Raw genomic sequence first — 230,686 nt, 5'->3', positions numbered from 1 at the left:
AAAAGTGTATCAGGATTTTGAAGTTGGTGTAAATTATAACTATGCTGAGTTCAATTTTAATCAAGAAGAAGACCCCAGTTTTATAGCTGGTTTTAATACTCCTAAACACAGAGTTAAAGCATCTATTGGTAACACTAAATTGTTTAAAAACTTTGGTTTCAATGTTAATGCAAGATACAATACGGAGTATTTATGGCAGTCTTCTTTTGCTGACGGTATGGTTCCGGAAAACACTGTATTAGATGCTCAAATTAATTATGGTTTTCCAAAATTAAAATCTGTACTTAAAATTGGTGCTACCAATATTGGTGGAAAAGATTATCTTCAGGTTATTGGAGCAGGAGCCATAGGGCAACAATGGTTTGCTTCTTGGACAATCAACCCATAATTATAAAAAAGGTCAATAATTTTAAAAAATATATTATGATAAAAAATTTCAAATGGCTGTTGTTGATTTCGCTAACATTCGCAGCATGTAATAACGATGATGAGGTAATTACCGAAGAGCCGCTAACAGCGGGTACGGCCGATTTTTCTAAATATGTTGCTTTAGGAGATTCGTTTGCAGCGGGATATAGTGATGGAGCTCTTTTTAAAGCCGGTCAAAAAAATTCATACCCTAATATCTTGGCAGGGCAATTTGCTTTAGTTGGCGGAGGTGCTTTTACAAATCCATTCATGGCAGATGATAACAGAGGTGGGTTTTCAATTGGAGGAAATCAAGTTCCTCAATTCCCAACACGTTTGTATTTCAATGGTGCTGGACCTGTAAATGTTTCAGGGGTTTCGGGAACAGTTTTTGGTGCTAGTATTTCTGGTTCATACAGCAATATGGGCGTTCCAGGTGCAAAAGCAATACATTTAGGAGTGGCAGGTTACGGACGAGCTAATCCATATTTTGGTCGATTTGCGAAAACGGCGATGTCAAGCGTAATAAAAGATGCTACAGATCAAAATCCAACCTTTTTCTCTTTGTTTATTGGAGGTAATGATGTTTTAGGATATGCTACCAATGGTGGTATACCTACTTCGCAAGATCCTGTTGCGGGGAATGACATTACTCCCACTGGTACTTTTAATGCGGCTTTTAATGCATTAGCTACTGCTCTCGCGGCAGGAGGTAAAAAAGGAGTTGTTGCCAATTTACCGTATATCAACAATCTACCGTTTTTTACGACGGTTCCTTTTAACCCAGTTCCGTTAGATGCTGCAACTGCAACACAATTGAATACACAGTTGTTAGGGCCAGTAAAACAAATTCTTACAGCTCTAGGTGCTGGAAGCAGAATTAAAATATTAACGGCTTCTGCTACAAATCCTTTATTGATAAGAGATGAAACGTTGGTTAATTACAGTGCTCAAATTACGGGTGCGTTAACTGCAGCGGGTGTTCCAGCGCAGCAAGCAGCTTTAATGGGCAATCTTTATGGACAAGCGCGTCATGCTAATGGTGGTGCAAATGTTACTGACAAAGATTTTGTATTGCTTACAACCAGAACAGTTATTGGAACACCACAAGCTGGAGTTCCGCCTCCTTTTAATACCGTTGGGGTAACTTTTCCATTGCAAGACAATAGGGTTTTGACAGCTTCAGAGATTTTGGAGATAAAGTTAGCGACAGATGCCTATAACGTAACGATTAAAGCTGCGGCTGAATCAAACAATTTGGCTTTCGTTGATACAGCTTCAATTTTGAATCAGTTGAACAATGGCGGAATTCGTTTTGGTACTTTTCACATGACTGCTGCTTATGTTACAGGTGGTACTTTTTCTTTAGATGGAGTTCACCCAAGTCCAAGAGGATATGCGTTAATTGCTAACAAATTCTTGGAGGCTATAAATGCTAAATATGGTTCTAATTTGAAAGGTGTTGATTTAGGTTTGTATGGAATTCAATATCCAGCTACCATTCAATAATTTGAACTTTTTTTTTATAAATAATAACCACCCGTTTCTTGACGTGGTGGTTATTTGTTTTTGAGGATATTGCGATCTTTTGTCTGTTTCCAAGTCATTTCTCCAGTATCTATTAAAAATATCCTTTTTTTATAAAAAATTATTGATTTTATATTTTAAAAAATTATCTTTGCACACTGAAAAAAGCATTTAATCGATACAATTCGGTTAGTACTATTTCATAAACCTAAATAGCTATTTAATAAATACATAAGTAATGTCGAAAGTAATAGGAAAAGTTGCCCAGATCATTGGACCAGTAGTTGACGTAGTTTTCAACGGTAAGGATGTTGAACTTCCAAAAATTTATGATTCATTAGAAATCACAAAAAAAGATGGTACTTTATTAGTACTTGAAGTACAATCTCACATAGGTGAAAACACAGTTCGTACCATTTCGATGGACTCAACAGATGGTTTGAGTAGAGGTTATGAAGTAGTTGGAACAGGTAATCCTATTCAAATGCCAATTGGCGCCGATGTTTACGGACGTTTATTTAACGTAATTGGAGATGCAATTGATGGTTTGCCGGAATTGCCAAAAACAGGTGAAAACGGAATGTCGATTCACAGAGCAGCTCCAAAATTTGAAGATTTATCAACTTCGTCAGAAGTTTTATTCACTGGTATCAAAGTTATCGATTTAATTGAGCCTTACTCCAAAGGAGGAAAAATTGGGTTGTTTGGTGGTGCAGGTGTTGGTAAAACAGTATTGATCCAAGAGTTGATTAACAATATAGCAAAAGGTCACGGTGGACTTTCAGTATTCGCAGGAGTAGGAGAAAGAACACGTGAAGGGAATGACTTACTTCGTGAGATGTTAGAGTCAGGAATTATAAAATACGGGGATGAATTCATGCACTCTATGGAAAATGGAGGATGGGATTTGTCTAAAGTAGATTTAGTAGGAATGAGAGAGTCTAAAGCCACTTTCGTTTTCGGACAAATGAATGAGCCTCCGGGAGCTCGTGCTCGTGTAGCACTTTCTGGATTATCAATCGCTGAGTATTTCCGTGATGGTGCAGGAACTGATCAAGGTAAAGATGTATTGTTCTTTGTGGATAATATCTTCCGTTTTACACAAGCAGGTTCTGAGGTTTCGGCACTTTTAGGTCGTATGCCATCTGCGGTAGGATACCAACCAACATTAGCTACCGAAATGGGAGCGATGCAAGAACGGATCACATCTACAAATAAAGGATCTATCACATCTGTACAAGCGGTGTACGTTCCTGCAGATGATTTAACAGATCCAGCACCAGCAACAACTTTTGCTCACCTTGATGCAACAACAGTGTTATCACGTAAAATTGCTGAATTAGGTATTTATCCTGCGGTGGATCCATTAGATTCCACTTCAAGAATATTGACACCTCAAATTTTGGGTAATGAACATTATGACTGTGCACAAAGAGTAAAAGAAATTTTGCAAAAATACAAGCAATTACAAGATATTATTGCAATTCTTGGTATGGAAGAATTATCAGAAGATGATAAATTAGCCGTTTCAAGAGCACGTCGTGTACAACGCTTCTTATCTCAACCTTTCCATGTTGCGGAGCAATTTACAGGATTAAAAGGAGTTTTAGTTGATATTAAAGATACGATCAAAGGATTTAATATGATTATTGACGGTGAATTAGATCACTTGCCAGAATCCGCTTTTAACCTTAAAGGTACTATTGAAGAAGCAATTGAAGCTGGAGAAAAAATGTTAGCGGAAGCTTAAAAATTATAAGTTATGAGTTATGAGTTGTTTCAAATTTTGAAAACTCATAACTCATAATTCAAAACTCATAATTATGTTATTAGAAATAGTATCACCAGAGGCAAAATTATTTTCAGCAGAAGTAACTTCGGTTACATTGCCAGGAACGGATGGAAGCTTTCAGATTTTGAATAACCACGCGCCAATTGTTTCTATTTTAGAAAAAGGAGTAGTGAAAATTACCGCTTCTAACTTTGCTTTTGCCAAAGAAGTCGCAGGTAAATTCACCAAACTCGATGCCCAAAATTACACACTTGCTATCAATTCTGGGACAATCGAAATGAAAGACAACAAAGTTATTGTTTTAGTCGACTAAAATGATTTCAATATATAAATTAAAGCTTCACAATTTGTGAGGCTTTTTTTTTGGAGCTATTTCCAGCTGTCCACTATATCTTTTACAAAGGTTCCAGCCTTCAAAAGGCTGGAACCTTTGTAAAAGGATGCCGTTTCCATCTGGGCTAAAAAATCGAGAACAAAAGATTATTCATCCTTTACAAACTCCATAATATCTCCGGGTTGGCATTCCAGAATTTCACAAATCAATTCTAAAGTCGAAAACCGAATCGCCTTTGCTTTTCCGGTTTTTAAAATAGAAAGATTAGCTGTTGTGATTCCCATTCGTTCCGCTAGTTCATTGGAGCGCATTTTTTTTTTGGCAAGCATTACGTCAAGGTTTACTATGATTGGCATAATTATATGGTTAGTTCGTTTTCTTCTTTCAATTGTTTCCCCATTTTAAAAACTTCGGCTAAAACCGTAAAAAACAATCCAAGAGAAATAAGATACAGGAAAGGATTTGCTCCAATTTCTATTTTTATTTCACCTTGTGCTACTTTACAAAAGAAAGCAGGAATTCCCGATACAAATCCGGAAAGTATAAATAGGTTTCCAATTCGATTGAAGTAAAAGATTATTTTGTTATCAAAAATAATCTTCAACTGAAACAATCGGAGTAGTTTTTTTATTAGATATAAACCATACAATAGCAAGAGATAAGACAAGGTTGCAAAAAATAAAACAATTTTAGCATTGAGGTCCAAAACAGTAATTTTGATACCATTCATGTTTATTGGAACATCAAACGGTTCATTTGAAATCGACAAATATCCGATAAAAAACAATAAGAACGGAATAAAAATTAATGCCATAATCCAGACAAAATCGATAATCGTTTTTAATAAATTTAATTTTTTCATACTATTTTATATTGTTAAATTATTTTCAGTTTCTATGATATTTCCTTTTTTAATAACATCAGAAAAAGCTAATAACCCAATTCCAATTGCTAGTAATAACAAATACATAATAATATCAGATAGTATCTGGTCCTTTGGCGTCTGACTCATGCCCAACAGTCTAATTATGATCCCAGAAACGCTTAACAGCAACAAAAGGTAGCCACTTCTTTTAAATCTCTCTGAGCTTTTAAAATTAAAAACGCCTTCTTTAATAAACGCTTGGAGTCCTTTTTGAATATTATGTATCGTCAATATTAAGACCACTATTCGTAATAACATTATATAAGGACATAAATTTCCGAAAATAGATTCCTTATATATTATAGTTATTTCTTCGCTAGACATGTTATACCGTAAGCACTCGTTTATTGGGATAGCTAAGATTAATAATCCTATGAAAATTTTTAAAACCCAATTTAAAATAATAATTTTTCTCATATTTTTTCTTGTAAATATATAAAAATTATTGATAAACAATAATTAAATGTTTAAAAACAATAAAATATAGAAAAAGATTAGTTACAGGTATTTTTTTTCCCCTTTTTATTTTAAATCTGAATTATAAACTGTTTTAGGCAAAACTCATTTTTGAATAGTTTTTTTATAAAAAAGCCTAACAGGTTTCCAACGTCTGTTAGGCTTTGGTTGATAACAAATATTAAAACAAACCATTTACAAATTATCAACTTATATTTTAATTATTCAGCTCCATCTATTGTAGCTCTTGCAACAGCAAAGCCACCTACTTTTTTCCCTAATTCAAATCCTTTTTCACAATCACTCCTATAATGAATGGCGCCAAGCAAGCGCGAATCAGAAGCCTGTTTAGCCATAATTGAAAAATTTTGCGCTTTTGCAGGAATAATATGCGATAATACGGCACTGGCAGCACCACTAAAGGTCGAGTGACCTGATACATAAGCAGGAAAATTCGGAATCCCTGTTAATGTTTTGATGGATGGATCCATCTGACAAGGTCTTGGATTAAAATAAAAGTATTTTGCATCCCAGCAACTGATAGCCGCATCCATCATGGCAATATTCAATAACGCCATATTTCTGGCCCATCGTACTTCGCTGTAATTTTGGGCTACAAATTCTTCAGCTGCAATTGCATTCCAGTGGCCTGGCGGTGTGCATGTACCCACACCATCAGCCCAAAAAGTAACAATTTCCATATTTTTTCTAGTGGCATTTTTGCTGTTGGTTTTTACTTCAGCTAATTCTTTTGCAAATTGTTCTGATTTTGTGGAAGGCGGTGGAACCGGACGACTGGCAAGAACCATTTCAGGGGTCATAAGGAATGATTTTACTTTTCCAAACATTGGTAACATTGGAGGTCTCGCGGGAATATCTAATGATTTCCATGGAGTTTCTCCAGAGGCTGCAGTTTGAGTTTCAAGTTGTGTCCAAAGTGCTTGATTGCCGATAGCTGCTCCTGTTCCGTCAGCGGCAGCTCTGGCGATAAATTTGGCGGCAATTTTTCTGCCTAAAATAATTCCGGCATCAACATCACTTCGAACATTGGCGCCACTAATAATGCGATATAATTTTTGTTCCTCTGCTTTTTCTTGGATGTAAGCGATTTCTGTTGGGAATAATAATTTTAATAATTCAACAGTAACTCCTGCTAAAACAGCATCTTCAGATGGGTAGGAAGGTAAGCTGCTCTTCGTGATTAGAACGGGTAAAGTTGCGTCAACTATAAATGGTGCATCTCTATTATAAAGTTTTTTATAATGCCAAGTTGCAACCATCGCATCGTATTGCGCAGCGCTCACATACGCATAAGCTCTGGCTGCGTAAGGAGGATTTGAAAAAGGAAATTGAGGATTCGCAAATGGATTTGCTCCAGATGGTGCAGGATATGTTCCGTCTTCATTTTGATATGGTGGACGATTGTGTCTTGCCACTAAGGTCCGCATAATCTCATTCCAACGTAAAACGCCTCCGGCGCTCCAATATTGTATTATTTTTTTCTGTTCCGGAGTTATGCTTGCTTGGTAACTTTTTATTTCATTAATTTCTCTTGCAAAAGCAGGTGTGTTTGATGCTATTGGCGGATCCAAATAAAATTCATTTGGGGCAGTCAATAGGAATGTTTTCCAGCTTCCGGCTAATACATCTGTATTGGCGGGATTTAATTGAGGAAATTGCTCATTGCGTTCTGTTAACTCGTCACTACAAGAATAGTTCAACGTAAGAAACAAAACCAAAAGACTATTGCAGGCTATTTTTTGTACTTTATTTTTCATCTTCTTGTACTGTTTTTTTTAGATTAACGACATAAAATAGACCGCCGTAAAAGGTGTTTGATTGCCCTACATTTCGGCCTTTTGTAACAAAATTGCACCCTCCAATAATAGATAATGCCGGTACTTTCTTAAGCGTGTATTTAGTATTCACACCAATTTTTAATGCATTCATAGTATTGCTTAGAAAAGGCATGTTGTTTGTTGTAATGTCAAATCCACCAGATTGTGTAACCCAATTATCAAGAACAGCTTCGGCTATTAATCTGCTAGAACGATAGCCTATTCTGTAGTTTATAGATATAGCATTCGGCATGTCGACTTCATTGGTGTAATGTATTTCGGTTGTGTAATAGGAATTTCTGTCAATGGTTACGTTAGCTCTTTTTACATACGCTCCGGATAGCGTGGTGAAAAAGCGACCTCTTTGATAATCACCCATTAATCGTAAGGAAGCAGTCTTGCTTTTGAGGCCAATACTTAATGGTAAATAATCTGCTGGATAATCTGAAATAGGCGCTGATAGACCTCCTATAGCATATAAAGAGTAAGTGGATTTGCCAATTGTTTTTTCAAAAGGCATGTATTTTACGGTAAAAGAGATGTCCTGTAATCCTTTTACTCCTCCCATTGTGCCAGCAGAAGCTTTAGTTGCTACGTAAGGAAGGCTGAAAATAATATTTAATTTATCAGAAACACCATAGTTTCCCATCAAAGCCAATGACTTTGTGGATACGGTACCAAAATTGAGGTTTTTTCTTTTAAAGGTTCCTTCCCAATACTTGTCCCAGCTACTATGTTGGTATATTGTTCCAAAACAAAAATTGCCTTTACTCATCATAATTCCATCAATCTCTGTTTGAGCATTCATAAATAAAGATGCCAACAGCAGACAACTTAAGTAAAATTTTTTCATTAAAAAATGGTTTTTGTTAATAGCGGGTGTTTGGTATTTAAAAACATTTTGTTTTAATTATTAAGAAAACAACAAATTTTCAGATGCTTAATAACTAAAATCTGGTTAATAATCCTATGTTTGTTGTGTAATCAGCAAAAGCTGAATCACCTTGAACAGGAGTACCTCTCGTCGTTGAATTCTTCTTGTCGGTAACACTTTGCGAACGGTTACAAACCACTGCGAATGATACTGATACAAAAAGAACGATTTTTTTACTCGGAGTTTACTATGTTTTCACGGTTTAAATGAAAGGATAATGTCCTAGATGTTTAAAAAAACATTGAGAAAAAAATCAAATAATAATGTGAATTAGATTGGCGAATCAATGATTTTCCTGCAGTAATAAGGTACTTCTCGTCGTAAATTTATACCAATGTAGCGGACACTAATCAATTTTAATATCAAAACCCAGTGGAGTTATATTGATTTTAAAAATTAATACTAAACAATATATAGTCAGTATTGTAATGTTTTTGGTATAAAATGTAAATTAAACGAAATCAGGTGGTGTGTACGATAAAGCAAGGTGTCCCGAGCGTAAAGACGCTGTAGGATTTTCATTAATCGCTACAACTTCTGCTTCTTTTTCAGGCGAAAAAGCGAAACAAACAGCAGTGTTTGGTACGTAATCTTTAAGGAAAGATTTTAATAGTTTTTTAACCGGAGACTCTTTTGAGGAAGATCCGTTGAATAATTGATTGTCAACAATGTCTTTTAAATCCTGACTTATTGCATCTTGATGTGAATTGCGCAGGTAATACAGACTTAATATGTTGTTTTGAATTCTTTTTTTGAAAATGTGATAGCTTTTGTTGTTGATTACCACATCTTCATTGACATACTCAAAATCGGTGTCTTCGATAAAAGAGTATAAAGTTGCATTCAATTTGATTACTTGAAACTCAGAATCATGTCTCTTTTCCATAGAAGATACCCACGCTTGCTCTTCTTGATAAGCAAACATCAGATAGTATCCCATCACGTTGTAAAACAACGTTACTACTAAAAAAAGTGATGCAATTCGTTTCATATTCGTCGAAAGTAAAAAACTATTTCATTGGTTAACATTTTCAATATTCATTTTAAGTTTTTTTTAACATAATTTTACGAAGGTTATAAATCGAAACCGTTTTCGAAAAAATTTATGTATTTTTTTTTCATCGGTTTAGTTTCATTGTTAATTTATAATGCATTTGATTTTTTTTGATGAAGAAGCCGAATTTTGATTTTAAGAAAAAAGCTTGATTTTTTTTAGGTTTGATGAAAAAACAAACAAGTAATTTACAAAATCAATAAACCAAAAAAGATGCTTATTTTTGCTGACTATGAAACATTTTCCAGAAAATCTATCCGCTAAACTTGAGATTCGAAAGCAAAATAATGCTTTACGACAATTGCCTTTGTCAAGTAAAAGGATTGATTTTGCTTCCAATGATTATTTAGGATTAGCTAAATCAGAAATTATTTTCAATGAAACACACGAGTTTTTAATTGATAATAAAATCATTCAAAATGGAGCAACTGGCTCGCGATTGTTATCTGGAAATCATAAATTGTATCAAGAAACAGAAGATTTGATAGCTAAGTTCCACCACTCGGAAACTGCTCTGATTTTTAATTCGGGATATGATGTCAATGTTGGATTCTTTGGCTCGGTTCCACAAAAGGGCGATTTAGTTCTATACGATGAATTGTGTCACGCTTCTATTCGTGACGGAATTCAACTATCGAATGCCAAAGCCTATAAATTCGATCACAATGATTTTGAAGATTTAGAAAAGTTAATTTTACGGAATCCAGACACCAATATTTATCTTGTTACGGAATCTGTTTTTTCTATGGATGGCGATTGTCCAGATTTGGAAGAATTAGTTTTGCTTTCGGATAAACACCACTGTTATTTAGTGGTTGATGAGGCGCATGCTTTGGGAGTTTTTGGTATAAAAGGTGAGGGATTTGTTCAAATGCTAGGCTTGCAAGATCACGTTTTTGCCCGAATTATGACTTTTGGAAAAGGATTGGGTTGTCATGGAGCAGCGATTTTAGGTTCGGTTGAATTAAAAGATTATTTGGTAAATTTCGCCCGAAGTTTTATTTATACCACAGGGCTTTCACCACATTCCGTTGCCACGATTCTGGTTGCGTACCAGCATTTAAAAAAAGATTCGGCTTCAATTTTAAAATTAAGAGAAAACATTGTTTTTTTTAATCAGCAGAAAAATCTGCTGAGTTTAAAACCACTTTTTGTCCGAAGCAAATCAGCCATACAATCAGCTATTATTCCTGGAAATGAAAAAGTCAAAACAATCGCCAACCAATTGCAGGAAAAAGGATTTGATGTCAAAGCGATACTTTCGCCTACGGTTCCCGAAGGTCAAGAACGTCTGCGTTTTTGTTTGCACAGTTATAATTCAGAAGAAGAAATCTCTGAAGTGTTGCATTTGTTGAGTACTTTTGTTTTTACGGCAAACGGATGATTCTGATTTGACGGATTATCGCTGATCTTTAAATTTTAAAAAGCTAATTTATTGCAAGAAAATAAAGTGAAACTATTTTTGACTTAGTGAATCGTTGTAAAACAGAAAAATTTATGAAATTATTTATAACAGGAATTGGAACCGATGTGGGTAAAACCATCGCGTCAGCCATCATAACAGAAGCTTTAGAAGCCGATTATTGGAAACCCATTCAAGCAGGAGATTTAGAAAACTCCGATAGCCATAAGGTCAAATCATTTTTGTCTAATAAAAAGACAGTGATTCATCCTAATAGTTATGCTTTGAATACTCCGGCAAGTCCGCATTTTGCTGCTGAATTGGACCGAATTACGATTGATTTAAATAAAATCATTGAACCCAAAACAGAGAATCATTTGGTTGTAGAGGGCGCAGGAGGTGTTTTTGTTCCTTTAAATTCAAATGATTGCGTTATAGATTTGATTCAGCCCGATTATAAAGTGATATTGGTTTCCAGGCATTATTTAGGAAGTATCAATCATACTTTATTGACCATTGAAGCTTTGCAAAACAGAAAGATAGCAATTGCTGGAATTGTTTTTTCTGGCGATGAAAATAAAGCTACGGAAGAAATAATCGGGAGTAAAACTGGTGTAAAATGCATTGGAAGAATAGAACAAGAACCCTATTTTGATAAAAATGTAATTAAGGAATACGCAGACCGATTTAGTGAAAATCTTTTGAATTTATAATTATGAGTATAACAAATATTCCCCCTTCGGGGGTTAGGGGGCTCATAGAAAGAGACTGCCAATACCTTTGGCATCCGTACACCCAGCACAAAACTGCAGCGTTGCCAATTGCTATTAAAAAAGGCAAAGGCGCTTTGCTATGGGACGAAAATAACAAAGAATACATTGACGCTATCGCTTCTTGGTGGGTGAATCCTTATGGACATTCTAATACATTTATTGCCGATGCGATTTACAAACAGCTCACGACATTAGAACATGTGTTGTTCGGCGGATTTACACACGAACCCGCTATTTTGGTAGCTGAGAAGTTGATGGGAATATTACCAAAAAACCAACAAAAAATATTCTTTTCAGATAACGGATCAACTGCTGTTGAGGTTGCAATTAAGGTAGCTTTGCAGTATTTCTTTAACAAAGGAGAAAAGAGAACTACTATAATTGCTTTCGAAAATGCTTTTCATGGTGACACTTTTGCGGCCATGGCGGCGAGTGGAATTTCTTTTTACACACAAGCTTTTCAGGGAATGTTTATTGATGTGGTTCGGATTCCGGTTCCTGTAAAAGGAAAAGAACAAGAAAGTTATGATGCGTTACAATTAATTATAAAAAACCAGAATTGCGCTGGTTTTATTTTTGAGCCATTGGTTCAGGGAGCCGCAGGAATGGTAATGTATGATCCGGAGTCATTAGATGAATTGATGCGAATCTGTCAGAAAAATAATGTGCTTACTATTGCTGATGAAGTAATGACAGGTTTTGGAAAAACCGGCAAAACTTTTGCGACGGATTTTTTGGTCGAAAATCCAGATATGATGTGTTTGTCCAAAGCGTTGACCGGAGGAACAATTCCTATGGCGATTACTACTTTTACTCAGGAATTATTCGATGCTTTTTATGATGATGATATCAATAAAGCGTTGTTTCACGGACATACATTTACAGCAAATCCTACTGGTTGTGCGGCGGCTTTGGCCAGTTTAGAATTGTTGCAAAGCAATGAAATGCAAGCGAATATTATTAGAGTAAATAAAAGCCATCTGAACTTTCAAGAACATATAAAAAACCATCCGAAAGTAACTACAACTCGTGTGCTCGGAGTCATTTTTGCATTAGAAATAAAAACGGAAAGTTCCGCCAGTTACTATGGAACTTTGCGCAACAAACTCTATGATTTTTTTATCGAAAACGGAGTAATTCTGCGTCCTGTTGGTAATATTGTATACATTTTGCCTCCTTACATTATTACAGACGAGCAATTAAAAAAAGTGTATCAAGTAGTCGAAAATGCATTAGAAATTGTCTAATTTTTAGCCACAATTTCTGCGGATCAAACGGATTAAACGGATGTTCACAGATTAAAAAATCCGATTTTATCTGCTAAGATACGTGTTGTCTGCGTGTTATTTTTTCACGACGACGCACACTGAAAATTCATTAAGATTGATTTCTGTTTTTTAGGCCGCAGATTGAACAGATTGAACGGATTTTCATAGATCGAAAGAATAAAAATCCACTTTTATCATTAGTATCTGTGCCCTCAGTGTACCAATTTGATGAAAAACTTTACGACCTTTGCCGCTAAACAACAGTACTATTTTGTCTAAAACAATCTCTATAACCGCTATAGCTTCCATTTCACCTTTGGGTACTGACTCAAAAACAATTTGGGAAAATTATCTCAATGAAAATCATTGTTTTACGGAACACATTTTAGACCATAAAAAAACTTTCGTTGCTATGTTGCTCGATGATTTAGAGCAAGTTATTTTGGATTTGCGAGCTTCAGACAGTAAATATAAATCCTTGGACAAATCGGTTTTGTATGCTATGGCATCTTCACGACAAGCGATGAAAAATGCGGGCTGGACTTCAAATGACGTTTTCGGAATCAATATTGGTTCGTCGCGTGGTGCCACTGATTTATTTGAAAAACACTACCAGGAATATTTAAGAACTGGAAAAGCACAAACTTTAGCTTCTCCAACGACGACTTTGGGAAATATTTCCTCTTGGGTCGCTCATGATTTGCAAAGTTCGGGACCTGAAATTTCACATTCTATTACGTGTTCTACTGCTTTGCACGCTGTATTAAACGGAGTGGCTTGGCTTCGAGCAGGAATGGCAGATAAATTTCTGGTCGGCGGCAGTGAAGCGCCTTTAACTGATTTTACGATTGCTCAAATGCGCGCTTTGAAAATTTATTCGAATAGCACAGAAGAATATCCGAATCGAGCACTTGATTTAGAAAAGAAACAAAACACCATGGTTCTTGGCGAAGGTGCCGGCATTTGTTGTCTGGAAATTGGAAAAAAAGAAAACGCATTGGCTTACATTGAAGGAATTGGTTATGCTACGGAGATTTTAGAACACAATATTTCTATTTCTGCGGAAGCGATTTGTTTACAGAAATCGATGCAAATGGCGTTGCAAAATATTGATTTGTCAGAAGTTAATGCTATTGTGATGCACGCTCCGGGAACCATCAGAGGAGATTTGACGGAATATAAAGCGATACAGAAAGTTTTTGGCGAAAGTCTACCTTTATTAACTACTAATAAATGGAAAATAGGGCACACTTTTGGAGCCTCAGGTATTTTGAGTATGGAACTTGCTATTTTGATGATGCAACATAATAAATTTATAGGAGTTCCTTTTGCAGAAGTACAAATACAAACAAAGCCCATAAAAAAAGTACTGATAAATGCGGTTGGTTTTGGTGGAAACGCGGTGAGTATACTTTTGAGTTTGTAATTATTCAATTTATAGGATGCGTACTTTTAAAAATAGTTAACCACGAACCACTCTAATTTGCTCTGATTTTTAAAAAATGGGCAAAGGAATTCGTGGAAATTGTTGTAATTCGTGACTGAAATAATTTAGGTAGTTATTAGTTAAGGGTCGTCATGAATTTTAAAATTGGTGCTAAACCGTTACATCCATTTCATCTGTGTTTGAATTCTCAAGCTCTTTTGCTTTTTCGTAAACCAAATTACTCTCGAATCCTTTGCGCAACAAATAATCACAGAATTTTTTGCGTTTTTTTAGCACATTTTTTTCGGGAATGGATTGCCAGTTTCTTTCTGCAACGGTGTGAAAAGTGGATAGATATTCGGCAGTATCGATTTCTTTGAGTGCCAAATTGATATTGTACTGTGTGATTTTTCGAAATTTTAATTCGTTTACAATTCTAATTTTCCCCCAAAACTTAATCCGGTGTTTTCCTCTGGCGAAACTGCAGGCAAAGCGGCTTTCATTTAGGAAACTATCTTTGATCAGATGCACTAAAATAGTGTCGATTTCATCAGAATCCATTTTCATACTTCGTAATTTTTGCACGACTTCTTCGTGACAGCGCTCTTGATAGGCGCAGTAATACTCTATTTTATGGATGGCCTCTTTTACAGAAAAAACTGGATTCATTTTTTTGGTTTTACAGCAGTATTATTGAGCTTAAAGTTGATTGGTGCTATCAGTAATTTGATTTCAAAAATAAGCCTTTAAATCGATATTGCTCCAAATGGTAAACCGGTATTTAATTTTTTTGTTTTTATAAAAAAAACCTATTGTCATATTATTAGCAATAAACGCTGTTATAAAACGAGTTAGATTAAAAAAAATGATTTTTAAAAGGTTGAAAAGTAGAAATTAGAACTGCTTAAATATGTATTTCAACCGATTATTAAGTACTTGGTCGATTAAATTGCGGGTTGTATATAATCAGAAGCTAACTTGCATCTGTAGCTATATTTTTGCTTTTTTTCAAGTAAAAAATTTTATTAAATGTAGCGATACAATAAATAAATAATACGATATGAATAAAAAAATACTTTCATTAAATACTAGATTTCTTCTTTTTGTTTTTTTTATGTTGTTGTCTCTGGTATCTAATGGACAAACAACTCTTCTTCAATTTAATTTTGAAGGACGCTCAGCTAATCCAAATATAAATAATACAGCAGGTACTCCTACAAGCGTTTCTGTTGGTGTTGGAAATAATGATTTTGTTAACGATAATACTTGTGGAAGTGGAATTTCATCATCACTAACGGGTAATTCTTGGAATGTTAATGCTTATTATCGAATAGCTGTTAATACTACTGGGTTTGCCAACATGACTTTTTCTTACTGTAATAAAACAACTAATACTAATATAAATAGTTTTGATATTCGTTATAGTATTGATAATGGTGCAACTATAACTTCGATTGCGCCTGCTTATGTCCCAACAACTACAGGAGGAACTAATAGTTGTGTATTGCCTGTTGCGGCTAATAACCGACCAAATGTTTTGATTTATATTTATAAATCAAATGATGCTGGTTCTGCTAATACTTCATTGTTAGTAGATAATGTTACTTTAAATGGCCATAGAATCCCGACAATATCCAGCTTTACTCCAAATACTTCATGTGCTGCATCCGGAACTTCTGTTGTCATTACTGGTTCAAATTTTACTGGTGCAACCGCAGTAAAATTTAATGGTGTGGATGCGGTTTTTACAGTAAATAGCAATACACAAATAACGGCCCAATTACCTGTCACAGCCACTACTGGAGCTATAACTATAACTACCCCTGGTGGTACAGCAACAAGTTCAACTAATATTTCTCTAGTGCCACCACAAGGAGATCAAGTTATTTATGGTACAGGTTCTTGGATAGGTTTTGTGTATGCTAATACAAACGGAGGTAATCCGCCAACTAATGCCTTTAGTACAAACTATAGAGGTTATGTTACACAAACGGAGAATTTTGATTTAAATTTAGTTGACGGATCGCTTTCGGGACCTAATCTCTGTGGTAGTTATGCTGATAATTTTGCGGTACGATTTAAAATGAATAGAAATTTGCCAGCAGGTTGTTACACTTTTACAGTTGGTGGTGATGATGGATATCGTTTAAGTTTAGACGGAGGTCTTACTTACGTTGTAAATAATTGGGGTGCTCATTCGTATGTCGAAACAACCTACACGGTTTATCTAAGCGGTAATACTAATTTTGTATTAGAATATTTTGAAAACTTAGGACAGTCAAGATTACGATTTTCATCCGTATTTTCATCACTTGTAACGCCTACTGCAGGAACAGTTAATCAGCCCAATTGTGTCGTTACAACAGGAAATGTTCCTTTAAGCGGTTTGCCAGCTTCGGGCACTTGGACAATTATTGCCAGTCCAAATACTACTGGCTTGACAGGATTAACGGGTACGGGAGGAACTACGACTGTTGGAGGCTTGGTAGCAGGAACAACTTATACTTTTGCGGTTTCCAATACAACTTGTACTTCGCCAGTTACCTCTAATGTTGTTGTTGATAACGTCGTAACTACAACCTTTAATGGTTCAACTTGGACTTCTGTACCAACGATATCAAAAATAGGAATTATAGCAGCTCCCTCAGCTTCACCTATTACGATCTCAAGCAATACGGAATTGTGTTCTTGCACAGTGAATACAAATTCAAAAATAATTGTAAATCAAAATGTCACACTTAAGCTTCAAGATAAACTTACGATTAATGGAAGTGGCACTTTAACTTTTCAAAATAATGCGAGTCTCATACAAATAAATAATATTGGTAATTCGGGTAATATAATTTACGAACGAGAAACAGCTCCTATTAAGCGATACGATTACACCTATTGGTCATCCCCAGTTTCAAACCAGAAATTGATTGATGTTTCTCCTAATACGGATTATGATAAATTTTATTCTTTTAATGCTACAATTGATAATTGGAAACAGGAAAATCCACAAGATTTCATGCAAAGAGGAATAGGGTATATTATTAGAGCACCAGAGAATATCTCTGCGCCACCAGCACCATTAGGGGTGTATCAAGCTAATTTTGTGGGAGTTCCATTTAATGGACCGTTGGCAATTACTGGAATTAGCCAGGACAGATCTTATCTTTTAGGGAATCCATATCCTTCGGCATTATCTGCAGATAGATTTTTAAATGCTAATAGTTCCGTACTAGATGGAACACTGTATTTCTGGACGCACAATACCGCTATAGGAATTGGTGTTAGTAATCCAGGATCGGGTGTTTATGCGTATTCATCCGATGATTATGCTACCTATAATCTTACGGGTGGGGTTGGAACCGGGACTGGTAATTCCGTAAATAATGTAGAGCAAACAATCAATAAACCAAGTGGAAGAATAGCAGCAGGTCAAGCTTTTTTCACTAGCAGCAAACTAAGTCCAACCGGTACAATTATTGACTTTAATAATAGTATGAGGCTGGATGTAAACGGTGCTACATTAAATAATGATCAGTTTTTTAAAGTAAAAAATGCAACAAAAAAGACAAATACTCTTGAGCGAAACCGTGTTTGGTTAAACCTTACCAATACCCAAGGTGCGTTTAAACAAATGTTAGTAGGGTATGTCACCAATGCTACTGACGGTTTTGACTCTTCCTTTGATGGGCCAAGTTATAATGGGAATGATTTTATTGATTTCTATAGTATTAGTGATGATGTAGCAATGACCATTCAAGGCAGGATTTTGCCATTTGACGAAAATGACAGTGTTCCATTGGGATACAGTTCTGTTATAGAAGGTGTTTTTTCAATTAGTATTGATGAGGTCGATGGCGTATTTGCGTCTCAAAATATTTATCTTGAGGATAAGTTCAGCAACAGCATTCACGATTTGAAAAAAGCGGCATATAGTTTTGAAACAGCAACAGGAACTTTTGATGATCGTTTTGTACTGCGTTATACAGATAAAAAATTGGGTGTTGGAGATTTTGTTACTACTGGTACGGAAGTTTTGGTATCGGTGAAAAACAAGCGGATAAAAATCAATTCATCAGTACAATCAATCGATAAAGTTTTTATTTATGATATGCTGGGCAAAAAATTATACGAAAAAATTAATGTTGAAAATATGGAACTTGTAATCCCTAATTTAGGTTCAAGTGAACAATTTTTAATTGTAAAAACAGTGTTGCAAAATGGGAATGTGGTAACTGCAAAAACGATTTACTAAAAAAACTTAAAGTAATAGGTTTTAAGCCCATTTTGTTTTAATAAAATGGGCTATTTTATGTTAATTATTTTTTGAAATTTATCCTGGGTTCTCCTCGTTTAATTATTTAATAAAGAAAGGTGCTTTTTAACGAATAAAACTGCTGTTTAACGGTTTAATTTTGATTTTATAATAATTTTATGTGCTTTTGTTAAATTAAACCTTTGTTAAATGCCAATTTGCGCAGCAGGTTTCAATTTAAATTCCAAAACAACTTATGATCAAGAGATTATTGCCTCATTTTTCTTTTTTTTTGATAAAAAATCTAATTTCTTTCCAAATTAAAAATCTCTTAAATAATATTTTTCAGAGGCATAATTCAACCGATACTTCACAACCATTAAGTCTTTTATTTCCAGCTAAAATCATCAACGATAATATCAGGAAGCACGTGTTTGTTTGTATGTTGTTTTTTACTTTTTCATTCATTAATGCTGCTACAAGAACTAGTACTGCTGTCGGAGGAACATGGGCAACTGGCTCTACTTGGGTTGGAGGTGTGGCACCAATAACGGGGGATGATGTTATTATTGCAACAACCGGAGCAAATTCAGTTACAGTAGGAACAAGTACCAGTATTGTAAATGTCACTATTAATGCAGGGGCAACTTTAAATATAGCCAATAGAACACTCACTACCACTGGATTCTTTGTAAACAACGGAACGCTGACGGGAACAACAGGAATTATTGCGCTGACTGGTAATTTTACAAATTCAGGTAATTTTACCCTGACTACTGGTCGCTTAACCATTGCAACTGGAAATTTCAATAACTCTGGAAATTTTACATTGTCAGGAACGGGAAGACTAATGTTAGGAGGAAATTATAGCACTTCTGGGACTATTACACTTTCGAGTTCAGAAGTTCAATTCACGGGAACCGCAAACCAAACCATACAAGGATTTACCACAACAGGAACAGTTACTACGCTCAAAACGGGTGGAGTAGTGACATTAATAGGCAATGTAAGTGGAGCTGGATTAACGGTCAATGGTTCGGGAGGAACATTACATCTTGGTGTTGGATTGACGCATACTTTTTCAGGAATATGGACAAGATCTGCGGGAACCGGTATATTGAATTGCGGGTCGAGTCTTGTAAAAATTGGGGGAAGTGTTTCAGGAACAGGAGGTGCATTCATAGCAGGAACAGGAACGGTCGATTATTATAGATTAGGTAATCAAACAACTGCAGTTGTTGCTTACAACAATCTAATACTATCAGGTACAGGTATAAAAACATTTGCAACGACCCCAACAGTAAATGGAAAACTTACACTAGCAGGAACAGCAACTGTTGTAGTGTCGTCAGGAGTTGTTACTTACGGTTCAAATGCAACATTAGAATACAACACTACAAATGCAAGAACGGTTACATCTGAAGAATGGATAACTCCATTCACCGCCTCTGGAGGAGTTATTATTAATAGCAGTTTATTAATTACTTTAAATTTGGCTAAAACGTTCAACAATTCAGTTCCTTTAACGGTAAATAGTGGCGGAAAGTTAGATTTGTCTACTGTTTTGTTGACTTTAAATGGAGATCTTATCAATAATAGCGGGAGTGTAACGGGAACTACAGGCGGTGTTGCGATAGCTGGGACAGCAAATCAAAGCATTGGAGCTTTTTCAACGACAGGAACAATATCTATGTTAAAAACTGCAGGTACAGCAACTTATACAGGTGCTGTCAGCGGAGGTGCATTAACAATTAATGGAACTGGGGGAACTTTAAATCTAGGTTCAGGATTGATACATAATTTGACAGGTATTGTAACTTTTACAAACGGAATATTAAATGGTGGTTCAAGCAGTCTTAACGTTAATGCAAATAGTGTTACAGCTTGGAATGGTACAGGAACTAATTTTATAGCAGGAAATGGAACCGTAAACTTTAGCGGAATTGCACAGACATTGGCAGCAGCATCGACATTCAATAACTTGATATTTTCAAATTCCGGGTTAAAAACGCTAAATGGTATTCCTACAATAAATGGTTTTCTTTCAATGGAAGGAACAGCAACGGTTTCAGCAGTTCCAAATTATGGTTCTGCGGCTAAGCTTCAATATAATAGAAGTGTGTCTCAGGTTTCTGGTTTAGAGTGGAGAACTCCATTTGCAGCAACTGGCGGAGTTATGGTAATGAATACAGGAATAATAACGGTAAGCGGGATTAAAACTTTTGGAGCTTCTTCGCCTCTTACGATTGCTAACGGAGCAACTTTAGATAACGGAGGTTTTGTAATTTCGGGAGGATCAACATTATCGGTTCTTACTGACGGGTTATTAAAACTTACTGCTACAAGTGCCTTTCCTTCATTTACAAATACAGCTCTGAATGCGATAAGTAAAGTGGAGTACAGTGGAGATGTTCAGACGGTTGCAACACAGGTCTACGGGAACTTGATTCTTAGTGGTGCAGGGAATAAAACCTTTCCTGCTGCAACAATTATAGCAGGGGATTTAAAAATTACCGGATCAGCGGTCGCATTATTTTTAACTGGTTTCTCTTCTTCGCAAACCTTAACATTTGGAATTACAACACAAAGTATCGGCTCATGGGGAGGTACTGGTTCAGCAGCAACAAACAGGGATGTGATTCGGTTTGGTTCTACCACAACAGGTATTTTGAATGTAAAGCTTTCATGTGCAGAAGGAACATGGTTAGGTAGTTTGAGTTCTAATTGGAATACAGCAGAAAATTGGTGTGGTGGAATATTACCATCTGCCACTACTGATGTTGTAATACCAGTTGCAGCAACAAATCAACCCACTTTGGGTACAAATACGAGTGTGCGAAATATAACTATTTCTAATGGTGCGGTTTTAATTATTTCAGGATTAAGTACCTTAAATGTAAGTGGGAACTGGACTAATAATGGAACTTTTATACCTGATATTAGTACGGTAAATTTTAATGGATCTTTGCCTCAAATAGTCGAAGGGACAACAGCTTCTACTTTTTATAATTTCACGAACTTGAATATACTTTCAATCGTTACAGCAGCAAAAGGAATTACAGTAAACAATATATTGAATATTACCAATCCGTCATCAGTGCTTGATATGGCTACTTTTGTATTAATTGGAGGAGATACTTTTTCAAATGCGGGTAATGGACAAATTATAACATCTAATAGTGCAGCTACTCCAATTCCTACAGGTAAAACTTGGACCTGCAAAGTGATTTATAATAATTCAGCGGGTGGTCAAACTATCGTTGGTGGGACTTATAACGGAACACCTTCTCTTGAATTGAAAAACATTTCAGGAAATCAAACCGCATCTGGCAATATTAGTACGGGTGATAAATTGAATATTGCGGTTGGTGGCACACCTTCATTTGATATGAATGGTTTTAACTTAACATCCAACACATTAAATATTTCAACAGTTGGTGCCATACTGGATATGAAAAACGGTAATTTATCGTATAATATTTTAGATTCCATGGACGGTACAATCCGTTTTTCAGGTGCTTCTAATGGGTTATCATTCCCTTCAGGTACTGTTGATTATTACGGTGTAGGACAAACGGTAGCTGGAGGAAATTATTACAATATTCTTTTTTCCGGTATTGGAGGGAGTTATACTATCGCTAATAATATTGATGTTGCTAACACATTTAATGTTACTAAGGGAGATGTATCTGTTAATGATTCTGTTTCTTTAAACCTTAATAGTGCAGTAACAGTGTTTTCTCCTGGAACACTGACTTTACAAAATAATTCAAGTTTAGTCCAAACTACTTTTACAGGAAATAATGTTGGGAACATTATAGTAAGAAGAAATACAACTCCAATTGTTTTAGATGATTTCACCTATTGGTCTTCACCAACAAATGGAACACAAACATTACTTGATTTTTCGCCAAACACTCAGAGCGACAAGTATTTTATTTACAATAATGATTGGGCTAATGTAAATGCATTCATAACCGTTTTTGCTCCCGGAATAGGATATGCCATCCGAGCAGAAGGAACATTGATTCCGCCTGGCATGCCTGCTGTTGATGATTCTTTAAAGTTTATTGGAGTACCTAACAATGGTACAATTGAAATTCCGTTGACGGTCAGAACATCAGATGGTGTAGGGGAGCGATTGATAGGAAATCCATATCCTTCTGCTATAGATGCGGATGCTTTTATCAATGCCAACCTTTTGGGAACGGGGACAATCAACCAAACCATTACAGGAACTTTATATTTTTGGACACACAATCACACTTTGTCAGGCAATGATTATTTAGCTTCGGACTATGCCACTTATAATTTATTTGGAGCTGTTGGTGTAAGTTCGGGAACAGGAAATTTAACTAATCCAAATCAGTATATTGCATCTGGTCAAGGATTTTTTGTTGAGAATGATTTTGTAGGCAACGTTACCTTTGACAACAGCATGCGAGTTATTTCAAACAATACTAACTTCTACAGACAGAAGAAAACCAAAAATACACAAGAAGACAGGCATAGAATTTGGCTGAAATTACAAAAAGGGACAGGTGATTTGACCGGAACATTAGTGGGTTATGGTTCGAATTCGACCAATGATTTTGACCCTGGATATGATAGTTATGTGTATGATGAGAACCAAACTTTTTCGCTATATAGTTTTATTGGAACAGCAAAGATGGCGATTCAAAGTAAAGCTTTGCCGTTTGTAGATACCGACGTAATTCCTATTGGTTACAGTATAAATGTTGCCGGAAATGCAATAATCAGCATCGATAAAGTGGATGGATTATTTTCAGACAATCAAAACATTTATTTAAAAGATAAAGTATTAAATGTATTTCACAATTTAAAAGAAGACCCATACAGTTTCAGTTCTGAAAAAGGTACTTTTAATGAGCGTTTTGAACTGCGTTTTACGGATAAAACTCTGGCGTCAGCTGATTTTGAATTAAATGACAGCAGCATTCTGATTGCTAAAGATAAAAATGAATTAAAGATAAAATCAGAAATTGAAACTATAAATAGAATTACTGTTTATGATTTGCTGGGGAAAAAAGTATTTGACAAAGTTGCCGTGAATTCTAATGAGTTCCAAACTTCTACTATTAAACTTAGCAATCAAGTGGTCGTGGTGAAATTGACGTTAGCTAATGGAAAGGTAATTTCTAAAAAAGTTGTTTATTAAAAATTGATATTTCATTTTCCAGTCATATTGGAAGTCCCATTCTGCTTGTTCAGAATGGGATTTTTTTTTGACTTTAAATAAAAAAGTACTCCTATTGATGTTTGAATTTTCAGATGTAAATATCACTAAATGTGGGTATTGCGATAAAGAAAGTTTGTGTCTACATTTATAAAAGTTATCTCGACTGTTTCTTATGAAATGAGTTTTAACAAAAAAATAGATCATATTTAAATTATTCGATATGGAAAATAATTATTTATTACAGTTGTGAATTTCCGCAGTGTTCAGGTAAACGGAATCAGTTTAATTTTAAATATAGTTGCGCGATACTTCGCTATTTTTTTCATCTTTCTTTTTAGCAACGTAGCTTTTTCACAACAGGGTAAGTCAGATGTAACATTCAATACCTATGATGACGGTTTGCTGGGCGACGGTTTTGATGGAACAGTCAGAACAGTCGCTTTGCAAACGGATGGAAAATTGATTGTTGGAGGTGAGTTTTTAAATTTTAATGGTACCGCAACTTCATTCTTATGCCGACTGTTATCAGACGGCTCCAAAGATCTTTCATTCAATTTAGGTTCCGGAATCAATGGCAAAGTATATTGTGCCATAATACAACCGGATGGGAAGATTATTTTAGGAGGTTCTTTTACAAGCTTTAACAGCGCAAATGCATCACGTCTGGTTCGGATAAATAGTGATGGTTCGCTAGATACTACTTTTAATACTGCAATTGCAGCGAGTTCAGGGGTAATGTACTCAATCTCTTTACAAACGGATGGAAACCTGATTGTTGTAGGCAGTTTTACTAAGTATAATGGTGTTAATTCTAATCGGGTTGCTCGGATTTTGCCAAACGGAAATTTAGATCCAACATTTGCAATCGGAGATGGTGCCAATTCACTTGTTGAGGAAGTTCAAATTCAACAAGACGGGAGGATCATTCTGGGAGGATCATTTCTTTCATTTAATAAAATTCCGTGCGGCAAAATAATTCGATTGAATACCGATGGAACTGTTGATACTACTTTTGTGCAAGGAACAGGTTTTAATGGAGATGTATCTGCTCTTACAACTCAGCCTGATGGGAAGATTTTAGTGGGTGGAGCTTTTTTAGAATTCAATGATGTTACTGCCGGTAGAATAATTCGGTTGAATCCTGATGGGAGTATCGACGGCTCCTTTATTTCCGGATCAGGATTTAGTAATGGTGTGGTTGAAGTTATAAAAGTAAATGCTTCCGGTTCTATTATGATCGGGGGTTCCTTTACGGGAACTTATAATGGAACAGATATTAATAGAGTAATTTTTTTGGATAGTTCTGGAGGGATAAATTTAGGATTTGATATTGGTTCCGGACCGCATAATGGTACAGTGAATGCGATTACAGAGGATTTAACGAACTCTTATTACTTTGGCGGCTCATTTACTGTTTTCGATTCCCAGATTCAAGGTCGATTAGCTAGAATAGATGGTTCTGGAACTTTAGATTTTGGTTATCTCACCGCCGGAGTGGGTTTTGATAATTCTGTTTTAAAAGTAATTGCCTTAGCAGGTAATAAAACGATGGCTTTCGGAAATTTCACCAAATTCAACGGAACGATATGTAACAGAATTACGCGGTTGTCTGAAGACGGTACGATTGATTCTTCTTTTAATAGTTCTGGAACCGGTGCAAATAACACTATTAAAACCGCTGTTATACAAACAGATGGGAAAGTTGTTTTTGCAGGTGTTTTTACAAATTACAATGGTATTGTCAGAAACAGAATAGCGAGAATTTTGGTAAATGGAGAAATTGATGCGACTTTCTCCATTACAGCGGGCTTCAATAATCAAGTATATGCCTTATTGTTACAGCCAGATGGAAAAATAATTGTCGCCGGGAATTTCACAAGCTACAATGGAGTTTTGGTGAACCGAATAGTAAGGTTATTACCTGATGGAACTTTGGATTCTAGTTTTACAATTGGTTCTGGAGCCGATGCTATCGTAGACTGTATTTTGTTACAGCCAGACGGAAAGATTGTTTTGGGCGGCCAGTTTTTTTTTTTAATGGGATTTCGTATAATCGGATGGTTCGGTTGAATACAGACGGGAGTGTAGATTCGGGATTTTCAATTGGAGTCGGTTTTGACAAAAATGTGTTTTCAGTCGCGTTACAGTCAGACAATAAAATGATCGTAGGCGGGACATTTACAAGTTACAAAAGCGTTCCCACAAAAAGACTTTTGAGATTGAATAGTGATGGGAGTTTAGACACCTCTTTTGCAACAGGTTTAGGCTTTAGCAATGGTGAAATTAGAGCTATAGTAATCGAACCCGATGATCGATTATTAATTGGTGGAACGTTTTCTGGAACATACAACGGAACAGCTGTAAAGCGCATGGTTCGCCTGCTTGCAAGCGGAGTTTATGACAATACATTTTCAGTGAATTTAAACAATACGCTGTACAGTATTTGTTTTACTCCAAATAATAAAGTGCTTATCGGTGGGAATTTTAATTCCGTTTCGGGTGTAACAAAACATCGTGTGGCTAGGATAAAGCTTTGTACAAATAGCTCTAATTGGAATGGGATTTCTTGGAGTAATGGAATGCCATCAGCTGAAAAAACACTTTTTTTTAATGAAAATCATACCTTATCAGCAACTGTAAATTCCTGTTCATGTACGATCAGTTCTGGAAAAACAGTTACAATTCCAGGCGGAAATACTTTAGGTTTGGTTTTCGATTATTCTGGTTCAGGCACATTGATTTTAGAAAATAATGCAGCATTGCATCAATCCGAAGACCAAGTAAGTAACTCCGGAATTATTCGATTGAAAAGAAAAACAACACCTATTCTGATAACAGATTATACTTATTGGTCATCGCCAGTTTCAAGTCAAAAATTGATTGATTTTTCCCCTGATACGGCTTCGGATAAGTTTTATTCCTTTGATGCCTTCAGTAATTCTTGGGTAAATGAGCTCGCTACAAATGTAATGTCCGTTGGCAAAGGCTACATTATTCGCGGGCCACAAACTTTTTCTGAAACTGTTGCAGCACGCCATGAAGCTGTTTTTATTGGAGTGCCAAATAATGGGGAGATATCAGTTCCCATTAGTATATCTGACACGTCAAATCTTATTGGCAATCCCTATCCTTCAGCGATAAATGCAGATTTGTTCATTAATAGGAACAAAGGAATTATGGACGGGACTATCTATCTTTGGACACATAATACTGAAATCACTAAAAATGTTTATACTTCAGATGATTATGCGGTTTATAACTTATTGGGAGGCATAGGTACAAGTGCTGCTACCAATTTGGGGGTTAATAATACAATTCCTGATGGTAAAATAGCTTCCGGGCAATCCTTTTTTGTGACCAGTATTAATGGTGGAGGACCAACCATTTTTGATAACAGCATGCGTGTGGTTGGGCAAAATGCTAACTTTTTTAAATCAAGTTCACCTAAAAAGTTAAAATCAAATGAGATTGAGAAACATCGTATTTGGTTAAATTTGAGTAATGCGGAAGGTGCTTTCAAACAAATTTTGATAGGATATGCAAGTGGAGCCACTAATGATTTTGATAGTTTGTTTGATGGCAAAAGTTTAGACGGTAACCAGTATCTAGATTTTTATAGCATCAATCAGGATAAGAATTTAGTCATTCAAGGAAGAGCGTTGCCATTTGAAGAAACAGATGAAATTAGATTGGGATTCAGAAGTACACTTGAGGGAACTTTTAGGATTAAAATTGATCAGGCAGATGGATTCTTATCCAATAAAAATGTTTTTATTGAGGATAAATTAAACAATAGTACTGTTAATATAACAAACGAAAGCTATGCTTTTACTTCAGTGGTGGGAACATTTGATAATCGCTTTGTATTGCGTTACATAGAAAAAACATTGACTTCAGATGAATTTGTAAAAGATAATGAATCCGTTTTTGTATCGAGTAAAAACAAACAGTTGCTAATAAACTCAACCAAAGAATTGATAGATGAGGTTACAATATACATTTTGGGAGGAAGAAAAATTTATCAAAAAAAGGAGATAAATGCTGCTAATTTATCGGTGTTGAACTTGCTGGTTGGGCACCAAGTCGTGTTAGTAAAACTTCTTTTGCAGGATGGTTATTCAGTTACCAAGAAAGTAATGCATTGAAATAAACTATAAAAAAACCATCCTGCGAGACAAGATGGTTTAAGTATTCATTCAAAATAAAGTTTATTTTTCTTTACCTGATGCTTCAAGGTTTCGCTCGATAGTATGTCCAGGTCTTGACCATTTTGGTTTTTCACCTAATGGAGCAAATTGAGAATCTCGCGCCTCAACAGTTTGCGGTTGAGAAACTTTTGTGAATGGTTTTTGTGGAATCAATCCTAACATTTCAAACATTTTCATGTCTTCATTTACATCAGGATTTGGAGTCGTCAATAACTTATCTCCCGCAAAAATGGAATTGGCACCAGCGAAAAAGCACATGGCTTGACCTTCACGACTCATGTTCATTCTTCCTGCAGAAAGACGAACTTGGGTTTCGGGCATGATGATTCTGGTTGTTGCTACCATTCGGATCATCTCCCATATTTCAACTGGTTTTTCTTCTTCCATCGGAGTTCCTTCCACGGCAACCAACGCATTTATAGGCACTGATTCCGGTTGCGGATTTAAAGTAGAAAGAGCTACAAGCATTCCGGCTCGGTCTTCAATACTTTCTCCCATCCCGATTATTCCGCCGCTGCAAACGGTGACATTTGTTTTACGAACATTTTCTATTGTTTGCAAACGGTCTTCAAATCCGCGGGTCGAGATTACTTCTTTATAATATTCTTCAGAGGTATCTAAATTGTGATTGTAGGCATATAAACCAGCTTCCGCCAGTCGATGTGCTTGATTTTCAGTAATCATTCCAAGGGTACAGCACACTTCCATGTCTAGTTTGTTTATGGTACGCACCATTTCAAGAACTTGATCAAATTCAGGGCCATCTTTTACATTTCTCCAAGCCGCTCCCATGCATACACGAGACGATCCGCTAGATTTTGCACGTAAAGCTTGTGCTTTTACTTGACTAACTGACATTAAATCATTGCCTTCAATTTCAGTATGATAACGTGCAGCTTGCGGGCAATAGCCACAATCTTCTGGACACCCGCCTGTTTTTATAGAGAGTAAAGTTGAAACCTGAACCACGTTAGGATCATGATGTTCCCTGTGAATAGAAGCTGCTTCATAAAGCAAGTCCATCATGGGTTTGTTATATATTGCGATAATTTCGTCTTTGGTCCAATTGTGTTTTGTAATGCTCATCGATATTGGTTTTTGATGCTTCAAAAGTAGTTAAATTGTTCTAAAGAACCAATGCAATAGTATTGAAAAGGCTGAGGTGAAATTTTTTATGACTAAAGCTAAGCAATCTCATTAGGCTTTTTCTGAAATTTTTAAATTCGGGTTGCGGTGATTTTAATACCACGCTTTAAGGGCACGAAGAATTGGGAATTATTAATAAGCAAACGTCCTAAAAACAGATTTTAATATTCTGAGTGGGTGCTTGTTTTACTGGAAAATTACTGGCTGTAAATAGCAGTTTGACTTAAGATTCAGCACCGTGTTTGTCTGAGGAATAACGCGTATCCCAGTATAACATGAGCATGAATGTAACAATTACTGCGGATACAATTCCTTCAAACAATAAGGAAATAGAATATGTCATTACAGATGGCTCACCACCAAATAAAAAAGTTTTTGATAATGACCCAACGTATGCGTCTCCTCCTCTTACGTAACTATAAATAATTAAACCAATAATGCTCAAGAATATTCCTGTTAGCGCTGTTAGTAGTGCGGAAACAGCATTAGAAACTAGTATATTTTTGCCTTCAGCGAAATTAGATTTTAATGTTTTGTACGTTCCATAAAACACAAATAAAACATTAAACAGACGTAATAAATAAATATCGGCTAAACCTAAAAGCTCCATTAACAAGAAATAGAGTCCAATTCCAATGAAAATAATAAATCCGTTTACTAATTCTTTAGGTAGTTTCATACATCCAGTTTTAAAATTAAAGAATTATACCTTTCTGTGGAATTAGGTATATTCTATCAAATTTACAGAAAAAATTATAAATTTTTATGGAAAACACAAAAGATTTTATTCCGATTTAAAATTTTTGCAAGAGGCTGAGGGCTGTTTTTTTGTCTTTTTTAAGTTGATCTTTTAAGAGATCTACCGATTCAAATTTTTGTTCTGAACGAATTCTCTGCAGTATTGAAACCTTGATTTTTTGATTATACAAATCAGAATTAAAATCGAAATAATGAATTTCAATAGACTGTTTTTTTCCGTTAACAGTTGGATTAAAGCCAATATTCATCATTCCAAAAATGGTCTGGCCATCAATTAAGCTTTTTACAATATAAACTCCGTTTTTGGGGATTAGTTTGTAATTTTCGTCGATTTTTAAATTAGCCGTTGGAAAACCAATGGTTCTTCCCAATTGTTTTCCTTGAACGATATTTCCCGTTAGAAAATATTCATACCCTAAATATTCGTTGGACAAAGCCATATCTCCTTCCATTAAAGCATTTCTGATTTTGGTGGAACTTACGGAAATATCATTGATTTCCTGAACGGATATTTGTTCTACTTTAAAATTATATTTTTTCCCAAAATTGATAAGATCATCAATATTGGCCGTTCGATTTCTTCCAAAACGATGGTCATGCCCAATAATTATCTTGTGAATGTGAAATCGATCAACAAGAATAGTACTTACGAATTCTTCGGCAGTCAATCTCGAAAACGTTTCATCGAAAGGATGAATCACTAAATTCTCGATGCCGATTTTTTCAAGCAAATTTATTTTTTCATCTATGGTGTTGAGCAATTTTATATCGGAATGTTCCTGTAAAACCATGCGAGGATGTGGGAAAAAAGTAAGCACTAAGCTTTCATATTTCTCGTTCTCCTTCCCAACGCTTTGAAATTGTGTTAGTTTATTAAGAATTTTTTTGTGACCAATATGAACTCCATCAAAGGTACCCAACGTCAAGATTGTTTTTTTTGTGGAAGCGAAATCGTTTATAGAATGAAAAATCTTCAAAGCAAGTGTTTTATAAAAGCGCAAATTTAAGGTATCTAATTCAAAAGTAATGGTATGACTAGTTGAATTTCCGTATAATTTTAAGAAAGAAGATAAAAAAAAGCGTTAAAAATTAAAAATCGTTGAATTTTCCAAAATTTGATTTAAAATAGCAAACAAATGAATCAACCATCACGATAAATTCTTTAATTTTGAAGTTCAAATAATATAAAATTATGAAAAGAATTTTACTGTTTTTTATAATTGTTTTTTCAATCACGACAATTCGTGCTCAAGAAAGCGCTTATTGGACAAAAATTGCTCAAGATAACGTTAGCCTTTCTGATCGAAGCGATATAAAATCAATTGCTACTAATGAGTTATTGTTTAATTTGAATGAAGTTGCTATAAAAAAATCTTTAGAATTACTTCAAAATAAAACGGTTGCGGGGGCCAAAATTGAAATTACTATTCCAAATATGAATGGGGATTTAGAGCGATTTTTAGTTTGGGAATCTTCTAATTTTGAACCGGAACTGCAAACGCAATTTCCTAATATAAGAGCTTACAGCGGTATTGGAATTACAGATCGAAATGCTTCTCTTTATTTTAGTTTATCACCAAAGGGAATTCAGAGCATGATATTAAGAGGGGATAGTGGATCGGAATTTATTGAACCATATTCTAAAGATAGTACTGTTTATGTACTTTTTAATTCCAAAAACAGAAATAAAGGTAGTTTGCCTTTCACCTGCAAAACGGAGGATATAGGTTTAAACAAACAGTTGCTAAATACTACAGGCAAAATTTCAGCGAATAATAAAGTTTTTAAAACTTTGAGATTGGCTTTATCGTGTACTGGAGAATATGCGGCGTATCATGGAGGTACTGTTTCTCTAGCTTTAGCAGCTATGAATGCCACTATGACTCGAGTTAATGGTGTTTTTAATAAAGACTTAGCCACAAAATTGCAAATCATCGCAAATAACAATCTCATAATTTATACCAATTCCGCTACGGATCCGTATTCTAATGCCACTGCCGGAGCAGGGGGTGCTTGGAATCAGGAGCTGCAGGATAATTTAACAAATGTTATTACAAATGGCGGCTATGATATAGGCCATCTATTTGGTGCCTCGGGAGGTGGAGGTAATGCAGGGTGTATAGGCTGCGTATGTGTAAATCCTTCGACGGCTAATCCATTAGCTAAAGGGAGCGCCTTTACATCACCAAGCGATGCGAAACCCGAAGGAGACACGTTTGATATTGATTTTGTAGCTCATGAAATGGGACATCAGTTAGGGGCAAATCATACCTTTTCTTATGAAATAGAAGGGACAGGTGTAAGTGTAGAGCCAGGAAGTGGTTCTACCATTATGGGGTATGCAGGAATTACTTCGGATTATGATGTTCAGGCTAGTTCCGACGATTACTTTGCTTATGTAAGCATAAAGCAAATACAAGATAATCTTTTGTCTAAAACTTGCCCCGTGAATACTGTTATTGCTAATAATCCTCCAGCAATCAGTGCCGGTTTAGATTATACAATACCTAATGGTACGGCATTTATATTAAAAGGCTCGGGATCTGACAGCAATGGTGATATTATAACGTATTGTTGGGAGCAAAATGATAGCGCAATAACAACGAGTGGGGTTAAAAGCGTTGCTTTTCCTACTAAAATTGATGGTCCTCTTTTCAGGTCTCTATATCCAAGTAGTTCTCCAATTCGCTACATGCCCGCTTACAGCACGGTATTGTCCAATAAATTAACAACAACTTGGGAATCCGTTTCTACCGTTGCTAGAACGCTTCACTTTGTTTTAACAGGTAGAGACAATGCTGCCCTTGGAACTGCCCAAACCAATACCGATGAAATGATCGTTACTGTAAATGGAACAGTTGGGCCATTTGCAGTTACATCACAAAATACAGAAAATTTAAGTTGGCTGCAAGGTACAAATCAATCGATCACTTGGGATGTGAATGGATCAAATGGTTTAGAAGGTTCTACCTCTGTAAATATTAAGCTTTCTACTGATGGAGGTTTGACGTTTTCAACAGTTTTAATCGCCAATACCCCAAATGACGGATCAGAAACTATTACCGTACCCAATGTTACAGCAACCAATTGTAGGATTTTAATTGAGCCTACGGCAAATATTTATTATGCTGTGAATAGCAAATCCTTTGCAATTGGTTATTCAGTTGTTTCATCCTGTGCTACATATACGTTTGCAACTCCTGTTGTAATTCCGGATGCAATAACTACTTATACTACAAGAACGATAACAGTTCCAACTTCAACAGGAACTATAGCCGATGTGAATTTTGCTGTTAGTCTTACGCATTCGTATTTGTCTGATGTACAAATGGAGATCGTAAGTCCGCTAGGCACTACGGTGAAATTATTTGATAGAAGTTGTGGCAATACCAACAATGCTTTAATCCTTGATTATGATGATTTGGGAGGCTCACTTGTTTGTGGAAGCACTACTGTTCAAACCGTTTCTCCATTTGAGCCATTGGCAGCATTTAATGGGCAAAATCCACAAGGAGTCTGGACTTTTAGGGTTCGAGATGTGGATGCTACAAAAATAGGGACTGTAGATCAGGCATCAATAACAATTTGTACGAAAACATATACTTTAGGAATATCAGATATAGAAATCAATGATTTTGTGGTCTATCCTAATCCAAATAAAGGGAATTTTAATATTCAATTTACAAACAAATCCTCTGCTGAAGTGAAGGTAATGGTGCATGATGTATTAGGAAGAAAGCTTTTTGAAAATGAATATGAAAACAAGTCAAATTTTAACGAAAACATCCAATTGAAAAATGTCCAACCCGGACTTTATTTATTGACGGTTATTAACGGAAATAGAAAAGATATCAGAAAAATTTTAATCAAATAGTTAAAATAGAATTAGAAAAAAGGGGAGCGTTGTAAAACGCTTCCCTTTTTTTATTTCCCGTTAAATGTGGTCATGGTGATTTCTAATCCTGCTGTTCCAAAAGATTTTATGATTTCTGACGCTATTTCTAATCGCTCCGGAAGCGCTGTTTTTTCAGTATCGTCCCAGTCTCCAAGGACATAATCAACTTGTTTTCCTTTTTTGAATTCATCGCTGATGCCGAAACGGAATCGTGCGTAATTTTGTGTATTCAGCACAAGGTTGATGTTTTTAAGTCCGTTGTGTCCGCCGTCGCTTCCTTTTTGTCGGATGCGAATGGTTGCAAAGGAAAGATTCAAATCATCGGTAATAACCAGAATATTTTCAAGCGGAATATTTTCTTTGTCCATCCAATATTGAACTGCTTTGCCACTCAAATTCATGTAAGTGTTTGGTTTGAGCAGTAAAAAGGTTCTTCCTTTGAATCTAAATTCGGCCAGTGCGCCCAGTTTTACGGTTTCGAAATTGACTCCTTCTTTTCGGGCGAGGAAATCCACTATTTTAAATCCGATGTTGTGTCTTGTGTTTACATATTCGGCGCCAATGTTGCCGAGTCCAACTATTAAAAATTTATTACTCACGCTTTCTATATTGTTTTTTTTGTGTTCGTGAACCTCTGGTTTCATACAAGTTGTACTGTCTTGTGTTTTTGGTGATGAGAATAAATTTGAAATCCATTTTATCATGCTGCAAAAATAGACTTAATTAGAGTATCGGACTATTAGATTTTTAGAAAATCGCTATTGAGAACAAAATAGTTCTGAGTAGCCCTGATGGAAGTGGCATCCTTTTTCCTATTTACCGGGTCAGGGTTTTGAACCCTGACCCGGTAAATAGGAAAAAGATACAACGGACAGCAGGAAGATTCGTGATTAAAATGGAGATATTTGTGCTCCTAATAATAAAAAATGGAATAATGAGATTACTTCGTTCCTCGAAATGACAAAAAGTAATGCGCATAAAAAAAGCACCAGTTTTACAACTGATGCTTTCTTGAATGGTTGAAAAATATTATTTTTTCTTTCCTTTAACAGGAGCTTTTGCTGCTTTTGCTGCTTCTTGCGCTGCTTTCATAGCCGCACGAGAAATTCTTACTTGAGCAACAACAGTGTTGTCTGGGTGAACCAACTTGTAATTGTCGTTAACTAATTTAGTAACGTACAATTTGTTCCCCATTTCAAGTGGAGTAATGTCAGCTTCAATAAAATCTGGAAGATTTTTTGGTAAAGCTTTTACTTTAAGTTTACGAGTATTTAAACGTAAAACACCACCAGCAAGAACTCCTTGAGAAGTTCCAACAATTTTCACAGGAACTTCCATAGTGATTTCTTTATCATCAAATAATTGAAAGAAGTCAATGTGTAAAATCTTGTCAGAGACCGGATGAACCTGAATGTCTTGTAAAATTGCGTTAAATGATTTTCCTTCACCAAGATCGATCTCAACTGTGTGAGCGTTTGGAGTGTAAACCAAGTTTTTGAAAGCCATAACTTCTGCTGAGAAATGAACTGCCTGATTTCCTCCGTATAATACGCAAGGAACCAATCCAGCATTACGTAGGGCTTTAGTCGCAACTTTACCCACGCTTTCTCTTTCTGATCCTTTAATTGTAATCGATTTCATTGTAAAAAAAATATAGTTATTAAATAATATTACTTGTTTGGCCTTTAGCTTTTGGCTATCAGCATGACTTTATAACTTTAAGACATTTGACATTACGACTTATGTATTACATTATAAATTTTCCACTAATGGAATTGTTGTGGTGCACCATGTGCATGACTTCAGCAAAAAGTGGTGCACAACTCAACACTTTTATTTTATTTGATTCTTTCTTTAATGGAATAGAATCGGTAACTATTAATTCTAATAGTTTAGAATTTTCTATTTTTTCGTACGCATCACCTGATAAAATAGCATGCGTGCAAATGGCTCTTACGCTTAAAGCTCCTTTTTCGATCATTAAATCTGCGGCTTTCGCCAAAGTGCCTCCGGTATCAATCATGTCATCTACTAAGATTACATTTTTACCTTTTACCTCACCAATTAACTCCATGGTATCGATAATGTTCGCTTCTTTTCTTTGCTTGTAACAAATCACCACGTCCGATTCTAAAAATTTAGAATACGCATAGGCTCTTTTTGAACCTCCCATGTCTGGAGAAGCAATAGTCAGATTGTCTAGACCTAAACTTTTAACGTACGGCATAAATATTGTCGATGCAAAAAGATGATCTACCGGTTTCTCAAAAAATCCTTGAATTTGATCTGCGTGCAAATCCATGGTCATTACTCTTGTTGCGCCTGCAGCATCTAATAAATTAGCTACTAGTTTAGCTCCTATCGGAACTCTTGGTTTGTCTTTTCGATCTTGTCTAGCCCAACCAAAGTAAGGAATTACTGCTGTTATGTGTCTCGCCGAAGCACGTTTTGCAGCATCAATCATCAGTAACATTTCCATCAAATTATCTGCCGTTGGAAAAGTTGAACAAACGATAAAAACGCGTAATCCTCTGATAGACTCTTCGTAAGAAGGTTGAAATTCACCGTCGCTGTATTTTGACATTGTAATTTTCCCTAATGGAATTCCGTATTGCTCTGCGATTTTCTCAGCCAGATAGACACTTTGTGAACAAGCAAAAATTTTAGCTTCTGGTTCTAGGTGTGACATTTAATTTATTGTTTTTATTCCGCTGCGCTTCATACTGTTGGCTTTGTCGTTTGAATAAAGCCGTAAGTTTGTATATACCTCGGGTGTAGTTAGTTGTGTGTTCCGTTTTTAACGAGGTGCAAATTTATAAAATTTATTCAACTCTGAAAGGAAAAAATTAAGTATTTTTAGTTGAACATTTAATATTATTTTTTACATTTGCACCGTGTTAAAGGAATTGATGATTGATTTAAACACAATCGCCTCTTTTATTGCGTTGAAATAACTGTTGTTATTTCATGTCTGCTAAGCCCGGATGGCGGAATTGGTAGACGCGCTGGTCTCAAACACCTGTGGGAAACCGTGCCGGTTCGACTCCGGCTCCGGGTACAAAAACCGCTTCGAAAGAAGCGGTTTTTTTGGTTTTATATTACAATGAATTCCTAATAATCAAAGCACTTTTGTTCTCAATTTGCTCTTTTTTGCCTTTCAAAATCATTTGTGCCAGTAACTTTCCCATGACTTCAAAATTGGTTGAAATTGTTGTAATCCCGTTTTCGACTACTTTTTTCAGCGGTGTTTCGTTATATGAAATAATACCATAATCACTACCTAATAGCAGTTTCTGAATCTTTGCTTTTTCAATGACGCGCACTAAATCCCTGTCGCTCGGAATAATATACACTTCGCCTTTTTTTATTTCTCGATTCTGAAATTCAGTGATGATTTCATAATCGAATACGAAGTCGTTGCAGAAATTCTCAAAACCTATTTTCATACCCAGCGGCTCGCGGAATCCCGGGAAAATCATAATCAGTTTTTCGTATTTGTTCAACTTGGATTTTCCTTTCATTAAGCCGTCATAAATGTCTTTTACGAAATTTTGGTATACGGCGGGAAACGATTTTAGTTCTGGATTGGTCTGGTCTAATATGTATACTTCATTAACTGGTAGGGTTTTTATCACTGCGGCGGCCTCCGCTAAATTGGTCGGCATAATGATGTATTTGGTGTAATTGCCGTTACTTTCATTAATCAGTTTTTGGAAAACGGGAGCATTAAAATGATGAAAGAAAATATCTACCTGAGCGTTAGTGCCAAAGTTTTCCAAAAATGAATTATACAAGTCTTCCTTAAAAATGTTCAATTCGTCAAAAAGTAAAAATATCTTTTGTTTTATGGTGACTTCTATGCTTTTTATATAATAACCTTTGCCAGGAATGGCATAAATAATCCCTCTTTTTTTCAATTCTTCATAGGCTTGTAAAACTGTGTCGCGGGACAAGGAGAATTCCAGACAGACTTTGTTTACCGACGGAAGTTTGTCGCCTTTTTTTAGGTTTACTTCTTCTATTGCCTTCTCTATGGAACTTATTATTTGTCGGTATTTAGGAACTCCGAGGTTGTTCTGTATGGAAATTATTTTCATAAAGAAGTGAATTTTTTAGCAATATACAAAAACTGGTAGGTACTGGTATGTTAATGATAACAATTATTTTACTTTTGGTTTTTGACATTTCATAATTAAACCATGAAAATAAAACACATATCACATTTTAAAACCAATTCTGTAATGGAATCATTTGGTTTGATGCCAGATGGCGAAGAAGTTTTTGTTTGTGAAGCAACAAACAAGAATGGAATGAAAATGAAAGTTATGGGTTATGGTGCTACGCTTACTTCTTTAAAAGTTCCATTAAAAAATGGAACTTTGGTAGATGTGGTTTTAGGTTTTGACACTTTAGATTCCTACATGCAATCATTTAATTTACAAAGTGCACCTTATCTCGGAGCAACAGTGGGAAGGTTTGCCGGCCGAATTAATGCCGGCGAGTTTAAACTGAACGGAGAAACAATTTGCCTAAACAAAAACAATAACGGCAACTCGTTACACGGAGGTACCATTGGCTATAGCCAAAAAAACTGGAAAATAAAAAAACGTAACGAAGGCAAGAATCCTTCCGTAACTTTTACGTGTGTCAGTGCTGATAATGAAGAGCATTTTCCGGGTGAATTAGCGATAGATTTGACCTATATGCTCTCAGAAGAGAATGAATTGATTATCGAATACATCGCCAGCACAACAGAAGATACACTTGTAAATTTGACCCACCACAGTTATTTCAATCTTGATGGTCATCAATCCAGCGTTGTTAATCAGGAAATGCGTGTAAGTTCTCAGCGAATATTAGAAACTACAACTGCTGGAATCCCCACCGGCCGCTTTCTGAATGTTGCTAACTGTCCTTTTGATTTTACCTCTGCGGGAACCTGTCCGTCAAAAATTGATGCCACTTTTGTTTTAAATAAAGAAAACGAATACGCAGCGTCTCTTTTTAATAGTGACAAAACTTTGAAAATGTCTGTTTACACGAATCAGCCCGCGGTTCATATTTATGTTGGCGGAAATTGCTTTAATACAATAAAAGGAAAAGAAAACGCAGCGTATCACCCCACGAGCGGAATTTGTTTCGAGACGCAGAATTTCCCCGATGCGCCGAATCATGAACATTTTGCAACTTCTATTTTGAGAAAAGGAGAATTATATTATCATAAAACTATTTATAAATTTCAATCTTTTTAAGATGAGAAAAAACCTTCGAATTTCAGGGTTGTTGATCCTTGTTATGCTTCTTTTTTCCTGTTCCAACAGTAATGAAACAGGGGAAACTCAAGCAGCAAAGGTGCCAATTACCGACGATTCCTTTATCAGAGCCGCCGATATTTCTTTTTTACCGGAAATAGAAACATCGGGTGCGGTTTTATACAATAGTAACAACCAACCTGAAAATATGATTACAACTCTAAAAAATGCAGGTTGTAACACGATTCGAATTCGTCTTTGGAAAAATCCTGCGAATGGACATTCGGGATTAGCCGAAGTTAAAGCGTTGGCAAAACGCGTGAAACAAGCTGGTATGAAAGTTTGGTTGACGGTCCATTATTCGAATACTTGGGCTGATCCAGCGGTACAAAATACGCCAGAAGAATGGAAAAATTTGTCGTTTACCGATTTAAAAACGGCTGTCGCCAATTATACTTCAACAATTATCACGGAAATTAATCCTGATATAATCCAAATCGGGAATGAAATCAATAGCGGATTGCTTTGGCCGCAAGGACATTTAATCAATCAGGAAGTACAAAGTCTGTCTTTATTGGCAACTGCAAGTGCTACCATTCGTGCCAAAGCGCCAGATTGCAAAATCATGATTCATTATGCAGGTGTTAAAGCCTCGGACTGCAACTGGTTTTTTAACAAAATAAAAAGTGTAGATTACGATTATATTGGATTATCGTACTATCCAATTTGGCACGGAAAAGATGTAAAGGTTGTAAAAACCGCCATCAATACGTTAGGAAAAACATACAATAAAAAAGTAATTATTGCTGAAACGGCGTATCCTTTTACGCTAGATTACAATGACTGGACTAACAATATTGTGGGTTTAGATTCTCAGCTGGTTTCCGGATTTCCTGCCACTCCTGATGGACAAAAAAGTTTTTTATTGGCAATAAAAACATTGGTAAAAGAGTCTGAATACGGTTTAGGATTTGCGTATTGGGGAGGAGAGTGGATTTCTTTCAAAGGAAATCAAGCTGCAAATGGCTCTACTTTTGAAAATCAGGCATTTTATGATTTTAATAATAAAGCGCTACCTGTTTTGCAGGTATTTAATAAATAATTCGATATGAAAAATTTACCAATGAATTCTCGATTCGTTCTAATGTCATTACTGCTTACACTGCTTTTTTCCTGCAGTACATCCAAAAATGTTCAATCAACTTCAAAAAGTTCTTTTGCAAAAGGAGCTGATATAGGTTGGTTGCCACAAATGGAAGCCACAGGATATAAGTTTTATGATACCGACGGTGCTGAAAAAGATTGTTTGCAATTACTCAAAGACAGAGGAATGAATACCATTCGTTTGCGTGTTTGGGTAAACCCTTCTAATGATAAAGCAAGCGGACATTGCAGTCCAGCCGAAACTGTTGTAGCGGCTTTACGCGCTCAAAAATTGGGCATGCGCATTATGATTGATTTTCATTATAGTGATACTTGGGCCGATCCGGCAAAACAAGCGAAACCCGCAGCTTGGGCAAATCACACTTTTCCGGAATTATTAAATGATGTTTACAACCATACTTTTGAGGTGTTAACGGCATTGAAAAATGCTGGAGTTACTCCGGAGTGGGTTCAGGTTGGGAATGAAATTCCTGGAGGCATGATGTGGCCCGAAGGAAGTATCAAAAATTGGAATCAATTGGCACAATTACTTAACAAAGGGTATGAAGCTACAAAAGCTATTGATCCTAAAATTAAAGTTATCGTTCATCTTGACGAAGGAAATAATAATGAAAAATTCAGATTGTTTTTTGATAATGCCAAAGCAAATAATGTAAAGTACGACGTGATTGGACTGTCTTATTATCCTTTTTGGATCAAGAAAAATTACACGGAAACTATTGGTGATTTAGCTTATAATTTGAATGATATGGTTACTAGATATGACAAAGAAGTGATGGTTGTAGAAGTTGGTGGCGAATATGACAAAGTGCAAAATACGTATGAAATGTTAGCAGCAACAATCAAAGCAGTCAAAGCGGTACCAAATAATAAAGGACTTGGCGTAATTTATTGGGAACCACAAGGAGAAAAAAGTTGGAGCGGTTATTTCCTGAGCGCTTGGCAGCCTGACGGGTCACCTTCAGCGGCTTTAGATGCTTTTAAAGGATAGTTTTGGCACTGCCTTTTGTGGAAGTATGAGTATATTAAGGAATAGATTTTAATTGCGTGACATTAAATAATTTTACAGGTTTAAAAATGAAGAAATTGATATGTATTCTTGTAGTATTTTTAGTATTTACACAAATGGCTTTGTCTCAAACACGAGCCATTAAAGTGTTAGGTAGCAATTGGAAATTTCAAAAAGGCGATTTTGAAGAGGCGCATAAAGTAAATTTTAATGATTCGAAATGGGAATCCGTAACCATTCCGCACGATTGGGCAATTTACGGGCCTTTTGATAAAAATGTAGACAAACAAAGTGTTGCCATTGTTCAAAACGGAGAAAATATAGCTACCGAAAAAACGGGAAGAACGGGAGCTTTGCCCCATGTAGGAACAGCGTGGTACCGCAATACATTTACATTGCCTAAAGATTCAAAAGGGAAAAAAATAATTTTACTTTTTGAAGGAGCAATGAGCGAACCTCAAGTGTATTTAAACGGGAAAAAAGTGGGAGAGTGGGCGTACGGCTACAGTTATTTTTATTTTGATGTTTCCCAATTTATACAAGAAGGAGCCAACACATTGTCAGTACAATTAACCAATAAGGAATTTGCTTCCCGTTGGTATCCGGGTGCTGGTTTGTATCGAAATGTTAGCGTTATTGTAAAAAACAACGAAAGTATTGACCAATGGGGGCAGTTTGTAACGACGCCTTTTATAAGTTCGGCAATGGCCAAAGTAAATATTAAGACCAAAGTTTCTGGAGAAAACATCCGCTTGGTCACCACTATTTTTGATGCCGAAGGACAGAAACTAAATTCAGAGGAATCTACGCTTCAATTCGGAAATGAGTTCGATCAAAACATAAAAGTAGAAAAACCAAAATTGTGGAGTCCCGAAACGCCTTACTTGTATAAAGCGGTTTCCCAATTGTATGTTGGAAAAGAACTAAAAGATGAAATTTCAACCCGTTTTGGAATCCGAGAAATAAAATACGAGCCCAATAAAGGTTTTAGTCTGAATGGAAAGATAACCAAATTTAAAGGAGTTTGTCTGCACCACGATCTTGGTCCACTCGGCGTTGCAGTAAATAAAGCCGCGTTGCGCAGGCAAATGAAGATATTAAAAGATATGGGTTGTAATGCAATTCGCAGTTCGCACAATATGCCCTCTTTTGAGCAACTGGAGTTGGCGGATGAAATGGGTTTTATGTTTTTGGCAGAGAGTTTTGATGAATGGGAAAAGCCAAAAGTAGAAAATGGGTATCATCGTTTTTTTGAGGATTATGCCGAAAAAGACATCGTAAATCTCGTTCAGGCTACAAGAAATCATCCTTCTATTGTGATGTGGAGTTCTGGAAATGAAGTGCCGGATCAATGGGGAGAAGCGGGTGTAAAACGAGCCAAATGGCTGCAGGAACTATTTCATCGAGAAGATCCAACACGTCCAGTAACTGTTGGTATGGATCAGGTAAAAGCGACTATGGAATCTGGATTTGGAGCTGTGCTGGATGTTCCGGGATTGAATTATCGGGTGCATTTGTATGATGAGGCATTTGCAAAATTTCCGCAAGGTTTTATTTTGGGTTCCGAAACAGCTTCAACAGTTAGCTCCAGAGGGATTTATAAATTCCCTGTAGTTCAGGACAAAATGAAACAATATCCTGATTTTCAATCTTCCTCTTACGATTTGGAAGCGTGTAGCTGGTCTAATGTACCTGATGAAGATTTCGTGCTTCAAGATGATAAACCTTGGGTGATCGGCGAGTTTGTTTGGACTGGTTTTGATTATTTAGGAGAACCGACGCCGTATGATGAAAGCTGGCCGTCCCGAAGTTCTTATTTTGGAATTAACGATTTAGCGGGTTTACCCAAAGACCGCTATTATTTATACCGAAGCCGTTGGAATACGAAGGAATCAACCCTTCATATTTTACCCCATTGGAATTGGGAAGGTCGCGAAGGAGCGATAACTCCCGTTTTTGTATATACGAGCTACAACAGCGCTGAACTTTTTATAAATGGCAAAAGTATGGGAGTGCAGAAAAAAAACAAAAGTACACCCCAGAATCGCTATCGTCTGATGTGGATGGATGTAAAATATGAGCCGGGAACGGTCAAAGTTGTCGCTTTTGATGACAATGGAAAAGCTGTTGCTGAACAAGAGGTACATACTGCCGGCAAACCATACCAAATTGTTTTAGACGCTGACAGGAAAACAATCACAGCCAATGGCGAGGATATATCGTTCGTAACCGTATCGGTAGTGGACAAAAATGGAATTCCTTGCCCTACGGCGACTAACCAGCTAAAATTTAAGGTTTCAGGCGCGGGTACTTACCGGGCTGCCTGCAATGGTGATGCCACTTCACTCGAAATGTTTCATAAAGATACCATGAAGCTTTTTAGCGGAAAGCTGGTCGTGCTTGTAAAATCGACCAAAGCTCCTGGTACTATAAAACTGGAAGTAAATGGTGCTGGGCTTAAGAGTGGCAAAATGAGCTTAGTGTCTCAAAATAAATAAAAAGTAGAAGCGGGTATTGCAACAATACTTTTGAAAACTAAAAATTTAAAAAACGATAACAATAACAGTAAGTTTCCAAAAATTGAATTGGGAAACATACAATTTCTAAACAATGAATGACATTTTAGTACACAAAACAATTGATTTTTTTCAGCAGACTTTTAAATCAGAGCCTGAAAAAATTGTCCTTTCCCCCGGCAGAATTAATATTATTGGGGAGCATATTGATTATAATGACGGTTTTGTTTTACCGGCAGCCATCGATAAAATCATCTGTTTTGCTTTTGAAAAAAACAATTCGGATAGAGCTAAAATTGTGGCGATAGATTTGAATGACGAGTTTGAAGTTTATACAAACGAAGACCAAAATCAGACGGATAATGTATGGACAAATTACCTGCGCGGTGTTCTGAATCAATTAAAAAAGAACGGTTATACCTTGGAGGGTTTCAACTGTGTTTTTAGCAGTAATATTCCTGTGGGTTCCGGTTTATCCTCTTCGGCGGCATTGGAATGTGGCTTTTTATTTGGTTTAAATGAACTTTTTAATTTGAAAATCAAACCAATTGATATTGCCTTAATGGGACAAAAAGCAGAACATTGGGTGGGCATAAATTGCGGGATAATGGACCAGTTTTCCAGTGTGATGGGTTTAGAAAATAAAGTTATAAAAATTGATTGCAGAACATTGGAATTCGAACATCATGACGCTAATTTCAGTGATTATTCCTTAGTTTTATTTGATAGTAATGTCAAACATTCCTTATTCAGCTCTGCTTACAATACCAGAAGAGAAGAATGCGATGAAGGACTTTCGATAATTAGTGCTAATTTCCCGGAAATTACTAGTTTTAGAGATTGTAAAGAAGAGCAAGTTTTGAGTCTGAAAGATAAAATGACTGCGAATGTGTTCAAAAGAAGCCTTTTTGTGGTGAAGGAAATTCGAAGAGTAACGCAGGCTTGTGAAGCTTTGGATGTGGGAGACATTGTAGTTTTAGGGCAATTGATGTTCGAAACGCACGAAGGATTATCAGTGGATTATGAAGTGAGTTGCGCCGAATTAGATTTTTTGGTCAACACGGTTAAAAAGGAAAAATCAGTGATAGGTTCCCGATTAATGGGCGGTGGTTTTGGTGGCTGTACCATCAATTTGATTAAAAAAGGACAAGAAGATGCAGTGAAAAACAAACTGACAGGATTGTATCAGGACGCATTTGGAATAGAATTAAAAATTTATGATGTCAAAATTGGAAACGGAACATCACTTTATATTGCGAAATAAATGAAAAATTTTGACATAAACGAAGATCCGCACAGACGTTATAATCCGTTAATCAACGAATGGGTTTTGGTTTCCCCACACCGTTCGAAACGTCCTTGGCAAGGTCAAAATGAAACCGTAACTTCGGATACATTGCCCGAATATGACCCGACTTGTTATTTGTGTCCGGGAAATGTTCGAGCGAATGGAATGGTAAATCCGGATTATGAAGATTCATTTGTTTTTGAAAATGATTTTGCCGCTTTGAAGCAAGAAGAAATTGCTTTTAAAGAAAATAAAAACGAGACTTTTTTTAAAGTGAAACCGGAAAGAGGAATTTCTCGGGTGGTTTGCTTTTCGCCAAAACACAATTTGACATTGCCGGAAATGCCATCTGAGGCTATTGAAAATATCATCCACACTTGGCAAAAAGAATACACGGATTTAGGCAATGTAGATTACATTAATCATGTTCAGATTTTTGAAAACAAAGGAAGTGTGATGGGTTGCAGTAATCCGCATCCACACGGACAAATTTGGGCGCAATCTTCATTGCCAACCGAAGTCGAGAAAACACAAAATAATCTAAACGCTTATTTTGATACGCACAATAAAACACTTTTAGAGGATTATGTAAAAGAAGAGTTGAAGTTAGACGAACGCATTGTTATAGAGAATGATCATTTTGTGGCATTGGTTCCGTTTTGGGCTATTTGGCCCTATGAAACGATGATAATCAGCAAACGAAATGTGAATAAAATAACTGATTTCACTGATACGGAAGTGACTGATTTTGCGATTGTTTTAAAACAATTGACAACAAAATATGATAATCTTTTTGAAACCTCTTTTCCGTATTCTTCAGGAATTCATCAATCTCCTACTGATGGAGCGTTGCATCCGGAATGGCATTTTCATATGCATTTTTATCCGCCATTGTTGCGTTCAGCAACTGTGAAGAAATTCATGGTAGGATATGAAATGATGGGTGAATCACAAAGAGATATTACACCAGAAAAAAGTGCTGAAATTTTAAAAAACCAATCGAACGTTCATTATAAAATAGTAAACCAAAACTAAAAACATTTAACCAATGCAAACTTTAGCAGTCCAAGATTATATTGTCTTTTTATGTTATTTCATCCTGATTGTCGGTTATGGAATATGGATTTATAAAAGGAAAAAGAAAGAAGAAACGAGTAGTAAAGATTATTTCTTAGCCGAAGGATCACTTACTTGGTGGGCAATAGGCGCATCATTAATTGCCAGTAATATTAGTGCGGAGCAATTTATAGGAATGAGCGGCAGCGGTTTTAAAATGGGATTAGCGATCGCCACTTACGAATGGATGTCTGCTTTTACCTTGATTATTGTTGCTATTTTCTTTATTCCTGTGTACTTGAAAAATAAAATTTTTACCATGCCGCAATACCTGAATCAAAGGTATAACAGTAATGTTGCCATGATTATGGCTGTATTTTGGTTGCTGTTGTATGTTTTGGTCAATCTTACTTCTATATTGTATTTGGGCGCTTTGGCGATAAGCAGCATCTCAGGTTTGGACATTACTTTGTGTATGATTTTCTTGGCGTTTTTTGCGGTAATGATTACGCTGGGCGGAATGAAAGTGATTGGGTATACGGATGTGATTCAAGTTTTCTTTTTGATTTTGGGTGGATTAGTAACTACTTATTTAGCGTTGAATTTAGTTGCCGAAGAATTTGGATCTACGGGTGTTATAAACGGTTTTAATTTGATGACGACACAAGCAAACGATCATTTCCACATGATTTTTGAAAAAACAAATCCTAATTATATGGATTTGCCGGGATTGTCAGTTTTGATAGGAGGAATGCTAATCATCAATTTAAATTATTGGGGCTGCAACCAATACATTACGCAACGTGCATTGGGAGCTGATTTAAAAACGGCCAGAAATGGAATTTTGTTTGCTGCTTTCTTAAAATTGTTAATGCCTGTAATTGTTGTTTTGCCGGGAATTGCGGCTTTTGTATTGTATCAGAACGGACATTTTGGAACCGAAATGTTACAAGACGGTACTGTAAATCCTGATCGGGCGTATCCCGTTTTGCTAAACTTGCTTCCGGTGGGTTTAAAAGGGCTTTCGTTTGCTGCTTTGACTGCGGCGATTGTAGCGTCATTGGCTGGAAAAGCGAATAGTATCGCTACTATTTTTACGTTGGATATTTATAAAACAAAACTAAATGTAGATGCCGATGAAAAAAAATTAGTTAATGTGGGCAAAAAAGTAATTGTGGTGGCGATGTTAATTGCAGTTGTAGTGGCGCCTTTTCTAGGAATTGATAAAAAAGGAGGATTTCAATACATTCAGGAATATACGGGATTTGTAAGTCCGGGAGTTTTCGCTATGTTTATTTTAGGCTTCTTTTGGAAAAAAACAACTTCTAATGCGGCTTTGTTTGCTACAATTGGTGGATTTATGTTATCTATCCTTTTCAAATTTATGCCAGCATTTGTTGACTTATCGTTCCTTCATGCGACTGGTTTTTCAGTACCAAATGCTGATGGTGTTTATGAAATTCCTTTTATTGACCGAATGGGATTTGTATTCTTGATTTGCGTAATCGGAATGTACAGCATAAGTATGTACGAAACAGCTAGAGGCGTTAAAACAAATGGTCTTGAAATTGACCGTACTATGTTTAAAATGTCACCAGGTTTTACTGTCGGGATGTTGATTGTACTTTCAATTATTGCTGCTTTCTATACGATCTTTTGGTAGAAAACAGCCTAAAATAAAAAAAGCGATGGGTTCAATTATATTGAATTCATCGCTTTTTTATTTAACAATAAGGTACGAAGAAAATTGGTTCCAGTAATTTAGATGTGTGTAAAGTTTTTTTAATACCTGATTCATGTTTTTTGAAGAAAAATATGTGTTTGCAAATAGTCTTTTTCGTAAATCATTTTTATTGTATGCGACAAAACTTTAATGTGAAGGCAAAATAAAAAACATAAGGCACAAAAAAAGCTTTCGAATTAACGAAAGCTTTGTATGATATTTGAATTTTATTTAGTTATTCACTAATGCATCTTGTTTCCAAGTTTTTACAGAAGCAATTCTACTGTTGGAATAATCTACTTCACTTAGGTTGTTACCATTCCAAAATAACCATTTTCCAGTTTTTTCTCCATTTTTATAGGTAGCAACAGATTGTTTGTTTCCATTCATATCGTATGAAGTCCAAACCCCCTCCAGTTTTCCATTTTTAAAGAAACCTTCTTGTTGTATTTTTCCATTTTCAAAGTAGTAAGTAGTTTTAACTAATTTACCTACAGCTTCTAATTTTGGGTTATTTTCTTGAGCGAATGCTATTCCTGAAAAAAGCAATGCGGTTAATATTATATATTTTTTCATATTGTTTGGTTTTTTAAATTCATATTAGCTTAACAAATGTATAAAACATTTTACAATAAAAAAACTTTTACTTAACAATTTAATAACATTAGAATAAAATTTAACATTGGTTATAATGTTTGCCAAAAAACCAATTACTAAAATTTCTTATTTCTCAATTCATTATTCATAATTAGTCCTAAATTTGCACCCGTCTCCAAAGGAGAAAATAATCTAAAATTTGAATCATGTATAGAAGTCATAATTGTGGCGAATTAAATGCCACTCATATTAATACAGAAGTTACCCTTGCGGGATGGGTTCAAAAATCACGCGATAAAGGTTTTATGAATTGGGTCGATTTGCGCGATCGTTATGGAATCACACAATTAATTTTTGACGAAAGTCGTTCTGAAAAATCCGTTTTTGAACTGGCCAAAACACTCGGTCGCGAATTTGTAATTCAAGTAAAAGGAACCGTTATTGAGCGTGAAGCCAAAAATAAAAATATGGCAACCGGTGATATCGAAATTTTAGTGACAGAGCTAAGTGTTTTAAATGCTGCTTTGACGCCTCCATTTACGATTGAAGATGAAACCGATGGTGGAGAAGACATCCGAATGAAATACCGTTACCTCGACATTAGAAGAAATCCTGTGAAAAACAGTTTACTTTTTCGCCATAAAGTAGCAATGGAAGTTAGAAAATATCTTTCTGATTTGGATTTTTGTGAAATAGAAACACCTTACCTAATTAAATCAACTCCAGAGGGAGCCAGAGATTTCGTAGTGCCTTCCCGAATGAATGAAGGACAGTTTTATGCATTGCCACAATCGCCTCAGACTTTTAAACAATTATTGATGGTGGGCGGAATGGACAAATATTTCCAAATCGTAAAATGTTTCCGTGACGAAGATTTACGTGCAGACAGACAGCCGGAGTTTACACAAATCGATTGTGAAATGGCTTTTGTCGAACAAGAAGATATTTTAAATGTTTTCGAAGGACTGACCAGACATTTATTAAAAGAAATAAACGGTATTGAAGTAGATAAATTTCCAAGAATTACCTACGATTATGCTATGAAAACTTACGGGAATGATAAACCGGACATTCGTTTCGGAATGGAATTTGGCGAGTTGAATGAAGTAGCGCAACATAAAGAATTTCCGGTTTTCAACGCTGCCGAATTAGTGGTTGGAATTGCAGTTCCAGGAGTTGGAAACTACACCCGAAAAGAAATTGACGGACTTATTGAATGGGTAAAACGTCCACAAGTTGGCGCAAGCGGAATGGTTTATGTAAAATGCAATGATGACGGAAGCTATAAATCATCGGTGGATAAATTCTACGATCAAGACGATTTAACTCAATGGGCAAAAATCACAGGTGCAAAAGCGGGGGATATGCTTTTTGTGCTTTCTGGTCCAGCAGATAAAACACGGACACAGTTGAGTGCATTACGTATGGAATTAGCGACTCGTTTAGGATTGCGGAATCCAGCCGAATTTGCACCGCTTTGGGTAGTTGATTTTCCTTTATTGGAGTTTGACGAAGAAAGCGGCCGATACCATGCCATGCATCATCCGTTTACATCTCCAAAACCGGAAGACATGCACTTATTGGAAACTGATCCGGGCAAAGTTCGTGCGAATGCATATGATATGGTCTTGAATGGAAATGAAATTGGCGGAGGATCAATTCGTATTCACGACAAAGCGACACAACAATTGATGTTCAAATATTTAGGTTTTACTGAAGAAGAAGCTAAGGCGCAGTTTGGATTCTTAATGGATGCATTCCAGTTTGGTGCGCCACCACACGGAGGTTTAGCCTTTGGATTGGATAGATTGGTTGCCATTTTGGGAGGAAGAGAAACAATTAGGGACTTTATTGCGTTCCCGAAAAACAATTCGGGAAGAGATGTTATGATAGATGCGCCATCAATAATTGACGAATCACAGTTAAAAGAACTGCATATAAAACTAGCTTAATTGTAGTTTGTCGTCATAATATGTTAGAAAACGTTGAATATCAATATTTTTGCAAAATAAAAAGAGAAGAACGTCTTTCGTATTATATTAAATATTACATTTGCTTCATTATAAATTATTATTACTATTACAATGCGTACAGGTACAGTTAAATTTTTCAATGAATCTAAAGGTTACGGATTCATTACAGACGAAGAAACAGGAAAAGACATTTTTGTTCATGCATCAGGAATCAACGCGGAAGAATTGCGCGAAGGTGACAGAGTTAGCTATGAAGAAGAAGAAGGAAGAAAAGGAAAAGTTGCTGCGAAAGTAGCAGTGATCTAAGCATAAAAAAAATATTTTTTTTGCCTACGAATGTTTAAAGCGTTCCGATTTTTATCGGAACGCTTTTTTGTTATTTCCCTCCAGGTGCCAATAAATTATACTCCAAATTCCAAATTGCGGAATTTCTAAAACGTTAAACACATCTTAATATAATGGGACTGCCTTATTTATAATTAATAAAAATTGTAAATTTACATCGTTATAGTTGGCATGTATTTTTAAGATTTAATTGTTATTTAATAATTTGAAAGTTATCTTTGTAGCTCATTTTCATTCAAAAAAAACACAGTATGCAATCCGATCAATTAAATTATATTCCAATTTTAATGCAGTTTATTCTAGCTGTAGGATTTGTTGTAGGAACTATATTGATTTCATCAAAATTAGGACCCAAAAGATCCTCTGAAGTTAAAGATAGAAACTTTGAATGTGGTATCGAATCTGTTGGAAATGCAAGAATTCCTTTTTCAGTAAAATATTTTCTCGTTGCCATCTTATTTGTTTTGTTCGATGTTGAGGTGATTTTCTTATATCCATGGGCTGTTAATTTCAAGGAATTGGGTATCGAAGGAATGGTCAAAATGGTCATTTTTATGCTTTTGCTTTTGGTGGGTTTTTTCTACATTATCAAAAAGAAAGCGTTAGAGTGGGAGTAAAAATTTATTTTAAATGTTGAGTTGTAAATAGCAAATAATTTATGATTCAAATTTTATAATGGTAAATAATAAAAAATGAGTGATTCAAATATAAATATGGTTGCCCCTCCCGAAGGTGTTGTTGGGGAAGGTTTCTTCGCCACAAAACTGAATGATGTTGTAGGATTGGCTCGTGCAAATTCATTGTGGCCATTACCTTTTGCGACTTCTTGTTGTGGTATTGAGTTTATGGCAACGATGGCTTCGCATTATGATTTGGCGCGTTTTGGTTCAGAAAGAGTAAGTTTTTCTCCTCGTCAAGCTGACATGCTAATGGTTATGGGGACGATTTCGAAAAAAATGGCGCCAATTTTACGTCAGGTTTATGAACAAATGTCAGAACCTCGTTGGGTAATCGCGGTTGGAGCTTGTGCTTGTTCAGGTGGAATTTTTGACACCTATTCTGTTTTGCAAGGAATCGACAAAGTAATTCCGGTTGATGTATATGTTCCTGGTTGTCCGCCAAGACCAGAGCAAATTGTTGATGGAGTTATGAAATTGCAGGAATTAGTGAGAAATGAATCGGTGCGAAGAAGAAGTTCTCCGGAGTATCAAGAATTATTGGCTTCATATAATATCAAATAAATAATGGCGCTAGAAACAATACAAATCCAAGAAAAATTAGTCGAAACATTCGATTCGGAAGTTTTTGAATTCAAACAGGAAAAAGATATATTTTCATTTGAAGTCGCTGCCGATAAAATTACGGCTGTAATTCTTTTTTTGAAAAACGACTCAACATTGCGTTTTCATTTTTTAACGGATTTATGTGGGATTCATTATCCTGACAATGATGTAGATCATCAATTTGCAGTAGTGTATCATTTGCACAATTGGTATGAAAACAAAAGGATTAAAATTAAGGCCTTTATTAACGGTGAAAATCCAGAAATTAAAACAATATCAAACATTTTCTTGAGTTCAAATTGGATGGAAAGAGAAACGTTTGATTTTTATGGGATAAACTTCATTGGTCATCCACAATTGAAACGTATTTTAAATATGGATGAAATGATTTCTTTTCCAATGCGAAAAGAATTTCCAATGGAAGACAGTGGAAGAACTGATAAAGATGACCGTTTCTTTGGAAGAACAACCGACAATTATTAAAAACACACACTATTATAATTTTTCACATTAAATAAATGTCAGAACTATTATTACCACCGGAGCATCGCTATGCTAAGAGAATAAAAGAACAACTAAATGAGGATGGAAGCGAGCTTTCGATCCTGAATTTAGGACCTACTCATCCAGCTACACACGGTATTTTTCAAAATATCCTTTTAATGGATGGAGAAAGAATTCTGGAAGCGGAACCAACCATTGGGTATATTCACAGAGCTTTCGAAAAAATTGCTGAAAACCGTCCTTTTTACCAAATCACACCTCTTACTGATAGAATGAACTATTGTTCATCACCTATAAACAATATGGGTTGGTGGATGACATTAGAAAAATTGTTGGATATTGAAGTTCCAAAAAGAGCGCAATATTTAAGAGTTATTGTAATGGAATTGGCAAGAATTACGGATCACATTATTTGTAATTCAATCCTTGGTGTTGATACCGGAGCATATACCGGATTTTTATATGTGTTCCAATTTAGAGAAAAAGTCTATGAAATCTACGAAGAAATTTGTGGAGCGCGTTTGACTACTAATATGGGAAGAATTGGTGGTTTTGAAAGAGATTGGTCACCAGAAGCTTTTAGAAAATTAGATGTGTTTTTAGAAGAATTTCCAGCAGCTTGGAAAGAATTTGAAAACTTATTCGAAAGAAATAGAATTTTTATTGACAGAACGGTAAATGTAGGAGCGATAACTGCTGAGCAAGCTATGGCTTACGGATTTACGGGTCCAAATTTACGTGCTGCGGGCGTGGATTATGATGTAAGGGTATCTCAACCATATTCTTCGTACGAAGATTTTGATTTTATTATTCCTGTTGGAAAATCGGGCGATACGTATGACCGTTTTTGTGTTCGTAACGCCGAAGTTTGGGAAAGTTTGAGTATCATTCGTCAAGCATTGGCAAAAATGCCGGAAGGAAATGACTTCCATGCAGATGTTCCAGATTATTATCTTCCTCCAAAAGAAGATGTTTACACGAGTATGGAATCGTTGATATACCATTTTAAAATTGTTATGGGAGAAGTTCCAGTTCCAGTTGCTGAAATTTACCATCCTGTGGAAGGTGGAAACGGAGAATTAGGTTTTTACTTAGTCACTGATGGTAGTCGTACTCCTTACAGATTACATTTCCGTAGACCTTGTTTTATTTATTATCAGGCATATCCAGAAATGATAAAAGGTGCTTTACTGTCGGATGCAATTGTTATTTTGTCAAGTTTAAATGTTATTGCCGGAGAGTTAGACGCATAAAGATTTCAGATTATTGATTATCAATTTCAGATTTTAAAATAAAATTTTGTGACTTTGTGCCTTCGTGGCAAAAAAAATAAAAATGGAAAGAACGTATCACAAACAAGAAATAAATATGACAGAAACATTGATGAATCGCATCAATGAATTAATTAGTCATTATCCTGAAGACAAAAGAAAATCGGCATTATTGCCAGTTTTACATGAAGTTCAAGATGCTCACGAGAATTGGTTGAGTATCGAGTTAATGAATAAAGTAGCAGCAATTCTTTTGATAAAACCGATTGAAGTTTACGAAGTAGTTTCGTTTTACACGATGTACAATCAAAAACCAATTGGTAAATACATGTTTGAATTTTGTCAAACTTCTCCGTGTTGTTTAAATGGAGTAGAGGATTTAATGGATTATACATGTGAAAAACTGGGAGTCAAAGTGGGGGAACGTACTCCAGACGGTCTGTTTGAAGTGAGAGGAGTTGAGTGTTTAGGTGCTTGTGGTTATGCTCCAATGATGCAGTTAGGCGATTTTTACAAAGAACATTTGACGGCAGCAAAAATCGACCAGTTAATTGAAGATTGCAAAAACGATACAATAATATTACACGATAAATAACATGTCACAAAAAATATTATTAGACAAAATAAATATCCCAGGAATTAAAACCTATGAAGTATACCGTCAAAACGGGGGGTACGCTTCAGTAGAAAAAGCCTTAAAAACATTAACACCAGACGAAGTGGTCGAAGAAGTGAAAACTTCAGGATTACGTGGTCGTGGTGGAGCGGGTTTCCCTGCCGGAATGAAATGGAGTTTTATTGATAAAAAATCAGGAAAACCAAGACATTTAGTCTGTAATGCGGATGAATCAGAGCCGGGAACTTTCAAAGATCGTTATTTGATGGAATTTATTCCTCATTTGTTGATTGAAGGAATGATTACTTCCAGTTATGCATTGGGTGCAAACCTATCCTACATCTACATTCGTGGAGAATATATGTGGGTTTACAAAATATTAGAAAGAGCCATTAATGAAGCAAAAGCTGCTGGATTTTTGGGTAAAAATATATTAGGTTCAGGCTACGATTTAGAACTTTATGTTCATTGTGGTGCTGGTGCTTATATTTGTGGTGAGGAAACTGCGTTGATTGAATCCCTGGAAGGAAAAAGAGGAAATCCTCGTATCAAGCCACCATTTCCTGCCATTTCAGGACTTTGGTCAAATCCAACGGTTGTAAATAACGTAGAAACGATTGCCGCTGTGCCATGGATTGTTAATAATTCAGGTGCAGAATATGCTAAAATTGGTATTGGACGTTCTACGGGAACCAAATTAATTTCGGCATCAGGGCATGTTAAAAACCCGGGTGTTTATGAAATTGAATTGGGTTTAAGTGTTTACGAATTCATGAATTCTGATGAATATTTAGGCGGAATGAGCTCTGACAGACCGTTAAAAGCATTTGTACCGGGAGGAAGTTCTGTTCCTGTTTTACCTGCCCATTTAATTTATAAAACTGCCGCTGGCGAAGATCGTTTGATGTCCTACGAATCGTTAAGTGATGGTGGATTTGCAACTGGTTCTATGTTAGGTTCGGGTGGGTTTATCGTTTATAATGATACGTCTTGCATCGTTCGTAATACTTGGAATTTCTCTCGTTTTTACCACCATGAAAGTTGTGGGCAATGTTCCCCTTGTCGTGAAGGAACAGGCTGGATGGAAAAAGTATTGCACCGAATAGAAAATGGTCACGGTCGTGAAGAAGATATTGATTTGCTATTGAGCATTCAAAGCAAAATTGAAGGAAACACCATTTGTCCATTGGGTGACGCGGCAGCTTGGCCAGTGGCAGCAGCAATTCGTCACTTTAGAGAAGAATTTGAATATCATATTCGTTTCCCGGAAAAAATAAAAAATAGAGATCATTTTGTTGCTGAACCTTTTAATAGTCTCAATGTCTTAAAGTCGAAAGTCATAACGTAAAGAAAGAATGGGAAAATTTAAATCGTTTGAAGAAATTAATTCTTAGCAAAAATCTAGATTATTTAATAAAAGGATTTATGAAATAACAGAGAATACAATTTTTAAAAAAGATTTTGATTTAGTTAGACAAATTAGAAGAGCATCAATTTCAATTTCTTCAAATATTGCTGAAGGTTTTGAAAGGAATACAGATAAAGAGTTTGTTTATTTTTTATATGTATCAAAAGCATCAGCTGCCGAAGTAAGGTCGCAATTATATTTAGCATTAGATTTAAACTATATTTCAAAGATAGAATTCGATGAATTATATTTAAATGTTTCGGATATATCAAAATTATTAAGTGGATTTATAAAATATTTAAATGATAGTCAAAAGAAATAAAGTCGAAATGTATTCGGCATTAAGACATTTGACTTTAAGACGTTAAGACTTTAAACATGAAAGTAACCATAGACGGTCAAAGCATAGAAGTAGAACCAGGAACCACAATCCTGCAGGCAGCACGTATGATAGGTGGAGAGGTAGTTCCGCCAGCAATGTGCTATTATTCTAAACTAAAAGGGAGCGGTGGAAAATGCCGTTGCTGTTTAGTGGAAGTTGCAAAAGGAAGTGAAGCCGACCCAAGACCAATGCCTAAATTAATGGCATCTTGTGTCACCGGTTGTATGGACGGAATGGAAGTGAACAGTAAATCTTCACCAAGAGTAACCGAAGCCAGAAAATCAGTAACAGAGTTTTTATTGATCAATCATCCTTTAGATTGTCCCGTTTGTGACCAAGCTGGGGAATGTGATTTGCAAAATTTAAGCTTTGAACACGGGAAATCAGAAACGCGTTTTATAGAAGAAAAAAGAACATTTGAACCTGAAAACATTGGTCCAAATATTCAATTGCACATGAATCGTTGTATTCTTTGTTACCGATGTGTAATGGTGGCAGATCAATTAACCGACGATCGGGTGCACGGAGTAATGGATAGAGGCGATCATTCGAATATATCAACTTGTATTTCTAAAGCGGTCGATAATGAGTTCTCCGGAAATATGATTGATGTTTGTCCGGTAGGCGCATTGACGGATAAAACGTTTAGATTTAAATCTAGAGTTTGGTTCAGTAAGCCTTATAATGCACACAGAAATTGCCCGACTTGTTCTGGAAAAACTACCGTTTGGATGTTTGGTGACGAAATTCAACGAGTTACCGGAAGAAAAGACGAGTACCATGAAGTAGATGAATTTATTTGTAATGGATGTCGTTTTGATCACAAAGAGATTGCAGATTGGACGATTGAAGGACCAAGAGCATTCGAAAAAGACTCGGTGATCAACCAAAATAAATACAACAGAAAATTACAAAAAGTAGAAATCGCTACCGAAGATCATATCCTTTTAGGTAGAGAAGAAGACCGCAAGAAAATAAGCATGGCGGAAATTCCATTGACTGAAGAAGACATTATTAATCAAAAAAGCTTGGGTAATAATGGATAGTACAATTATCATAGAAAAAAGTGTCATTATTGTTGCAGTTTTTGCTTTGACAATGTTGATGGCAATGTACTCCACTTGGGCTGAACGAAAAGTTGCCGCTTGGCTGCAAGATCGTGTTGGACCCAACAGAGCTGGTCCTTTTGGATTGTTTCAACCGCTTGCCGATGGTTTAAAATTATTTTCGAAAGAAGAATTTGAACCGAACACGCCAAACCGATTTTTGTTTTTTGTAGGTCCGGCAATTGCTATGAGTACCGCTTTAATGACCAGCGCCGTAATTCCTTGGGGAGACAGGCTGCATTTGTTTGGAAGAGATATTTTATTGCAGGCCACGGATTTAAATATTGGATTGTTATACTTTTTTGGTGTTGTTTCAGTGGGTGTTTACGGTATTATGATTGGTGGTTGGGCGTCGAACAATAAATTTTCATTGATTGGTGCCGTTCGTGCTGCTTCGCAAATGGTATCGTATGAAATTGCCATGGGATTGTCCATAATCGCATTGCTTATGATGACCGGAACGTTGAGTTTAAGAGAGATCTCTGAACAGCAAGCAGGAATGAATTGGAATGTGTTTTACCAACCGTTATCTTTTATTATATTTTTAATTTGTGCTTTTGCAGAATCAAACAGAACTCCTTTTGACTTAGCGGAATGCGAAACGGAACTTATTGGAGGATACCACACCGAATATTCATCAATGAAAATGGGATTTTATTTATTTGCTGAATATGCAAATATGTTTATTTCCTCTACAATTTTAGCGGTTTTATTCTTTGGAGGTTATAATTATCCTGGAATGAGCTGGGTTGTTGAAAATTGGGGTGTAAATATTGCCAATATTTTAGGATTTGTTGCTTTGTTTATCAAATTGTGTGGATTCATATTTTTCTATATGTGGGTTCGTTGGACTATTCCAAGATTCAGATACGATCAATTGATGCATTTGGGTTGGAGGATACTAATTCCATTGGCGATCATTAATATTATCATCACCGGAATTGTGATTTTGAGAGCAGAAATTGCTACTTATTTAGGATTTTAATTAGTACCGAAAAAGCCCTAGCCCTGATAGCAGTGGAAATCCTTTTATCCTGAACTTGTTTCAGGATTCTGAAACAAGTTCAGGATAAAAGATTGAAACGAATAGCAGGATTAAGCTTCAAATAAAAATAAAAAATGTCAATAGAAAGTATATCCTTATCGGGAAGAAAAAAGCTGGTCTCTAATAAGGAGATGACTTTTTGGGAAAGAATGTATCTTGTTGCGATTGTCAAAGGTTTGATAATTACGATTCAGCATTTATTTACCAGAAAAGTAACGATTCAATATCCGGAGCAAGTTCGTGAAATGAGTCCGGTTTACCGTGGTCAACACCAGTTGAAACGCGATGAGCAAGGTCGTGAAAACTGTACGGCTTGTGGTTTGTGTGCATTGTCCTGTCCTGCTGAAGCCATCACGATGAAAGCGGAAGAGCGTAGAGCCGACGAAAAACATTTGTATCGAGAAGAAAAATATGCGTCGATATATGAGATTAATATGTTGCGTTGTATTTTCTGTGGTTTGTGTGAAGAGGCTTGTCCGAAAGACGCTATTTACCTGACGACTTCTAAAGTATTGGTTCCATCCAGTTATAAAAGAGAAGATTTTATTTTTGGAAAAGACAAATTGGTCATGCCATTAGATATCGCAATGAAAAATGCTCAACTTAAAAACGCTAACTAATGTCTACAGTACTTATTATATTTTGTGTGTTGGCTGCTATCACTTTAGCAACGGCATTTTTGACAATTTTTAGCAAAAATCCGATTCACAGCGCTATTTATTTAGTGATTTGTTTCTTTTCGATTGCGGGTCATTATTTATTGTTGAACGCTCAATTCTTGGCGATAGTTCACGTTATTGTCTACTCAGGAGCGATTATGATCTTGTTTTTATTCACCATCATGTTAATGAATTTAAATGAGGAAAGAGAAGTGCACCGACCTAGAATTACGCGATTAGGAGCTATTGTTTCTTTTTGCTTGATTTGTCTGGTTTTGATTGCCATTTTCATCAACTCAAAACCTATTGTAGGAGAATATGTTACTACCGGTGAAGATTATCAATCGATAAAAGTATTGGGTAAAATACTGCTGAATGAATATATGGTTCCGTTTGAATTTGCTTCTATATTACTTTTGGTTGCTATGATTGGAACGGTATTATTGTCTAAAAAAGAAAAATTGCAAAAATAAGATGAACAATATTTTAAACCACATCGGTATTGAAAACTATATATTCCTAAGCGTAATACTTTTTTGTATTGGCGTTTTTGGGGTGTTGTACAGACGAAATGCTATAATCGTATTTATGTCGATTGAAATTATGCTTAACGCAGTAAACTTATTGTTTGTAGCATTTTCGACCTATCATCAAGATGCGCAGGGACAAGTTTTTGTGTTTTTCTCCATGGCCGTTGCTGCAGCAGAAGTTGCGGTAGGATTGGCGATTCTAGTTTCTATTTTTAGAAATTTAGGGTCAATTACAATCGATAATTTAAAAAACTTAAAAGGATAAATGGAAATGAATACCAATATAGCTTTAGTTTTAGTTCTTGCTCCTTTTTTAGGATTTTTAATCAATGTTTTCTTTGGTAAAAGCCTTGGAAAATCACTTTCTGGAATAATCGGAACACTTTCAGTTTTGGTTTCTTTTGTCGCAACTGTTTATTTCTTTGGGGGAATAGCTGCTCAACCAGAAGGAATTCGTATTTCACTTTTTGACTGGATCCAAATCAGCAATTTCAAAGTTGATTTTGGATTTCAATTGGACCAATTGTCAATTTTGTGGTTGCTTTTCGTCACCGGAATTGGTTCTTTGATTCATTTATATTCGATTAGTTATATGCACGATGACGAAAATATGCACAAGTTTTTTGCCTATTTGAATCTGTTTATCTTCTTCATGATAACCTTAGTAATAGGAAGTAATTTATTAGTGATGTTCATCGGTTGGGAAGGCGTAGGTCTTTGTTCGTATCTATTAATTGGTTTTTGGCATAAAAACCAAGAGTACAATGATGCTGCCAAGAAAGCTTTCATCATGAACCGTATTGGTGATTTAGGTTTGTTAATTGGGATTTTTATTCTTGGTAATTTATTCTCAACTTTAGATTATGCTACTTTAAAAACGGCTATTGTCACTGCAACTGATCTTGATATGTATTGGCTTTCTATTGCTGCTTTCGCTTTATTCATAGGTGCTTGTGGTAAATCGGCACAAATTCCTTTGTATACTTGGTTGCCGGATGCGATGGCAGGTCCAACACCGGTTTCAGCATTGATTCACGCGGCTACGATGGTAACTGCAGGGATTTTTATGATTACCAGATTAAATTTCTTGTTTGATTTGACTCCAGATGTCCAATCAATAATTGCTATAGTTGGAGCCGTTACCGCTTTAGTTGCTGCCACCATTGGTTTGGTTCAAAATGATATCAAAAAAGTATTAGCTTATTCTACCGTTTCTCAATTGGGATTAATGTTCTTAGCTTTAGGCTTAGGTGCTTACGAAGTGGCGGTTTTCCATGTAATTACGCATGCTTTCTTCAAAGCTTGTTTGTTCTTAGGTTCGGGTTCTGTGATTCACGCTTTGCATGGAGAACAAGATATGCGTAAAATGGGTGGCTTGAAAAAAGCGATGCCAATTACGTTTGCAACGATGCTGATTGCTTCTTTAGCAATTTCAGGAGTTCCATTATTCTCTGGTTTTTTCTCGAAAGACGAAATTTTATTAGTGGCTTTCCATAATAATATTCCGTTATGGGTCGTTGCTTCGGTTGCCTCTATCATGACCGCTTTTTATATGTTCCGTTTAATGTTCTTAACGTTCTTCCAAGAATTTAGAGGAACCGCAGAACAAAAACACCATTTGCACGAAAGTCCTTCTTTGATTACCATTCCTTTGATTGTTTTAGCAATTTTAGCAACTATTGGTGGTTTGATTAGTTTGCCTGGAAACAGTTGGTTGAACGAGTATTTGATTCCTATTTTACCAAAACTAGCAACCGCAGAACACCATTTGGGAACTACAGAATATGTTTTGATGGCAATCGCTGTTGCTGGCGGATTAATAGGAATTGGCATTGCTTACGCCAAATACATCAAACAAAATACAGTTCCAACTGAAGATACTGCCATCACAGGATTTTCTAAAGTGCTGTACAATAAATATTATGTTGATGAATTTTATAATGCTATTTTTGTTAAACCGATTAATTTCTTGTCTCGTTTTTTCAGAGATACTACAGAAACAGGCTTGTCAGCGTTGGTTTTTGGATTAGGAAAAGTTACCAACGAAATAGGTTACCAAGGGAAGAAAATACAAAATGGAAGCATTGGTCTTTATCTTTTTGTTTTCGTATTAGGGCTTTGTGCCATCGTTTCTTATTTATTTTTAGCTCAATAATCATATAACATAAAATAGATTTTTTAAAACCAAAATTTCAATTTTCAAATAAATTATCTTTTAAAAGTCTCTTACATTTGACCTTTAAAAAACAATAAAAAATTACAAATGAATGTATCTCTAATATTAATTATACTTTTGGTTGGTGCGTTTGCAACGTTTCTTGTAGGCGATAAATTGGCTTCAAAAGTTGCCTTGTTCTTTGGGTTAGCTGCTGCAGGCGCTTCTTTTGTATTATTAAATCACTATAATTTAGGTGAAAATATAAGTTTCATCAATCAGTGGATCACGCAACCAAATATTTCTTTTGCTCTTAAAGCAGACGGATTATCGATGGCGATGCTTTTATTGACCACAGTTTTGACTCCACTAATTATATTTTCTTCTTTTGGAAATCAATATAAAAATTCAAAATCATTTTATGCGTTAATCTTGTTTATGTCGTTTGCAATGGCAGGAACATTCTTGGCATCAGATGGTTTGCTTTATTACGTTTTTTGGGAATTATCTCTTATTCCAATTTACTTCATAGCTTTAATTTGGGGTAATGGAGATACAGAAGAACGCAAAAAAGCGGTAGTTAAATTCTTTATCTATACGCTTGCAGGTTCATTATTTATGTTGGTAGCTTTTATTTATATGTATCAAAAAGCGGGTAGTCTTTTATTAGAAGATTTATACAAATTGAACTTATCAGCAACCGAGCAATTATGGATATTCCTGGCTTTCTTCTTAGCATATGCGATTAAAATTCCGTTAATTCCGTTCCATACGTGGCAAGCAAATGTGTACCAAAAAGCCCCAACCGCTGGTACGATGATGTTGTCTGGTATCATGCTAAAAATGGGATTGTACAGTGTTATTCGTTGGCAATTGCCATTAGCGCCTTTGGCAGCTAAGGAGTACATGTATATTTTCATCGGACTTGGAATTGCAGGTGTGATCTATGGTTCTATCGTAGCATTGAAACAAAAAGACTTAAAGAAACTATTAGCGTACTCTTCTTTGGCACACGTAGGCTTAATCGCAGCCGGAACGTACACATTGACATTAGACGGTTTGCGTGGCGCGGTTTTACAGATGATCGCACACGGATTTGTAGTTGTTGGGTTGTTTTACGTTGCCGAAATTATTTTTAGAAGATACGAAACCAGAGCCATTGCTGAAATGGGTGGTATTCGTTCTCAAGCACCAAAATTTACTTCGATGTTTTTAATTTTGGTTTTGGCATCGGTTGCCTTACCAACTACCTTTAACTTTATTGGTGAATTCACCGTTTTATACAGTCTTTTGCAAATTAATATTTGGTTTGCTGTTTTAGGAGGAACAACCATAATTTTAGGAGCGTATTATATGTTGAAAATGTTTCAACATGCGATGTTGGGAGAAACCAATTCGAAAGTTTTTGCTGATGTAACTATCAGCGAAGGAATAACTTTGGTACTAATAATTGGTGTTTTATTCTTTTTCGGGATGTATCCAAAGCCAATTACCGATTTGATTACCCCAAGTCTGGAAGAAATCCTCAAAGTTATCAATAGAAATTAGCATTTGAGATTTGAGATTTTTGTTGGATGAGTAACTAGGAAGATTTTAACCATGACTAAAGAACAATTAAAAAATAGGACGAAGCAATTTGCATTGGATGTTTTTAAATTCTTAATGAGGTTAAATAAAACTAAAGCTGTCGATGTAGTTTCATACCAGCTTTTTAAATCATCTTCATCAGTTGCTGCTAATTATAGAGCAGTTTGTAGAGGTAAATCGACTGCTGATTTTTTAAATAAATTAAAAGTAGTAGATGAAGAAGCTGATGAAAGTTTATTTTGGTTAGAATTTATAAAAGGATTAGAAATAGAATGTGATAAAGTTGAGCTTGAAAAATTAATAAAAGAAGCTGATGAATTGGTAGCAATCTTCTCAGCAGGAATAAGAACAATAAAAGAGAAAAATAATATAAAAAATTAGATTTCAGATATAAAGAATTAGTCGGGTTTTAAATCCTAATTCGTAAATCCTAAATCAAACAATCAAAAAATGAATACATTAATAGCTATAATAGGATTAGGTGTTTTATGCCTTTTATTTGAAATATTTAATTTAAGGAAAGCCATTGTGCCTATAACGATCATTGGATTAGTAGGAGTGTTGGGTTTAATCATATCTGAATTTAATTCAACTGAAAGCTACTACAACAACATGATTGTTGTGAGTAAATTTTCAAGTACTTTTTCATCATTGTTTATTGTGCTTACCATTTTCTTGGTGGCTTTAGGACATAATTTTTATGAAAATCACCAATCTAAAATTTCTGACTTTATTGCCATAAAAATATTTTTGTTGGCAGGAGCGGTGGCGATGGTTTCTTTTGGAAACTTAGCGATGTTCTTTTTAGGAATAGAAGTATTATCAATTGCACTTTATATCCTAGCGGCAAGTGATCGTATGAATTTAAAAAGTAACGAAGCGGGAATGAAGTATTTCTTAATGGGATCTTTTGCATCAGGAATTATTCTTTTTGGTATTTGTTTAATTTACGGAGCCATGGGAAGTTTTGACGTTACTGAAATCAGCGAATTATCACAATCAGCTGAATTGCCAATTTGGTTCCCAATAGGGATTGTATTGGTAACAATAGGGATGTTGTTTAAAGTGGCGGCAGTTCCATTTCATTTCTGGGCACCGGACGTCTACGAAGGTTCGCCAGCGTTGACAACCGCTTTGATGAGTACTTTGGCTAAAGTAGTTGCGATGGCGACTTTGTACAAATTACTGTCAGTAATGAATGCGGATATCTCTGAGTCATTCAAAATCATTGTGGTCGTGATTTCTATGGCTTCCATGACTGTTGGTAATATTATGGCGTTGAGACAAACAAATGTAAAACGTATGTTAGCTTTTTCAGGGGTTTCCCACGCCGGTTTTATGTTGATGACTTTATTAAGTTTATCTACGTCCGCAGGAAGTTTGTTGTATTATGCTTCCGCGTATTCTTTATCTGGAATCGCTGCTTTTAGTGTGATTTTGTACGTTTGTAAAAATAGAGATAACGAAGATATTGTGAATTTCCACGGTTTAGGAAAAACCAATCCTTTGTTAGCGGCCATTCTTACGGCAGCTTTACTTTCTATGGCTGGTATTCCAATTTTTGCCGGATTCTTTGCTAAGCTGGTTTTATTCAATCAAACGATTCAAGCGGGTTATTTAGCTTTAGTAATAGTGGCGGTGGTAAATTCCATTATAAGCGTTGGATACTACTTCAAATTGATTATGGCGATGTACACCAAAGAACCAAACGAAGAGCGAAAAGGAACGCCAGTTATTATTTATGCCGTTGCTGTTATTGCGATTGTGTTGAATATCGCATTAGGTTTATTCCCTTCTTTAGTGTTGGATTTATTAACATAAACCGAAGCTTAAAAATATTAAGAAAACCATCAAGAGCAATTTTGATGGTTTTTTTGGTTTAAAAGCGTGTTCGTGATTCAAATAAATATTTACTATTCAGGTATCTATAATTTTATGCTAAAACCCAAAAATTTCAAAACTGAATTGAGTAAATTTGTATATACAAATATTTAATCATTTACTAAATTTAAGATCATGGGAAATACATTAAAAATACAAATTTGGTCGGATATTATGTGTCCGTATTGTTATATAGGAAAAAGGAGAATAGAAGGAGCATTAGCTCTTTTTGAACATAAAGATGCTGTTGAAATTGAATGGAAAAGTTTTCAGTTAGACGCTGGTTTTATAGCGTCTCATGAGGACAATATGGTAGAGCATTTAGCAGAAAAATATAGAAAGGATAGTGATTGGGCTCAAAATATGCTGGATAGTATGACCGAAAATGCTAAAAATTCAGGATTGGATTTTCATTTTGAAAAATCTATTTTAGCAAATTCTTTGAATGCACACCGACTTTTGCATTTAGCTAAAAAACACAATCTGGCGGATAATTTAGAAGAAATACTGTTCAAAGCGTATTTGACCGATGGAAAGAACGTTAATGATTTAAATACTTTGAAAACGTTAGGACTGGAAGCAGGGCTGAATGCAGAAGCTATTGAGGAAGTGCTAAATTCTGATGCTTACGCAAATGAAGTGCAACAGGATATTGAAGAAGCGCAATCTATAGGTGTTCAAGGAGTTCCCTTTTTTGTTTTCGATAATAAATATGCAGTTTCAGGTGCGCAACATGTGGAAACATTTGTGAAAACACTTGAAAAAGTATGGGAAGAAGGTAAATTTGATTCTAAGGTTACTTTGTTGAATGCTACTGATGGAGACAGCTGTGGAATCGATGGATGTGATTAAAAATAACACTACAAACCATTAATAAATTAGGTGTCGTATAGATTTACGGCTTTATAAAACTTAATTTATTAGTGGTTTTAATATATTGCTAAACATTTGCAATAGCATTTAATCGGGGAAAGTAATGAAAGATCGGTAATTATGAGTGTAAGTACTAAAGTAATCCGTTGGGGAATATTGGGATGTGGCGATGTTACTGAAGTGAAAAGTGGCCCCGCGTATCAAAAAACGGAAGGTTTTGAAGTAGTGGCAGTAATGCGAAGAGATGCCGATAAAGCTGCTGATTATGCTAAAAGACACGGAATAAGTAAGTTTTATAGCAATGCCGATGATCTAATTAATGATCCTGAGATTGATGCAATTTACATTGCCACACCTCCTGATGTCCATAAATTGTACGGACTCAAGGTGGCAGCAGCCGGAAAAATATGCTGTATCGAAAAACCTTTAGCTCCAAATTACCAAGAAAGTCTTGCAATTTATAATGCTTTTGCAGACAAAAACATTCCTTTGTTTGTAGCGTATTATAGGCGTACGCTACCTCGTTTTCAGCAAATTAAAATGTGGCTTAATGCCAAAAGCATTGGTGCAATCAAACATATAAGATGGCACTTGAGTAAACCCGCAAATTCTACAGATGTATCCGGAGATTATAATTGGCGAACCGATGCCGCTATTGCTACAGGCGGTTATTTTGATGATTTAGCGAGTCATGGGCTGGATTTGTTTATTCATTTTTTAGGAAATATAAAAGAGGTTTCAGGGATTAGTCTCAATCAGCAGGGATTGTATTCTGCTAAAGATGCAGTGACTGCGTGCTGGGTTCATGATTCTGGAATTACGGGTTCTGGAAGTTGGAATTTTGGTTGCTATGAACGGGAAGATAAAGTGGAGATTTATGGAAGCAAAGGAAAAATAACGTTTTCTGTATTTGAAAATGAACCGATACTGCTTTCTAATGAACTGGGGCAAACGAAATTATTTATTGAACATCCTGAGAATATTCAGTTGTACCATGTAACGCAAATTCGAGAAGACCTTTTGGGAAATAGTAAGCATCCTTCCACAGGTTTAACAGGATCCCACACAAGTTGGGTTATGGACAAGATTATTGGGAATATTTAGTAGTTCTCAATTGTTCAAACAAAAAACCCGCTGATACGAATACCAACGGGATTTGTCAAACCAATCATCAAAACCAAGCAATCATCTTCTGTTTATTACAATTGCAGTATTAGTGGATACTTTAGTGTCTTCAACTTTGACTTTCGTACCATTGTTTTTATAATAGTAGTGCTCTTGATCATTGGAGTTTTGGTTATGATCATAATCATAATCGTTGTCGTAAATGTTGTTTTGGGCATATTGATATCCTCTGTCACCTTTTACAGTTCCAACCATATCAACAATTTGACCACGACGGTTGTAAATAATTTGTAAGCCACCTACTCGTTCCAACGCATAACGGTTGTAAGTCATGTAGACAGAACCTACTCGTTTTATTCTATCATTTGAGTCATAGTTAATAAACACATTTCCAATACGTCTTACCCTGCCCGAATTGTCGTGTTCTACTTGTACGCCATAATTTCCGTTCCTGCTATTTGAGGTTGCACCGTACGTTGTATTAAAACCATTTTTTTTACCCATTTTATAATACATATCGTCATTTGAGCTATTTGAAGGACGTGTATTAAAATCAAATTGTCCGTCAGGAAACACGAAGAACTCAATTCCTCTTTCTGTGAACACGATCGGGTGGGCATCTCTAAAATCTACAAGTGATCTTCTTTCTACAGAAAAATCGATTTTTTCTGTGGCTGTCGCTACATTACCTCCAAATACGAAGATACTAGCAACTAAAAAGGTAATTTTTTTCATGATACATCTATTTTGAATTTTGCCTACTCTTTAGCTTTTCGGCTTTCGCTTTTTTGAACTTATTTGGTAAGAGATATTCAAGTAGCATGCCAAAGAGTAGCAGAGTAGTTTGGTGATTTTAAGTAAAGAATGGATTGTAAATGCATAATTAACTTATTATCAATTATTTGCTATTTAAAAAAAATAAAAAATATTTTTATAAAAAAGCTTTTATTAGGAGTTTTTACAATAATTCCAGATTTGCTAAATACTTTTTCTTGTGCTTTTAGCATTTTTATAATGCTAATAAACACGCAATCATTTATGGGAATAAGGACCTTATTGAAAATCCACTGTCCACTTTTTAAATCAAAGTTAAAGGCAATTCCATAATTGATTTGGGAATCAATTAAAAAGATGTTCGAATGTGGGATAGAAGTTTAAAACCGCAAATAATAAAATTGTCATTTGCTTTAATGATAGTGAATTTGCAGTGAAACGCTTGCAAGTCGAGAAAGATAGTTTGTATTTCATGCCTGAAAATCCAATTTTTGCTCCGATAAAAGTCACTAAAGAAAACCAATTGATCATTTGGGGAAGTGGGACGGATGTGATTGAGAAGTTATAGTTAAATCTTTTGTTTCGAAATAAATACCTTTAAAAAAAGAAAGGCTTCCAATGCTATTGGGAGCCTTTCTTTTATCTTAAAAAATTACTGTTTATACGGTATGTTTTGGATTAAAACCATCTTCGCTTAACTCGACGTGGTCATAATCAGCAACCATTTCAGCTTCGTAATCAACTTTTTCTCCTTTACCGAATTTAGCAATTAATTTCTCCATAATTTCATAAATTACAGGAACAATAATCAAGGTTAAAAATAGGGAAGAAATCAATCCTCCGATAATTACCCATGCCAATCCATTTTTCCATTCGGCACCGGCTCCACTTGCAAGTGCAATTGGCACCATACCAAATACCATCGCGATAGTGGTCATCAAAATTGGGCGAAGACGCGCGTGATTCGCCTGAATTAATGCGGTTCTTATAGTTTCACCCGCAGCTCTTCGCTGATTCGTGTAATCTACCAGCATAATTGCATTTTTACAAACCAGACCAATCAACATAATAACCCCAAGAATCGTAAATATATTCAACGTATTATTGGTCAAAGCCAAGGCTAATAAGGCTCCTATAAACGAAAGCGGAATAGCAAATAATACCACAAACGGGTGAACAAAACTGTCGTATAAGGAAACCATTACAAGGTAAACCAAGATAATAGCAGCCAATAAAGCAATTCCTAATGTTCCAAAACCTTCTGTTTCATTCTCTTTTTGTCCCCCCCAAATATAGTCTACACCAATTGGTTTCTTTAATTTATCAATTTTTTCTTCCCATTGTGATACTATCGTTCCAGAAGAGATACCAACATTTTGGCCTTTAACAGTTACAGATGCTGTTTTGTCTCTACGCTCTAATTGGCTTGGACCAGAACCTTCAGTTACCGTTGCAAATTGATTTAACTCGATTTGTCGACCAGAGTCGTTTATGAAGATCAAGTTGCTTACATCAGCAATACTTTTTCTATCGAAAGCATTATACTTAATATTGATGTCGTATTCGTATTCGCCCGCTCTAAAACGTCCGTCGGTATTTCCGCTAAAAGCCGTTTGCATGGTTATACCCACCGTTTGTAAACTTAAACCAAGTGCGGCCATTTTATCTCTGTCTACTTTTACGCTAACTTCAGGATTTCCGTCTTCTACCGACAATTCAATCTCTGTGGCTCCAGGAATGGTGCGCAATTCTTTTTCGGCAGCAATAGCAAATTTCATAGCACTTTCTACATCTGGACCTGTTACAATAAGTCCTAAAGTAGCATCTTCAGCTGTTCCTAAAATACCTACGGGAACCGTTTTTACTTTTGCGCCAACTAGTAATTTTTCTAATTTACGTTTGGTTTTTGCAGCGTAAACATTTGCAGGTTCATCACGCTGGTCTAATTCAACCATTTTCACGTTAATTTCTGATTTATAAGCAGTTGATTGTGAAGCCCCCATACCACCACTAGTTTGACCCACAATAGTAAATTGACTGTGAACAAAATCTTCTTTGTCTAAAAAGGCCTCTGCTTTTTGCGTCATGAAGTTGGTTTGTTCTAAAGAAGCATCTTTTGGCATTTCGATTTGAACTAAAAACTCACCACTATCTGATGCTGCAAAGAACTCCCCACCAATAAATCCTGCTGGTACCAATGCAATTGAGCTGAAGAATAAAACTAAAACAATGGCAAGTGTTGTTTTGTAGTGATCCAAAGACCATGTCAGTAATCCAGAGATCCAATTGATGAAACGGGTTAAATAACTTTCAAAACCAAGAATGATTCTTCCAAAAAAGTTTTTACCTTCAATATGTTCTAATTTTCCGTATCTAGATGATAACCAAGGAATAATAGTAAACGAAGCAACTAATGACAATAAAGTGGATATAATTACCGTGACACAAAATTGCGTAATAATATTAGAAACCAGACCAGAACTCAATGCAATTGGTAAAAATACAACAACAATTACAAGCGTAATCGATACTACAGTTCCACCAATTTCGGCTGTACCATCATAAGCAGCTCGAACTTTGTTTTTGCCCATTTCCATGTGCCTGTAAATATTTTCAAGAACCACAATAGCATCATCCACAAGAATACCTACAACGAGTGACAATCCTAACAAACTCATTAAGTTCAAAGTATAACCCATTAAGTAAATCCCAATAAAAGTGGCAATTAATGAAGCAGGGATAGATACCATTACAATCAAGGAGTTTCGAATACTATGTAAGAAAAACAGCATGACAAAAGCCACTAAAAGTACCGCGATAAGCAAATCGTGCACAACGGCATCTGCTGCTTCAAGGGTAAAAATGGTACTGTCTTTGGCAATTTCTAGTTTTAATTCGGAAGTTTTATATTCTCTTTCCAGTTTCGCAATGGTTTTCACCAATTCTTCACTTACAGCAACTGCGTTGGCATCAGATTGCTTTATAATTTGTAAAATAATTGCACTTTTCTGGTTCACACGAGCCACTTTCTCCGTAATTTTTTGCGTGTCTTGTACATCTGCAACATCGCCTAAACGAACTTGAATTCCACCTCTTGAGGACACAATTAAGTTTCTTAACTCCTCAACGGTTTTATATTTTCCAGCTAAGCGGATTAATATTTTTTGTTCCCGAGTTTGAATGTTCCCTGTTGGGAAATCCAAGTTAGAGGATAAAATGTTCTGTTGCACTTGAGGCACCGAAAGTCCGTAGGCTTGCATTTTTACTGCATCAAGATTGACTTGAATTTCTCGCTCTTGTCCGCCTGTGATATTAACTTGAGCTACTCCTTGCACACGAGAAAGTACCGGCGCAAGTTTCTTGTCTACTAAGTCGTAAAAAGCAACTTCGTCCATTTTTCCGTTGGCACCAATGGTCATAATTGGTAAATCGCTCAACGAAAACTTGTTTAATGAAGGCGCCTGAGCGTCATCTGGTAAGTCATTGATAATGGCATTTATTTTACGCTGCGCATCATTCATAGAAATATTTACATCAGCATTAGATGTCAATGTTATCGAAACCGAGGATAAACTTTCAAAAGACTTAGAATCAATTTTTTTGATGTTTTCCAATGATGAAATTGCGTCTTCAATTTTTTTGGTAACGGTATTTTCGACCTCACTAGGTGATGCTCCGGGATAAACCGTTGCAATCGAAATCACGTTGGTTTCGAATTTTGGAATCAATTCGTAGCCCAATTGGCTGTAACTGAACAGTCCTCCTAAAGTTAGTATCGTAAATAGTACGATGACTAATGAAGGACGTTTTATGGATATTTCTGCTAATTTCATATATTTAAATTTTTATATCTTGTAGCTTTATGCTTGAAGCGGTTTCTTTATGACTTTAAGGCTTTCGACTTTGAGACTTATTTTATAATATCCACTTTAGATCCGTCTTGAAGGTTGATTTGACCTGTGACAATTACAGTTTCGCCTTCTGAAAGACCGTTTAAAATTTCTACCTTATCACCAAGAATTCTTCCGGCCGTAACCGTTTTCAGTTTGGCTGTTCCGTTTTCAATTACAAATATTTCATTGCTGCTCACACTTCCTACAAAGGCATTTCTAGGAACAATCATCAACGATTGTTTTCCTTGATTTGCAGAAAATTCGGCTGTTCCGTACATTCCGGCTTTCAAATCATTTGAAGCATTATTAGCAATTTCGATTTCTACAGGAAAGTTCAAACTTGCGTCCGCTTTTGGAGCTATGAACGAGATTTTTCCGGAGAATGTTGCATCTGGATAGACGCTCGCTTTCACAGAAATTGTAGTTCCTACTTTTAAACCTGCAACCTGATTTTCATTGACATTAACTTTCAGTTTTAATTTTGACACATTTACGATGTCAAACAATTGAGTTCCCGCACCAAGAACAGATCCCGGTTCAATGTATTTTTTGTTCACAATTCCGTTTATTGTCGCCTTGATATTAGTATCACCAATGTTTACTCTTGCTTGTTGCAATCTTGATTTTAAAGTTACTAAATTCAATTTGGCTTGGTCTAATTGTTGTTTCGTTACACCACCCGTTTTAAAAGCATTTTCAAAACGACTGTAATCGGTCAAAGCATTTTGATAAGAAGCTTGTGCTGTTTGCAAGTCAGCCGTAATTTGTTCGCTTCTTACAATTGCTAAAGTTTGACCAATGCGCACTTTGTCACCTTCATCAACTAAAACACGAACTACTCTTCCTGATTTCTCAGCAGAAAAACTTAATTCTTGTAATGGCGCGAAATTTCCATTGGCAGAGAAATCAAGTGAAACTTCTTCGGTTTTTACCGTGGCAACTTTAACAGAAATACTGGCATTTTTCTCTGCTACAATAGCAGTTTTAGCTTCGTTTTCTTTTTTGTTATTCATTAATACATATCCGATAACGCCTAAAGTGGCTACGATTGCTACAACGATTAGTATGTTTTTTTTCATTTTTTTTAGTTATTTATAAGTGATTTTAATTCTCCTTTTGATTTGATTAATTGTATTTCTGCCAGCTTGTAGTCTAATATGGCTGATGTGTAGTTGTTTTGCGCTTCAGTCAATGAGTTTTCAGCATCTAATAAATCAGTTAAAGAGGCCAATCCTTGAATGTAATTGTTTCTGGTATTGTCTAAAACTTCTTTGGCTAATTGCGCATTCTCTTTTTGATTGTTGATTGTCGTTAAACTGTTGTCAATTTGAGTTTTTGCATTGGCGAAAGCCAGGTCAAGGGATAATTTTGTGTCGTTTAGATCTTCTTTTATGGATCGTAAATCGATATCAGCTTGTCTTACTTTGGCACGAGTACCAAATCCAGTAAAAATAGGCACTTTTAAATTCAAACCAATTGAGGAGAAATCTGACCAATATACGCCATCAGCCGGTTTTCCTCCGATAGGCATTACAGGACCCTGACCAATATAATTGTACCCGGCGCTCAATGATACTGTTGGATAATAACCAGCTTCAACAGCCTTTTTTTGATAAGTCAACAGTTGTTCTTGTTTTTTCAAAAGCAAATATTCTGTTCTGTTTGACGTATTTGGAACTTCTGATAATGATTGCGAACTCACTTCAAATGCCGTATTAGGAATCACGATTTGAGTTTCTATTGGCATTCCCATGTAGAATTTCAATGTGTTTTCCTGAATTTGAACTGCATTCAATACTTGTTGGCGTTGCGTATTGATGTTTGAAATTTTAACTAAAATTCGATCCAAATCAATTTTTTTAGCTAATCCGTTGTCAAATTGCCCTTTGATTATGTTTCGTACTTTAGTAGTGTTTTTATATGTACTATCAATAACCGTTAGTTTTTGTCGTTGCACGTACACCTGATAATAATTATTGGCCACGCGCTCAATTACCTGTTCTTCGGTTAATTGTTGATTAATTTGGTAAAATTCTCTAGTAGATTTTGCTGCTTTCAAACCAATAAAAACCGATTGATCGAAAAGTGCTTGTGTCAAAGAAACACCAGCAGTTGAAATCCATTTTTGACCAAAATTAGCTTGGATAGTACTTCCTGGTTGACCAAAATTAGCTCCATCGATTACAGTTGTCTGTAAAACAGGATTGTATGTCAGATTACCGTTGGCTGAAATTTGTGGTAAAGCTCTGGAGCGTATTTCCTGAATTTGGTATTCGCTGTTCTCCACTTTCAGTTTTGCTTTTTTAGCATCGGCTTTATTCTCTAAAGCGTAGTTAATAGCTTCTTTCAGCGTCAGCGATTTTGTATTTTGTGCATTGGCACCAAGCGCAAATGTCAAAATTATTAATAGAACTGTTTTTTTCATTATTAAGTAATTGGATTAAGTAAGTTTTTTTCTAATTCGGCAATTCCTTTTTCAGTAGCCATTGCTCGTGTGTGGTATTCAAGGGCTTCCATTTCTAATGCAAAAGCTTCTCGTTCGGAACGGGTGTTTTCGTTAATGCTGAAAATCAATGCATAATAAAGTTTGATGTAGGCTTCAATATTTAAGTCTTTTCTATACAAGCCCTGAGCAATTCCTTTTTCGATATTTTGCTTGAAACAACTTTCACATTCTTGAACTTGATACTCTAAAACCGTTTCGTAAACTTCCGGATAATGTTTCTTCAGTTGATAAATCGGAGAAGTATCAGTTGATTGAAACATATCGGCAAACATTTTCCTGATTTGGAAGTTTTCCTCGATGGCGTTGTAGTTTCTAGAAATAATTTCGGTGATAATTTCATGAACTTCTTTACGAAGCACTTGTGTGCTTTCTTGTATCAACAATTCTTTGTTGGCAAAATATTTATAAATTGTTTTTTTTGAAATACACATTTCACCAGCAATGTCATCCATAGTGATGCTCTTGAAACCCAGTTTCAAAAACATATCTTTTGCTTTATTTATAATTTTTTCTTTCATTTTTTGTCAGCTGAAATAGTTTTATTCATTTGTAAATCAACTAACTAAAGTTGAAAATGGAGTGCAAATGTACAAAGGAAACTATTAGCACTGAAATAGTTTCCATTAATTTTGTAATTATTTAACATTCGACTACGGTGGAAGTTTTAAACGGTAAATTCTAAATTGGCAATCAGTTTAATGTCCTGACCCAGAGCTATTCCGCTAGTTTGATTGAATGAAATAAAGGTTAGCCCAAAATCTTTACGGTTAATTTTTCCGCTTATTTCAAATCCTGCCTTTTGATCCCCATTGTAAGCATTGATTCCAATAAATTCCGCATCGAGTTCCACTACTTTAGTAATGTTTTTAATAGTCAAATTTCCTTTTAAAAAATTGATATTTTTATTTACTTTTTCAAAAGAAGTCGACTTAAAGCTGATGATTGGATATTCGTTGACATCAAACAAATCATTCATTTTTAAATTCGTGTCAATTTGTTCCAGTTTGATGTCTTTATTGTTTACATCCAAAGAAAACTCAATCGATGCGTCTTCAATTTCATTATTTTCGATCTCTATATGCCCGCTAAATTTGTTGATGGTACCCGCTAAATAAGCAATTATAGAGTGTCTCATTTTAATTAGAACATCAGATTGATTGGAGTCAATTGTCCATTTGGTTTTCATAATTCTCGGGTGTATTATAAATTTAATCAATTCAAACAACCGCTTCAAAAATACTGTTAGTCTTTGAGCGGTTAAATTTGACTGCAAATGTAAGATGGAAACTTTGAATACCAAAATAGTTTCCAACGTATTTTGATTTATTTAACATTTGATAATGAAACGGAGTTTGTAATGCAAATTGAATACTGTAAATTAGCCAAAAAATTTATTTTATGCATTCTATTTACCAGTATCAGGAGTTCCTTTCGGATTATTTGCAATCACAATATGAAACCAAAGAACCTAGAAATTTATATGAGCCTATTCATTATATATTAGATCTTGGCGGAAAAAGGATGCGTCCGGTACTTACATTAATGAGTGCTGAGGTTTTTGATGCGGATTATAAAAAAGCATTACCAGCGGCTTTGGCTGTTGAGGTTTTTCATAATTTTTCGCTCGTACATGATGATATTATGGATGATGCGCCTTTACGAAGAGGACATGAAACGGTTCATGAAAAATGGAATTTGAACACTGGGATTTTATCAGGTGATGCAATGCTGATTTTAGCATACCAATATTTTGAACAATACGAACCAATTATTTTTAAAGATTTAGCCAAACTTTTCAGCAAAACGGCACTCGAAGTTTGTGAAGGTCAACAATTGGATGTTGATTTTGAAGAGCGTGATGATGTTACCATTCCGGAATACTTGAAAATGATTGAATGTAAAACGGCTGTTTTAGTAGCCGCGGCCATGAAAATGGGGGCAATTATTGCCGAGACCTCTGAAGAAAACGCCAATTTGATTTATGATTTCGGACTCAATTTAGGGTTGGCTTTTCAATTACAAGATGATTTTCTAGATGCTTTTGGGAATCCAGAAACCTTTGGAAAACAAGTAGGAGGAGATATCATCGAAAACAAAAAAACGTATTTATACCTTAAAGCAGTTGCTTTTTCAAATAGAGAGGAAGCACAGGAATTGAGAAGCTTGTTTTCAGTTCAGCCTGAAGATAATACCAATAAAATAGAGAGAGTGAAAGTTCTTTTTAATAGTTCGGGTGCGTCAAAGGCAACTCAGGATGCGATTGAGGATTTTACTTTAAAGGCTTTTCATACTTTAGATAAAATGAATATTGGTACCGATAAAAAAGAAATGCTAAAAGGTTTTGGTGAAAATTTAATGGGAAGGAAAGTGTAATTCAATTTCAATAACAATTTCAAAAATCAATAGTAATGTTGACTTTGAAAGTTGATATTTCAAATTAACAAAAAGTAAAATGTACCATAATAACAATATTGAAAATTGCAATTGATATTGCCATTGAAATTTTAAAGATATGTTTATAGTTCCAAAAAATACCGATTTACTGCTTACTGAAGCAGAAGCCGAAAACTTATATTTGAAATTAATTGAACAAATGAATAAGGATTTCAATTTGGCTAACGAAGCCATTGATTGTTCCCTAAAAAGCACACCTGACGAATTAAAGGCGCAGCTCCATGAAAAAATCTACCGACTCATTCAATACAAGTTTGCAGAATACCTTAATTTACTCTACATAATTGATGTTTCTGAAGAAGAAATAAAAAAACTGGACGGATCAGATTTAGTAGTTCTTGCCGAACACGTATCTTTTTTAATTCTAAAAAGAGAATGGCAAAAAGTGTGGTTTAGGAACAAGTATTAGTTATTGTAAGTCTTTTTTAAAGATTATTTTATTCCATAATTCAGTTCCTGCAGTATCAAAAATAGTTAATTTCATTTGGCGGTTTTCTTTAGAACCTAAAAATGAAAGGGTTCCAAAATTATGTTGCGCAATCAAGCTGCCTTTTGTTCTGTAAATGTTGTTTTCCTTTAAGATATTTTCAGATGCAACGCCAGAAGTTAACGGCGAAACGGTCCAGTCGTACAACGGATAGGTATTGTCTCGAGGAACTTCAGAAAATTCAGTGAAATGCCGGTCACCGCTTATAAACAGAATGCCTTTAATTTTATTGTCAAGAATTTCTTTTAACAATCGTTCTTTTTCTTTAGGATAATTGCTGTAGTTTTCTTTTTCTGCCACTGAATTTAATACTTGTCCGCCAATCACAATTATTTTAAAACTGGCTTTGGAAAAGCTTAAGGCATTTATCAGCCATTCTAATTGTGTGTTTCCTAAAACCGTTCTTTCGCCGGTGATTCTGTTGTTTGGAGTTTTGAAAAACCGGTCATCCAATAAAAAGAATTGGGCATCACCCCAGCTAAAGGTTGAATAAATGCCTTCGTTTTGCGCTGAATTCATGCCGTAACTTTTATTTGCCCAGAAATCTTTAAACGCTTTTTGAGTCAGAAATTTGTTGTAAAAACTGCCATCGCTATCATCCGGACCAAAATCATGGTCGTCCCAAATGGCAAAATTCTGTGTTTTTGCCAGCAAGGGCTGTATTTCTTTTATTGACCTTGAATGAGTATAGCGATGATAAATCCCGGTTTTACTATCCCAATCCGCTTCTCTGAGATAAATATTGTCGCCACTCCATATCATAATTTCTGGATTTTTTTTGGCAATACTTTCAAAAATCCCAAACTCACTTCCATAGGCTTTTCCCGGTCTGTCCAAAGGAGTTTCGTTAAAATAGGAACAACTTCCAATTGCTACCGTGAAATTAGGAGCATCTTCCCGCCATTCCCATAATTTTTTTGATGAAAAAGAAGTTTCGTATGGCAAGATGATTTTTTTGTCATTTATTATAACCTCATACTTATATTTTTTTCCGGGACTTAATTGATCTAAAATAATGTGATGCGTAAAGACAACTTCTTTTGAAGACGAATAGACCTCAGAATAGAAAATTTTGCTAGGATTGTCAAGGGCAAAATAAGCTATTTTCACCGAGGCCTTTTTATTGGTTTGCAACCAAATCACCGCCTCCGTCATTTCGCAATACCCCACCATAGGGCCAGACTGCAATATATTGTTTTGAGCAAAACTGTAACTTACAAACAATATACAGAATAATTGAAAGGTTTTTTTCATAGCAGATAATTAAAAATACATTCTGAAGAATGGCATAAAGGCACTGCCGTAAATATTATTTTTATCGTTCAAAACATTATAACGGGCGCCAATTGTCGCATTTCCAGATCGGTAACCGGCACCAATAAATAATCCGGTGTTCCAATAATCTTGTGAATTGCTATTGGATCCATCCAAATTTACATTGACTCTTAATTGTTCGAGTTCAGCCGAAAGTTGGATTTGATTTATTGGATTTAACAATCCGATCACACTTCCCCCATACAAATGTGAAGCGTAATAATCCTTTTGCTTTAAGTATTTATATTGCGCGCCAACACCAAAAGCCACGTATTTATTGAAATTGTAAATAGCACTTGGCGCCAAAGAGATATCAGTATAACCCGAACCAAATCCTAAACCAATTCCGCCTCCAAATTGTACATTTCTCCAGAATTGATTTTCTGTTTCTGGTTGCAAATCATCTTGTTGCGCAAACACGCAGCATGAAAAAAAAACGGCAATTAGTGTCAAAAATGATTTGGATATATTCAAAAAGCAATTCTTTGTCATAAGTTTTAGTTTTTTAACAATATTCAATGTAAAAGTATCTTAAATTAAATTATAAATTTATTGTATTATCGTACTTTTGCCAAACTATTTTAACAAAAAAGGTATATTCACTAAATATTATGGATAGGTTTTCATTTTTAAACGCAGCACACACAGAATTTTTCGCACAGTTATACGATCAATATTTAGAGAATCCAGACAGCGTGGAGCCAAGTTGGAGAAGTTTTTTTCAAGGTTTTGACTTTGGGATGACAACTTACAATGAGGAAAACCCTGTGGAACAAATGGCAAATTTTGCCTCTAATAATACGGATGTAAGTTTGATCTCTGAAAAGCTTCAAAAAGAATTCAACGTATTGAAATTAATAGATGGATATCGCTCTCGCGGTCATTTGTTTACTAAAACAAATCCGGTTCGAGAAAGACGTGTATCATCACCAACGCTAGAAATCACAAATTTTGGACTGTCCTCCGCAGATTTGAACACTGTTTTTGATGCCGCAAAGGTGATAAATATTCAGCCTTGCACGCTTCAGGAAATCATAACGCATCTTGATACAATATACTGCCAGCACATCGGGGTGGAATATATGTATATCCGTAAACCGGAAGTAGTGGAGTGGATTCAGAAAAAGTTAGGTGTCAATGACAATCAGCCTAAATTTTCTTTGGATGAAAAAAAATCAATTCTGAATAAACTGAACCAAGCCGTTTCTTTTGAAAACTTCTTGCATACAAAATATGTAGGTCAAAAGCGTTTTTCTTTAGAAGGTGGAGAATCAATCATTCCGGCTTTAGATGCTTTGATAGAAAAAGCAGCAGAAAAAGGAGTGGAACAATTTGTAATGGGAATGGCACATCGTGGCCGACTAAATATTTTGGCCAATATTTTTGGCAAATCAACCCAAGACATATTTGGAGAGTTTGATGGTAAAGATTACGACCAGGAATATTTTGACGGAGACGTAAAATACCATTTAGGACTTACCGCTGATAAAGTTACTAGCACCGGTAAAAAAATAAATATCAATTTAGCGCCAAATCCTTCGCACCTAGAAACTGTAGGTGCAGTAATTGAAGGAATCACAAGAGCAAAACAAGACAAATATTTTCCTAACGATTTCTCAAAAGTATTGCCAATCGCCGTTCACGGAGATGCCGCGATTGCTGCTCAGGGAATTCTTTATGAAATAGTGCAAATGGCACAATTAGACGGTTATAAAACCGGAGGTACAATTCATATTGTAATCAACAATCAGGTAGGATTTACGACTAATTACCTTGATGCGCGTTCTTCTACGTATTGCACGGATGTTGCCAAAGTCACGCTTTCGCCGGTATTACACGTAAATGCGGATGATGCGGAAGCCGTAGTTCACGCAATGTCATTTGCATTGGATTACAGAATGGAATTTGGTCGCGATGTGTTTATCGATTTATTAGGATATAGAAAATACGGACATAACGAGGGTGATGAGCCTCGTTTCACCCAGCCTGTATTATATAAAATTATTGCCAAGCACAAAAATCCAAGAGACATTTATATGGAGAAATTACTTGCTGACGGAGTAATTGATTCCACTTTTGTAAAAGGATTGGAGCAAGAATACAAATCAAACTTGGAGATAAACTTAGAAGAATCCCGTAAAAAGGATTTAACTATCATCACACCGTTTATGAAAAATGAATGGAAAGGTTTTGAACAAGTCTCTGATGTGGAAATGCTTAAAAAAGTTGATACTACTTTCCCTGTGGCAGGACTTACTGAGGTAGCAAACGTAATTTGTAACTTACCTTCAGACAAAAAATTCATCAGCAAAATACAAAAACTGATCAACGACAGAAAAACAATGTTTTTCGAAACGAATAAGCTGGATTGGGCTATGGCCGAACATTTAGCGTATGGTTCACTTTTAAAAGAAGGATTTGATGTTCGTATTTCCGGACAAGATGTGGAGCGTGGGACATTTTCTCACCGTCACGCCGTTGTAAAAGTCGAAGATTCAGAAGAAGAAGTAACTTTGTTAAGTAATTTAGAGGGAACAACGGGAAAGTTCAATATCTACAATTCATTGTTATCTGAATACGGAGTTTTAGGATTTGATTACGGATATGCTTTGGCGAACCCAAATACATTAACCATTTGGGAAGCACAATTTGGAGATTTCAGTAATGGAGCTCAAATTATGATTGACCAATATATCTCTTGTGGAGAAGACAAATGGAATACCCAGAACGGAATCGTTTTACTATTGCCTCACGGTTATGAAGGACAAGGAGCAGAGCATTCTTCGGCAAGAATGGAGCGTTATTTGCAACTTTGCGCCAGACATAATATGTATGTTGCGGATTGTACAACGCCAGCCAATTTCTTTCACTTGTTGAGAAGACAAATGAAAACAACGTTCCGTAAACCGCTTATTGTTTTTACACCAAAGAGTTTATTGCGTGATTCAAGAGTGGTTTCTACCGTTGAAGAATTTGCAAACGGATCTTTCCAGGAAACATTCGATGACCAAACAGTGAATAAAGACGAGGTGAAAACACTAGTTTTCTGTACCGGTAAATTCTATTATGACATTACTGCCGAAAGAGAAAATCTTGGTAGGAATGATGTTGCGGTCGTTAGAATCGAACAATTATTCCCATTGCCGGTAGAACAATTAAAAGAAATTATTGCTAAATATCCAAACGCTGACGATTATGTTTGGGCACAAGAAGAGCCAAAAAACATGGGGGCGTACAGCTTTATGTTGATGAATTTCGATTTAGTAAAATGGAGATTGGCGTCACTAAAAGCATACGCGGCTCCGGCAGCAGGAAGTTACACAAGAGCAAAACGCCGACAGGCCGATGCTTTGCGAATGGTTTTTGATAAAAATTTATTTAGATAGTCATTGCGAGGCGTTGCTAGCGACGTAGCAAAGCAATGTCACTAAAATAATTATTTTTAGGAGCCGGGAACCTGCTTTACGTTGCAATCTTTTTATTTTTAAAAAAAAATAAAAAGGATTTTCACTGCAATCAGGGCTAAAAAACAGTTCATACAATAAACACAGGTTGTTCGAGAACAATTTAAAATTTAAAATTCATAATTTAAAATAATAGAACATGATTTTAGAAATGAAAGTCCCATCACCAGGGGAATCTATAAAGGAAGTTGAAATTGCAACTTGGTTGGTAAAAGACGGAGATTATGTAGAAAAAGACCAAGCAATTGCTGAAGTTGATTCTGATAAAGCAACTTTAGAATTGCCAGCAGAAGCCAGCGGAATCATTACTTTAAAAGCAGAAGAAGGCGACGCAGTAGCAGTTGGAGCAGTTGTGTGTCATATTGATACGGACGGAGCAAAACCAGCAGGAGATGCACCAGTTGCCGAAGCTACAAAAACAGTTGAAGCGCCAAAAGCTGAAGTTAAGGCAGAAGCGCCAAAAGCGGCTCCGGTAGCGGCAGCTCCAGCAGCGACTTATGCTTCAGGAACTCCATCTCCGGCAGCAAGAAAAATATTAGACGAAAAAAATATAGCGCCAGCTTCCATAACCGGAACTGGAAAAGACGGAAGAATCACTAAAGACGATGCCGTAAATGCTGTGCCTTCAATGGGAACTCCTACTGGTTGTTCTCGTGGATCGGAGCGTACTAAATTATCGATGTTGCGTCGTAAAGTGGCTGAGAGATTAGTTGCCGCTAAAAACGAAACGGCCATGTTGACTACTTTTAACGAAGTAAACATGACGCCAATCAACTTGATTCGTAATGAATACAAAGATGCATTCAAAGCTAAACACGGTGGAATTGGTTTAGGATACATGTCTTTCTTTACGAAAGCAGTAACCAGAGCGTTAAAATTATTCCCAGATGTAAACTCAATGATGGATGGTGATCATAAGATTGCTTTCGACTTTTGCGATATTTCAATTGCGGTTTCAGGACCAAAAGGATTAATGGTTCCTGTGGTTCGCAACGCGGAAAACTTAACGTTCCGTGGTGTTGAAGCAGATATTAAACGATTAGCGCTTAAAGCACGTGACGGACAAATCACAGTGGATGACATGACTGGTGGAACCTTTACAATTACTAACGGTGGTGTTTTTGGAAGTATGCTAAGTACGCCAATTATCAATCCTCCACAATCGGGAATTCTTGGAATGCACAATATTATTGAGCGTCCAATTGCCGTAAACGGAAAAGTAGAAATTCACCCAATGATGTACGTGGCTTTGTCTTATGATCACAGAATTATTGATGGTCGTGAGTCAGTTGGATTCTTAGTTGCTGTGAAAGAAGCTTTAGAAAACCCAATGGAATTATTGTTAGACAACAATCCTAAAAAAGCGTTTGAATTGTAATTCTAAGGTTTTAGAATATAAAAGAATCCTGTTTAGTATGTTCTAAACAGGATTTTCTATTTTAGCAAATACAAATAATGGTTGTAATAATCGACAATCGCCTTCCCTTTCATCAAAATATCAGCGCCAATAATACCATGAACAGGTTTGGCTTTGTGTTGTGTTAGCGCTTCATTTACATGTGACAAATCAAAAATAACGAGTTCGAAATTAGAATCTTTCCAGGAACCAAGCTGCAATTGATTTTTCAAAGCCAGTTGCGTAAACATTCCGGTTGCTCCCGCACCAGCGGCTTTCGTCTTTGATTTTTTTGCGTCCAATAAAAATAAATCGACACTTTCAAATCCCACACAACTGTTTGAAGCTCCTGTATCCAGAATAAAATTTCCTGTTACACCATTTATTTTTGCTTTTATCAAAAGATGTTGCGTTTTAGTGATTTTAAATTTTACTTTTCTGTAGTTTTCTTTTTTGAGAATATCGTGGAGGTTTTTCATTTATGCTGAATTTATTTCAGTAATTTTTAACTGTTTACAAAGATAGGCGGAGTTGCTTAAGGAATTGTACGAATCTTTTTAAAACCATTTTTTCGACAACATTTATTCATGTAATTTTGTACTCTTAAATTTTACACTTGAAAGCAACTATAACTATTACTGATACACATACTCATTTATATTCAGAGGAATTTGATCAAGACCGAAACGAAATGATACAACGCGCCATTGATGCCGGTGTTTCGCGTTTTTTTATTCCCGCAATCGATTCTACCTGTACAGAATCCATGTATGAATTGGAGAAAAATCACCCAAATACTATTTTTTTAATGATGGGTTTACATCCAACGTATGTAAAAGATAATTATTTGGAAGAACTTCAACATGTAGAAAACGAATTGGCCAGAAGAAAATTTTACGCCGTAGGCGAAATTGGAATCGATTTGTATTGGGACAAAACCCATTTGCCACAGCAACGAATCGCTTTCAAAAGACAAATTCAGTTGGCGAAACAGTATAAATTACCCATTGTGATTCATTGCCGAGAAGCTTTCGACGAAATTTTTGAAATTTTAGAGGAAGAAAAATCACCTGAATTATTTGGTATTTTTCATTGTTTCTCTGGAACGTATGAGCAGGCATTACAAGCGATTTCATATAACATGAAGTTGGGCATTGGTGGTGTGGTGACTTTTAAAAACGGAAAAATCGACCAGTTCCTGAACCAAATTGAACTTAAACACATTGTTCTGGAAACAGATTCTCCCTACTTAGCGCCAGTCCCCTTCCGAGGTAAAAGGAATGAAAGTAGCTATATTTTAAACGTAGTAGAGAAGCTAGCCCAGATTTACAGCCTTTCGGCAAATGAAATTGCGGAGATAACCACGGAGAATTCGAAAGCTATTTTTGGGATTTAAATTTGGAATTCACCTTATTTTAATATTTTTTTTGTTCATTTGCCCACACAAAAATTGAGAACCAAAATGCAGAAATTTGACGCTATTCGGCCATTTTATGATTCTGAAATAAACGAAGCACTTCAGAATGTTGTTAATCATCCAATGATGAAAGCATTGATGAATTTTACTTTCCCCGATGTTGCAGATGAAGTTTGGAAAGAACAACTTCGAAAAACGCATTCCATACGTGATTTTCAATGTAATTTCATCTACCAATCGGTTCAAAAAGTTTTAGAAAAAAGCTCCGAAGGATTGACTACTTCCGGTTTTGAAAACTTACAACCTAATACTTCTTACTTATTTATATCCAATCATCGCGATATTCTCTTAGACACGACGTTGTTGAATACGGCTTTATTTGAGCATGGTTTAGTGATGACTGCTTCAGCAATTGGCGATAATTTAGTCAAAAAAGCATTCTTGAACACGTTAGCAAAACTGAATCGGAATTTTTTGGTGCAACGTGGCTTAACGCCAAGGGAAATGCTACAAAGTTCAAAGATGCTGTCAGAGTATATTGGTAATTTATTGCTGCATGAAAACCGCTCTGTCTGGATTGCGCAACGCGAAGGAAGAACAAAAGACGGCAATGACGAGACCAATCCTGGCGTATTAAAAATGCTTGGAATGGGTTCTGATGAAAAAAACTTGATGGATTATTTCAAGAAAATAAAAATTGTACCCGTTTCTATTTCGTATGAATATGATCCCACAGATGCTTTAAAAATGCCTCAATTGATGGCTGAAGCCAATAACGAAGTGTACATCAAAGAAAAAAATGAAGATTTCATGACGATTCTCAGTGGTGCTTTGGGACAAAAGAAAGGGATTCACATTCATGTAGGTAAGGTTTTAGACACGGAAATTGAAGCCATCAAAGCTGAAAATGACAGTTCGAATAAGCAAATAGTTGCTTTGGCACAAATAATTGACGATGCCATATTGAGCAATTATAAATTGTGGCCTACGAATTTTATTGCGTATGATATTGTGAACAACACCAATCGCTTTTCGCATTTGCATACCGAAAATGAAAAATCATTATTCGAACGCAGACTTGAAATGCGGATAGATCATGATAATCCAGTTGCCTTAGACGGTTTTCTGGCTATGTACGCGAATCCTGTTGTCAATAAATTAAAATACCACGATGTTGTATAAAGCCAAAATTCTTTTAATCTACACCGGCGGAACCATCGGTATGAGGAAAGATTTTGAGACGGGAGCGCTCACGGCATTCAATTTCAGTAAATTATTACAACGCATTCCGGAATTGAAACAATTGGATTGTGAAATCGAAACCATATCTTTCGAAAATCCAATTGACTCCTCAAATATGAATCCTGAAGGATGGGCTAAGATTGCGATCATTATAGAGGATAACTACACTTCTTTTGATGGGTTTGTCGTGCTTCATGGGTCGGATACGATGTCCTATTCGGCATCGGCATTGAGTTTTATGCTTGAAAATTTATCGAAACCCGTAATTTTTACCGGTTCGCAATTACCGATTGGAGATTTACGTACAGACGCCAAAGAAAACTTAATCACCGCGATCCAAATCGCGTCTCTACGAATCAACGATGAACCAGTTATCAGCGAAGTATGTCTTTATTTTGAATATAAATTATATCGAGGGAATAGAACTACAAAGATTAATGCGGAACATTTTAAAGCATTTACATCCCCCAATTATCCTGAATTGGTGGAGTCTGGCGTACATTTAAAATTAAATTCCGAATTATTCCTGTCTAAAAATGAAAGTAAAGAATTCAAGGTTCATAAAAACTTGGATAATAACGTGGCGATTATAAAAATGTTTCCGGGTATCAGTGAAGCAGTTTTATCCGCTATTTTAAATATTCCAAATCTCAAAGGAATTGTTTTAGAAACGTACGGAGCTGGAAATGCACCTACGGAGGATTGGTTTTTAAACCTATTAAGAAAAGCAATTGCCGAGGGTTTGCACATTATCAATGTGACACAGTGTTCTGCTGGAAGCGTCAGTATGGGGCAATATGAGACCAGTACTGGAATGAAGGAAATTGGAGTAATCTCTGGAAAAGACATCACAACCGAAGCGGCAATCACAAAATTAATGTATTTGTTGGGTCAAAATAGTGAAGCAAAGGATTTCAAAACTATTTTTGAAACTTCTTTACGTGGAGAAATGATATAATTTTAGATTTTACTTTTCTAACTCATTTTTTTTCGTGTTCTTTGCAATCTTATAAAATAGAGAGGTGGCCGAGTGGCTGAAGGCGCACGCTTGGAAAGCGTGTATATGGCAACATATCGAGGGTTCGAATCCCTTCCTCTCTGCTTAAAAAAACCGTAATTAGCTACAAAACAAGCTTTTACGGTTTTTTGTTTTTAATAGTTGTACGATTTCTGTATTGCTGTGATTTTGTTTACCTTATTTTTTCCTTCAGTATATTCTTTTTTAAGATAAATATCATATCCTAGATTTTTTAGTATATAATTAAATTTTATCTAAGGGTTGGGGGACAATGTGCTTTAATCGCTATTCTGGTGTATGTTTTAACTTAGTTTATGAATTAGGAGTTGATTCTGGCAAATATTTTTTTAAGGTTTTAAATCGCTTAAATTTACTTTTAAAGATTCTAAGTTTTGTTCTTTTTACTTATTCTATTTCATTTTTATAATCAGATGTTTAAAAAGGGCAAGTTATCTTTAGTGTAGTTTAATTTTCTGGTAATTTTGCTTCTATTTCATCTACAGTATAATCTATAGTTTCTATATCATCTTTCATGCTTTCCATACTAAACATAGAATCAATTTCATAAAAGATAAGATATGCTGCTTTTTCAGAGATTTTATACTTTTCAACAATATCCTGTAAAAAATCTAGTTTATGCATTTCATCTTCAGAAAACGTGCCCATTTCTTCTAACTTACCTGTATCATTATTGAAGACAAATCCTTTATATGTTTTGTAATATTCTTTTAAAACAATATCTACAGTGTCTTTTGAAATGTTATTTTTAAACGATACTAATTGACTTAGATATTGATAGTTTTTGTTCTCTGAAATTTCCTCTTCTTTTTTATATTTTAAATTCGTTGCTTTTCTTTTTTCTTCCTTATCATTTGTAAAATAGCTACAGCTATTACATAAAAACAGGACCATGATTAAAACTACAAAGTATTTAATTTCTTTCATAAAGATTATTTGCTACAAGATTTATATAATACTGAAATGAGAGATATGACAATTCCAATAATTAAGTTCGGGACAATTCTTTTTATTATTTCATCTTTAGCCGATTTAACCCCAATAGATACTATACCTTTAAAATCTTCAATTGTTTGTTTTGCTAGCTCAATTGCTTGTTTTTTAGCACGATTTATCCATTTGTTTAATATCTCATCCTTTACTTCATAATTAGAATACTCATAAGATTTTTCACTTTTCTGGCTTTCTAAATCTTTATGTTTACTTTTTTGTAGGAATTGTTTAAAATTTTGATATTCAATACTGTACCTTTTTCTTGCTTCAAGGTCATTAAGAATTAAATATGCTTCATTTATTTCTTGCATTCTTTTGTTAGTGTCATTTCCTAAATTACGGTCTGGATGCCACTTTAAAGCTTGTTTTTTAAAAGCTATTTTAATTTCTTTAGCAACTGATTTTTCATCAATCTCCAAAAGAGCATAATAATTTACAAACATTTAAGTTATCTTTTATCAAGTTCATATTTATCAGCATTGGTAGATTCTTCTATTTTTTCTTCCGGATTATATTCCCAAATTGATTTTGCGCTTGATTTAAATGCATTAAATATTACAAATCTAAAAATTCCTGCAGTTACAGTAATTAGAATTATTGCTGTAATGAAAGCTAAAATTATTAACATAATTTTCATTAATTTTCTCATAAAATATTTATTTTTTTATTACCCTTAACAATTGTATAATTACCAATTATCTAGATGTTTTGTTTATTTATACTCTGCATACTTCTTAAAGAAGCGTCATTATTAGGATTTTGAGAATCTTGCAACACTTTTAGTTGCATCGGAGTTAATTTCTTCTTTTGCACCTTTTGCACCTTTTGAGGCAAAACTCTTTTTATTACTTTATCTTTTATAATTATACTATTCAAAAATTCTTGAATATCATTACTCCAATATTCCTCTTCACTAACTCTATAGCTTATTGTAAAACGAATCAAATAAGTTTTGTCCATAAAAGTCATTATTCTATCTGAAATTAAAGGATCCTGATTTGTTACGCCTAAAGTTTCAAAATTTATAAAGTTTTTGTTTATAAGGGTAATTTTTTTGACCGGGGACATGTAAATAATGCGAGTATTAGGCAATTTTTCTATTGCAGACTTAAAGTATTTTTCAAGATTGTCTAATTTTTCTTGTGTATATTCTGCAATATTATTGTTGCTTTCAAAATTGCCGTATTCAATTTTAATTAAAATTTTTGAATAATAATCAATTTTTCCAGCCGTTTTATTCATCCCTTTAGGCTGAAGAATATACTGTGATTTAGAACCTTTGAAATCTAATTCTTTCAATATTAAATCTTTATTTCTATTTAGTTCAGCATTTGTTCTTAATTCATATTTTTCAGGAATTTTAAATTCCAATAGATTTCCATATTTAATTGTATTGCTTTCTTGTGCTACGATGACATAGCTAAAGAAGAGAGCAAAGCTTAATAATAAATTTTTCATTTTGACTGAATTATTGGAGGTCTTTTAAAGCGATTCCTTTCTGGAATCACATCTTTATCTTTCCTTAGTTTAAAATATTTGTTTTTCAAGAAGTACCGATAAAGCAATGGCAATAATTGTAATAGTCGCAATGAATAAAGCAGCACTTCTCTTTAGTGTTATTTCATTCTTAGAAGATTGATGATTATAATTATATAAACCAGAAAACAAAAGGATAAAGACAAATAAAATTAATTCTGATACTATCAGAAAAACAATAGTGCTTACTATAATGTTTATTGTGGATTTCCACCAAGTAAGCTCATGGAATGCAAGATAACCAGCACTCAAGAATAACGATACTGAAACTAAATATCCTATTGAAGCAAAGGATGTCTCAGGCTTTTGGTTTACCAATTTCCCAACTGTCCCAAACATTAATATTGATGTAAAAAAAGATAGTTCAATTAATGCTAGGTTTGAGTGATTGAATAAAACGGAACTAAAAAAGGGCAAAAAAAATTGTGTAATATCTGTCATAATGCTTTTGAAATATATGCTAAAAATTAGGAGTTATTAGGTGTTTTCTTGAACTAAAATAAAATGCGGATAAAAAGAGTCTAACATAAGTAATTGGTTTTAAAGCTTAATAATATAATTTACAAATCAACGCTTCCCCAGGTTAAGTTCTTTACGGTTTTCCTCATTTTGAAAAAGTAAATAACAATGCAAGGGCTCTCTTAAATGAGCTTAGTTTATTTTGCAGTTGGAGGAATTACTTTTTAATTCTAAAATCTCATTTTCATCAAAAGCATAAGATTGTAGGTCATCATAATTTAAATTATTATAATGGAGTTTTAATTTTTTTAATTTTTTAAAATAGCATATTGGCTTTATGGTTGTTAAAGGATTTTCCAATAGGTATAGTTCTTCAATTTCTGTTAGGTTGCTTATCGGAGTTAAATCATCTATTAAAGAATAATTTATGTCCAAGTATTTAATTTTGTTTAGATTCTGTAACGGTGTCAAATCTTTTGTTTTACCCTTTCCATTAATACCACATACATATATGGATTCTAGGTTAACACACTTTTCTAAAAAATCAAGATTTCCATCAAAGTAAAAATCATCAATAATAACGAATTTTATTTTTTCAAAATCTTCCTCTTTTAAGATGTAAATCAAATTACGATTATTGCCAAATATTTTCTTCCATAATTCAAAACAACCAACATTCTCGAAAGGATTTTCATCTCTTAATTGAGTCCTGATATTTAACATCTCCAAAAAACTGAGATTCGTCTGATTTAGAAAGTAATTATACAATATGAAATTTTTCATAGCATTTTTAAAATAAGTTTTGATTTAATAAGATTCATTCAACATCATTGAGTGTAGCTTAATTACCAACTATTAACACATTACAAGTTATTTATTTCGATAAAACTTGTCATATATGGCATTAACTAAAGCGAATATAACCTCTTTTTTTGACTTGTCAAATATGTCAAGTATGGAGAAGTCTGATTTGCTTAAAATTATTGGTAAAAACATACAGGATATTAGAGTGAGCAAGGGTTTGTCTCAAGTTGACTTAGTTGGTAAAATTGAAGGCAGCATTGACACAACTAATATTTCAAGAATAGAATCTGGGAGAACCAATCCCACAGTTTATACTCTTTATAGAATAAGCGAAGCATTAGGTGTTTCAGTTCAAGATTTAGTAAATATACCTTCTACAAAATAAAGAATCATTCATTGTTTTGGCACATAGGTTTTATTACTGTTTATGTAATATTGACCTTCATTTGACCCTGTGTAAATTGTCTTTTCGCTACCGTAATTTGTAGCTTGGGTAGAATAATCTTTAGCTTTTGTCCCAGATGTACCTGTGTAAATATTTGTATTTCCTGTAGTAGAAAAATTATCCGTATTGGTGTTATTGGAAACTGTTTTATAATGTCCTTGAACATAAGTACTTGTACTTGGTTTTATATAACCTTGTTGATAGGTGGTTTTCGTATTGGTCTGAGAAAACACAATCCCAGAAATAAACATAAACGACACTAAAAACAATAATCTTTTCATTTTGCTACACTTTTTAAATTAAGGTAGAGCAAATGTATAGTCTAGTTGAATTCAGTTTGTAGAGTTGCAAATTTGCAAGTTTAATCATCAAATTCGGGGTCATAAACTATTTTAGGTCTTATTATTGAAATGTATTTAAAATCATCCCCAAAAGTTCCTCCCGCTACAATAAAGTTTTTAGCATAAACGAAATCCATTTGTTTATAAAATGCTGACTTTATTCTTGAAATATGAGTATAAATGGCTTTGCTTTCGGGCTTAACTAAGTCTTCAACACTTTGCATCATTTTATCATAATCCAATTGATTAGAAATTTTGGAATATAAATTCTCCAGTTCCTTTTTGTAGTTATAGAGTTCCTTAATATTTATACCGTAAGGATTATTATAGAACAAAATGTAAACAGCTTTTGTCAAGTGACTTAATTGTATTTCTAAATTATCAAAATGTGGCAATACAATTCTATAGTCATAACTAATTGCTATGGTGTTTGTAGAATCCAGGTTAATCTTATTGGCTTCATTATTCAAAATGTCTTTAAGAATTGGTAAAGCAAATAATAATTGTCCACTATCTTTTAATTCTCTTAATTGAATTTGTATTCCTCTTATCTTCTCTTTAGCATCTTCATCGAGATTTTCATAAGGGTCATATGCCTGAGTATTTCCAATCATGGAATCAGATTCCTCAATCTCCCCTTTTACATGCTTAAAAAAGGCTATTAAATCATTGAAGAATACTTCGGTATTACCTGTGACAACAAAGTCATTACATTCTAAAATTAAAGTAGTATCATTATCAAAAAATAGAAAACCACTTTTAATATTCCCTGTATAACCTATGTAATCTAATATGCTTTGATATTCTGATAGGAAAGAAGAAACATCTGGTTCTTCATTAAATAATTCTGTGATTTGCTTTGTAAAAGTTAAAGCAATATGCTTTTCAGAATAGAATTGTTTTAGATCACTTGCGGATAGATAAGGGGAGTAGAATTTTAAAAGATCTACTATGTTTTCAGGATAATCTAAATTTGGTATATACATGAGATTTTTATCAACTTCCGCAAATTTTTTATTTAATTCTGAATAGTGATCGTCTATATATAGATTAATCTGAGGATTATTCCCTAAATCAAAGAAAATAACTGCGCTTTTCTCTATATTGAAGCTAGATAAGTTGTTTTTAAATGTAAAACTATCAAACTTTTCAATTCTCAAGTTTGCAAAATAATCCTGAAGATTAGCCATATTGTTCTACGTTAAAATCGTAAATATAAATATTTTGTACATTTCAAATTTGAGAAGTATAAAAAACTAAATTACTTTATTTTAAGTAATAACTTAGAAAAGCATCTTTAAAATATGTAAAGGAAATTAAGCACCAAATTAAGGAAAACGCTATTAATAGTAATCTGTAAAAAAGTAAATCTTGGAAATATAGGTGTTTCAAGGCCTATCTTTATTAGTTTACGCTTTCACGTTAACATTCCTTCATTTGAAAAGCTATAAAAAGCTACTTTAGTGATTATTAAGTGATCTATTAAAGTTATGTCAAGTAAATCAGAACATTTTTTAATTTTCTTTGTTAAGCTAATATCAGCATCACTTGGTTTTGTGTTGCCAGATGGGTGGTTATGTGAAATGATTATACCACAAGCATTACATTTTAAAGCTACTGCAAATAGTAATCTTACATCTACTACAGTTCCAGTAATTCCACCTTTGGACAAAGAATAAATACCTAAAGCTTCATTTGCTCTATTGAGTAGGATAACCTTGAATTCTTCCTGTAGTTCTAGTGTGCCTAGATCCCAAGAATTTAATAAGAACTCGTAAGCAGTTTGCACAGAATTAATTTTCTCTTTTTGGGTATTTTGTGTAGAGTAGTAAACCTGAATCTCTGCTAATTCATTTATGGAGCTGGTTGTTCTCATAATTTAGAAGTATTTAGAAAAAATGGTAAATAAATTAAATATCCTCTAAGCTTATTTAACCATCTAGGTTTACAAGAACAGAGGATATTTTAAATGAAATTAATGTTGCAATTGACCATTACTTGAGAAAGAATTTCCACTAGGAATATTGCTCATAAATTCATCAACAGTTGTTTTGCTTTTCTCCACTTTGGGAGCAGTTGCTTTTTCTACTTCTACATAGTCAAATCTATGGGTTAAGACAATAACCTCACCTGTGTCTTTGATGGTATACTCATAAGCTTCACATTCTACTTTCTCTACCTTTCCAGGTAATTCAGTTCCAATTAAAGCTTGACATGTCAATTCATCAAATGTTGATGAGATAGAAGCTTTTCTAGCTGTAACATAGAATTTGCCCGTTTCTTTGGATTTTACCATTTCAATTCCACCTTGAAGTTCAAGTACAAAGAATTCTTTCCCGTCCTCTGTTTCTCTTTTTTTGTAGTTAATAATTCTTACCATGTTCTTGATTTTTTTGAGTTAAACATTTTAGCATTCAAATACATAAACCTGTAGCTTAAAATACAGCTATCAACTTGTAAATATATCTACGGGAATTATTTTCTGATATGCTAGTGATGGGTGAGGGTTTTGTGTTGGGGTTGGGAAGGGGTACGTGTTTTCCCAAGGTCATTTATGCTCTAGTAATTTTTAGCAAAAAAAATCTAAAATTTTTTTTAAAAAAATGTAGGTATTTTTAATTACTTTTAAAAAATTAATAGTTGAACACTATGATTTTATTATACAATTCAGTAATTACAAAATAATAAAGAAATCTGTTTTATCTAGCCAATAAATAAATAGGTAGAATTTCTAAAGAAAATAACATTACTTTTTTCTTTGATGCTTTATAAGTTGTTGGCAAAATTCGAGTTGAAGTTCTGATAGACAATAGTGATATGCTCTATTTTAGTAACATTGAATTATCGGTTCCAAAGGTATTGGTTTTCTTAACAAGTAATAAGGTATTGCAATAACTGCATTATTTCATGGGTTTATAAATTGAATTATGAATTTACCATTTTCACATAATTTACCAATAAATAAATTGGCTTCTGTTTTTGGAAGTACAGCTGCTACCTATAAATATTATTGGTTAATTTCTATTATTGAATTGGTAGAAGAAGGAAATATCGAAATGCCAAAGAGAAAAATTTTTTCAAGAATGATTAGCAACTCTTGGTACACCATTAATTATTTTCATATTTCTTTTGGAAAACAAGATAATTTACAAATTGCAGTTGAAAGAATTCTTAAAGAAGAAAATTTAACAATTGATGAAAAGAAAAATAGACTTCTTTATTGTTTAGAAAATTCAACTAATAGGGAAACAATAAATCAATTGTTTCATTTTGATAAAAACGTTCCACATTGGTTTTTGTCTCCTTGGTTTCCTAAAAACAATAATGAAACTGATAATCAGCAGAAAAATAGAATTTATTCAGATTCTCAATTATTTCTAAATAATAGTTTATATGCTTTATACAAAGATTTTATACAAATAAATCCTATTTGGATTAGTTATTTAAAATCAAACGCTAAAGTATTAAAAGGTTACTGTTATTGGAATTTAGCGCTTTTTCTTCAAACTCGCAATCCTAATGTTCCTGATATTCCAAATAAACTAATTAAGTCAGCTACTAGAAATGGTTTAACTAAACAAACTAATGAATATTGGAAATTAGTATTCAAAGAACTAGGTTCAATAAATTGTATTTTCACAGATACTAAACTTTATTTTGACGAAAAAACTTATGCCTTAGACCATTTTGTACCTCATGCATTTGTTTCGCATGATTTAATATGGAATTTATTACCAATTGAGAAGAAATTTAATTCTTCAAAAAGTGATAAACTTCCTTTATTTGAAAAGCATTTTGATAAATTTTTTGAATTACAAAAATTGGCTTTTGAAATCAATAAGCATGACAATTCAAAAAGTAAATATATGGATGAGTTTCTTACAATCTTTACAAATATTGAGAGTTTTGAGAAGGAAAAATTTTCGAGTACAATTCAACCTTTGTTAACAATTGCAAGTAATAACGGATTTTTATATATGAATGAATATTAAACTCAGGTTTCTGGGGCATTGGGATAAGTCTGGAAGAACGGGTGATTTAGCAATGTACAGGAAGCTATGGTAAATTTGAGAAGAAAAACAAATTTCAAAAAACATGTATATCCTTACTTCATACCATCTCCAAAATTTGTTAAACATGAGATTAGGTTAACCCCAAAATTTGTTTTTTTTAAGCGTAATGACATGATTAAACATCATTTTATTTTTGAGTATATTTGTTGGTTTGATAAGTAGATTATAGTTAATAATAAATTGAAAAAGAGAATAATTAGAATGAAAATAATTCACAAAATAGATCATTTTTTATATACAATATTTCCAGATATTACAGATAATGAAAACATAGTAAAGATATTAGAAGAATATTACACCTATGGCCCATATAAACCAAAAGTAAAAATTGAAAATGGATTTGTAATTGTTGAAATAGATATTGTTTCGATTACATCTCAAGAAGTTGATTTTAAAAAAGCAATATCTTTTTGCGAAAATGGAAGTTTTTCTGAAGCTAAACCACTATTAGAAAATTTAATTAAACAAAATCCAACTAATTCAGAATGCCATAGAATTATCGGGCAAATTTATTCTGATGAAGGAAATCAAGAGGAGGCTATTAATTCTCTTATAGATGCTTTAAGATGGGATTCTAAAAATGCATATGCATTGGTGATGATGGGTAATATTTTCGCAAAATATAAGAATGATATCGAGACAGCAATGAAATATTATGATCAGGCATTAATCGCAAAGCCAGATGATAACATTACGATTAATAACATTGGTGCCAATCTATTGCAACAGCATAAATTTGAAGAAGCTAAAAAATATTTCCATAAGGCTTTGAGTTTGGAAGGAAAATATCCGAATACCCATTATGCTCTTGCAATGATTGCCAACCATGAAGGAGATTTAAATTCGGCTTTTTATAGTTTTATTCAAACGGCTAAGTATTCTAATAAAAATGATTTCTTTTATAAAAAAGGAATTGAAGAGGCGTATCAAATTGCGAATGAAATTTTTAAAGAAAAAACAGGAAAAAATATTTTTAGAAAATTCAGGGTATTTCTAGAACAAAAGAGTGGTGTTGAGATTGATATAATTAAAGATGAAACGATACTTACAGCTGCAAAAATAGAATTTGCGGAGAACCATGATCGGGAAAAACATATAGTAAAATTTAAAGATACGGTACCAGCGTATGAGCATTTGATAATGCACGAGTTGGTGCATTTAGATTTTGTTTTAGACGCACAAGAAGAAGAAAATAATTTATTGTTTACTACTACACAACAACATAAAAACATCTTCCTAAGAAATATAGATTCATCGCTAAAGAAATTAAAGCAAAAGGGAATTTCTGAAGCAGGAATTAATACATATGGATCAGGGTTATTTTCGGGAATTAGTTCATTGATCTTTAATGCACCAATAGACCTTTTTATTGAAAATCTGTTGTATAAAGAACATCCAGAATTGAGGCCTTATCAATTCGTTTCTTTAATGAATTTAGTTCAAGATGGATTAAAAGCAGTTACTGATAAGCAGGTTTTAGAGTTCACACCAAAAGAGATAATTTCGGACACTAAAATTTATAATTTGGTTGGTGCGATGCAGTTGAAAAATTTATATGCAGTTGATTTTATTAGTGAATATAAAGCTTCTAAAATCGAAATGGATACTGCCAATAAATTTTATAAAGAGTTTCTAGAATATAGTGAAGATAAAAAACCTGGCGAAGAATATGAATTAGTACAACATTGGGCTGATGATTTAAAATTGAATGATAATTTTGAATTAATAGGAGAAAATCAATATAGACAAAGAAGTAATGTAGATAGTTTTATAGATGATCTAAGTAAGAATCCTTTTGGAACTGAAGAAAAAGATCCTATCAAAGAAAAGAAAATGGAGACCTTTTTGGAGAGCCAAAAAGAGATAGGCTTAAATATGGCTGTAGTTATGTTTATGGGTGGAGCTCTGAAATTTTTTGAAGAAAAAAACAAAGATGAAATAAAAAAAATTGCTTTTGAAATTGCAATGCAAGGGACACAAGGATATGATCCAAACATCAAAAATTACAAGTTAAGTTCTATACCAAATCAAACTTTTTCAGGGTATCAAATATTAGCATATTACTATGTTAGTTGGTCAATTGCAATACCAGAAATGTTGGGACAGTTACAATTACCTTTTGACGAAGAATATAAATTAGCACTGACAATGTTTAAAAAATAAATTATTATACTATGTTAAGATATTTTTTTCCAAGCAGTGGTGAGGGAGCTGAACTTTATGGTGGTTTTCTGCAGAGTGATGGATTATTTTTTAAAACATTTGATGTTAAGGAAAATTTAGTTGAATTATTATTAGTTGTCAATGATTTTTTAGATAAAAACGGATATGATACTATTAATATTAATGAAATTGACATTGAAGATTTCAATTATGAAAAACATCCTGTTTCGCTGTCATTTCATGATTATTTAGAACAATTTGTTTTATTTATTGAGAGAGACCAATTTACAAAGCCACAAACTTCGTTTTTAATCAATGAGCTTAAAAAGTTCAGAGATGATAGAGAATGGGAACAATTTCATAATCCCAAAGATTTATCGATCGCTTTAAGTATAGAGTCAAATGAGTTATTAGAGCAGTTTCTTTGGAAGAATCATGAAGATGCAAATAGAGACAAAATAAAAGAGGAACTTGCAGATGTTTTTGCATATGCACTATTACTTGCAGACAAGCTGAACCTAGATGTTGAAAAAATAGTTCTCGAAAAAATTAAAAGTAATGCAAAAAAATACCCTGTAGAAAAGGCTAAAGGAACAGCAAAAAAATATAATGAACTATGATAATATATCAGAATACTAAAGAATCATTTATCAATGATGTCGTTTCAAATAATATAGAAAATATAATTCATGATTTTTTTAAATTAAAATTAGGTCAAGCTTCTACAACAGGTGAAATAAATTCTTGGAAAAATTCTATGCAATACATGAATAATGTATTGGTAGACAATGAAATTCCTAAGGATGCAGGAGTTATTATTGAATACCAAATTCCACAAACTTCCAAAAGGATTGACTTTATACTTACGGGGCAGGATGAGAAAAATAAAAACTATGCTATTCTTATTGAGCTAAAGCAATGGTCTGAATCTGAGATGACAGACAAAGATGCTGTTGTTACAACATTTGTAGGTAAGAGGAATAGAGAAGTTAGTCATCCGTCGTATCAAGCATGGTCATATGCATCATTATTAGAGGGTTTTAATGAGGCTGTTTATACTTCTAATATACAATTGAAGCCTTGCGCTTATTTACATAATTATACTGCGGACAATAAACTAGACAATAAATTTTATCAAGAGTATATTGATCTTGCGCCTTTATTTTTTAAGACAGACATATTCAAGTTAAGAGATTTTATAAAGAAATTTGTCAAGTTTGGGGATAAGGATAATATCATGTTTGAAATTGATGGAGGCAGAATTAGACCTTCAAAAAGTTTAGCAGATAATTTGTCATCTATGTTGAAAGGGAATGATGAATTTATAATGATTGACGATCAAAAAGTAGTTTATGAAAATGCTTTAGCTTTAGCAAAGAAGGCAACTTCAGAAAAAAAACAAGTTTTAATAGTTCAAGGTGGACCAGGAACAGGAAAGTCAGTTGTTGCAATTAACTTATTAGTAAAACTTACGAGCCAAAAGTACTTAGCTCAATATGTGACAAAAAATGCTGCACCTAGAGCTGTATATGAAACAAAATTAAAAGGCTCATTTAAAAAATCAGAAATCACAAATTTTTTCACTGGTTCAGGATCATTTACCAGTGTAATGCCTAATATTTTTGATGCTCTAATTGTAGATGAAGCGCATAGATTGAATGCAAAGTCTGGGATGTATAAGAATTTGGGAGAAAATCAGATAAAGGAAATAATGAATGCTACTAAGTTTTCAATATTTTTTATTGATGAGAATCAGAAGGTTGCAATTCATGATATTGGTGAAATTGATGAAATAAAAAAGTGGGCTGATGAATTTAATGCAGATGTGACTGTTCTAGAGTTAAATTCTCAATTTAGATGTAATGGTTCAGATGGTTATTTGGCTTGGTTAGATTATATTTTACAAATTAGAGAAACAGCAAATACCGTATTAGATACCGAGGAGTATGATTTTAAAGTACTCGATAATCCAGCAGAATTAAGAGATTTGATTTTTGAGAAAAATAAAATTAGCAACAAAGCAAGACTTGTTGCTGGATATTGTTGGAAGTGGAATAGTAAAAAAGATTTTAAAGCAAATGATATAGTATTTCCAGAATATGATTTTGCAATGAAATGGAATCTTACGGAAGATGGAATGAAGTGGGTTATTCAACCAGAATCAGTTAATGAAATTGGATGTATCCATACTTGTCAAGGATTAGAAGTGGACTATATTGGTGTTATTATAGGCGAAGACTTAATTGTTAGAGATGGTATTGTTATTATTAATCCAAATAAGAGAGATGCAAATGATTCAACGGTTAGAGGATACAAAAAAATGATGAAAAGTAATCCTATTTATACGCAAGAATTAATGAGTATAATAGTTAGAAATACTTATAGAACATTGATGACTAGAGGAATGAAAGGTTGTTATATTTATTGTGTAGATAAAGAAACTAATGAATATTTTAAAAAATTAGTAGTACAAGAGTAATATTAACGGAACAAAAGATCCTACTTTAAAAAGAGGTAAAGAAAATTTTGATGAATATGTTAAAAATATTTATCGTGTTTTAATGACAAGAGCGATGAAAGGATGTTATGTGTATTTTGTAGATAAAGAGGTTGAAAAATATTTTAGAAGTAGAATTAAGGATTGAAAAACATATGAAGTCTTTAAATTATTAATGCCTAATTTAAAGACGATTCAATTTAAATTTAAAAATCAAAATTGTTTATATATTTGGTTTGTAGGGAAATATTACCTAAATTCACGTTGAATTTCAACTTTTAAAAGTTAGATTTGCACAAAACTAAAAAAAAATGTGATGAAAAACATAAATCAAATTTGTGATTATGTCATTCTTAGATTAAAGCAAGAAGAGGATATGCCTTTGAGTAATATTAAGTTGCAAAAACTTTTGTTTTATATTCAAGCATGGCATTTAGCATTTAAAAAAGTTAAATTGTTTAACGGAGATTTTCAGGCTTGGGTACATGGACCTGTTAATAGGCAGATTTATGATAGGTTTAATTCAAGTAAGTATTTATATTCTGAGATTAATATAACTGACATTCAAGATTTAGAAGTAATAGCTAAACTAACAGATGAAGAAATATTACATATTAATAAAGTTTTAGAGGTTTATGCACCATATTCTGGTGTAGATTTAGAAGAAATGACACATAAAGAAGAACCTTGGATTTCTGCAAGAAATGGTTACGCTGCAAATGAAAGGTGTGAAGAAGTAATTGATGATGTTTTATTAGGAGAATATTTTAGAAAGAGAATTCAATAGTAGTTTATGCCCCAAGATACAATCATTGTAACTCCAATAAGTAAATCCTATCAACCAGTTGCAACCAAATTAGATAAAAATAAAAAATGGGCTTTTTCATTTGAATTTTTTAATCAAATTAAATTCTTTGGACTAAGTAATTCTGACCCACAATGGTTTGTATCATTGATAGAAAGGTTAAAAGATTTGTCTCAAAAAGAAAGATCCGCAATTTTTAGTGATAAAAACACAAAAAATTTTTATCGATACCATAGAATTAATTGGGAAAGCAAAAATATCCCGATTGATAAATCTGATATAACTTGGGTAAATAAATTATATATTGATAATGATGATGATTTTCCATTTCATCAATTTCAAATTTCAAAAGCTAATGGTAGAGTAGTAGGTTTTTGGAATGAAGATCATACTATTTTTTATATAGTATTATTAGATCCACTTCATAACTTACAGCCATCTAAAAATTATCATTATGTTGTGAATGATTGTTATCCATTAAGTTGTGAATATTCATCAATGAAAATTGACATTCACAATGCAATGAGAGAAAAGCCACAGTGTAACGACTGTAATATAAAAAATAGCATTTCAAAAATCCCAACTAAACTAAGCTCTTGTAATGCAATTTTAGGTTATTTAGATGATGATTTTTTAAATGAATATGAAAAAATATCTCATAAGGTAAGCTTTTCGGAAATCATGGAAGAAGGGATATTAAAATTTATGGAAAAAGAATAGTTTTAATACTTTTACAACCCCAATTTACTTATTATATCTTCAACTTTTTTCTCTGTATTGCTTAATTTTTCTTTACAAAAAAGTATTAATTTTGATGCTCTTTCTACTTTTTCAGCAAGTTCATCGATGGAAACCTCATCATTCTTTAATTGGTTTAAAATTTCTTCTAATTCTTTTGAAGCATTTTCGTAATTAAGCTCTGCCATTTGTTTGTGTCTTTTGTTATTACTGCCTTTAATTTTCTGTTGTATAATTCAATTTCAATTTCATCTCCAAGTTTTAAAATAGTCTTGTTATTGATGACAATATCATTTATTCTTATAATGCTATAACCTTTTTTAAGGACGTTTTTGGGATCAAAAATTTCAGGAATATCCTCAATACTTCTAATAAAATTATTTTCTTTTTTTAATATACTTCGTACATATAAAAATATCAAATTCAAATTTTGTTCATTATTTTTTATAGCATTAGATGTTAATTGTCTAGAGTATAATAGAATCATTTCTTTAAATTCTGAGAAGCTTCTTTTTTGATTACTAATATAGTTTTTAGGTTTAGCATTTATCACTTCTACACCCAAATTTAAAAATGATTTTTCTTGATTTAACCTATGATTTACTTGTGAAATAATTCTATTTGAAATGGTATGTAAGCTTCCCCTATTTAATCTTGTAATACTATGAGACTTTGAATGTAAATACTGTGTATTAGAATTTAATTTATTTTTAACTGCTAATATTTTTCTATTATAATATTCCTTAATATAATTATAACTTGACGTTACTTTTACGTAATATTGGTAAGCTCTTTCTACTAAATAGCTGCCAACAGCACTGGGTGTTTTGAAATATTTGTTTGCAACTAAATCAATAACAGAAATGTCTGTTTCGTGACCAATTCCTGTAAAAACAGGAAGATGGAAATTTGCTATTTCCTTTGCTAAAATATAAGAATTGAAAACTTCTAGATCAAGTTTAGAGCCACCTCCTCTTATTATCATAATTGCATCGAATGTTTTGTTTTTCAATTTATTGAGTGCAGATAAGATTTCTATTTCAGCCTTATCTCCTTGGACTTGACAATGGTATTCTATTACTTCAAATTTAAAGCCATAACCGTTTTTTTCAAGTTGTTTTAAAAAATCGATATGACCTGATGTGTTTGGAGAACCAATTAGAGCAATTTTTTGTATTACTATTGGAAGGTATACTTCTTTGTTTTTACCAATTAACCCTTCATTTTTAAGTTGCTCTAATGTATTTTGTTTCTTTTTTTCAAGTTCTCCGATAATAAATGATTTGTCAATAGATATGATTTTAATTTGTAAGCCATATATTTCATGATAAGTCAGTTCTGAATAACACAGAATTTCTGAACCTTTTTTTAAAATATTATTGAAATCAGTTCCCAATTCAGACTTAATTACGTCTATATTGTAATTCCAAATAGTTGCTTTACACTGTGCTAAAATTTGACTGTTTTTTGTTTCAACTAAATCAATATAACAATGACCACTTCTATGAAAACTTATATTAGAAATTTCCACTTTCAACCAAAAATATTTACCCTTGACTCTTTGTTCAAGATGTAGTTTTATTCCATTTAAAATTTTTGATAGGGAATAAGTTTTTTTAATAGTCATAAGTCAAATATATAAAAAAAACAATTTTGTCTTTACTTGCTAGGATTTTACTTGTTTTTGAGGAAGCCTCTTCAATTTAACTAAAAAACAAACAAACATAATTTTTAGAACTATTACTTATCTTTAAGATATTGTACTAATGGCAGTTCATCAAATTAAGAATAGGACACACTGACTTTCTCTAAATCAATGACTTTAAAAAGTAAAATCAGATTATAATTAGGATTAACTTAAACCTATCCAAACCACTTGTTATTGGAAGACATTTTTAATTTTTATTTTATAACATTTCCACCTTGATTACCATAAAGCTCATTATAATGTTCATTAACAATGTTAATAATATTATATTCTTTAATTCTTCTATCGTATTCAGCTACTATGTTTTCAATTCTTTGATTGTCAATATCATTAGGCATAAATTTTCTTAAATTTATGGAAAGTCCTTCAATCAAAAGGTCTTTACTATTTTGAGGTAGTGCAGTATTCTTCAATCCTTGTTTGCGGGTGACTAAAATTGAATTCACTAATAAGAAGAGTATGGCTTCTTCTGAAACCGAAATAATATTTAAAAAATTATTATTTTTCACATATCTCGCAGCGAGATTACGCTTAAGTTCAGCTGAGAAGCCTTCAAAAATTTGTTCTTTATCTTTCATAATATTGTAATTTTTTTATTTTTGGCAGTTTCCATAGGATACCGCGGCTTTGCTTGTGTTATGTGATTATTTCCGCCAATCTCTATATGTTATCAAATATATACAAGTTTTTAAGAGAATTCGAAAAGATAGTTAATCTTTTTCTTATGTTTTCGAGAAACTTTATTTAAAACCCCAACCCCTAACTAAAGAGGCTGGGGGGTATTACCTCAAAAACCAAGAATAGTTGGTAGAACTACCACTTAGTGCTTTTGAGACACCTTCAGAAAAGCTGAAGGCATTCACTCCTCTTTCAAGGAAAGTGTCAACATAGGAAGTCTTATTGCTCCCTGTTAGCAAATTGTAAAACTCCCACATACTGATATCGCCATTAGCATTTCTACAAAAGCTTTCATCTTGGTAATAGTCTTTAGCTACAGTATTAATGTGTCCATCATTCAAGAGCAGCTCAGGTATTAGAGCCTTTTCTTTTTTAGGCAGATAATTATACAATCTCGCTTTACCAATAATTTGAGCAAATTGACTTTCAGAAAGAGAATGGTCAACTAGGCTTTTCATAGTGCTTAAATGATGGTTGGCATTATAACCTTGTATAACATGTAGCATTTTATCCTCTAGGTCTAAATAGCTCATGGCTCTAATTTCACTTTGATAGCCATCTGTAGAAACGCAAAGATTACAACATACCATATTTTGGAAACCTATGAAGAATTTAAATTTTTCATACGTTTTCTTGTTATATAGGTTCTCTCCGTTATAATTTCTAACACCACCAACTGTCAGTGATAACTTGTTACCATTTATGGTTTCAGTAATACCTGGAATCCTTATAATAAAAGCCATTCTCTCAAAATATGAAGTCCTTTGATGTTCTTGCAAATCTTTAGCAGCAATGTGCAAAGCATCTGGAGTTCTACCTTTAATTTGATGGCTAACTCTAATTTCAGGAGTATCTAGGTTTTCATTTGGAAACATCCTAGTAATAGCTGACAATGTAGTTTCTATAAACTCCTGATGGCTTAAGGTAATTTCGTTGTCCTTTGTGAAGACTGGAATGACACATTTCTCTTTTAAATGAAAAAGGCTAACCTCCTCTGTGTTAGCCTCGATAAAAGGTGATTTTTGTGTAATATTTGAAGGTTCTTCTAAACCTAGATTCCTTACACCATTATAGATTTCAGGTATATGTAAAACTTGTTTATCTTCCCCAAAATTTTCACTTCTATTTTCTGAAGTAACTTCAATAAAAGAAGTGTTTGTCTGTATTTGTGCAGATTTATTTAAACCGATAGATATAATATCTGTAATAACTCTAGGTACTTGTGAAAGAGACTCCTCGTCTCTGATTTTAGTGAGTTCCATTTCCATTTGATGATATATTAGATGTTAGTTGTTGTAAAAGGTTTTTCTTTGCAACAAAGTCCTGTTCTATGCTTTTAGCAATCTCTAGGTTTTGGTTATAAAGATTTGTAAGCTCTGATAGATTATTGCATTCACTTACTTTAACCTGTAGCTCTCCCTTAGTCATGACACTATTGCACCAGTCTAAAATCTTTTTACCTGTATTTGAGTTAATAACAAACTGGGGTTTTCCTTCAAACAAGTTAGTCCTATCTTTAGAAGCTGTTGCAAAATGTTTGTAATCGATGTCAAAAACAATTGTAAACTCGTAGCTAATCTCATCTCTTTGTATTGCTTTTAATCCTACTTTTTCAGGAACCATCTTGCCATTTCTCTCACTCAGGACATAATCCTGTTTTACACGCATTGTGCAAATAATATGAATATCACTGTCTAATATCTTATTTACAAAAGCTTTCTGACGAGGTGTTACCTTATTCCAGTTAGTGAAACTATTACCAGCAAGGGAAGCATGATAATCTAATAGGAAATCCCAACAATGAGAAATACTATCCAGAATTATAACTTCCATACCTGATTTAATACATAAGTCTATTGCCTCAATGTATCTTTCTGGAGAATGAGGAGATTCTAGGTTTAAAACATTGTAACTACCTAAATGAGCATACAGATTACTTGACCCTGCTTCTGTGTCAATAACAGCTACTTTATCATGGTTTCCATTGGTTAGACCTTGAGCTAATAATAAAGCACTGTAACTCTTTCCTGCTCCTGATGGAGCCTGTAAAGCCATTTTTATTTTGGCTTGACTTCTTTCTGATTTTTTTAATTCCATGATTTATAATTTTAAAGATTAACATTTAAGTTTGTTTAGATTAAAATGAAAAAGCGACTATCACAAAATGTTATGATAGTCGCTTTTAAGAAGATTTTATTGGACATAAATCCAAAGAAAAATGGTCGCAACTCTTTTAGTATATTATATTTTCTATATAGTTTATATATAAAAAGTATGTATTCTTGTACTTCAAAAATTTATAATAGTAACCTAATGTTTAATTTGAGCTCAAATGATTAATGTCAGTTACTAACTCACCAATTGGTTTTTTTTCAAATACCCTGTATCTGGCATTACTGATTTTTTTGCTTTTATAATAGGCATATTTAAATTCCGTTTCTTTTCCATTTTTTAGAACAACAAAACTTTCAATAGCATTATTGAGTTTAGCATTGCTGAAATCTTTTTGATTACTTTTTTGATTTAAAAACTTATTTATTTCTAAGTTAAACTCCTGAGTAGTGAACATTCCCTTCTCTAACCAATTTTCAAAATTTGTATCAATAAAGTCATATAAGTCTTCTCCATAGTTACCTATAAACCTCTTAATATTGCCACTTTCACTAATACTTGCTTCTTTAATTTGACCTTTATTAATTAAATAAAGCTGAATACATTCAGCAATAAACTGATCAAAACCAAAATAATCTGTTTCACTCCATATAGAAGGAAACATTCCACCATGATAAACATCAACGCCTCCATTATCTTTGTAAAACGAAGAAAATTCTAAAATCCTAATTCTTCTATTTAATCCGCCATCATCTTCGGGTACACTATGATTTGTTGAAACAACAAATTTTGGCATTTCCTGATAAGAAATCTGCTCTTCATTTTGATATAGTTTTTTATGTTGAGTATTACCCGTAATTAAATTTTTAAGAAAAGGCCAATTAAACTTTGCTCCAGCATCAGAAATAATAAATAATCTTTGAAAGTTCCAAGATTGCATAAGAGTTGAATCATACTTAAGTTGTTCTGCTGACAATTCAGTTTTAGAAATAGTTAATTCCAAAATAGTACAAAGTAAATTCTTACCGGTTCCTCCTCCTTCTATCCGGTTTTGGGTTTTGTCTGTTAAAACAACCAAGTACCCTTTTCCTTCCTCATTAAAATCGTGAGTCAGGTATCCCAAAACAAGTTTTGTGTAATCAGAAATACCTATTGAATTATCAACAAAAGATCTAAAAAGGGAGTCTGTAATGTTTTCGAAAGACCAATCTCTCTCTTGTTTTCTGTCATGCCAAATAAGCTTATTTCCTAAACTATTATAATCGTTTAGAATAATGCATTCTGCAGTAATTGTTAGATAGCCATTTCTGAAAAACTTAACTGCTGATTCTCTTTCATCTACTAGAATAAGTGACTTGTCTAATTCTCTAAGTCGAGTAATTAATTTTCTTCCTTGAGAGAGCATATCTCTTTCAAATCTGTCTTTAGCTACATCTTGCTGAACTTTGTTTTTTTCGCTGATTATAGCTTTTAGGAAATTATAGAAAAAATTCTCATCTCGAAAGTAAATTTCATTATTAACAACTTGCACTAGAGCTTTGTTAAAAGTGTAAAAACCTAAAAGTTCACTTTGTATTAGTAGTTTTTCGAAATTAATCTTACAGGTTAAACCATCAATTTTCATAAACCAAAATTTACTATTTTTCATGTCGTCTTTTGTTTTACTAAGATTAGACAATCCAATACTTCATTTCGTTTATAATAACGCCTGTTGGCAATTCCATAAACTTTTAATTTTCCCATCTTAGTCCAAGCCCAAAGTGTGCTTGAATCAATTTTAAGAAGTTTGTAGGTTTCCTCTCTTGTTAGGAGTTCGTCGTGATTATCCTTGTTTAAGGATTGTTTTAGTTCATCTATCTGTTCTTTTACAGTAGATTTAATTAGCTCTTCGAATTGTGGTACATCTAAGTTATGTATCATGATTGTACTTGTCATAATTTTAATTTTTTATAATTATGATGCAAGTAGAATTAGGGAATTTTTAGGGATTCCCTAATTCGTTTCATTTAAATCAAAACCGATTTTTATTAAATGTGTTTCTATCTTTTGGACATTTTTTTTGGAGTTTAATGGGTGGTTTTTTGAAGTGGTGTCGTTATTGATAATTGGGTTTATCATAGGTTGTATTGTTCCTGATTTGACACTAGTTATTATACTTAGAATATTTGCAAGACTATTAATGGAAGAGATAAAAGGTTGTTTTTTACTTAAAAAGTCGATAATTCCAAGTTTTTGGAGATAGATTATTTTTTCAATACCTGAAATTTTGTCTAAATCTAATAATTGCACAATGTCATCAGATTGTTTTTGCATAGAAAGTTTTTCATTCAAAAAAAATATTTTTTTTGAGCTTGCTTTTTTTATTAGTTCTAAAGTCGGAACTCTTAAAAAGTCATAAAAACGTTGTTTATGTAAATTATTTAAAACCTTTAATTCCATTTCAATAAAAGTTGTTTCATCAAAAAATTCATTGTCATTTTTAAAAAGAAAATTTTCTAGCCTCTTATTGTAGTGGTCTTTGTACACAGTAAAACTGCATAATTCCCAGAAATAATTTTCTTCTTTACTTATTTTAAATAAGTCTTCTAAATATTCTCCAATCAAAGACTTTGAAGCGGATAAAATTTCTTTTATATGTGCTTCATTTTTAAAAATGTTGTAATTTATTTCGTAGCCACTTTGATCATCTATAGTTTTTTCAACATTTCCAAATGTGTCAATAATTTCACGGTCTTGACCCTCGTAAAAACAAATATTTTCATTAATATTTGAACATGTACTTAATTCTTCAATAACTAATTTTTCTAATTTTTCTGATTTCATAATTCTTAATATTAAAAGTAATCAGCAAGTTGTTTTGCTTTTTGTGTGTCGGTTTTTCCTATGTAGTTTAAGAACATCACTTCTGTTGAATGTCCTGTTGCAGAAATCAGTAAAGATGTGGGTATTATTCCATAAAAATTAGTCGCAAATGACCTTCTACCAATATGTGATGTAACAAGGTCACTTTTTTTATATATTCCAGTTTCTTTGCGAAATATTTTGCTTTTAGGTGCAGTCTCTTTTTGTATACTTCCACTTACCATTTGGGTTATCTTCGCAATCTCGCAAACGACTTTTATATAGGCATTATACTTTTGGTCTGATATAGCATAAGGAAACTTACCTTTTCTTTTAGCTAATATCTCTAATACTTTACTGTGAAGAGGAACTGTCATAACTTTTTCTGTTTTCTTTTGAGTAAACTCAATTAGACTTTTGTCATTTTCAATTCTTATTTGGCTATCACTAAATCTCATAAAGTCAGATACTCTTTGACCTGTATAACAACTAATTATTAACCAATCTCTGGCATTTGTTAAACTATCAGTTAATTTATCTTTCTCAATATTTTCTAGTTTTTCCAGTTCATCAAAGTTCAGGTATATTTTTTCAACTTTTGCTTTATCTATACGTAAGCCATCTAATTGTGGACTTGTTTCAAGTCCTGAAAAACGTGCATGTCTACAAACTGTTTTTACAAATGTTAATTCTCTTTGTATAGTATTTTGTGCGTAATTGTTTTTTTTGTAGAAATCTACGAATTCTTTTTTTAAGTTTTCGTTTACATCTTTTATAAGAATTACATGCTTTCTTATTTTCTGGAGCTCTTCTAATTTTTGTTTAATAACATTGAATTTTTGAACTGATGTGCTTTTTAACTCATGCTTACGGTAGTCAATATAATACGCAAAGTATTTAGTTAGTTCTAATGGAAGTGCTTTGGCTTTTTGAGGCGGATTGTAATAGTAATCCATTTGCATTTTAAGCCAATCCTTAGAAATTTCCTCTGGGACTGTCGTGTTAAATGCTTTTAAGATGTGGTTTTCAATTTCATTGAGGTCTTTGTTTATATCTACCTGTTTTGTTCTTAAGTCAGCATCTTTCGTATTTTTTTTATGTAGTTTGTTCCAATAGTCTTTTGAAACTTCTAGTTTAGTGTGTGCACCAATAACATAGTCAGTCTCATTAAATCGAAACAATAATCGTAAAATTAAATTCGCATTTTCCTTTGTGGAGCGGTATAAAAAATTAATGGTAGCCATCTTTTGATATAATTAAGCCATACAAATATATGTAATCTGTACGATATTTGTACGGTAAAATCCAACTTGCCCCAAAACAGTTCAATTTACATCAAATATTTAAATGTCAATAAGTGTTTATTTTTATTGACTTTAGGAGGTGTTTTGAATAAAAAAAGAGATTGCTGTGTTTTGTATTTTTGAGTTATTTGCAGTCCCTTCCTCTCTGCAAAATGACAATCCTGCTAAGTAATTTTAGCAGGATTTTTTTTATTCAACTTTTAGCAGGATGTAAAAATCAATAATTATGCTTTCTGGCTGTAAGAAATACTACAAAATGGTATATTTGTAAAGCGATAACGAGAATTAAAAAACCACAATTTTTGTTTTTGCGCAACAAGCCATTTTAAAACAAAAAACAATATGCGAATAGTCCTTAGTTGTTTCCTGCTTTTATTTGTTTTTAATGTTTTTTCCCAAGAAAACACAACTGTTGTTGAGGCTCCAATTGTAAAAGTTGATTCCTTATATAGAGAAGATCAGTTTTATTTTGCGATAACGTACAATACGCTGGTCGATAGGCCAACAGGCTTGTCTCAAAATAAATTTTCTTCCGGGTTTTCAGCGGGTTTTCTGAGAGACATGCCCATTAACAAAAACAGAACTATTGCCATCGCTTCGGGTTTTGGTTTTACGTATAATAATTACAATCAGAATTTAATTATTTCGCCAACGGATGCAGGGCCGGTTTATGCTTACATCGATCCGAATACAAAGTACAATAAAAATAAATTCTCCTTACTCTCTGTTGATGTACCTGTTGAATTTAGATGGAGGAGTTCAACTTATGAAAGTCATAAATTTTGGCGAATTTACACTGGAATAAAGTTTAGTTATTTATTGTATGATAAGTCTGTTTATGATGGAAGTACCGGTAAAGTGTCAGTTACTGGAAACAAAGATTTCAATAAATTTCAGTATGGCGCTTATATTTCATCGGGTTACAATACGATTAATTTATATGCGTATTATGGTTTGAATTCGTTGTTTAAGTCAGCGAAGGTCAACGACGAATCCATTAATATGCAATCTTTGAATTTTGGAATCATATTCTACATTTTATAACCACAGAACCAGTAATAGCAGCTGCGGTATTGCTCCCAGAATAAAACCTAAAATCAGTTCATTATTAGTGTGTGCTTTCATTTCTAACCGGGATGAAGCCACAAAACCATTCAGCAAAATCAGTATTGCAATAATAAAAGTATTCTGAATTTGGAGATGCATACTTAATTCAATTATAAATACCGTCAAGGAACTGATTGCTATCATGTGAAGGCTCGCTTTTATATTGGTAAACAAAAGGATGAGTGCCAAGATTGTGCTCAAAAGCGCCCCCAACAAAAAAAAGTGCAGTTCAGGATATCGGTCTATAGTAATGCTTTTTCTTACCAAAAGAATAAGCAAAAAACAATGTAGTACTAATGGAATTTTGCGCTGGGATATTTTAGATGCCATAATTGAATCCATATTTCCGGTTGCTCGCAAAAGCAGGAATGCCAAAACAGGAATAAATACCGTTACAATCACAACTTGAAAAAAAACAAATAGTTTTTCCTGACGTACAAAATCATTCCCATTGTAAAAAAGATAAAATAGTGTTGCCATTACCGGTATGAATATCGGATGGAAAACATAGGAAAACAATGGGAGTATTTTTTTCAAAACTGCTGATTTTTATCTAAAAACAAATATAAGTAATCTGCGAAAATTAGTAAAGCTATTGCTGTTGTTTCTTTTCGTTAAATAATCGGAACTGCTCATAATTATGGTGGATCTAAGTCATCGTTTTGAAAAGAAGTGTTATTTTTGAGGAAGTTTTACAAATAGACAAACTAGTAATAAAGTAATTTCTATAAAAAATCTACCTCAATCTCTTTCTAATTCCATGAGCCAAAAAATTCTAAAAAGCATTCAAAATATCCCTGCTACATTTATTGGTAACAACACTAATTTGATTATTGATGCTATCGCTATAGATAGCCGTTCTTTGCAAAATGGACCGCAGACTTTATTTTTTGCATTGGTCGGAGCCAATAATGACGCACACCGATACATAATGGATTTAATTGCAATTGGAGTTCAAAATTTTGTGGTTACATATATTCCGGTACAATGTGAAGGTCAAGCTAATTTTTTTGTTGTCGAAAATACGCTGACTGCTTTACAGCAATTTGCAGCAAACTATCGCAGTCTTTTTAATTTCCCTGTTATCGGATTGACGGGAAGTAACGGTAAAACGATAGTAAAGGAATGGCTTAATTTTTTATTGAGCCCTGATTACAATATTATTCGAAGTCCAAAGAGCTACAACTCACAAATTGGTGTTCCGTTGTCCGTGATTGCAATCAATGAGCAACACAATTTAGGGATTTTTGAAGCCGGAATTTCCACTCATTCTGAAATGGAAAAACTGGAGAAAATAATCAAGCCTACCATTGGAATTCTGACTAACATTGGTTCTGCGCACGATGAAGGTTTCGTAAATTTAGAAAATAAAATAGCAGAAAAATTAAAACTTTTTGAGCATGTTCAAGTTTTAATTTACAATAAAAATGAAATCATCAATACCTTTATTAGTCCCGAAATGAAAACTTTTTCGTGGAGTTGGAATGATAAAAGTGCTTCTGTTTTTGTTTCAAAAAAAAGTGTTTCAGACAAGACTATTTTACATATTCAATATGATCAGGAGCATTTTGATATAAAAATTCCATTTCAGGATAAGGCATCTGTTGAAAACGCAATTTCGTGTTTAATGGTTTTATTGTATTTTAAATACGATGAAGAAACCATTCAAAATCGAATGGAATTGTTGTATCCGGTAGAAATGCGTTTGAAAGTCAAGAATGGAATCAACAACTGTAGTATTATTGACGACAGTTATAGCTCGGATTTTCAGTCTTTGAAAATAGCGTTAGATTTTCTCGAAAGTCAGAAGCAATACCAGAGGAAAACGTTGATTCTTTCGGATATTTTTCAAAGTGGTTTGGCTAATGACGAATTGTATACAAAAGTCTCGCAGTTAATTGTTTCGAATAAAATTGATCGTATTATTGGAATTGGTGAAACCATTTCGGCGTACGAAAATAAATTTGCTCATTGTGTCACTTACAAAAACACAGCTGCATTTGTCGCTGATTTTCAAAACTTGGACTTTGCCAATGAAACTATTCTAATCAAAGGAGCGAGAACGTTTCAATTTGAAGAAATTGTTTCTTTATTAGAAGAAAAAAAACATGAAACAGTTCTGGAAATCAATCTGAATGCGATTAGTCATAACCTGAATTTCTTTAAATCGAAATTGAAGCCGAATGTGAAGATGATGGTTATGGTGAAGGCTTTTGGATACGGAAATGGCGGTTTTGAAATCGCTAAATTATTAGAACATCACAAAGTGGATTATCTCGGCGTGGCTTTCGCCGATGAAGGAATTTCGCTGAAAAGTGCTGGAATTCATTTGCCTATTATGGTTTTAAATCCTGAAACGACCAGTTTTCCTGCGATTATTCATCATCAATTAGAACCTGAAATTTATAGTTTAAAAGGACTTCAAGCATTCCTTAAGATTGCAGAACAAAAGAACTTAAATCAATTTCCGATACATATCAAACTCGATACGGGCATGCACCGTTTGGGTTTTGAGGACGATACGATTGCTGATTTGATTGCGACTTTAAGAGGAAATAAAACTGTTAAAGTAAAAAGTATTTTGTCTCACATGGCCACAAGTGATGATTTGGAATTCAAGGATTTTGCACATTCACAAATTGATTTATTTGAAAAATTATCACACAAATTGATGACAGAATTACAAATAAAACCTTTGCGACACATTTTGAATACTTCGGGAATCAGCAATTATTCAGATTCACAATACGATATGGTTCGTTTGGGAATTGGACTTTACGGTGTTTCTAATGATGCGGAAGAACAGCAGAAGTTGGAAAACGTGGGTACACTAAAATCGATAATTTCGCAAATCAGAAGTATTGCTGCTGGCGAAAGTGTTGGTTATGGCAGACGATTTATTGCGGACAAACCCACTAAGATTGCCACGATTCCTATTGGATATGCTGATGGAATTTCCAGAGGTTGGGGAAACGGTTTAGGTTATGTAATAATTAACAAATCAAAAGCTTCCATTGTTGGCAGTATTTGTATGGACATGCTGATGGTTGATGTCACTGCTATAGAATGTGCAGAAGGAGATCAGGTGATTATTTTTGGCGAAAGCCCAACGGTGACTTACATGGCGCAGAAATTAAACACAATTTCCTATGAAATTCTTACGAGTATTTCTCAACGAGTGAAACGGGTATTTTACAGGGAGTAAATAAATATTGGGTAATAGACGGTCAATTGGGGTAAAATTTATATTATATTCATTTTACTAAGATTAATTGTAACCCTAAAATTAAATAAATTATGGGATTTTTTAGGGATTTTAAAGCTTCTTTGATGAAAGGAGACGTTTTAAGTTTAGCAACTGCGGTTGTTATTGCTGGTGCATTTGGCAAAATTGTTGGATCTGCTGTAGATGATATTATAATGCCTATCGTTGGTTTGATAACTGGGGGTATCGATTTTACCCAAAAATTCATCACTTTGGATCGGAGCAGTTATCCTGATTTGGCTGCAGCAAAAAAGGCTGGGGCTGCTGTAATCACTTATGGAAATTTACTCCAAGCTATTATTAACTTTGTTATTATTGCATTTTTTGTTTTTGTAATATTGAGAGCCGCCGAAAAAGCGAAGAAAAAAGAAGTGGTTGTTGTAGCTATTCCTGTTGGGCCAACTCAAGAAGAATTATTGATTCAGATCAGAGATTTATTAAAAAAGTAATTTTTGCTACATTATACATTCTAATTTATTCTGAACACATTTCAGAAACCGCTTCATATTTAAAGCGGTTTTGCTTTGTGCTTTCTTCAAGAAAATTAGTCCTTAGATTCTCGGATTGGCAATGGAATTCTAAAGCTATAGAATTATTCCTAACAGCATATGTTATAAATGTAACATTTTGTTATTTTTTGTGAAGCTACTTGTTTTGGTTTTAATATTGGTTACTTTTGTACTTCAAATTCAATATTCAGTAATAATATATAAGATGAGAATAGCAGTTGTAGGCGCTACCGGAATGGTTGGCGAAGTAATGTTGAAAGTTTTGGCAGAAAGAAATTTTCCTGTAACAGAATTAATTCCGGTTGCTTCTGAGCGATCAGTGGGTAAAGAAATTGAATACAAGGGTAAAAAATATAAAGTAGTGGGCATGCAAACGGCAGTAGACATGAAAGCGGATATTGCTTTGTTTTCTGCAGGTGGCGACACGTCATTAGAGTGGGCTCCAAAATTTGCGGCAGCAGGAACTACTGTTATTGATAATTCCTCGGCATGGAGAATGGACCCGACCAAAAAATTAATCGTTCCTGAAATCAATGCAGCTGAATTGACTGCAGCAGATAAAATCATTGCGAATCCAAACTGCTCTACAATACAAATGGTATTGGTTTTGGCACCTTTACACAAAAAATACAATATCAAACGTGTAATTGTTTCTACCTACCAATCCATTACCGGAACAGGTGTAAAAGCAGTGCAGCAATTGGAAAATGAATACGCAGGTGTTCAAGGTGAGATGGCGTATAAATATCCAATTCACAGAAATGCGATTCCACAATGTGATTCATTTGAAGAAAATGGATATACTAAAGAGGAGATGAAACTGGTTCGTGAAACTAAAAAAATCTTAAGCGATAATACTATTGCTGTCACGGCTACTGCAGTACGTGTACCGATTGTAGGCGGACATAGTGAAGCGGTAAACGTAGAATTTTCGAATGATTTTGACTTAAACGAAGTACGAAACATTCTGCATCATACCGATGGAGTAGTCGTACAGGACAATAATGACACCTACACGTACCCAATGCCAATGTATGCGCAAGGAAAAGATGACGTTTTTGTAGGTAGAATTCGTCGTGACGAAAGCCAGGAAAACACATTGAATATGTGGATTGTTGCGGACAACTTGAGAAAAGGAGCAGCGACTAACACAATACAAATTGCAGAATATCTGATTGCAGCCAAATTGGTTTAAATCGATTTTTATTTTTAAGATGAAACCATTTGTTTCGCAAAAATATATTTTGTGAGACAAATGGTTTTCTTTTTTCCTGTTTTTGTTACCTTTGGCTCGAATGAAAAAGAATAAACTCATAGTAAGTCTTTCTCTGATTGTTACAGTCTTGTTCTCAATGCTGTTTCAGTCATTGCACACCTATGAGCATTTGCAAAAACAGCTTTCCGAAAAGCAGTGCCACCATAAATACAATGTTACCGGTACAGAGATAACGCACCAACACCAGAAAGTTGACCATTGTTACGTTTGTGAATTCTCTTTTGGAAGTTACAGCACTCCAAATGATTTCTCCTATCAATTGTACTCCAGTATTGAAGAAATCCCGTATTTTTTTACTGCAGCGGAGACGGTTATTTCGTTTTCCGGCAGTTTGTATTCCCTCCGAGGTCCACCCATAAATAGTTTAAGCTGAAATCATTTCAGCTTCTGTTGAATTCATTTCAGCTTCTGCTGAATTTATTTTAGCACGTTTTACACGTTTTATCTACTAAATAATTCCGGTCTCGGCTTCCTCTCCTTTGGAAAGGGCTGGGCAGAGGAAAAACTATACAATCATTTTCAATGAAAAAATTTATAATAGCCCTATTCTTGGGGTTTTCGGCAATGCTTCAAGCGCAAAATACCCTTTCGGGAACCGTAACCGATTTAAAGAACCAACCTGTAAAAGGCGTTTCAGTGTATGCATCAGAATTGCATAAAGGAACCACAACAGATGAAAACGGAAAATATGCATTTTCAAATCTCCCGAATAGAAACGTAAAAATCAGCTTTACATTTTTAGGATTTGCAACCCAAAATAAAACCATAAGCAGTCTTCAAAAAGAAAACACACTTGATGTTATCCTTGAGGAAGCAATATTCGAAATGGATGAAGTTATTGTTTCAACCGCTTTCAATAAAATACAATCGCAAAACGTGATGAAAGTGGAGCACGAAAGCATCAAAAATTTACAACGAAAAGGAACTGCTACGTTAATTGAAGGATTGGCGACTATCCCGGGAGTTTCGCAGGTTTCTACCGGAACATCTATTGGGAAACCAGTGATTCGCGGTTTGAGCGGCAATCGTGTTTTGGTGTATTCTCAAGGTGTTCGAATAGAAAATCAACAGTTTGGTGACGAACACGGTTTGGGATTGAACGATTCAGGAATAGAAAGTGTTGAGGTGATTAAAGGACCGGCTTCTTTGTTGTACGGTTCCGATGCGTTGGGAGGAGTATTGTATTTTAACCCCGAAAAATTTGCTGATGCGAATACTTTTAAAGCGAACTTTAGTCAAAAATATTTCTCGAATACCGCCGGAAGCAATTCCTCTTTGGGTGTGAAAACCTCCACAGACAACTGGAAATTTATGGCACGGGGAAGTTACAACACCCATTCTGATTATAAAAGTGCTTCGCCAGTTCGGTCTTCGACCTCCGGTGCTGATGGCGACCGAGTGACAAATACCCGGTACAATGAAACCGATTTCAAAACAGGAATTGGTTATAGTAATGCCAAGTTTTCAAGTGTACTACGTTACAATTACAATGAATTAGATTTGGGAATTCCGGAAGATGGTATCGCGGAGCAAACGACAAGTAAGAAAACTGGATTTCCAAAACAAGGAATTTTCAATCATTTGTTGAGTTTAAACAATGTTTTCTTTTTCGAAAAATCAAAGTTGGATGTCGACTTAGGATATATTGCCAATGATCGAAGCGAGTTTGAAGACAGCAATGTGGCCGTTCTACACATGAAACTGAAGACTTTCAATTACAATGCAAAATACCATCTACCAAAAATGGGAAAAATAGAAACCATTGTTGGAGTTCAGGGAATGCACCAAACCAATACAAATTCAGGGGAAGAATATTTAATTCCGGATGCGGTTACCAATGATTTTGGTGTTTATGGGACAGCTAATTATGAGTGGAATACGAATGTTTTGCAAGCCGGATTGCGTTTTGATAATAGAAATATCACTACGGATGCACAAGGAATTGCAGGTGAAGAAGGTTCATTTGAAGCCATCAATAAATCATACGACAGTTTTAATGCATCGTTGGGTTACAAAACCAATCTGGCCGATGACTTGACGTTGCGTTTGAATGTAGCTTCAGGATTTAGAGCTCCAAACCTTGCTGAATTAACTTCTAATGGAGTTCATGAAGGAACGAATCGTTATGAAGTAGGAAATAGTGATTTAGAAACTGAGCAAAACGTTCAAACGGATTTAAATTTAGAATATAAAACGGATCATTTTGAGTTTTTTGTAAACGGATTTTACAATCACATCAACAATTATATGTACACCTCGCCAACAGGAGAAATGGTTGCAGAGAACGCTGTTTTTGATTATATTCAGAATAATGCCAAATTATACGGAGGCGAAATCGGACTGCATTTTCATCCGCATCCATTGGATTGGTTGCATTTTGAAACGAGTTTTGAAACTGTAACCGGTGAAAAACAAAACGGAGATTTCTTACCGTTAATCCCGGCAAACAATTGGAACAACACCATTAGAACCGAATTCAAAATCAAAAACTGGTTAGAAGATGGTTTTGCAACCTTTAATGTTTCAAACACGTTCAATCAAAAAAATGTAAGTGGATTTGAGACCGAATCGAATGGGTACAACTTAGTGAATTTAGGTTTTGGCGGAACTGTAAAGTTGGGTAAAACTGTTTTTGATGTCAATATCAATGGGAATAATTTATTTGATAAAAGATACATTGCACATCTTTCTCGGCTAAAAACCGATGGTATTCCTAACATTGGAAGAAACATTATTTTGGGTGTGAATTTTAATTTGTAAGCTCGACCCATTTCATTTAATTAATTTTTTTTACCACATAAGGAACATAGATTTTTTTAGTTTTTAAAAGAAAATATAGCCATTTCACTTTCACTAGCCAAGCTATGCGAAGAATAGAACTATTTTCTATGCTTTCTTTAACTGTTAGGCAGAAATCTATGTTTCTATGTGGTTGATTTTTTTTAACTTAATTAGTGTTTTTGAACTTCAAAGAAATATTTTATAAAATCACCTTTCTCCAAACACTATTTTTTAGTTTTATTTAAGACTTTCTCACCGTTAGAAGACTAACTATTTCCCCTATTTTTGTAACAACCTTAAACAGAATCTAATGAAATGGGCATGAAGGTAATTGGGTCGCAAGCACCAATGATAATATGCGACTCGAGCATAGCGAACAGGTAAAACAATTACATATAACCGATGAAAAACAATAAATATCAACATATGAAAAACACTTTTTTAATAATGGCTGTATCATCTGCAATGGCGACTTTTGGCCAAAACCCAAATCCAAAATCCATAACCTATCCCATTACCAGTAAAGGGGAAACCGTGGATGTGTATTTCGACACCAAACTTCCGGATCCGTACCGCTGGCTCGAAGACGACAAATCAGCGCAAACCGGTGCCTGGGTAAAAGCCCAAAACGAAGTAACATACGGATATTTGGCGCAAATTCCGTTTCGTGATGTCTTGAAAGCAAGAATGGAAAAACTGTGGAATTATGAAAAGATAGGAGCGCCTTTCAAAGAAGGAAATTTCACTTATTATTATAAAAATAACGGTTTACAAAATCAATCGGTGTTGTACAGAAAAGATACCAAAGGAACCGAAACCGTTTTCTTGGATCCCAATACGTTTTCTAAAGACGGAACCACTTCGCTTGGCGGCTTGGATTTCTCCAAAGACGGTTCTAAAGTAGCCTATGCCATTTCAGAGGGCGGAAGCGACTGGAGAAAAGTTATTATCATGGATGCCATTACCCAAAAAATAATCGAAGATACTATCGTCGACGTGAAATTTAGCGGTGTGTCTTGGAAAGCAAATGAAGGATTCTACTATTCCAGTTATGACAAACCAAAAGGAAGCGAATTATCGGCGAAAACCGATCAGCATAAATTGTATTTCCACAAGTTGGGAACTTCGCAAAAACAGGATCAAGTGGTTTTTGGTGCTGACCAAAAGCGCCGCTATGTAGGTGGTGGAGTTACGGAAGATGACCGTTATTTAGTCATCACCGCGTCAAATTCTACTTACGGAAACGAATTGTACATCAAAGACTTGACAAAGCCCAACAGTCCTATTGTGACTATTGTGGATAATTTCAAGAGCGACAACAACATCATTGAAAACGAAGGTGGAAAATTATTCATAGAAACCGACTTGAATGCGCCCAACAAACGCATCGTTACCGTGGATGTCAACAATCCAAAACCGGAAAACTGGAAAGATTTTATTCCAGAAACTGAGAATGTGTTGTCTCCTTCAACAGGTGGCGGGTATTTCTTTGCGAATTACATGAAAGACGCCGTTTCGTTGGTAAAACAATACGATTATTCAGGGAAACTAGTTCGTGAAATTCAGTTGCCGGGCATAGGAACCGCAGGTGGTTTTGGTGGAAAGAAAAAAGAGAAAACATTATATTATTCCTTCACGAATTACATTACTCCGGGTTCTACTTTTTCATTTGAACCACAAACAGGAACTTCAGCGGTATATCAAAAACCAAAAGTGGATTTCAACAGCGAGCAATACGAGTCCAAACAAGTTTTTTATACCTCTAAGGACGGAACCAAAATCCCGATGATTATCACCCATAAAAAAGGATTGAAACTCGACGGAACAAATCCAACGATGCTGTACGGTTACGGAGGATTCAATGTGAGTTTAACACCAAGTTTCAGTATTGCCAATGCCGTTTGGATGGAAAACGGAGGCGTTTATGCCGTACCAAATTTACGTGGTGGTGGCGAATACGGGAAAAAATGGCATGATGCGGGAATCAAAATGCAAAAACAAAATGTATTTGATGATTTCATCGCAGCGGCAGAATACCTGATTGCGGAGAAATACACGTCTTCACAATACCTGGCAATTCGTGGTGGGTCAAACGGAGGATTGCTAGTGGGCGCAACCATGACGCAACGTCCGGATTTGATGAAAGTTGCTTTGCCGGCAGTGGGAGTGATGGACATGTTGCGCTACCATACCTTTACAGCAGGAGCAGGTTGGGCGTATGATTACGGAACGGCGCAGGACAGTAAGGAAATGTTCAACTACATAAAAGGGTATTCTCCCGTACACAACATACAAAAAGGGATTCAATATCCGGCAACGATGGTCACTACGGGCGATCACGATGACAGAGTAGTGCCGGCGCACAGTTTTAAATTTGCTGCCGAATTACAGGAAAAACAAACTGGAACAAACCCAACCCTAATCCGTATTGACATCAATGCAGGACACGGCGCCGGAAAATCCGTGGCGGCAACCATTCAGGAAAATGTCGATATTCAGGCCTTTACCTTGTATAATATGGGAGTGGTGTTATTGCCAGAGTTAGAATAACAGGATTTATTCTGTCCCGACGCTTCCGGATATTTCAGGATTTATTCTGAATTTATTTCAGAAGCTATTTCCTGCTATCCGTTACAATCTTTTTCAACGCTGTCAGGGTTCAAAACCCTAACAGCGTTTAGAAAAAGGATTTCCACTGCTATCAGGGCTAGGGCATTCGATTCCTTAGACGATTGTTATTGTGAGGAACGAAGCAATCACATCATAGATTGATAAGAAATTCAAAAAACGCTATTCGAAAGAGTAGCGTTTTTTTGTTGAATGAATCGAAAACCCAATTCAATTCGAGAAAATTTTTATCCCGTATGGGATTTAATATTGGTAGAATTATGTTTCATACTCACAGTATTATCTAGCAGGTATTATAGGCTTCGTTCTTATGGGATTTGTTCGTGGTGGTGGATTCTGGTTGCTACCAATATCAAACTCCTATCGGCGTTTTTTGGGGTAAAAAATCAAGTTGAAAACTAAAAATTAATTAGGTCAATTGTAGGCGGGTCAATTGTATAATTAATTATAATTTTAAATTTTTTATTCAAGGTGTCTTATAAGTCGTTGTGTAAAAAGCTATATTAAAATAGATTAGTTCCGCTACACTTTAAAACATTTATATTTGTGTAATAGATAAATAACAACATGGATCAGAAAAATCTTTGGACTCGTGAAGAATTAATACTTGCTTTTAATTTGTATTTAAAAATTGAATTTGGGAAAACTCTCAAGGGTAATCCAAAAGTTATTGCTCTGGCAAATATATTAGGCAGAACGCCAAGTTCTATCGGGATGAGATTAGGTAATTTTGCAAGTGTTGATCCATATCATCAAGGAAGAGGAGTATGGGGTTTAAAAGGAGGGATGAATCAAGTTAAACCAATATGGGATGAATTCTTCTACAATCAAGAAGAACTGGTTTTTCTCAGTGAAAAAATTTTAGCTCGCAAAGAAAATACTTCGATAAAAAATAAATACCAAGATATTCTTTTCGATTTAAAAGGATTAAAAGGAGAAACAGTTATTCGTGAAGTGAAAACTAGAGTAAATCAGTCTGTTTTTAGACAAATGGTTTTAACTAATTACGCTAATAAATGTGCCATCACTGGAATTGATATTCCTGAATTATTATTGGCAAGTCATATTGTTCCTTGGTCAAAAAATGAAAATGAAAGATTAAATCCAGAGAATGGAATTTGCCTTTCTGCTCTTTACGACAAAGCATTCGATAAAGGATTAATAGGCATTAATAAAAACTATCAAGTAATATTGTCTGCCAGTTTAAAAAAGAAAAAAGAAACTTCCTTTTACCAAAGCCATTTTGACACAATTGAAAATCTAAAAATTACAAATCCCATAAAATATTTGCCTAGAAAAGAATTTCTGGAATACCATTTAGATACTATCTTTGATAGATAATTATCTCAGCAATGGAAAAGATTTCCAAAGAACAGAGGTGCAATATTACACAAACCATTCGCAGTACTAAAACCAAAGCCGAAATCCGTTGGGCAAAAGCGTTATGGCATCACGGCTACCGCTTTCTCAACTCCACAATTTCTTTCTTTTATTTTCCCAATGTTTTATTAATTCAGTCGTTTTTTTGCACTGCAATCGGTAAATTTGAAAGTCAACATTAAATAAATAAAAATATGATAGTACAGATTAACACAGACAACAATGTAGAAGGAAACGCACGTTTGAAAGCGTATATCGCAGAAGAAGTAGGAACAGCTTTGTCCCGTTTTGAAGATAAAATAACCCGATTAGAAGTGCATCTTGGTGACGAAAACAGTGATAAATCCGGAGTCAATGACAAACGATGCCTTATAGAAGCCCGACCAAATAATATGCAGCCCGTTGCAGTTACCAATCATGCCGATACTACCGAAAAAGCCTTTCAAGGTGCATTAGACAAAATCAAAAAAGTATTAGACACAGCTTTCGAAAAACAGAAAGCGCACTAAATAGTTGCCCGTAGGCAACCAAGCATAAAACTAAAATGACACTGTCTAAATAAGATAGTGTCATTTTTTTTGTTAATTATTCTCGAGTGAAAGAAGGTGCTCTTTATTTGTCAAATAATAACGTCGCCAAAGTTTCATCTCTTTTGTATATGTCTTCATAGAAATGTACAACTCCATCATCACTTACCCACGCGGTGAAATAACCAATATAGACTGGAATTTTATTTTTTAGCGTATACCAATATTCCTCCCCGCTATTCATTGCAGTTTCTATCTTTTCAGGATTCCATTTTTTGTCGTTCTTCATAATCATCGCAGCAAGTTCTTTTGGCTTGGCTACACGTATGCATCCGTGGCTGAACGCACGGTCTTCTTTACCAAATAAACTTTTGGATGGAGTATCGTGCAAATAAATCGCATTCGAATTTGGGAATAAGAATTTTACAAGTCCCAATGAGTTTTCCGGGCCGGGTTTTTGTCTCACATAATCATCTTTCCACTCCATATCATGTTCGGCCAAGTAATTTGGATTCTTTTCGATGGCAGGAAGAATTTCTTTCTTTAAAATACTTGCGGGCACATTCCAGTACGGTCTAAAAACAATATATTTCATTGGGGCACTAAAAATAACGGTTTTATGCATCGTTTTTCCCACCACAACTTTGGAACGTAATTCCGGGATTCCGTTTCTGAAAAAAGTCAGTTCATACGCTGGAATATTCACAACAATTAGTTCCTTAGATTTGGTAATGTCATTTGAAATCCATCTACAGCGTTCCATATTGACCATGAGGGTTTTGATACGGGCTGCAACGGAAACGTTCATATAATTGATATGTTCCGGCAGAATTGTTTTGTTAATGGTATTGCCACTTCTTTTTTTAAATTTCAAAATTCCGGTTGCTAATTCATCATCATATACAGCGCTTTTAGAATCTCGGCTAAGATCACCAGTAATTAATAAACGCGTTCTGATTTGCGCAATTGTAGCGGCACTATCACCAGGTTTGTACGATTTGACATTTGGATCTAACGCAATGGTTTTCCACCCGCCTTTTTTTTCTATTTTACGGTATTCCTGCAAGACGTCTTTAAGCAGGTAATATTGTTTTAAAACCCCTTTTTCATCTTTGTTGATAAGCGTAGGATTGATTAACAATGAATCTAAATAATTGACATACGATTGTTTTTTTCTTGGCAAAAACCAGCCTAAATCTTTCGTTTTTTGAGTACTGATACCATCGTATACTTTATCAGCATAAAAAAAGTACAGTGAAGAGCTCAATAGTTCGGTGTCAATATTCGCTTTCTGATTTTCCTCCGGATTGTCATAGATATCTTCTAATTTTTCCTTGTAAGGAATTACGGTTTCGATTCCTTCAACAGCCAAATTGTTCACTTTATTGTACAACAAACCCGCAAATTCATTAAGTCCATCTTTGTCAAACCAGATGTAATGAAATTGATGTTTACGGTATAATTTTTCTACATCGCCCTGATAATTTTTCAGTTTTGGATATTTTTTAAAGAAGGTTTTGATTTGCGTACTGTCAAAAGCAACTTCAATGGTATTTGTACTCGTTTGATTTATTGGCAAATCAATATTGCTTTTCTTTTTACAGGAAACGGCAGTAAATAGTATCGTAAAAACAACAATTAGTATTGGCGAAAATAATTTTTTCATAAGTCAACTTTTAATTTGTGAAGAACACAATTATGGGCCTACAAAAATACGTCAAATCACGTGCCGTACTACCAGAATTGGACGGACTGAGTTTTTCAACTTTAAAATATGACCTGTGGTTTAACAGTAAAAGGGAAAGAAAAATAATTTATAAGTACTTATTAATAAATTAGTTGCGATTTTGTTTTTGTTTTCTAAAACGAAATTTAGCGTTGGATAAATTTTTTAAAATCCAAAAATTATGAAAATAATAGTGCTTTTTACACAACTATTTTGCCGTTTTTGTCTCCTGTTATTATAGAGGTAAGGTTTTAATTTAAAGTTTAATACCACTTTTTTGAGGGTGTTATTATTTCAAATACTTTCCGAAGTTTGAAATAGTAAAAGGTACAAGGCTCAAACGGATGTTTAGGAAGCCGAATCATATTTTGTAGATTTAAAGCAGTAGGAAAACCAGTTTTTATGCTATCTTTATTTGAGAACAGTAAAGAAATTCAGATGAACCAATTTTGGCAGGAAACAAAAACATATTTTAAAACAACGGGTTTTAAGAAAATTTTCAAAAGAATTGGTTTTTTCTTTTTGGGAGTAGTTGTGTTTTTTATGCTTTCTTCTGGGCTTTTAGCACTTTATTTTAAAAATAACAAAGCGGAAATTATTACCCAAATCAATACTAAAATCAACGAAAATATTACAGGAAAAATTGATATTGGCGATATTAGATACAAATTTTTAAAGGGCTTTCCCAATATGACTTTGGCGTTAAGCCAAGTGGAATTGAAAGATAGTTTGTGGGTTGTTCATAAGCGGACCCTCCTAAAAGCGGAACAAATTGAGATTAGGATTGATCTTTGGGATTTGATTTCCAATGAAATTAATATCGATAAAATCGAAATTCAAAAAGCAACTTTGTATTTATTTAAAGGAAAGAACGGAATCGTAAATACCGGTATTTTTAAACCAAAGCCAAAAGGTAAAAATTCAAAAAGTTCGACTACTTCCACCATCAATGAAATTGTTTTAGACCAAGTGCATTTCATTTCCGAAAATCAAATGGGAAATAAATTGTTTGATTTTAATGTTTTAGCTTTACGAAGCAAAGTAGATTTTGAAGATGACAATTGGCATACCAAAATGTACGTGAAAACGCTTGCCAAAAACATGGCTTTCAATACCAAAAGAGGTAGTTTTATAAAGGAAAAAATAGTTGAAGGCTTTTTGGTTGTTGACTTTTCGGACCAGAAAAACCAAATCAGTGTAGCAACCGAAAATCTCAAAATAGGAATAGAACTTTTTGATATTAACGCACATTTTAGTTTGGACAAAAACAAGTCTCCTTTTGATATTGTTATTAAAACCGACATTTTGTGGAAAGATGCTTCAGAATTATTGAGCGCTAATATTAGTAGTCGAATCAATCAATTTGACTTAAAAAAGCCAATAAATGTGGGTTGTACGATTGTGGGCGATATGAATGCTGAAGGTGATCCGGAGATTGTCGTGACTACGAATATAAAAAATAATGAACTCACGATACCTGACGGAATTATCACCCACTGTAGTTTTGGCGCTACATTCACCAACCAATATAAAAAAGGAGCAGGCTGCAACGACACTAACTCGACAATTACTTTAACAGAATTTTCGGGGAAATACAAAACGATTCCATTTGCAATTCCAATCGGGATTATTTCCAATTTTGAAAAAACCACTGCAGCAGGAAGTTTTAAATCGGATTTTCCCGTTTCCCGACTGAATGAGATAGTCAACAAGGATTTAATGCATTTTTCTAATGGTCAAGCTGAAGTGAATTTGGATTTCAAATTTGATATTAGAGATTTAAAAATACAGAAACCGTTATTCACAGGAAGTGTAGAAGTTAAAAATGCAACAGTTAATTATGGTCCAAGGAATTTGACTTTCGTAAAAACAGAAATTCAGCTTGATTTTACGGAGCAAGCTTTGTTGATAAAAAAAATTAATTTTAAAGACCGTCGCAACACGGTTTTTATGGAAGGAAAAATTAATAATTTCCTGACGTTATATTATGAAAATCCTGAAAAAATGCTCGTTAATTGGGATATTTATGCTCCTTTTCTGGATGTGAAACAGTTTGTAGGTGTTTTTACCAGTTCGGGTAAAAAAGCTTCAAAAACCAAGAATAAAAAAGATGATTTTTCAGATGAATTGTATTCCGTAATTGAAAAAAGCCAAATGGTGTTAAATGTTAAAGCAGATAAAATGGTGTATAGTAAGCTCGAAGCGACTAATGCTAAAGCTACCATTTTATTACGTAACAATAAATTAATTGTGAAAAATGGCTGGGTGCAAAGTTCTGGCGGGATAATTTCTTTTGACGGTCAGTTAGCGCCATATGGGGATAATTTCCTTTTGGAATCCAATGCGAAAATCAATCGGGTGAATATTTCCCGTTTCCTGACTTCGTTGAATAATTTTGGGATTGAATCCTTTGAACCTAAAAACATAAAAGGATTTTTGACGTCTTCGGCATCGTTGAAAGGAACGCTGCTTTCCGGCGGACAACTAAAGAAAAATTCGCTTTCCGGCGATGCCAAATTCGATGTGAATCAAGGGACTTTAATCGATTTTAAACCGATTACAAATATTGGAAAATTTGCTTTTCCTTTTAGAAATGTGAACAATATCGTGTTTAGAGATTTGTCAGGAAACTTTAAAATCAATGGCGATTTAGTAGCTGTTAATGATCTGAAAGTGAGCTCCAGCGTTTTAAACTTAGATGTAAACGGCATTTATTCGTTTAACAGAGGGACAAATTTAGCGATCACTATTCCATTGAGAAATCCAAAAAAGGATGAGGGTATCACGGATAAAAATGAAAGAGCTGAAAATCGAAATAAAGGAATTGTATTGCATTTATTAGCCGTTGACGTTGATGGAAAAATAAATATAAAATGGAATAAAAATCATGAATGAACACAAAAAGCACATGAAAATACTACTGACTGTTCTTGTGGTTGTCACTTTATCGCGTTGCAAAAGCATAATGGAGAACCAATCAATTTCAAAAGCAAATATCAACGCCACATTAAATTCCTGGCATAAAGCTGCGGCAGATGCTAACTATAACGATTATTTTTCTTTAATGACTGATGATGCTGTTTTCATTGGTACTGATGCGACAGAGAATTGGAATAAAATAGCTTTTCAAGCCTATTCTAAGCCACATTTTGATAAAGGAAAAGCGTGGAATTTCACCACATTAGAACGCCATATTTATTTTGATAAAACGGGTAAAACAGCTTGGTTTGACGAATTGCTGAATACACAAATGAAAATTTGTAGAGGGTCGGGTGTTTTGGTAAAAATAGGCACCGAGTGGAAAATAAAACAATATGTTCTATCGATGACGATTCCAAATGAAAATTCGAATGAAGTCGTTAAAGTAAAGTCAACGCTGGACGATGCGTTGATACAAACCTTAAAATCGAAGCAATAAATTTATCTTAGTAGCTAATCAGTTATTCTCTTTTTTGTACAAAAAAACCTCTGCGAAAAAAGCAGAGGTTTTCATTAATCTATAAATCGGATAATTACCAGATTTTGACTCTTTTCTCGGGTGCCAGATACAATGAGTCTGTTGGTTTTATTTTGAAAGCGGTATAGAACTCAGGAATATTACGCACTACACCATTGACTCTAAATTTTGCGGGTGAATGCGGATCGGTAGCAATTTGATTTCGCAAAGCTTCCTCCCGACTTTTATTTAACCAACATTGTCCCCAACTTAACAATACTCGTTGATCGCCTGTAAAGCCATCTAAAACAGGTGATTCTTTTCCTTCCAAACTCATTTTATATGCTTTTATGGCAATGGATAATCCGCCTAAATCGCCAATGTTTTCCCCTTGGGTAAATTCCCCATTTACATTGAGGTCAGGAAATACTTTGAAGGTATTGTACTGTGCGACTAATGCACCTGTTTTTTGCTTAAAAGCGGTTAAATCTTCCGGTGTCCACCAATTGCGCAGCACTCCGTCACCATCAAAGCTACTTCCTTGGTCGTCAAAACCATGGCCTATTTCGTGTCCGATTATTGCACCAATTCCACCATAGTTTGCTGCGTTTTCAACTTTTAAATTAAAGTAAGGTGGCTGCAATATAGCGGCAGGAAATACAATCTCATTAAGTGGCGGATTGTAATATGCGTTTACGGTTTGTGGAGTCATTCCCCATTCAGTTCTGTCAACAGGTTTTCCTAATTTGTTAATTTGTCTGTTGTATTCAAAATCAGTGGCTTTTTGCTGGTTTCCGTATAAATCGCCTTTAACAACTTTTAAAGTTGAATAATCTCTCCACTTGTCAGGATAACCAATTTTCGGAGTGAATTTAGAGAGTTTGTCCAAGGCTTGTTTTTTTGTTACCGGACTCATCCAGTCCAAGTTTTTTATGCTTTCCCCGTAGGCTTTAAGTAGGTTTTTGACTAACAGTGTTACTTCTTCTTTGGCTTGAGGAGAGAAATGTTTTTTTACATAGACCTTTCCTACTATTTCACCAAGGTTATTATTGACCCTGTCAACACCTCTTCTCCATAGTGGTTGTTGTGTTCGGATTCCGTTCAGGGTTTTGCCATAGAAGTCAAAGTTTTCATTGTCTAAAGCCGTGTTCAAAGATCTTGCCGCTCCATGAATAGCATTCCATTTCAGATAACCTTTCCAAGTAGTTAAAGGTGTTGTTTTAATAATGTTATTGAGCGATTTGAGATAATCAATTTGTGCAACAACAATGTTTTGTTGATTAAGAATTCCGGCGTTTTTTAGCATGTTGTCCCAGTTAAAATCAGGCATAAGTTGGTCCAAATCAGAAATATCATATTTGTTGTACAGTTTTACTATGTCACGGGTTTGTTCTTTTTTCATGTGTTGGGCAGCCAAAGTTGTTTCTAACGCCATGATTTTTTTGGCTAAATCGGGAGCATTGGCAATCCCTCCAAGCTGTAACGTTTTCTCGATATGGATTACGTATTTTTTTTGGATTTCCTTAGATTTAGCATCTACAAGAGAGTAATATTCTCTATCAGGTAATCCTAAACCACCCTGCCAGGAAATAAGCATGTACTGGGTTGGATCTTTTAAATCCTCCATTACCGAAACGGAAAAAGGAATGTTGATTCCGGATTTATTGGCATATCCAAAATAAGCAGCCAAATCATTGTAGTTGTTGATAGCGTCAATTTTTTTGTATTCAGGAAGTAACGGCGCAATTCCTTTTTGATCCCTTATTTTAGTATCCATGAAGGCTTCGTAAAAGTCCCCAATTTTTTGTTCATCAGAACCTGTTGCAAACTTACCTTTGGAGGAAGCTTCAATAATGGCCTTAACGTCTTCTTGTGCTTTTTCATGTACCATATAGCCAACGCCATAAGAGGCTTTATCGTCCGGTATTTTAGTTTTTTTCATCCAAGCGCCGTTGACATACGCATCAAAATTATCACCTGGCTGAATGGATGTGTCCATGTTTTCTGTATTAATTCCGGAAATTGTTTTGTCTGACTTTTCAAAAGTAGAAAAAGCAGCCAACAATAAAATGGACGATGCCAACACTAGTTGTGTTTTAATTGGGTGTGGTTTTGATTTCATAAATTGGGTTTTTAGAATATCAAATATAATATAAAAAATCTAGCATAATCTTATTTAATTGATTATTAGTACATTGATGCTAAAAAAAGTTTAACATATTATCTTAAATCATCGAATTCATTTCTTTCTTGCGAAATGTCTCTATTTTTTTCGTGTTTTATTCCGTTGAATCAATAAGTTAAGTTCAAAATTAAACCGTGAGTACAGTCCTTTTATTTGGTGTCATCAGAAAAAAGAAGTTCCGCTAAACGGTCGTCACGTTGATAGATGTCATTAAAAAAACTAACTTCACCGGAATCATTTACCCAGGTAGTGAAATATCCAATGTGAACCGGAATTTTCTTTTTTAGGATGCATGTGGTTTCTTTGCCGCCGTCCATGGCTTTCTTGATGCGATCAGCTGGCCAGTCCTTATCATTTTTTAAAATTAAATAAGCCAACTCCTGTGCTTTATTTACATTGATGCATCCATGACTATACGCCCGGTATTCAGAATCAAATAAACTTTTGGCGGGCGAATCGTGTAAATAAATATCGGAGGCACTTGGAAACATAAATTTGACTTTTCCTAAAAGATTTTTAGGACCGGGTTTCTGCCTTACTCTGCCTTTATTATATTCCATGTCATTATCTGCCAAATAGTTTTTGTCGCGATCCATAGCCGTTTTTATTTCGCTTTGAACGATACTTGTCGGTATGTTCCAATACGGGCTAAATATCAAATGGCTGATATTACTGCTAAAAATGACGGTTTCATTCATGGTTCCGCCCACAAACACATTCGATTCTAATTCGGTTATGCCATTTCTTTTGTAAATCAGTTTAAAAGAGGGAATGTTTATAATGATGTATTCTTCCGCTTTTGTCAACTCTGGAGCAATCCATCTGCAACGTTCCATATTGACCATAATGGTTTTGATGTAATTTTCAATAGGAATATTCATTCTTTGAATGTGGCTTGATGTAATTATATAATCAGGTTTATAGCCATTTCTTTTCTTAAAATTCAGTATTCCGGTCATTAAATCCTCATCGTATAAATTACTTTTGGAATCTTGCTCTAAATCTCCGGTTACAGCGAGTCGTTGTCTGATTTGACCAATGGTCCGTGAGTCATCACCAGGTTTGTATTCCAGTATTGAAGAATCTCTAACTATTAAATTCCAATCTCCATTCTGCTCTATTTGGCGGTATTTTTTTAAAACAGTACGCAATTTGTAATACTGACTAAAGAGCTGTTTCTCATTTTTATCCAATAATTCTGGATCCGCCAACAAAGAATCTAGAAGGGTCTCGTATGAGAGATTTTTTGTTGGTAAAAACCATCCAATTTCTCTGATTTTTTCGATGTCGATGCCTTTATATACTTTTTTTGCATAGAAGATATACATTGCTGATAGTAAAAGCTCTGTTTCGGTGGTGGTAAGATTGTTTGGTGTTTTTTTATTGAAAATCAAGTCAGTTCGTTCTTTGTAGGCAAATCGGGAAAGTAGCCCTTCCTCTTCAAGTTGATTTACTTTGGAATATAATAAATTGGAAAACTCGATAACACCTTTACCATCAAGCCAAATGGAATTATAATCTCTCTTTTTATATAAGATCTGAACATCCGATTTGTATTTTTTTAAATTCGGATATGTTTTAAAAAATCTCGAAATAATCGAACTGTCAATCTTGACGAAATATCTTTCTGCTTTATATTTTGGGAATGTTTGAGCAAAATAGGTATTTGTAATCTTTTTGGCATTGGTATGGTAAGCATAAACAAGTGAAAAGCTGAATAATAGTAGTGCAATAGATAAAACAACGTTTTTCATAGCATGATTATTTGCATAAAGATACAGAAATATTTTCTTTGTAAAAAGTGAATTAACAATGAAGTTAAGAATTGAAATAGTACAATTGTCATTTCTTTTGGAAACATTTTTGCAAAAGATTGCGTAAAAAACGATAAAGACAATAGTGATTTCGTAAACGTTTTTTCATTTTTTCACTTGTTCACCATTCGGTCTATTATATTTCCTTAATTTTGCCGAAATATTTTGAAAAAGTGGGAAGCAAAAATAAATTAAAAAGATTCAAGGAAAACGAAACATTTACAAACGTTTTTCAACCAACAAGAGAAGAAGTGGTAGCAGATTTATTTCCACTTAAAGGTAAATGGAATTCGGAATTCTTCAAAAATGAAAATCCATTAGTGCTGGAATTAGGCTGTGGAAAAGGGGAATATTCTGTTGGTCTTGCTGAAAGGTATCCAAATAAAAATTTTGTTGGAATCGATATCAAAGGAGCACGTTTCTGGCGTGGAGCCAAAACGGCAGTTGAAACCGGATTATACAATGTGGCTTTTATCAGAACCCAAATTGAATTAGTCAACCATATTTTTGCTGAAAACGAAGTAGATGAAATCTGGATTACGTTTCCGGATCCACAAATCAAATACAAACGCACGAAACACAGAATGACAAATTCGGAGTTTTTGCAATTGTATAAAAAAATCCTCAAAAAAGACGGTGTTGTAAACTTGAAAACCGACAGTGAATTCATGCATGGATATACCCTTGGATTGTTGCACGGCGAAGGACATGAAGTTTTGTACGCCAATCATAATGTATACGTAAACGAGGGAAGTCCGGAGGAAGTGACCGCATTTCAAACTTTTTATGAAAAACAATATTTGGAAGTTAACAAAGCAATTACGTATATTCGATTTAAAATTAAAGAATAGTTTTACTTTTTCGATTCTTGCACTTTACCTATGAATTTATTTACTTCTTTACTATTGGGTTTTATTACTGCCTTTATAGGGATTACGCCTCCGGGATTAATCAATATGACAGCAGCTAAAGTAAATCTCAAAGAAGGAAAAAGAAGTGCTTACTGGTTTGTTCTGGGTGCGGTAATTGTAATTTTCTTTCAGGCAGCGCTCGCAATATTGTTTGCGCAATTTATTAAAGAGCACCCGGATGTAATTGTTTTGCTGCGTGAAGTGGGTTTGGGAATATTTGCATCATTGACAGTCTATTTCTTGTTGATTGCTAAAAAACCCAAAAAGAAAAAAGAAATAATTAAAAAAAAGAGCACTTCCACTCGTTTTTTTCTTGGAGTGCTGCTCTCAGCACTTAACTTTTTCCCCATTCCTTATTATGTTTTTGTAAGTGTTACGTTAGCGTCTTACAATTTGTTTTATTTCGAAATGTTTCATGTTTTTATTTTTGTTTCAGGGGTCGTATTAGGCTCTTTTTTAGTGTTTTACTGTTATATTACTTTCTTTCAGAAAATTCAAGATAAAACAGATTATTTCATGCGCAATATGAATACCATCATAGGAAGCATTACAGGATTAATCTCTTTAATCACTTTAATCAATATTATTCGGTATTATTTAAAGTAGATTTTTAACCAAAACCATAAGAATTTCTTTTTTATTAGATGTAGAACCATGTCAAATGACAATTTTTTCGAAAGAGTATATGCCGTCGCCAGACAAATTCCTTATGGGAAAGTCACTTCGTATGGCGCCATAGCAAAGTCCTTGGGAACCGCTCGTTCTGCTCGAATGGTTGGCTGGGCAATGAATGCTTCGCATAGTCTTGAAGATATTCCGGCACATCGCGTCGTGAACCGAAAAGGATTACTCACAGGGAAATTGCATTTTGACGGAACCAATCTGATGCAACAATTATTGGAAAACGAGGGAATTGTTGTGATTGACAACCAAATTGTGGATTTCGAGAAGCATTTCTGGCAACCTGATGTTCGATTGGAATAATTGATTAGATTTTTCGTCTTCATAATACTGTTTCCCGATTAAAAACTTTAATTAGATGATAACCAACATCAATTTTCGCATCAATAAATCCGATACAAATCCTTTAAAATAAGAACTTTTCATAGTATCTTTGTAATCTGAAATCAGTTTAAATAAAGATAATATTCTGGCGCTAAAATGCCAATAGAAAACAGTAAACTAAAAATGAAATTAGACAGAAAAGACATTCTTAAAGCTTTAGAAACAATTACTATAGCCGGAGAAGGAAAAAATATGGTTGAAAGTGGCGCGATAGCAAATGTGATTACTTTTGGCGATGAGGTTGTGGTAGATTTAGTATTGCACACGCCGGCAATGCACATTAAAAAACGTGCTGAAGACGATATCAAAAAAACAATTCTTGAATTAGTATCTCCAGATGCTAAAATCAAAATCAATAGTAAAGTTGAAGTTCCGGACAAACCAGAAATCAAAGGGAAATCGATACCGGGAATAAAAAACATTATTGGTGTTGCCTCTGGTAAAGGAGGAGTAGGAAAATCTACAGTAACCGCAAATCTTGCGGTATCGTTAGCAAAAATGGGTTTTTCAGTTGGAATTTTGGATGCTGATATTTACGGACCATCGATGCCAATCATGTTTGACGTAGAAAATGAAAAACCAATCTCTGTCATGGTGGATGGGAAATCAAAAATGAAACCCGTGGAAAGCTACGAAGTAAAAATTCTTTCGATAGGATTTTTTACAGCTCCGAGTCAAGCGGTAATTTGGAGAGGACCTATGGCTTCCAAAGCATTGAACCAAATGATTTTTGATGCGGACTGGGGAGAATTGGATTTTATGTTAGTCGATTTGCCTCCTGGAACAGGAGATATTCACCTTTCTATCGTGCAATCATTACCTATCACAGGTGTTGTAATTGTAAGTACGCCACAAGCTGTAGCTTTGGCCGATGCTAAAAAGGGAGTTTCTATGTTCATGTCAGAAGCTATAAATGTTCCTGTTTTAGGGATTATTGAAAATATGGCATACTTCACACCTGAAGACTCGAGCGAAAGCGAACAGGCGAAGCAAGTACCTGAAAATAAATACTACATCTTTGGAAAAGAAGGAGCCAGAAATCTTGCAGAGGATTTGAGTGTTCCGTTCCTTGGTGAAGTGCCAATCATACAATCCATCCGTGAAGCTGGAGATTACGGTCGTCCGGCAGCAATGCAAACGGGTTCCGTTATCGAAACAGTTTTCGAAGAAATCACCAGAAATGTGGTGCGGGAAGTAGTAAGCAGAAACGAAAATTTACCTGCAACAGAGGCTGTTAAAATTACAACTATGGCCGGTTGTTCCGCAGTAAAAAAATAGACTACTTAGATTTTTAGACTACTTAGACAAACTAAGAGATCTAAAAACCTAAAAAGGTCAGAAAATCTAATAAGTCTAAATTATGACAACAGAAGAATTATTTGTAGAAGTGCAAAAAGCACTTGAAGAAATCAGACCCTTTTTAAATTCTGACGGCGGTGACATCACATTAATCTCCATCGAGGACGACAAACATGTAAAAGTACGTCTCGAAGGCGCATGCACCAGTTGCAGCGTAAACCAAATGACACTAAGGGCAGGCGTGGAAACCACCATCAAAAAGTTTGCACCACAAATAGAAACTGTTGTAAATATTCTATAAAGCTTTTGGGCGTGCCCCTTTTAAGAAAAAAGGCTACTCAATACAACGAGTATTTGCCTTTTTTCTTAAAACGGTCGGGCTATACGCGCTACTTCGGTAGCTAGCTTCTATCCCTCACGCAAACACACAACTCATAACTTATAACTCATAGCTGATTTATGGATGTATTAATAAAAATTAAAGATAGAGAAGGAGTAGTGCATGAATTACAAGCTCCTACAGATATGGCCATGAATATCATGGAATTATGTAAAGCTTATGAGCTTCCTGTAGAAGGGACTTGTGGCGGAATGGCCATGTGTGCTTCTTGTCAGTGTTATGTGTTGAATGAAGTGCCTTTACCAGAAATGGGCGATGATGAAGAAGCGATGCTTTCAGAAGCATTTTACGTCAAATCAAATAGTCGTTTGGGCTGTCAAATCCCAATCACCGAAAGCCTCGAAGGATTAGAATTGGAGTTGGCTCCGGAAAATTAAATAAAGAAAGCGTTTGCCTTGACAAACGCTTTCTTTATTTATAATCTTTTAGATTTGTTGGGCCTTCAAGTACTTCTCTAACAACTTGCAGAATGCCATTTTCCTTCGTGTCGATAAACCATTTTATAAGTGTTATGGTTCCATTTACTATTTCAATTCCGGTAATGCTTCTGGGATGTACGCAGCTTCCGTCATTGAAGTAAGGTGTTGATTTTTCATTTGGATAAGAAAAACTTGGACGATGAGTATGGCCTACAATAGTAATTTTGCGATTGTTGTTCTCAATCCATTTTTTTATTCGGAGTTCGATTTTTATTCGTTCCACGTAATTTTTAGCAGGACTTGTCGGATCGGATATTCCCCAAATTTGGAGTGGTTTCCATAAAATACGGACCATAAATCTGTTGATTTTCCAGCCTACGTAATTCATAAAATCAGCTTGATGTCCATGTGTCAAAAACAATTCCTGTTTGGTTTCCCGATGAACTAAAACGAGGGCTTCATGGCATTTGATGCCGGTAAATAAAGGTTCAAGCTTGTCATTTTGTGTGTTTGTGTACGTCGTAAGCGTTTTTTCTACATGATCTTTATCTCGAAAAGTCATTTCATGATTCCCCCAGATTTTTAGGTATCTGTCGGAATCGTGAAATTTTTTAAGCAGAAGATAGACGTTTTTGTGTGCTTCAAAAATAGTTTTAAAGAAGATGTTTTCCCATAATTCATCTCCATCTCCTAATTCGCAATACGTAAAGCCATCATTATAATATTGAGTCATTGCATGAAAATACACATTTCGATTACTTGCAAAATCATCGGCAAAACTATTATCGCTTCTGTGGCAGTCGCTAAAAAGGATGAATTTTGATTGATTGTCAAAAGGAATTCTTTGTGCTTCTTTATAAGCTCTGGTTAATCGTTCTTGGGAAGACATTTATTTAATTTAAAAAATAAAGATAAAAAAAATAGCTAATAAAGCTATTTTTTTCATCGGTACTTATTATCAGAAAGTGTTTTTCATTATTTTAAAATAAGATAATTAATTTCAAACAATAAGTTATTTTTATAAGGAAGAATAAATTTTATGCTAATTCCACTTTCATCATAATTGTTTCTTCAATAGCATCCCAAAGTCCGATGCGTTTTTCTAAGGCTAATTTTGAAACTTCTTCTACGTCGGACCATTTTTGTGCATCCGTTCCACAAAGTTCTGTTATCATTTTCATTGCCATTGGACCGTGTTCGTCAGCATCCAGTTCTATGTGTCTTTCAAAATAATAAAGGAGTTTACTCAAATCAGTATCCGGGAAATTTGCTTGAAAATTTTTCAAGATTTCAGTGAACATACTTGGAATTAAATCTTCTCTTCCAAAAGTAAAAGCGGCCGCTATTTCATGTGTTTTCCCTTCTTCAATAACTCTGAAAGTAAAGTCTAAAAAAGCTTTAATATTTGGGTGTAAATGGCTGGTTTTAATCGCAACAAATATGTTTTTAAGCGAATCCACTTCATTTAGAAATTGTTTGATTCCATCCGTGTTAGCGTTGCACGCTTCCATTGCTTCAATGTACATTTCGTAATGACTTGAGCGCTTCCCGTCTTTTGTTAAATCAGATTCTTCCGCAAGGACAATTTCGTTAATTAAATATCTGGTCTCAGGATTTTGTGTGGCAAACCATGGAGTTGTTGTGCAAGTCAATTTAGATTGTAATGCTTTCAGTAATGACATAAAATCCCAAACTGCATAAACATGATTTTCAAGAAAAGATTGTAAATTCTCAACGGTTTTTACTTTTTTGTATAAAGAATGTTGTAACAATAGTTCTTTTTGGGGCTGAATGCTATTGTTGATCGTTTCAATATTCATAGGTATTATTTTTTATGTAAATATAAAAAAGCTTCCTGTTTCCAAGAAGCTTTTACTATCAATTTTATTAATACTTTAATAATCGTTTACAACTATTTAAAAGCTGGAATCCCGGTTATATCCATGCCGGTAATTAGCAAATGGATGTCATGTGTTCCTTCATACGTAATCACCGATTCTAAATTCATCATGTGTCGCATGATAGAATATTCTCCGGTAATTCCCATTCCACCCAACATTTGTCTGGCTTCGCGGGCAATATGAATTGCCATATCTACATTATTTCTTTTGGCCATTGAGATTTGAGCTGTAGTAGCTCTTCCTTCATTTCTTAAAACGCCTAGTCTCCAAGTCAACAATTGTGCTTTGGTGATTTCAGTAATCATTTCAGCCAATTTCTTTTGTTGCAATTGTGTTCCTGCAATAGGTTTGTCAAACTGAATTCTTTCTTTCGCATAGCGTAAAGCAGTATCATAACAGTCCATGGCAGCACCAATAGCGCCCCAGGCAATTCCGTAACGTGCGGAATCAAGACAGCCAAGCGGCGCTCCTAATCCAGATTTATTTGGTAATAAGTTTTCTTTTGGAACTTTAACATTATCAAAAATTAATTCTCCAGTTGAAGAGGCACGAAGGGACCATTTATTATGTGTTTCTGGTGTGGTGAAACCTTCCATTCCTCTTTCGACAATTAAACCGTGAATTCTGCCTTCTTCATTTTTTGCCCAAACAATGGCAATATCAGCAAACGGAGCATTAGAAATCCACATTTTGGCACCATTCAATAAATAATGGTCACCCATATCTTTAAAGTTGGTAATCATACTGCCTGGATCAGAACCGTAGTTAGGTTCCGTTAATCCAAAACATCCCATGTATTCTCCGGTAGCCAACTTCGGTAAATATTTTACGCGTTGCTCTTCGTTTCCGTATTTCCAAATTGGATACATTACTAACGAGGATTGTACAGATGATGTGGAACGAACGCCAGAATCTCCACGCTCAATTTCCTGCATGATTAATCCATAAGATATTTGATCTAAACCGGCACCGCCATATTCTACTGGAATATAAGGACCAAACCCACCAATTTCTCCCAAACCTTTTATGATTTGTTTTGGAAATTCAGCACGTTGCGCATAATCTTCAATAATAGGCGATACCTCTTTTTTTACCCATGCGCGTGCGGACTCGCGCACCAATTTGTGTTCTTCCGTTAATAGATCGTCTAAGTTATAATAATCTGGAGATTGAAATAAGTCTGGTTTCATGGTTTTGTGAATTTTATAGAGTACAAATTTACATAAAGAAATATAACAAAACGATTAACAATTGTTATATTTTAACGTATTTGATTTGATTTGTAATGAATTCGAGTATTTAAAGTACAACTAAAGGTTCAATTAAATAGGAAACTATGAAATTTTGGGAAGTGGGTTAAAGCAAGTTTTTTACATCTTTAAATAAAAATCCTTGGTCAAGGCAATGTATTCGGGAGTATATTGATGCCTTGAAGTTTCAATAATTAATTCATCAATTGGAAAATTCACACTTTCGTTTCGGCTAAAAGCCAATAAACTACGCTTAATTTCAGTAGTTGGAGTTCCTTTCACGTGAGTGATTTTTAAAGGGTAAAGTTCATATTCATTGGCTAGAGCCAAGAAATTTTCTTCTTCTTTAAAAGGAATGATTACTGCGAATGTTCCGTTCACTGAAAGCAATAAATCAGCGGCCTCGATTAAATCTTCAAAAGGCATTGCGTCAGCAAAACGGGCTAAATCGCGTTGTTCGTTATCAGATTTGTAATCATCAGTGTAAAATGGAGGATTGGAAACAATCAAATCGTACTCGTCTTCAGGTTCTTCTACAAATTCATCTAAACCGGCATGAAAACAAAATAAGCGATCACTCCAAGGGGAGTTTTCAAAATTATCTACGGATTGCTCGTAGGCTTCTTCGTCAATTTCTAAAGCGTCAATTTGTTCCGCATTACTTCTTTGTGCCAGCATCAAAGCGATTACGCCTGTTCCCGCTCCAATATCTAAAATACTAATAGGATTGTTTGCAATAGGAGTCCATGCGCCAAGTAAAACGCCGTCGGTTCCAATTTTCATGGCACAACGATCTTGTTCAAGGGAAAATTGTTTGAATTGGAATTTGGACATAGAAAATTCTAATTTCAGATTGTAGATTAACGATTTTTGAGGAACTGAACACTAAAAACTGAATACTGAACACTAACTTAAAGGTACATTTCAATAAGTCCTTCTGGTAAATCCATGATGACTTTTTTGTTTTCCCTATCAATTTTCACAAGGAAATGGTCAATCATTGGAATAAGAATTTCTAGATCACCGTTTAAAACTTCAAAAAGAGGCTGGGCAGTAGTATCATTCACGGATTGAATTTTCCCGACAACACCAAGGCGTTTATCTTCAACTTCAAAACCAATTACTTCATGGAAGTAGAATTTGTTACCGGTAAGTTTTGGCAACATATTTAAGGGAAGATATATAGCGTTTCCTATAATGGCATCGGCGTCTTCTTCGGTGTTCATGTCTTCAAAACGAATTCGAAGGAAATCGTTTTTATGCAATGAACTGCTTTCAATAAAAAAAGGAACCAAGTGTTTGTTGCATTCAACAAACACTGATTCCAAGTTTTCGTATAACTCAGGTTCGTCCGTGTCTAGATAGGCAAGAACTTCTCCTTTGAAACTAAATTTTTTAGCGATTTTACCTAAGTAGAAACAATCTTCTTTACGCATTTTCGCCTTCTAAAATTATGCTTCAGTTGTTTTGTTATTTTCTTCTTCAGCAGGAGCTTCTTCAGCTTCGACTTCAGCAACTTCTTCTTCAACAGCTGGAGTTGCAGCAGCGATAGCATCAGCTTCTGCTTGAGCAGCTGCAGCTAAACGTTTAGCGTTAACATCTTGTTCCGCTTTGAAAGCTTTAACTTTAACATCAGCTTGTGCTTTAGTTAAACCTTCTTTTTTAGCATCAACTTTTCCAGATTTTGCATCTAACCAATCCGCTAATTTTGCATCAGCTTGTTCTTGAGTTAAAGCTCCTTTACGGATACCACCATCAAGGTGATGTTTCAATAAAGCTCCTTTGTAAGAAAGAATTGCTTTTGCAGTGTCAGTTGGTTGAGCACCATTGTGCAACCATTTTACTGCACTATCAAGGTTTAAGTCGATAGTTGCTGGGTTTGTGTTTGGATTATAAGTACCAATTTTCTCTAGGTATTTACCATCTCTTTTTGAGCGAGCATCTGCTGCTACAACCCAGTAAAAAGGTTTTCCTTTTTTACCGTGTCTTTGTAATCTAATTTTTACTGACATAATCTTATGATTAAATTTTGAGGTACTCGACCTCGATTAATTAAGGGTGCAAAGATACATCTTTTATTGATAATTGCTAATCCGAACAATAATTTAATGAACTAGAGTAGCTTAAGTATAATTTTGGTTGGCTTTTTTATTAGGGTTCTGTTTTTTTAAGCATTATTACATTATTTTTGTTTGTTCTAAAGCACTTTTTTATGAAAAAATATTTAATGTTTCTGGTGGTAGTTTTTTTTCTAATTTCTTGCGAGGAAGACATTAGTTTTAACAACCCTTCTTTTCAAGGAATGAAAGACAATGTGTTTTGGAGAGCAGTGGATTCTAAAGCTTTTTTGGCCGCTGATGGATCTTTGATAATCGAAGGATATACCGGAGATGAGGTTTTGACTTTAAGAACCACTTCTACAAAAGCGCAAAAATATCCTTTGGGCACCAGTAGCTCCAAAACAGCTGTTTATGTACTGACAAATGGTACTGTTGAAATTTCATTTGCAACTGGAATTGGCATTGGTAACGGTGAAATTGTTATAACTGAATATGATAATGTGGGTAATACCATATCAGGGACATTCAAATTTAAAGCAGAGAACGTAGATGGTAATCCTTTAGGAGGTGGTATTTTGAATTTTCAGCAAGGTGTTTTTTATAAGGTACCAGTAAGTTTGCAAGTCCCATAAATGATGGCAATTTGCGTTCTTACATCACAGAAGCACGATATTTTATCAGATTAATATTGTTTTTAAATTTAAAATAAAAACATAAATAAGCTTATATATAGTAGATTAGAATAAAAATGCAGTACATTTGTTCTATTATTTAAATAAGTACATATGAATATTTTTGTTGGAAGCCTTCCATTCAGTATTGAGGAAGCAGATTTAAGAGAGTCTTTCGAGGCTTATGGAGCAGTTGATTCAGTTAAAATTATTACTGATAAATTTACTGGAAGAAGTAAAGGATTTGGTTTTGTTGAGATGCCAAATGATGACGAAGCTCAAAAGGCAATTGACGAATTGAACGGAGCTACTGTTCAAGGACGTGCGATAGTAGTAAACAAATCTGAGCCTAAGCCAGAAGGTGAAAGAAGAAGTTTTAACAATAACAGTCGTGGTGGAGATTCACGCGGTGGTTATGGTGGTGGAAGCAGCCGTGGTGGAGAAAACCGTGGTGGTGGAAACAGAGGAGGATATTAATATTTTTTTCTAGTTATATAAAAAGGTGTCAATGTAAATTGACACCTTTTTTGTTTGTATACGGTAGAGAGCAATGCACAGACGCTATCTAGAGAACGCACTGCAGTGCGTCTCTACATTTTTTATAAATTAGCAACCAGCCAGTCACCAACTTCACTCGTTTTATATGCTTTACTTCCCATTGACACTAAATCCTCCGTTACAATTCCTTGCTCTAACGATTTGTTAACTGCTGTTCTAATCGCTTCTGCTTCTCCTTTTAATCCAAAAGCATCTTCAAACATCATCGCTGCTGATAATACAGTCGCTAATGGATTAGCGATATTTAAACCTGTTGCCTGTGGATAAGATCCGTGAATAGGCTCGTACAAAGAAGTGTATTCTCCCACAGATGCTGATGGCATTAATCCCATAGAACCTGATATTACTGAAGCTTCATCCGTTAAAATATCTCCAAATAAGTTTTCAGTAATCAAGACGTCATAGGAATTCGGCCATTGCACCAATCGCATCGCAACCGCATCAACAAATTCATAACTCACTGTTACTTCGGGATAGTCTTTTTCCATAGCTTGAACAGTTTCTCTCCACAGTCGGGAAGTTTCCATTACATTGGCTTTATCTACACAGCAAAGTTTTTTGGTTCGTGTCATGGCTAATTCAAATCCTTTTTTAGCCAAACGTTGTACTTCGACTCTTGTATAAGTACAAGTATCATAAGCTGTTTCGCCACCGTCTTTTCTTCCTTTTTCTCCAAAATAAATTCCTCCGGTAAGTTCTCTTAAAAATACCAAATCAGTTCCTTCGATCCGTTCTCTTTTCAAGGGAGAATTGTCGATTAAGGAAGGAAAAGTAAACGTTGGACGAATATTGGCAAATAAACCTAATTTTTTACGCATCAACAATAAACCTTGTTCTGGACGAATTGGGGCGCTTGGATCATTATCGTATTTTGGATCTCCAATGGCTCCAAATAAAACAGCATCTGCTTTCATGCAAATTTCATGCGTTTCGTCAGGGTAAGGAACTCCAACGGCATCAATGGCACAAGCTCCAGTAAGTGCAGGAGTCCAAGTGATTTCATGGTTAAATTTTTTTGCAATTGCATCCGAAACTTTTACAGCTTCATTAATTACTTCGGGTCCAATTCCGTCTCCGGCTAAAAGGGCTATGGTAAATTTCATTAGGTCTATTTTATATTAATGTATTTCTATTTATTATTGGGCTGCAACCACGTTTAACATTTTCTGGGTTGCTATAATTGCGGCAACCGTTTGATCCGAATCTAATCCTCTGGTTTTAAATTCTTTTTCATTATTTGTCCAAGTGATTATGGTTTCGCATAATGCATCAGAACTGCTCCCTGGAGGAATTCGTACGGCGTAATCAATCAATTTAGGCAATTCTAAATTTTTGCTTTTGTATATTTTTGCCAATGCATTCATAAAAGCATCAAACTGACCATCACCTTGCGCGTGCTCTTCAATGATTTCGCCATCTATTTTTAAGGATAAAGTAGTTGATGGACGCATGCCTTTTGCATGAGATAATATATAAGACTCGACAACAACTTTTTCCTGATAGGTTTGGCTGTCCAAAACATCAGAGATAATGTAAGGCAAATCTTCTTTGGTAACTGTTTCTTTTTTGTCGCCCAATTCAATGATGCGTTGGGTGACTAATTTTAAGTCGTGCGGATTTAATTTTAAACCTAATTCCTGAAGGTTTTTTTCAATATTAGCTTTTCCAGATGTTTTTCCTAATGCATATTTTCTCGTTCTGCCAAAACGTTCCGGAAGTAAATCATTAAAATATAAGTTGTTTTTATTATCTCCATCGGCATGAATACCTGCAGTTTGCGTAAATACGTTGTCACCTACAATAGGTTTGTTAGCAGGAATTCTATAACCGGTAAAAGTTTCTACTAATTTACTCACAGAATATAATGAAGATTCTTTTACACCGATTTCTATTTGTTGAAAAAAGTCATTAATTACAGCAACAGTACTTTCGAGTGGTGCATTTCCGGCGCGTTCTCCCATTCCGTTTACGGTTACGTGAAGTCCTTGAATTCCAGCTTTTACAGCTTCCATTACATTTGCGATACTTAAATCGTAGTCATTGTGTGCATGAAAATCAAAATGGGTATTTGGGTATCTCGTTACAATTTTAGAAATAAATTCAAAAGTTTCAGAAGGTATTAAAACGCCTAGTGTGTCCGGTAGTAAGATTCTTTTGATCGGTTGCTTGGTCAAAAAATCTAAATATTGAAAGACATATTCAGGTGAATTGCGCATTCCGTTACTCCAGTCTTCCAGATAAACATTCGTTTCAATATTATTTTCTTTAGCTAAAGCTATTGTTTGTGCAATCTCGGTAAAATGTTGTTCGGGTGTTTTCTTTAATTGATGCGTTAAATGGTTGAGTGATCCTTTAGTTAATAAATTCTGAACTTTAGCTCCTGTTTTTTTCATCCAATCTATTGAAAGTCCACCATCTACAAAAGTTAAGACTTCTATTCGATTAGAATATTCTTTCTCATTAGCCCAAGTCATAATCCCTTTTACACCTTGAAACTCACCTTCGCTTACACGTGCTGAAGCAATTTCGATTCTATCAATATTTAATTCTTCCAGCAACAATTGCGCAATGGTTAGTTTTTCTGCAGCAGAAAATGATACTCCCGAGGTTTGTTCACCATCACGGAGTGTTGTATCCATTATTTCAATTTTTCTTCTTTCCATTATAAATTTGATGCTAAAAGTGGATTTGACTTCCGTAATTTGAAGTCGTGTTTGTTTCTAGTAAGGAAGCTTGTTAGCAAAAACAACAATTTCCTCTTTGATGTTTTGCAAATAATCAATGTCATCAAAACCGTTGACCATATTGTCTTTTTTATAACCAGAAATATCAAAAGATTCTTTTTGACCAGTTGCTAATAAAGTGATAGTTTGCTCCGGAAGATTGATTTCCAATTTTGTTTTTGGATCCGCTTCAATAGCCTCAAAAATTGTTTCAGCAAATTCAGGACTCACTTGAACCGGTAAAACACCAATATTCAAGCAATTTCCTTTGAAAATATCTGCAAAGAAACTGGAGACAACAGCGCGAAATCCGTAATCGTAAACTGCCCAAGCTGCGTGCTCTCTGGAAGAACCTGAACCAAAGTTTTTTCCGCCTACCAATATTTTTCCTCTATAAGTTGTGTCATTTAAAACGAAATCTGCTTTTGGAGTATTATCTCCATTGTATCTCCAGTCACGGAAAAGGTTATCTCCAAAACCAACACGTTCAGTTGCTTTTAAGAAACGCGCAGGAATGATTTGATCAGTATCTACATTTTCTGTCGGTAACGGCACTGCGCTACTGGTAAGGATGTTAAATTTATCGTATGCCATTTGATTTTTGATTTTTGATTAACGATTTCTGATTTTAGATTTACCTTAAGGAAAATGTAATCGTAAACGCTAACTAATATTATTTTATATTCTGTAATTTAAACTGAATGCTGTGTCGATTTTAATGAAATCTGAAATTAAAAATCCTCTACATTTTGAAATCTTTTAAAATAAATCTCTAGGATCTGTCAACATTCCAGTAACTGCAGCTGCAGCTGCCATAATTGGACTTGCCAATAATGTTCTTGAACCCGGACCTTGACGACCTTCGAAATTTCTGTTTGAAGTACTGACCGCATATTTTCCAGCAGGCACTTTGTCATCGTTCATGGCCAAACAAGCTGAACAACCAGGTTGACGCAATACGAAACCAGCTTCGTTAAGTATGTCCAAAAGACCTTCTTCTTTAATCTGTGCCTCTACAACATGCGAACCTGGAACTAACCATGCGGTAACATTGTCGGCTTTTTTTCTGCCTTTTACAATTTCTGTAAAAGCTCTGAAATCTTCAATTCTACCATTGGTACAACTTCCTAGAAAAACAAAATCAATTGGTTTGCCAATCATTACGTCATTTTCTTTAAAACCCATGTAGGCTAAAGATTTTTTATATGTTTCGGCGCCACCTTTAACCTGGTTAGCATTTGGAATAGTTGCCGAGATGCCAATTCCCATTCCAGGATTTGTTCCATAGGTAATCATTGGTTCAATATCTGAAGCATTGATATTTAATTCGGTATCAAAAACGGCATCAGCATCTGTTTTTAATGTTTTCCAATATGCTACCGCTTTGTCCCAAGCTTCGCCTTTTGGAGCGTATAATCGTCCTTCTAAGAAATCAAATGTTTTTTGGTCCGGAGCAATCATACCGCCACGAGCACCCATTTCGATACTCAAGTTACAAACGGTCATACGACCTTCCATAGACATGTTTTCAAAAACATCTCCTGCATATTCCGCAAAATATCCTGTGCCTCCAGAAGTAGTTAATTGAGAAATAATATAAAGTGCAACATCTTTTGGACCCACGCCTTTGCTTAATTCACCATTTACGTTGATGCGCATTTTCTTTGGTTTTGGCTGCATGATACATTGTGTAGCCATCACCATTTCTACCTCCGAAGTTCCGATACCAAAAGCAATAGCACCAAAAGCGCCATGAGTAGAAGTATGAGAATCTCCACAAACAATAGTGGCGCCAGGTAATGTAATTCCGTTTTCAGGACCTACCACGTGAACGATACCATTTTTTTGGTGACCTAATCCCCAGTGAGAAATACCATATTCTGCTGCGTTGTCTTCCAATGCTTTTAGCTGATTGGCAGATAATGCATCTTGAACTGGTAAATGTTGATTTATAGTTGGGGTATTGTGATCGGCAGTAGCAAAAGTACGTTCTGGGTATAAAACTGAAATTCCTCTTTCTTTTAAACCTAAAAAAGCTACCGGACTAGTAACTTCATGGATGAAATGACGGTCAATAAAAAACACGTCCGGTCCATCTTCAATTTTACGCACCACGTGCGAATCCCATACTTTGTCGAATAATGTAGTACTCATTTTAATATGTTTTTAATGTATTTTTTTATAGCCAAATTGGCTATGACGATAACAATGAAAGCAAAACTAAAAAAAGAATCAAGTCTTTATTTTTTAATATTTCATTATCTACGATACCCAAAACCGTATTAGGGTATTTCTTTACTGATTTTTGGCTTTTAAGCTTCTTTTTTAGTAACGAAGTTTTTTATTTAGAAATAATAAAAAATCAATTTTCGGTGGGGTTCTATAATTATCGAATTGCTAAAATGTGCTTATAAAAAGCTGTTATATTTATGCATATTTAATTAAATGGAATTAAAATTGACTTTTTTTTAATTTTAAATTTAATATTTTACTTTAGTTGAAGTTGTTTTTAAACATGATTTTATTAGTAAATGACATATTTTCCAACCGTATTTCAGTATTTTTTTTGATGAAAGACTACGACATCCAAAAAATCAATACGGACTCTTTTTATCTTTTTAACAAGATAGTACCAAGATGATTTGTTGAAAATGATTGTGGTTTTAATGGGAGAATAATCCGGAAAAATATATTTGTTTTTTGTTGATTATTTGCTTCTATTTCATTCGAAAAAAACTAAATTTGAAATTCATTTTTGGTTACTTTTATTAATTTTAAAGTGTTTAAAACCAGTTAAATACACGGTCCGAATCTAAGGATTTAGACACCCTTCCCTTCGGGGAGGGCTGGGGAGGGGATTTATGTACTTAATATTCGATACCGAAACTACAGGATTACCAAAGCGTTGGGGCGCACCTATTTCTGATACGGACAACTGGCCACGTTGTATTCAGATCGCTTGGCAGTTGCACGATGATATGGGAAAACTCATAGAGCATCAAGATTATTTAATCCAGCCCGAAGGTTTTAATATTCCGTATGACGCTGAAAGGATTCACGGAATTTCTACAGAATTGGCGGAAGCCGATGGGATTTCGTTAGCAGAAGTTTTAGAAAAATTCAATATCGCATTAGGCAAAGCCAAATTCATCGTTGGTCAGAATTTAGGTTTTGACATCAATATTATGGGTTGCGAATTTTACAGAATGGGTGTTGAAAGCCAAATGAGTTCGATGCCGATACTAGATACCTGTACCGAAGTTACCGCTTCTTTATTGAAATTGCCAGGTGGTCGAGGTGGAAAATTCAAATTGCCAACCTTAACGGAATTACACTCTTATCTTTTTAATAAACCTTTTGGTGAGGCGCACAACGCCACTGCCGATGTCGAGGCAACTACGCGTTGTTTCTTAGAGTTAATTCGTCGAGATATTTTCACAAAGGAGGAATTAGATGTTCCATCCAGTTATTTTCGAGATTTTCAAAATAAAAATCCAAACGAGATTAAACTCATTGGTATAAAACATATTAATCTTAAGGAAGCTTCGGATAAAATCCGCCAACAGTTTGGCGAAAAACAAGCTCCGACCGTTTCAAGAGCAGCGCTTTCTGAGAATAAAAAAGTACTTACAGATGCGCCTTTCGTGCATTTGCACAATCATACGCAGTTCTCGGTGTTGCAATCTACTATTAGTATTGCGGCATTGGTAAAAGCGGCGGCACAACAAAAAATGCCTGCGGTTGCCATGACGGATCATGCGAATTTGATGGGTGCTTTTCATTTTGTCCGCGATATTTTATATCATAATAAAGCGGCTGAAGCCAAGAATAAAGCGGCAATCGAAAATGGTGAAGAGCCTACCGAAGTTCCGATGAAACCAATTGTAGGTTGCGAATTCTTTGTTTGTGAGGACCATAAAAACAAAAAAGTAAAAGACAATGGATACCAAATAGTGCTTTTGGCGAAGACTAAAAAAGGCTATCATAATTTGGCGAAAATGTCTTCCATCGCTTACACGGAAGGTTTTTATTATGTGCCCAGAATCGACAGGAAAGTTATTCAGGAATTCAAAGAAGACATTATTGTTTTATCCGGGAATCTGTATGGCGAAATTCCAAATAAGATTTTAAATATTGGTGAAAACCAAGCTGAAGAGGCCTTGATTTGGTGGAAAAACGAGTTTAAGGAAGATTTTTATATCGAAGTGATGCGCCACAATCAGGAAGATGAAAATCGGGTGAATGCTTCTTTGATTTCATTGGCAAGAAAACACGATGTCAAAATTGTTGCGACAAACAATACGTTTTATATAGACAAGGAAAATTCAAATGCGCACGATATTTTGCTTTGTGTGCGTGATGGCGAAAAACAAACCACACCTATTGGTCGTGGTCGCGGCTATCGTTATGGATTGCCCAATCAGGAATATTATTTCAAGTCGGGAGACGAAATGAAGCAGCTTTTTGCAAATTTACCCGAAGCGATTTCGAACATTTCGGAGATTGTGGATAAAATTGAAATTTTCGATTTGGCGCGGGAAGTTCTATTACCAAAATTTGAAATCCCTGTTGAATTCAATAATCCCGAAGATGCAGTTGATGGCGGAGTACGGGGGGAAAATGCCTATTTAAAACATTTGACTTTTGAAGGTGCCAATCGCAGATACCCAGTAATTACAGAAGAAATTCAGGAACGACTCGACTTTGAATTGTTGACAATTTCTAATTCTGGTTATCCGGGATATTTCCTCATTGTACAGGATTTAATAGCCGAGGCGAGAAGCATGGGCGTTTCGGTAGGGCCGGGAAGGGGTTCTGCGGCTGGATCGGTGGTGGCCTATTGTTTGAAGATTACCAATATCGATCCATTGATGTACAACCTGCTTTTTGAGCGTTTCCTGAATCCGGATCGTGTTTCACTTCCCGATATTGATATCGATTTTGATGATGAGGGACGAAGCAGCGTAATGGATTATGTGATCCGTAAATACGGTTCAAAACAAGTGGCGCAAATTATCACTTACGGTAAAATGGCAACGAAATCAGCGATTCGGGATACCGCTCGTGTTTTGGATTTGCCTTTGTTTGAAGCAGATAAAATTGCGAAATTGATTCCAGGAATGATGCCTTCTAAGTGGAATTTAGCCCGTTTTTTAAATGAAAAAGAAGATGTAATTAAAAAAGCGGTTCGTCCGGAAGAATACGACAAAATAAAAGAATTAATAGGTCTTGCCAATGAAGATGATTTGGGTGGAGAAACCATTCAGCAAGCTAAAGTTTTAGAAGGAAACTTAAGAAATACAGGGATTCACGCTTGTGGAGTAATTATTACGCCAAGTGACATTACTGATTTTGTTCCTGTGGCTACCGCCAAAGATTCTGATTTGTATGTAACCCAATTTGACAACTCGGTGGTAGAAAGTGCCGGTTTATTAAAGATGGATTTTTTGGGTTTGAAAACCCTGACTCTGATAAAAGACACCGTCAAATTAGTCAAATATAGAAGTAATATTGATCTCGATCCAGATACATTTCCTATTGACGATTTAAAGACGTATGAGCTTTTTCAACGTGGAGAAACGGTGGGAATTTTTCAATATGAAAGCGCCGGAATGCAGAAATACATGAAGGAATTGAAACCAACGGTTTTTCCCGATTTGATTGCCATGAATGCGCTTTATCGTCCGGGTCCGATTGCTTACATACCGAGTTTCGTCAAGCGAAAAAATGGTGAAGAGCCAATTGTTTATGATCTTGATGCCTGCGAAGAATTACTAAAAGATACGTACGGAATTACCGTTTACCAGGAACAAGTAATGCTTTTGTCGCAAAAACTAGCGGATTTTTCTAAAGGTGATGCCGACGTTTTGCGTAAAGCGATGGGAAAAAAACAAAAGGATGTTTTAGATAAAATGAAACCTAAATTTATCAGTCAGGCGGCCGCCAAAGGGCATGCTGAAGATAAATTAGAAAAAATATGGAAAGACTGGGAAGCTTTTGCGGAATATGCCTTTAATAAATCACACTCGACTTGTTATGCTTGGATTGCCTACCAAACGGCATTTTTAAAAGCTAACTATCCAGCCGAATATATGGCTGCGGTTTTGTCCAATAATATGAGTGATATCAAACAAGTTTCGTTCTTTATGGAAGAATGTAAACGTATGGGATTACAAGTTTTGGGACCCGATGTCAACGAGTCATTTTACAAGTTTACCGTTAACGATGATTACGCGGTACGTTTTGGAATGGGAGCGATAAAAGGGGTGGGTTCTGGGGCAGTAGCGACCATTGTAGAAAGAAGAAAAGACGGAAAATACAAGTCTATTTTTGATTTGACCAAACGTATTGATTTGCGTGCAGCGAATAAAAAAGCATTGGAAAATCTGGCCTTGGCAGGAGGATTCGATTCTTTTTTAGGAACAACACGAGCGCAATATTTTCATGATGATGGCGACGGAATTACATTTTATGAAAAAGCGATTCGGTATGGGTCTAAATTTCAGGAAAACGAAAATTCATCGCAAGTGAGTTTGTTTGGTGATGCCAGCGATGTGCAAATCGCTGAACCGATCGTGCCGCCTTGTGAGGATTGGAGTACGATGGAAAAATTATCAAGAGAGAAAGAAGTTGTTGGGATTTATATTTCGGGTCATCCTCTGGATGATTTTAGATTTGAAATGAAATATTTTTGTAATGCTAAGCTGGAAGCGCTTAGAAACATGGAAATGTATGTGGGCAAAAGCTTAACATTTGCCGGAATTGTAAGCAATTTTCAACGCAGAACCGCAAAGAATGGTAAAGATTGGGCAATCTTTACTTTAGAAGGCTTTGACGAGAGTTTTGAGTTTAAGATTTTTGGAGAGGAATATTTAAAGTTCTATCATTTTTTATACAACAATCAGTTTGTTTTTATAAAAGTTCTGATAAAAGAAGGCTGGGTCAATCAAGACACAGGAAAAAAAAGCGAGCCCAGATTGCAGTTTACAGAAGTAAAACAATTACAGGATGTACTGTCAACGTTTGCTAAAAAACTGATTTTATATTTGAATATTAAAGATTTACAAGCGGATTTTATCCATAAATTAAGTCATCTTTTTCAAGAGAATAAAGGCGACAACTCAGTGTCTTTTGAAATCATGGAATTGGAAAAAACGAAACGACTTGTTGCTGTTGCTCCTGTTGAGATTCAAAATGATGAGGTAGCTTTTATTGATGATAATGAAGATTCTGAAATGGAAACGCTAGAAATCCCGGAGACAGAAACTTTGGCAAAAGTGGAAGAAGTTGAAGAGATTAAGGTTGTAACCAAACTGACGATGCCAAGCAGGAAATTGAAAATAAAAATCTCAAACGAACTGCTGGTGGAGTTGGAAAAAATGCAGGTTAACTTCAAATTGAATTAAAAATCCACGGATTATAAACGAAATCTGTAGAATCTCATGTTAAGTCTTTTGTGTAATTAGTATCATTTTAAATTTTTATCTAAACCTTCAATTGTAATCTTTTGTTTTTATTTAACATATTATTCATCGCTTTTGTCATTAATTTTTCATCAAAAATGGTTTATTTTTACATAAATGATAATAAACGAAATTATGAAAAAGCAATTATTTTTATTGGGATTTGCGATTTGTTCGATCACAATGGTAGGGCAAACGGAAAAAAAAGAAAGTTGGTATTTTAAAGTAGCAGGATCTTATTTTACTCAAACGGCTGCCACTGAATTTCCTACTGTAGGAGGAAACGCAGCTTTGAATAAAGTATACGTAGGTGGAAAATTAGTTTCTGAAGAGAGTGTAACAGGTTCATTTGGTGAAGGTTTTAGAAGTGGAGCAGCAGTTGGTTACAGATTCAATACTCGTTTGGGAGCAGAAATGGGAATTAATTATTATTCTAGTGCTGATAAAACGATGGCTCAAACTACCACAGATGTAATTTTTATTTCTGGTGGTCGTCCTGTTTACAATTTTAAATCAGTGGGGCAAATCAGTGCTTTTGATTTAGCACCTGCTTTAGTTTTGTTTTTAGGAGAGCAGAGTGGTTTTGAACCATATACTAAAGTTGGAGTTCTTGTGCCAGTTTATGGGGATTTAGAAATTACTACCGATGCAATTGCACCAACTGGTGTCGCTAATCCAGCTACTGTAGCCATTCATAGTGTGGACAAGGTGAAACCGAATCCTACTGTTGGTTTTATGGCGGTATTAGGAACTTCTTATAAATTAGGGAAAAATATTTCGGCATTTGCAGAATTAGAATACCGTAATTTTACCGTTCACGGTAAATCGAAAGAAACTACTGAATTTACTATGAATGGTCAAAATGCTTTGGCTGGCAGAACTGAAGCTCAAATTCACACAAATTATGTAAACCGTTTGGATGTTAATTCAAATAATGCTGCGACAAATCCTAACGGATTAAATTCTACTAAACCAATGGATGAATTAAGTTCTTATGTTGGAATCAGTGGTGTTGGTTTGACACTTGGATTGAAATATAGCTTGTAATACAACTTTTCACCGTTGAAGGGATGTTTGAGAAAGCATCCCTTTTTTTGTTTTAAAAAAATTCGTTTTGGAAACAGGGGTTTATAGCCCTGATGGGAGCGGCATCCTTTTCCTGCTTTTTTAAGCCGGAAAAGATATAGCGTACAGCGGGAAATAGCTCCAAGAAAAAAGGAAAAAGTATTTTATAAAAGTTATGGATAGGAATTGATAATAGGTTAATAGTCAAAACTAATTTGAGAATAGTGTTTGATTTGTTTTTAATTTTTAACTTTGTAATCTAGTTTGAAACTTTAAGATATTCAAACGCTAAACTTTAAATAAAATATTATGGCATTAGCAATAACAGATGCTACTTTTGAAGAAGTAGTTTTGAAATCAGACAAACCGGTGATGGTGGATTTTTGGGCAGCATGGTGTGGACCATGTAGAATGGTAGGTCCAATCATTGATGAATTGAGCAACGAATACGAAGGTAAAGTTGTTGTAGGTAAAGTTGATGTTGATGCGAACCAAGAATTTGCTGCTAAATATGGTGTTAGAAACATCCCAACAGTATTGGTTTTTCATAAAGGAGAAGTAGTAGGAAAACAAGTAGGAGTTGCTCCAAAACAAACTTACGCAGATAGTTTAGACGCTTTGTTGTAATCGGTAGATTATGATTTATATAGAATCCGTAAGGATTCAGAGAGAAGGTTTGACGAAAGTCAAGCCTTTTTTTTGTTTAAGCTGAATTTATTTTAGTTCCTAAATTTAGTTTCTGTAATGGTTTAATTTTTAAATTGTTCAATCTTTTAATATATTTGGAATATGAAGATCGAATCGCAAATAGAGAAAATTTCCAGTTTTCAGCATCTGGAGTTGCTGGCCAATCAGGTTGTGGAGGGTTTTATTTCAGGTATGCATAAAAGTCCGTTTCATGGATTTTCGGCTGAATTTGCCGAGCATAAAGTCTATAATGTTGGCGAAAGCACCAAACATATTGACTGGAAGTTGTTTGCCAAAACCGATCGTTTGTACACCAAACGATTTGAGGAAGAGACTAATTTGAGGTGTCATATTATTATCGATAATTCCTCGTCAATGCATTATCCGAAATTAAAAGAAAGTCAAAACTTTTTTGAGAACAAAATTGGCTTTTCAGTGTTGGCATCGGCGGTTTTAATGAGTCTGTTGAAGAAACAGCGGGATGCTGTCGGATTAAGTGTGTTTTCTGATACTTATGAGTACTACGCGCCTGAAAAAGGCAGTGATCGCCACCATCGAATGATTTTAAATACACTCGAAGGTCTTTTAGAAAAACCTGTGACTAAAAAAAACACGGATACAATTACTTTTTTGCATCAAATAGCGGAAAAAATTCACCGTCGTTCGATGATTATCTTATTTACGGATATGTTTCAATCCGGTCCCGAATCCCGAAGTCCCGAAAAGGGAGAAGAAGCGCTGTTTAATGCGCTGCAACATTTAAAACACAATAAGCATAAAGTGGTCTTATTTCATGTTGTCGATAATAAGACAGAGTTAAATTTTGACTTTGATAACGCTCCAAGAAAGTTTATTGATGTGGAAACGGGAGAAGAGGTAGCGATTTTTGCGGATAATGTGAAAGAGGAATATGAAAAACAAGTTAAAAGTTACTTCAAGAAGTTGGCTTTAACCTGTTCTCAAAACCAAATAAAATATATTCCGGTGAGTGTGAATGAAAGTTTTGAAAAAGTTTTAATGACATACTTGGTTGAAAAACAAAACTTTGGATATTGACGTGAAATTTTATCAATTATTTTTTCAAAAAACGCTTGCGTAAACGGAAATCTATTGTATCTTTGCCACCGCAATAACGCAGAGGTTTGGTAGTTCAGTTGGTTAGAATACATGCCTGTCACGCATGGGGTCGCGGGTTCGAGTCCCGTCCAGACCGCAATATTGGGGAAAGCCTTTCGTAACAGAAAGGCTTTTTTGCCCCATAAGGTTTTTAACGTTAGTTGTGTTGTTTGCTACGAATTTGTAACTCGTAGCGGGTTTAGTAGTTAGACCAATGAAAAGCTTTCCACTTTTGTGGATAGCTTTTTTGATTTAAAAATAAAGCAGGTTTGGTAGTTCAGTTGGTTAGAATACATGCCTGTCACGCATGGGGTCGCGGGTTCGAGTCCCGTCCAGACCGCTCATTTAAGAAAGCCTTTCGTAATGGAAAGGCTTTTTCTTTTAAATATAGTTCTAAAACTAAAGGTACATTAAAACAACTGGGATTTATAGTTCCATACAATCCACACAAACAATCCCAAATACATTACGCAAACCACAAATTTCATAAAACTGGAAGCTAGAAACCCCGCAAAGGAACCTGCAGCCGCTTTCAAAGCCCTGTTGTGGTCTTTAAAATCATAAATAAGTTCGCCTATCAACGCACCAAGAAAAGGACCGATAATGAACCCAAAAGGAACAGGAGCAAGAATTCCAATAATTAGACCGATGTTTGTTCCCCAGATGCCATACGAGCTTCCGCCAAATTTTTTGGTTCCCTTTGCCGGAATCACGTAATCTAAAACCGAGATGATTACAGTGATTAAGAATGCAATGCCTAATATCCAATAATTCGCCGGAACAGCTTTTGTGAAATAGAGTAATGCTAATCCAACCCAACTCACACTTGGTCCAGGTAAAACCGGTAAAAAACTACCAAATAAACCTGTAACAACGCATGCGAAACCAAGAGTTAAAAGCAGAATATCCATAAATTTATTTTTATTAGTTTTGAAAACACAAAAGCAACACGTATTACGTTAATGCTTAAGATGAAATTAATACAATTATTTGCAGTAACAATCTTCTTTACTCTTTCTTTTTATTCGGTAAACGCTCACGAGAAAAATGAAAGCGGCAAGAACCTGCTTTTAAAAGAGAAAATTTACAACGCAGATAGGGCAAAAGTACTGGATTTTTCCTCGAAAGAGTGTGACGCATTATTTTTTGAATATTTGGATAAAAAATCCGGCCTTAGTTTAATATTGACAAAGGAGGAATATTATAAGGATATGATACAGATTACAACTTTTTCAGATCGATTGACGGTTCTGGATTCAGGTCAAAAAAAAAATTGCAATCGAAAACAAAAAGAAATGGTTTGCTGAAAACTACGAAGATTATTTACTTTCGAAAGCATCCCAAAAAAAATAATTGTATTTTTATAAAATATTAGTCCAATTCAAAAACAAAGCCTTGAAGCAGTATTACCTCTTTTTAGTATTTCTATTTTTTAATTCCTGTCAATACTTTGACAAGCAAATTCCTTCTGAAAAGGAATTGTTACAAAAGGAGCTGAAATCAATCAACTGGAAAGAAGTCGATGAATATCCATCAGTGGTAGATTGCGAAAAAATTGATGATAAAAAACAACGCCAACAATGTTTTTTTGAAGTTCTAACGCAGTTGATTCAGCAGAAACTGAGCGTTGACACTTTGTCGATTCTCTATCCTGAACTCGATACAATTGAAGTAAAAGTTACAGTTTTCCCCAATGCAACCCTGCAATTTGAGCCTCAATTTCCAAAAGATTCCGTGACCTACGACAAAATCAAAATCGACAGTATTCTTAAAGCCCGTTTGGTTGATTTCCCAAAAATCAATCCAGCCATAAAACGCGGAATTCCCGTAAAAACACAATTTATTCTTCCGGTTATTCTAAAAGTAGAGTAGTTTTTTAGAAGCTATTTCCAGCTGTTCACTGTATCTTTTTCTTTTTTAAAGAAAAAAGAAAAAGGATGCCGTTTCCATCTGGGCTAGGGCTTTAGTGCAAATTAGAATTTTCTGCCTTTCCATTCGTATTTTCCAAACAACGAATACAAAGCCACGCTCGTACTAAAAAAAGGATAGAATACGCTGCTCAAAATCAAATACTGCATTTTGGTTTTGGTTAAAAAACAATTGGTTTTGTAAATCAAAATGGTATCGACAGTGAACTTAAAAGCAAAAAATAAAAAGACATTCTGAAAAGCAGCTAAGCCCAAGAACAAAGAACAAAGAACCAAGATCCAACTCAGATTTCCACCAAAAACCAATACTCCCAATCCTTTCCCGAAAGTACTTTGATACGAGCTTGTTTTTGAAGCCCATCGAACGCGTTGGTAGAATAACGATTTCCAGTCGTTCAATGGTTTTGTGAGGACAATATTGTTTTTCGATTTTAGATAATGCACTTTTTCAGGTAATTGAGCAATCGCTTTTTGCAACAGAAATACATCATCGCCACTGGCAATCTTGTCGTTTCCTTCAAAACCATTCAACTTTTTAAAAAACGATTTAGTGTAAGCAAAGTTAGCGCCATTACACATAAATGCTTGGTCAATACCAAAACTACCAATAGTTGCGCCTTGTAAACTCGCTAAATCCAACTGCTGGAAATGATGCAAAAATGAATTGCCACAATCATACGTTACCGCGCCGGCAATCATCGCAACATCATGAAGCTGAATATAATTGTCCAAGGTCAATAACCAGTTTGTATTGACGGTGCAATCCGCATCCGTGGTGATAATCCAGTCCGAATTTACAATTTGCATCGCAGTTCCAATCGCATCTTTCTTTGGTGAATTCGAAAACCTGAAATTATCTATAACCGAAACTTTAAATTTTAAACTTGGAATGATGAACTTTTCCTCAGATTCATCGTCAACTAAAATCACTTCAAATAATTCCACAGGATAATTCAGCTTCGCCAAACTTTCTAACAAAACAGGCAGATTTTCGGCTTCATTTCGGAAAGGAATAATAATAGAGAATTTTGTTTTTGGCGTCAGCCCGGTACATTCAATTGTGTTCACTTTGGTAAAACCATAAATCAGTATAATTATCGCAAAGCAATAGGAGAAAATTATGATATGTAAAATAATTGTAATCATAATTGTTTTATAAAGTTTCGTCTCCCTCTTCTTTGGCGAGGGTTGGGGAGAGGATTTTATAATTTAACACATAATAAGTGCCAATTATTACCGGTAAAACCACATTTAAAAACCACATTAAAGTCGAAATGAAAATCACAATCCATTCGTTTACGCCAAGAATTCCGAAGAAATAAACCGCAACACTTCCTTTTACGGCAAAGTCCAGAAATTGAAAAGTAGGTAAGGAGGAAGCTAAAAAATAAACAGACGAAATGGTTGCAATCAAGGTAAAATACGGCAAATCAACATCAAAAGCCAGAAATAAAAAGTAGTATTGGTGCGAAAAAACCAGATACCGGCAAATACCTAAAAAGATGTTTTTTTGATGGATGGGTTTTGGGATTTCATTAATTTTTTGAATCAGTTTTTCGATCGAATAGCCTTTAATAGTAATTTTTTTCACCGAAAATAAAACAATGAAAAGAAGAATTAGAAATCCAAAAAGCAGCGCTGCGGTTTTTGTGGTAATCACATTGTATTGCCCATTGAAATAAAACAACCCTAAAATTCCAAAGATGACGGTTAATATCATTTGGATTCCGTTGCAAATCAGATTCAGGAAAATGACTTTTTTTGTGTTTGATTTATCAAAAAACAATGCTTTTCCGGCATATTCTCCAATTCCATTCGGTGTAAAAAGTCCGGCGGTAAGCGCACCAAGAACTTGTTTTGTTGCTGCTCCTAACGATATTTTATGGATAAATTTGACTAAGTTTTGCCATTTTAATATTTCAAAAAACCGATTTAAAACACTCAGTAACAAAATAAACGCAATTCCGCCAATGGATTGATTTTTTTGGAATAAAACAATGAATTTTTGCCAATCCAGTTTGTCGTTGTTGGCCAATTGATTGTATATAAAATAAAACGCACCGCCCACAATCAAAAGTTTGATCAGAAGTACGAGGAATTGCTTAGTTTTGTGTGGAATTTTAATCATTGGTGCAAAGTAACAAAACTTTAAACTTTTAGACTTTAAACTTTAAACTAAATCATTGGCAAACGAACGCATCATATTAGGAATTGACCCAGGAACCACGATTATGGGTTTTGGATTGATAAAAATTGTCAATAAAAAAATGGAATTTTTGCAACTGAACGAACTGCAATTGTCCAAATACGACAATCATTATCAAAAGCTGAAAATTATTTTTGAACGTACTATCGAGTTAATCGACACCCACAATCCAGACGAAATTGCGATTGAAGCGCCTTTCTTTGGTAAAAACGTACAATCGATGCTGAAGTTAGGACGTGCACAAGGAGTGGCAATGGCAGCAGGACTTTCGAGAGACATTCCCATTACTGAATACGAACCTAAGAAAATAAAAATGGCGATTACCGGAAATGGAAATGCCAGCAAAGAACAAGTTGCCAAAATGCTGCAGCAACTTTTAGGATTAAAAGAATTGCCTAAAAATCTTGACAGTACAGATGGATTAGCAGCTGCGGTTTGTCATTTTTTCAACTCTGGGAAAGTAGTTGGAGAGAAAAGCTATACCGGATGGGATGCCTTTGTAAAACAAAACGAAGAACGAGTTAAAAAGTAGTGAGCAGTGTTCAAATTTTTAGTGTTCAGTAGTATTCTTTAAATTAGAGAGTTCAGTTTTCTAAAATGTATTATATGAGATTCCAAGATTTATTAGCCTATAAAAAATCATTTGCATTAGCAATGAAGATTTTTGAAATAACAAAATCATTTCCAAAGGAAGAAACCTACTTATTAACGGATCAAATTCGACGTTCTTCAAGGAGTGTTCCTGCAACTATTGCCGAAGCATACAGAAAGAGAATTTACCCAAAACATTTTTATAGTAAGTTGACCGATTCTGATGGAGAAAATTCAGAAACACAAGTGTGATTAGAGTTTTCCGTGTCTTGTAAATATATTTCGGAAGCTATTTATCAGGAATTTATTTCTGAAAGTGTAGAAATTGGAAAACTTGTAAATTATATGATATTGAACCCTGAAAAGTTTGGAGTTAAAAAGGAGTGATTAGTGAGCAGTTTTTTAGTATTCAGTACATATATGATTACTAAATAACTGCTCACTGAACACTTTCTTAAGACTGAATACTAAAAAACTGAACACTGAACACTAATAAATGAGCGGAATCTACATTCATATCCCTTTTTGCAAGCAGGCATGTCATTACTGCGACTTCCATTTTTCGACTTCGATGAAGAAGAAAGAAGAGATGGTTTTGGCTATTGCCAAAGAAATTGAGATGCGCAAAAGTGAATTTCAGAATCAAGAAGTCGAAACCATTTATTTTGGCGGAGGAACGCCAAGTGTTTTAACTTCCGAAGAAATTAATTTCCTGATTGCTGAAGTGTATAAAAATTATTCTGTTTCAGAAAATCCTGAAATTACACTAGAAGCCAACCCTGATGATTTGTCAAGTGAACGAATAATTGAATTGTCTGACAGCAAAATTAACCGGTTAAGCATTGGAATCCAATCTTTTTTTGAAGATGATTTACAAATGATGAATCGGGCTCATAATTCGGCGGAAGCCAAAAAATGTTTGGAAGAAGCCACCAAGTACTTCGACAATATTTCCGTTGATTTAATTTATGGAATTCCGGGAATGAGCAACGAGAAATGGAAGCAAAATATTGAAACAGCGTTGTCTTTCGGGATTCCGCATATTTCCAGTTACGCGTTGACGGTAGAGCCAAAAACGGCTTTGAATAAATTAATTCAAACGGGAAAAATTGCAGCTCCTAAAGATGAAGTTGCTCAGGAACATTTTGCTATTTTGGTCGAAATGCTCGAAGTAAATGATTTTATTCATTATGAATTATCGAATTTTGGAAAGTCAACTTATTTTTCCAAGAATAATTCGGCGTATTGGTTGGGGAAAAAATACATTGGAATTGGTCCTTCGGCGCACAGTTATGATGGCATTTCGAGAAGTTGGAATGTGTCGAATAATTCCCTTTATTTAAAATCCATTCAAGAAGATAAATTGCCCAACGAAATAGAAATCCTTTCTATTACGGACCGTTACAACGAATATATTATGACGGGTTTACGTACGATTTGGGGAGTCTCTTTGGATAGAATTAAAACCGAATTTGGGGATGAATATTTGAGATATTTGAACAAACAGGCTCAGAAATTTCTTGATGATGATTTAGTTTTTATCGAAAACAATATTTTGAAGCCAACACCGAAAGGAAAATTTTTGACAGATGGAATTGCAAGTGATTTGTTTTACTTAAATTTGGAATAACATAAACCACTAAGAACGCAAAGATGGCGCAAAGTCCACGATGCTTTGTGATCTTGGTGATAATCTTAGTGCCCTTCGTGGTTGAATAATTATGATTGCAACTATTGATAACTTTAAAGTCGATTTATCAAAACCCATTGATATTTCGATTCCGATAACGAATACAGACGAGAATCCAATTGCTTGGTATATTGAGAAACCAGTCATTGAACCGGTAGTTTTTGGGGATTGGATAGGGAAAGTTTCGGAAGGAAAATCTTCTACTAATTTCAATAATATTTTCTTCAATCCACACGGACATGGAACGCACACCGAATGTCTGGGTCATATAACAAGAGAATTTTACAGCATAAATCAGTCGTTGAAACAATTTTTATTTTTGGCCGAATTGATTTCGGTTGTGCCGGAACTGCAAGGAGAAGATTTGGTGATTACACTGGATAACATCTCGACTGCGCTCGATGTGATGCTAAAGTTAGGTGTTTCAAAAGAAGCCCTAATTATTAGAACTCTACCTAATTTTACAATAAAAAAATCTTTAAAATATTCAAATACCAATCCGCCATATCTTTCTGAAGATGCTGCGAGTTTCATTCGCGAAAGCGGAATCAAGCATTTATTGATTGATTTGCCAAGTGTCGATAAAGAAAAAGATGAAGGAAAATTATTGGCGCACAAAGCCTTTTGGAATGTAAAAGATGTCAATAATCTGAATGCTGATGCGCGATTGGACTGCACGATTACCGAGATGATTTTTGTGGATGAAGAAGTGAAAGATGGTACTTATTTGCTGAATTTACAAATTGCATCTTTTGAAAATGATGCAAGTCCCAGTAAACCAATACTATATGATATATGGTAACCGTTTCAACCGATAAAAATAAACTGAACGTTATGTTTGTTCAGCAGTTTCTGAAAGATACATATTGGGCAACAGGAAGAACAATGACTGAAGTTCAAATCACGATTGATAATTCATTTTGTTTTGGGATCTATTTAAATGAAAAGCAAATTGGTTTCGCACGTGTAATTACTGATTATGTGGTTTTCGCTTATGTAATGGATGTTTTTATTGTTGAAGAACATCGAGGGAAAGGGTATTCCTCGATTCTAATAAACAGTATGACTACAGAACCTAAACTGAAAGAGGTTAAAATTTGGAGATTAGCTACTTTAGACGCTCATTTTTTATATCAGAAATTTGGTTTTAAAGCATTGGAAAATCCAGAAAAAATGATGGAAAAGAAAATAATTTGAATGAAAATAATTTCATAAAATGAACTTAGAAACGTACTACGAATATTGTGGTTCCAAAAAAGGAGTGACGGAACATTTTCCTTTTGATAAAGATACATTGGTGTTTAAAGTGGGTGGAAAAATGTTTGCATTGTCTTCTTTAAGTCAGTGGGAGAATGGACTGCCATCAGTTAATTTAAAATGTGATCCAGAGCGTGCTCAGGAATTGCGCGCTGAATACGATGCTATTCAGCCGGGTTTTCACATGAGTAAAACCCATTGGAATACAATTGCGATAAATGAATCAGTTGCGGATGCATTAGTCAAAGCGTTAATTGATCATTCCTATGAATTGGTTTTCAAAAGTTTAACAAAGAAATTGCAAAACGAAATTCAAGAATTTGACAATTAGGCATTACTTTTGTGAATAAATTTGGATTAAAATTATAAATACTTACTGAAATAAATTCAGCATATCACATGAAAGAACAATTTAAAAAGTTTTTAAACGAAGAACAAGACCCAAAAGCCATTGAAAAAATCGCTTCAAAACTGAGTGATTTATTGATGAAAAATGAAGAAATCGGATATATTGCTGTTCAAAAAAAACCAGCGATTACTGTTTTGCCGGATAGTATTGTGATGACGAATAAAAGAATTATCATTTGTCAGCCCAAAAATCTGGGACTATCTATGAATTTTATTGATTACACTTGGGATGAGGTTGAAGGAACTTTTGTGAAAGAAAATATTTTGGGTTCTGAGTTTTCATTTACGACCCGAACAAATATGGAGGTTTCCATTGATTATATTCCTAAAATCCAAGCGCGCAAGATTTTTACGTATGCTAAGGAACAATTGGATATACTAAAAGTTGGGGCTGTATTAAACGCAACAATAATGGATGAAGTTCCGGTTGTTCCAATCGAAGAAATGGAGATTATCGAAGAAATGGAAACAGAAGAAGTGACAAGTTTTGCTGAAATAATGCCGGTTTCACAACCTAATTTTACTGCTGAAAATCAGGAATTTGAGGAGGTTGCAGTAACGTCAAAAGACAAATCATTAAGTGATTTTTCGCAAGACGAACTTTTTGAAAAATTGCAGAATTATAAAAAATTGTTAGATAACGGATTGATTTTACAAGGCGAATACGACGCTTTCAAAAAAGAAATTTTGAGTTACATGTAATTAGTCTTAAAGTCGAAAGTCATAAAGTCAAAAGATATTTATTTCCTTTTGACTTTATGACTTTCGACTTACTTGCGTTAATCTAAAGTGTTCTTTTCTGCTTTTCTACAAAATTATTGGATTGTAATTCTAATAAATCGGTAGCATTTTTCCGTTGTAAATTATACAACTTCGTGTCGTCAGCAATGTCTCCGTAGACTTTATCATGCATCGTAGCACTAGTTTTTACGAGCAAAGTACGTTGGTATTTGTCTTGTTCGATTGTTGCTTTCAACGCTGTTTCCAGATCTTCTAATTTATAGTCGTATTCGCCTTTTGGAGAAAGTAATTTGGCTATAATGGGAGAGGTTTCAATGGCTAAAAATAGTAGCATAATAAAAAACGAAGGAAGCCAAGGTAATTTGTCCAAGGCGTTGATTCGTGCCATTAAGCCATCAAATCCATCAATTATAGGTTGGGTTTCGGTAATTTTTTTGTTTAAATCGGTTTGTAGCGTTTTTGTATTTTTATCCATTTCAGCAATTTTAGCTAAGTTGGTTTTTTGTAAAGTGTCCAGTTCCTTTTTGGCCAGATCATGTTTGGCGATTTTTTCTTTAAAAACAGGACCTTTCCCTAATTTTTTCGTTCCTGCAGTTCCTTCTGCTTCGGTGATATAAGTTTCATAGAGTGTATTAACTTCTTTCTCTTTCTTGGTGATTTCCGATTTCAAACCGGCTATTTCAGCTTTGTTTTTATCCAAATCTGATTTGAAATAATTGGCCACTTCTTTTTTGTTATTCAAAGCCATCACATTTTTTTCTTTCAATAAAACGGTATTGATTTCTTTTTCGAAAATTTTAATTTCTAATGGTTTTGAAATTACTATTGCGATTATTACTGCTAAAATAATTCGTGGAGTTGCCTGCAGAAATTCACTTCCAAATTTATCTCTTTTTCGAATTGTGGAAACAATAAAACGATCGAGATTGAAAATAAGCAGACTCCAAACAATACCAAATGCGATTGCGGGATAAATGCTGTCAAAAACGGTAAAAAGCGCATAGGAGCTTGCAAGAAAAGCCATGACCGCAGTAAAGAAAACGGTGGCGCCAATACCTACATATTTGGTTTGTTCGCCTTCGGAACAGCCCTCAAGAAGATCCTTATCGGCTCCGGAGCAAAGAATGAAAAATTGTTTTAACATGATTTATGATTTTTTGATTGATTGTTTCGCCAGTTCGCCTCTCGAGCTCGTGCGGTAATTACAAATTTAACGCCAAAAAATGAATATTGGTATATAGGACTGATATGTTTTTGTTTAGCCTTTTGCATAAACAAATAGAGCCGCTCTTTACGAACGGCTCTATTTGTTTTTGAATTATAATTAACTTAAGCTAAAGGAGCTCCTGCCATAATTTCGGCATTAGCAAATTCTTCAAATTTGGTAAAATTATCTTGAAATTTTTGGGCTAACTCTACTGCTTTTTTATCGTATTGTTCTGGGTCTTCCCATGTATTTCTAGGATTCAATATTTCACTGGGAACATTTGGACAGGTTTGCGGTTTTGCAATGCCAAATACTGCGTGATTTTCGTAAGCCACATCGTCCAATTCTCCGTTTAAGGCGGCGGTGATCATGGCTCGCGTGTATTTTAATTTCATTCGGCTTCCTACTCCGTAAGGTCCTCCTGTCCAGCCTGTATTGATTAACCACACTTTTACATTGGCATCTTTCATTTTTTTGCTCAACATTTCCGCATATTTAGTTGGGTGTAATGGCATAAATGGTGCGCCGAAACAAGCAGAAAAATTAGGCTGAGGTTCCGTAATTCCGGCTTCTGTACCCGCAACTTTCGCAGTATATCCTGATATAAAATGGTATGCTGCCTGTCCTGGGGTTAGTTTAGAAATTGGAGGTAATATTCCGAACGAATCGGCAGTCAAGAAAAATATATTTTTTGGATTTTCGCCGATAGATCCTGGTTGAATATTATCAATATGATAAATAGGATAACTCACTCTGGTGTTTTGTGTGATGGAAATATCCTCAAAATCAACTTCATTAGTATCTTTTTTAAATACTACATTTTCCAGGATTGCTCCTTTTTTTATAGCGCGGAAAATATCTGGTTCGTTTTCTTCAGAAAGGTTTATCACTTTCGCGTAGCAGCCTCCTTCAAAGTTGAAAACGGTATTTTCATTTGTCCAGCCATGTTCATCGTCACCAATTAACTTTCTGTTAGGATCAGCTGATAAAGTTGTTTTTCCGGTTCCTGATAATCCAAAGAAGATAGCTGTATCACCATCTTTCCCAACGTTGGCACTACAGTGCATTGGTAACGTATTTTTGAAAACTGGCAAAATAAAATTCAAGGCAGAGAAAATTCCCTTTTTCATTTCACCTGTATATCCTGTTCCGCCTATTAAAACTATTTTTCGTGTAAAATCAAGAATTGCAAAATTGCTTTGACGTGTTCCGTCTATAATTGGATCTGCCATAAAGCTAGGCACGCAAAGTAAAGTCCATTCGGGGTCGAAGTCTGCTAATTCTTCCGTTTCAGGTCTTAAAAACATATTGTAACAAAATAAATTTGCCCAAGGCGTTTCTGTGACTACTCTAACATTTAATCTGTAATTTGGATCAGCGCATACGTATGAATCCCTTACATAAACTTCTCTGTTAGATAAGTAGGAAGTTACTTTGTTGTAAAGCGCTTCAAACGCAGCTGGTTCAAAAGGGATATTTACTTTTCCCCACCAAACTTTATTTTCACTGATGCTATCTTTTACTATATATCTGTCTTGCGGAGAACGGCCAGTATATTCGCCTGTATTAACTGCTAAAGCGCCTGTTGAGCTTTCAATTCCTTGACCTGATTTTATTGTTATGTCGTGTAATTCTTCAGGGGATAACTGGTAATGAATTTTTGCATTTTCAATTCCTAATTCTTTTAACGAAATCGATTGCGAGAAAAGTGTGTTATTGTCCATAAATTTATTGTTGTAGTTACTTTTTTATAGGCAGCAAAAATAGAAATTATATTTCAGTTAGCCTTTGATTCTTTTAATTTTGTGCTTTTTTATTTAAAGAAGATGCCAATAAAACACCCCAAGCCATTATTAACAGTAGCCCGCCGATAGGTGTCAGAAATCCAATTGATTTAAAATCAAAAGCAGTAAGGTCGTTTGTAGCCAATAAATAAATAGAGCCGGAGAATAAAATTACACCAAAAACGACTAAGAAGCAGATAGTTTTTTTTGTTTTTTCAGTGACGTTGTCCAGTAGTCCTATGAACAATAAAAACAGCGCATGGTACATTTGGTAGCGCACTCCAGTTTCAAAAGTAACTAATTGTTCAATAGAGAGTACTTTTTTTAAGGCATGTGCTCCAAAAGCACCTAAAATTATAGCGATCATGCCTAGAATGGCTGCTGTGATAATTAATTTTCTTTTCATTGTGTGGGTCTTTACTGCAAAAGTATTTCATCTCAAATGAATTTAAAAGTGTTTACTATTATTGTTTTACTTTCTTACCGTTAAATAGTAATAATGCCTATTTATTTATCCCAAAATATTTCACTTCAATTTGTTATAAATACAACATTTTTGTATGTTTGTGTTATAAATAAAAAAAATGAGAACAATTTTAATCATCGGGGCAGGAAGATCAGCTTCGTCTCTAATTCAGTATCTTTTAAATAAATCTGAAAAAGAGAATTTGCATCTTGTTATAGGTGATTTGTCTTTGGCTTTAGCCCAAAAAAAGACAAACAATCACGCCAATGCAACAGCTATTGCGTTGGATATTTTTGATGAAGATCAAAGAAAAAAAGCGATTCAAATTGCTGATATTGTCATTTCGATGTTGCCGGCTCATTTGCATATTCAAGTGGCCAAAGATTGTATTATTTATAAAAAACATCTGGTTACCGCTTCGTACGTGAGTGATGCTATGCAGGAATTAGATGTTGCCGCCAAAGAAAGCAATCTCATTTTCATGAATGAAATTGGACTTGATCCCGGAATAGATCACATGAGTGCGATGAAAGTGATTGATGAAATAAAAGAAAAAGGGGGCGAAATGATTTTATTCGAATCCTTTTGTGGTGGACTGGTTGCGCCAGAATCCGATACTAATCTTTGGAATTATAAATTTACCTGGGCACCGCGCAATGTGGTTTTGGCAGGACAAGGAGGCGCTGCCAAATTTATTCAGGAAGGGACTTATAAATACATTCCGTACTGTAATTTGTTCCGAAGAACCGAGTTTTTGCAAGTGGAAGGATATGGGCGATTTGAAGGCTATTCGAATCGGGATTCCCTAAAATATCGCAGTGTGTATGGCTTAGATAATGTGCTTACTTTATATAGAGGAACGATTCGCAGGGTTGGTTTTTCTAAAGCTTGGAATATGTTTGTGCAATTAGGAATGACAGATGACAGTTACGTCATGGAGGATTCGGAGAACATGAGTTACAGGGAATACGTGAATTCTTTCTTGCCGTATCATCCAACGGATTCAGTGGAAATCAAGACACGTTTGATTCTGAAAATTGATCAGGATGATATCATGTGGGACAAATTGTTGGAACTCGATTTGTTCAATCCAAACAAAAAAGTAAGTTTGAAGAATGCCACTCCGGCACAAATTCTGGAAAAAATCTTGACTGATAGTTGGACGCTCCAGCAAGATGATAAAGATATGATTGTCATGTATCACAAATTTGGATACGAATTAAATGGCAAAAAAGAACAAATTGATTCCAAAATGGTTTGCATTGGCGACGACCAGACGTATACAGCGATGGCGAAAACTGTAGGCTTACCTGTTGCAATGGCAACATTATTAATACTGAATGGTAAAATTACAACTCCTGGAGTTCAATTACCCATTCGTAAAGAAGTGTATGTTCCTATTTTGAAAGAATTAGAGGAATACGGTGTTGTTTTCAAGGAACAATCCATGCCGTATTTAGGATACAATCCTGATAAAGAGTTTAGTTAGTAGTTTTTTTTAGATTTGTAGTTTGATAAATCCGCTCCTTTTGAAGCGGATTTGTTTTTTAAAATTCTTTATTTATGCTGAGCGTAGCCGAAGTATGGGCGTGACCCTGCAGATTGCTTCGTCGTTCCTCCTCGCATTTTTGGGTCGGGCTGTTCGCTTCAATCTTTATGTTTTTTAACCTGAAATAAATTCAGGTTAAAAAACATAAAGGATTTTCGCTGCCATCCCTCACGCAATGCATTGCAATGATTTGAAGTCGTTTTAGTAATTTGTAAGAAAATTTTAATATATTTGGAAAGCGCAAAGCGAAACAAACCTTCGCTTATCTACCCATGTTTGGGTGTGTAGACGAAGGTTTGTTTCGCCTATATACAAGTTAGTAGCCATTTTGCGCATCTGCAACAAACCAAAATATGTTATGAAAGAAAAATTACTAAATCTTTTAAGAAAATCAATCATTTGGTTAGAAACAATCTACTATAAACATTCACTTAAAAATACAGAAGATTTAGGTTACTCTTCATTATCACCTATTGATAATGGAGATGAAAATGGACATTATTCAAAAGCTATTCTATGGGCTTTAAACAACAGAAAAAAAGAAGACATAAAAAATATTGCATTAACTGGTCCTTATGGTTCAGGAAAAAGTAGCATTATAAAAACGTTTCAAAAAAACTATAAAGGAAATGATTTAAAATTTTTGAATATTTCATTGGCAACTTTCAAAGAAGAGAAGCCTGAATTAGATGAAAATGGAAAAGAAATTAACGTTGATAAAACTGATTTGCTACGACTTATTGAAATTAGTATTTTAGAACAAATTTTTTATCATGAAGAAGATAGCAAAATTCCAGATTCTAGATTTAAAAAAATTAAAAGTTACAGTCAAAAAAAATTAATTTTTTATTCTTTCTGCTATGTATTATTTACACTAGCGTTATATAATTATTTTAACAATTATTTTATTCAAAGCATTTTTAAAGATTATGCAATTAATAGTAATATTTGTAATATCATTCATTATGGAAGCATAATCATTATAGCTTTAGGAATGTTTTTTATTATTATGAAGTCTGTACGAATTATAAGTTCAATTACATTAAATAAACTTGTTCTGCATAATGCAGAAATTGGTATGGGTGATAATAATAGTAAATCTATTCTTAATCATCATATTGATGAAATACTTTATTTTTTCTCAATAAGACCATACAATGTTGTAATAATAGAGGATTTAGATAGATTTCAAGAAACTGAAATTTTTACCAAGTTAAGAGAAGTCAATTTACTTCTTAATCATTCAGAAAAAACAAAATCAAAAGAAATTGTTTTCTTATATGCAGTTAGAGACGATATGTTTACTGACAAAGACAGGACAAAGTTTTTTGATTTTATAATTCCTGTAATTCCTGTTATAAATTCTTCTAATTCAAGTGAAATTTTATTAAAAAAGAAAAACCAATTTAAGTATCTTCTAAGTGACAATTTAATCGAAGATATTTCCTTCTTTATTGATGACATGAGGTTGTTACATAATATCACTAATGAATTTTATCTATATAAAGAAAAGCTTAATGAAAATTTAAATCAAGATAAATTATTTGGTTTAATAACTTATAAAAATATTTATCCAAATGATTTTATGAAATTAAGTTATAATGAAGGGAGTTTATTTAAAATATTTAATTCAAAATTAGTTTATATAAAGAAGTTAGTTTTAGAGATTGAAAGCGAAATTGAAATCATTAAAAATCAAATTACAGAATATGAAAATATAAACATTAGCAATATTTTGGATTTGAGATTGTTTTATGTAATTAGAATTATTGAAAAATTACCCGGTTTTAAGTCTTTCATTGTTAATAATGAAACATTAACATTAAATGAAATAATTGAAGATGAGAACTTTGAATACTTAAAAACAAATAACTACAGTTATAATCAAATTATATACAACACTTATTATAGTGGTCCAGAAAGTAGGATACAACCAGGTAATGTTATAATCTCTCAAATAGAAACACTCATTAATTCTTCTAAATCTTATGATGATAAGGAAAATGAAGTAATTGAAATTAGAGATGGAAAGGTTAATTCATTGAAAGATAAAATTCAAGAATTAGAAAATAAAAAACAACAAACTAGAAATTTTAAAATTGCTGAAATATTAAAATCAAATAAATCTGCAGAGATTGAAATTGATGAAAATATTAATAAAAGCCTAATCTTAATACTTCTACGTAACAGTTATATATCTGAAGATTACACAGACTATATTTCACTTTTCCATGAAGAAAGTATTTCACGCTCAGATTATCAGTTTCATATAAGCGTTAAAAATGAAACAAAACTAACTTTTGAATATAAACTATCAAAAATTGACAAATTAATTCCAAAGATTAATCTACAAGATTTTGAAACAGAATTCATTCTAAATTATTCTTTAATAGATTATTTATTGAATAATCACACACTTTATAAAAACCAAATTAATGCAATTTTTACTAAATTAAAAGATGAATCCGAAATTTCAATAGAATTCATTAATAGTTATTATGATGCATCGGAAAACATAAAGAAATTTATAGAAATACTTTCTGAAAAGTGGAGTAATATTTGGAATTTTATTAGTAACGATAAAATTATCTCAGACTCCAATAAAGATAAATTCTTTAAAAGTATTATTGAATATTCCGACATCAAATCAATTGCCACTATTTCAAATAAATCTAATCTAAAAAGTAAAATCCTTTCTAATTCATTATTTTTATCAATTACAAAAGACCATATAAAACTTAAAAACATTATAAAAGAACTAAATCTTAAGTTTAAAGAAATTGATTTTAAACATTCACCAGAAGAAATGTTAGATTTCATTTATGAAAATAACTATTATGAAATCAATGCAGAAATGATTACTTCAATTACTCAAAAATATGGATTATTTAACCAAGTAAGTTTTGATAATTCAAATTATACAATGATTAAAAACTCAAAGGCAATTGAATTAATAGAGCAAATAGATAATAACATAAATAATTATATTAAGGAAACTTATTTGAAAATTTCTTCAAATATTAATGAAGAAGAAAACCATTTAATCGACTTACTTAATAATAAAAATTTATCATACGGAAACAAAGAATCAGTTATTAAACAAGTTGTAACTAAAATATCAAAATTATCATCTATTAGTGACAATAATTTATATCATATATTACTTAAAGAAAATAAATTGATTCCAACTTGGGAAAATTTATTATACAATTATAGTACTCAAGAAATAGTATTGAAAGAAAATGATGAAGAAACTGAAAAAGAAATATCAGAATCTTGTATTGATTACATAAATATTACAGAAAACGCAGAAGAATTATCAAAAACGAAAATACCTAAAGAGGTAAATAAGGAAAATATTTATGGTGTGTTTTGGAAAAAATTAATTGAAGCTAATGAACTAGACGACCAAGCTTATGATTTTATAACTAAGTCTAGTCCTTGGTGGTACAATGATTTAAATTTGGCTGAGTTATCTGAAAATAAAATAAAGTCTCTTATAAATAACACTTGCATAAATCCAATTGCAATAAGTTATATTGCATTGAAAGAAAATTTCAATGGTTTAAATATAGCGTTATTTGAAAAGAGAAAAGCAGAATATTTTAAAATAATTGAAGAAATTACTTTTGATAGTAGCGATGTAGAATTAATCTTAAAATCTCATATTCTTAACAATCAAGAAAAATTAGTGATTATAAATTTATGTAGTGATGAAGTTTTAATAACAAACAACAATTTAAAACTATTGAGTTCACTTTTATTAAACGACGATTCTTTTGTCATAAAAAATAGTGTTTTAAATTCTATTCTTTCAAACAACTCAGTCCCAACCTTAAATAGACTAAAACTTTTCATCAAAAATGCTAACAAATATGACTTTCCATTTATTGAAATATTTTTAAATAGTTTAGGTGGAGATTTTTCTTGGATTAATGACTTTAACACAAAAGCTAAACTTCCTAAGAACCATGAAAATTGGCAACTTCTAAACATATTGACTGAAAAAAAATATATTTCATCATTTACAGAACGTGATTCAGATTTCAGAGTAAATCATAAGAGAAAATAAAAAACGGCTACTAACACACGCTACAAGCAATTTGGGTATTAGGCTTAATTTGAAATTGGTTTTGTATTTGGGATGATTTGGCAAATCCGAATAATGAGCTTAATCTAGTACCAAACCCGCCACAGTACTAAGACCTTAGTTTGATAAATCCGCTTCTTTTGAAGCGGATTTCTTTTTTTTACAATTACACCTTTCCAGATTGAATTGTGATTGGTAAGCTATACATTACTCTAACAGGAACGCCGTTCAGTTTTCCGGGAATCCATTTCGGGCATGTTTTCAAAACACGTATCGCTTCTTCACCGGTTCCAAAACCAATATCTCGTATGTTTTTTATGTCGCTTAAACTGCCGTCTTTTTCTACTATAAAGGTGATGTATACTTTTCCTTTTAAGTTAGGTTGTTCTGGAGTTTTAAAATTATTGCCGACAAATTTGTAAAATTCCATAATTCCTCCCGGAAAATCTGGTTTTTCGGTTATTCCAGCAGTATTATAAACTTCATTTTCCCCTTTTTGGACAAACTTATTTTCAGAATTGAATGTGTCTATTTCAATTATTTCGGGAGCTCCTTTGCTTAAAGTCGCCAGAAGTTCCTCATTTGTAGGTAATTTTTTTTGTTTTGACAAGATAGAAGGTATAGCTCTCTTTTCTACAGGAGTTAGTTCATTGTATTTTTTTTCGCTGGCGACCTTTCCTTTTTCATCTTTGATTTTAAAAGTAGTTTTGTCGTAATATGTTTTAATTAAATTTTCTGATTTTTTAGGAGTAGTTTCTTTTTTTACATTGGTTTCTTGTGCAACGACTTTCGTACACAGTAAAAATAATAATGTAGCTAAAATCGGAATGAGCATTGCTTTTCTTAATAAAGCTTTCGTTTGTGATGTGGTTTTTGTCATCATAAGTAATCGTTTTTTAGTTATTAAATAATTCAAATTACTGGCCAAGTAAAAAGTTTGGTTCTCGTTTGCTTTCGATAGTAATAAAGATTGGTAGAACGGAACATTGTTATAGGTGGTCACTACTTTCTCGTCAGCAAGAAATTCATGATTGAGCTGTATGGCTTTTTTGTAAAAAATAAAAATAGGGTTGAACCAAAAAACGGTTTTCAATAGTTCGATGAATAAAATATCCAAAGTGTGTTTTTGGGTTACATGCGTGAGTTCGTGTGTATACAATTCAGCTTCTATTTCACGGTTGTTGTATTCCGTCTCGTTGATGAAAATCGTATTCAGGAAAGTATGCGGCAGTGTTTTTTCGGGCACCAAAATCAATTTGGCATTCTTATAGTCAATTGGCGTATTCGACTTCATTTTAGTCGAAATCTTGATGATATTGCTGATAAAACGTACCGCTAAAATGAATGTTATTACAGCATACAAACTCCATAATCCTATTGCCAGAAAGTTTGTTTCTTCTATTATTACTGCGCTTCCTTGCAGTATTTGGATATTTCCCAGATTGACTGTCGGTTTTGGTACTTCCTGAATAACTTCGATGGTTATAAATGGAATCACCATCGAAAAAACAAGACTGAATAACAAGTAAAACCTATTGAATATATGCATTTTTTCTTTTTCCAAAAACAAATAATACACTGCCAGTAGCACGAGTAAAGTAATTGTTGATTTGATTAGAAAGTCGCTCATTTTTTCTTTTTTTGAATTTCACTGTCGATTATTTTCTTGAGATCTTCCAGTTCTGTTTGCGACAAATTCGTTTCGGTGGTAAAGAAAGAAGCAAATTGCGATGCCGAATTGTTGAAGAAATTACTAATCAATCCGTTGACGTGTTTTGAGAAATAATCGGTTTTCTTGACCAAAGGATAATATTCCCGAGAGTTTCCAAATTCATTATACGCTACAAATTGTTTGTCAATCATTCTTTTCAATAAAGTAGCCACAGTTGTGGTTGCCGGTTTTGGTTGTGGATAAACTTCCAGCAAGTCTTTCATGAAGGCTTTCTCGAGTTTCCAAAGGTGTTCCATTAGTTGTTCTTCGGCGTTCGTTAGTTGTTGCATGTTTATTTTTTATTTTGTGTAAATTTCTTCAATTGGTATCCCTTTTTCATAAATTTTGGTTCCAAGCAAAATCCCTTCGGAGTCGTAAAATTTCCATTCTCCTGTGGGTAGCCATTCGGTTTTTGAATTTATAATGGCTTTATTTGAAACACCTATTTGTTGAATCGTTCCAGTGTTGTGGTATTTGATGATGTGGCAACTGTTTTTTTTATACTTTTCTTTTGAAAGTAATTTATCGCTGATGAATGCTCTCCAAGTTCCTCTTTTATCTCCTTTTTTGTATCTTCCTGTTGCATTGGATTCGATGTTCATATATTTCTCACTTTCATTCCATTTGCCTGTTTTTAATCCGTTTTTGGTTTGATTGATTTTACAGCTACTAAGACTTATGCATAAAAGAAGAATGATAATTTTATAAGGAATTTTGACTTTCATATTCTACAGATTAAAACATTGCTCTACAAATGTAGAATATAAATTGAAATAAACAAATTTTTATGAAAAATATATTGGTGGTCAGGGATTTGCGTTAAGGATGGGAGTGGAAATCCTTTTTATTTTTTTGTTTCAAAAAATAAAAAGATTGAGAACGGACAGCCTGACCCGCTATTTTCAGCGGGAAACGCCCAAAAAAAATCCGCCCTGTTTAGAGCGGATGTAGTATTTAATGAAGGAAATTTATTTAGATAACTCGACAAAATATTTGTAAAATAACGGAATGGTTTCAATCCCTTTCAGGTAATTAAAGATTCCGAAATGTTCGTTTGGCGAGTGAATGGCATCACTGTCCAGACCAAATCCCATCAAAATAGTTTTGCTTTTAAGCTCTTTTTCGAATAACGCCACGATAGGAATACTTCCCCCGGAACGTACGGGAATTGCGGGAACACCAAAGGTTTCCGTATACGCCATATTCGCGGCTTTGTAGCCAATACTGTCTGTTGGGGTCACATAACCTTGTCCGCCATGATGTGGTTTTACTTTAACGGTAACGCCAGCAGGGGCTAGACTTGTAAAATGTTTGGTAAAAAGTTCGGTGATTTGTTCCCAATCCTGATTTGGAACCAAACGCATCGAGATTTTAGCGAAAGCTTTACTTGCAATCACTGTTTTAGCACCTTCTCCAGTGTAGCCGCCCCAGATTCCGTTGACGTCCAAAGTAGGGCGAATGGAATTTCTTTCGTTCGTTACATAGCCTTTTTCGCCGTAAACGTCATTTAAGTCCAATGCTTTTTTGTAATTGTCTAAATTGAAAGGTGCTTTGGCCATTTCAGCTCTTTCTTCCAGCGATAATTCTGCTACATTATCGTAAAAACTAGGAATGGTAATGTGATTATTTTCATCATGAAGTGAAGCAATCATTTTGGCTAAAATATTGATTGGGTTGGCAACAGCACCACCGTATAATCCGGAATGTAAATCACGGTTTGGTCCCGTTACTTCGACTTCTACATAACTTAATCCACGTAATCCTGTTGTAATTGACGGTTGTTGATTAGAAATCATTCCGGTGTCCGAAATTAAAATCACGTCATTTTTTAGTTTTTCCTGATTGCGTTCTACAAACCAACTCAGGCTTTTGGAGCCAATTTCCTCTTCTCCTTCAATCATGAATTTTACATTACAGGGCAAAGTATTCGATTGAACCATATATTCCAATGCTTTAACGTGCATGTACATCTGGCCTTTATCATCGCAAGCGCCACGGGCAAAAATAGCGCCGTCAGGATGGATTTCGGTTTTCTTGATTACAGGCTCAAATGGAGGAGAAGTCCATAACTCCATAGGATCTGGTGGTTGAACATCATAATGTCCGTACACTAAAACGGTTGGCAGGGATTTATCTATTATTTTTTCACCGTAAACAATTGGGTATCCCGGTGTATCGCAAATTTCCACGAAATCACAGCCTGCTTTTTCTAAACTGGCTTTTACGGCATCAGCTGTTTCAAAAACATCGTGAGAATAAGCGGTGTCGGCACTTACGGAAGGGATTTTTAATAATTCGATTAACTCGTTGATAAAGCGATCTTTGTGTTCTTGAACGTATGCTTTTATATTTTCCATTATTTGAATTTATTTATAATTTCAAAAGTACAAAAAAGAGTATGAATAATTTTTGTGAAAATTGCTTTGAAAATTGGAAGTTAAGTGTATCTTTGCACTCAGAATTTCGCGGATATGGTGAAATTGGTAGACATGCCAGACTTAGGATCTGGTGCCGCAAGGCGTGTAGGTTCGAGTCCTATTATCCGCACAAAAAAAGCTTCTCAATCGAGAAGCTTTTTTTATACAAATAATTGAAAATTATTTGTTTTCTATCCAAGAATTAATTTTCTTTTCTAATAATGCTAAAGGCATTACTCCAGATTCCAATACTTTTTCATGGAATTTTTTAATATCAAATTTAGTTCCCATCTTGGATTCTGCTTTTTTGCGCAGCTCCATGATTTTTAATTGACCAATTTTATACGACAATGCTTGTCCCGGAATGGCCATATAACGCTCTATTTCCGGAATAATACTGGCTTCACTTTCGGCTTCGTTTGCTAATGAATATTTGATGGCTTGCTCTCTGGTCCAACCTTTGGAGTGTAATCCGGTGTCAACTACCAATCGAACCGCTCGGTGCATTTCATTGCCCAGCATCCCAAAATATTGATACGGATCTTGATACAATCCCAATTCTTTTCCTAAACTTTCTGTGTATAGAGCCCAACCTTCGCCATAAGCGCCAAACCAATTGAATTTTCTGAAGTCAGGAAGACTTTGATTTTCTTGTTGCAGGGATATTTGAAAATGATGACCCGGAATCGCTTCATGCAAAAATAAATCCTCATCGCCATACATATTATAATTTGCTACATCAGGAATTGGAACATAGAAAATACCGGGGCGCGTACCGTCAGCAGTTCCTTGGTTGTACTCCGCACTGGCTGTTTTTTCTCTAAAAGCTTCGGTTCTTCTAATTTCAAATTTCGTTTTGGGTTGCAATGCGAATAATTTATCAACATTTGGTTTAATCCGCGTGTAAATGCTTTGAAAGTTTGCGATAACTTCTTCTGGTTTTGTGAAAGGTTTTAGTTCTTTTTTGTTTCGAACCTCTTCAAAGAATTCCAATAAAGTGCCCTTGAAACCTACTTGTGTTTTTACCTTTTCCATTTCTGCATTCAATCTGGCTACTTCTTTTAATCCCAATTCATGAATTTGTTCGGGAGTCATTTCGGTTGTGGTCCATTGTTTTACATACGTGGCATATAAATCCTTTCCAAAAGGCAAACTTCCTATTCCGCTTGTAGATCTGGAGGCAGGAAGATATTCTTTAGTTAAGAAATCGGCCATTTTTTTATATTGTGGAATCAGTTTGGTATTGATTGTCGCAGTATATTTTGCTGTTAAATCTTCTTTGATGCCGTCAGGGAAAGAGGCAGGCATCAATTTTATAGCCGAGTAAAATAAATTGTCTTCCACATTTGGCGTCGCCATTTCTGCAAATTGTGGTATCAGTTTTACCGTTAACGATTTTGGTAATACAACACCTTTTGCAATTCCTTTTTTCATATACACCATCGCTGAATCTATCCAAACGGAATATTTGTCCATTCTTTTCAGGAAATTGGTATAATCTTTTTCAGTTTTAAAAGGTTGCGCACCAGTTCCTCCCGCAAATTGTCCCATCGTAAGGTGAGTTCCCCAAAATTGATGAACAGGAAGTAAATTTGTAGGTTGTTTCAATAAGTCTTTACCAATCTCAACTTCCCATTTAATAATTTCGTAACTGTTTTTTTCTTCTTCGGATAAATCGTCGACGGCAATGTTTTGCAATGCCGATTGGTATTTATTAAAGAAAGCTTCTTGCGATTTTCTGAAACTGTCCGTCATTTCAAATTGCAACTGATCGTTGTATTGGTTTTGACCACTTTGAGTCGCATCCAGCGGATTCATAGCATTTTTGTCGTCAAAGTAATTTTTTGTCAGACTGCTGAAGTCTTGTTTTTTTTCTTCCGATTTACAATTAACCAGCAATAATGAAGTGGCTACGGAAAGTAAAAGTGTGGTTATTTTTTTCATATGAATATTTGGTAATAGATTGAGCTAATTTATTGTTTTTTTTTCAATTTCAAATGTAAGAGTAATTTTTCGTTTGCAAAAATATCTTTGTTTGTCATAAAATTTAGTTAACGCGCTATCGTACCCCTTCTTTTTAATAGATTTCTGCTAAATTTACTATTCTAATTAATTACACCTAAATGAGAAAAAAATCCTTTTTCATTTTGTTAGTCATTGGGAATATGCTAACAATTGAAGCACAAGAGAAAAAAGAAAACACGACTATGAATCCATTTTTTCAAGCTTACGACACGCCATTTAATGTGCCGCCTTTCGACAAAATTAAAAATGAACATTTCAAACCGGCTATTTTAGAAGGAATCAGTTCGCATCAAGCTGAAATTAATGCAATTGCAAATAATACGCAGCCGACCACTTTTGAGAATACGATTCTTGCTATGGAAAATGCCGGGGAATTATTGTCAAATGTGAACACGGTTTTTTCTAATCTGAATTCGGCGAATACCAATAAAGAGATTCAGAATATTGCCAAAGAAATGGCGCCAAATCTTTCCGCGCACAGAGATAATATTTACCTGAACGAGAAATTATTCGCAAAAGTAAAAATGCTTTGGGACAAAAAAGAAACGCTAGGCTTAAATTTAGAACAAGCTAAAATTTTAGACAATGCGTACAAAGATTTCGTTCGTAGTGGTGCCAATTTATCAAATGCTGATAAAGAAATATTACGTAAAATAAACGGAGATCTTTCGTTAATCAGTTTGAAATACGGTCAGAACATTTTGGCGGAAACCAATTCGTACGAAATGGTTATTGATTCCAAAAAAGATTTAGCCGGATTGCCACAAGGATTAATTGATGCTGCTGCTGTTGATGCCAAAGCAAAAGGCAAAGAAGGAAAATGGGTTTTCACCCTTTCTAATTCCAGTGTGATGCCATTTCTTCAATACAGTTCTAATCGAGAATTGCGCAAGCAAATTTGGAATGCGTACCAAACCAGAGGCAATCAGGACAATGAATTTGATAATAAGAAGAATGCCGTTGAATTAGCAAATCTTCGTGGACAAAAAGCACGGTTGTTAGGCTATAAATCACATTCCAATTATGTCTTGGAAGAATCAATGGCTAAAACTCCGGAAAATGTAAATAAGCTTTTGAATGATTTGTGGAAACCAGCTTTGGAAATAGCAAAAACGGAAGCCGCGGATATTCAGAAAATGATGGCTAAAGAAGGCATAAAAGGTGCTGTGCAACCGTATGACTGGAGATATTACACAGAGAAAATTAGAAAAGAACGTTTTGATCTAGACGAAGAAGAGTTGAAACCGTATTTCAGTTTAGAGAATGTTAGAAAAGGCGTTTTTCAGGTAACCGAAAAATTATACGGAATACAATTCAAAGCGTTGACTAATGTTCCAAAATACCACGAAGACGCAACCGTTTGGGAAGTGACAGAAAAAGATGGTACGCATTTGGGTGTTTTATATATGGATTTTCATCCGCGTGAATCAAAACGTGGCGGTGCTTGGATGACCTCGTACAGAAGTCAGAAAACGGTTGATGGAAAACGTGTCGCTCCGGTAGTTTCTATCGTTTGTAATTTCACAAAACCATCAGCAAATGCTCCGGCACTTTTGACTTTTGATGAAGTAACGACTTTCTTTCACGAATTTGGACATTCTTTACACGGATTGTTGTCGAATGTGACCTATAAAAGTTTAGCGGGAACAAGTGTTCCGAGAGATTTTGTGGAACTTCCTTCTCAAATTATGGAGAATTGGGCAGCAGAACCGGAAGTGTTGAAAATGTATGCAAAGCATTATAAAACGGGCGAAGTAATTCCAGAAGCGCTTGTAAATAAATTAAAAAAAGCAGGTACTTTTGATCAAGGTTTTGCTACAACGGAATATTTGGCGGCTTCGTTATTGGATTTAGAATACCATTCTCAAATCAAAGACATCACCGTTGATGCAAATACTTTCGAAAAAGCAGCAATGACAAAAATTGGATTAATACAATCCATAATTCCAAGATACCGCAGTACATATTTCAGTCATATATTCTCTGGAGGCTATTCTTCCGGCTATTACAGCTACATTTGGTCAGGAGTTTTGGACACAGATGCTTTTGAAGCATTCAAGACAACTACTTTATTTAATCCTGAAAAAGCCAAATTATTCCGTGAGAATGTATTGGAAAGAGGTGGGACCGAAGATCCTATGGTTTTGTACAAACGTTTCCGTGGTGCTGAACCTAGTATTGAACCGCTGTTGAGAAAACGTGGTTTAAACAAAAAATCAGAACCGCTTAAAAAATTAAAAGGATAATTATAATTTTCTTTTAAAACGAAAACCCTACAACATAAATAATATGTTGTAGGGTTTTTTATTGTTCTTGAAAAAGGTATTATCCGTGATATACTCGGGAAGCAATAATTTTGTCTTCCCTTATGTCCAGTACTTCAGCCACCAGCAAATCCTCTTCTCCAGTAACCGTTCTTATATATTCCATAAAAACGCGGTCACCATTGGCAGTAACCGATTTTACTTTGTAATTCAAACTTGGCATCCGCTCAAAAGCATCTTTCCACCATTCCCGCAAGGCTTCCTTGCCAGTAACAAAACCGTTACTTTCCGGTTTGTACATTTTTAGTTTTGGACTAAAATGAACGGCATCTTCGTCATACAAAGACAATAGTTTTTCTAATTCTTTATTATTGAAAGTTTCAAACCATTTAAAAGCAATTGATTGTAATTTTTCAGGTGTCATATTGATGTTAGGTTGGATTTGTAATTAAAAAAATCCCATTTCGCTATGCAAAAGGGATTTCATTTTTATAATTTCAAAGAAATATTAAACGTTCTTCAAATTGATGATTTCTTGTTCAGTAAGCAACCTCCAGTTTCCTCTTGGTAAATTCTTTTTGGTCAAGCCAGCAAAAGCAACTCTGTCAATTCGCAATACATCATAACTAAAGTGTTCAAAAATATTACGAACCACTTTCACATTAGCGGATCGTAGTTGCAAACCAATTTCACTTTTCGCTTCACCATCGATGTAACTTACATCTTCCACAAAAACGCGGTGACCGTCAAGAGTCAAACCTTTGTTTATTTTTTCTAAATCCTCAAATTTCAAGTTTTTGTCTAATGACACTTGGTATATTTTTGATGATTTTTGACTTGGCAACGTAAACTTACGAATCATATCAGTGTCATTCGTAAACAATAGCAAACCTGTTGTATTCTTGTCCATCCTTCCAACTGCGCCAATTTTTGCGGTCGTAGAACCTTTCACCAGTTCCAATACATTACGATATTCCTGACCTTCGTCCATCGCAGTTGTAAAGTTTTTTGGTTTGTTCAGTAAGATATAAACTTTTTTCTCCGGCGTCAATGTAGCACCGTCAAAATTCACAACATCCCCCGGTTTTACCATGTATCCCATTTCGGTAACAGGAATTCCGTTTACTTTCACAGTCCCGGATTGAATATAAATATCAGCATCACGACGCGAGCACGCACCAGAATTGGCAATGTATTTATTCAAACGAATTTCGTCTTTTACTTTCGGTCTCTTTGGTGCTTGATTTGGTTTTTTCTCTACTTTATCAGTAGCGATATCGGCAACTTTAGTATTTACTTTAACTTTTTTCGGCCCTTGAGCGCGCTTCTGCATGGCAGGTTTTGGCTTATTTGAACTTGGTCTTGAGCTAGCTGCTCTTGGACCACTTTTCTTATTATTGCCTTCCTTGTTATTCATAATATTCCAATAATTTGTGCAAAGATACTATTTATATAGTTGACAATCAATAACAGCCAATTATAAAAACGCTAACTGCCTAGCTTATAAGCTAATTAATACGTTTTAGCTTCGTTTTTTGGAGCTATTTCCCGCTTTCCACTTTATCTTTCTTGTCCTGAAGTTGTTTCAGGATCCTGAAACAAGTTCAAGACAAGAAAGGATGCCGTTGCAAATGAAATTCACTGAACTCCGATGTGAATAAAAGCTATGTGAAGTAATCGGGGCTAAGCCAATGGGGGTATCTGTGAGCATTGAAGGTAATGGTTTTTTATCCTATTTATAATAGTAATAAATGGCCAAATTATACCATTAACAACCTTTTTCCGTGCCACAAAACACTCGGATTAATCAACACTATGCAAAAAACACCAGCTACAATTAGGAATTTTAAGGTGTTATGAAGCATTAAAAACTGTGGCTTCGCATTTGATTTCCATAAGTATAATAAGAAGAAAATTAGAATAATCAGACAAAAATAAAAATATACATCCATGTAACCCACATCGTAAATATCGATTAAAGCGTACACTGGAAGAATTGTCAGAATAGTCAAAAAGGTAATGATTTTTTTTGAAATTTTTTCTCCGTAAACAATAGGAATCGTTTTATAATCATTCGCTAAATCTCCTTTTAGGTTTTCTAAATCCTTTACCATTTCCCGAATCAACAATAGCAAAAACAAAAAAGCCGCATGAGAAAAAATGACGCCTAATTGTCTTTTATAATTTTCAATTTCTTCAAATGGAATCCGAGTGTAAAAATACAACAGGATTGCAAAAAAAGGCAAAACAGCCAGTAAAGCAGCAGTCAGGTTTCCTATTATTGGGTATTTTTTTATTTTGTGGGAATAAAACCAGATGAAAAATATATAGCCCGAAAAGAATAAAAATACGCGCCAGGAAACAAATAAAGCCATCAATGCCACAATAAAATTGAGCGTAAAATAGACATTTAGTTTAGTTTTTTGACTCACCAATCGATCCAGCATCGACTTGTTCGGCCGATTGATTAAATCCTTTTGACTGTCATAAAAGTTATTGATGATATATCCCGAAGCAATCGTAAGGGATGAAGCGAAAACCAGAATGAATAATTGGAAGTCAAGCAGGATGTCCAATGCTCTTTTTTCAGGAGCCAAAATAAATATGGCCGAAAGGTATTGGGCCAAAATAATGACGGGAATGTTATAGCCTCTAACCACAGAGAACAAACTTGCAATTTTCATTAGGAGAAGTTTGTGCTGCCTGCTTAACATTTAGATTTATTTAAGAATGTGCTCCCAATAATAAGGATGCTATTTTAGCTTTTCTCCTCCCTCTCCTTTGGAGAGGGTTGGGGAGAGGATGTTTAAAACTGATAAACGACCTCAAGTTTATAATCTTTTAGCGATGCTTTTGCTTTTTCTAAATCTTCGGTGAAACCTAAGATGTAACCGCCACCGCCAGAACCGCATAGTTTTAAATAGTAATCATTGCTGTCAATTCCTTGTTGCCAAATTCCGTGAAATTGTTCCGGAATCATTGGTTTGAAGTTATTCAAAACTACTTTTGATAATTTCTTGGTGTTCATGAACAATGATTTCATGTCTCCGCCAAGGAAATTTTCTACACAAGCATCTGTATATTTCACAAATTGATTTTTCAACATGGCACGGAAACCTTTGTCTTTCAAGTTTTCCATGAAAATATTCACCATTGGAGCCGTTTCACCTACAATTCCAGAATCTAATAAAAACACTGCGCCTTTTCCGTCAAAGCTTTGTGTTGGAATTCCGGTTGCTTCAATATTATCTTTAGAATTAATCAGAATCGGGATACTCAAATAACTGTTCAAAGGATCTAAACCAGAACTTTTCCCGTGGAAAAAACTCTCCATTTGAGAAAATATATTTTTTAACTGCAATAATTTTTCACGCGTTAAATTCTCCAGAACCGTAATTTTATTTTGTGCATATTTATCGTAAATGGCGGCTACAAGTGCGCCACTACTACCTACACCATAGCCTTGAGGAATACTGGAATCAAAATACATTCCGGTTTCCACATCGTTTTTCAACGTTGCTAAATCAAAAGTAACTAAATCGGATTGTTCATTTTGTAAGGTTTCTAAATACGTTACAAAACGTCTTAAGTTACCATTAGATTTAATGGCTTCTTCAGTTGGATTTTCATCTCTTTTAAGCGCGCCATTGTAAAAATTATATGGAATTGAAAGCCCTTTTGAGTCACGGATAATTCCGTATTCTCCAAAGAGTAATATTTTTGAATAAAATAAAGGTCCTTTCATATAGTATTGTAAATTAGCAATTTGGGGTTGATAATTAGGTATTTGTAAAGTGCTTTTTATAAATCAACTTGGTCGCCGCGATTTGCTTCTTGGATTCCCAGATCAATTTGTTCTTTTTGTTCGGGAGATAATTGTTTCCAAACATCTTTTTTCTCTGATTTGAAAATGTTTTTTACAGCCTCAATTATAACTTTGTCATTTGTTTTTAACAACATTTTTATCAATTCTAATTTCTCTGATTGAAGATCCATAATTTCAGCGCTTTAAAAAATAAAGATAGGAAAAAAATAAATCAAATCAACACAGCGCCATTTCCAATTTCGTCACAAATGTACTGACCATTTTGACAATAGCCAACTAATTCGTTCTTAATAAATTGTAAAACTTTTTCGGCTACATTTTCAGGGTATAAAACATGCACATTTGCGCCGGCATCCAGCGTGAAACAAACTGGAATTTTAGTTTTATTTCTAAATTTCCAAATCGCATTTATAATCTCCAACGTATTCGGTTTCATTAATATAAAATAAGGCATCGAAGTCATCATCATGGCATGTAAAGTTAAGGCTTCGCTCTCTACAATTTTGATGAATTCGTCCAGATTCCCACTTTCGAAAATTGAAATCAATTGGTCTAAATTTTCGTGCGCCTGTGCAAATCGCCTTTCGGCAAAAGGATGGTTGTGCATCAAATCATGTCCCACGGTACTTGAAACTTGTTTCTCACCTTTGTCAACTAGTAAAATAGTATCTTGAAAATTCTTGAAATTAGCATGTACCGCATTTGGAAATTCCACGCCAAATAAATCCGAACTTCCGGAGATATTTGCATGATTTCCCCACACTACAACTTGTCCTTTTACACTTCTGCAAGCGCTTCCTGAACCCAAACGTGCTAATAAAGACGCTTTCTGATAGAAATATTCATCGGTCATTTCAGGATTTAATACTTTTTCTAAACTCATCAAGTTCATCGCCAAAGCTGCCATTCCAGATGCTGATGAAGCAATTCCCGAACTGTGCGGAAAGGTATTTTCAGTGTCAATCGTAAAATGGTAGTCTTTCAAAAACGGCAAATAGATTTCGATTCGCTCTAGGAATTTTTGGATTTTTGGCTTGAAATCTTCTTTTGATTGTCCTTCAAAAAGTAAGTCAAAAGAAAAATCATCTTTTATGTTGAGCGCAGTTGAAGTATTTTTTTTGGCGAAAGCCAATTTCGTAATCGTTTTACAATTATTCAACGTAAAACTCACCGAAGGATTCGCAGGAATTTGATTGTCTTTTTTCCCCCAATATTTTACAAGGGCAATATTGCTGGGAGCGCTCCATTGAAAATTGCCTTCTTCAATCGAATGTGTATATTGTGATGGAATAAAATCGGTTGCTGAAATCATGAATGTATAAATTTATGCAAATATACTTTTTTTGCGTTATTTGTTTATTCGATTGGATAGTTAATCGTTAGAAAGATTTGAGTAATTTTGGCTCACATTAGAAAAATATAAAAATGAATAAAATTACCCGAATATTAGCTGTTGTTGTTACGTGTCTTGCGATTGGTTATTTCTCTGGAACAGTTACTCGTTCTGCCATTACGACGTGGTATCCAACCTTAATAAAACCAAGTTTTAATCCGCCCAACTGGATTTTTGCACCAGTTTGGAGTATGCTGTATGTGATGATGGGTGTTGCGGCTGGTTTAGTTTGGGACCGAATAGAAATAGAAAAAGAAGCCGTGAAAAAAGCGTTGATTTTCTTTGCGATACAATTAGCACTAAATGCATTGTGGTCGTATTTATTTTTTGGCTTACACAACCCGATGTTAGCTGGATTAGAAATTATTGTATTGTGGTTGATGATCTTTGAAACGTACATTCAATTTGCCAAAATCAATAAAATTGCGGGCTATTTATTTCTTCCATATTTGGCGTGGGTAAGTTTTGCCGCGGTGTTAAATGGAAGTATATGGTGGCTGAATAGAGGATAGTGTTCAGTCTTCAGTTTTACATTGATCAGTTTGCTGAGTAAAAAAAGTTGTATAATTTTTTAAAGCCTCATAACTTCTTAAATTCAATATTCTTGGTAGATAAAAAATCCATCAGCGATAAAATATTACTATTTTCTGTAAGTGTTTTCGATTTTGGGTCAGCATCACAAAATTGAAGAAAAAGGGCTATTTCTTCTGGTTTTAATTTTAAAGTTTCGATATAAAATTTTTGATCGCAGGTAGTTGTAGCCAATGCTTTAAATTCAATCTCAGTACCCTTTTTTTTAACTGCCTCTTTTTCCTTTAAGAATAGCTTTAGAATCATTTTGCCAATTCGAATCAGATCCATTCCGTTTTCAATACTACCATTGTATACGCCCGTTTTTAAACTTCTTGCTGACTTTTCTACAGCTAATTGGTCAATTTTTCCTTGTTCGTATGCTTTGTCAGTACTTAGTTTTATTGACGGCATTTTTGTAATTAATACTTCTTCTAATTCTTCCGGTTTAAGGATCAATGAAATTACAAGATTGTTTCTGCTAATGGTATTTTGATCCAAAACAATTTTTTTGATGTCATGATTTTTTGAGATAAAAATGAGTTCGTCGCCCGCTTTTACCAAAATAGAAAACTCCCCAGCTGAGTTTGTAATGCTGACTTTTTTAGAATTGAAATTAGCAACTTCAACTTTTTCTACAGGAAATTGTTCGTGTAAAACTTTGCCTTTAATTAATTTTTCAGTTTGTGAGAAACCAGATTGAAGTGTAAAAAAGAGTATGGAAACAAAAAAGTAGGTTTTATTCATTCGTAATATTTTGATTACAAACATATTTAAATAATTTCATCAAAATGAAAACAAAATGGTAAAATCTTGTTAATCAAAAACCAAAGTTCTCTTAATTAAAGTATTGTACTAGAAAGACTTCGCTCTAAACAGCACTCGCCACAGTAAATCCGCTTGTCCATGCATTCTGAAAATTAAATCCGCCTGTAATCGCGTCAATATTTACGATTTAGTCAGAAAAATAGGTGTTAGTAGTGTTTAAAAAATTACAAAATATTTCATTTCGTCAACCTCTGTCGACTTAATTTTATTCATGCATAATGACCCAATGCTGAAACTACAAAAACAGTTACGATATCTTCTTGAACTTCATATATTAGTCGGTCTTTTTTATTAATCCTTCTTGACCAAAAACCTCTTAATTCATATTTTAACTCTTCTGGTTTTCCTGCACCTGTGTACGGATGGTCTTTCAATTCATTAAGTATTCTTAAGATTTTTTTTATAGAAGCAACATCTCCAGATATTTTATGCTTTGATAAATCTTTTTCAGCCGTTTGTTTAATGATTACTTGATACTTTCCCATAATTCCTCTGCACTTTCCATGACTCTACCTTTTTCTTTGCTTGCTTTTTTAATTTTTTTTACAAACTCTTGATTATAGTGGCTTTTATCATCTTCCTCAATAAGCACAATTTCTTTTGAATTTTCAAAAAATACACGAGCCATTTCTAAAAAGGCTTTGCCTTTTTTAGTGTTTTCATTTATTTTTAATCTTATCGTAGTCATAACTTATTTTTTTACAAATTTACAAAAAACTTTCACTCAATAACTTAGACTTCCTTTTTGATTTTGAGTGATTTATAAAAATTTACTGCTTTAGAATTTTATCCAACAGCACTCGCTACAATAAACCCACTAGTCCACGCATTCTGAAAGTTGAATCCGCCTGTAATCGCATCAATATTTACGATTTCACCAGCAAAATACAGGTTTTCATGGAATTTGCTTTCCATGGTTTTGAAGTTGATTTCTTTTAAATCAATTCCGCCCGCAGTCACAAATTCTTCTTTGAACGTACTTTTTCCATTTACTTGAAAAGTGCCATTCGTTAATTGATTCGCAAGATTCTGCAATTGAATTTTAGACAAATCGGCCCATTTCGTCTCCGCTTCAATTCCTGAAGCGAGCACCAAACTTTCCCATAATCTATTGGTTAATTCGAAAGGAGATTTCTTTGAAACCGATTTTTTTGCGTGTTCTTGTTTTAAATCTTTTAGCTTTTTCTCTACATCCGTAGTATCTTCATCATTCAACCAATTTACAAAAATGGTAAACTGATAATTTTTATCATGCAAGATGCGGGCTCCCCAAGCGGAGAGTTTCAAAATAGCCGGTCCGCTCATTCCCCAATGGGTAATTAACAATGATCCTGTTGCGCTGAGTTTGGTGTCTTTTACTTTTACGGTTACTTGTGCCGCAACTCCGGGTAATTCTTTTATTCTGGAATCTTTGATATTAAAAGTGAAGAGGGAAGGAACCGGGCTGACAACAGCGTGTCCAAAAGTCTGTAGCATTTCCCATATTTTAGGATTGCTACCCGTAGCTAAAACGAGCTTTTCGGCTATGTAATTCTCGCTTTGGGTTTCTATTTTCCAAAAAGCGTCTTTCTTGAAAATTGATTGTACACTTTGTCCAGTAAGTACTGTAATTCCCAGTTTTTGTGTGGCTTTTAGGAAACAGTCAATAATTGTTTGTGAGGAATTCGAAACGGGAAACATGCGTCCGTCAGGTTCAATTTTTAATTCGACGCCATGTTTCTCAAACCATTCAATTGTATCACCAGAACCAAATTGATGAAAAGGACCTCGTAATTCTTTTTCGCCACGCGGATAGAATTTCACTAATTCATTCGGTTCAAAACAAGCGTGTGTTACGTTGCATCTTCCACCACCGGAAATGCGAACTTTTTGCAACACTTCAGCTCCGCGTTCTAAAATCGCGACTTTCAGTTTTGGGTTTTTCTCTACAATACTAATCGCTGTAAAAAATCCTGCTGCGCCGCCGCCTACAATTATTATATCAAAATTCTGGTTCATATTCTATTTGGGAAATCAGTGATGATTCCGTTTACGTTGAATGTTTTTATTTTTTTAATATCTTCTAATTCATTTATAGTCCAAGGGAAAACCTGCAAGTCTTTTTGTTGCATTTTCGCCGTGTTTTCTTGTGTCAATAAATGAAAATGCGGGTGAATGGATTTAGCCTGAATGAATTTGGCGAAAGCCAAAGCCAAGTCTAAATCGGTTTCCGTTAAAACGCCAATTGGAATTTTATCATTTAAAAATGCCACTTGTTGCAGCGCGTTCCAATCAAAACTGGAAACTAAAAAACGGTCGTAGTTCCATCCTTTTTTGGTAACGTATTTTTCAAGTAGCGAAACTACTTTTTCTGTAACTTCATAACTTTTGAGCTCAATATTGATAAAACAATCTTGGTTTACCAAATCAAAAACCGCTGCCAGCGTTGGAATTTCATGTGTTCCATTTATTCGAAAAGCTTTTAGTTCGCGCAAAGATAATGCATTTACAAAACCTTTTCCATTGGTCGTTCTGTCAATAGTTTCATCGTGAATAACGATTATCTCGCCATCAGCACTTAAATGCACGTCGAGTTCAATGCCGTCCACTTGCATGTCTAATGCTTTTTGGAACGAAACGAAGGTGTTCTCAGGTTCGTATCCTTTCCCGCCACGATGTGCAATTTTTAGCATTTTATTTTATTTTTTGGTAAAGATAAACATAAAAAAACGCCTTCATTTCTAAAGGCGTTTGGTTGAAATTATTTTGAAATTAACCTATTGGATATAATTCAATTTAATTGATTTTTTTAACCACATAGGAACATAGATCATAAATTTTGAAAGCCGTTGCAGTTTTTTAAAGAAAACCATAGCTATGTGAACCCAAGAATTGGGCCGTCCTACTCTTTTTCTATGTTTCTATGTGGTTAGTTTTTTTTTAATATTAATTGAAGTTTTATTAATTAAATTCGACGAGTTAAAATTATTTTTTCAATTCCAATAAAACGATGTCGAATTCAGAATCAATACTTACTTTTCCATTCGAAACAATTGCTTCTTTTCCGGAATAGGCATCTCTGACTTTAGTTCCATCTTTAAAAACAGAACCTACCGCAAGTTCTTTGGTACCAATCGCTAAATCCAATCCAACCACCACCGCATCTGAATAATTCTCTTTAGAGAATGTTCTGGAAAAAGTATAGGGTTGAGCCGAAATTTGCTTATGAATCCCTGCTCCAACGGCTGGATGATTTCTTCTGAACTGCCCTAATTTTTGCCAATGCAACAGCGTTTTTTGGGTTGCAGGATTTGATTTTATGGCTTCCCAATTCATGAACGAACGCAAGGTAGCATCGCCTTGTGTTCCGTCGATTATTAAGGAACGAGCGCTTTCATCCCCATAATACACTTGAGAAAGTCCGGGGCTCAGTAATAATTTGGTTCCGCTTTCTATAGTTTTGGTGCGATTTCCATCAAAAGGTCCGCCATCATCATGAGATGACAAATAATTCAAAACGCTATATCCTTTCAAGTCATTATTCAGCTTGTTTGAATATTTGGAGAATATAAATTCATAGTCTTTTTGCGCATCCCATTTAAATTCAAAATTGATCATGTTGTTGAAACCATTTTTGAAATAGTTTATCTTTTTGTCTCCAAAATCAAAATCTTGTCCTCCACTAATGCCATAATTGTACACTTCGGCAATCGTGTAAAAAGGGTTGTTGTCTAAAACCTTTGTTGGATTGTTTTTCTTCCAAGTTTTAAAAGCATAATCACATTGGATTTTAAAATCGGCCCAAACGGTTTCGTCTGTATGTTTTACGGTGTCGCCTCTGTACCCGTCAATTCCGTAATCTGCAATATAATCCGTTAACCATTTGATGATGTAATATTTTGGTGCTCTTGGATATCCCGTACGAGCGAAAAACGCGTTCAATTCTTTAATTTCCTGTTCGTAACGCCCTTCTTTTTTCCATTTTTCGATTAAAAAAGGAGGCAGCGCTACAGCTTGATTGCTTTCTGTTTTTATATCCGGAAGATTAGAAACCAATGTGCATGCGGTTGTGTTTTCAAACGATTTGTAATCACAATTGGGTCCTGTTCTCACCCAATCATTTGGCCAAACGGTATCTTCGGAGGTTACGGGACCGGTATGATTGATCACGCCATCAAGAATGATTCGGATTCCGTGCGCGTGTGCTTTTTGAACTAATGCAGCCAAATCTTCTTTTGTTCCAAAGTTGGGATCTAAGTTCGTCCAGTCTTTGGCCCAATATCCATGAAAGGCATAACTCAAACCCGTTCCTTCATCAACGGCATCGTGTATTTGCTCCACTATTGGTGTAAACCAAATAGCATTTATTCCTAATTTATCAAAATAACCTTCGTCAATTTTTTGAGAAATCCCTTTGATGTCGCCACCTTCAAAACCACGAAGTTTTCCTGTTGTTTTGGTTCTGTTGAAGTTTATGTCATTTGAAGCGTCACCATTATTAAAACGGTCGGTCATTAGAAAATAAACATTCGCACCTTCCCAAACGAAAGGTGTTTTGTTACTATCGGCAACCGTTTGTGTACTGGAGCAACTACTTATGATTGTCATGGTGAATAATAAAAGTGGGATTAAATATTTTTTCATTTTTTTAGCATTGAATGATTGATTTTTCTTGAAACCGATGAGAATTACAAGTTCATGTAAGTGAGTATAAATTACCTAATTGGTTCAAATTACTTTAGTTCTAAAATCAAAACCGATTTAGGTTCTATTGTAATTTTGTTTGTAACGTCAAAGGTAAGTTCAGAAATAACATCTTTTCCGGTTTTAAAATCTTTGATGTTTTCTCTAAAACGATTTGTGTTTACTGTTTTGGTTTCAGTACTATTGTTCATCAAAACCATAATTGTTTCATTTGTATTGTATCTGAAATAAACGTAAATGTTATTCTCCGGAATGTAATGTGTCATTTTCCCAAAATGTACCGCCGCTTTCGTTTTCCTCCAGTTAAATAATTTAGAAGTAAAATTAAAATAGTCATTCTGTCCCGAAGTTCTTCCTCCTTTGACGAAAGCATTGTTTTTATCGCCTTCCCAACCGCCGGGAAAATCTTTACGAATGTCCGCATCTCCTTTGTTTTTATCGCCAGCCATTCCTATCTCGCTTCCGTAATATAACTGTGGAATTCCACGCACGGTAGCCATAAGAGTCATTGCCATTTTGTATTTTCTAATGTCGTTTTCGTAGGTTTGATTGAAACGATTGGTGTCGTGATTTTCTACAAAAATCAACATATTATTGATATTTGGATACAGAAAATCATTTGTGAAATTGTCATACAATTTCACCATTCCTTTATCCCAAGTCCCTTCGTCTTCGTTAAAAACTTTGCTGGTTGCCTCATACAAGGTGAAATCCATTACACTTGGCAAATACGAGTTGTAATTTTGTATTTCAGCAATTTTACTGTCTTTTTGCCAATATGCCATTTGCGCTTGGCTTTGCATCCAAACTTCCCCTACAATATTAAAATTTGGGTATTCATCCGTAATGGATTTTGTCCATTTTGCGATTCCTTTTGGATCTGAATAATTGTAGGTGTCAACTCTGAAACCATCCAAATCAGCGTATTCAATCCACCAAATTGCATTTTGAATCAGGTACTTTAAAGTCAAAGGATTCTTCAAATTTAAATCGGGCATCGTTGGAACAAACCAACCGTCAATCGTTATTTTTTTGTCAATTTCAGATGCATTAATGTCATGGATAACGGTTCTTTTATGATTGGTTTGTGTAAAAGTATCAAATTGATTAATCCATTCTTTTGTAGGTAAATCTTTCATCATCCAATGTTCAATTCCCCAGTGATTCGTGACGTAATCCATCACCAGTTTCAGGTCTCTTTTGTGCATTTCAGAAGCCAACCGAACATAATCGTCATTTGTTCCATAACGCGGATCTATTTTATATACATCAGATTGACCGTACGTATGATATGAATAAGCAGCATCATTATCCTCATTAAGTGGCGTGGTCCATATCGTTGTAGCTCCCAACGATGCTATGTAATCCAAGTTTTTTATAATTCCTTCAATATCGCCACCGTGTCTTCCGCCCGGTAATTCTCTATTGTATTTTTCTTGGGTAGCATTTTCACTATCGTTGTTTCTGTTTCCATTGGCAAAACGATCCGGCATCAATAAATACATCATATCCGAAGAGTCAAAGCTTTTGCGTTGCGCGGAATTTGCTCTTCTTTGCTGCAAAGAATATTTTTGTGTAAACGTTTTTTTGTTGTTGTTTTTAAAAGTAAACACGAAATCAGAGGCCGAAACTTTTTTAGTATCAATGGTAATAAAAATGTAGTTGGGATTTTCCGTTCTTTCAACATTGGTTATTTTTATGCCGTTAGAAACCGTAACTTGGTATTGAGAAATGTCTTTACCGTAAAAAAGAATCTGCAGTTCTGGATTTTGCATTCCTGCATACCAAAAAGGCGGTTCAACTTTGTCGATTTGAGCGTGTAACGTTGCAGACATAAAAAAAAGGAATAAGGTTATTTTTTTTAGAAAACTCCTATTTTGGACAGGTAAAGAAATAATTTTATTCATAGTGAAATACATTAATTACATTAAATTTTAATGAGAATTATAAAAAAATCAGTGTTGTTTCATCGAATTATTTACGGGATAATTCCAATAAGAATTAGTGTCATATAAACAATCCCAATGTGCATTGGGATTGTATTTTACTTATGAAAATCTGGATCAAGTGACAGCATTAACGATACGTTTTAACAATCGTTTCTAAACGGTAGCTAGACTTTCTGGCGTTACCAAAACGGATTTTCCGTTTACTACGATTGCCAATTTGGTATCGCCAATAATTGAGAATGTAGTTTCCTTATGATTGATTGCTACTTTCAAAATTTGGTTTCTAAAATTAATTTTAAACGAATAGCCCTCCCATTCTTTTGGGATTTTTGGAGAAAAATGAAGTGTGTCGTCCTTAATTCTCATTCCACCAAAACCTTCTACAATACTCATCCAAGTTCCGGCCATAGATGTAATATGACAGCCTTCTTCCACTTCTTTGTTGTAATCATCAAGATCCAAACGCGAAGTTCTTAAATAGAATGTGTATGCCATATCCATTTTGTCTAACAGTGCCGCCTGAATTGAGTGTACACAAGGCGAAAGTGAACTTTCATGAACCGTAAAAGATTCGTAAAATTCAAAATTGTTTTTTAATTCTTCTTTCGAAAAATGATCTTCAAAGAAATAGAAGCATTGCAAAACATCGGCTTGTTTGATATACGGCGAACGCAAAATTCTATCCCAAGACCATTTTTGATTGATGGGTCTTTGGCTTTTATCCAAATCAGCTACGCAAACCAATTCTTTGTCCAAGAAACCGTCTTGTTGCAAGTACACATTATGTTCTTCCGAAAAAGGGAAGTACATATTATCCGAAACTTTTTTCCAAGACTGTAATTCGGAATCCGTGATTTTTACTTTTTCGGTAATTCTTTTGTGATCCGAAGGATATTCCAGTGACACTTTTTGAATTTGTTCGTACGTATATTCCAGACACCACTTGGCAATATAATTGGTGTAGAAATTATTGTTTACGTTGTTCTCGTATTCATTTGGACCGGTAACTCCAAGAATTACATATTGGTTCAAATTAGTTGAATAATTCGCTCTTTGATGCCAGAAACGTGCAATTGCAATTAATACTTCCAGTCCTTTTTCAGGAATGTAGCTGTAGTCGCCAGTGTATCTGTAAAAGTTATAAATGGCAAATGCGATGGCTCCGTTTCTATGAATTTCTTCAAAAGTAATTTCCCATTCGTTATGGCATTCCTCGCCGTTCATCGTTACCATTGGATATAAAGCAGCGCCATTAGTAAATCCTAATTTAGCGGCATTTTCAATGGCTTTGTCCAATTGATTGTAGCGGTACGTCAATAAGTTTCTGGCTACTTCCTGATCTTTGGTTGCCATGTAAAAAGGAATGCAATAGGCTTCGGTATCCCAATACGTAGATCCACCGTATTTTTCTCCGGTGAATCCTTTAGGGCCAATATTCAAACGGGAATCTTTTCCTAAATAGGTTTGGTTCAACTGAAAAATATTGAAACGAATTCCTTGTTGCGCTTTCACGTCACCGTCAATCGTAATATCTGACATTTCCCAAATTTTTGCCCAAGCATCAATTTGGTCCTGCAGCATTTTGTCATATCCTAATGCTAAAGCGGATTGAATTACTTTCTCAGCAGCGTTAACGGTATTTTCATGGTTTAAGGAAACTGTGTAACCACCAATTTTTTGGATCGATGATTTTTGGCCTTGCCCCACAATTAGATCATAACTGAATTGAATTTTATCAGCAGTTGCATCAATATTAGAAGGAGAAATAGCCGTTTTTTCACCATTATTCAAAATGCTGTTGTGCATGAATGTGGTTACTTTAAAATGTGTTTTAAATGTTTGTGCCGTTACAAATGCTTCATTTCCTGACTTTTTTACATCAAGTGGTTCCCAGAATTTTTCTTCCCAGTTAGCATCTTCATTTGTTACGCCAGCATCGATATATGGTTTGTAAACTATTTTTGAATCTTTGTTCAAAGGTGTGATTTCGTAATTAATCACGCCCACTTCATCTAAGTTTAAAGAAAGGAAGCGACGTACACTTACGGAAATTTCCGTTCCGTTTTTCAACGTAGCTTCAAAAGAGCGGTTGTACCAACCTTCTTTCATATTCAATTCACGGCGAAAATTATTGACTGCTGAACAATTGTTCAAATCCAGTTTTTCTCCGTTAACCTCAATGTCAATACCAATCCAATTTGGAGCATTTAAAACCTTGGCGAAATATTCCGGATATCCGTTTTTCCACCAACCCACTTTAGTCTTGTCAGGATAATAGATGCCAGCAATATAACTTCCCTGAAAGGTTTCTCCCGTATAGGTTTCTTCAAAATTAGCGCGCTGTCCCATAGCACCATTTCCAATGCTGAACAGACTTTCAGATGATTTCACACACTCGGCATCAAATCCTTCTTCGATGATAGACCAATTGTCTGGTTTTATATAATCTTGATTCATTCTTTTCTAATTTAAAAAATTCAATGATTAAAAAATTCAAAGATTGTAGTGGGTTGCATACAATCTGTTCCTTTTTTGCTTTTTTGAATCTTGTTTTTTTATTCTTTAATTAATTCTTCTATAAAGTGGGTATCGATAGCTGTAAAATCTTTAAAGATGTGTTTTGCTTCGTGCAAAGTGCGTGCATCACCTATTCCTATACTGGTCATATTGCCAATATTTGCCGCTTGAACTCCCGCCACTGAATCTTCAAATACTATTGAGTTTTCGGGAGTAGCATTCAGTAATTTAGCAGCCATCAGGAATACTTCCGGATCTGGTTTAGCATTAGTCACATCATTTCCATCTACAACCGCGTCAAAATACGAGAGTAGTCCTGTTTTTTCCAGAATGGGCCTAGCATTTTTACTGGCAGAACCTAATGCGATGTGTTGGTTGTTTTCCTTTAAAAATTTTAAAATTGGAAATACTCCCGGAAGAATTTCGCTTTCATCCATATCGACTAAATAGGATAAATAGTCTTCATTTTTTTGAACTAACCATCGGTCTTTATCTTCTTGTGAAGCTTCCACTTTTCCTAATTCTAATATAATATCCAAAGAGCGCACGCGGCTTACTCCTTTTAATAATTCATTATGTTCGTGTGTAAATTCGATATTTAATTCATTTGCGATTTTTTGCCACGCTAAATAATGGTATTTAGCCGTGTCAACAATCACTCCGTCCAGGTCGAATATAAATGCTTTTTTAGTCATTGATTGTAATTTTCGATTCATCATTAATTGTAAGTGCAATTATTCCGGCAAGAATCATTGAAAAGCCGCCTATTAGCAGCGCATAAATTGGTTCACTGTTAAAAAATTGAGAGACCAAAAACCCTAAAATCGAGGCGGCAACTAATTGTGGGATAACAATGAAAAAGTTAAAAACCCCCATATAATATCCCATTTTATTTGATGGCAACGCTCCGGAAAGCATCGCATAAGGAATAGATAAAATACTAGCCCAAGCAATTCCGATTCCAATCATTGGCAACCATTCCATATTAAAAGTGCTGGGATCTTTTATAAAATAAATAGAAATAAGTCCTAATCCTCCTAATGTTAATGCCAAGAAGTGAGTAAATTTTCTGCTGGTTATTTTTGCTAATAAGGGAAGCAAGAAAGCGGCTAGTGCGGCAATCAGATTGTAATTTGCAAACATTTCTCCAACCTGATTTGCACCCGTATTGTAGGCTGCTGAAGTAGTGTCTGTTGTGCCGTAAATATGTTGTGTAACGGCCAAAGTGGTATAAATCCACATTGAAAAAAGGGCGAACCAAGAGAAGAATTGAACCCAGGCCAATTGTTTCATGATTTTTGGCATGAACTGAAAATCATTCATAATGGTTACAAATCCATTTTCGGTATTATTTGCTTTTTGCATTAATCCCGAAATAATCATAGCTAGACCACGTAATGCGATTAAACCAAGTGCCAATACATATAAGTCTTTCTTTAATTCAAAATGGAAAATGGCAAAAGCAAATAGTATTCCGATAGCAAAGAAAATCAGTCCTTTGTTTAAGTGTGATTTGCCATTGTTTTGATACCATTCCGTAGAATAGTTTTCTTTTTCAAAGGTGTCTTTTTTATGGTTTTCAAATGCTGCCAGTTCTTCAGGAGAATATTCTTTGGATGTAATTACCGTCCATAGGACTGCAATTAGGAAAGCAACTCCACCAATATAAAAGGAGTATTTTACAGAATCAGGAATGATTCCCAGCGGAGCGGTATTTTCAACACCGAAATGTGTCAAAATTAACGGTAATTTCGAAGCAAAATAAGCGCCAATTCCTATAAAAAAACTTTGCATCGCAAATCCCATGGTGCGTTGCTTTTCTGGAAGGTTATCGCCTACAAAGGCACGAAACGGCTCCATGGAAACATTGATCGAGGCATCCATAATCCATAACATTCCTGCCGCAAACCATAAAACGGGTGAATTGGGCATGATGAATAAGGCTGCGGAAGCAAAAATAGCACCCGCTAAAAAATAAGGTTTTCTTCTACCTAATTTTGTCCAGGTTCTATCGCTGAAATAACCAATTATGGGTTGAATGATTAAACCTGTCATTGGCGCGGCAACCCACAAAATGGGAATGTCGTCAATGTCTGCGCCTAAAGTTTGAAATATACGGCTAACATTAGAATTTTGCAGCGCAAAACCCATTTGAATCCCCAGAAATCCAAAACTCATGTTCCAGATTTGCCAGAAACTTAATCTACGCTTTTCCATTATCGTAATTTAAAAAATTAAACGATAAGCGCTATGCTTATCAAAACTCATCTTATTTTCGAAGTAAAAGTTAAGGTTTGATGTCGTAAATATAAAAATATATTTTAAACTAACGTTTTTCGCAAACAAATAATAAGAAACATTTTTCACTACAAGGTTGTAGTGCTGAATCTAATACGGGATGGACTACTTAGATCAATTAGATTTTTAGTGTTCTTAGATTTTTTAGTCTACAAAATTGATAATTAGACTTGAAATAAATATTTTTAAAAGTCCGCAATCTCTTTATGAAATTTAAAAATTTAATTTGTAGACTCTCTTTCTATCAAATGCGTTTCAATAACTTCGGTTTTGTAGTTTTCATCTTCTTCATCTTCTTCAGATTCGAGTCGTTCAATTAGCATTTTTGCCGCTTTATTTCCCATTTTTATTCCGTTTTGACTTACTGTAGTAATTGTAGGTGTTGAATATTTTGAAATAATACCATCGGTAAAGGCAATAACAGCTAAATCTCTAGGGACATTGAGACCTACTTTGTTGGCGGTTTTAATTATTGTTACTGCGAACAATTCATTTACCGCAAAAACGGCGTCAATAGCTTTGTCTTCTAATAATTTTCCAATGGTAATTTCGCACGTATCAACATCTTCTATTTTGATTATTAGATTTTCATTGAAAGGAATATCATTATCCATTAGAGCTTTAATATAGCCGTCAGTACGGAGTTTGCCGACGCTCACGTAATCAACCGTAGTCACTAGTGCGATTTTTTTCCGTCCTTTATCAATTAAACTTTGAACCGCTTCATACGCTGCGGATTGATCGTCAATAATTACTTTGTCGCAAAGAATATCATTGGTAACACGATCAAACATCACTACAGGCATTCCTTGATTGATGACTTCAGTGATGTGGTGAAAATCGCCTCTGAATTGGGTTTCTTTGGAAAGAGACATAATGAAACCATCAATACTACCGTTAGCCAGCATTTCCATGTTAAGAACTTCTTTGTCAAAAGAATCGTCCGATAAGCAGATGATTACGCTGTATCCATTTTCATTGGCCACATGTTCTATTCCATTAATTACTGTAGAGAAGAAATGATGGACAATTTCAGGGATAATAATTCCTATGGTTTTTGTTTTGCGATTTTTTAGGCTCAACGCAATATTGTTCGGTTTGTAATTGTAGAATTTGGCAAACGCCTGTACTTTAAGTCTGGTTTCTTCACCAATCTCGAGGCTGTTTCTTAATGACTTGGAAACTGTGGAAATAGATACATCTAATTCTTTTGCAATTTGTTTAAGTGTGATTTTCCTTTTCATGGTAAGATGTGGTGAAAATTTTATTTCGTAATAAAGATAAAATTTAATTTTACAAATGGTAATTAAAGGAATAAAAATTTAAATAAATCAGAAAGTTTTCAACACTATTACGTTTTCGTAACTCAATTAAAAAGGGCTGTTGTCGGAGGTGACAAAATTTACATAAATTTAACATTCGAAGTAATGGTTAAGGTTGAGAATTCAATAAAAACTTAAATTAATTTAAACAAAAAGTATGAAAACAATTTATAAAAAGTTGTTAATGTTATTACTGCTACTCCCTTTTAGTATTCTGGCTCAGAATACTGTTGGTGGGACTGTTCTTGATAAAACATCAGGACAGCCTATTCCGGGTGTAAATGTAAATGTACAAGGTTCCGCTAATGGTGTTTCTACTGATTTTGATGGGAAATATCAGTTGTCCAATGTAAAAAGAGGCGACAAAATAGTTTTCTCATACATCGGTTACACGAATACTGTTGTGGATTATGTTGCTCAAAATTCATTAAATGTATCTTTACAAGAAGATGCAAATCAATTGCAAGAAGTGATAATTCAAGTAGGTTACGGTACTGTTAAGAAGAAAGATGCAACAGGAGCTGTAACGGTATTGACTACAAAAGATTTTAACAAAGGACCTGTAACGTCCGCGGATCAAATGATTCAAGGAAAAGTAGCAGGATTGCAGATCATCAATGGAGGCGGATCCCCAGGTGAAGGGGCAACTATTAGAATTAGAAGTGGATCTTCATTATCTGCTAACAACGATCCATTGTATGTAATTGACGGTGTGCCAGTCGCGGCTGGTGGAGTAGAAGGAAGTAGGAATCCATTGTCTACAATCAATCAAAATAACATTGAATCTATTTCAGTATTGAAAGACGCTTCGGCAACTGCAATTTATGGTTCTCGTGCTTCAAACGGGGTAATTATTATTACTACCAAAAAAGGAAAAGCGGGCGATTTACAAGTAAATTACAACGGAAATTTTCAGGTATCTGAAATCACGAACAAAGTGGATGCTTTATCGAGTATGCAATTCAGAGATTTTATAGCTGCAAATGGTAACGCGGCACAACAAGCTTTACTTGGTGCTGCAGATACCGATTGGCAAGATGAGATATACAGAACCGCTGTTGGTACAGATCATAACATTGCATTAAGCGGAGGTTCTGATAATGTAGTGTACAGAGCTTCTGTAGGATATACTAACTTGAATGGTATCTTGAAAAAAGATAATATGGAAAGAACGACGCTTGGTATTGGTGTTACAGGCAACTTTCTAGACAATCATTTAAAAATCGAATTGAATAACAATACCTCTCTTATTAATAGTGTTTACAGTAATCGTGATGCAATTGGTGCGGCTATTCGTTTTGACCCAACACAAGCAGTAAGAAATCCTGATGGCACCTTTTTTCAATGGTATACGTCTCCTACTGAAATCAACCAATTAGCGGGAACAAACCCATTGGCTATGATTGATCAAATCAATAGAACGGGTAATGCATACAGAAGTATTGGAAATATTCAAACTGAATATAAAATGCATTTTTTACCGGAATTGAAAGCTGTCGCTAATTTTGGGTACGATCAATTGAGGGGTACTTACAATGAGGTTACCGCGGCCGATTATCGTAATGGTTTGAAAGGCTCGGGATTTAATAATACTTTTGAAAAATCGCAATCGCGTTTTAATAAATTGATGGATTTGTTTTTAAATTATAACAAAAAAGTAGAATCTATCAATACTGTTTTTGATGTTACCGGAGGGTATTCTTATCAAGATTTTAGAGAGTCACTCTATGCTAAAAATTATAATTTCGAAAGTAAAAATATTACTGTCGATCCTAATTTTCCTTCACGTATCAACTTGCAATCGTTTTTTGCCAGAACAAACATCAGTATTGCGGATAAATATTTAGTGACATTGTCCTACAGACGAGATGGTACTTCGAGATTTACACCTGAATTCCGTTGGGCAAATTTCCCTGCTGTTGCTTTGGCTTGGAAATTAAATGAAGAAAACTTCTTAAAAGATATTGCTAGTATTTCTACCCTAAAACTTCGTGGCGGTTGGGGTATAACCGGACAACAAGATATTGGGGTAAGTTATCCCGCGATACCATTTTATTTAGCGTCTAATACAGCTGCTCAATACCAATTTGGAAATCAATTTTACACGACTTACAGACCAGAGCCCTACAATAGTAATTTGAAGTGGGAACAAACCACAACACTTAATGCAGGTTTAGATTTTGGATTTGTGAATAATAGGATTACTGGTAGTGTTGATTTGTACAAGAGAACTACAGAAGATTTATTGTTAAAAACACAAAATCCTTCGTTCTTCGGATTTTCTAATTTTGACAATTATAACATTGGGACTATAGAAAATAAAGGAATCGAAATTGCTGCGGAAGTAATTCCTGTTCGTTCAGAGGATTTTGAATGGAGAATCGGAGGAAATGTAACGTTCCAAAATTCTGAAATTACGAAGTTAACCACTGCCTTACCTAACACTCCAGGCCTTAATGTAGGAGGTTATGAAGGAGCAACGGGAAATTTTATTCAAAACCATCAAGTAGGGTATGCGCCAAGTTCCTTTTATGTATATGAACAAGCTTATGATGCAAACGGTAAACCATTAGACGATATTTATATCGACAGAAACAAAGATGGGATTATAACTGAACAAGATAAATACCGTTTTCACAAACCCGCAGCCGATGTTTTTTATGGCTTTAATACTAGCGTAACCTACAAGAATTTTGATTTGGGAATGAACTGGAGAGGATCTTGGGGTAATTACAATTACAACAATGTAGATTCTAGTAAAGGTTCCTTTAATAATATTTTAATTAGAGATACAGATTTGGCGAATGGTGTTGCCAATGTTTTAGAGACCAATTTTAAATCGACGGATACCAAAAGATTTGAATCCGATTATTACATTCAAGATGCTTCGTTTATTAGATTAGACAACGTAAGTGTTGGCTATACTTTTAATCAAAAAGCAAATGCTACTTCGTTAGTTAAACTAACATTAGCAGCTCAAAATGTTTTAATAATTACTAAATATGAAGGGTTAGATCCAGAAACATCTAGTGGTATAGATGGAAATTTATATCCAAGACCTATTACCTTTACGTTAGGTTTAAACGTTAATTTCTAATACAAATAACAAGAAAAATGAAAAAGACACAAATAAAATTATTGGGTATTTCTTTGTTACTGTTGGTAATGATATTTCCATCCTGTACAGATGATTTGAACCAAGCTCCAGAGAGTGCCAATGCCATTCCGGGAGAGCAGTTTTTTAGCACCCCAGAGTCGTACAAACAAAATCTAGCTAAATTATATGCAGGATTTGCCACTTCTGGTCAAACCGCAGCCGGATCTCCAGATATCTCCGGAATTGATGAAGGAGAAAGTCAATATATAAGAGGATTTTGGTTAATGCAAGAATTGACTACTGATGAAGCAGTTATTGGATGGAATGATGGAACTATTAAAGATCTTCATTCTCAAACATGGACTTCTTTGGACCGTTTTATCACAGCTACTTTTGCACGGTTCTCTTTTCAAATTGTAAACTGTAATGAGTTTTTAAGACAAACGACAGATGAAAAATTAGCCTCCAGAGGTCTTGACGCTGCTTTGATAGCGGAGATCAAAACCTACAGAGCTGAGGCTCGTTTCTTAAGAGCATTGACGTATTGGCACTTAATCGATATGTTTGGTGGTGGATCTTTAGTCACTGAAAATTCTCCAAGCACATTCTTTTACCCGGAATATGCTACAAGAGCAGAATTGTACAAATTTGTCGATGAGGAATTAACAGCAATTTCTAGTGAATTGAAAGCACCAAAAGCAAATGAAGCGTATCGTGTAGATCAAGCTGCGGCTTGGATGCTACAGGCTAAATTGTACATGAATGCTAAGGTATATATTGGAACGGATAATTACGCAGGTGCAGTTCCATTAATCACTAAAGTGATTGGATCAGGATATGCTTTGCATACCAATTACAACCAATTGTTTTTTGCTGACAATGACAAGAACGGTGCTCAAAACGAATTCATATTTGCTATAGGTTTTGATGGTATTCACACCCAAACATATGGAGGAACAACTTTCTTAACACATGCTCCGGTAGGAGGAAGTATGAATGCAAGTGAATTTGGAATTAATGGTGGATGGGCTGGAATCAGAACTACTGCTGCCTTTGTCGATAAATTTGCACCCAATACAACAGATACTCGTGGGAAGTTTTACACCAACGGGCAAACGAAAGAAATCAAAAACATCGGATCTTTTACCGATGGATATGCAATTCAGAAATTTAGAAATGTTGATGTGAATGGGAAACAAGGCTCAGATAAAGCAGGGAATTTCTCTGACTCTGATTTTCCAATTTTCCGTTTAGCGGATGCTTACTTAATGTATGCTGAATGTGCTGTTAGAGGAGCGGGCGGAACATTGCCAACTGCCGCAACGTATGTGAACGCATTGCGTACGAGAGCGAAAGGACCTACGGTTACTCAAGGGGATTTAACCTTAAATTTTATTCTTGATGAAAGAGCTAGAGAGTTGCACTGGGAAGGACAAAGAAGAACGGATTTAATTCGTTTTGGTAAATTTTCTGGCGGAAGCTACTTATGGCCTTTCAAAGGTGGATCTGCCGGTGGATCTCCAACGCAAGCGTTTAGAGATTTGTTTCCAATTCCTGCTACAGCGTTAGCATCAAATAATAAATTACGACAAAACCCAGGATATTAAATAATTTAAAAAATTAATAAAAATGAAAAATATAACTAAATCAATAATTGCTTTATTTGCCGTAGTTGCTTTGTCTTGTAGCGTTGAAGATGTTCAGGACAGACCTGTTATCGAAGGAATAGATTCTCCAATGTTGACTGCTCCAACCGCTGGTGCTGGATATGTGTTAAAACCAGAAAACGCCACTGCACAAGCAGAACGTTTTACCTGGAAGTCGGCTAATTTTGGCGGAGCCGTTCAAGTAAATTATGTAGTTGAAATGGATAAAAAAGGAAATGAATTTAAAACTCCTAAAGAAATAGGAAGTGCATTGCCTTCGGAAAATCAAGTTTCTGTTTCTGTAGAGTCTATGAACGGAGCTGCACTGGTATTAAAAGCGACTCCTTTTTCTCCAATTGAATTTGAAGTGAGAGTAAAAGCAACTGCTGGAACTTTACCTGCCATGTATTCTAGTGTAATAGGGATTGTTGTTACAGCTTATACCACAGAAAATCCTAAATTATGGGTTCCTGGTGGTTATGCTGCTGCTTCAGGATATCCTAAAGATTGGGATCCCGCTACATCTCCACAACTTTCTGCTTCAGGATTTGGTAAAGTAGATTTTGAAGGATATATTAATTTTAATAATGCAAACGCCGAATATAAATTTACAAGCTTTCCAGAATGGAAAGGTGAGTATGGTGCTGGAGCAACTCCGGGAACTTTAGATCCGAAGGGAGCTAATTTTAAAATTTTAACTGCTGGTTATTATCAAATTGTAGTTGACACGGAGAAATTAACATACAAAGCTACAGCAACTGTCTGGGGAATCATCGGAGATGGAACTCCTGGAGGATGGGATAATAGTACTGCTATGACTTACAACAAAACTACTAAAGTATGGACTCTTACTGCTAATCTTACTCAAAAAGAGATGAAATTTAGAGCAAACAATGCTTGGGACATAAATTATGGTGATAAAGGTGCTGATGGAATTTTAGAATTGAATAGCGATAACATCAAAGTTCCTTCTGCTGGAAATTACACCATTACCTTAGATTTAAGTTCACCTAGAAATTACAAATATTCGCTTACAAAAAATTAGTATTTTTTTACTGTTAGAAGGGCTATCTTATGGATAGCCCTTTTTTTATAAAACCAAATAGCTATGAAAAAAACTATACTTTTATTATTAATATTCTGGTCATTAGTCTCTTCGGCCCAGCAACAAACCGTAACCAGCACTGTAAGTCCTAACCCTTTTGAAGAAACAACATCGATTACGATAACTATTAGCGGAAGTTCTGTAGACGAAGCTGCTTGGGGAATTTCTGATCATTCTTTGTATCTCTGGGCTTGGTCTTATGATACGAATGATGCAAACAGCTTAGATTGCCCTGCAAATGGTTCATGGACAGCGTCTAATGAAGCTAATAAGTTAGTTTACACCGCAGGTGCAGATATCTATAGAATTACGTTTACCCCAAATGCTTTTTATAATAGAACTGGAATCGGTAGAATTGGTTTTCTAATTAAAGCAAAGGATGGAACGGGAGATAAAAAATCCCAAGACAATTTTGTTGAAGTTGGAGCATATCAAGTTAACCTTACAGCACCTGCGGAAAATAGCGCAACTATAATTGCTTCAGGTGGAAGTTTAAGTATTGCTGCTAACAATACGGGTGGAAATGCGAGCTATGTATTGAAAGCAAACGGAAATAATATAAATACCAATACAAGTACATCCAATTATAGTTATAACCATACAAATATTACCGGGAATCAAAATTACGAATTGCAGGTGACTCAGGGAACAACTGTAATTACTAAAAAATTCAATGCAATTGTTAATCCGGGTACTATCAATGAATCGATGTCTGCTGGATTATTGGACGGAATCAATTACAATACAGCTGATGCGACAAAAGCAACTTTAGTGCTGGATGCGCCGTTCAAAGATTTTGTATATGTATCAGGGAGTTTCAACAACTATCAACCTACAGGTTCTTTTGCGATGAAAAAGGACCCTGCCTCAGGCAAGTTTTGGTTAGAATTAAATGGATTGGTTTCCGGAGCTAATTACACGTATCAGTATTGGGTAGTTGATGCAACGCCTATTGCAGGCACGCCTTCTTTAGTAAAAACTGCCGATCCGTATTCCACATTGGTTTTGTCTCCTTTTGATGATCCGGGAATTTCATCTGTAAATTATCCTAATCTCCCAGTGTATCCTGCAGGTCAGGAACGTGAAGTTACGGTATTACAAACTGGGCAAACGGCTTACGTTTGGAGCGTGGCAACGACTAATTTTATTAAACCGGCTAAAGAAAAACTGGTAGTTTATGAACTGCTCGTGCGTGATTTTGATGCTAACAGAAGTTATCAGGACTTAATTAATAAAATTGACTATTTTAAAAATTTAAAAATAAATGCGATTGAGTTGATGCCAGTAATGGAGTTTGAAGGTAATGAAAGTTGGGGATACAATACCTCTTTTCACATGGCTTTAGACAAATTTTATGGTACTTCTGACAAGTTAAAAGAGTTTATTGATTTGTGCCATCAAAACGGAATAGCCGTTATTCTTGATGTTGCGTTGAATCATGCTTTTGGAAGAAATCCAATGATACGTATGTGGATGAATGATGCTGACGGCGATGGTTGGGGTTCTCCTTCTGTTGAAAATCCGTATTTTAATACCGCAGCGATGCACAGTTATAGTGTAGGAGAGGATTTTAATCATCAACAAACCAGAACACAAAACTATGTGCAGCGTGTCATTAAACAATGGGTAGAGGAATATAAAATTGATGGTTTCCGTTGGGATTTAACCAAAGGTTTTACACAGAACTGTCCTTCAAACGTAGCCGGAGGACAAGAAGCCTGTACAGGAGTTAAACAACAGGACAGAGTGGATGTATTGCGAAAGTATGCCGATTATTCTTGGAGTTTAGATCCAAATCATTATGCTATTTTTGAACATTTAGGGAATGATGATGAAGAACAGCTTTGGGCTAATTACAGACTCAATGAAACACCAAGCAAAGGAATTATGATGTGGGGAATAATGACCAGTCAATACAATGAATTGTCTATGGGTTACACCGCAAATATTTCTCGCATGAATAGTTCTAGCAGAGGTTTTGCCGCTCACAGGCTGCTGGGTTATGCCGAAAGTCATGATGAAGAACGACTGATGTATAAAAATTTGCAATTTGGGAATACTTCTAATCCTGCGCATAACGTAAAAACATTAAATGTTGCGTTATCTCGAATGTCAGCGGTTGGAGCTGTTTCTTTATTGGTTCCAGGACCAAAGATGATCTGGCATTTTGGCGAATTAGGTTGGGAAAATTCTATTTTTGCCTGTAATAATGGAACGGTAAACACTTCGTCAGATGCAACAGCGGGCGATTGTAAATTAGATACCAAACAACAACCACAATGGGTCAATAATTGGCTTGGAGACACCAATAGAAGTAAAATTTACAACGATTGGTCCAAAATGATTACGATGAAATCTGTAGAGCCAGTTTTTTTAGGAACTGCAACCATCGCCAATTCAAGTTCATTATATCCAAATATCCAAATTACCAATAGTGCTTTGGCGTCAAGCCAACTCAAAGATGTTTTGATAATAGCCAATTTCAATGTGACTACTCAAAATGTAGCTACTGGATTTCCATATACAGGTACTTGGTATAATTTGATGGATAATACAACGATTACCGTTAATAATGTAAATGATCCAATAACAATTGCTGCAGGCGATTACCGTATCTACGGTAACAAAACAGCTTCTTTGGCAATAGCAGATTTCGAAAAGTCACCAACGATTGTTTTGTATCCAAATCCTGCATCTAATTATTTTACGTTGAATGAAACGATGTCTAAAGTGCAGATTTTTTCAATCACAGGACAATTAATAAAAAGTTTTGATTCAAATCAATCTGCAGGCTATCAATTTTCGGTTAATGATTTGAACCAAGGTCTTTACATTGTGAAAACATTTGATGAAAATAATGGAATGAAGGTATTGAAACTGTTGAAAAATTAAGAATACGTTGAATTAGTGAAAAAACGGCTGTCCCTAAAAAGACAGCCGTTTTTGTATAAAAAAAACTGCTCCGGAAATGAAGCAGTTTTCAACAACAAACTAAAACTAAAAACTAAATTTTACCTTCTTTGATTTCATCTACAATTTCAGGATTCAACAATGTTGACGTATCGCCAAAATTAGAATAATCACCTTCAGCAATCTTACGCAGAATCCTACGCATGATTTTTCCGGAACGGGTTTTTGGTAAACCGGAAACAAACTGGATTTTATCGAGTTTTGCAATTGGTCCAATATGATCAGATATGTGTTGGTTGATCTCTTTACTTAAGTTTTCTCTATCGCGATATTCTCCGGTTTCTTTTAAAATTACAAAACCGTACAACGCATTTCCTTTGATATCATGCGGGAAACCTACGATTGCTGATTCTGCAACTGCAGGATGCTCATTGATGGCATCTTCTATAGGTGCCGTTCCCAAATTGTGTCCGGAAACGATAACTACGTCGTCTACACGACCAGTAATTCTGTAATAACCAACTTCGTCACGCAAAGCGCCGTCGCCAGTGAAATATTTACCTGGAAAGGTAGAAAAATACGTTTCTTTATATCGTTGGTGATCGCCCCAAATGGTTCTTGCAATTCCCGGCCAAGGAAATTTAATACACAAACTTCCGGTTACCTGATTGCCTTCAATTTCGTTGCGTTTTTCATCCATCAAAACGGGTTGGATTCCTGGTAAAGGTAACGAAGCATACGTTGGTTTTGTAGGTGTTACAAAGGCAATTGGCGAAATCATAATTCCTCCGGTTTCTGTTTGCCACCATGTATCTACCACAGGACATTTTTTATCGCCTACGTGGTTGTTATACCAGTGCCAAGCTTCCTCGTTGATTGGTTCTCCTACTGATCCAATTACTTTCAAAGAGGTCAATTGGTACCTTTGCACGTATTCAATGCTTTCTTTTGCCAAGGCTCTAATGGCGGTTGGCGCCGTGTAAAACTGGGTAACTTTATGCTTTTCGATAGTTTGCCAAAAGCGACTGAAGTCAGGATAAGACGGAACGCCTTCGAAAATTACCGTCGTAGCTCCATTCAATAACGGCCCGTAAAGAATGTAAGAATGTCCGGTAATCCAGCCAATATCAGCGGTACACCAAAAAATATCATTGTCTTCATAATTAAAAACGTTCTTAAACGTATAGGCGGAATACACCATATAACCCGCCGTAGTGTGCACCATTCCTTTTGGTTTTCCTGTTGAACCAGAAGTGTAAAGGATGAATAGAGGATCTTCGGCATCCATAATTTCAGCGACATTATTATCCGAAGCTTGATCCAAAAGAGGCTGCAACCATTGGTCACGACCTTCTTTCATATTGATAGTTGAGTTGATTCTTTTGGCCACTAAAACGTTCTTTACACAAGGACAATTCGATAAGGCTTCATCTACGATACTTTTTAAATCGATGGTTTTGTTGCCACGATATCCACCATCAGAGGTGATGACCATTTTGCATTCGCTGTCATTGATTCTTGCTGCCACTGCCGAAGCGGAAAATCCCGCAAAAACAACCGAGTGAATGGCTCCAATTCTGGCGCAGGCCAAAGTAGTAATCGCTAATTCAGGAATCATGGGTAAGTAAATACAAACGCGATCTCCCTTTTGTATGCCTTGTTCTTTCAGCACGTTTGCCATTTTGCAAACACGTTCGTACAATTCATTGTAAGTGATGTGCAGCGCTTGTTCTGTTGGGTCATTTGGTTCAAAAATGATAGCTGTTTTATCTCCTTTTTTAGCAAGATGCCTGTCAATACAGTTCTTTACAATGTTTACCTTCGCATTGGTAAACCATTTTATCTCGGCTTCCGCCATGTTAAAATCAACTACTTTATCCCACTGCTGATACCAAGTAAAATTCTCAGCGGCTACTTTGTCCCAAAATTTTCTAGGCTCACGAACTGATTTTTTGTAATGTTTAAAGTACTCTTCTAAATTATTTATTTTATAGTAACTCATGATTTTGGTAAATTTTAAATATTATAAACGCCTATTTTATACTTTTTTAATGTTGCAATGATTTCTTCCACAATAGATTCGTCATCAATGGTGGACGGAATTTGGAATTCGGCACCATCTGTAATGCTGCGCATCAGTTTTCGAAGGATTTTCCCCGAACGTGTTTTTGGTAATCGCTGTACAATTACTACATTTCTTAACGAAGCAACAGCCCCAATTTGCTGACGAACAAGTTTAATAATTTCTTGTTCCAATTGATAATGTTCGATTTCATCTCCTGATTTGGTTACCACCAAAGCCAAAGGAATTTGGCCTTTTAACTCATCGTGAATCCCAATAACGGCGCATTCAGCAACGGAATGGTGAGAAGCAACAACTTCCTCCATTTCAGCTGTTGATAATCGATGTCCCGCTACATTTATGACATCATCCGTTCGTCCGGTTATGAAAATATAACCGTCTTCATCTTTGTAGCCGCCATCGCCAGACAAATAATAACCATCAAATTTGCTGAAATAACCGGCTTTGAAACGCGCTTCGTTTTCCCAAATTCCCAACATATTTCCCGGAGGTAATGGTAGTTTTACGACAACCAAACCTTCTTCATTTGCGTTTAATTCGTCACCGTTTTCATTAAAAATCCGAATATCATATCCGCAAACTGCTTTTGTGGCAGAACCGGATTTCACCGGCATTTTTTCAATACCAAGAGAATTAGCAATCATTGGCCAGCCTGATTCTGTTTGCCACCAATGGTCAATTACGGGAATAGGAATGTGTTGTTGATACCATTCCAGCGTAGCATTATCACAACGTTCTCCCGCCAAAAATTGATTTTTAAGAGGACTTAAATCATATTGTTTGATGAATTCTCCGTCAGGATCTTCTTTTTTTATAGCTCTGATGGCGGTTGGAGCCGTAAACATGGTACCCACTTTATGTTCTGAAATTATTCTCCAAAACGTACTCGCATCTGGAGTTTTTATCGGTTTACCTTCAAAAATTATGGTTGTATTTCGGTTTAATAGCGGTCCGTAAAGAATATAGCTGTGACCCACTGCCCAACCCATATCCGAAGCCGCCCAAAAAGTCTCATCTTCTTTTACATTGTAAATGTATTTCATCGAAAACTTTAAAGCCACCGCGTATCCACCCGTATCTCTTACAATTCCTTTTGGTTTTCCCGTAGTTCCGGATGTGTACAAAATATACAGCGGATGATTCGAATTCACAGGAACACAAGGCGTTTCTTCGGAACCATAAACCAAGGCATCATAATCTACATCATATTTCTTAAACGGAATTCGGGCGCCTAATTTTCTGTTGAAAACGATTACTTTTTTTGGTCGGTGTGAAGCAAGTTCAATTGCTTGATCGACCAAAGGTTTGTACGCAATTAAACGATCAACTTCAATTCCTGAAGAAGCGGTGATAATCGCTCTGGGTTTACAATCGTCAATTCTGATAGCCAATTCATTTGGTGCAAAACCTCCAAAAACAACCGAATGAATCACGCCAATTCTCGCACAAGCCAACATCGCAAATGCAGTTTGAGGAATCATTGGCATATAAATTATAGCGGTGTCGCCTTTTTTTAATCCCAACAATTGCATACCTCCTGCGAGTTTTGCCACTTCGGCTTTTACTTCTGAAAAAGTGTATTTTTTCACGGTTTGTGTCACCGGAGAATCGTAGATAAAAGCGACCTGATCTCCACAACCATCTTGAATGTGTTTATCTAACGCAAGGTAACAAATGTTCAATTCTCCATCTTTGTACCAAAGCGGATATCCATTTTCGTCTTTTGACAAAATCGTTTCCGGTTTGTTGTACCACTCAATTGCATCAGCCTGTTCTGCCCAGAATTTTTCTGGGTGCTCAATGCTGTCCTCATAAATTTCTTTGTATGTCATTGCGTTGAATTTGTTTCTTATTGCATTAATTCATGAACTTGATCGACCAGTTTTTTAACTGAAAAGGGCTTCACAACATATAAATTGGCGCCTAATGAAAGTCCTTTTTCAATATCTTTTTCCTTGTTTTTAGCCGAAAGGAAAATAACCTTGCAATGCCTCAGTCGTTCGTCTTTTTTTATTTGTTCCAATGTGGCAAAACCGTCCACCATGGGCATCATAACGTCCAGAATGATCACATCCGGCAGCTGTTTTTTTAAAATATCCAGTGCTTCCTGACCGTCACGCGCTATGAAAACTTCAAAATTGTTCTTTTTGAAAGTATATTCCAGTGACATTACAATGTTTGGTTCGTCATCTACAATTAAAATCTTTTTCATTTTTTTAACTATTTTCTGCTGTATTATAATTGGGTAATGTAAAGATGAAAGTGGCTCCTTCTTTAACATTATCTTCAGCCCAAATTTTACCTTTGTGATGTTCAATAATTTGCTTACAAATGGCTAAACCTAGTCCGCTTCCGATTGGTTTTTTTACGTTTTGATTTCGGGATTGATAGAATTTATCAAAAATAGCTTCAAAATCTTCCTTTTTAATTTCCTTGCCGTTGTTGTGTATTTTGACTTCAATATTGTGTTTGTTTTCATCAATGGAAATCACTATTTTCCCATCTGTTTCCGAGCAGAATTTTATAGCATTCGATACTAAATTATGAATGACCTGAATGATCCGTTCTTCATCATAAAAGGCTTTTATCTCTTTGGAGCTATCATTAAATTCAATATCGATATTTCTATTTTTTATTAATTGTTGGAGAGAATTTAATGTGTTTTTGATTGTTTTTGTAATGTTGTTTTTGGACAAATAAATCTTTTGTTTTCCGGTTTCAAATTTCTCTAAATCCAAAATTTTGTCAATTAGGCGGTTTAATCGATCCGACTCTGAAATGATGTTTTGCAAAAACTGCTTTCTCAACTCTTCGGGAATGTCGTTATCGTCATGAAGGATTTCGCTTGCGGCACGAATGGCGGTTATCGGCGTTCTCAATTCATGGGTAACCGTATCAAGAAATTCATCTTTTTGAATATCTTTATTTACTAATTCCTGATTCGCATTTTTGAGTTGTTCGGATATTTTTTTTAATTCATTTGAAGTGTCGGTCAACTTCTTGTTGATGATTATGTTTTCTTTGGATTCTTCCAAAATTCGCAACACTTCGGGCAAACTGATTTTGTCTTCTTTGACCACACTCGATATTAATATTTTGGCGGAAGCCGTACCAATGTGTCCCGTTAATAAATTCTCGGCAAATTTTATAAATCGGGCATCGGCAGTGGTAATATCTTTATCAATGTTGTATTTTAAATTGAAAATAGTCAATGCGCGCTTGGTTCTTTCTTCACCAAGAAATCGCTGCAATACTTTTTGAATATCGGAGATGTAGGCCGTTCCTTTCCAAACAAAAGCATTTTCATGATTGGTAATGTATTTGTCAATATCCACAAACATTTCGGCATAATTACGTTCTCTATAATTGCCTTTGAAACTCACGGAAATCGCAGAATAACTCAGAATGTTAATTAATAAACTCCAGAAAACGGCATGCGGTATGGGTTCTAAATAATCCAAACCAAAAAGTTGAAACGGCTTTAGCAATTCAATTCCCCAAGGTCCTTCCTGAATAAACAGGCTGGTTGATTTCGTGATTCCAATAGCGTACGGAATTAGCAACGTGTAAAAACAGGTCAAAAATCCAAGAATAATTCCGGTTACCGCACCATATTTAGAACCTCTTTTCCAGAATAGTGCACCAAAAAAGGAAGGAGCCAGTTGTGCTATAACGACAAAGGAAACTAGTCCTATGGAAACCAAAGAATAGTCCAAAATGAATATTCTATAGATGGCATACGCCAAAATGATAAGCGAAAAAATCCCTATTTTTCTGCTGTTTACAATTCGCTTGCTGTTTTTTTTCTGTGAAGAATTTTCCAAAGATCCTATGAAACCATACGGGATCAATAAGTTGTTGCTCAACATGGTAGCGAGTGCAATTGAAGATACAATAATCATCGAAATGGCTGCCGAAAATCCGCCCAGAAAAACCATCACTGTCAATACATTATTGTCGAAAAGCTGTGGAATCAATAAGGAGTAGGTGTCAGAATTATGGCCTTTTCCTTGAAAAAGAATATTGCCACCCCAAGCAATTGGGAAAACAAAAAGGTTGAAAAGTAGCAAGTACAACGGAAAAAGCCAAATCGCTGTTCGGATATGAGATTCTTTATTATTTTCAACAATTGCGGTGTGGAATTGTCTTGGCAAAAGGAAAATAGCAAACATGGATAGAATACAAAGAAAGAACCAGTTGATTCCATTTGTAATCCCGCCAATCGTATTTTTCTTGTCAAAATCTTTCAGGACAGCCGCTTTTTGATAAATATCATCAAAACCGTCAAAAACAAAATAGGTAACATAAATGCCTACTATTAAAAAGAAAACCAACTTCAAGATGGATTCCATAGCGACGGCGGTTACTATTCCGCGTCTTTTTTCGGAAGCGTCTACATATTTAGTACCATAATAAGAAGCAAATAAAGCCAGTGCCATGCAAACATAGGTTGTTGTGTCAGTGAAAATATTGGAGCTTGCCTGCGTTTTGGTAACAATATGAAAAGTGTCTGAAATTGATTTTAGCTGTAAAGAAATATAAGGTAGGATTCCAAAAATACAAATCATGGTTACTACTGCTCCCAGAAATCTGCTGTTTCCGTATCGTAAAGAAATAAAATCTGCAATGCTGGAAATTTTATTTACTCTCGAAATTCGGATAATTTTTTTGAGAATAATCATCCACGTTGGGATAATTAATATAGGGCCTAAATAAATGGGTAAATAACTCAAACCGGATTCTGCAGCAACACCAATACTTCCGTAATAGGTCCAGGCGGTACAATATACGGCTAGTGAAAAGGAATAAATGTAGGGATTATTTGTCCATTTAGAATGGCTTCTTTTTTCGGACCAATAGGCAATGTAAAAAAGAATTGACAAATAAAGCACCAGTATTAATAAGAGTCCAATACTATTCATAATATCTTTTTATAATTAAGTACGATATGGCGATTGAAAACAGCCAAGCCGAGAAGATATAAATATAGATAATTGGAAATCCAAAAAGAGGTTGCGAACTGTCAAATAACAGCAAGAGCGGCACGTTCAAAGCTAATAGCATTAGCATTGAAAGGATTACCAACTTTTGTTCATGTCTCTTTTTCATAAGAAAATGCAGTTTGCTTTGCAGCGGAATGTGCTTTCGTTTTTTAAAGATTCTGTATTCGAATCTGTGTTTTTTATTTAAAAAATAAACAATCTCTGCAAAAACATGCAGAGATTGTTTTTAAGGAGTGCATTTAATTAATCGTTTTTTTCATCGTAATCACCCATTAAGGCATAATAGCCAAAGGTGCCTAATCCTAAAACAATTAGTGGGGTAAGTATGAATAAGATGATAATCCCGAATACTAAATCCTCTTGTTTACCGGACATAAATTTGGGTAATCCGAAAGTGAAGATGCAAAAATAGGCTGCTGCAGCTGCTAATGCAATCCAAACTAATCCTAAAATTCTTTTTATTTGATTCATATGTTGATATTTATTGTTTTTTATCGGTCATATGTAATTCGCATATCATCATTGGTGTTTGCGACCCAATTACAGTAATGCTCATTTCATAGCTGTGTCTTTTAAATGTGTGCGTTTTTGTCTTTATTTTTAATGTAAACCATTCCAATTACAAAGCTGACAGCAGCTATAACAATTGGATACCAAAGTCCTTCAAGGTAGAATTCCGGATTCCCGCCTTCCTTTGCATTTATAACAAAATAGGTTGAAATTGCAGGAAGCAGTCCTCCAAAAATTCCATTTCCTACATGGTATGGCAACGACATAGATGTGTATCTAATTTTAACGGGGAACATTTCTACAAGGAAAGCCGCAATTGGGCCATACACCATTGTAACAAATATGACTTGTACAAACACTAAAAATATTAAAGCCCAATTGTCACTGGAGTTAATTTTAATCGTTGTTTTGGTTTCTATTTTTGGTTTTCCGTCCACAACTTTAACCGTGCCGTTTTCTAAAGATACAGTTTTTACTTCTACTAATGTTGTTCCATCTGCATACTCTTTGTTCGTGGTGTAAATAGAATCCATGGTTTGCTTCTTGTTCTCTTTCAGCTCAGCGAGTAGTTTTGTTTTTTCTACTATTTCCGTTTTATTGGCTATCGATGTAGTTTCGTACATGCTTTTATAAATAGGTCTATATAATACAATTGCTAGCAACATTCCGCCCATCATGATGTATTTTCGGCCTACTTTATCACTTAACCAACCAAAAAGGATGAAAAATGGAGTACCAAGCATTAATGCGATTCCTAACAAAGTATCTACCTGAGAAGAATCAATAGACATTACCGTTTTCATGAAATTCATGGCATAGAATTGACCGGTGTACCAAACGACCCCTTGTCCCATTGTTGCTCCAAATAAAGCCAACAATACAAATTTCAAGTTGTAACGATTTCCAAAACTCTCTTTCAATGGATTAGTACTGGTTTTTCCTTCTGCTTTTGCTTTAGCAAAAACAGGAGATTCATCCATATTTTTTCTAATTAAATACGAAACTCCAACCATGATGATCGATACCCAAAACGGAACTCTCCATCCCCATTCATCAAATTGCTCAGGCGTAAGGATGTTTCTTGTGGCTAGAATTACCATCAAGGAGATGAATAATCCAACTGTTGCAGTAGTCTGAATCCAAGAAGTCCAATATCCTCTTTGTCCTACGGGAGCATGCTCAGCCACGTAGGTTGCGGCTCCACCGTATTCACCACCCAAAGCGAGACCTTGAAGCAAACGAAGAATTAACACTAATAAAGGCGCCATGAATCCAATGGTTTCATAACTCGGGATACATCCAATCAGGAAGGTTGCACCACCCATTAATAATAAAGTAACCATGAACGTGTATTTTCTTCCAATTAAATCTCCTAATCTTCCGAAGAAAAGCGCTCCAAAAGGACGCACTACGAATCCCGCTGCGAATGTTGCCAAAGTCGATAAGAAGGCTGCTGTAGGATTATCTGAAGGGAAAAATTTTGTTGAAATTACAACGGCTAAACTTCCAAAGATGTAGAAATCATACCATTCGATCATTGTACCCATTGAGGACGCGGAAATGACTTTCCAAATTCCTTTTGTTGATTTAGTACTCATAAATTATATTTTATTAAAATTAGTTTATAGATAGATTTGTAGTTGTACTATGAATTCTCCTTTTGATCCTGAGATGTTAGATGGGGAAGTGTAAACGGGTCTTGCTGAATATTGTGCTGTAATTTTAGCGTGTTGCCCGTCCAAGAAAAAGTTAGTTCCAAGATCAAATTGGGTACTGGACTTGTCTAAAGCGTCAAAGTTTTTATAAGTAAAAGCTCCAAAAGGTTGTACGCGAACTTTTGGTTTCTCTGCTTTGCTTGGTAATAAAATTCCGGCTTGCGTGTACCAAATGTTTCCTGATCCAATGGTAGGTTGTGCATTTCCAGGGCCGGCCAATGCTCTGCTTCCTGTGAAGTTTGGGTCAACGGAACCAATATTCATAATAGCTACGTTACGCAAATAATTTGGTCCAAAATCATAATCATAGAAAACGCTATAGCCAGTTACAGCCATTTTGTTTTCTTTTTTCCCAACAGGTAAATCAAGAAAAACATCCGCTGCAAAAAGATTGATATTGTGTTTGCTGATGGTGTTATTTACCGAAGATTTGGTCGCGTCAGGAGCCGTGTAAAAACCAGCACCAATATTGAACACTTTTTTAGTTCCAAGGTAACTGCCCACTTTATAAGGGAGTACATTAGCTTCCTGATCTAAAAATTGATACTCGAAATAACCAGCTTTTGACCATTTTGTGTTTCCGCTGTTGTCAACTGCTACGGCATTATCTGCTGTTGTCACATTGGTAGGAACTAAGTTTGTGGCGAACGGTTTATTGTAACTCAATCGGTATTCTAATTTACCGTATTTTCCTTTGGCAAATAAACCCATTTGTCTGGCAAATTGATCGGAGTTTTCAATTAGTGGCCAGTTAAAAATAGGAGCGTCAATTGTTAGAAAATTTAATGTTGAGGCCATTGTGGCTCTTGATAATCCCATATAATAATGCAATCCACCACCCAGAGTCAAACTGAATTTTTTGTCTTTTTCAGGTAAAACTAATGCATATTCGTTCCAGGCATCGTGGAAAAATATTCCTGGTTTTTTTCCGGCGCCATACCCACCAGTTCCGGAAGATCCTGCGGCACCTCCATTTGTAAAAGTTTGATTGTTGATACCAAAGTGTGTCACGATCATGTATCTTTTGGATAATTGAGAGTAGGCAAGAAAACGCAGACGTCTGTTCCCAATGTCAGTTCCAGTTGTAGCCGCTTCATTTCCAATCATTGTTCCGGGGTTCATTTGGCCGGAACGAAACCATATTTGGTTCCATGCAATAAAACGCATGTATTTTGAACCATCTTCGTTCAAATTGAATTTCATTCCGCTACCGTAATCAACAGAGCCTTGTGAAAAACCTTCTAAAGACAATAACAATATTGCCGCTGTAAAAAACATTTTTTTCATAAATAAAATTTTGGTTATTAAATGGTTGGTTAATAAAGCGCCAAATTCTATTATTTTATTGTGAAAAAAAATTTAGATATATTTATGTGTAAAGTATATAGTTAATCTTTGAATCGCTCCCATTTAATGAGCATAAACTTATCACCAAGCTCCGTTATAATCATTCCAGCCCCGGACAATAGCTCTTTGTTTTTTATATATTCAATAAGTTCTAAATGGCTTAAAATCTTATAGGTAGGGTGGTAGTTGGCGTGTGATGGTTTTTTTATGTTAAAGGTTTTTACCCAGTTGCTTACCGTAACATGGGAAACCCCGATGATTCGTTCTATTTCACGAAAACTCAAACCCTCGAGATAGAGTTGCAATGCTTTGGTAACATAATAATCATCTATCTTTTTTCCAATTTTATTGACCGTAAAGAAGTAATTGCATTTTTTACATAAGTACCTTTGTTTACTATTGATTATGCCGCTTTTTATAATGTGATTGCTCTGGCATTTGGGGCAGGTTAAAATCTCCATATATATAAATTTTGCATAAATATAGTAATTTAGCAACTATTGTTATTTGAATTTCGCAAAAATATTAGAAAAAAAATACGAACCCTTTATTTTTGTTCAATTATTGGTGCGTTTTTAGTAAAGTAAAGTACTTTGTAGAAAACGTTTGATTTTCAGAATCCAAGGCGGTTTTGGTGAAATAATTCTTCAAAACAAATCAAAACGTGCGCTTTTTTTGAAATTAAAGAAAAGGTTTTGGGCTGCGGCGGTAGTTTAAAAACTGAAAATTCTCACCTATCTTTAATGTAAATTTTTGATTTGGGAAAATGTAGGGTATTTTAAAAAATGTGTCAGAGTGGACGAATTGCCGATGATTTTTTCGATAAAAATTCTGCTTTTCATTTCCTTTATAGATTTTTGTAGAAAAGTGGCTTCTTTTTTGTTCGTGCAATTAATGAGAATAACTACTTCCCAATCATTAGCATTTTTTGTAAATGAGTCTGAGTAAAGATGCTCATTGTGTTTTTATAATACTTTCATTACTGTTGTGCGTTTCTCCAATATATAATTTATTAACTGATTTTTAATAGAAAATATTAAGACGATGCATTTTCAAAAATAGATTAAAAAGAAAAAACCCGAATATTTCTATTCGGGTTTTGTGGTACCTCCAGGGATCGAACCAGGGACACATGGATTTTCAGTCCATTGCTCTACCATCTGAGCTAAGGTACCTCGCTATTATCTCACTTTGCTCTTATTTTAGTAGGAGTTCGATGAACTTGTTTGCGGGTGCAAATATAGAATGATTTTTAGTTTATCCAAAACATTTTTTAAAAAAAATCAATTCGTACCTTCGCAACATCAAAAACCAAATTATGATTTTAGTTATCGACGTTGGAAATACCCGAATTAAAGCAGCTGTCTTTGAGGATACTACCCTTTTTGAAATTTTTGTTTTTTCGAAAATAGAACTTCAAAAAAATATTCAAAATATTTTAAAAAATTTCAAAAAAATTACTGATATAGTTGTTTCGTCAGTTGGAGATGTCGAAAAACAGTCATTTTTAGAATATAGTAATGTTTTGAATGTGCATTTTCTGTCTCATGAAGATTCTTTTCCGTTCCATAACTCTTATGCGACTCCTAAAACTTTAGGGATTGACCGGATGGTTCTGGCTGCAGGAGCCACGCTTCGGTTTCCCAATCAGAATCGATTGGTTATTGATGCGGGAACCTGTGTTACCTATGATTTTATTGATGATAAAAATAATTATTTAGGCGGAGCGATTGCGCCAGGATTGCGATTGCGTTATGAATCGTTACACAATTTTACGGCGAAACTTCCTTTGTTGTCATTAGAAAGTCCAAGAGATCTAATAGGAACATCTACGTCTGAATCGATTCATTCGGGTGTGGTAAATGGTTTCGTTTATGAGATTGACGGTTTTATCGATGAATATAAAGCGAGATATTCAAATTTTATAATAATTTTAACGGGGGGCGACACAGATTTTTTGGCTATACGATTAAAAAATACCATATTTGCCAATTCAAATTTTCTGTTGGAAAGTTTGAACCAAACATTTCAATATAAAATCAAAAATGATTAAAAAAATTCTAATAAGCGCATGTTTGCTTTTATCATTAGTGTCTTTTGCACAGGAAGGAACAGCGTCTCCATATTCCTTCTACGGAATTGGAGATGTACGGTTTAGAGGAACACTTGAAAACCGTTCTATGGGAGAAATCGCTATCGAACAAGATAGTATTCATATGAACTTACAAAATCCGGCGAGTTTTGCACATTTAAAGTTGACTACCTTTACTTTGGGTGGTACATACGCAACTACAAAATTGAAAACCGATACTGAATCATCAAATGCGCGCAGATCAACCTTAGATTATCTTGGAATAGGTTTGCCATTAGGTAAATTTGGAGTTGGTTTTGGTTTGATTCCTTATTCTTCTGTTGGGTATAAAATTTCATCTGTGTCAGAAGATCCAGCACAAAACAACAGACGATTTAACGGATCAGGTGGTTTGAATAAAGCTTTTTTTGGTATAGGTTTTAAAATAGCTCCCAATTTTAGTATTGGTGCCGATGTGAATTATAATTTCGGAAAAATTGAGACTAATAATTTTGAGTATATTACTGATATTTCTATTGGTACACGAGAGTTAAATTCGGTAGATTTATCAGGAGTAAATTTTAATCTTGGGATGATGTACCAAACTAAAATTAACAAAAAAGTATCTTTTTTCAGTAGTTTGAATTACGCTTTAGAAAGCACATTAAAAGCTGAAAACACCAGAAATATAGCTACGGCACTTTACGGTTCAAATTTTGATTTGGTTATTGTTGACGTTCTTGGCGATGTAAAGACAGAAAAGAATTTGAAAATACCAAGTAAATATAATGCGCAGGCAGGTTTTGGCGAAACCAGAAAATGGTTGGTAGGTGTTGGATACACATTTCAAGAGGCTGGTTCGCTGAATAATAATTACAATTCACTTAATAATGTTACTTACGAGAAACATTCAAAATACAGTATTGGTGGTTATTATATTCCAAATTACAATTCATTTTCAAATTATGCCAAAAGAATTACTTATCGTGGTGGTTTCAGGTTTGAAAATACGGGCTTAGTAATTCATTCAGAGCCGATAGAAGATATGGCGCTAACGTTAGGAGTTGGATTGCCATTGACTGGAACATTCTCAAACGTAAATTTAGGTCTTGAATTTGGTAAAAGAGGAACAACTGCTGCAAAATTGGTCGAAGAAAACTATGCAAATGTAAGTGTGAGTTTTTCACTAAACGACAGATGGTTTGAAAAACGAAAATTCAACTAAAAAGAGATTTTTTACTAAAACTTCTTTGTAAGTCCAACGTATGACTTTATTCAAAAAATATTATCTTAAATGGATTGTCACAGTTTTTGCTGTGACACTCTTTTTTGGATGCGAAAGTAATTTTAAAGAAGTACAAAAAATTAACTTTTCTGAATTTGTTCCAAGTAGTGACGCGGACATGGTGAATCTGAAATACACGGATTCAGGACGGATAACCGCTATATTGGTTAGTACTAAAATGCTGGATTATGCCAGTGTCGAATTTCCTTTTACGGAATTTCCTAAAGGAATAGACGTTACTTTGTACGATAAAAAAGATAAAAAAACCTTTATTAAATCAAATTATGCCATTTCTTACAAAGGCACGAATATTATTGATTTACAGGGAAAAGTAAAAATATTCACCGAACAAGGTCAGACGCTGGAAACTGAGCAGTTATATTATGATCAAAAAAACGAGTGGTTTTTTACCGAAAGAAGGTTTAAATTTACGGACCCAAAAGGAATCTCTAACGGACAGGGAATTGATTTCAGTAAAGATTTTAAAGTGATTTATTCTCAAAAAATAACGGGCGAAGTAGAAACGAACGATTAAATACAATATTATGAATTATTTAAAATACACACAATACGTTTATCTTGTTTTTGGCGGCTATTTCATTTATGATGGTGTCACTAAATTGAATGATCCTGCATCAGGGAATTTTTGGCTGAGTTTCATGATAGCCGGATTGGCGATATTCATGTTTTTCTTTAGAAGAAAATTTGCCAAAAAATTTGAGGACCGTAATAAAAACTCTTAATTGATGGAAGTTAGTATTATCATATCGTGTCTAATACTAAGTGCTTTTTTTTCAGGAATGGAGATAGCCTTTGTCTCCTCCAATAAAATATATCTTGAAATCGAAAAAAAACAAGATAACTTTCTATCAAAAATACTTACAAAACTTACTGAAAAACCATCAAACTTCATTGTAGCCATGCTTATTGGAAACACTATAGCAATGGTGGTCTATGGTTTTTTTATGAGTCATGCGGTGATGAGATGGTTTCTAGCTTTGGGATATCATTTTTCAGATTGGGTGAATCTGCTGTTGCAAATTCTAATTTCGGCAGGAATTATTCTGATTACTGCAGAGTTTCTTCCTAAAGTTTTTTTTCAAATTTATGCAAATTCGTTTATTAAATTTTTTGCGGTTCCGGCTTATCTTTTCTATAAACTATTCTATTTTATTTCTACTTTTTTCATAGGAATTTCTGATTTCATATTGCGGAAATTCTTAAAAACGGAAGGCGATACTATTCAGTTATATTTTAGTAAAATAGAACTTGGCAATTATATTACGGAACAAATGAGTAGTGTGGAGGATAATGAATTAGTAGATTCTGAAATATTGATGTTTCAAAATGCATTGGAGTTTTCTGGTGTGAAAGCCAGGGATGTGATGAGTCCCCGTACCGAAATAATAGCGGTTGAGGTGTTTGATTCGATCGAAGAACTGAAGCAACTGTTCATTGATACGGGCTATTCCAAAATCGTGGTGTACCAAAAATCGCTTGACGATATTATTGGTTATGTACATTCCTTCGATTTATTCAAAAAACCAAGTAACATAAAGGAAATTGTGATTCCGGTTGAATTTGTTCCTGAAACGATATTCATAAAAGACGCTATGAATTTGCTGACCAAAAAGAGAAAAAGTGTAGCCGTTGTTTTGGATGAATATGGCGGAACGTCGGGGATCATTACAATTGAGGATATTGTGGAAGAACTTTTTGGTGAAATTGAAGACGAGCATGATTCCGATGAAGAGTTGATAGAAAAAGAGTTGGGCGAAGGTGTTTTTATTTTCTCGGCTCGCTTGGATGTGGAATATCTAAATCAAACCTATAAACTTCAGATTCCCGAAGGCGATTCTTACGGAACGCTTGGCGGTTTCATTGTCGATTTTACAAAAGAAATTCCTCAAAAAGGAGCTGTAATTACCATAAACTGTTATCATTTTGTCATTGAAGAAGCTACAAATAAGAAAATTGAATTGGTCAAAATGAGTGTGCAAGAGTGATTTTTATTATGAAAATAAAAATTCTTGCAAAATAAAACGCTACTACTATAATTATTAATTAGATAATTGTATTTTCGCAAACTGAATATATAAATTAACAACAATAAAATGGCAGTTTTACAAAAAATTAGACAACGTTCACTTCTTCTGATACTCGTTATCGGGTTTTGTTTATTAGCATTTATCATAGGTGATATATTCAACAGTGGTGGTTTCAGCAGTACATCAAAAGATGTAGGAAGCATCGATGGAAAAGATATTTCATTCGAGGATTTTAGAGTTAAAGTTAGTAATGTTGAAAAAGGTGGTCAAGGGATAACTTCAACTGAAGCAGCAAACAGAGTTTGGGAGCAAGAAGTTTCTATCGCTTTGTTGACGTCTGAATTTGAAAAATTAGGACTTAGAGTAGGGGAAAAACACTTATTGGAAGTTTTAAAATCAGATCAAAATATTGGTGGAAATCCATTGTTTTTGAATGCTGCAGGTGTTTTTGACGTTGCCAAATTCAAACAATATTTCAAATCTAATCCTGAACAAGCCCAATTTTTAAAAGATAGAGAGAAAGATGCGGATTTAAATGCCAAATATCAAATCTACAACACATTGATCAAAGCGGCAGTTTTTACAACTGAAAGCGAAGGTAAAATGAAATACGAGATGGAAGCAAACCAAGTAAACTTTGCTTACGTTGCCGGTTTATATTCAACCATAAAAGACAGTGAAGTAAAAATCTCTGATTCTGAGATTGTAGATTTCATGAAGAAAAATGAAAAGAAATATAAAGCAGACGAATCCCGTGAAGTAGAATATGTTTTGATTGAAGACAAAGCATCTGCAGCGGATGAAGCGGATGTGAAATCAAAAATTAATGCATTGTTATCTGGAAGTGTAGTGTACAACCAAGCTACAGGTAAAAACGATACTTTAGCAGGATTTAGAACTACTACGAACGCAATTGACTTCGTAAATTCAAATTCAGATGTTCCTTACGATTCAACATACATTGCAAAAAAAGATTTACCGGCTGTAGATGCTGATAAATTGTTTAACCTTGCTCCAGGTCAAGTTTATGGTCCATATATCTTTGGAAATTACTACTGTATTTCTAAATCAATGGGAATGAAGCCAGGTGTAAATGCTAAAGCAAGTCATATTTTAATTGGCTATGAAGGAACTCAGGTTCCTAATCAAAAAGAAAAAAGAACAAAAGAACAGGCAAAAGCAAAAGCAGAAAGTATTTTGGCGCAGGTAACTGCAAATCCAGATAGCTTTATGATGTTGGCTTTTACAGCTTCGGATGATTCGTCTGCACAACAAGGTGGTGATTTGGGTTATTTTGGTCCAAACCAAATGGTCAAGCCGTTCAATGATTTTGTTTTTAATAATGCGATTGGTAAAGTCGGTTTAGTTGAAACTGATTTCGGTTTTCATATTATTAAAATTACAGATAAGCAAGACGGAATTCGTTTGGCTACTGTGGCTCAAAAAGTAGAAGCTTCAGAAGCAACTTCTGATAAAATATTTACGCAGTCAACTAAGTTAGAAATGAATGCTGCTGATAAAGACTTTAATAAAGCTGCAAAAGATATGGGACTTAAAGTTGCTCCGGCTGTCTCTGTAAAAGGAATGGATGAGAACTTTGGAACATTAGGAAATCAAAGAACTATCGTGAGATGGGCTTTTGAAGACGGAGTTAAAGAAGGAGCTGTAAAAAGATTTGAAGTAGCTAATGTAGGTCACGTTATTGCCAAATTAAAGAGTATTGACAAATCTGGTTTAGTAGCCGTTTCAGTTGCGAGACCTTATGTAGAGTCAATCCTTAAAAACAAGAAAAAAGCAGCATTGATCAAAGCTAAAATGACTGGTTCTTCACTTGAAGCAATTGCAAAAGCAGTAGGAGGAACGGTACAACAAGCAACTGGTCTTACTATGGAAAATGCGATGTTGCCAAATGTTGGTCCAGAGCCAAAAGTAGTTGGAAATGCATTTGCATTAGCGGCTAACAAATTATCTGCTCCAATTGAAGGAAATACTGGAGTATATGTTGTTCAAAATAAAAGTACTTTAAAAGCGCCAGTATTGAAAAACCATGCGCCATACGTTGCTAAATTGAAAGCACAAAGTGCTTCAGATGCGAACAGAGTTGTTCCTGCCTTAAAAGCTAACGCTAAAATTGAAGATAACAGACAAGATTTTAATTACTAGTCAAAAAGTAATTAATGACAATAAAAATCCCGATACATGCTAAATGTATCGGGATTTTGTTTTTAATATAGTTTTTGTCTAAAGTTATGTATTTATAAAAACTAGGATAATATCATTTCATCATAAGGAATTACAGTATTGTATCCTTTTGAAATAAAATAGTCAATTGGATTTTCAATTGCAATTGCCATCACAAAATCACCTCCCCAAGCTCCCAGACTCTTTATCACACCATTAAAATCAGGAAACAAAGACTCTTTTATAGTTTGTGTTTCCAGAATAATGCTCATTTGTATTTCGTGCTTTTGTATTGCTGCAGCAAAAGATTGAATTGTAGTCGCATTCAAAACTTCAGAGGTTATCACGTCATTTATAGCAATCGTACTTGGCAGATTATTCTTTTTATTCATATTGTACGCTGCTATTGCGCTTTTGCTGCTTTGCTTTTTATTCAAATATATAAAGTAAATATTGTCTGTAAAATCCGGATTAAAGCGTACTTTTTCAACAATAGGATTACCTTTTTCCAAATGATATACAATAGGAGCGTCGTTTTGCGCGCAGGCAATATCGTAACCACTGCCTCCAAAACTGTTTTTAAGCAATGTAAAAGCATCGATTTGCAACCATTGGGCAATATTATTTATCAGAGTCGACGACGTTCCCAGACCCCAGCTTTTCGGAAAACCAAGTTCAGTGGTGATTGTGTAGCCGTTTGAATTTAAAATAAAATCCGGATTTAATTTGAATGCTTCATGCAAAATGGTCGTAAGTGTTGACTTTACGGAGTCATTTTCAGTTTGGACTTCCTTTACAATGTCAGAAAATAAAAGGGTGTCTTCAAACCAAATGCTGCCATCAAAATCATAACTTTTCCAGCTGATTTCGTTGTTTTTCCCATCTTCTATAACGAGATTTTGTCCCTTCTTTGTGGGTAATGCAAAGGCTTTTGCACCATCGAGAACCAGATATTCTCCTGTGATTAAAAGTTTTCCGTTACTGTAGAATGTTTTTTTCATTAGTCTTATTTTAATCCCTGTCAGGATTTTAAACCTTGACAGGGATGTCGGAAATCAATGTTATTTTCTTAAATTTTCAATAAAGGTTACTACGGCGCTATGCGAAACAGTATTTTTTTTGAAATATTTCTGGATTAAAATACGTTCTTCATCAGTGGCTTCAAACTGATTGATGATGTTGTTCAAATGCATTTTCATGTGTCCTTCCTGAATTCCTGTTGTAGTTAAGGAGCGTAAAGCGGCAAAATTTTGGGCTAAACCGGCTACAGCTACAAACTGCATTAATTCCTTGGCGGATGGTTTTTCTAGCATTTCAAGCGATA

196 protein-coding genes, 6 tRNA genes and 2 pseudogenes (2 of these 204 only partly in view) are annotated in these 230,686 nt (G+C 34.7%); 108 read left to right on the top strand and 96 right to left on the bottom strand.

Annotation, left to right across the window (positions count from 1 at the left end):
* The 4 genes from ACP7AQ_RS01495 to ACP7AQ_RS01480 all read left to right on the top strand — a co-directional run.
* Positions 1 to 388 carry the end of a carboxypeptidase-like regulatory domain-containing protein gene (locus ACP7AQ_RS01495; RefSeq protein WP_426094119.1) on the top strand. The gene continues 2,438 nt to the left of window position 1, outside the view, so the window shows 388 of its 2,826 coding nt (coding positions 2,439-2,826); its start codon lies off the left edge, out of view; its stop codon occupies positions 386 to 388.
* A gap of 35 nt (positions 389 to 423) precedes the next feature.
* Positions 424 to 1,917 (top strand): G-D-S-L family lipolytic protein, encoded by a 1,494-nt coding sequence (locus ACP7AQ_RS01490; RefSeq protein ID WP_426094118.1) that lies wholly within the window; start codon positions 424 to 426, stop codon positions 1,915 to 1,917.
* Positions 1,918 to 2,173: 256 nt separating this feature from the next.
* Positions 2,174 to 3,685 (top strand): F0F1 ATP synthase subunit beta, encoded by a 1,512-nt coding sequence (gene atpD / locus ACP7AQ_RS01485; protein WP_426062610.1) that lies wholly within the window; start codon positions 2,174 to 2,176, stop codon positions 3,683 to 3,685.
* A 73-nt stretch (positions 3,686 to 3,758) separates the two neighbouring features.
* Positions 3,759 to 4,040 carry a FoF1 ATP synthase subunit delta/epsilon gene (locus ACP7AQ_RS01480; RefSeq protein ID WP_426062611.1) on the top strand — a complete coding sequence of 94 codons (282 nt, stop codon included), beginning with the start codon at positions 3,759 to 3,761 and terminating at the stop codon, positions 4,038 to 4,040.
* 167 nt (positions 4,041 to 4,207) lie between these two features.
* Here ACP7AQ_RS01480 and ACP7AQ_RS01475 read toward each other — a convergent pair whose 3' ends face one another.
* From ACP7AQ_RS01475 to ACP7AQ_RS01450, 6 genes are all read right to left on the bottom strand, one after another.
* Positions 4,208 to 4,417 carry a helix-turn-helix domain-containing protein gene (locus ACP7AQ_RS01475; protein WP_426062612.1) on the bottom strand — a complete coding sequence of 70 codons (210 nt, stop codon included), beginning with the start codon at positions 4,415 to 4,417 and terminating at the stop codon, positions 4,208 to 4,210.
* A gap of 2 nt (positions 4,418 to 4,419) precedes the next feature.
* Positions 4,420 to 4,923, bottom strand: coding sequence for a DUF2975 domain-containing protein (locus tag ACP7AQ_RS01470; RefSeq protein WP_426062613.1), 504 nt, complete (start codon positions 4,921 to 4,923; stop codon positions 4,420 to 4,422).
* 6 nt (positions 4,924 to 4,929) lie between these two features.
* Positions 4,930 to 5,403, bottom strand: a complete 474-nt coding sequence (locus ACP7AQ_RS01465; RefSeq protein WP_426094117.1) for a hypothetical protein — start codon at positions 5,401 to 5,403, stop codon at positions 4,930 to 4,932.
* A 260-nt stretch (positions 5,404 to 5,663) separates the two neighbouring features.
* Positions 5,664 to 7,220 carry a phosphatase PAP2 family protein gene (locus ACP7AQ_RS01460; RefSeq protein WP_426094116.1) on the bottom strand — a complete coding sequence of 519 codons (1,557 nt, stop codon included), beginning with the start codon at positions 7,218 to 7,220 and terminating at the stop codon, positions 5,664 to 5,666.
* Complete coding sequence (locus ACP7AQ_RS01455; RefSeq protein ID WP_426094115.1) at positions 7,210 to 8,133, bottom strand: hypothetical protein; 924 nt, start codon at positions 8,131 to 8,133, stop codon at positions 7,210 to 7,212. Before ACP7AQ_RS01455 ends, ACP7AQ_RS01460 begins: the two co-directional genes overlap by 11 nt.
* A 532-nt stretch (positions 8,134 to 8,665) precedes the next feature.
* Positions 8,666 to 9,205, bottom strand: coding sequence for a hypothetical protein (locus ACP7AQ_RS01450; RefSeq protein ID WP_426094114.1), 540 nt, complete (start codon positions 9,203 to 9,205; stop codon positions 8,666 to 8,668).
* A 295-nt stretch (positions 9,206 to 9,500) separates the two neighbouring features.
* Here ACP7AQ_RS01450 and ACP7AQ_RS01445 point away from each other — a divergent pair, with 295 nt between their 5' ends.
* The 4 genes from ACP7AQ_RS01445 to ACP7AQ_RS01430 all read left to right on the top strand — a co-directional run bounded on the left by ACP7AQ_RS01445 (position 9,501) and on the right by ACP7AQ_RS01430 (position 14,137).
* The gene (locus tag ACP7AQ_RS01445; RefSeq protein ID WP_426094113.1) at positions 9,501 to 10,652 is read left to right on the top strand and encodes an aminotransferase class I/II-fold pyridoxal phosphate-dependent enzyme; all 1,152 of its coding nucleotides are present in this window, start codon (positions 9,501 to 9,503) and stop codon (positions 10,650 to 10,652) included.
* Positions 10,653 to 10,765: 113 nt separating this feature from the next.
* Positions 10,766 to 11,383 (top strand): dethiobiotin synthase, encoded by a 618-nt coding sequence (gene bioD / locus ACP7AQ_RS01440; RefSeq protein WP_426094112.1) that lies wholly within the window; start codon positions 10,766 to 10,768, stop codon positions 11,381 to 11,383.
* Between the two features lie 2 nt (positions 11,384 to 11,385).
* Positions 11,386 to 12,690 (top strand): adenosylmethionine--8-amino-7-oxononanoate transaminase, encoded by a 1,305-nt coding sequence (bioA, locus tag ACP7AQ_RS01435; RefSeq protein ID WP_426094111.1) that lies wholly within the window; start codon positions 11,386 to 11,388, stop codon positions 12,688 to 12,690.
* Between the two features lie 292 nt (positions 12,691 to 12,982).
* The gene (locus tag ACP7AQ_RS01430; protein ID WP_426094110.1) at positions 12,983 to 14,137 is read left to right on the top strand and encodes a beta-ketoacyl synthase N-terminal-like domain-containing protein; all 1,155 of its coding nucleotides are present in this window, start codon (positions 12,983 to 12,985) and stop codon (positions 14,135 to 14,137) included.
* 171 nt (positions 14,138 to 14,308) lie between these two features.
* Here the strand turns inward: ACP7AQ_RS01430 and ACP7AQ_RS01425 are convergent, their stop codons facing one another.
* Positions 14,309 to 14,806 carry a regulatory protein RecX gene (locus ACP7AQ_RS01425; protein ID WP_426094109.1) on the bottom strand — a complete coding sequence of 166 codons (498 nt, stop codon included), beginning with the start codon at positions 14,804 to 14,806 and terminating at the stop codon, positions 14,309 to 14,311.
* 391 nt (positions 14,807 to 15,197) lie between these two features.
* On the opposite strand from ACP7AQ_RS01425, the gene ACP7AQ_RS01420 reads away from it, so the two are divergent.
* The 4 genes from ACP7AQ_RS01420 to ACP7AQ_RS01405 all read left to right on the top strand — a co-directional run bounded on the left by ACP7AQ_RS01420 (position 15,198) and on the right by ACP7AQ_RS01405 (position 27,728).
* A complete protein-coding gene (locus ACP7AQ_RS01420; RefSeq protein ID WP_426094108.1) occupies positions 15,198 to 18,383 on the top strand; it encodes a T9SS sorting signal type C domain-containing protein in 3,186 nt (1,061 codons plus the stop codon).
* A 256-nt stretch (positions 18,384 to 18,639) separates the two neighbouring features.
* Positions 18,640 to 23,562, top strand: coding sequence for a T9SS sorting signal type C domain-containing protein (locus ACP7AQ_RS01415; protein ID WP_426094107.1), 4,923 nt, complete (start codon positions 18,640 to 18,642; stop codon positions 23,560 to 23,562).
* Between the two features lie 267 nt (positions 23,563 to 23,829).
* Positions 23,830 to 25,653 (top strand): delta-60 repeat domain-containing protein, encoded by a 1,824-nt coding sequence (locus tag ACP7AQ_RS01410; protein ID WP_426094106.1) that lies wholly within the window; start codon positions 23,830 to 23,832, stop codon positions 25,651 to 25,653.
* Positions 25,641 to 27,728 (top strand): T9SS sorting signal type C domain-containing protein, encoded by a 2,088-nt coding sequence (locus tag ACP7AQ_RS01405; protein WP_426094105.1) that lies wholly within the window; start codon positions 25,641 to 25,643, stop codon positions 27,726 to 27,728. Before ACP7AQ_RS01410 ends, ACP7AQ_RS01405 begins: the two co-directional genes overlap by 13 nt.
* A 63-nt stretch (positions 27,729 to 27,791) precedes the next feature.
* Here the strand turns inward: ACP7AQ_RS01405 and bioB are convergent, their stop codons facing one another.
* The 3 genes from bioB to ACP7AQ_RS01390 form a co-directional block, all read right to left on the bottom strand.
* Positions 27,792 to 28,877 (bottom strand): biotin synthase BioB, encoded by a 1,086-nt coding sequence (gene bioB, locus ACP7AQ_RS01400; RefSeq protein WP_426094104.1) that lies wholly within the window; start codon positions 28,875 to 28,877, stop codon positions 27,792 to 27,794.
* Positions 28,878 to 29,160: 283 nt separating this feature from the next.
* On the bottom strand, positions 29,161 to 29,616 hold the full coding sequence (locus ACP7AQ_RS01395; RefSeq protein ID WP_426062631.1) for a hypothetical protein: 456 nt from the start codon (positions 29,614 to 29,616) through the stop codon (positions 29,161 to 29,163).
* 115 nt (positions 29,617 to 29,731) lie between these two features.
* A complete protein-coding gene (locus tag ACP7AQ_RS01390) occupies positions 29,732 to 30,673 on the bottom strand; it encodes a bifunctional riboflavin kinase/FAD synthetase (protein ID WP_426094103.1) in 942 nt (313 codons plus the stop codon).
* 215 nt (positions 30,674 to 30,888) lie between these two features.
* Between ACP7AQ_RS01390 and ACP7AQ_RS01385 the strand changes: the two genes are divergently transcribed.
* Entirely contained in the window at positions 30,889 to 33,570 is a 2,682-nt protein-coding gene (locus tag ACP7AQ_RS01385; protein ID WP_426094102.1) for a reprolysin-like metallopeptidase, read from the top strand.
* A gap of 50 nt (positions 33,571 to 33,620) precedes the next feature.
* Here the strand turns inward: ACP7AQ_RS01385 and pth are convergent, their stop codons facing one another.
* From pth to ACP7AQ_RS01370, 3 genes are all read right to left on the bottom strand, one after another.
* Positions 33,621 to 34,295 (bottom strand): aminoacyl-tRNA hydrolase, encoded by a 675-nt coding sequence (gene pth, locus ACP7AQ_RS01380; protein WP_426094101.1) that lies wholly within the window; start codon positions 34,293 to 34,295, stop codon positions 33,621 to 33,623.
* A 325-nt stretch (positions 34,296 to 34,620) separates the two neighbouring features.
* On the bottom strand, positions 34,621 to 35,232 hold the full coding sequence (locus ACP7AQ_RS01375; RefSeq protein WP_426062635.1) for a 50S ribosomal protein L25/general stress protein Ctc: 612 nt from the start codon (positions 35,230 to 35,232) through the stop codon (positions 34,621 to 34,623).
* 106 nt (positions 35,233 to 35,338) lie between these two features.
* Positions 35,339 to 36,280, bottom strand: a complete 942-nt coding sequence (locus ACP7AQ_RS01370; RefSeq protein ID WP_426062636.1) for a ribose-phosphate pyrophosphokinase — start codon at positions 36,278 to 36,280, stop codon at positions 35,339 to 35,341.
* A gap of 289 nt (positions 36,281 to 36,569) precedes the next feature.
* Between ACP7AQ_RS01370 and ACP7AQ_RS01365 the strand changes: the two genes are divergently transcribed.
* Positions 36,570 to 36,649, top strand: a tRNA-Leu gene (locus ACP7AQ_RS01365).
* 40 nt (positions 36,650 to 36,689) lie between these two features.
* On the opposite strand, the gene ACP7AQ_RS01360 is transcribed toward ACP7AQ_RS01365, so the two are convergent.
* On the bottom strand, positions 36,690 to 37,688 hold the full coding sequence (locus ACP7AQ_RS01360) for a GntR family transcriptional regulator (RefSeq protein WP_426094100.1): 999 nt from the start codon (positions 37,686 to 37,688) through the stop codon (positions 36,690 to 36,692).
* A 102-nt stretch (positions 37,689 to 37,790) separates the two neighbouring features.
* On the opposite strand from ACP7AQ_RS01360, the gene ACP7AQ_RS01355 reads away from it, so the two are divergent.
* From ACP7AQ_RS01355 to ACP7AQ_RS01325, 7 genes are all read left to right on the top strand, one after another.
* Complete coding sequence (locus tag ACP7AQ_RS01355) at positions 37,791 to 38,843, top strand: aldose epimerase family protein (protein ID WP_426094099.1); 1,053 nt, start codon at positions 37,791 to 37,793, stop codon at positions 38,841 to 38,843.
* A gap of 1 nt (position 38,844) precedes the next feature.
* Complete coding sequence (locus tag ACP7AQ_RS01350) at positions 38,845 to 39,945, top strand: glycoside hydrolase family 53 protein (RefSeq protein ID WP_426094098.1); 1,101 nt, start codon at positions 38,845 to 38,847, stop codon at positions 39,943 to 39,945.
* Between the two features lie 6 nt (positions 39,946 to 39,951).
* The gene (locus tag ACP7AQ_RS01345) at positions 39,952 to 40,998 is read left to right on the top strand and encodes a glycoside hydrolase family 53 protein (RefSeq protein ID WP_426094097.1); all 1,047 of its coding nucleotides are present in this window, start codon (positions 39,952 to 39,954) and stop codon (positions 40,996 to 40,998) included.
* 86 nt (positions 40,999 to 41,084) lie between these two features.
* A complete protein-coding gene (locus tag ACP7AQ_RS01340) occupies positions 41,085 to 43,514 on the top strand; it encodes a DUF4982 domain-containing protein (RefSeq protein ID WP_426094096.1) in 2,430 nt (809 codons plus the stop codon).
* Between the two features lie 112 nt (positions 43,515 to 43,626).
* Complete coding sequence (galK, locus tag ACP7AQ_RS01335; RefSeq protein ID WP_426094095.1) at positions 43,627 to 44,796, top strand: galactokinase; 1,170 nt, start codon at positions 43,627 to 43,629, stop codon at positions 44,794 to 44,796.
* Positions 44,797 to 45,855 (top strand): UDP-glucose--hexose-1-phosphate uridylyltransferase, encoded by a 1,059-nt coding sequence (locus ACP7AQ_RS01330; protein ID WP_426094094.1) that lies wholly within the window; start codon positions 44,797 to 44,799, stop codon positions 45,853 to 45,855.
* 13 nt (positions 45,856 to 45,868) lie between these two features.
* Positions 45,869 to 47,539 carry a sodium/sugar symporter gene (locus tag ACP7AQ_RS01325; RefSeq protein WP_426094093.1) on the top strand — a complete coding sequence of 557 codons (1,671 nt, stop codon included), beginning with the start codon at positions 45,869 to 45,871 and terminating at the stop codon, positions 47,537 to 47,539.
* A gap of 291 nt (positions 47,540 to 47,830) precedes the next feature.
* On the opposite strand, the gene ACP7AQ_RS01320 is transcribed toward ACP7AQ_RS01325, so the two are convergent.
* Positions 47,831 to 48,175, bottom strand: coding sequence for a toxin-antitoxin system YwqK family antitoxin (locus ACP7AQ_RS01320; RefSeq protein WP_426090432.1), 345 nt, complete (start codon positions 48,173 to 48,175; stop codon positions 47,831 to 47,833).
* 227 nt (positions 48,176 to 48,402) lie between these two features.
* Between ACP7AQ_RS01320 and aspS the strand changes: the two genes are divergently transcribed.
* The 20 genes and pseudogenes from aspS to ACP7AQ_RS01220 all read left to right on the top strand — a co-directional run bounded on the left by aspS (position 48,403) and on the right by ACP7AQ_RS01220 (position 66,918).
* Positions 48,403 to 50,148, top strand: coding sequence for an aspartate--tRNA ligase (aspS, locus tag ACP7AQ_RS01315; protein WP_426094092.1), 1,746 nt, complete (start codon positions 48,403 to 48,405; stop codon positions 50,146 to 50,148).
* Between the two features lie 132 nt (positions 50,149 to 50,280).
* Entirely contained in the window at positions 50,281 to 50,475 is a 195-nt protein-coding gene (locus ACP7AQ_RS01310) for a cold-shock protein (protein ID WP_007137066.1), read from the top strand.
* A gap of 290 nt (positions 50,476 to 50,765) precedes the next feature.
* Positions 50,766 to 51,131: an NADH-quinone oxidoreductase subunit A gene (locus ACP7AQ_RS01305; protein ID WP_426062647.1), complete on the top strand. Its 366-nt coding sequence runs from the start codon at positions 50,766 to 50,768 to the stop codon at positions 51,129 to 51,131.
* Positions 51,132 to 51,206: 75 nt separating this feature from the next.
* On the top strand, positions 51,207 to 51,755 hold the full coding sequence (locus ACP7AQ_RS01300) for an NADH-quinone oxidoreductase subunit B (protein WP_091203184.1): 549 nt from the start codon (positions 51,207 to 51,209) through the stop codon (positions 51,753 to 51,755).
* Between the two features lie 3 nt (positions 51,756 to 51,758).
* Complete coding sequence (locus ACP7AQ_RS01295; RefSeq protein ID WP_426062648.1) at positions 51,759 to 52,280, top strand: NADH-quinone oxidoreductase subunit C; 522 nt, start codon at positions 51,759 to 51,761, stop codon at positions 52,278 to 52,280.
* 35 nt (positions 52,281 to 52,315) lie between these two features.
* Positions 52,316 to 53,554 (top strand): NADH-quinone oxidoreductase subunit D, encoded by a 1,239-nt coding sequence (locus ACP7AQ_RS01290; protein WP_426062649.1) that lies wholly within the window; start codon positions 52,316 to 52,318, stop codon positions 53,552 to 53,554.
* A gap of 82 nt (positions 53,555 to 53,636) precedes the next feature.
* Entirely contained in the window at positions 53,637 to 54,167 is a 531-nt protein-coding gene (locus tag ACP7AQ_RS01285; protein ID WP_426062650.1) for a complex I 24 kDa subunit family protein, read from the top strand.
* A 1-nt stretch (position 54,168) separates the two neighbouring features.
* Positions 54,169 to 55,536, top strand: coding sequence for an NADH-quinone oxidoreductase subunit NuoF (gene nuoF / locus ACP7AQ_RS01280; RefSeq protein ID WP_426094091.1), 1,368 nt, complete (start codon positions 54,169 to 54,171; stop codon positions 55,534 to 55,536).
* Between the two features lie 58 nt (positions 55,537 to 55,594).
* Positions 55,595 to 55,918 (top strand): annotated as a pseudogene (locus ACP7AQ_RS01275) (four helix bundle protein); the annotation flags it as partial.
* A 56-nt stretch (positions 55,919 to 55,974) separates the two neighbouring features.
* Positions 55,975 to 57,024: a 2Fe-2S iron-sulfur cluster-binding protein gene (locus ACP7AQ_RS01270; protein ID WP_426062652.1), complete on the top strand. Its 1,050-nt coding sequence runs from the start codon at positions 55,975 to 55,977 to the stop codon at positions 57,022 to 57,024.
* Complete coding sequence (gene nuoH, locus ACP7AQ_RS01265; RefSeq protein WP_426062653.1) at positions 57,017 to 58,069, top strand: NADH-quinone oxidoreductase subunit NuoH; 1,053 nt, start codon at positions 57,017 to 57,019, stop codon at positions 58,067 to 58,069. The genes ACP7AQ_RS01270 and nuoH overlap by 8 nt, the downstream gene beginning before the upstream one ends.
* A 134-nt stretch (positions 58,070 to 58,203) precedes the next feature.
* Positions 58,204 to 58,749, top strand: coding sequence for a NuoI/complex I 23 kDa subunit family protein (locus ACP7AQ_RS01260; RefSeq protein ID WP_426094090.1), 546 nt, complete (start codon positions 58,204 to 58,206; stop codon positions 58,747 to 58,749).
* Positions 58,749 to 59,261, top strand: a complete 513-nt coding sequence (locus tag ACP7AQ_RS01255) for an NADH-quinone oxidoreductase subunit J family protein (protein ID WP_426062655.1) — start codon at positions 58,749 to 58,751, stop codon at positions 59,259 to 59,261. Before ACP7AQ_RS01260 ends, ACP7AQ_RS01255 begins: the two co-directional genes overlap by 1 nt.
* Position 59,262: 1 nt before the next feature.
* Entirely contained in the window at positions 59,263 to 59,583 is a 321-nt protein-coding gene (nuoK, locus tag ACP7AQ_RS01250) for an NADH-quinone oxidoreductase subunit NuoK (RefSeq protein WP_066079401.1), read from the top strand.
* 6 nt (positions 59,584 to 59,589) lie between these two features.
* The gene (nuoL, locus tag ACP7AQ_RS01245; RefSeq protein WP_426094089.1) at positions 59,590 to 61,473 is read left to right on the top strand and encodes an NADH-quinone oxidoreductase subunit L; all 1,884 of its coding nucleotides are present in this window, start codon (positions 59,590 to 59,592) and stop codon (positions 61,471 to 61,473) included.
* Between the two features lie 108 nt (positions 61,474 to 61,581).
* The gene (locus ACP7AQ_RS01240) at positions 61,582 to 63,021 is read left to right on the top strand and encodes a complex I subunit 4 family protein (protein ID WP_426094088.1); all 1,440 of its coding nucleotides are present in this window, start codon (positions 61,582 to 61,584) and stop codon (positions 63,019 to 63,021) included.
* 51 nt (positions 63,022 to 63,072) lie between these two features.
* Complete coding sequence (locus tag ACP7AQ_RS01235) at positions 63,073 to 63,441, top strand: four helix bundle protein (protein WP_417995569.1); 369 nt, start codon at positions 63,073 to 63,075, stop codon at positions 63,439 to 63,441.
* Between the two features lie 69 nt (positions 63,442 to 63,510).
* On the top strand, positions 63,511 to 64,881 hold the full coding sequence (locus ACP7AQ_RS01230) for an NADH-quinone oxidoreductase subunit N (protein ID WP_426094087.1): 1,371 nt from the start codon (positions 63,511 to 63,513) through the stop codon (positions 64,879 to 64,881).
* A gap of 195 nt (positions 64,882 to 65,076) precedes the next feature.
* A complete protein-coding gene (locus ACP7AQ_RS01225; RefSeq protein WP_426094086.1) occupies positions 65,077 to 65,793 on the top strand; it encodes a DsbA family oxidoreductase in 717 nt (238 codons plus the stop codon).
* Positions 65,794 to 65,934: 141 nt separating this feature from the next.
* The gene (locus ACP7AQ_RS01220; protein WP_426094085.1) at positions 65,935 to 66,918 is read left to right on the top strand and encodes a Gfo/Idh/MocA family protein; all 984 of its coding nucleotides are present in this window, start codon (positions 65,935 to 65,937) and stop codon (positions 66,916 to 66,918) included.
* A gap of 81 nt (positions 66,919 to 66,999) precedes the next feature.
* Here the strand turns inward: ACP7AQ_RS01220 and ACP7AQ_RS01215 are convergent, their stop codons facing one another.
* Positions 67,000 to 67,674: a hypothetical protein gene (locus ACP7AQ_RS01215; RefSeq protein WP_426094084.1), complete on the bottom strand. Its 675-nt coding sequence runs from the start codon at positions 67,672 to 67,674 to the stop codon at positions 67,000 to 67,002.
* A gap of 472 nt (positions 67,675 to 68,146) precedes the next feature.
* Here ACP7AQ_RS01215 and ACP7AQ_RS01210 point away from each other — a divergent pair, with 472 nt between their 5' ends.
* Positions 68,147 to 68,281: a hypothetical protein gene (locus ACP7AQ_RS01210; protein ID WP_426094083.1), complete on the top strand. Its 135-nt coding sequence runs from the start codon at positions 68,147 to 68,149 to the stop codon at positions 68,279 to 68,281.
* Between the two features lie 91 nt (positions 68,282 to 68,372).
* Here the strand turns inward: ACP7AQ_RS01210 and ACP7AQ_RS01205 are convergent, their stop codons facing one another.
* The 5 genes from ACP7AQ_RS01205 to ACP7AQ_RS01185 form a co-directional block, all read right to left on the bottom strand.
* Positions 68,373 to 71,546, bottom strand: a complete 3,174-nt coding sequence (locus ACP7AQ_RS01205) for an efflux RND transporter permease subunit (RefSeq protein ID WP_426094082.1) — start codon at positions 71,544 to 71,546, stop codon at positions 68,373 to 68,375.
* Between the two features lie 77 nt (positions 71,547 to 71,623).
* Positions 71,624 to 72,685: an efflux RND transporter periplasmic adaptor subunit gene (locus tag ACP7AQ_RS01200; RefSeq protein ID WP_426094081.1), complete on the bottom strand. Its 1,062-nt coding sequence runs from the start codon at positions 72,683 to 72,685 to the stop codon at positions 71,624 to 71,626.
* Positions 72,686 to 72,690: 5 nt separating this feature from the next.
* Positions 72,691 to 74,031: a TolC family protein gene (locus ACP7AQ_RS01195; RefSeq protein WP_426094080.1), complete on the bottom strand. Its 1,341-nt coding sequence runs from the start codon at positions 74,029 to 74,031 to the stop codon at positions 72,691 to 72,693.
* 2 nt (positions 74,032 to 74,033) lie between these two features.
* Positions 74,034 to 74,630, bottom strand: a complete 597-nt coding sequence (locus ACP7AQ_RS01190) for a TetR/AcrR family transcriptional regulator (protein ID WP_426094079.1) — start codon at positions 74,628 to 74,630, stop codon at positions 74,034 to 74,036.
* Between the two features lie 146 nt (positions 74,631 to 74,776).
* Positions 74,777 to 75,298 carry a YceI family protein gene (locus ACP7AQ_RS01185; protein ID WP_426094078.1) on the bottom strand — a complete coding sequence of 174 codons (522 nt, stop codon included), beginning with the start codon at positions 75,296 to 75,298 and terminating at the stop codon, positions 74,777 to 74,779.
* A gap of 212 nt (positions 75,299 to 75,510) precedes the next feature.
* Here ACP7AQ_RS01185 and ACP7AQ_RS01180 point away from each other — a divergent pair, with 212 nt between their 5' ends.
* Positions 75,511 to 76,485, top strand: a complete 975-nt coding sequence (locus tag ACP7AQ_RS01180) for a polyprenyl synthetase family protein (protein ID WP_426094077.1) — start codon at positions 75,511 to 75,513, stop codon at positions 76,483 to 76,485.
* Positions 76,486 to 76,624: 139 nt separating this feature from the next.
* Positions 76,625 to 76,975 (top strand): hypothetical protein, encoded by a 351-nt coding sequence (locus ACP7AQ_RS01175; RefSeq protein ID WP_426090416.1) that lies wholly within the window; start codon positions 76,625 to 76,627, stop codon positions 76,973 to 76,975.
* On the opposite strand, the gene ACP7AQ_RS01170 is transcribed toward ACP7AQ_RS01175, so the two are convergent.
* Entirely contained in the window at positions 76,976 to 78,307 is a 1,332-nt protein-coding gene (locus tag ACP7AQ_RS01170; protein ID WP_426094076.1) for an alkaline phosphatase D family protein, read from the bottom strand.
* Positions 78,308 to 78,316: 9 nt separating this feature from the next.
* Positions 78,317 to 78,859 (bottom strand): hypothetical protein, encoded by a 543-nt coding sequence (locus ACP7AQ_RS01165; RefSeq protein WP_426094075.1) that lies wholly within the window; start codon positions 78,857 to 78,859, stop codon positions 78,317 to 78,319.
* Positions 78,860 to 78,978: 119 nt separating this feature from the next.
* Between ACP7AQ_RS01165 and ACP7AQ_RS01160 the strand changes: the two genes are divergently transcribed.
* Positions 78,979 to 81,753, top strand: a complete 2,775-nt coding sequence (locus ACP7AQ_RS01160) for a 2-oxoglutarate dehydrogenase E1 component (RefSeq protein WP_426094074.1) — start codon at positions 78,979 to 78,981, stop codon at positions 81,751 to 81,753.
* A gap of 217 nt (positions 81,754 to 81,970) precedes the next feature.
* A complete protein-coding gene (gene odhB, locus ACP7AQ_RS01155) occupies positions 81,971 to 83,209 on the top strand; it encodes a 2-oxoglutarate dehydrogenase complex dihydrolipoyllysine-residue succinyltransferase (protein ID WP_426094073.1) in 1,239 nt (412 codons plus the stop codon).
* Between the two features lie 56 nt (positions 83,210 to 83,265).
* Here odhB and ACP7AQ_RS01150 read toward each other — a convergent pair whose 3' ends face one another.
* A complete protein-coding gene (locus ACP7AQ_RS01150; protein ID WP_426090412.1) occupies positions 83,266 to 83,706 on the bottom strand; it encodes a retropepsin-like aspartic protease in 441 nt (146 codons plus the stop codon).
* 149 nt (positions 83,707 to 83,855) lie between these two features.
* Here ACP7AQ_RS01150 and ACP7AQ_RS01145 point away from each other — a divergent pair, with 149 nt between their 5' ends.
* The 4 genes from ACP7AQ_RS01145 (at position 83,856) to ACP7AQ_RS01130 (ending at position 86,987) form a co-directional block, all read left to right on the top strand.
* On the top strand, positions 83,856 to 84,623 hold the full coding sequence (locus ACP7AQ_RS01145; protein WP_426062746.1) for a TatD family hydrolase: 768 nt from the start codon (positions 83,856 to 83,858) through the stop codon (positions 84,621 to 84,623).
* A gap of 66 nt (positions 84,624 to 84,689) precedes the next feature.
* Entirely contained in the window at positions 84,690 to 85,826 is a 1,137-nt protein-coding gene (locus ACP7AQ_RS01140) for a 1-acyl-sn-glycerol-3-phosphate acyltransferase (RefSeq protein ID WP_426094072.1), read from the top strand.
* The gene (locus ACP7AQ_RS01135) at positions 85,816 to 86,844 is read left to right on the top strand and encodes an asparaginase (RefSeq protein WP_426090410.1); all 1,029 of its coding nucleotides are present in this window, start codon (positions 85,816 to 85,818) and stop codon (positions 86,842 to 86,844) included. The genes ACP7AQ_RS01140 and ACP7AQ_RS01135 overlap by 11 nt, the downstream gene beginning before the upstream one ends.
* 58 nt (positions 86,845 to 86,902) lie before the next feature.
* Positions 86,903 to 86,987, top strand: a tRNA-Ser gene (locus ACP7AQ_RS01130).
* A gap of 382 nt (positions 86,988 to 87,369) precedes the next feature.
* Here the strand turns inward: ACP7AQ_RS01130 and ACP7AQ_RS01125 are convergent.
* The 6 genes from ACP7AQ_RS01125 to ACP7AQ_RS01100 form a co-directional block, all read right to left on the bottom strand.
* Positions 87,370 to 87,849: a hypothetical protein gene (locus ACP7AQ_RS01125; RefSeq protein WP_426094071.1), complete on the bottom strand. Its 480-nt coding sequence runs from the start codon at positions 87,847 to 87,849 to the stop codon at positions 87,370 to 87,372.
* Positions 87,850 to 87,854: 5 nt separating this feature from the next.
* The gene (locus tag ACP7AQ_RS01120; RefSeq protein WP_426094070.1) at positions 87,855 to 88,358 is read right to left on the bottom strand and encodes a J domain-containing protein; all 504 of its coding nucleotides are present in this window, start codon (positions 88,356 to 88,358) and stop codon (positions 87,855 to 87,857) included.
* Positions 88,359 to 88,363: 5 nt separating this feature from the next.
* Complete coding sequence (locus ACP7AQ_RS01115; RefSeq protein ID WP_416842056.1) at positions 88,364 to 88,564, bottom strand: hypothetical protein; 201 nt, start codon at positions 88,562 to 88,564, stop codon at positions 88,364 to 88,366.
* 50 nt (positions 88,565 to 88,614) lie between these two features.
* Complete coding sequence (locus tag ACP7AQ_RS01110; protein WP_426094069.1) at positions 88,615 to 89,373, bottom strand: hypothetical protein; 759 nt, start codon at positions 89,371 to 89,373, stop codon at positions 88,615 to 88,617.
* 69 nt (positions 89,374 to 89,442) lie between these two features.
* The gene (locus ACP7AQ_RS01105) at positions 89,443 to 89,892 is read right to left on the bottom strand and encodes a hypothetical protein (protein WP_416842053.1); all 450 of its coding nucleotides are present in this window, start codon (positions 89,890 to 89,892) and stop codon (positions 89,443 to 89,445) included.
* 210 nt (positions 89,893 to 90,102) lie between these two features.
* Positions 90,103 to 90,693, bottom strand: a complete 591-nt coding sequence (locus ACP7AQ_RS01100; RefSeq protein WP_426094068.1) for a hypothetical protein — start codon at positions 90,691 to 90,693, stop codon at positions 90,103 to 90,105.
* A 115-nt stretch (positions 90,694 to 90,808) separates the two neighbouring features.
* Between ACP7AQ_RS01100 and ACP7AQ_RS01095 the strand changes: the two genes are divergently transcribed.
* Complete coding sequence (locus tag ACP7AQ_RS01095; RefSeq protein WP_426094067.1) at positions 90,809 to 91,099, top strand: helix-turn-helix domain-containing protein; 291 nt, start codon at positions 90,809 to 90,811, stop codon at positions 91,097 to 91,099.
* An 8-nt stretch (positions 91,100 to 91,107) separates the two neighbouring features.
* On the opposite strand, the gene ACP7AQ_RS01090 is transcribed toward ACP7AQ_RS01095, so the two are convergent.
* The 4 genes from ACP7AQ_RS01090 to ACP7AQ_RS01075 form a co-directional block, all read right to left on the bottom strand.
* Positions 91,108 to 91,440 carry a hypothetical protein gene (locus ACP7AQ_RS01090; RefSeq protein ID WP_426094066.1) on the bottom strand — a complete coding sequence of 111 codons (333 nt, stop codon included), beginning with the start codon at positions 91,438 to 91,440 and terminating at the stop codon, positions 91,108 to 91,110.
* Between the two features lie 80 nt (positions 91,441 to 91,520).
* A complete protein-coding gene (locus ACP7AQ_RS01085; RefSeq protein WP_426094065.1) occupies positions 91,521 to 92,690 on the bottom strand; it encodes a hypothetical protein in 1,170 nt (389 codons plus the stop codon).
* A 227-nt stretch (positions 92,691 to 92,917) separates the two neighbouring features.
* Positions 92,918 to 93,376 (bottom strand): JAB domain-containing protein, encoded by a 459-nt coding sequence (locus tag ACP7AQ_RS01080; RefSeq protein WP_426094064.1) that lies wholly within the window; start codon positions 93,374 to 93,376, stop codon positions 92,918 to 92,920.
* Positions 93,377 to 93,475: 99 nt separating this feature from the next.
* The gene (locus ACP7AQ_RS01075; protein ID WP_426094063.1) at positions 93,476 to 93,880 is read right to left on the bottom strand and encodes a hypothetical protein; all 405 of its coding nucleotides are present in this window, start codon (positions 93,878 to 93,880) and stop codon (positions 93,476 to 93,478) included.
* Positions 93,881 to 94,427: 547 nt separating this feature from the next.
* Between ACP7AQ_RS01075 and ACP7AQ_RS01070 the strand changes: the two genes are divergently transcribed.
* The 7 genes from ACP7AQ_RS01070 (at position 94,428) to ACP7AQ_RS01040 (ending at position 101,758) form a co-directional block, all read left to right on the top strand.
* Entirely contained in the window at positions 94,428 to 95,492 is a 1,065-nt protein-coding gene (locus tag ACP7AQ_RS01070; protein ID WP_426094062.1) for an HNH endonuclease domain-containing protein, read from the top strand.
* A gap of 282 nt (positions 95,493 to 95,774) precedes the next feature.
* Positions 95,775 to 97,736, top strand: coding sequence for a tetratricopeptide repeat protein (locus ACP7AQ_RS01065; RefSeq protein WP_426094061.1), 1,962 nt, complete (start codon positions 95,775 to 95,777; stop codon positions 97,734 to 97,736).
* Between the two features lie 11 nt (positions 97,737 to 97,747).
* On the top strand, positions 97,748 to 98,356 hold the full coding sequence (locus tag ACP7AQ_RS01060) for a nucleotide pyrophosphohydrolase (protein WP_426094060.1): 609 nt from the start codon (positions 97,748 to 97,750) through the stop codon (positions 98,354 to 98,356).
* Complete coding sequence (locus ACP7AQ_RS01055) at positions 98,353 to 100,215, top strand: DNA/RNA helicase domain-containing protein (protein ID WP_426094059.1); 1,863 nt, start codon at positions 98,353 to 98,355, stop codon at positions 100,213 to 100,215. Before ACP7AQ_RS01060 ends, ACP7AQ_RS01055 begins: the two co-directional genes overlap by 4 nt.
* Before the next feature lies 1 nt (position 100,216).
* Positions 100,217 to 100,381 carry a DNA/RNA helicase domain-containing protein gene (locus ACP7AQ_RS01050; RefSeq protein WP_426094294.1) on the top strand — a complete coding sequence of 55 codons (165 nt, stop codon included), beginning with the start codon at positions 100,217 to 100,219 and terminating at the stop codon, positions 100,379 to 100,381.
* 168 nt (positions 100,382 to 100,549) lie between these two features.
* Positions 100,550 to 101,020 (top strand): Panacea domain-containing protein, encoded by a 471-nt coding sequence (locus ACP7AQ_RS01045; protein ID WP_426094058.1) that lies wholly within the window; start codon positions 100,550 to 100,552, stop codon positions 101,018 to 101,020.
* Between the two features lie 6 nt (positions 101,021 to 101,026).
* The gene (locus ACP7AQ_RS01040; RefSeq protein WP_426094057.1) at positions 101,027 to 101,758 is read left to right on the top strand and encodes a hypothetical protein; all 732 of its coding nucleotides are present in this window, start codon (positions 101,027 to 101,029) and stop codon (positions 101,756 to 101,758) included.
* Between the two features lie 11 nt (positions 101,759 to 101,769).
* Here the strand turns inward: ACP7AQ_RS01040 and xseB are convergent, their stop codons facing one another.
* From xseB to ACP7AQ_RS00995, 9 genes are all read right to left on the bottom strand, one after another.
* The gene (xseB, locus tag ACP7AQ_RS01035) at positions 101,770 to 101,964 is read right to left on the bottom strand and encodes an exodeoxyribonuclease VII small subunit (RefSeq protein ID WP_426094056.1); all 195 of its coding nucleotides are present in this window, start codon (positions 101,962 to 101,964) and stop codon (positions 101,770 to 101,772) included.
* On the bottom strand, positions 101,925 to 103,403 hold the full coding sequence (xseA, locus tag ACP7AQ_RS01030) for an exodeoxyribonuclease VII large subunit (RefSeq protein WP_426094055.1): 1,479 nt from the start codon (positions 103,401 to 103,403) through the stop codon (positions 101,925 to 101,927). Before xseA ends, xseB begins: the two co-directional genes overlap by 40 nt.
* Positions 103,404 to 103,678: 275 nt before the next feature.
* A complete protein-coding gene (locus ACP7AQ_RS01025) occupies positions 103,679 to 104,062 on the bottom strand; it encodes a hypothetical protein (protein ID WP_426094054.1) in 384 nt (127 codons plus the stop codon).
* Positions 104,063 to 104,266: 204 nt separating this feature from the next.
* Positions 104,267 to 105,430, bottom strand: coding sequence for a DUF3871 family protein (locus ACP7AQ_RS01020; RefSeq protein ID WP_426094053.1), 1,164 nt, complete (start codon positions 105,428 to 105,430; stop codon positions 104,267 to 104,269).
* Positions 105,411 to 106,259, bottom strand: coding sequence for an AAA family ATPase (locus ACP7AQ_RS01015; RefSeq protein ID WP_426094052.1), 849 nt, complete (start codon positions 106,257 to 106,259; stop codon positions 105,411 to 105,413). The genes ACP7AQ_RS01020 and ACP7AQ_RS01015 overlap by 20 nt, the downstream gene beginning before the upstream one ends.
* Positions 106,260 to 106,479: 220 nt before the next feature.
* The gene (locus ACP7AQ_RS01010) at positions 106,480 to 107,922 is read right to left on the bottom strand and encodes a hypothetical protein (protein ID WP_426094051.1); all 1,443 of its coding nucleotides are present in this window, start codon (positions 107,920 to 107,922) and stop codon (positions 106,480 to 106,482) included.
* Positions 107,919 to 108,194, bottom strand: a complete 276-nt coding sequence (locus ACP7AQ_RS01005) for a helix-turn-helix domain-containing protein (protein WP_426094050.1) — start codon at positions 108,192 to 108,194, stop codon at positions 107,919 to 107,921. The genes ACP7AQ_RS01010 and ACP7AQ_RS01005 overlap by 4 nt, the downstream gene beginning before the upstream one ends.
* 72 nt (positions 108,195 to 108,266) lie before the next feature.
* Positions 108,267 to 109,097, bottom strand: a complete 831-nt coding sequence (locus tag ACP7AQ_RS01000; protein ID WP_426094049.1) for a hypothetical protein — start codon at positions 109,095 to 109,097, stop codon at positions 108,267 to 108,269.
* An 11-nt stretch (positions 109,098 to 109,108) separates the two neighbouring features.
* Complete coding sequence (locus ACP7AQ_RS00995; protein ID WP_426094048.1) at positions 109,109 to 110,359, bottom strand: tyrosine-type recombinase/integrase; 1,251 nt, start codon at positions 110,357 to 110,359, stop codon at positions 109,109 to 109,111.
* Positions 110,360 to 110,761: 402 nt separating this feature from the next.
* Here ACP7AQ_RS00995 and ACP7AQ_RS00990 point away from each other — a divergent pair, with 402 nt between their 5' ends.
* Complete coding sequence (locus ACP7AQ_RS00990) at positions 110,762 to 111,463, top strand: porin family protein (protein WP_426090409.1); 702 nt, start codon at positions 110,762 to 110,764, stop codon at positions 111,461 to 111,463.
* Here ACP7AQ_RS00990 and ACP7AQ_RS00985 read toward each other — a convergent pair.
* Complete coding sequence (locus ACP7AQ_RS00985; protein WP_426094047.1) at positions 111,458 to 112,063, bottom strand: hypothetical protein; 606 nt, start codon at positions 112,061 to 112,063, stop codon at positions 111,458 to 111,460. The genes ACP7AQ_RS00990 and ACP7AQ_RS00985 overlap by 6 nt on opposite strands.
* A 223-nt stretch (positions 112,064 to 112,286) precedes the next feature.
* Here ACP7AQ_RS00985 and ACP7AQ_RS00980 point away from each other — a divergent pair, with 223 nt between their 5' ends.
* The 9 genes from ACP7AQ_RS00980 (at position 112,287) to ACP7AQ_RS00940 (ending at position 123,874) form a co-directional block, all read left to right on the top strand.
* Entirely contained in the window at positions 112,287 to 114,731 is a 2,445-nt protein-coding gene (locus tag ACP7AQ_RS00980) for a bifunctional UDP-N-acetylmuramoyl-tripeptide:D-alanyl-D-alanine ligase/alanine racemase (RefSeq protein WP_426094046.1), read from the top strand.
* Positions 114,732 to 114,823: 92 nt separating this feature from the next.
* Complete coding sequence (mscL, locus tag ACP7AQ_RS00975) at positions 114,824 to 115,240, top strand: large conductance mechanosensitive channel protein MscL (RefSeq protein WP_426062680.1); 417 nt, start codon at positions 114,824 to 114,826, stop codon at positions 115,238 to 115,240.
* A gap of 265 nt (positions 115,241 to 115,505) precedes the next feature.
* A complete protein-coding gene (locus ACP7AQ_RS00970; protein WP_426062681.1) occupies positions 115,506 to 116,495 on the top strand; it encodes an aspartate-semialdehyde dehydrogenase in 990 nt (329 codons plus the stop codon).
* 100 nt (positions 116,496 to 116,595) lie between these two features.
* A complete protein-coding gene (locus ACP7AQ_RS00965) occupies positions 116,596 to 116,949 on the top strand; it encodes a hypothetical protein (RefSeq protein WP_426094045.1) in 354 nt (117 codons plus the stop codon).
* Between the two features lie 149 nt (positions 116,950 to 117,098).
* Complete coding sequence (locus tag ACP7AQ_RS00960) at positions 117,099 to 119,336, top strand: TonB-dependent receptor (protein WP_426094044.1); 2,238 nt, start codon at positions 117,099 to 117,101, stop codon at positions 119,334 to 119,336.
* A 468-nt stretch (positions 119,337 to 119,804) separates the two neighbouring features.
* Positions 119,805 to 121,907, top strand: a complete 2,103-nt coding sequence (locus ACP7AQ_RS00955) for a prolyl oligopeptidase family serine peptidase (RefSeq protein ID WP_426094293.1) — start codon at positions 119,805 to 119,807, stop codon at positions 121,905 to 121,907.
* A 645-nt stretch (positions 121,908 to 122,552) separates the two neighbouring features.
* Positions 122,553 to 123,326, top strand: coding sequence for an HNH endonuclease (locus tag ACP7AQ_RS00950; RefSeq protein ID WP_426094043.1), 774 nt, complete (start codon positions 122,553 to 122,555; stop codon positions 123,324 to 123,326).
* An 11-nt stretch (positions 123,327 to 123,337) separates the two neighbouring features.
* Positions 123,338 to 123,547, top strand: a complete 210-nt coding sequence (locus ACP7AQ_RS00945) for a hypothetical protein (RefSeq protein WP_426094042.1) — start codon at positions 123,338 to 123,340, stop codon at positions 123,545 to 123,547.
* Positions 123,548 to 123,559: 12 nt separating this feature from the next.
* Positions 123,560 to 123,874 carry an HPF/RaiA family ribosome-associated protein gene (locus tag ACP7AQ_RS00940; RefSeq protein ID WP_426062692.1) on the top strand — a complete coding sequence of 105 codons (315 nt, stop codon included), beginning with the start codon at positions 123,560 to 123,562 and terminating at the stop codon, positions 123,872 to 123,874.
* 103 nt (positions 123,875 to 123,977) lie between these two features.
* On the opposite strand, the gene ACP7AQ_RS00935 is transcribed toward ACP7AQ_RS00940, so the two are convergent.
* The gene (locus tag ACP7AQ_RS00935) at positions 123,978 to 125,558 is read right to left on the bottom strand and encodes a L,D-transpeptidase family protein (RefSeq protein WP_426062693.1); all 1,581 of its coding nucleotides are present in this window, start codon (positions 125,556 to 125,558) and stop codon (positions 123,978 to 123,980) included.
* A 462-nt stretch (positions 125,559 to 126,020) separates the two neighbouring features.
* Between ACP7AQ_RS00935 and ACP7AQ_RS00930 the strand changes: the two genes are divergently transcribed.
* Together ACP7AQ_RS00930 and ACP7AQ_RS00925 are read left to right on the top strand one after the other, a co-directional pair.
* The gene (locus tag ACP7AQ_RS00930) at positions 126,021 to 128,513 is read left to right on the top strand and encodes an AsmA-like C-terminal region-containing protein (RefSeq protein ID WP_426094041.1); all 2,493 of its coding nucleotides are present in this window, start codon (positions 126,021 to 126,023) and stop codon (positions 128,511 to 128,513) included.
* A 13-nt stretch (positions 128,514 to 128,526) separates the two neighbouring features.
* Positions 128,527 to 129,036: a nuclear transport factor 2 family protein gene (locus ACP7AQ_RS00925; protein ID WP_426094292.1), complete on the top strand. Its 510-nt coding sequence runs from the start codon at positions 128,527 to 128,529 to the stop codon at positions 129,034 to 129,036.
* Between the two features lie 94 nt (positions 129,037 to 129,130).
* Here the strand turns inward: ACP7AQ_RS00925 and ACP7AQ_RS00920 are convergent, their stop codons facing one another.
* Both ACP7AQ_RS00920 and ACP7AQ_RS00915 read right to left on the bottom strand, forming a co-directional pair.
* Positions 129,131 to 131,176 (bottom strand): M13 family metallopeptidase, encoded by a 2,046-nt coding sequence (locus ACP7AQ_RS00920; RefSeq protein ID WP_426062696.1) that lies wholly within the window; start codon positions 131,174 to 131,176, stop codon positions 129,131 to 129,133.
* A 212-nt stretch (positions 131,177 to 131,388) separates the two neighbouring features.
* Positions 131,389 to 132,993, bottom strand: a complete 1,605-nt coding sequence (locus ACP7AQ_RS00915) for a L,D-transpeptidase family protein (RefSeq protein WP_426094040.1) — start codon at positions 132,991 to 132,993, stop codon at positions 131,389 to 131,391.
* A gap of 233 nt (positions 132,994 to 133,226) precedes the next feature.
* Here ACP7AQ_RS00915 and trmB point away from each other — a divergent pair, with 233 nt between their 5' ends.
* From trmB to ACP7AQ_RS00885, 6 genes are all read left to right on the top strand, one after another.
* Positions 133,227 to 133,904, top strand: coding sequence for a tRNA (guanosine(46)-N7)-methyltransferase TrmB (gene trmB / locus ACP7AQ_RS00910; protein WP_426094291.1), 678 nt, complete (start codon positions 133,227 to 133,229; stop codon positions 133,902 to 133,904).
* A 30-nt stretch (positions 133,905 to 133,934) separates the two neighbouring features.
* A complete protein-coding gene (locus ACP7AQ_RS00905) occupies positions 133,935 to 134,570 on the top strand; it encodes a LysE family transporter (RefSeq protein ID WP_426094039.1) in 636 nt (211 codons plus the stop codon).
* 48 nt (positions 134,571 to 134,618) lie between these two features.
* Positions 134,619 to 134,948, top strand: coding sequence for an MGMT family protein (locus ACP7AQ_RS00900; RefSeq protein WP_426094038.1), 330 nt, complete (start codon positions 134,619 to 134,621; stop codon positions 134,946 to 134,948).
* 204 nt (positions 134,949 to 135,152) lie between these two features.
* Positions 135,153 to 136,307: a P-loop NTPase gene (locus tag ACP7AQ_RS00895; protein WP_426094037.1), complete on the top strand. Its 1,155-nt coding sequence runs from the start codon at positions 135,153 to 135,155 to the stop codon at positions 136,305 to 136,307.
* Positions 136,308 to 136,389: 82 nt separating this feature from the next.
* Positions 136,390 to 136,629 (top strand): NifU family protein, encoded by a 240-nt coding sequence (locus ACP7AQ_RS00890; protein WP_113636516.1) that lies wholly within the window; start codon positions 136,390 to 136,392, stop codon positions 136,627 to 136,629.
* A 158-nt stretch (positions 136,630 to 136,787) separates the two neighbouring features.
* Positions 136,788 to 137,105, top strand: a complete 318-nt coding sequence (locus ACP7AQ_RS00885; RefSeq protein ID WP_426090392.1) for a 2Fe-2S iron-sulfur cluster-binding protein — start codon at positions 136,788 to 136,790, stop codon at positions 137,103 to 137,105.
* A 34-nt stretch (positions 137,106 to 137,139) separates the two neighbouring features.
* On the opposite strand, the gene ACP7AQ_RS00880 is transcribed toward ACP7AQ_RS00885, so the two are convergent.
* The 6 genes from ACP7AQ_RS00880 to ACP7AQ_RS00855 form a co-directional block, all read right to left on the bottom strand.
* On the bottom strand, positions 137,140 to 138,036 hold the full coding sequence (locus ACP7AQ_RS00880) for a serine/threonine protein phosphatase (RefSeq protein ID WP_426094036.1): 897 nt from the start codon (positions 138,034 to 138,036) through the stop codon (positions 137,140 to 137,142).
* 148 nt (positions 138,037 to 138,184) lie between these two features.
* On the bottom strand, positions 138,185 to 138,967 hold the full coding sequence (locus tag ACP7AQ_RS00875) for a DUF3050 domain-containing protein (RefSeq protein WP_426094035.1): 783 nt from the start codon (positions 138,965 to 138,967) through the stop codon (positions 138,185 to 138,187).
* Positions 138,968 to 139,059: 92 nt separating this feature from the next.
* A complete protein-coding gene (locus tag ACP7AQ_RS00870; protein WP_426094034.1) occupies positions 139,060 to 140,238 on the bottom strand; it encodes an acyl-CoA dehydrogenase family protein in 1,179 nt (392 codons plus the stop codon).
* A gap of 180 nt (positions 140,239 to 140,418) precedes the next feature.
* Complete coding sequence (locus ACP7AQ_RS00865; RefSeq protein ID WP_426094033.1) at positions 140,419 to 141,132, bottom strand: tRNA1(Val) (adenine(37)-N6)-methyltransferase; 714 nt, start codon at positions 141,130 to 141,132, stop codon at positions 140,419 to 140,421.
* Between the two features lie 77 nt (positions 141,133 to 141,209).
* Positions 141,210 to 141,734, bottom strand: a complete 525-nt coding sequence (rimM, locus tag ACP7AQ_RS00860; protein WP_426062713.1) for a ribosome maturation factor RimM — start codon at positions 141,732 to 141,734, stop codon at positions 141,210 to 141,212.
* A gap of 15 nt (positions 141,735 to 141,749) precedes the next feature.
* Positions 141,750 to 142,310 carry a 30S ribosomal protein S16 gene (locus tag ACP7AQ_RS00855; RefSeq protein WP_091203130.1) on the bottom strand — a complete coding sequence of 187 codons (561 nt, stop codon included), beginning with the start codon at positions 142,308 to 142,310 and terminating at the stop codon, positions 141,750 to 141,752.
* 200 nt (positions 142,311 to 142,510) lie between these two features.
* Between ACP7AQ_RS00855 and ACP7AQ_RS00850 the strand changes: the two genes are divergently transcribed.
* Both ACP7AQ_RS00850 and ACP7AQ_RS00845 read left to right on the top strand, forming a co-directional pair.
* The gene (locus tag ACP7AQ_RS00850) at positions 142,511 to 142,990 is read left to right on the top strand and encodes a DUF6252 family protein (protein ID WP_426062714.1); all 480 of its coding nucleotides are present in this window, start codon (positions 142,511 to 142,513) and stop codon (positions 142,988 to 142,990) included.
* Positions 142,991 to 143,143: 153 nt separating this feature from the next.
* Complete coding sequence (locus ACP7AQ_RS00845; RefSeq protein ID WP_426062715.1) at positions 143,144 to 143,506, top strand: RNA recognition motif domain-containing protein; 363 nt, start codon at positions 143,144 to 143,146, stop codon at positions 143,504 to 143,506.
* Between the two features lie 122 nt (positions 143,507 to 143,628).
* On the opposite strand, the gene leuB is transcribed toward ACP7AQ_RS00845, so the two are convergent.
* From leuB to leuC, 4 genes are all read right to left on the bottom strand, one after another.
* Positions 143,629 to 144,690, bottom strand: coding sequence for a 3-isopropylmalate dehydrogenase (gene leuB / locus ACP7AQ_RS00840; RefSeq protein ID WP_426094032.1), 1,062 nt, complete (start codon positions 144,688 to 144,690; stop codon positions 143,629 to 143,631).
* Positions 144,691 to 144,723: 33 nt separating this feature from the next.
* On the bottom strand, positions 144,724 to 146,250 hold the full coding sequence (locus ACP7AQ_RS00835; protein ID WP_426094031.1) for an alpha-isopropylmalate synthase regulatory domain-containing protein: 1,527 nt from the start codon (positions 146,248 to 146,250) through the stop codon (positions 144,724 to 144,726).
* A 57-nt stretch (positions 146,251 to 146,307) separates the two neighbouring features.
* Complete coding sequence (leuD, locus tag ACP7AQ_RS00830; protein ID WP_426094030.1) at positions 146,308 to 146,904, bottom strand: 3-isopropylmalate dehydratase small subunit; 597 nt, start codon at positions 146,902 to 146,904, stop codon at positions 146,308 to 146,310.
* A gap of 165 nt (positions 146,905 to 147,069) precedes the next feature.
* Positions 147,070 to 148,464 (bottom strand): 3-isopropylmalate dehydratase large subunit, encoded by a 1,395-nt coding sequence (gene leuC / locus ACP7AQ_RS00825; RefSeq protein WP_426094029.1) that lies wholly within the window; start codon positions 148,462 to 148,464, stop codon positions 147,070 to 147,072.
* Positions 148,465 to 149,171: 707 nt separating this feature from the next.
* On the opposite strand from leuC, the gene dnaE reads away from it, so the two are divergent.
* From dnaE to ACP7AQ_RS00795, 6 genes are all read left to right on the top strand, one after another.
* Positions 149,172 to 153,716: a DNA polymerase III subunit alpha gene (gene dnaE, locus ACP7AQ_RS00820; RefSeq protein ID WP_426094028.1), complete on the top strand. Its 4,545-nt coding sequence runs from the start codon at positions 149,172 to 149,174 to the stop codon at positions 153,714 to 153,716.
* Between the two features lie 192 nt (positions 153,717 to 153,908).
* On the top strand, positions 153,909 to 154,820 hold the full coding sequence (locus tag ACP7AQ_RS00815; protein WP_426094027.1) for an outer membrane beta-barrel protein: 912 nt from the start codon (positions 153,909 to 153,911) through the stop codon (positions 154,818 to 154,820).
* A 327-nt stretch (positions 154,821 to 155,147) separates the two neighbouring features.
* Positions 155,148 to 155,465, top strand: coding sequence for a thioredoxin (gene trxA / locus ACP7AQ_RS00810; protein WP_091203124.1), 318 nt, complete (start codon positions 155,148 to 155,150; stop codon positions 155,463 to 155,465).
* A 162-nt stretch (positions 155,466 to 155,627) separates the two neighbouring features.
* On the top strand, positions 155,628 to 156,581 hold the full coding sequence (locus tag ACP7AQ_RS00805; RefSeq protein WP_426094026.1) for a DUF58 domain-containing protein: 954 nt from the start codon (positions 155,628 to 155,630) through the stop codon (positions 156,579 to 156,581).
* Positions 156,582 to 156,664: 83 nt separating this feature from the next.
* Positions 156,665 to 156,738 (top strand) — tRNA-Asp (locus ACP7AQ_RS00800).
* Positions 156,739 to 156,907: 169 nt separating this feature from the next.
* Positions 156,908 to 156,981, top strand: a tRNA-Asp gene (locus ACP7AQ_RS00795).
* Positions 156,982 to 157,051: 70 nt separating this feature from the next.
* Here ACP7AQ_RS00795 and ACP7AQ_RS00790 read toward each other — a convergent pair.
* Positions 157,052 to 157,552 (bottom strand): DUF456 domain-containing protein, encoded by a 501-nt coding sequence (locus ACP7AQ_RS00790; protein WP_426094025.1) that lies wholly within the window; start codon positions 157,550 to 157,552, stop codon positions 157,052 to 157,054.
* Between the two features lie 60 nt (positions 157,553 to 157,612).
* On the opposite strand from ACP7AQ_RS00790, the gene ACP7AQ_RS00785 reads away from it, so the two are divergent.
* Both ACP7AQ_RS00785 and ACP7AQ_RS00780 read left to right on the top strand, forming a co-directional pair.
* Positions 157,613 to 157,948, top strand: a complete 336-nt coding sequence (locus ACP7AQ_RS00785; RefSeq protein ID WP_426094024.1) for a hypothetical protein — start codon at positions 157,613 to 157,615, stop codon at positions 157,946 to 157,948.
* Positions 157,949 to 158,036: 88 nt separating this feature from the next.
* Complete coding sequence (locus ACP7AQ_RS00780; protein WP_426090382.1) at positions 158,037 to 158,513, top strand: hypothetical protein; 477 nt, start codon at positions 158,037 to 158,039, stop codon at positions 158,511 to 158,513.
* Positions 158,514 to 158,614: 101 nt separating this feature from the next.
* Here the strand turns inward: ACP7AQ_RS00780 and ACP7AQ_RS00775 are convergent, their stop codons facing one another.
* Both ACP7AQ_RS00775 and ACP7AQ_RS00770 read right to left on the bottom strand, forming a co-directional pair.
* The gene (locus tag ACP7AQ_RS00775; protein ID WP_426094023.1) at positions 158,615 to 159,715 is read right to left on the bottom strand and encodes a glycosyltransferase family 2 protein; all 1,101 of its coding nucleotides are present in this window, start codon (positions 159,713 to 159,715) and stop codon (positions 158,615 to 158,617) included.
* A 7-nt stretch (positions 159,716 to 159,722) separates the two neighbouring features.
* Positions 159,723 to 160,697, bottom strand: a complete 975-nt coding sequence (locus tag ACP7AQ_RS00770; RefSeq protein ID WP_426094022.1) for a hypothetical protein — start codon at positions 160,695 to 160,697, stop codon at positions 159,723 to 159,725.
* Positions 160,698 to 160,752: 55 nt separating this feature from the next.
* Between ACP7AQ_RS00770 and ruvC the strand changes: the two genes are divergently transcribed.
* The 7 genes and pseudogenes from ruvC to ACP7AQ_RS00735 all read left to right on the top strand — a co-directional run bounded on the left by ruvC (position 160,753) and on the right by ACP7AQ_RS00735 (position 165,423).
* Positions 160,753 to 161,307, top strand: a complete 555-nt coding sequence (ruvC, locus tag ACP7AQ_RS00765) for a crossover junction endodeoxyribonuclease RuvC (RefSeq protein ID WP_073205242.1) — start codon at positions 160,753 to 160,755, stop codon at positions 161,305 to 161,307.
* A gap of 74 nt (positions 161,308 to 161,381) precedes the next feature.
* A pseudogene (locus ACP7AQ_RS00760) lies at positions 161,382 to 161,753 on the top strand (four helix bundle protein).
* Between the two features lie 109 nt (positions 161,754 to 161,862).
* Entirely contained in the window at positions 161,863 to 162,996 is a 1,134-nt protein-coding gene (gene hemW / locus ACP7AQ_RS00755; protein WP_426094021.1) for a radical SAM family heme chaperone HemW, read from the top strand.
* 91 nt (positions 162,997 to 163,087) lie between these two features.
* Positions 163,088 to 163,858 carry a cyclase family protein gene (locus tag ACP7AQ_RS00750; protein WP_426094020.1) on the top strand — a complete coding sequence of 257 codons (771 nt, stop codon included), beginning with the start codon at positions 163,088 to 163,090 and terminating at the stop codon, positions 163,856 to 163,858.
* Positions 163,852 to 164,253: a GNAT family N-acetyltransferase gene (locus ACP7AQ_RS00745; RefSeq protein WP_426094019.1), complete on the top strand. Its 402-nt coding sequence runs from the start codon at positions 163,852 to 163,854 to the stop codon at positions 164,251 to 164,253. The genes ACP7AQ_RS00750 and ACP7AQ_RS00745 overlap by 7 nt, the downstream gene beginning before the upstream one ends.
* 19 nt (positions 164,254 to 164,272) lie before the next feature.
* On the top strand, positions 164,273 to 164,644 hold the full coding sequence (locus tag ACP7AQ_RS00740) for an MmcQ/YjbR family DNA-binding protein (RefSeq protein WP_426094018.1): 372 nt from the start codon (positions 164,273 to 164,275) through the stop codon (positions 164,642 to 164,644).
* Positions 164,645 to 164,712: 68 nt separating this feature from the next.
* Positions 164,713 to 165,423, top strand: coding sequence for a PH domain-containing protein (locus ACP7AQ_RS00735; protein WP_426094017.1), 711 nt, complete (start codon positions 164,713 to 164,715; stop codon positions 165,421 to 165,423).
* Positions 165,424 to 165,505: 82 nt separating this feature from the next.
* Here the strand turns inward: ACP7AQ_RS00735 and ACP7AQ_RS00730 are convergent, their stop codons facing one another.
* The 3 genes from ACP7AQ_RS00730 to ACP7AQ_RS00720 form a co-directional block, all read right to left on the bottom strand.
* Complete coding sequence (locus tag ACP7AQ_RS00730) at positions 165,506 to 166,606, bottom strand: DUF4407 domain-containing protein (protein WP_426094016.1); 1,101 nt, start codon at positions 166,604 to 166,606, stop codon at positions 165,506 to 165,508.
* Positions 166,607 to 166,791: 185 nt separating this feature from the next.
* Positions 166,792 to 168,393 (bottom strand): phosphoenolpyruvate carboxykinase (ATP), encoded by a 1,602-nt coding sequence (gene pckA, locus ACP7AQ_RS00725; protein WP_426094015.1) that lies wholly within the window; start codon positions 168,391 to 168,393, stop codon positions 166,792 to 166,794.
* Between the two features lie 73 nt (positions 168,394 to 168,466).
* A complete protein-coding gene (locus ACP7AQ_RS00720) occupies positions 168,467 to 168,859 on the bottom strand; it encodes a DUF423 domain-containing protein (RefSeq protein ID WP_426062735.1) in 393 nt (130 codons plus the stop codon).
* Positions 168,860 to 169,037: 178 nt separating this feature from the next.
* Here ACP7AQ_RS00720 and ACP7AQ_RS00715 point away from each other — a divergent pair, with 178 nt between their 5' ends.
* Positions 169,038 to 170,408: a saccharopine dehydrogenase family protein gene (locus tag ACP7AQ_RS00715; RefSeq protein ID WP_426094014.1), complete on the top strand. Its 1,371-nt coding sequence runs from the start codon at positions 169,038 to 169,040 to the stop codon at positions 170,406 to 170,408.
* Between the two features lie 418 nt (positions 170,409 to 170,826).
* Entirely contained in the window at positions 170,827 to 174,540 is a 3,714-nt protein-coding gene (locus ACP7AQ_RS00710) for a hypothetical protein (RefSeq protein ID WP_426094013.1), read from the top strand.
* Positions 174,541 to 174,724: 184 nt separating this feature from the next.
* On the opposite strand, the gene ACP7AQ_RS00705 is transcribed toward ACP7AQ_RS00710, so the two are convergent.
* From ACP7AQ_RS00705 to ACP7AQ_RS00690, 4 genes are all read right to left on the bottom strand, one after another.
* Positions 174,725 to 176,188, bottom strand: a complete 1,464-nt coding sequence (locus tag ACP7AQ_RS00705; RefSeq protein WP_426094012.1) for a M56 family metallopeptidase — start codon at positions 176,186 to 176,188, stop codon at positions 174,725 to 174,727.
* The gene (locus tag ACP7AQ_RS00700; RefSeq protein ID WP_426094010.1) at positions 176,185 to 176,559 is read right to left on the bottom strand and encodes a BlaI/MecI/CopY family transcriptional regulator; all 375 of its coding nucleotides are present in this window, start codon (positions 176,557 to 176,559) and stop codon (positions 176,185 to 176,187) included. The genes ACP7AQ_RS00705 and ACP7AQ_RS00700 overlap by 4 nt, the downstream gene beginning before the upstream one ends.
* A 9-nt stretch (positions 176,560 to 176,568) precedes the next feature.
* A complete protein-coding gene (locus tag ACP7AQ_RS00695) occupies positions 176,569 to 176,994 on the bottom strand; it encodes a hypothetical protein (protein ID WP_426094008.1) in 426 nt (141 codons plus the stop codon).
* 243 nt (positions 176,995 to 177,237) lie between these two features.
* Positions 177,238 to 178,626 (bottom strand): dipeptidase, encoded by a 1,389-nt coding sequence (locus ACP7AQ_RS00690; RefSeq protein ID WP_426094006.1) that lies wholly within the window; start codon positions 178,624 to 178,626, stop codon positions 177,238 to 177,240.
* A gap of 108 nt (positions 178,627 to 178,734) precedes the next feature.
* On the opposite strand from ACP7AQ_RS00690, the gene ACP7AQ_RS00685 reads away from it, so the two are divergent.
* Positions 178,735 to 178,816: transfer RNA gene (locus ACP7AQ_RS00685), tRNA-Leu, on the top strand.
* A gap of 50 nt (positions 178,817 to 178,866) precedes the next feature.
* Here the strand turns inward: ACP7AQ_RS00685 and ACP7AQ_RS00680 are convergent.
* The gene (locus ACP7AQ_RS00680; protein ID WP_426094004.1) at positions 178,867 to 180,630 is read right to left on the bottom strand and encodes a DUF885 domain-containing protein; all 1,764 of its coding nucleotides are present in this window, start codon (positions 180,628 to 180,630) and stop codon (positions 178,867 to 178,869) included.
* A 179-nt stretch (positions 180,631 to 180,809) separates the two neighbouring features.
* On the opposite strand from ACP7AQ_RS00680, the gene ACP7AQ_RS00675 reads away from it, so the two are divergent.
* Entirely contained in the window at positions 180,810 to 182,957 is a 2,148-nt protein-coding gene (locus tag ACP7AQ_RS00675) for a M3 family metallopeptidase (RefSeq protein ID WP_426094002.1), read from the top strand.
* A 79-nt stretch (positions 182,958 to 183,036) separates the two neighbouring features.
* Here the strand turns inward: ACP7AQ_RS00675 and ACP7AQ_RS00670 are convergent, their stop codons facing one another.
* From ACP7AQ_RS00670 to ACP7AQ_RS00645, 6 genes are all read right to left on the bottom strand, one after another.
* Complete coding sequence (locus ACP7AQ_RS00670) at positions 183,037 to 183,399, bottom strand: nuclear transport factor 2 family protein (protein WP_426064533.1); 363 nt, start codon at positions 183,397 to 183,399, stop codon at positions 183,037 to 183,039.
* A gap of 84 nt (positions 183,400 to 183,483) precedes the next feature.
* Entirely contained in the window at positions 183,484 to 184,392 is a 909-nt protein-coding gene (locus ACP7AQ_RS00665) for a pseudouridine synthase (protein WP_426090360.1), read from the bottom strand.
* 343 nt (positions 184,393 to 184,735) lie between these two features.
* Positions 184,736 to 185,689 carry a geranylgeranylglycerol-phosphate geranylgeranyltransferase gene (locus ACP7AQ_RS00660; RefSeq protein WP_426094000.1) on the bottom strand — a complete coding sequence of 318 codons (954 nt, stop codon included), beginning with the start codon at positions 185,687 to 185,689 and terminating at the stop codon, positions 184,736 to 184,738.
* A 92-nt stretch (positions 185,690 to 185,781) separates the two neighbouring features.
* Complete coding sequence (locus ACP7AQ_RS00655; protein WP_091204376.1) at positions 185,782 to 186,720, bottom strand: mevalonate kinase family protein; 939 nt, start codon at positions 186,718 to 186,720, stop codon at positions 185,782 to 185,784.
* A 56-nt stretch (positions 186,721 to 186,776) separates the two neighbouring features.
* Complete coding sequence (locus ACP7AQ_RS00650; protein ID WP_426064529.1) at positions 186,777 to 186,971, bottom strand: hypothetical protein; 195 nt, start codon at positions 186,969 to 186,971, stop codon at positions 186,777 to 186,779.
* Positions 186,972 to 187,012: 41 nt separating this feature from the next.
* Complete coding sequence (locus tag ACP7AQ_RS00645) at positions 187,013 to 188,113, bottom strand: diphosphomevalonate/mevalonate 3,5-bisphosphate decarboxylase family protein (protein WP_426064528.1); 1,101 nt, start codon at positions 188,111 to 188,113, stop codon at positions 187,013 to 187,015.
* A gap of 113 nt (positions 188,114 to 188,226) precedes the next feature.
* Between ACP7AQ_RS00645 and ACP7AQ_RS00640 the strand changes: the two genes are divergently transcribed.
* Positions 188,227 to 188,706, top strand: a complete 480-nt coding sequence (locus ACP7AQ_RS00640) for a TspO/MBR family protein (protein WP_091204369.1) — start codon at positions 188,227 to 188,229, stop codon at positions 188,704 to 188,706.
* A 67-nt stretch (positions 188,707 to 188,773) separates the two neighbouring features.
* Here ACP7AQ_RS00640 and ACP7AQ_RS00635 read toward each other — a convergent pair whose 3' ends face one another.
* From ACP7AQ_RS00635 to ACP7AQ_RS00585, 11 genes are all read right to left on the bottom strand, one after another.
* Positions 188,774 to 189,511: a hypothetical protein gene (locus ACP7AQ_RS00635; protein ID WP_426093997.1), complete on the bottom strand. Its 738-nt coding sequence runs from the start codon at positions 189,509 to 189,511 to the stop codon at positions 188,774 to 188,776.
* Positions 189,512 to 189,801: 290 nt separating this feature from the next.
* Positions 189,802 to 190,077 carry a Txe/YoeB family addiction module toxin gene (locus ACP7AQ_RS00630; RefSeq protein ID WP_426093995.1) on the bottom strand — a complete coding sequence of 92 codons (276 nt, stop codon included), beginning with the start codon at positions 190,075 to 190,077 and terminating at the stop codon, positions 189,802 to 189,804.
* Positions 190,059 to 190,280 (bottom strand): DUF2683 family protein, encoded by a 222-nt coding sequence (locus ACP7AQ_RS00625; protein ID WP_426090355.1) that lies wholly within the window; start codon positions 190,278 to 190,280, stop codon positions 190,059 to 190,061. The genes ACP7AQ_RS00630 and ACP7AQ_RS00625 overlap by 19 nt, the downstream gene beginning before the upstream one ends.
* A 98-nt stretch (positions 190,281 to 190,378) precedes the next feature.
* Positions 190,379 to 191,590 carry an NAD(P)/FAD-dependent oxidoreductase gene (locus ACP7AQ_RS00620; RefSeq protein ID WP_426093993.1) on the bottom strand — a complete coding sequence of 404 codons (1,212 nt, stop codon included), beginning with the start codon at positions 191,588 to 191,590 and terminating at the stop codon, positions 190,379 to 190,381.
* Positions 191,587 to 192,264, bottom strand: coding sequence for a glycerophosphodiester phosphodiesterase (locus tag ACP7AQ_RS00615; protein ID WP_426093991.1), 678 nt, complete (start codon positions 192,262 to 192,264; stop codon positions 191,587 to 191,589). The genes ACP7AQ_RS00620 and ACP7AQ_RS00615 overlap by 4 nt, the downstream gene beginning before the upstream one ends.
* 292 nt (positions 192,265 to 192,556) lie before the next feature.
* A complete protein-coding gene (locus tag ACP7AQ_RS00610; protein ID WP_426093989.1) occupies positions 192,557 to 194,215 on the bottom strand; it encodes an alpha-amylase family glycosyl hydrolase in 1,659 nt (552 codons plus the stop codon).
* Positions 194,216 to 194,304: 89 nt separating this feature from the next.
* Positions 194,305 to 196,110 (bottom strand): glycoside hydrolase family 13 protein, encoded by a 1,806-nt coding sequence (locus ACP7AQ_RS00605; RefSeq protein ID WP_426093987.1) that lies wholly within the window; start codon positions 196,108 to 196,110, stop codon positions 194,305 to 194,307.
* Positions 196,111 to 196,377: 267 nt separating this feature from the next.
* Positions 196,378 to 198,681, bottom strand: coding sequence for a glycoside hydrolase family 65 protein (locus ACP7AQ_RS00600; RefSeq protein WP_426093985.1), 2,304 nt, complete (start codon positions 198,679 to 198,681; stop codon positions 196,378 to 196,380).
* A 98-nt stretch (positions 198,682 to 198,779) separates the two neighbouring features.
* Positions 198,780 to 199,436, bottom strand: coding sequence for a beta-phosphoglucomutase (gene pgmB / locus ACP7AQ_RS00595; protein ID WP_426093983.1), 657 nt, complete (start codon positions 199,434 to 199,436; stop codon positions 198,780 to 198,782).
* The gene (locus tag ACP7AQ_RS00590) at positions 199,429 to 200,958 is read right to left on the bottom strand and encodes an MFS transporter (RefSeq protein WP_426093981.1); all 1,530 of its coding nucleotides are present in this window, start codon (positions 200,956 to 200,958) and stop codon (positions 199,429 to 199,431) included. Before ACP7AQ_RS00590 ends, pgmB begins: the two co-directional genes overlap by 8 nt.
* A gap of 302 nt (positions 200,959 to 201,260) precedes the next feature.
* Positions 201,261 to 202,283: a LacI family DNA-binding transcriptional regulator gene (locus ACP7AQ_RS00585; RefSeq protein WP_426093979.1), complete on the bottom strand. Its 1,023-nt coding sequence runs from the start codon at positions 202,281 to 202,283 to the stop codon at positions 201,261 to 201,263.
* 235 nt (positions 202,284 to 202,518) lie between these two features.
* On the opposite strand from ACP7AQ_RS00585, the gene ACP7AQ_RS00580 reads away from it, so the two are divergent.
* The 4 genes from ACP7AQ_RS00580 to ACP7AQ_RS00565 all read left to right on the top strand — a co-directional run bounded on the left by ACP7AQ_RS00580 (position 202,519) and on the right by ACP7AQ_RS00565 (position 211,101).
* Entirely contained in the window at positions 202,519 to 205,458 is a 2,940-nt protein-coding gene (locus tag ACP7AQ_RS00580; RefSeq protein ID WP_426093977.1) for a SusC/RagA family TonB-linked outer membrane protein, read from the top strand.
* A gap of 17 nt (positions 205,459 to 205,475) precedes the next feature.
* Complete coding sequence (locus tag ACP7AQ_RS00575; protein ID WP_426093975.1) at positions 205,476 to 207,065, top strand: RagB/SusD family nutrient uptake outer membrane protein; 1,590 nt, start codon at positions 205,476 to 205,478, stop codon at positions 207,063 to 207,065.
* A gap of 22 nt (positions 207,066 to 207,087) precedes the next feature.
* Complete coding sequence (locus tag ACP7AQ_RS00570) at positions 207,088 to 208,149, top strand: SusE domain-containing protein (RefSeq protein ID WP_426093973.1); 1,062 nt, start codon at positions 207,088 to 207,090, stop codon at positions 208,147 to 208,149.
* A 63-nt stretch (positions 208,150 to 208,212) separates the two neighbouring features.
* On the top strand, positions 208,213 to 211,101 hold the full coding sequence (locus tag ACP7AQ_RS00565; protein WP_426093971.1) for an alpha-amylase family glycosyl hydrolase: 2,889 nt from the start codon (positions 208,213 to 208,215) through the stop codon (positions 211,099 to 211,101).
* A gap of 112 nt (positions 211,102 to 211,213) precedes the next feature.
* Here the strand turns inward: ACP7AQ_RS00565 and acs are convergent, their stop codons facing one another.
* The 9 genes from acs to ACP7AQ_RS00520 all read right to left on the bottom strand — a co-directional run bounded on the left by acs (position 211,214) and on the right by ACP7AQ_RS00520 (position 222,952).
* A complete protein-coding gene (acs, locus tag ACP7AQ_RS00560) occupies positions 211,214 to 213,121 on the bottom strand; it encodes an acetate--CoA ligase (RefSeq protein ID WP_426093969.1) in 1,908 nt (635 codons plus the stop codon).
* 14 nt (positions 213,122 to 213,135) lie between these two features.
* Complete coding sequence (locus ACP7AQ_RS00555) at positions 213,136 to 215,034, bottom strand: acetate--CoA ligase (protein WP_426093967.1); 1,899 nt, start codon at positions 215,032 to 215,034, stop codon at positions 213,136 to 213,138.
* A 17-nt stretch (positions 215,035 to 215,051) separates the two neighbouring features.
* On the bottom strand, positions 215,052 to 215,414 hold the full coding sequence (locus tag ACP7AQ_RS00550) for a response regulator transcription factor (RefSeq protein ID WP_091204335.1): 363 nt from the start codon (positions 215,412 to 215,414) through the stop codon (positions 215,052 to 215,054).
* A gap of 4 nt (positions 215,415 to 215,418) precedes the next feature.
* Complete coding sequence (locus ACP7AQ_RS00545; RefSeq protein WP_426093965.1) at positions 215,419 to 218,124, bottom strand: ATP-binding protein; 2,706 nt, start codon at positions 218,122 to 218,124, stop codon at positions 215,419 to 215,421.
* A gap of 324 nt (positions 218,125 to 218,448) precedes the next feature.
* Complete coding sequence (locus ACP7AQ_RS00540; protein ID WP_426093963.1) at positions 218,449 to 218,676, bottom strand: DUF6814 family protein; 228 nt, start codon at positions 218,674 to 218,676, stop codon at positions 218,449 to 218,451.
* A 101-nt stretch (positions 218,677 to 218,777) separates the two neighbouring features.
* On the bottom strand, positions 218,778 to 220,313 hold the full coding sequence (locus ACP7AQ_RS00535; RefSeq protein ID WP_426093961.1) for an MFS transporter: 1,536 nt from the start codon (positions 220,311 to 220,313) through the stop codon (positions 218,778 to 218,780).
* A gap of 24 nt (positions 220,314 to 220,337) precedes the next feature.
* Entirely contained in the window at positions 220,338 to 221,717 is a 1,380-nt protein-coding gene (locus ACP7AQ_RS00530) for a porin (protein WP_426090338.1), read from the bottom strand.
* Between the two features lie 101 nt (positions 221,718 to 221,818).
* A complete protein-coding gene (locus ACP7AQ_RS00525; protein ID WP_091204322.1) occupies positions 221,819 to 222,238 on the bottom strand; it encodes an IS1/IS1595 family N-terminal zinc-binding domain-containing protein in 420 nt (139 codons plus the stop codon).
* A gap of 641 nt (positions 222,239 to 222,879) precedes the next feature.
* Positions 222,880 to 222,952, bottom strand: a tRNA-Phe gene (locus ACP7AQ_RS00520).
* 143 nt (positions 222,953 to 223,095) lie between these two features.
* Between ACP7AQ_RS00520 and ACP7AQ_RS00515 the strand changes: the two genes are divergently transcribed.
* The 6 genes from ACP7AQ_RS00515 (at position 223,096) to ACP7AQ_RS00490 (ending at position 229,344) form a co-directional block, all read left to right on the top strand.
* Positions 223,096 to 223,830, top strand: a complete 735-nt coding sequence (locus ACP7AQ_RS00515) for a type III pantothenate kinase (RefSeq protein WP_426064502.1) — start codon at positions 223,096 to 223,098, stop codon at positions 223,828 to 223,830.
* The gene (locus ACP7AQ_RS00510; RefSeq protein WP_426093959.1) at positions 223,823 to 225,073 is read left to right on the top strand and encodes a hypothetical protein; all 1,251 of its coding nucleotides are present in this window, start codon (positions 223,823 to 223,825) and stop codon (positions 225,071 to 225,073) included. Before ACP7AQ_RS00515 ends, ACP7AQ_RS00510 begins: the two co-directional genes overlap by 8 nt.
* A 40-nt stretch (positions 225,074 to 225,113) precedes the next feature.
* The gene (gene lptC, locus ACP7AQ_RS00505; protein ID WP_426090335.1) at positions 225,114 to 225,668 is read left to right on the top strand and encodes an LPS export ABC transporter periplasmic protein LptC; all 555 of its coding nucleotides are present in this window, start codon (positions 225,114 to 225,116) and stop codon (positions 225,666 to 225,668) included.
* A 10-nt stretch (positions 225,669 to 225,678) separates the two neighbouring features.
* Complete coding sequence (locus ACP7AQ_RS00500) at positions 225,679 to 225,876, top strand: hypothetical protein (protein WP_426093957.1); 198 nt, start codon at positions 225,679 to 225,681, stop codon at positions 225,874 to 225,876.
* A 3-nt stretch (positions 225,877 to 225,879) separates the two neighbouring features.
* Positions 225,880 to 227,139, top strand: coding sequence for a hemolysin family protein (locus ACP7AQ_RS00495; RefSeq protein WP_426093955.1), 1,260 nt, complete (start codon positions 225,880 to 225,882; stop codon positions 227,137 to 227,139).
* 108 nt (positions 227,140 to 227,247) lie between these two features.
* A complete protein-coding gene (locus tag ACP7AQ_RS00490; RefSeq protein WP_426093953.1) occupies positions 227,248 to 229,344 on the top strand; it encodes a peptidylprolyl isomerase in 2,097 nt (698 codons plus the stop codon).
* Positions 229,345 to 229,445: 101 nt separating this feature from the next.
* Here ACP7AQ_RS00490 and ACP7AQ_RS00485 read toward each other — a convergent pair whose 3' ends face one another.
* Complete coding sequence (locus ACP7AQ_RS00485) at positions 229,446 to 230,363, bottom strand: GYDIA family GHMP kinase (protein WP_426064496.1); 918 nt, start codon at positions 230,361 to 230,363, stop codon at positions 229,446 to 229,448.
* Between the two features lie 60 nt (positions 230,364 to 230,423).
* Positions 230,424 to 230,686, bottom strand: the final stretch of a protein-coding gene (locus ACP7AQ_RS00480) for a hydroxymethylglutaryl-CoA reductase, degradative (RefSeq protein ID WP_426093951.1). The gene runs 1,054 nt beyond the window's last position; 263 of the gene's 1,317 nt are visible here — the last part of the coding sequence; the start codon falls outside the window, past its right edge — the gene reads right to left on this strand; it ends in the stop codon at positions 230,424 to 230,426.

The organism is Flavobacterium sp. DSR2-3-3, assembly GCF_049896585.1.
In the GTDB taxonomy this organism is placed as follows: Bacteria; Bacteroidota; Bacteroidia; order Flavobacteriales; family Flavobacteriaceae; genus Flavobacterium.
This window is presented reverse-complemented; position numbering and strand designations above follow the sequence as displayed.

Bases quoted from the DNA above. Each gene is read 5' to 3' on its own strand.
- ACP7AQ_RS01490 (WP_426094118.1), top strand. From the start codon at position 424: ATGATAAAAAATTTCAAATGGCTGTTGTTGATTTCGCTAACATTCGCA.
- atpD (WP_426062610.1), top strand. From the start codon at position 2,174: ATGTCGAAAGTAATAGGAAAAGTTGCCCAGATCATTGGACCAGTAGTT.
- ACP7AQ_RS01480 (WP_426062611.1), top strand. From the start codon at position 3,759: ATGTTATTAGAAATAGTATCACCAGAGGCAAAATTATTTTCAGCAGAA.
- ACP7AQ_RS01475 (WP_426062612.1), bottom strand. From the start codon at position 4,417: ATGCCAATCATAGTAAACCTTGACGTAATGCTTGCCAAAAAAAAAATG.
- ACP7AQ_RS01470 (WP_426062613.1), bottom strand. From the start codon at position 4,923: ATGAAAAAATTAAATTTATTAAAAACGATTATCGATTTTGTCTGGATT.
- ACP7AQ_RS01465 (WP_426094117.1), bottom strand. From the start codon at position 5,403: ATGAGAAAAATTATTATTTTAAATTGGGTTTTAAAAATTTTCATAGGA.
- ACP7AQ_RS01460 (WP_426094116.1), bottom strand. From the start codon at position 7,220: ATGAAAAATAAAGTACAAAAAATAGCCTGCAATAGTCTTTTGGTTTTG.
- ACP7AQ_RS01455 (WP_426094115.1), bottom strand. From the start codon at position 8,133: ATGAAAAAATTTTACTTAAGTTGTCTGCTGTTGGCATCTTTATTTATG.
- ACP7AQ_RS01450 (WP_426094114.1), bottom strand. From the start codon at position 9,205: ATGAAACGAATTGCATCACTTTTTTTAGTAGTAACGTTGTTTTACAAC.
- ACP7AQ_RS01445 (WP_426094113.1), top strand. From the start codon at position 9,501: ATGAAACATTTTCCAGAAAATCTATCCGCTAAACTTGAGATTCGAAAG.
- bioD (WP_426094112.1), top strand. From the start codon at position 10,766: ATGAAATTATTTATAACAGGAATTGGAACCGATGTGGGTAAAACCATC.
- bioA (WP_426094111.1), top strand. From the start codon at position 11,386: ATGAGTATAACAAATATTCCCCCTTCGGGGGTTAGGGGGCTCATAGAA.
- ACP7AQ_RS01425 (WP_426094109.1), bottom strand. From the start codon at position 14,806: ATGAATCCAGTTTTTTCTGTAAAAGAGGCCATCCATAAAATAGAGTAT.
- ACP7AQ_RS01420 (WP_426094108.1), top strand. From the start codon at position 15,198: ATGAATAAAAAAATACTTTCATTAAATACTAGATTTCTTCTTTTTGTT.
- ACP7AQ_RS01415 (WP_426094107.1), top strand. From the start codon at position 18,640: ATGATCAAGAGATTATTGCCTCATTTTTCTTTTTTTTTGATAAAAAAT.
- ACP7AQ_RS01405 (WP_426094105.1), top strand. From the start codon at position 25,641: ATGGTTCGGTTGAATACAGACGGGAGTGTAGATTCGGGATTTTCAATT.
- bioB (WP_426094104.1), bottom strand. From the start codon at position 28,877: ATGAGCATTACAAAACACAATTGGACCAAAGACGAAATTATCGCAATA.
- ACP7AQ_RS01395 (WP_426062631.1), bottom strand. From the start codon at position 29,616: ATGAAACTACCTAAAGAATTAGTAAACGGATTTATTATTTTCATTGGA.
- ACP7AQ_RS01385 (WP_426094102.1), top strand. From the start codon at position 30,889: ATGAAAAGAATTTTACTGTTTTTTATAATTGTTTTTTCAATCACGACA.
- pth (WP_426094101.1), bottom strand. From the start codon at position 34,295: ATGATAAAATGGATTTCAAATTTATTCTCATCACCAAAAACACAAGAC.
- ACP7AQ_RS01375 (WP_426062635.1), bottom strand. From the start codon at position 35,232: ATGAAATCGATTACAATTAAAGGATCAGAAAGAGAAAGCGTGGGTAAA.
- ACP7AQ_RS01370 (WP_426062636.1), bottom strand. From the start codon at position 36,280: ATGTCACACCTAGAACCAGAAGCTAAAATTTTTGCTTGTTCACAAAGT.
- ACP7AQ_RS01360 (WP_426094100.1), bottom strand. From the start codon at position 37,688: ATGAAAATAATTTCCATACAGAACAACCTCGGAGTTCCTAAATACCGA.
- ACP7AQ_RS01355 (WP_426094099.1), top strand. From the start codon at position 37,791: ATGAAAATAAAACACATATCACATTTTAAAACCAATTCTGTAATGGAA.
- ACP7AQ_RS01350 (WP_426094098.1), top strand. From the start codon at position 38,845: ATGAGAAAAAACCTTCGAATTTCAGGGTTGTTGATCCTTGTTATGCTT.
- ACP7AQ_RS01345 (WP_426094097.1), top strand. From the start codon at position 39,952: ATGAAAAATTTACCAATGAATTCTCGATTCGTTCTAATGTCATTACTG.
- ACP7AQ_RS01340 (WP_426094096.1), top strand. From the start codon at position 41,085: ATGAAGAAATTGATATGTATTCTTGTAGTATTTTTAGTATTTACACAA.
- galK (WP_426094095.1), top strand. From the start codon at position 43,627: ATGAATGACATTTTAGTACACAAAACAATTGATTTTTTTCAGCAGACT.
- ACP7AQ_RS01330 (WP_426094094.1), top strand. From the start codon at position 44,797: ATGAAAAATTTTGACATAAACGAAGATCCGCACAGACGTTATAATCCG.
- ACP7AQ_RS01325 (WP_426094093.1), top strand. From the start codon at position 45,869: ATGCAAACTTTAGCAGTCCAAGATTATATTGTCTTTTTATGTTATTTC.
- ACP7AQ_RS01320 (WP_426090432.1), bottom strand. From the start codon at position 48,175: ATGAAAAAATATATAATATTAACCGCATTGCTTTTTTCAGGAATAGCA.
- aspS (WP_426094092.1), top strand. From the start codon at position 48,403: ATGTATAGAAGTCATAATTGTGGCGAATTAAATGCCACTCATATTAAT.
- ACP7AQ_RS01310 (WP_007137066.1), top strand. From the start codon at position 50,281: ATGCGTACAGGTACAGTTAAATTTTTCAATGAATCTAAAGGTTACGGA.
- ACP7AQ_RS01305 (WP_426062647.1), top strand. From the start codon at position 50,766: ATGCAATCCGATCAATTAAATTATATTCCAATTTTAATGCAGTTTATT.
- ACP7AQ_RS01300 (WP_091203184.1), top strand. From the start codon at position 51,207: ATGAGTGATTCAAATATAAATATGGTTGCCCCTCCCGAAGGTGTTGTT.
- ACP7AQ_RS01295 (WP_426062648.1), top strand. From the start codon at position 51,759: ATGGCGCTAGAAACAATACAAATCCAAGAAAAATTAGTCGAAACATTC.
- ACP7AQ_RS01290 (WP_426062649.1), top strand. From the start codon at position 52,316: ATGTCAGAACTATTATTACCACCGGAGCATCGCTATGCTAAGAGAATA.
- ACP7AQ_RS01285 (WP_426062650.1), top strand. From the start codon at position 53,637: ATGGAAAGAACGTATCACAAACAAGAAATAAATATGACAGAAACATTG.
- nuoF (WP_426094091.1), top strand. From the start codon at position 54,169: ATGTCACAAAAAATATTATTAGACAAAATAAATATCCCAGGAATTAAA.
- ACP7AQ_RS01270 (WP_426062652.1), top strand. From the start codon at position 55,975: ATGAAAGTAACCATAGACGGTCAAAGCATAGAAGTAGAACCAGGAACC.
- nuoH (WP_426062653.1), top strand. From the start codon at position 57,017: ATGGATAGTACAATTATCATAGAAAAAAGTGTCATTATTGTTGCAGTT.
- ACP7AQ_RS01260 (WP_426094090.1), top strand. From the start codon at position 58,204: ATGTCAATAGAAAGTATATCCTTATCGGGAAGAAAAAAGCTGGTCTCT.
- ACP7AQ_RS01255 (WP_426062655.1), top strand. From the start codon at position 58,749: ATGTCTACAGTACTTATTATATTTTGTGTGTTGGCTGCTATCACTTTA.
- nuoK (WP_066079401.1), top strand. From the start codon at position 59,263: ATGAACAATATTTTAAACCACATCGGTATTGAAAACTATATATTCCTA.
- nuoL (WP_426094089.1), top strand. From the start codon at position 59,590: ATGAATACCAATATAGCTTTAGTTTTAGTTCTTGCTCCTTTTTTAGGA.
- ACP7AQ_RS01240 (WP_426094088.1), top strand. From the start codon at position 61,582: ATGAATGTATCTCTAATATTAATTATACTTTTGGTTGGTGCGTTTGCA.
- ACP7AQ_RS01235 (WP_417995569.1), top strand. From the start codon at position 63,073: ATGACTAAAGAACAATTAAAAAATAGGACGAAGCAATTTGCATTGGAT.
- ACP7AQ_RS01230 (WP_426094087.1), top strand. From the start codon at position 63,511: ATGAATACATTAATAGCTATAATAGGATTAGGTGTTTTATGCCTTTTA.
- ACP7AQ_RS01225 (WP_426094086.1), top strand. From the start codon at position 65,077: ATGGGAAATACATTAAAAATACAAATTTGGTCGGATATTATGTGTCCG.
- ACP7AQ_RS01220 (WP_426094085.1), top strand. From the start codon at position 65,935: ATGAGTGTAAGTACTAAAGTAATCCGTTGGGGAATATTGGGATGTGGC.
- ACP7AQ_RS01215 (WP_426094084.1), bottom strand. From the start codon at position 67,674: ATGAAAAAAATTACCTTTTTAGTTGCTAGTATCTTCGTATTTGGAGGT.
- ACP7AQ_RS01205 (WP_426094082.1), bottom strand. From the start codon at position 71,546: ATGAAATTAGCAGAAATATCCATAAAACGTCCTTCATTAGTCATCGTA.
- ACP7AQ_RS01200 (WP_426094081.1), bottom strand. From the start codon at position 72,685: ATGAAAAAAAACATACTAATCGTTGTAGCAATCGTAGCCACTTTAGGC.
- ACP7AQ_RS01195 (WP_426094080.1), bottom strand. From the start codon at position 74,031: ATGAAAAAAACAGTTCTATTAATAATTTTGACATTTGCGCTTGGTGCC.
- ACP7AQ_RS01190 (WP_426094079.1), bottom strand. From the start codon at position 74,630: ATGAAAGAAAAAATTATAAATAAAGCAAAAGATATGTTTTTGAAACTG.
- ACP7AQ_RS01185 (WP_426094078.1), bottom strand. From the start codon at position 75,298: ATGAAAACCAAATGGACAATTGACTCCAATCAATCTGATGTTCTAATT.
- ACP7AQ_RS01180 (WP_426094077.1), top strand. From the start codon at position 75,511: ATGCATTCTATTTACCAGTATCAGGAGTTCCTTTCGGATTATTTGCAA.
- ACP7AQ_RS01175 (WP_426090416.1), top strand. From the start codon at position 76,625: ATGTTTATAGTTCCAAAAAATACCGATTTACTGCTTACTGAAGCAGAA.
- ACP7AQ_RS01170 (WP_426094076.1), bottom strand. From the start codon at position 78,307: ATGAAAAAAACCTTTCAATTATTCTGTATATTGTTTGTAAGTTACAGT.
- ACP7AQ_RS01165 (WP_426094075.1), bottom strand. From the start codon at position 78,859: ATGACAAAGAATTGCTTTTTGAATATATCCAAATCATTTTTGACACTA.
- ACP7AQ_RS01160 (WP_426094074.1), top strand. From the start codon at position 78,979: ATGGATAGGTTTTCATTTTTAAACGCAGCACACACAGAATTTTTCGCA.
- odhB (WP_426094073.1), top strand. From the start codon at position 81,971: ATGATTTTAGAAATGAAAGTCCCATCACCAGGGGAATCTATAAAGGAA.
- ACP7AQ_RS01150 (WP_426090412.1), bottom strand. From the start codon at position 83,706: ATGAAAAACCTCCACGATATTCTCAAAAAAGAAAACTACAGAAAAGTA.
- ACP7AQ_RS01140 (WP_426094072.1), top strand. From the start codon at position 84,690: ATGCAGAAATTTGACGCTATTCGGCCATTTTATGATTCTGAAATAAAC.
- ACP7AQ_RS01135 (WP_426090410.1), top strand. From the start codon at position 85,816: ATGTTGTATAAAGCCAAAATTCTTTTAATCTACACCGGCGGAACCATC.
- ACP7AQ_RS01125 (WP_426094071.1), bottom strand. From the start codon at position 87,849: ATGAAAGAAATTAAATACTTTGTAGTTTTAATCATGGTCCTGTTTTTA.
- ACP7AQ_RS01120 (WP_426094070.1), bottom strand. From the start codon at position 88,358: ATGTTTGTAAATTATTATGCTCTTTTGGAGATTGATGAAAAATCAGTT.
- ACP7AQ_RS01115 (WP_416842056.1), bottom strand. From the start codon at position 88,564: ATGAGAAAATTAATGAAAATTATGTTAATAATTTTAGCTTTCATTACA.
- ACP7AQ_RS01110 (WP_426094069.1), bottom strand. From the start codon at position 89,373: ATGAAAAATTTATTATTAAGCTTTGCTCTCTTCTTTAGCTATGTCATC.
- ACP7AQ_RS01105 (WP_416842053.1), bottom strand. From the start codon at position 89,892: ATGACAGATATTACACAATTTTTTTTGCCCTTTTTTAGTTCCGTTTTA.
- ACP7AQ_RS01100 (WP_426094068.1), bottom strand. From the start codon at position 90,693: ATGAAAAATTTCATATTGTATAATTACTTTCTAAATCAGACGAATCTC.
- ACP7AQ_RS01095 (WP_426094067.1), top strand. From the start codon at position 90,809: ATGGCATTAACTAAAGCGAATATAACCTCTTTTTTTGACTTGTCAAAT.
- ACP7AQ_RS01090 (WP_426094066.1), bottom strand. From the start codon at position 91,440: ATGAAAAGATTATTGTTTTTAGTGTCGTTTATGTTTATTTCTGGGATT.
- ACP7AQ_RS01085 (WP_426094065.1), bottom strand. From the start codon at position 92,690: ATGGCTAATCTTCAGGATTATTTTGCAAACTTGAGAATTGAAAAGTTT.
- ACP7AQ_RS01080 (WP_426094064.1), bottom strand. From the start codon at position 93,376: ATGAGAACAACCAGCTCCATAAATGAATTAGCAGAGATTCAGGTTTAC.
- ACP7AQ_RS01075 (WP_426094063.1), bottom strand. From the start codon at position 93,880: ATGGTAAGAATTATTAACTACAAAAAAAGAGAAACAGAGGACGGGAAA.
- ACP7AQ_RS01070 (WP_426094062.1), top strand. From the start codon at position 94,428: ATGAATTTACCATTTTCACATAATTTACCAATAAATAAATTGGCTTCT.
- ACP7AQ_RS01065 (WP_426094061.1), top strand. From the start codon at position 95,775: ATGAAAATAATTCACAAAATAGATCATTTTTTATATACAATATTTCCA.
- ACP7AQ_RS01060 (WP_426094060.1), top strand. From the start codon at position 97,748: ATGTTAAGATATTTTTTTCCAAGCAGTGGTGAGGGAGCTGAACTTTAT.
- ACP7AQ_RS01055 (WP_426094059.1), top strand. From the start codon at position 98,353: ATGATAATATATCAGAATACTAAAGAATCATTTATCAATGATGTCGTT.
- ACP7AQ_RS01045 (WP_426094058.1), top strand. From the start codon at position 100,550: ATGAAAAACATAAATCAAATTTGTGATTATGTCATTCTTAGATTAAAG.
- ACP7AQ_RS01040 (WP_426094057.1), top strand. From the start codon at position 101,027: ATGCCCCAAGATACAATCATTGTAACTCCAATAAGTAAATCCTATCAA.
- xseB (WP_426094056.1), bottom strand. From the start codon at position 101,964: ATGGCAGAGCTTAATTACGAAAATGCTTCAAAAGAATTAGAAGAAATT.
- xseA (WP_426094055.1), bottom strand. From the start codon at position 103,403: ATGACTATTAAAAAAACTTATTCCCTATCAAAAATTTTAAATGGAATA.
- ACP7AQ_RS01025 (WP_426094054.1), bottom strand. From the start codon at position 104,062: ATGAAAGATAAAGAACAAATTTTTGAAGGCTTCTCAGCTGAACTTAAG.
- ACP7AQ_RS01020 (WP_426094053.1), bottom strand. From the start codon at position 105,430: ATGGAAATGGAACTCACTAAAATCAGAGACGAGGAGTCTCTTTCACAA.
- ACP7AQ_RS01015 (WP_426094052.1), bottom strand. From the start codon at position 106,259: ATGGAATTAAAAAAATCAGAAAGAAGTCAAGCCAAAATAAAAATGGCT.
- ACP7AQ_RS01010 (WP_426094051.1), bottom strand. From the start codon at position 107,922: ATGAAAAATAGTAAATTTTGGTTTATGAAAATTGATGGTTTAACCTGT.
- ACP7AQ_RS01005 (WP_426094050.1), bottom strand. From the start codon at position 108,194: ATGATACATAACTTAGATGTACCACAATTCGAAGAGCTAATTAAATCT.
- ACP7AQ_RS01000 (WP_426094049.1), bottom strand. From the start codon at position 109,097: ATGAAATCAGAAAAATTAGAAAAATTAGTTATTGAAGAATTAAGTACA.
- ACP7AQ_RS00995 (WP_426094048.1), bottom strand. From the start codon at position 110,359: ATGGCTACCATTAATTTTTTATACCGCTCCACAAAGGAAAATGCGAAT.
- ACP7AQ_RS00990 (WP_426090409.1), top strand. From the start codon at position 110,762: ATGCGAATAGTCCTTAGTTGTTTCCTGCTTTTATTTGTTTTTAATGTT.
- ACP7AQ_RS00980 (WP_426094046.1), top strand. From the start codon at position 112,287: ATGAGCCAAAAAATTCTAAAAAGCATTCAAAATATCCCTGCTACATTT.
- mscL (WP_426062680.1), top strand. From the start codon at position 114,824: ATGGGATTTTTTAGGGATTTTAAAGCTTCTTTGATGAAAGGAGACGTT.
- ACP7AQ_RS00970 (WP_426062681.1), top strand. From the start codon at position 115,506: ATGAGAATAGCAGTTGTAGGCGCTACCGGAATGGTTGGCGAAGTAATG.
- ACP7AQ_RS00965 (WP_426094045.1), top strand. From the start codon at position 116,596: ATGAAAAAGAATAAACTCATAGTAAGTCTTTCTCTGATTGTTACAGTC.
- ACP7AQ_RS00960 (WP_426094044.1), top strand. From the start codon at position 117,099: ATGAAAAAATTTATAATAGCCCTATTCTTGGGGTTTTCGGCAATGCTT.
- ACP7AQ_RS00955 (WP_426094293.1), top strand. From the start codon at position 119,805: ATGGCTGTATCATCTGCAATGGCGACTTTTGGCCAAAACCCAAATCCA.
- ACP7AQ_RS00950 (WP_426094043.1), top strand. From the start codon at position 122,553: ATGGATCAGAAAAATCTTTGGACTCGTGAAGAATTAATACTTGCTTTT.
- ACP7AQ_RS00945 (WP_426094042.1), top strand. From the start codon at position 123,338: ATGGAAAAGATTTCCAAAGAACAGAGGTGCAATATTACACAAACCATT.
- ACP7AQ_RS00940 (WP_426062692.1), top strand. From the start codon at position 123,560: ATGATAGTACAGATTAACACAGACAACAATGTAGAAGGAAACGCACGT.
- ACP7AQ_RS00935 (WP_426062693.1), bottom strand. From the start codon at position 125,558: ATGAAAAAATTATTTTCGCCAATACTAATTGTTGTTTTTACGATACTA.
- ACP7AQ_RS00930 (WP_426094041.1), top strand. From the start codon at position 126,021: ATGCTATCTTTATTTGAGAACAGTAAAGAAATTCAGATGAACCAATTT.
- ACP7AQ_RS00925 (WP_426094292.1), top strand. From the start codon at position 128,527: ATGAAAATACTACTGACTGTTCTTGTGGTTGTCACTTTATCGCGTTGC.
- ACP7AQ_RS00920 (WP_426062696.1), bottom strand. From the start codon at position 131,176: ATGAAATCAAAACCACACCCAATTAAAACACAACTAGTGTTGGCATCG.
- ACP7AQ_RS00915 (WP_426094040.1), bottom strand. From the start codon at position 132,993: ATGAAAAACGTTGTTTTATCTATTGCACTACTATTATTCAGCTTTTCA.
- ACP7AQ_RS00905 (WP_426094039.1), top strand. From the start codon at position 133,935: ATGAATTTATTTACTTCTTTACTATTGGGTTTTATTACTGCCTTTATA.
- ACP7AQ_RS00900 (WP_426094038.1), top strand. From the start codon at position 134,619: ATGTCAAATGACAATTTTTTCGAAAGAGTATATGCCGTCGCCAGACAA.
- ACP7AQ_RS00895 (WP_426094037.1), top strand. From the start codon at position 135,153: ATGAAATTAGACAGAAAAGACATTCTTAAAGCTTTAGAAACAATTACT.
- ACP7AQ_RS00890 (WP_113636516.1), top strand. From the start codon at position 136,390: ATGACAACAGAAGAATTATTTGTAGAAGTGCAAAAAGCACTTGAAGAA.
- ACP7AQ_RS00885 (WP_426090392.1), top strand. From the start codon at position 136,788: ATGGATGTATTAATAAAAATTAAAGATAGAGAAGGAGTAGTGCATGAA.
- ACP7AQ_RS00880 (WP_426094036.1), bottom strand. From the start codon at position 138,036: ATGTCTTCCCAAGAACGATTAACCAGAGCTTATAAAGAAGCACAAAGA.
- ACP7AQ_RS00875 (WP_426094035.1), bottom strand. From the start codon at position 138,967: ATGAATATTGAAACGATCAACAATAGCATTCAGCCCCAAAAAGAACTA.
- ACP7AQ_RS00870 (WP_426094034.1), bottom strand. From the start codon at position 140,238: ATGAAACCAGACTTATTTCAATCTCCAGATTATTATAACTTAGACGAT.
- ACP7AQ_RS00865 (WP_426094033.1), bottom strand. From the start codon at position 141,132: ATGTCCAAATTCCAATTCAAACAATTTTCCCTTGAACAAGATCGTTGT.
- rimM (WP_426062713.1), bottom strand. From the start codon at position 141,734: ATGCGTAAAGAAGATTGTTTCTACTTAGGTAAAATCGCTAAAAAATTT.
- ACP7AQ_RS00855 (WP_091203130.1), bottom strand. From the start codon at position 142,310: ATGTCAGTAAAAATTAGATTACAAAGACACGGTAAAAAAGGAAAACCT.
- ACP7AQ_RS00850 (WP_426062714.1), top strand. From the start codon at position 142,511: ATGAAAAAATATTTAATGTTTCTGGTGGTAGTTTTTTTTCTAATTTCT.
- ACP7AQ_RS00845 (WP_426062715.1), top strand. From the start codon at position 143,144: ATGAATATTTTTGTTGGAAGCCTTCCATTCAGTATTGAGGAAGCAGAT.
- leuB (WP_426094032.1), bottom strand. From the start codon at position 144,690: ATGAAATTTACCATAGCCCTTTTAGCCGGAGACGGAATTGGACCCGAA.
- ACP7AQ_RS00835 (WP_426094031.1), bottom strand. From the start codon at position 146,250: ATGGAAAGAAGAAAAATTGAAATAATGGATACAACACTCCGTGATGGT.
- leuD (WP_426094030.1), bottom strand. From the start codon at position 146,904: ATGGCATACGATAAATTTAACATCCTTACCAGTAGCGCAGTGCCGTTA.
- leuC (WP_426094029.1), bottom strand. From the start codon at position 148,464: ATGAGTACTACATTATTCGACAAAGTATGGGATTCGCACGTGGTGCGT.
- dnaE (WP_426094028.1), top strand. From the start codon at position 149,172: ATGTACTTAATATTCGATACCGAAACTACAGGATTACCAAAGCGTTGG.
- ACP7AQ_RS00815 (WP_426094027.1), top strand. From the start codon at position 153,909: ATGAAAAAGCAATTATTTTTATTGGGATTTGCGATTTGTTCGATCACA.
- trxA (WP_091203124.1), top strand. From the start codon at position 155,148: ATGGCATTAGCAATAACAGATGCTACTTTTGAAGAAGTAGTTTTGAAA.
- ACP7AQ_RS00805 (WP_426094026.1), top strand. From the start codon at position 155,628: ATGAAGATCGAATCGCAAATAGAGAAAATTTCCAGTTTTCAGCATCTG.
- ACP7AQ_RS00790 (WP_426094025.1), bottom strand. From the start codon at position 157,552: ATGGATATTCTGCTTTTAACTCTTGGTTTCGCATGCGTTGTTACAGGT.
- ACP7AQ_RS00785 (WP_426094024.1), top strand. From the start codon at position 157,613: ATGAAATTAATACAATTATTTGCAGTAACAATCTTCTTTACTCTTTCT.
- ACP7AQ_RS00775 (WP_426094023.1), bottom strand. From the start codon at position 159,715: ATGATTACAATTATTTTACATATCATAATTTTCTCCTATTGCTTTGCG.
- ACP7AQ_RS00770 (WP_426094022.1), bottom strand. From the start codon at position 160,697: ATGATTAAAATTCCACACAAAACTAAGCAATTCCTCGTACTTCTGATC.
- hemW (WP_426094021.1), top strand. From the start codon at position 161,863: ATGAGCGGAATCTACATTCATATCCCTTTTTGCAAGCAGGCATGTCAT.
- ACP7AQ_RS00750 (WP_426094020.1), top strand. From the start codon at position 163,088: ATGATTGCAACTATTGATAACTTTAAAGTCGATTTATCAAAACCCATT.
- ACP7AQ_RS00745 (WP_426094019.1), top strand. From the start codon at position 163,852: ATGGTAACCGTTTCAACCGATAAAAATAAACTGAACGTTATGTTTGTT.
- ACP7AQ_RS00740 (WP_426094018.1), top strand. From the start codon at position 164,273: ATGAACTTAGAAACGTACTACGAATATTGTGGTTCCAAAAAAGGAGTG.
- ACP7AQ_RS00735 (WP_426094017.1), top strand. From the start codon at position 164,713: ATGAAAGAACAATTTAAAAAGTTTTTAAACGAAGAACAAGACCCAAAA.
- ACP7AQ_RS00730 (WP_426094016.1), bottom strand. From the start codon at position 166,606: ATGTTAAAACAATTTTTCATTCTTTGCTCCGGAGCCGATAAGGATCTT.
- pckA (WP_426094015.1), bottom strand. From the start codon at position 168,393: ATGGACAATAACACACTTTTCTCGCAATCGATTTCGTTAAAAGAATTA.
- ACP7AQ_RS00720 (WP_426062735.1), bottom strand. From the start codon at position 168,859: ATGAAAAGAAAATTAATTATCACAGCAGCCATTCTAGGCATGATCGCT.
- ACP7AQ_RS00715 (WP_426094014.1), top strand. From the start codon at position 169,038: ATGAGAACAATTTTAATCATCGGGGCAGGAAGATCAGCTTCGTCTCTA.
- ACP7AQ_RS00710 (WP_426094013.1), top strand. From the start codon at position 170,827: ATGAAAGAAAAATTACTAAATCTTTTAAGAAAATCAATCATTTGGTTA.
- ACP7AQ_RS00705 (WP_426094012.1), bottom strand. From the start codon at position 176,188: ATGAGCGACTTTCTAATCAAATCAACAATTACTTTACTCGTGCTACTG.
- ACP7AQ_RS00700 (WP_426094010.1), bottom strand. From the start codon at position 176,559: ATGCAACAACTAACGAACGCCGAAGAACAACTAATGGAACACCTTTGG.
- ACP7AQ_RS00695 (WP_426094008.1), bottom strand. From the start codon at position 176,994: ATGAAAGTCAAAATTCCTTATAAAATTATCATTCTTCTTTTATGCATA.
- ACP7AQ_RS00690 (WP_426094006.1), bottom strand. From the start codon at position 178,626: ATGGAAAATATAAAAGCATACGTTCAAGAACACAAAGATCGCTTTATC.
- ACP7AQ_RS00680 (WP_426094004.1), bottom strand. From the start codon at position 180,630: ATGAAAAAAATAACCACACTTTTACTTTCCGTAGCCACTTCATTATTG.
- ACP7AQ_RS00675 (WP_426094002.1), top strand. From the start codon at position 180,810: ATGAGAAAAAAATCCTTTTTCATTTTGTTAGTCATTGGGAATATGCTA.
- ACP7AQ_RS00670 (WP_426064533.1), bottom strand. From the start codon at position 183,399: ATGACACCTGAAAAATTACAATCAATTGCTTTTAAATGGTTTGAAACT.
- ACP7AQ_RS00665 (WP_426090360.1), bottom strand. From the start codon at position 184,392: ATGAATAACAAGGAAGGCAATAATAAGAAAAGTGGTCCAAGAGCAGCT.
- ACP7AQ_RS00660 (WP_426094000.1), bottom strand. From the start codon at position 185,689: ATGTTAAGCAGGCAGCACAAACTTCTCCTAATGAAAATTGCAAGTTTG.
- ACP7AQ_RS00655 (WP_091204376.1), bottom strand. From the start codon at position 186,720: ATGAAAGGACCTTTATTTTATTCAAAAATATTACTCTTTGGAGAATAC.
- ACP7AQ_RS00650 (WP_426064529.1), bottom strand. From the start codon at position 186,971: ATGGATCTTCAATCAGAGAAATTAGAATTGATAAAAATGTTGTTAAAA.
- ACP7AQ_RS00645 (WP_426064528.1), bottom strand. From the start codon at position 188,113: ATGATTTCAGCAACCGATTTTATTCCATCACAATATACACATTCGATT.
- ACP7AQ_RS00640 (WP_091204369.1), top strand. From the start codon at position 188,227: ATGAATAAAATTACCCGAATATTAGCTGTTGTTGTTACGTGTCTTGCG.
- ACP7AQ_RS00635 (WP_426093997.1), bottom strand. From the start codon at position 189,511: ATGAATAAAACCTACTTTTTTGTTTCCATACTCTTTTTTACACTTCAA.
- ACP7AQ_RS00630 (WP_426093995.1), bottom strand. From the start codon at position 190,077: ATGGGAAAGTATCAAGTAATCATTAAACAAACGGCTGAAAAAGATTTA.
- ACP7AQ_RS00625 (WP_426090355.1), bottom strand. From the start codon at position 190,280: ATGACTACGATAAGATTAAAAATAAATGAAAACACTAAAAAAGGCAAA.
- ACP7AQ_RS00620 (WP_426093993.1), bottom strand. From the start codon at position 191,590: ATGAACCAGAATTTTGATATAATAATTGTAGGCGGCGGCGCAGCAGGA.
- ACP7AQ_RS00615 (WP_426093991.1), bottom strand. From the start codon at position 192,264: ATGCTAAAAATTGCACATCGTGGCGGGAAAGGATACGAACCTGAGAAC.
- ACP7AQ_RS00610 (WP_426093989.1), bottom strand. From the start codon at position 194,215: ATGAAAAAATATTTAATCCCACTTTTATTATTCACCATGACAATCATA.
- ACP7AQ_RS00605 (WP_426093987.1), bottom strand. From the start codon at position 196,110: ATGTCTGCAACGTTACACGCTCAAATCGACAAAGTTGAACCGCCTTTT.
- ACP7AQ_RS00600 (WP_426093985.1), bottom strand. From the start codon at position 198,681: ATGAATCAAGATTATATAAAACCAGACAATTGGTCTATCATCGAAGAA.
- pgmB (WP_426093983.1), bottom strand. From the start codon at position 199,436: ATGACTAAAAAAGCATTTATATTCGACCTGGACGGAGTGATTGTTGAC.
- ACP7AQ_RS00590 (WP_426093981.1), bottom strand. From the start codon at position 200,958: ATGGAAAAGCGTAGATTAAGTTTCTGGCAAATCTGGAACATGAGTTTT.
- ACP7AQ_RS00585 (WP_426093979.1), bottom strand. From the start codon at position 202,283: ATGAAAAGGAAAATCACACTTAAACAAATTGCAAAAGAATTAGATGTA.
- ACP7AQ_RS00580 (WP_426093977.1), top strand. From the start codon at position 202,519: ATGAAAACAATTTATAAAAAGTTGTTAATGTTATTACTGCTACTCCCT.
- ACP7AQ_RS00575 (WP_426093975.1), top strand. From the start codon at position 205,476: ATGAAAAAGACACAAATAAAATTATTGGGTATTTCTTTGTTACTGTTG.
- ACP7AQ_RS00570 (WP_426093973.1), top strand. From the start codon at position 207,088: ATGAAAAATATAACTAAATCAATAATTGCTTTATTTGCCGTAGTTGCT.
- ACP7AQ_RS00565 (WP_426093971.1), top strand. From the start codon at position 208,213: ATGAAAAAAACTATACTTTTATTATTAATATTCTGGTCATTAGTCTCT.
- acs (WP_426093969.1), bottom strand. From the start codon at position 213,121: ATGAGTTACTATAAAATAAATAATTTAGAAGAGTACTTTAAACATTAC.
- ACP7AQ_RS00555 (WP_426093967.1), bottom strand. From the start codon at position 215,034: ATGACATACAAAGAAATTTATGAGGACAGCATTGAGCACCCAGAAAAA.
- ACP7AQ_RS00550 (WP_091204335.1), bottom strand. From the start codon at position 215,414: ATGAAAAAGATTTTAATTGTAGATGACGAACCAAACATTGTAATGTCA.
- ACP7AQ_RS00545 (WP_426093965.1), bottom strand. From the start codon at position 218,124: ATGAATAGTATTGGACTCTTATTAATACTGGTGCTTTATTTGTCAATT.
- ACP7AQ_RS00540 (WP_426093963.1), bottom strand. From the start codon at position 218,676: ATGAATCAAATAAAAAGAATTTTAGGATTAGTTTGGATTGCATTAGCA.
- ACP7AQ_RS00535 (WP_426093961.1), bottom strand. From the start codon at position 220,313: ATGAGTACTAAATCAACAAAAGGAATTTGGAAAGTCATTTCCGCGTCC.
- ACP7AQ_RS00530 (WP_426090338.1), bottom strand. From the start codon at position 221,717: ATGAAAAAAATGTTTTTTACAGCGGCAATATTGTTATTGTCTTTAGAA.
- ACP7AQ_RS00525 (WP_091204322.1), bottom strand. From the start codon at position 222,238: ATGGAGATTTTAACCTGCCCCAAATGCCAGAGCAATCACATTATAAAA.
- ACP7AQ_RS00515 (WP_426064502.1), top strand. From the start codon at position 223,096: ATGATTTTAGTTATCGACGTTGGAAATACCCGAATTAAAGCAGCTGTC.
- ACP7AQ_RS00510 (WP_426093959.1), top strand. From the start codon at position 223,823: ATGATTAAAAAAATTCTAATAAGCGCATGTTTGCTTTTATCATTAGTG.
- lptC (WP_426090335.1), top strand. From the start codon at position 225,114: ATGACTTTATTCAAAAAATATTATCTTAAATGGATTGTCACAGTTTTT.
- ACP7AQ_RS00500 (WP_426093957.1), top strand. From the start codon at position 225,679: ATGAATTATTTAAAATACACACAATACGTTTATCTTGTTTTTGGCGGC.
- ACP7AQ_RS00495 (WP_426093955.1), top strand. From the start codon at position 225,880: ATGGAAGTTAGTATTATCATATCGTGTCTAATACTAAGTGCTTTTTTT.
- ACP7AQ_RS00490 (WP_426093953.1), top strand. From the start codon at position 227,248: ATGGCAGTTTTACAAAAAATTAGACAACGTTCACTTCTTCTGATACTC.
- ACP7AQ_RS00485 (WP_426064496.1), bottom strand. From the start codon at position 230,363: ATGAAAAAAACATTCTACAGTAACGGAAAACTTTTAATCACAGGAGAA.